Annotated in this window: 212 protein-coding genes, 4 tRNA genes, 3 pseudogenes and 1 riboswitch (1 of these 220 only partly in view); of the genes and pseudogenes, 131 read left to right on the top strand and 88 right to left on the bottom strand. The window is 71.8% G+C overall.

The features are described 5' to 3' along the window. The 5 genes from sigE to OHT74_RS13765 all read left to right on the top strand — a co-directional run. Positions 1 to 169, top strand: partial view of an RNA polymerase sigma factor SigE gene (gene sigE, locus OHT74_RS13785; RefSeq protein ID WP_328620376.1) — the 3' portion only. The gene continues 611 nt to the left of window position 1, outside the view; only the last 169 of its 780 coding nucleotides appear in the window; its start codon lies off the left edge, out of view; its stop codon occupies positions 167 to 169. Beyond that, positions 166 to 792, top strand: a complete 627-nt coding sequence (locus tag OHT74_RS13780) for a zf-HC2 domain-containing protein (protein WP_443047381.1) — start codon at positions 166 to 168, stop codon at positions 790 to 792. Before sigE ends, OHT74_RS13780 begins: the two co-directional genes overlap by 4 nt. A gap of 146 nt (positions 793 to 938) precedes the next feature. Next, positions 939 to 2,264 carry a S1C family serine protease gene (locus OHT74_RS13775; RefSeq protein ID WP_443047380.1) on the top strand — a complete coding sequence of 442 codons (1,326 nt, stop codon included), beginning with the start codon at positions 939 to 941 and terminating at the stop codon, positions 2,262 to 2,264. Between the two features lie 106 nt (positions 2,265 to 2,370). After that, on the top strand, positions 2,371 to 2,817 hold the full coding sequence (locus OHT74_RS13770; RefSeq protein ID WP_266996897.1) for a sec-independent translocase: 447 nt from the start codon (positions 2,371 to 2,373) through the stop codon (positions 2,815 to 2,817). Between the two features lie 199 nt (positions 2,818 to 3,016). Next, positions 3,017 to 3,763, top strand: coding sequence for a hypothetical protein (locus OHT74_RS13765; RefSeq protein ID WP_266664068.1), 747 nt, complete (start codon positions 3,017 to 3,019; stop codon positions 3,761 to 3,763). A gap of 55 nt (positions 3,764 to 3,818) precedes the next feature. Here the strand turns inward: OHT74_RS13765 and OHT74_RS13760 are convergent, their stop codons facing one another. From OHT74_RS13760 to OHT74_RS13750, 3 genes are all read right to left on the bottom strand, one after another. Next, the gene (locus tag OHT74_RS13760; RefSeq protein WP_266664066.1) at positions 3,819 to 4,979 is read right to left on the bottom strand and encodes an Mrp/NBP35 family ATP-binding protein; all 1,161 of its coding nucleotides are present in this window, start codon (positions 4,977 to 4,979) and stop codon (positions 3,819 to 3,821) included. A 42-nt stretch (positions 4,980 to 5,021) separates the two neighbouring features. After that, positions 5,022 to 5,573, bottom strand: coding sequence for a DUF1003 domain-containing protein (locus OHT74_RS13755; protein ID WP_266672738.1), 552 nt, complete (start codon positions 5,571 to 5,573; stop codon positions 5,022 to 5,024). A gap of 133 nt (positions 5,574 to 5,706) precedes the next feature. Beyond that, positions 5,707 to 6,978, bottom strand: coding sequence for a magnesium transporter MgtE N-terminal domain-containing protein (locus tag OHT74_RS13750; RefSeq protein WP_266664064.1), 1,272 nt, complete (start codon positions 6,976 to 6,978; stop codon positions 5,707 to 5,709). Positions 6,979 to 7,183: 205 nt separating this feature from the next. On the opposite strand from OHT74_RS13750, the gene OHT74_RS13745 reads away from it, so the two are divergent. Then, on the top strand, positions 7,184 to 7,972 hold the full coding sequence (locus OHT74_RS13745) for a hypothetical protein (protein WP_266664062.1): 789 nt from the start codon (positions 7,184 to 7,186) through the stop codon (positions 7,970 to 7,972). A 25-nt stretch (positions 7,973 to 7,997) separates the two neighbouring features. Here OHT74_RS13745 and OHT74_RS13740 read toward each other — a convergent pair whose 3' ends face one another. After that, positions 7,998 to 8,510, bottom strand: a complete 513-nt coding sequence (locus tag OHT74_RS13740; protein WP_266664060.1) for a hypothetical protein — start codon at positions 8,508 to 8,510, stop codon at positions 7,998 to 8,000. Positions 8,511 to 8,533: 23 nt separating this feature from the next. Beyond that, positions 8,534 to 9,649, bottom strand: coding sequence for a magnesium and cobalt transport protein CorA (locus OHT74_RS13735; RefSeq protein WP_266664058.1), 1,116 nt, complete (start codon positions 9,647 to 9,649; stop codon positions 8,534 to 8,536). Positions 9,650 to 10,025: 376 nt separating this feature from the next. Between OHT74_RS13735 and OHT74_RS13730 the strand changes: the two genes are divergently transcribed. From OHT74_RS13730 to OHT74_RS13715, 4 genes are all read left to right on the top strand, one after another. Next, positions 10,026 to 10,610: a suppressor of fused domain protein gene (locus OHT74_RS13730; protein WP_328620375.1), complete on the top strand. Its 585-nt coding sequence runs from the start codon at positions 10,026 to 10,028 to the stop codon at positions 10,608 to 10,610. A gap of 75 nt (positions 10,611 to 10,685) precedes the next feature. Beyond that, positions 10,686 to 11,327, top strand: coding sequence for a DUF6758 family protein (locus tag OHT74_RS13725; RefSeq protein ID WP_266664054.1), 642 nt, complete (start codon positions 10,686 to 10,688; stop codon positions 11,325 to 11,327). 117 nt (positions 11,328 to 11,444) lie between these two features. Next, positions 11,445 to 12,311 carry a PHP domain-containing protein gene (locus tag OHT74_RS13720; protein ID WP_266664052.1) on the top strand — a complete coding sequence of 289 codons (867 nt, stop codon included), beginning with the start codon at positions 11,445 to 11,447 and terminating at the stop codon, positions 12,309 to 12,311. A 61-nt stretch (positions 12,312 to 12,372) separates the two neighbouring features. After that, a complete protein-coding gene (locus OHT74_RS13715) occupies positions 12,373 to 12,978 on the top strand; it encodes a MarC family protein (RefSeq protein ID WP_266664050.1) in 606 nt (201 codons plus the stop codon). 79 nt (positions 12,979 to 13,057) lie between these two features. Here OHT74_RS13715 and OHT74_RS13710 read toward each other — a convergent pair whose 3' ends face one another. The 3 genes from OHT74_RS13710 to OHT74_RS13700 form a co-directional block, all read right to left on the bottom strand. Beyond that, positions 13,058 to 13,210: a hypothetical protein gene (locus tag OHT74_RS13710; protein ID WP_166663124.1), complete on the bottom strand. Its 153-nt coding sequence runs from the start codon at positions 13,208 to 13,210 to the stop codon at positions 13,058 to 13,060. 96 nt (positions 13,211 to 13,306) lie between these two features. Next, positions 13,307 to 14,164: an alpha/beta fold hydrolase gene (locus OHT74_RS13705; RefSeq protein WP_328620374.1), complete on the bottom strand. Its 858-nt coding sequence runs from the start codon at positions 14,162 to 14,164 to the stop codon at positions 13,307 to 13,309. A 103-nt stretch (positions 14,165 to 14,267) separates the two neighbouring features. Next, a complete protein-coding gene (locus OHT74_RS13700) occupies positions 14,268 to 16,523 on the bottom strand; it encodes a DEAD/DEAH box helicase (protein WP_328620373.1) in 2,256 nt (751 codons plus the stop codon). Between the two features lie 305 nt (positions 16,524 to 16,828). On the opposite strand from OHT74_RS13700, the gene OHT74_RS13695 reads away from it, so the two are divergent. Further along, positions 16,829 to 17,587, top strand: a complete 759-nt coding sequence (locus OHT74_RS13695) for a ferritin-like fold-containing protein (RefSeq protein WP_266664043.1) — start codon at positions 16,829 to 16,831, stop codon at positions 17,585 to 17,587. A gap of 131 nt (positions 17,588 to 17,718) precedes the next feature. Here OHT74_RS13695 and OHT74_RS13690 read toward each other — a convergent pair whose 3' ends face one another. From OHT74_RS13690 to OHT74_RS13675, 4 genes are all read right to left on the bottom strand, one after another. Continuing rightward, entirely contained in the window at positions 17,719 to 18,021 is a 303-nt protein-coding gene (locus tag OHT74_RS13690) for a hypothetical protein (RefSeq protein ID WP_443047379.1), read from the bottom strand. Between the two features lie 130 nt (positions 18,022 to 18,151). Beyond that, a complete protein-coding gene (locus OHT74_RS13685) occupies positions 18,152 to 18,379 on the bottom strand; it encodes a DUF3107 domain-containing protein (protein WP_030291177.1) in 228 nt (75 codons plus the stop codon). A 119-nt stretch (positions 18,380 to 18,498) separates the two neighbouring features. Next, positions 18,499 to 19,152 (bottom strand): TetR/AcrR family transcriptional regulator, encoded by a 654-nt coding sequence (locus OHT74_RS13680; RefSeq protein ID WP_266664040.1) that lies wholly within the window; start codon positions 19,150 to 19,152, stop codon positions 18,499 to 18,501. A gap of 203 nt (positions 19,153 to 19,355) precedes the next feature. Beyond that, entirely contained in the window at positions 19,356 to 19,571 is a 216-nt protein-coding gene (locus tag OHT74_RS13675) for a hypothetical protein (RefSeq protein WP_266664038.1), read from the bottom strand. A 145-nt stretch (positions 19,572 to 19,716) separates the two neighbouring features. On the opposite strand from OHT74_RS13675, the gene OHT74_RS13670 reads away from it, so the two are divergent. The 7 genes from OHT74_RS13670 to moeZ all read left to right on the top strand — a co-directional run bounded on the left by OHT74_RS13670 (position 19,717) and on the right by moeZ (position 28,320). Continuing rightward, positions 19,717 to 20,697, top strand: a complete 981-nt coding sequence (locus OHT74_RS13670; protein WP_266664036.1) for an alpha/beta fold hydrolase — start codon at positions 19,717 to 19,719, stop codon at positions 20,695 to 20,697. Between the two features lie 5 nt (positions 20,698 to 20,702). Next, positions 20,703 to 22,175 carry a DUF3152 domain-containing protein gene (locus OHT74_RS13665; RefSeq protein WP_328620372.1) on the top strand — a complete coding sequence of 491 codons (1,473 nt, stop codon included), beginning with the start codon at positions 20,703 to 20,705 and terminating at the stop codon, positions 22,173 to 22,175. A gap of 264 nt (positions 22,176 to 22,439) precedes the next feature. Continuing rightward, positions 22,440 to 24,182 (top strand): DUF3492 domain-containing protein, encoded by a 1,743-nt coding sequence (locus OHT74_RS13660; protein WP_328620371.1) that lies wholly within the window; start codon positions 22,440 to 22,442, stop codon positions 24,180 to 24,182. Beyond that, the gene (locus OHT74_RS13655; RefSeq protein WP_266664030.1) at positions 24,179 to 25,084 is read left to right on the top strand and encodes a hypothetical protein; all 906 of its coding nucleotides are present in this window, start codon (positions 24,179 to 24,181) and stop codon (positions 25,082 to 25,084) included. Before OHT74_RS13660 ends, OHT74_RS13655 begins: the two co-directional genes overlap by 4 nt. Before the next feature lie 174 nt (positions 25,085 to 25,258). Next, complete coding sequence (locus tag OHT74_RS13650) at positions 25,259 to 26,341, top strand: NAD-dependent epimerase/dehydratase family protein (protein ID WP_328620370.1); 1,083 nt, start codon at positions 25,259 to 25,261, stop codon at positions 26,339 to 26,341. Continuing rightward, positions 26,329 to 27,078: a spherulation-specific family 4 protein gene (locus OHT74_RS13645; RefSeq protein WP_328620369.1), complete on the top strand. Its 750-nt coding sequence runs from the start codon at positions 26,329 to 26,331 to the stop codon at positions 27,076 to 27,078. The genes OHT74_RS13650 and OHT74_RS13645 overlap by 13 nt, the downstream gene beginning before the upstream one ends. Before the next feature lie 63 nt (positions 27,079 to 27,141). Continuing rightward, positions 27,142 to 28,320, top strand: coding sequence for an adenylyltransferase/sulfurtransferase MoeZ (gene moeZ / locus OHT74_RS13640; protein WP_030291201.1), 1,179 nt, complete (start codon positions 27,142 to 27,144; stop codon positions 28,318 to 28,320). Positions 28,321 to 28,390: 70 nt separating this feature from the next. Here moeZ and OHT74_RS13635 read toward each other — a convergent pair whose 3' ends face one another. The 4 genes and pseudogenes from OHT74_RS13635 to OHT74_RS13620 form a co-directional block, all read right to left on the bottom strand. After that, positions 28,391 to 29,986 carry an alpha/beta hydrolase gene (locus OHT74_RS13635; RefSeq protein WP_266664023.1) on the bottom strand — a complete coding sequence of 532 codons (1,596 nt, stop codon included), beginning with the start codon at positions 29,984 to 29,986 and terminating at the stop codon, positions 28,391 to 28,393. 347 nt (positions 29,987 to 30,333) lie between these two features. Then, a complete protein-coding gene (locus tag OHT74_RS13630; protein ID WP_328620368.1) occupies positions 30,334 to 30,684 on the bottom strand; it encodes a hypothetical protein in 351 nt (116 codons plus the stop codon). Positions 30,685 to 30,718: 34 nt separating this feature from the next. Then, positions 30,719 to 32,244: pseudogene (locus OHT74_RS13625) on the bottom strand (RHS repeat-associated core domain-containing protein); the annotation flags it as partial. A 269-nt stretch (positions 32,245 to 32,513) separates the two neighbouring features. Continuing rightward, on the bottom strand, positions 32,514 to 35,408 hold the full coding sequence (locus OHT74_RS13620) for a flippase-like domain-containing protein (protein WP_328620367.1): 2,895 nt from the start codon (positions 35,406 to 35,408) through the stop codon (positions 32,514 to 32,516). A gap of 110 nt (positions 35,409 to 35,518) precedes the next feature. Here OHT74_RS13620 and OHT74_RS13615 point away from each other — a divergent pair, with 110 nt between their 5' ends. The 5 genes from OHT74_RS13615 (at position 35,519) to nudC (ending at position 45,667) form a co-directional block, all read left to right on the top strand. After that, positions 35,519 to 35,875 carry an MGMT family protein gene (locus OHT74_RS13615; RefSeq protein ID WP_323139555.1) on the top strand — a complete coding sequence of 119 codons (357 nt, stop codon included), beginning with the start codon at positions 35,519 to 35,521 and terminating at the stop codon, positions 35,873 to 35,875. Between the two features lie 234 nt (positions 35,876 to 36,109). After that, on the top strand, positions 36,110 to 39,484 hold the full coding sequence (locus tag OHT74_RS13610) for an ATP-dependent helicase (protein ID WP_328620366.1): 3,375 nt from the start codon (positions 36,110 to 36,112) through the stop codon (positions 39,482 to 39,484). A 102-nt stretch (positions 39,485 to 39,586) separates the two neighbouring features. After that, a complete protein-coding gene (locus OHT74_RS13605) occupies positions 39,587 to 43,186 on the top strand; it encodes an ATP-dependent DNA helicase (protein ID WP_328620365.1) in 3,600 nt (1,199 codons plus the stop codon). A gap of 10 nt (positions 43,187 to 43,196) precedes the next feature. Then, a complete protein-coding gene (locus OHT74_RS13600; protein WP_266664003.1) occupies positions 43,197 to 44,603 on the top strand; it encodes a dipeptidase in 1,407 nt (468 codons plus the stop codon). Between the two features lie 122 nt (positions 44,604 to 44,725). Continuing rightward, entirely contained in the window at positions 44,726 to 45,667 is a 942-nt protein-coding gene (nudC, locus tag OHT74_RS13595; RefSeq protein ID WP_266664001.1) for an NAD(+) diphosphatase, read from the top strand. Between the two features lie 127 nt (positions 45,668 to 45,794). On the opposite strand, the gene OHT74_RS13590 is transcribed toward nudC, so the two are convergent. Beyond that, entirely contained in the window at positions 45,795 to 46,055 is a 261-nt protein-coding gene (locus OHT74_RS13590; protein ID WP_328620364.1) for a mycoredoxin, read from the bottom strand. A 131-nt stretch (positions 46,056 to 46,186) separates the two neighbouring features. On the opposite strand from OHT74_RS13590, the gene OHT74_RS13585 reads away from it, so the two are divergent. From OHT74_RS13585 to OHT74_RS13560, 6 genes are all read left to right on the top strand, one after another. Then, entirely contained in the window at positions 46,187 to 48,421 is a 2,235-nt protein-coding gene (locus OHT74_RS13585) for an ATP-dependent DNA helicase UvrD2 (RefSeq protein WP_328620363.1), read from the top strand. A gap of 166 nt (positions 48,422 to 48,587) precedes the next feature. Further along, on the top strand, positions 48,588 to 48,941 hold the full coding sequence (locus OHT74_RS13580) for a hypothetical protein (RefSeq protein WP_266663996.1): 354 nt from the start codon (positions 48,588 to 48,590) through the stop codon (positions 48,939 to 48,941). A 184-nt stretch (positions 48,942 to 49,125) separates the two neighbouring features. Continuing rightward, on the top strand, positions 49,126 to 49,497 hold the full coding sequence (locus tag OHT74_RS13575; RefSeq protein WP_030153506.1) for a WhiB family transcriptional regulator: 372 nt from the start codon (positions 49,126 to 49,128) through the stop codon (positions 49,495 to 49,497). Further along, entirely contained in the window at positions 49,494 to 49,823 is a 330-nt protein-coding gene (locus OHT74_RS13570) for a hypothetical protein (RefSeq protein WP_266625714.1), read from the top strand. Before OHT74_RS13575 ends, OHT74_RS13570 begins: the two co-directional genes overlap by 4 nt. A 234-nt stretch (positions 49,824 to 50,057) precedes the next feature. Next, positions 50,058 to 51,053 (top strand): ParB/RepB/Spo0J family partition protein, encoded by a 996-nt coding sequence (locus OHT74_RS13565; protein WP_328620362.1) that lies wholly within the window; start codon positions 50,058 to 50,060, stop codon positions 51,051 to 51,053. 92 nt (positions 51,054 to 51,145) lie between these two features. Further along, complete coding sequence (locus tag OHT74_RS13560) at positions 51,146 to 51,352, top strand: hypothetical protein (RefSeq protein WP_099889587.1); 207 nt, start codon at positions 51,146 to 51,148, stop codon at positions 51,350 to 51,352. A gap of 39 nt (positions 51,353 to 51,391) precedes the next feature. Here the strand turns inward: OHT74_RS13560 and OHT74_RS13555 are convergent, their stop codons facing one another. Together OHT74_RS13555 and OHT74_RS13550 are read right to left on the bottom strand one after the other, a co-directional pair. Then, positions 51,392 to 52,720 (bottom strand): ABC1 kinase family protein, encoded by a 1,329-nt coding sequence (locus tag OHT74_RS13555; protein WP_266663989.1) that lies wholly within the window; start codon positions 52,718 to 52,720, stop codon positions 51,392 to 51,394. 247 nt (positions 52,721 to 52,967) lie between these two features. Next, positions 52,968 to 54,074 (bottom strand): ThiF family adenylyltransferase, encoded by a 1,107-nt coding sequence (locus OHT74_RS13550; protein WP_328620361.1) that lies wholly within the window; start codon positions 54,072 to 54,074, stop codon positions 52,968 to 52,970. 106 nt (positions 54,075 to 54,180) lie between these two features. On the opposite strand from OHT74_RS13550, the gene OHT74_RS13545 reads away from it, so the two are divergent. The 4 genes from OHT74_RS13545 to OHT74_RS13530 all read left to right on the top strand — a co-directional run bounded on the left by OHT74_RS13545 (position 54,181) and on the right by OHT74_RS13530 (position 58,127). After that, complete coding sequence (locus tag OHT74_RS13545; RefSeq protein WP_399246777.1) at positions 54,181 to 54,825, top strand: M48 family metallopeptidase; 645 nt, start codon at positions 54,181 to 54,183, stop codon at positions 54,823 to 54,825. Between the two features lie 133 nt (positions 54,826 to 54,958). After that, entirely contained in the window at positions 54,959 to 56,653 is a 1,695-nt protein-coding gene (locus OHT74_RS13540; protein WP_328620360.1) for a TerD family protein, read from the top strand. A 20-nt stretch (positions 56,654 to 56,673) separates the two neighbouring features. After that, the gene (locus tag OHT74_RS13535; RefSeq protein WP_030291234.1) at positions 56,674 to 57,354 is read left to right on the top strand and encodes an AIM24 family protein; all 681 of its coding nucleotides are present in this window, start codon (positions 56,674 to 56,676) and stop codon (positions 57,352 to 57,354) included. A 17-nt stretch (positions 57,355 to 57,371) separates the two neighbouring features. Then, entirely contained in the window at positions 57,372 to 58,127 is a 756-nt protein-coding gene (locus OHT74_RS13530) for an AIM24 family protein (protein WP_266663983.1), read from the top strand. A gap of 83 nt (positions 58,128 to 58,210) precedes the next feature. Here OHT74_RS13530 and OHT74_RS13525 read toward each other — a convergent pair whose 3' ends face one another. Beyond that, on the bottom strand, positions 58,211 to 58,735 hold the full coding sequence (locus OHT74_RS13525; protein WP_266663981.1) for an NUDIX hydrolase: 525 nt from the start codon (positions 58,733 to 58,735) through the stop codon (positions 58,211 to 58,213). Beyond that, a complete protein-coding gene (locus OHT74_RS13520; protein WP_328620359.1) occupies positions 58,732 to 60,177 on the bottom strand; it encodes a zinc-dependent metalloprotease in 1,446 nt (481 codons plus the stop codon). The genes OHT74_RS13525 and OHT74_RS13520 overlap by 4 nt, the downstream gene beginning before the upstream one ends. A gap of 191 nt (positions 60,178 to 60,368) precedes the next feature. On the opposite strand from OHT74_RS13520, the gene OHT74_RS13515 reads away from it, so the two are divergent. From OHT74_RS13515 to OHT74_RS13500, 4 genes are all read left to right on the top strand, one after another. Then, on the top strand, positions 60,369 to 61,532 hold the full coding sequence (locus OHT74_RS13515) for an SDR family oxidoreductase (RefSeq protein ID WP_328620358.1): 1,164 nt from the start codon (positions 60,369 to 60,371) through the stop codon (positions 61,530 to 61,532). Between the two features lie 172 nt (positions 61,533 to 61,704). Beyond that, entirely contained in the window at positions 61,705 to 62,166 is a 462-nt protein-coding gene (locus tag OHT74_RS13510; RefSeq protein WP_266625697.1) for a molybdenum cofactor biosynthesis protein MoaE, read from the top strand. A gap of 156 nt (positions 62,167 to 62,322) precedes the next feature. Beyond that, positions 62,323 to 62,520 (top strand): hypothetical protein, encoded by a 198-nt coding sequence (locus OHT74_RS13505; RefSeq protein WP_266663975.1) that lies wholly within the window; start codon positions 62,323 to 62,325, stop codon positions 62,518 to 62,520. Positions 62,521 to 62,628: 108 nt separating this feature from the next. After that, positions 62,629 to 63,720, top strand: a complete 1,092-nt coding sequence (locus OHT74_RS13500) for a YlbL family protein (protein ID WP_266663973.1) — start codon at positions 62,629 to 62,631, stop codon at positions 63,718 to 63,720. A gap of 33 nt (positions 63,721 to 63,753) precedes the next feature. Here OHT74_RS13500 and OHT74_RS13495 read toward each other — a convergent pair whose 3' ends face one another. Further along, positions 63,754 to 64,329, bottom strand: coding sequence for a PPA1309 family protein (locus tag OHT74_RS13495; protein WP_266663971.1), 576 nt, complete (start codon positions 64,327 to 64,329; stop codon positions 63,754 to 63,756). Between the two features lie 142 nt (positions 64,330 to 64,471). On the opposite strand from OHT74_RS13495, the gene OHT74_RS13490 reads away from it, so the two are divergent. The 4 genes from OHT74_RS13490 to OHT74_RS13475 all read left to right on the top strand — a co-directional run bounded on the left by OHT74_RS13490 (position 64,472) and on the right by OHT74_RS13475 (position 69,709). Beyond that, positions 64,472 to 67,348, top strand: a complete 2,877-nt coding sequence (locus OHT74_RS13490) for a UPF0182 family membrane protein (protein ID WP_328623312.1) — start codon at positions 64,472 to 64,474, stop codon at positions 67,346 to 67,348. A 44-nt stretch (positions 67,349 to 67,392) separates the two neighbouring features. After that, positions 67,393 to 67,466 (top strand) — tRNA-Met (locus OHT74_RS13485). A gap of 238 nt (positions 67,467 to 67,704) precedes the next feature. Beyond that, the gene (locus tag OHT74_RS13480) at positions 67,705 to 69,552 is read left to right on the top strand and encodes a tetratricopeptide repeat protein (RefSeq protein WP_443047376.1); all 1,848 of its coding nucleotides are present in this window, start codon (positions 67,705 to 67,707) and stop codon (positions 69,550 to 69,552) included. Positions 69,553 to 69,635: 83 nt separating this feature from the next. After that, positions 69,636 to 69,709: transfer RNA gene (locus OHT74_RS13475), tRNA-Met, on the top strand. A gap of 108 nt (positions 69,710 to 69,817) precedes the next feature. Here OHT74_RS13475 and OHT74_RS13470 read toward each other — a convergent pair. Further along, positions 69,818 to 70,234 carry a Fur family transcriptional regulator gene (locus OHT74_RS13470; RefSeq protein WP_266663964.1) on the bottom strand — a complete coding sequence of 139 codons (417 nt, stop codon included), beginning with the start codon at positions 70,232 to 70,234 and terminating at the stop codon, positions 69,818 to 69,820. A gap of 131 nt (positions 70,235 to 70,365) precedes the next feature. Between OHT74_RS13470 and OHT74_RS13465 the strand changes: the two genes are divergently transcribed. Continuing rightward, positions 70,366 to 71,835 carry a catalase gene (locus OHT74_RS13465; RefSeq protein WP_266663961.1) on the top strand — a complete coding sequence of 490 codons (1,470 nt, stop codon included), beginning with the start codon at positions 70,366 to 70,368 and terminating at the stop codon, positions 71,833 to 71,835. A 77-nt stretch (positions 71,836 to 71,912) separates the two neighbouring features. Here the strand turns inward: OHT74_RS13465 and OHT74_RS13460 are convergent, their stop codons facing one another. Next, positions 71,913 to 72,308, bottom strand: a complete 396-nt coding sequence (locus OHT74_RS13460) for a CBS domain-containing protein (RefSeq protein ID WP_053784601.1) — start codon at positions 72,306 to 72,308, stop codon at positions 71,913 to 71,915. Between the two features lie 191 nt (positions 72,309 to 72,499). Next, entirely contained in the window at positions 72,500 to 73,306 is an 807-nt protein-coding gene (gene hisN / locus OHT74_RS13455) for a histidinol-phosphatase (protein WP_328620357.1), read from the bottom strand. 136 nt (positions 73,307 to 73,442) lie between these two features. Here hisN and OHT74_RS13450 point away from each other — a divergent pair, with 136 nt between their 5' ends. Next, on the top strand, positions 73,443 to 74,015 hold the full coding sequence (locus tag OHT74_RS13450) for a TetR/AcrR family transcriptional regulator (protein ID WP_328620356.1): 573 nt from the start codon (positions 73,443 to 73,445) through the stop codon (positions 74,013 to 74,015). On the opposite strand, the gene OHT74_RS13445 is transcribed toward OHT74_RS13450, so the two are convergent. The 4 genes from OHT74_RS13445 to OHT74_RS13430 all read right to left on the bottom strand — a co-directional run bounded on the left by OHT74_RS13445 (position 73,981) and on the right by OHT74_RS13430 (position 77,541). Continuing rightward, positions 73,981 to 74,304, bottom strand: coding sequence for a DMT family transporter (locus OHT74_RS13445; protein WP_030153546.1), 324 nt, complete (start codon positions 74,302 to 74,304; stop codon positions 73,981 to 73,983). The two genes, OHT74_RS13450 and OHT74_RS13445, sit on opposite strands and share 35 nt — an antisense overlap. 91 nt (positions 74,305 to 74,395) lie before the next feature. Further along, complete coding sequence (gene rsgA, locus OHT74_RS13440; RefSeq protein WP_266663953.1) at positions 74,396 to 75,406, bottom strand: ribosome small subunit-dependent GTPase A; 1,011 nt, start codon at positions 75,404 to 75,406, stop codon at positions 74,396 to 74,398. A gap of 8 nt (positions 75,407 to 75,414) precedes the next feature. Then, positions 75,415 to 76,752: a 3-phosphoshikimate 1-carboxyvinyltransferase gene (gene aroA / locus OHT74_RS13435; RefSeq protein ID WP_328620355.1), complete on the bottom strand. Its 1,338-nt coding sequence runs from the start codon at positions 76,750 to 76,752 to the stop codon at positions 75,415 to 75,417. 75 nt (positions 76,753 to 76,827) lie between these two features. Continuing rightward, positions 76,828 to 77,541 carry a M50 family metallopeptidase gene (locus OHT74_RS13430; protein ID WP_266663949.1) on the bottom strand — a complete coding sequence of 238 codons (714 nt, stop codon included), beginning with the start codon at positions 77,539 to 77,541 and terminating at the stop codon, positions 76,828 to 76,830. Between the two features lie 53 nt (positions 77,542 to 77,594). Here OHT74_RS13430 and OHT74_RS13425 point away from each other — a divergent pair, with 53 nt between their 5' ends. The 8 genes from OHT74_RS13425 (at position 77,595) to def (ending at position 85,207) form a co-directional block, all read left to right on the top strand. Continuing rightward, positions 77,595 to 78,410 (top strand): SOS response-associated peptidase, encoded by an 816-nt coding sequence (locus tag OHT74_RS13425; RefSeq protein ID WP_328620354.1) that lies wholly within the window; start codon positions 77,595 to 77,597, stop codon positions 78,408 to 78,410. A gap of 18 nt (positions 78,411 to 78,428) precedes the next feature. Further along, positions 78,429 to 79,091, top strand: coding sequence for an alpha/beta hydrolase family protein (locus OHT74_RS13420; protein WP_328620353.1), 663 nt, complete (start codon positions 78,429 to 78,431; stop codon positions 79,089 to 79,091). Positions 79,092 to 79,382: 291 nt separating this feature from the next. Beyond that, positions 79,383 to 80,027 (top strand): sigma-70 family RNA polymerase sigma factor, encoded by a 645-nt coding sequence (locus OHT74_RS13415; protein WP_008741505.1) that lies wholly within the window; start codon positions 79,383 to 79,385, stop codon positions 80,025 to 80,027. Further along, positions 80,024 to 80,326 (top strand): mycothiol system anti-sigma-R factor, encoded by a 303-nt coding sequence (rsrA, locus tag OHT74_RS13410; RefSeq protein WP_053784609.1) that lies wholly within the window; start codon positions 80,024 to 80,026, stop codon positions 80,324 to 80,326. The genes OHT74_RS13415 and rsrA overlap by 4 nt, the downstream gene beginning before the upstream one ends. Before the next feature lie 178 nt (positions 80,327 to 80,504). Beyond that, the gene (locus tag OHT74_RS13405) at positions 80,505 to 82,103 is read left to right on the top strand and encodes an HD-GYP domain-containing protein (RefSeq protein WP_328620352.1); all 1,599 of its coding nucleotides are present in this window, start codon (positions 80,505 to 80,507) and stop codon (positions 82,101 to 82,103) included. Beyond that, positions 82,100 to 83,398, top strand: a complete 1,299-nt coding sequence (locus OHT74_RS13400; RefSeq protein WP_328620351.1) for an HD-GYP domain-containing protein — start codon at positions 82,100 to 82,102, stop codon at positions 83,396 to 83,398. The genes OHT74_RS13405 and OHT74_RS13400 overlap by 4 nt, the downstream gene beginning before the upstream one ends. A gap of 105 nt (positions 83,399 to 83,503) precedes the next feature. Beyond that, positions 83,504 to 84,505 (top strand): tetratricopeptide repeat protein, encoded by a 1,002-nt coding sequence (locus OHT74_RS13395; RefSeq protein ID WP_266625664.1) that lies wholly within the window; start codon positions 83,504 to 83,506, stop codon positions 84,503 to 84,505. 66 nt (positions 84,506 to 84,571) lie between these two features. Further along, on the top strand, positions 84,572 to 85,207 hold the full coding sequence (def, locus tag OHT74_RS13390; RefSeq protein WP_266663938.1) for a peptide deformylase: 636 nt from the start codon (positions 84,572 to 84,574) through the stop codon (positions 85,205 to 85,207). Between the two features lie 40 nt (positions 85,208 to 85,247). Here def and OHT74_RS13385 read toward each other — a convergent pair whose 3' ends face one another. From OHT74_RS13385 to OHT74_RS13360, 6 genes are all read right to left on the bottom strand, one after another. After that, positions 85,248 to 86,216 (bottom strand): helix-turn-helix domain-containing protein, encoded by a 969-nt coding sequence (locus tag OHT74_RS13385; protein WP_266663936.1) that lies wholly within the window; start codon positions 86,214 to 86,216, stop codon positions 85,248 to 85,250. Positions 86,217 to 86,399: 183 nt separating this feature from the next. Then, positions 86,400 to 86,786 carry a DUF3703 domain-containing protein gene (locus OHT74_RS13380; RefSeq protein ID WP_266663934.1) on the bottom strand — a complete coding sequence of 129 codons (387 nt, stop codon included), beginning with the start codon at positions 86,784 to 86,786 and terminating at the stop codon, positions 86,400 to 86,402. Between the two features lie 47 nt (positions 86,787 to 86,833). Then, entirely contained in the window at positions 86,834 to 87,544 is a 711-nt protein-coding gene (locus OHT74_RS13375) for an AraC family transcriptional regulator (RefSeq protein ID WP_266663932.1), read from the bottom strand. Positions 87,545 to 87,630: 86 nt separating this feature from the next. Further along, positions 87,631 to 88,644 carry a ribonucleotide-diphosphate reductase subunit beta gene (locus tag OHT74_RS13370; protein ID WP_328620350.1) on the bottom strand — a complete coding sequence of 338 codons (1,014 nt, stop codon included), beginning with the start codon at positions 88,642 to 88,644 and terminating at the stop codon, positions 87,631 to 87,633. After that, positions 88,644 to 91,037: a ribonucleoside-diphosphate reductase subunit alpha gene (locus tag OHT74_RS13365; RefSeq protein ID WP_443047374.1), complete on the bottom strand. Its 2,394-nt coding sequence runs from the start codon at positions 91,035 to 91,037 to the stop codon at positions 88,644 to 88,646. The genes OHT74_RS13370 and OHT74_RS13365 overlap by 1 nt, the downstream gene beginning before the upstream one ends. 151 nt (positions 91,038 to 91,188) lie before the next feature. Next, positions 91,189 to 91,312: riboswitch (cobalamin riboswitch) on the bottom strand. Between the two features lie 51 nt (positions 91,313 to 91,363). Further along, on the bottom strand, positions 91,364 to 91,864 hold the full coding sequence (locus OHT74_RS13360) for a GNAT family N-acetyltransferase (RefSeq protein ID WP_328620349.1): 501 nt from the start codon (positions 91,862 to 91,864) through the stop codon (positions 91,364 to 91,366). 78 nt (positions 91,865 to 91,942) lie between these two features. On the opposite strand from OHT74_RS13360, the gene OHT74_RS13355 reads away from it, so the two are divergent. After that, positions 91,943 to 92,527 carry a Uma2 family endonuclease gene (locus OHT74_RS13355; RefSeq protein ID WP_266663926.1) on the top strand — a complete coding sequence of 195 codons (585 nt, stop codon included), beginning with the start codon at positions 91,943 to 91,945 and terminating at the stop codon, positions 92,525 to 92,527. Positions 92,528 to 92,581: 54 nt separating this feature from the next. On the opposite strand, the gene OHT74_RS13350 is transcribed toward OHT74_RS13355, so the two are convergent. The 3 genes from OHT74_RS13350 to OHT74_RS13340 form a co-directional block, all read right to left on the bottom strand. Beyond that, complete coding sequence (locus OHT74_RS13350; protein WP_328620348.1) at positions 92,582 to 92,779, bottom strand: YbdD/YjiX family protein; 198 nt, start codon at positions 92,777 to 92,779, stop codon at positions 92,582 to 92,584. After that, positions 92,776 to 94,929 (bottom strand): carbon starvation CstA family protein, encoded by a 2,154-nt coding sequence (locus OHT74_RS13345; RefSeq protein ID WP_266663922.1) that lies wholly within the window; start codon positions 94,927 to 94,929, stop codon positions 92,776 to 92,778. Before OHT74_RS13345 ends, OHT74_RS13350 begins: the two co-directional genes overlap by 4 nt. Positions 94,930 to 95,135: 206 nt before the next feature. Continuing rightward, positions 95,136 to 95,900, bottom strand: a complete 765-nt coding sequence (locus OHT74_RS13340) for a GntR family transcriptional regulator (protein ID WP_030153577.1) — start codon at positions 95,898 to 95,900, stop codon at positions 95,136 to 95,138. A 290-nt stretch (positions 95,901 to 96,190) separates the two neighbouring features. Here OHT74_RS13340 and OHT74_RS13335 point away from each other — a divergent pair, with 290 nt between their 5' ends. The 4 genes from OHT74_RS13335 (at position 96,191) to OHT74_RS13320 (ending at position 101,008) form a co-directional block, all read left to right on the top strand. Continuing rightward, on the top strand, positions 96,191 to 97,474 hold the full coding sequence (locus OHT74_RS13335; protein ID WP_266663920.1) for an extracellular solute-binding protein: 1,284 nt from the start codon (positions 96,191 to 96,193) through the stop codon (positions 97,472 to 97,474). 103 nt (positions 97,475 to 97,577) lie between these two features. Continuing rightward, positions 97,578 to 98,594, top strand: coding sequence for a carbohydrate ABC transporter permease (locus OHT74_RS13330; protein ID WP_328620347.1), 1,017 nt, complete (start codon positions 97,578 to 97,580; stop codon positions 98,592 to 98,594). A 62-nt stretch (positions 98,595 to 98,656) separates the two neighbouring features. Continuing rightward, positions 98,657 to 99,493: a carbohydrate ABC transporter permease gene (locus OHT74_RS13325; protein ID WP_266672702.1), complete on the top strand. Its 837-nt coding sequence runs from the start codon at positions 98,657 to 98,659 to the stop codon at positions 99,491 to 99,493. A gap of 6 nt (positions 99,494 to 99,499) precedes the next feature. Next, positions 99,500 to 101,008: a glycoside hydrolase family 3 protein gene (locus OHT74_RS13320; RefSeq protein ID WP_328620346.1), complete on the top strand. Its 1,509-nt coding sequence runs from the start codon at positions 99,500 to 99,502 to the stop codon at positions 101,006 to 101,008. Between the two features lie 90 nt (positions 101,009 to 101,098). On the opposite strand, the gene OHT74_RS13315 is transcribed toward OHT74_RS13320, so the two are convergent. The 3 genes from OHT74_RS13315 to nagB all read right to left on the bottom strand — a co-directional run bounded on the left by OHT74_RS13315 (position 101,099) and on the right by nagB (position 103,761). Beyond that, positions 101,099 to 101,596, bottom strand: a complete 498-nt coding sequence (locus OHT74_RS13315; protein WP_266663914.1) for a Pycsar system effector family protein — start codon at positions 101,594 to 101,596, stop codon at positions 101,099 to 101,101. Then, positions 101,580 to 102,740 carry an adenylate/guanylate cyclase domain-containing protein gene (locus tag OHT74_RS13310; protein ID WP_328620345.1) on the bottom strand — a complete coding sequence of 387 codons (1,161 nt, stop codon included), beginning with the start codon at positions 102,738 to 102,740 and terminating at the stop codon, positions 101,580 to 101,582. Before OHT74_RS13310 ends, OHT74_RS13315 begins: the two co-directional genes overlap by 17 nt. 235 nt (positions 102,741 to 102,975) lie before the next feature. After that, a complete protein-coding gene (gene nagB / locus OHT74_RS13305) occupies positions 102,976 to 103,761 on the bottom strand; it encodes a glucosamine-6-phosphate deaminase (protein WP_328620344.1) in 786 nt (261 codons plus the stop codon). Between the two features lie 190 nt (positions 103,762 to 103,951). Between nagB and OHT74_RS13300 the strand changes: the two genes are divergently transcribed. Further along, complete coding sequence (locus tag OHT74_RS13300; protein ID WP_328620343.1) at positions 103,952 to 105,007, top strand: SIS domain-containing protein; 1,056 nt, start codon at positions 103,952 to 103,954, stop codon at positions 105,005 to 105,007. Between the two features lie 21 nt (positions 105,008 to 105,028). Here the strand turns inward: OHT74_RS13300 and OHT74_RS13295 are convergent, their stop codons facing one another. Continuing rightward, on the bottom strand, positions 105,029 to 105,790 hold the full coding sequence (locus OHT74_RS13295) for an SDR family NAD(P)-dependent oxidoreductase (protein WP_328620342.1): 762 nt from the start codon (positions 105,788 to 105,790) through the stop codon (positions 105,029 to 105,031). Between the two features lie 85 nt (positions 105,791 to 105,875). On the opposite strand from OHT74_RS13295, the gene OHT74_RS13290 reads away from it, so the two are divergent. Together OHT74_RS13290 and OHT74_RS13285 are read left to right on the top strand one after the other, a co-directional pair. Further along, positions 105,876 to 106,469 carry a TetR/AcrR family transcriptional regulator gene (locus OHT74_RS13290; protein WP_266996959.1) on the top strand — a complete coding sequence of 198 codons (594 nt, stop codon included), beginning with the start codon at positions 105,876 to 105,878 and terminating at the stop codon, positions 106,467 to 106,469. 409 nt (positions 106,470 to 106,878) lie between these two features. Continuing rightward, the gene (locus OHT74_RS13285; protein WP_053784791.1) at positions 106,879 to 108,348 is read left to right on the top strand and encodes a sensor histidine kinase; all 1,470 of its coding nucleotides are present in this window, start codon (positions 106,879 to 106,881) and stop codon (positions 108,346 to 108,348) included. A 137-nt stretch (positions 108,349 to 108,485) separates the two neighbouring features. Here OHT74_RS13285 and OHT74_RS13280 read toward each other — a convergent pair whose 3' ends face one another. Next, positions 108,486 to 108,743, bottom strand: coding sequence for a WhiB family transcriptional regulator (locus tag OHT74_RS13280; protein WP_004937597.1), 258 nt, complete (start codon positions 108,741 to 108,743; stop codon positions 108,486 to 108,488). Positions 108,744 to 109,065: 322 nt separating this feature from the next. Further along, on the bottom strand, positions 109,066 to 110,031 hold the full coding sequence (locus OHT74_RS13275) for a diacylglycerol/lipid kinase family protein (RefSeq protein ID WP_266663902.1): 966 nt from the start codon (positions 110,029 to 110,031) through the stop codon (positions 109,066 to 109,068). A gap of 84 nt (positions 110,032 to 110,115) precedes the next feature. Here OHT74_RS13275 and OHT74_RS13270 point away from each other — a divergent pair, with 84 nt between their 5' ends. Continuing rightward, positions 110,116 to 110,553, top strand: a complete 438-nt coding sequence (locus OHT74_RS13270) for a hypothetical protein (RefSeq protein ID WP_328620341.1) — start codon at positions 110,116 to 110,118, stop codon at positions 110,551 to 110,553. 42 nt (positions 110,554 to 110,595) lie between these two features. Here the strand turns inward: OHT74_RS13270 and OHT74_RS13265 are convergent, their stop codons facing one another. From OHT74_RS13265 to OHT74_RS13255, 3 genes are all read right to left on the bottom strand, one after another. Continuing rightward, a complete protein-coding gene (locus OHT74_RS13265; RefSeq protein WP_443047702.1) occupies positions 110,596 to 111,621 on the bottom strand; it encodes a SigB/SigF/SigG family RNA polymerase sigma factor in 1,026 nt (341 codons plus the stop codon). Between the two features lie 11 nt (positions 111,622 to 111,632). Further along, positions 111,633 to 112,046: an anti-sigma regulatory factor gene (locus OHT74_RS13260; protein ID WP_030291315.1), complete on the bottom strand. Its 414-nt coding sequence runs from the start codon at positions 112,044 to 112,046 to the stop codon at positions 111,633 to 111,635. Positions 112,047 to 112,250: 204 nt separating this feature from the next. After that, positions 112,251 to 112,511 carry a UBP-type zinc finger domain-containing protein gene (locus OHT74_RS13255; protein ID WP_266663896.1) on the bottom strand — a complete coding sequence of 87 codons (261 nt, stop codon included), beginning with the start codon at positions 112,509 to 112,511 and terminating at the stop codon, positions 112,251 to 112,253. Positions 112,512 to 112,587: 76 nt separating this feature from the next. On the opposite strand from OHT74_RS13255, the gene OHT74_RS13250 reads away from it, so the two are divergent. Next, entirely contained in the window at positions 112,588 to 114,165 is a 1,578-nt protein-coding gene (locus tag OHT74_RS13250) for a Na+/H+ antiporter (protein ID WP_266663894.1), read from the top strand. Positions 114,166 to 114,181: 16 nt separating this feature from the next. Here the strand turns inward: OHT74_RS13250 and OHT74_RS13245 are convergent, their stop codons facing one another. From OHT74_RS13245 to OHT74_RS13230, 4 genes are all read right to left on the bottom strand, one after another. Then, the gene (locus OHT74_RS13245) at positions 114,182 to 115,090 is read right to left on the bottom strand and encodes a 1-aminocyclopropane-1-carboxylate deaminase/D-cysteine desulfhydrase (protein ID WP_266663892.1); all 909 of its coding nucleotides are present in this window, start codon (positions 115,088 to 115,090) and stop codon (positions 114,182 to 114,184) included. A 97-nt stretch (positions 115,091 to 115,187) separates the two neighbouring features. After that, complete coding sequence (locus OHT74_RS13240; protein WP_328620339.1) at positions 115,188 to 115,778, bottom strand: N-acetylmuramoyl-L-alanine amidase; 591 nt, start codon at positions 115,776 to 115,778, stop codon at positions 115,188 to 115,190. 152 nt (positions 115,779 to 115,930) lie between these two features. Then, complete coding sequence (locus OHT74_RS13235) at positions 115,931 to 117,139, bottom strand: globin domain-containing protein (RefSeq protein ID WP_328620338.1); 1,209 nt, start codon at positions 117,137 to 117,139, stop codon at positions 115,931 to 115,933. A gap of 120 nt (positions 117,140 to 117,259) precedes the next feature. After that, a complete protein-coding gene (locus tag OHT74_RS13230) occupies positions 117,260 to 117,739 on the bottom strand; it encodes an RrF2 family transcriptional regulator (RefSeq protein ID WP_266996966.1) in 480 nt (159 codons plus the stop codon). A 226-nt stretch (positions 117,740 to 117,965) separates the two neighbouring features. Here OHT74_RS13230 and OHT74_RS13225 point away from each other — a divergent pair, with 226 nt between their 5' ends. The 4 genes from OHT74_RS13225 (at position 117,966) to OHT74_RS13210 (ending at position 121,630) form a co-directional block, all read left to right on the top strand. Beyond that, on the top strand, positions 117,966 to 119,372 hold the full coding sequence (locus OHT74_RS13225) for a family 2B encapsulin nanocompartment shell protein (RefSeq protein ID WP_328620337.1): 1,407 nt from the start codon (positions 117,966 to 117,968) through the stop codon (positions 119,370 to 119,372). Between the two features lie 41 nt (positions 119,373 to 119,413). Further along, positions 119,414 to 120,466: a family 2 encapsulin nanocompartment cargo protein polyprenyl transferase gene (locus OHT74_RS13220; protein ID WP_266996969.1), complete on the top strand. Its 1,053-nt coding sequence runs from the start codon at positions 119,414 to 119,416 to the stop codon at positions 120,464 to 120,466. Between the two features lie 238 nt (positions 120,467 to 120,704). After that, entirely contained in the window at positions 120,705 to 121,328 is a 624-nt protein-coding gene (locus tag OHT74_RS13215; protein WP_328620336.1) for a GNAT family N-acetyltransferase, read from the top strand. 71 nt (positions 121,329 to 121,399) lie between these two features. Next, positions 121,400 to 121,630, top strand: coding sequence for a hypothetical protein (locus OHT74_RS13210; protein WP_266996972.1), 231 nt, complete (start codon positions 121,400 to 121,402; stop codon positions 121,628 to 121,630). A 4-nt stretch (positions 121,631 to 121,634) separates the two neighbouring features. Here the strand turns inward: OHT74_RS13210 and snpA are convergent, their stop codons facing one another. Next, positions 121,635 to 122,300: a snapalysin gene (gene snpA / locus OHT74_RS13205; protein ID WP_266663878.1), complete on the bottom strand. Its 666-nt coding sequence runs from the start codon at positions 122,298 to 122,300 to the stop codon at positions 121,635 to 121,637. Between the two features lie 206 nt (positions 122,301 to 122,506). Here snpA and OHT74_RS13200 point away from each other — a divergent pair, with 206 nt between their 5' ends. The 4 genes from OHT74_RS13200 (at position 122,507) to OHT74_RS13185 (ending at position 125,615) form a co-directional block, all read left to right on the top strand. Then, positions 122,507 to 123,439: a LysR family transcriptional regulator gene (locus OHT74_RS13200; RefSeq protein WP_266663876.1), complete on the top strand. Its 933-nt coding sequence runs from the start codon at positions 122,507 to 122,509 to the stop codon at positions 123,437 to 123,439. 55 nt (positions 123,440 to 123,494) lie between these two features. Continuing rightward, positions 123,495 to 123,674: a hypothetical protein gene (locus tag OHT74_RS13195; RefSeq protein WP_266663874.1), complete on the top strand. Its 180-nt coding sequence runs from the start codon at positions 123,495 to 123,497 to the stop codon at positions 123,672 to 123,674. A 104-nt stretch (positions 123,675 to 123,778) separates the two neighbouring features. Then, positions 123,779 to 124,693, top strand: coding sequence for a DUF4097 family beta strand repeat-containing protein (locus OHT74_RS13190; RefSeq protein WP_266663872.1), 915 nt, complete (start codon positions 123,779 to 123,781; stop codon positions 124,691 to 124,693). 1 nt (position 124,694) lies between these two features. Beyond that, the gene (locus OHT74_RS13185; RefSeq protein WP_328620335.1) at positions 124,695 to 125,615 is read left to right on the top strand and encodes a PadR family transcriptional regulator; all 921 of its coding nucleotides are present in this window, start codon (positions 124,695 to 124,697) and stop codon (positions 125,613 to 125,615) included. Between the two features lie 67 nt (positions 125,616 to 125,682). Here OHT74_RS13185 and OHT74_RS13180 read toward each other — a convergent pair whose 3' ends face one another. From OHT74_RS13180 to OHT74_RS13165, 4 genes are all read right to left on the bottom strand, one after another. Continuing rightward, positions 125,683 to 126,243 (bottom strand): Clp protease N-terminal domain-containing protein, encoded by a 561-nt coding sequence (locus tag OHT74_RS13180; RefSeq protein ID WP_266663868.1) that lies wholly within the window; start codon positions 126,241 to 126,243, stop codon positions 125,683 to 125,685. Beyond that, the gene (locus OHT74_RS13175) at positions 126,243 to 126,452 is read right to left on the bottom strand and encodes a helix-turn-helix domain-containing protein (protein ID WP_008741547.1); all 210 of its coding nucleotides are present in this window, start codon (positions 126,450 to 126,452) and stop codon (positions 126,243 to 126,245) included. Before OHT74_RS13175 ends, OHT74_RS13180 begins: the two co-directional genes overlap by 1 nt. 67 nt (positions 126,453 to 126,519) lie before the next feature. After that, positions 126,520 to 127,482 carry a zinc-binding dehydrogenase gene (locus OHT74_RS13170; protein WP_053784639.1) on the bottom strand — a complete coding sequence of 321 codons (963 nt, stop codon included), beginning with the start codon at positions 127,480 to 127,482 and terminating at the stop codon, positions 126,520 to 126,522. Positions 127,483 to 127,937: 455 nt separating this feature from the next. Further along, positions 127,938 to 129,140, bottom strand: coding sequence for an NAD(P)-dependent malic enzyme (locus OHT74_RS13165; protein ID WP_266996984.1), 1,203 nt, complete (start codon positions 129,138 to 129,140; stop codon positions 127,938 to 127,940). Between the two features lie 523 nt (positions 129,141 to 129,663). On the opposite strand from OHT74_RS13165, the gene OHT74_RS13160 reads away from it, so the two are divergent. From OHT74_RS13160 to OHT74_RS13150, 3 genes are read left to right on the top strand one after another with little or no spacing between them, the layout of a single operon-like run. Continuing rightward, the gene (locus OHT74_RS13160; RefSeq protein WP_266663862.1) at positions 129,664 to 130,623 is read left to right on the top strand and encodes an ABC transporter substrate-binding protein; all 960 of its coding nucleotides are present in this window, start codon (positions 129,664 to 129,666) and stop codon (positions 130,621 to 130,623) included. Between the two features lie 36 nt (positions 130,624 to 130,659). Further along, positions 130,660 to 131,610, top strand: a complete 951-nt coding sequence (locus tag OHT74_RS13155; protein ID WP_266663860.1) for an amino acid ABC transporter permease — start codon at positions 130,660 to 130,662, stop codon at positions 131,608 to 131,610. Further along, a complete protein-coding gene (locus tag OHT74_RS13150) occupies positions 131,607 to 132,374 on the top strand; it encodes an amino acid ABC transporter ATP-binding protein (RefSeq protein WP_323139554.1) in 768 nt (255 codons plus the stop codon). The genes OHT74_RS13155 and OHT74_RS13150 overlap by 4 nt, the downstream gene beginning before the upstream one ends. Positions 132,375 to 132,487: 113 nt before the next feature. On the opposite strand, the gene OHT74_RS13145 is transcribed toward OHT74_RS13150, so the two are convergent. Then, positions 132,488 to 133,243 (bottom strand): class I SAM-dependent methyltransferase, encoded by a 756-nt coding sequence (locus OHT74_RS13145; RefSeq protein ID WP_266663858.1) that lies wholly within the window; start codon positions 133,241 to 133,243, stop codon positions 132,488 to 132,490. A gap of 82 nt (positions 133,244 to 133,325) precedes the next feature. On the opposite strand from OHT74_RS13145, the gene OHT74_RS13140 reads away from it, so the two are divergent. After that, the gene (locus OHT74_RS13140) at positions 133,326 to 133,955 is read left to right on the top strand and encodes a CGNR zinc finger domain-containing protein (RefSeq protein WP_266663856.1); all 630 of its coding nucleotides are present in this window, start codon (positions 133,326 to 133,328) and stop codon (positions 133,953 to 133,955) included. Here the strand turns inward: OHT74_RS13140 and sodX are convergent. Beyond that, the gene (gene sodX, locus OHT74_RS13135) at positions 133,859 to 134,218 is read right to left on the bottom strand and encodes a nickel-type superoxide dismutase maturation protease (RefSeq protein WP_266672696.1); all 360 of its coding nucleotides are present in this window, start codon (positions 134,216 to 134,218) and stop codon (positions 133,859 to 133,861) included. The two genes, OHT74_RS13140 and sodX, sit on opposite strands and share 97 nt — an antisense overlap. Before the next feature lie 243 nt (positions 134,219 to 134,461). Between sodX and sodN the strand changes: the two genes are divergently transcribed. After that, the gene (gene sodN, locus OHT74_RS13130) at positions 134,462 to 134,857 is read left to right on the top strand and encodes a superoxide dismutase, Ni (RefSeq protein WP_266663854.1); all 396 of its coding nucleotides are present in this window, start codon (positions 134,462 to 134,464) and stop codon (positions 134,855 to 134,857) included. Positions 134,858 to 134,997: 140 nt separating this feature from the next. On the opposite strand, the gene OHT74_RS13125 is transcribed toward sodN, so the two are convergent. Further along, positions 134,998 to 135,183, bottom strand: a complete 186-nt coding sequence (locus OHT74_RS13125; protein WP_010061466.1) for a DUF6104 family protein — start codon at positions 135,181 to 135,183, stop codon at positions 134,998 to 135,000. A 132-nt stretch (positions 135,184 to 135,315) separates the two neighbouring features. Here OHT74_RS13125 and OHT74_RS13120 point away from each other — a divergent pair, with 132 nt between their 5' ends. The 7 genes from OHT74_RS13120 (at position 135,316) to fxsT (ending at position 147,681) form a co-directional block, all read left to right on the top strand. Further along, positions 135,316 to 137,397: a VMAP-C domain-containing protein gene (locus OHT74_RS13120; RefSeq protein ID WP_328620334.1), complete on the top strand. Its 2,082-nt coding sequence runs from the start codon at positions 135,316 to 135,318 to the stop codon at positions 137,395 to 137,397. Positions 137,398 to 137,422: 25 nt separating this feature from the next. Then, entirely contained in the window at positions 137,423 to 138,475 is a 1,053-nt protein-coding gene (locus OHT74_RS13115; RefSeq protein ID WP_266663849.1) for an AAA family ATPase, read from the top strand. Between the two features lie 6 nt (positions 138,476 to 138,481). Continuing rightward, positions 138,482 to 141,724 (top strand): SAV_2336 N-terminal domain-related protein, encoded by a 3,243-nt coding sequence (locus tag OHT74_RS13110; protein ID WP_328620333.1) that lies wholly within the window; start codon positions 138,482 to 138,484, stop codon positions 141,722 to 141,724. 59 nt (positions 141,725 to 141,783) lie between these two features. Continuing rightward, positions 141,784 to 141,978: an FxSxx-COOH cyclophane-containing RiPP peptide gene (gene fxsA, locus OHT74_RS13105; RefSeq protein WP_328620332.1), complete on the top strand. Its 195-nt coding sequence runs from the start codon at positions 141,784 to 141,786 to the stop codon at positions 141,976 to 141,978. A 126-nt stretch (positions 141,979 to 142,104) separates the two neighbouring features. Continuing rightward, a complete protein-coding gene (locus tag OHT74_RS13100; RefSeq protein WP_328620331.1) occupies positions 142,105 to 143,355 on the top strand; it encodes an FxsB family cyclophane-forming radical SAM/SPASM peptide maturase in 1,251 nt (416 codons plus the stop codon). Then, entirely contained in the window at positions 143,352 to 144,608 is a 1,257-nt protein-coding gene (locus OHT74_RS13095) for an HEXXH motif domain-containing protein (protein ID WP_328620330.1), read from the top strand. Before OHT74_RS13100 ends, OHT74_RS13095 begins: the two co-directional genes overlap by 4 nt. 64 nt (positions 144,609 to 144,672) lie before the next feature. After that, positions 144,673 to 147,681, top strand: a complete 3,009-nt coding sequence (gene fxsT, locus OHT74_RS13090) for an FxSxx-COOH system tetratricopeptide repeat protein (RefSeq protein ID WP_328620329.1) — start codon at positions 144,673 to 144,675, stop codon at positions 147,679 to 147,681. 8 nt (positions 147,682 to 147,689) lie between these two features. Here fxsT and OHT74_RS13085 read toward each other — a convergent pair whose 3' ends face one another. The 6 genes and pseudogenes from OHT74_RS13085 to OHT74_RS13060 form a co-directional block, all read right to left on the bottom strand. Then, entirely contained in the window at positions 147,690 to 148,670 is a 981-nt protein-coding gene (locus tag OHT74_RS13085; RefSeq protein WP_266663837.1) for a zinc-binding dehydrogenase, read from the bottom strand. Positions 148,671 to 148,753: 83 nt separating this feature from the next. Further along, complete coding sequence (locus OHT74_RS13080; RefSeq protein WP_328620328.1) at positions 148,754 to 149,338, bottom strand: TetR/AcrR family transcriptional regulator; 585 nt, start codon at positions 149,336 to 149,338, stop codon at positions 148,754 to 148,756. A 101-nt stretch (positions 149,339 to 149,439) separates the two neighbouring features. Next, positions 149,440 to 149,715: pseudogene (locus tag OHT74_RS13075) on the bottom strand (HD domain-containing protein); the annotation flags it as partial. A 165-nt stretch (positions 149,716 to 149,880) separates the two neighbouring features. Continuing rightward, entirely contained in the window at positions 149,881 to 150,672 is a 792-nt protein-coding gene (locus OHT74_RS13070; protein ID WP_328620327.1) for a WbqC family protein, read from the bottom strand. After that, positions 150,617 to 151,282, bottom strand: a complete 666-nt coding sequence (locus OHT74_RS13065; RefSeq protein WP_328620326.1) for a YdcF family protein — start codon at positions 151,280 to 151,282, stop codon at positions 150,617 to 150,619. The genes OHT74_RS13070 and OHT74_RS13065 overlap by 56 nt, the downstream gene beginning before the upstream one ends. A gap of 16 nt (positions 151,283 to 151,298) precedes the next feature. Continuing rightward, a complete protein-coding gene (locus OHT74_RS13060; protein ID WP_328620325.1) occupies positions 151,299 to 152,402 on the bottom strand; it encodes a helix-turn-helix domain-containing protein in 1,104 nt (367 codons plus the stop codon). A gap of 439 nt (positions 152,403 to 152,841) precedes the next feature. Between OHT74_RS13060 and OHT74_RS13055 the strand changes: the two genes are divergently transcribed. Both OHT74_RS13055 and OHT74_RS13050 read left to right on the top strand, forming a co-directional pair. Further along, positions 152,842 to 153,018, top strand: coding sequence for an ATP-binding protein (locus OHT74_RS13055; protein ID WP_328620324.1), 177 nt, complete (start codon positions 152,842 to 152,844; stop codon positions 153,016 to 153,018). Between the two features lie 59 nt (positions 153,019 to 153,077). Beyond that, positions 153,078 to 153,239, top strand: coding sequence for a hypothetical protein (locus OHT74_RS13050; protein WP_328620323.1), 162 nt, complete (start codon positions 153,078 to 153,080; stop codon positions 153,237 to 153,239). Between the two features lie 1,007 nt (positions 153,240 to 154,246). Here OHT74_RS13050 and OHT74_RS13045 read toward each other — a convergent pair. From OHT74_RS13045 to OHT74_RS13030, 4 genes are all read right to left on the bottom strand, one after another. Beyond that, positions 154,247 to 158,146, bottom strand: a complete 3,900-nt coding sequence (locus tag OHT74_RS13045; RefSeq protein ID WP_266663825.1) for a multifunctional oxoglutarate decarboxylase/oxoglutarate dehydrogenase thiamine pyrophosphate-binding subunit/dihydrolipoyllysine-residue succinyltransferase subunit — start codon at positions 158,144 to 158,146, stop codon at positions 154,247 to 154,249. Positions 158,147 to 158,405: 259 nt separating this feature from the next. Next, on the bottom strand, positions 158,406 to 159,485 hold the full coding sequence (locus OHT74_RS13040) for a HAMP domain-containing sensor histidine kinase (protein ID WP_266663824.1): 1,080 nt from the start codon (positions 159,483 to 159,485) through the stop codon (positions 158,406 to 158,408). After that, complete coding sequence (locus OHT74_RS13035) at positions 159,482 to 160,222, bottom strand: response regulator transcription factor (RefSeq protein ID WP_030303523.1); 741 nt, start codon at positions 160,220 to 160,222, stop codon at positions 159,482 to 159,484. The genes OHT74_RS13040 and OHT74_RS13035 overlap by 4 nt, the downstream gene beginning before the upstream one ends. A gap of 214 nt (positions 160,223 to 160,436) precedes the next feature. Next, positions 160,437 to 162,206 carry a glycoside hydrolase family 3 protein gene (locus OHT74_RS13030; protein WP_328620322.1) on the bottom strand — a complete coding sequence of 590 codons (1,770 nt, stop codon included), beginning with the start codon at positions 162,204 to 162,206 and terminating at the stop codon, positions 160,437 to 160,439. 138 nt (positions 162,207 to 162,344) lie between these two features. On the opposite strand from OHT74_RS13030, the gene OHT74_RS13025 reads away from it, so the two are divergent. Then, positions 162,345 to 163,013, top strand: coding sequence for a TetR/AcrR family transcriptional regulator (locus tag OHT74_RS13025; protein ID WP_266663822.1), 669 nt, complete (start codon positions 162,345 to 162,347; stop codon positions 163,011 to 163,013). 464 nt (positions 163,014 to 163,477) lie between these two features. On the opposite strand, the gene OHT74_RS13020 is transcribed toward OHT74_RS13025, so the two are convergent. Beyond that, positions 163,478 to 164,074, bottom strand: coding sequence for a hypothetical protein (locus tag OHT74_RS13020; RefSeq protein WP_328620321.1), 597 nt, complete (start codon positions 164,072 to 164,074; stop codon positions 163,478 to 163,480). A 178-nt stretch (positions 164,075 to 164,252) separates the two neighbouring features. Here OHT74_RS13020 and OHT74_RS13015 point away from each other — a divergent pair, with 178 nt between their 5' ends. Next, the gene (locus OHT74_RS13015) at positions 164,253 to 165,533 is read left to right on the top strand and encodes a hypothetical protein (RefSeq protein WP_328620320.1); all 1,281 of its coding nucleotides are present in this window, start codon (positions 164,253 to 164,255) and stop codon (positions 165,531 to 165,533) included. A gap of 51 nt (positions 165,534 to 165,584) precedes the next feature. Here OHT74_RS13015 and OHT74_RS13010 read toward each other — a convergent pair whose 3' ends face one another. Further along, complete coding sequence (locus OHT74_RS13010; protein ID WP_266663817.1) at positions 165,585 to 166,112, bottom strand: GNAT family N-acetyltransferase; 528 nt, start codon at positions 166,110 to 166,112, stop codon at positions 165,585 to 165,587. A gap of 75 nt (positions 166,113 to 166,187) precedes the next feature. On the opposite strand from OHT74_RS13010, the gene OHT74_RS13005 reads away from it, so the two are divergent. The 7 genes and pseudogenes from OHT74_RS13005 (at position 166,188) to OHT74_RS12975 (ending at position 172,327) form a co-directional block, all read left to right on the top strand. Continuing rightward, positions 166,188 to 166,622 (top strand): MarR family winged helix-turn-helix transcriptional regulator, encoded by a 435-nt coding sequence (locus tag OHT74_RS13005; protein ID WP_328620319.1) that lies wholly within the window; start codon positions 166,188 to 166,190, stop codon positions 166,620 to 166,622. Next, on the top strand, positions 166,619 to 166,933 hold the full coding sequence (locus tag OHT74_RS13000; protein WP_328620318.1) for a hypothetical protein: 315 nt from the start codon (positions 166,619 to 166,621) through the stop codon (positions 166,931 to 166,933). The genes OHT74_RS13005 and OHT74_RS13000 overlap by 4 nt, the downstream gene beginning before the upstream one ends. A 60-nt stretch (positions 166,934 to 166,993) precedes the next feature. Next, positions 166,994 to 167,854 (top strand): annotated as a pseudogene (locus OHT74_RS12995) (sulfurtransferase); the annotation flags it as partial. A 69-nt stretch (positions 167,855 to 167,923) separates the two neighbouring features. Then, positions 167,924 to 168,391 carry a DinB family protein gene (locus OHT74_RS12990; protein WP_328623309.1) on the top strand — a complete coding sequence of 156 codons (468 nt, stop codon included), beginning with the start codon at positions 167,924 to 167,926 and terminating at the stop codon, positions 168,389 to 168,391. 85 nt (positions 168,392 to 168,476) lie between these two features. Beyond that, positions 168,477 to 169,229: a DUF4097 family beta strand repeat-containing protein gene (locus tag OHT74_RS12985; protein WP_328620317.1), complete on the top strand. Its 753-nt coding sequence runs from the start codon at positions 168,477 to 168,479 to the stop codon at positions 169,227 to 169,229. 135 nt (positions 169,230 to 169,364) lie between these two features. Further along, a complete protein-coding gene (lon, locus tag OHT74_RS12980) occupies positions 169,365 to 171,761 on the top strand; it encodes an endopeptidase La (protein ID WP_266663809.1) in 2,397 nt (798 codons plus the stop codon). A 113-nt stretch (positions 171,762 to 171,874) separates the two neighbouring features. Next, entirely contained in the window at positions 171,875 to 172,327 is a 453-nt protein-coding gene (locus OHT74_RS12975) for a MarR family winged helix-turn-helix transcriptional regulator (protein ID WP_399243853.1), read from the top strand. Between the two features lie 26 nt (positions 172,328 to 172,353). On the opposite strand, the gene OHT74_RS12970 is transcribed toward OHT74_RS12975, so the two are convergent. After that, entirely contained in the window at positions 172,354 to 173,127 is a 774-nt protein-coding gene (locus OHT74_RS12970; protein ID WP_328620316.1) for a protein phosphatase 2C domain-containing protein, read from the bottom strand. A 400-nt stretch (positions 173,128 to 173,527) separates the two neighbouring features. On the opposite strand from OHT74_RS12970, the gene OHT74_RS12965 reads away from it, so the two are divergent. From OHT74_RS12965 to OHT74_RS12945, 5 genes are read left to right on the top strand one after another with little or no spacing between them, the layout of a single operon-like run. Next, entirely contained in the window at positions 173,528 to 176,701 is a 3,174-nt protein-coding gene (locus OHT74_RS12965; RefSeq protein ID WP_328620315.1) for a nitrate- and nitrite sensing domain-containing protein, read from the top strand. Further along, positions 176,698 to 177,177, top strand: coding sequence for a roadblock/LC7 domain-containing protein (locus tag OHT74_RS12960; protein WP_266625506.1), 480 nt, complete (start codon positions 176,698 to 176,700; stop codon positions 177,175 to 177,177). Before OHT74_RS12965 ends, OHT74_RS12960 begins: the two co-directional genes overlap by 4 nt. Beyond that, positions 177,174 to 177,614 carry a DUF742 domain-containing protein gene (locus OHT74_RS12955; protein WP_328620314.1) on the top strand — a complete coding sequence of 147 codons (441 nt, stop codon included), beginning with the start codon at positions 177,174 to 177,176 and terminating at the stop codon, positions 177,612 to 177,614. Before OHT74_RS12960 ends, OHT74_RS12955 begins: the two co-directional genes overlap by 4 nt. Continuing rightward, positions 177,595 to 178,218: a GTP-binding protein gene (locus tag OHT74_RS12950; RefSeq protein ID WP_328620313.1), complete on the top strand. Its 624-nt coding sequence runs from the start codon at positions 177,595 to 177,597 to the stop codon at positions 178,216 to 178,218. The genes OHT74_RS12955 and OHT74_RS12950 overlap by 20 nt, the downstream gene beginning before the upstream one ends. A gap of 59 nt (positions 178,219 to 178,277) precedes the next feature. Then, positions 178,278 to 179,537 (top strand): styrene monooxygenase/indole monooxygenase family protein, encoded by a 1,260-nt coding sequence (locus OHT74_RS12945; protein ID WP_266663799.1) that lies wholly within the window; start codon positions 178,278 to 178,280, stop codon positions 179,535 to 179,537. Here the strand turns inward: OHT74_RS12945 and OHT74_RS12940 are convergent. The 3 genes from OHT74_RS12940 to OHT74_RS12930 all read right to left on the bottom strand — a co-directional run bounded on the left by OHT74_RS12940 (position 179,489) and on the right by OHT74_RS12930 (position 182,503). Further along, positions 179,489 to 181,228, bottom strand: a complete 1,740-nt coding sequence (locus tag OHT74_RS12940) for an NlpC/P60 family protein (protein ID WP_328620312.1) — start codon at positions 181,226 to 181,228, stop codon at positions 179,489 to 179,491. The genes OHT74_RS12945 and OHT74_RS12940 overlap by 49 nt on opposite strands. A gap of 526 nt (positions 181,229 to 181,754) precedes the next feature. Then, positions 181,755 to 182,114 (bottom strand): hypothetical protein, encoded by a 360-nt coding sequence (locus OHT74_RS12935; RefSeq protein ID WP_328620311.1) that lies wholly within the window; start codon positions 182,112 to 182,114, stop codon positions 181,755 to 181,757. Continuing rightward, on the bottom strand, positions 182,114 to 182,503 hold the full coding sequence (locus OHT74_RS12930) for a DUF6325 family protein (RefSeq protein WP_266663789.1): 390 nt from the start codon (positions 182,501 to 182,503) through the stop codon (positions 182,114 to 182,116). Before OHT74_RS12930 ends, OHT74_RS12935 begins: the two co-directional genes overlap by 1 nt. A 115-nt stretch (positions 182,504 to 182,618) precedes the next feature. On the opposite strand from OHT74_RS12930, the gene OHT74_RS12925 reads away from it, so the two are divergent. Beyond that, positions 182,619 to 183,992 carry an FtsW/RodA/SpoVE family cell cycle protein gene (locus OHT74_RS12925; RefSeq protein ID WP_328620310.1) on the top strand — a complete coding sequence of 458 codons (1,374 nt, stop codon included), beginning with the start codon at positions 182,619 to 182,621 and terminating at the stop codon, positions 183,990 to 183,992. Then, positions 183,989 to 185,467 carry a penicillin-binding transpeptidase domain-containing protein gene (locus tag OHT74_RS12920; protein WP_328620309.1) on the top strand — a complete coding sequence of 493 codons (1,479 nt, stop codon included), beginning with the start codon at positions 183,989 to 183,991 and terminating at the stop codon, positions 185,465 to 185,467. Before OHT74_RS12925 ends, OHT74_RS12920 begins: the two co-directional genes overlap by 4 nt. A gap of 57 nt (positions 185,468 to 185,524) precedes the next feature. Here the strand turns inward: OHT74_RS12920 and OHT74_RS12915 are convergent, their stop codons facing one another. Further along, positions 185,525 to 186,697: a ferritin-like domain-containing protein gene (locus OHT74_RS12915; protein ID WP_328620308.1), complete on the bottom strand. Its 1,173-nt coding sequence runs from the start codon at positions 186,695 to 186,697 to the stop codon at positions 185,525 to 185,527. Positions 186,698 to 186,866: 169 nt separating this feature from the next. Here OHT74_RS12915 and OHT74_RS12910 point away from each other — a divergent pair, with 169 nt between their 5' ends. From OHT74_RS12910 to OHT74_RS12900, 3 genes are read left to right on the top strand one after another with little or no spacing between them, the layout of a single operon-like run. Continuing rightward, positions 186,867 to 187,796 carry an AurF N-oxygenase family protein gene (locus tag OHT74_RS12910; protein ID WP_266663781.1) on the top strand — a complete coding sequence of 310 codons (930 nt, stop codon included), beginning with the start codon at positions 186,867 to 186,869 and terminating at the stop codon, positions 187,794 to 187,796. A gap of 29 nt (positions 187,797 to 187,825) precedes the next feature. Further along, entirely contained in the window at positions 187,826 to 188,542 is a 717-nt protein-coding gene (locus tag OHT74_RS12905; protein WP_266663779.1) for a TetR/AcrR family transcriptional regulator, read from the top strand. A gap of 10 nt (positions 188,543 to 188,552) precedes the next feature. Further along, a complete protein-coding gene (locus OHT74_RS12900) occupies positions 188,553 to 188,828 on the top strand; it encodes a hypothetical protein (protein ID WP_328620307.1) in 276 nt (91 codons plus the stop codon). 4 nt (positions 188,829 to 188,832) lie between these two features. On the opposite strand, the gene OHT74_RS12895 is transcribed toward OHT74_RS12900, so the two are convergent. Continuing rightward, positions 188,833 to 189,435, bottom strand: coding sequence for a hypothetical protein (locus OHT74_RS12895; protein ID WP_328620306.1), 603 nt, complete (start codon positions 189,433 to 189,435; stop codon positions 188,833 to 188,835). 183 nt (positions 189,436 to 189,618) lie between these two features. On the opposite strand from OHT74_RS12895, the gene OHT74_RS12890 reads away from it, so the two are divergent. Further along, a complete protein-coding gene (locus OHT74_RS12890; RefSeq protein ID WP_328620305.1) occupies positions 189,619 to 190,503 on the top strand; it encodes a nuclease-related domain-containing protein in 885 nt (294 codons plus the stop codon). Positions 190,504 to 190,593: 90 nt separating this feature from the next. Here OHT74_RS12890 and ku read toward each other — a convergent pair whose 3' ends face one another. Continuing rightward, a complete protein-coding gene (ku, locus tag OHT74_RS12885) occupies positions 190,594 to 191,697 on the bottom strand; it encodes a non-homologous end joining protein Ku (RefSeq protein ID WP_328620304.1) in 1,104 nt (367 codons plus the stop codon). A gap of 31 nt (positions 191,698 to 191,728) precedes the next feature. Here ku and ligD point away from each other — a divergent pair, with 31 nt between their 5' ends. Further along, positions 191,729 to 192,628, top strand: a complete 900-nt coding sequence (ligD, locus tag OHT74_RS12880; protein ID WP_328620303.1) for a non-homologous end-joining DNA ligase — start codon at positions 191,729 to 191,731, stop codon at positions 192,626 to 192,628. Further along, complete coding sequence (locus OHT74_RS12875) at positions 192,628 to 193,542, top strand: ATP-dependent DNA ligase (RefSeq protein ID WP_328623308.1); 915 nt, start codon at positions 192,628 to 192,630, stop codon at positions 193,540 to 193,542. Before ligD ends, OHT74_RS12875 begins: the two co-directional genes overlap by 1 nt. A 41-nt stretch (positions 193,543 to 193,583) precedes the next feature. Here OHT74_RS12875 and OHT74_RS12870 read toward each other — a convergent pair whose 3' ends face one another. Next, positions 193,584 to 193,985 (bottom strand): DUF6479 family protein, encoded by a 402-nt coding sequence (locus OHT74_RS12870; RefSeq protein WP_266663772.1) that lies wholly within the window; start codon positions 193,983 to 193,985, stop codon positions 193,584 to 193,586. Positions 193,986 to 194,128: 143 nt separating this feature from the next. Between OHT74_RS12870 and OHT74_RS12865 the strand changes: the two genes are divergently transcribed. Continuing rightward, positions 194,129 to 194,452: a plasmid stabilization protein gene (locus tag OHT74_RS12865; RefSeq protein WP_266663771.1), complete on the top strand. Its 324-nt coding sequence runs from the start codon at positions 194,129 to 194,131 to the stop codon at positions 194,450 to 194,452. A 35-nt stretch (positions 194,453 to 194,487) separates the two neighbouring features. Here the strand turns inward: OHT74_RS12865 and OHT74_RS12860 are convergent, their stop codons facing one another. Then, positions 194,488 to 195,468 (bottom strand): XdhC family protein, encoded by a 981-nt coding sequence (locus OHT74_RS12860; protein ID WP_266997039.1) that lies wholly within the window; start codon positions 195,466 to 195,468, stop codon positions 194,488 to 194,490. A 238-nt stretch (positions 195,469 to 195,706) separates the two neighbouring features. Here OHT74_RS12860 and OHT74_RS12855 point away from each other — a divergent pair, with 238 nt between their 5' ends. Then, positions 195,707 to 196,987: an alpha/beta family hydrolase gene (locus OHT74_RS12855; protein WP_328620302.1), complete on the top strand. Its 1,281-nt coding sequence runs from the start codon at positions 195,707 to 195,709 to the stop codon at positions 196,985 to 196,987. 284 nt (positions 196,988 to 197,271) lie between these two features. Continuing rightward, positions 197,272 to 197,904 (top strand): hypothetical protein, encoded by a 633-nt coding sequence (locus OHT74_RS12850; RefSeq protein WP_328620301.1) that lies wholly within the window; start codon positions 197,272 to 197,274, stop codon positions 197,902 to 197,904. 102 nt (positions 197,905 to 198,006) lie between these two features. On the opposite strand, the gene OHT74_RS12845 is transcribed toward OHT74_RS12850, so the two are convergent. Both OHT74_RS12845 and OHT74_RS12840 read right to left on the bottom strand, forming a co-directional pair. Next, positions 198,007 to 199,281 (bottom strand): glycosyltransferase, encoded by a 1,275-nt coding sequence (locus OHT74_RS12845; protein WP_328620300.1) that lies wholly within the window; start codon positions 199,279 to 199,281, stop codon positions 198,007 to 198,009. Next, positions 199,278 to 199,781, bottom strand: a complete 504-nt coding sequence (locus OHT74_RS12840; protein ID WP_266997043.1) for a tetratricopeptide repeat protein — start codon at positions 199,779 to 199,781, stop codon at positions 199,278 to 199,280. Before OHT74_RS12840 ends, OHT74_RS12845 begins: the two co-directional genes overlap by 4 nt. A gap of 572 nt (positions 199,782 to 200,353) precedes the next feature. Here OHT74_RS12840 and OHT74_RS12835 point away from each other — a divergent pair. After that, positions 200,354 to 202,615, top strand: coding sequence for a hypothetical protein (locus OHT74_RS12835; protein ID WP_328620299.1), 2,262 nt, complete (start codon positions 200,354 to 200,356; stop codon positions 202,613 to 202,615). A gap of 467 nt (positions 202,616 to 203,082) precedes the next feature. Here the strand turns inward: OHT74_RS12835 and OHT74_RS12830 are convergent. The 3 genes from OHT74_RS12830 to OHT74_RS12820 form a co-directional block, all read right to left on the bottom strand. Next, positions 203,083 to 203,160 (bottom strand) — tRNA-OTHER (locus tag OHT74_RS12830). A gap of 59 nt (positions 203,161 to 203,219) precedes the next feature. Further along, complete coding sequence (locus OHT74_RS12825) at positions 203,220 to 204,464, bottom strand: restriction endonuclease (RefSeq protein WP_328620298.1); 1,245 nt, start codon at positions 204,462 to 204,464, stop codon at positions 203,220 to 203,222. 221 nt (positions 204,465 to 204,685) lie between these two features. Next, entirely contained in the window at positions 204,686 to 205,777 is a 1,092-nt protein-coding gene (locus tag OHT74_RS12820) for a tyrosine-type recombinase/integrase (RefSeq protein ID WP_328620297.1), read from the bottom strand. A 386-nt stretch (positions 205,778 to 206,163) separates the two neighbouring features. Between OHT74_RS12820 and OHT74_RS12815 the strand changes: the two genes are divergently transcribed. Further along, positions 206,164 to 208,047: a DUF2075 domain-containing protein gene (locus tag OHT74_RS12815; RefSeq protein ID WP_328620296.1), complete on the top strand. Its 1,884-nt coding sequence runs from the start codon at positions 206,164 to 206,166 to the stop codon at positions 208,045 to 208,047. A gap of 508 nt (positions 208,048 to 208,555) precedes the next feature. Here the strand turns inward: OHT74_RS12815 and OHT74_RS12810 are convergent. Both OHT74_RS12810 and OHT74_RS12805 read right to left on the bottom strand, forming a co-directional pair. Then, on the bottom strand, positions 208,556 to 209,248 hold the full coding sequence (locus tag OHT74_RS12810; protein ID WP_328620295.1) for an HAD family hydrolase: 693 nt from the start codon (positions 209,246 to 209,248) through the stop codon (positions 208,556 to 208,558). After that, positions 209,235 to 210,101 carry a winged helix-turn-helix domain-containing protein gene (locus OHT74_RS12805; RefSeq protein WP_328620294.1) on the bottom strand — a complete coding sequence of 289 codons (867 nt, stop codon included), beginning with the start codon at positions 210,099 to 210,101 and terminating at the stop codon, positions 209,235 to 209,237. Before OHT74_RS12805 ends, OHT74_RS12810 begins: the two co-directional genes overlap by 14 nt. A gap of 153 nt (positions 210,102 to 210,254) precedes the next feature. Here OHT74_RS12805 and OHT74_RS12800 point away from each other — a divergent pair, with 153 nt between their 5' ends. The 15 genes from OHT74_RS12800 (at position 210,255) to OHT74_RS12730 (ending at position 219,119) form a co-directional block, all read left to right on the top strand. After that, the gene (locus tag OHT74_RS12800; protein WP_328620293.1) at positions 210,255 to 210,584 is read left to right on the top strand and encodes an SCO3933 family regulatory protein; all 330 of its coding nucleotides are present in this window, start codon (positions 210,255 to 210,257) and stop codon (positions 210,582 to 210,584) included. A 2-nt stretch (positions 210,585 to 210,586) separates the two neighbouring features. Continuing rightward, positions 210,587 to 211,939 (top strand): FtsK/SpoIIIE domain-containing protein, encoded by a 1,353-nt coding sequence (locus OHT74_RS12795; RefSeq protein WP_328620292.1) that lies wholly within the window; start codon positions 210,587 to 210,589, stop codon positions 211,937 to 211,939. 80 nt (positions 211,940 to 212,019) lie between these two features. Continuing rightward, positions 212,020 to 212,211, top strand: coding sequence for a hypothetical protein (locus OHT74_RS12790; RefSeq protein ID WP_328620291.1), 192 nt, complete (start codon positions 212,020 to 212,022; stop codon positions 212,209 to 212,211). Positions 212,212 to 212,238: 27 nt separating this feature from the next. Next, a complete protein-coding gene (locus OHT74_RS12785; protein WP_328620290.1) occupies positions 212,239 to 212,904 on the top strand; it encodes a DUF2637 domain-containing protein in 666 nt (221 codons plus the stop codon). A gap of 19 nt (positions 212,905 to 212,923) precedes the next feature. Then, on the top strand, positions 212,924 to 213,112 hold the full coding sequence (locus OHT74_RS12780) for a mobile element transfer protein (RefSeq protein WP_266628430.1): 189 nt from the start codon (positions 212,924 to 212,926) through the stop codon (positions 213,110 to 213,112). A gap of 20 nt (positions 213,113 to 213,132) precedes the next feature. Then, positions 213,133 to 213,288: a hypothetical protein gene (locus OHT74_RS12775; RefSeq protein ID WP_266628432.1), complete on the top strand. Its 156-nt coding sequence runs from the start codon at positions 213,133 to 213,135 to the stop codon at positions 213,286 to 213,288. A 12-nt stretch (positions 213,289 to 213,300) separates the two neighbouring features. Continuing rightward, on the top strand, positions 213,301 to 213,642 hold the full coding sequence (locus OHT74_RS12770) for a SpdD-like protein (protein WP_328620289.1): 342 nt from the start codon (positions 213,301 to 213,303) through the stop codon (positions 213,640 to 213,642). Positions 213,643 to 213,647: 5 nt separating this feature from the next. Continuing rightward, a complete protein-coding gene (locus OHT74_RS12765) occupies positions 213,648 to 214,193 on the top strand; it encodes a GGDEF domain-containing protein (protein WP_328620288.1) in 546 nt (181 codons plus the stop codon). A 93-nt stretch (positions 214,194 to 214,286) separates the two neighbouring features. Next, complete coding sequence (locus tag OHT74_RS12760; RefSeq protein ID WP_328620287.1) at positions 214,287 to 214,466, top strand: hypothetical protein; 180 nt, start codon at positions 214,287 to 214,289, stop codon at positions 214,464 to 214,466. A gap of 5 nt (positions 214,467 to 214,471) precedes the next feature. Then, positions 214,472 to 214,669, top strand: a complete 198-nt coding sequence (locus OHT74_RS12755) for a hypothetical protein (protein WP_328620286.1) — start codon at positions 214,472 to 214,474, stop codon at positions 214,667 to 214,669. Further along, the gene (locus OHT74_RS12750) at positions 214,666 to 215,361 is read left to right on the top strand and encodes a DNA methylase (RefSeq protein WP_328620285.1); all 696 of its coding nucleotides are present in this window, start codon (positions 214,666 to 214,668) and stop codon (positions 215,359 to 215,361) included. Before OHT74_RS12755 ends, OHT74_RS12750 begins: the two co-directional genes overlap by 4 nt. Then, the gene (gene repSA, locus OHT74_RS12745; RefSeq protein WP_328620284.1) at positions 215,358 to 216,752 is read left to right on the top strand and encodes a replication initiator protein RepSA; all 1,395 of its coding nucleotides are present in this window, start codon (positions 215,358 to 215,360) and stop codon (positions 216,750 to 216,752) included. Before OHT74_RS12750 ends, repSA begins: the two co-directional genes overlap by 4 nt. Positions 216,753 to 216,763: 11 nt before the next feature. Next, a complete protein-coding gene (locus OHT74_RS12740) occupies positions 216,764 to 216,937 on the top strand; it encodes a helix-turn-helix transcriptional regulator (protein WP_328623307.1) in 174 nt (57 codons plus the stop codon). Continuing rightward, entirely contained in the window at positions 216,934 to 218,304 is a 1,371-nt protein-coding gene (locus OHT74_RS12735) for a tyrosine-type recombinase/integrase (protein WP_328620283.1), read from the top strand. Before OHT74_RS12740 ends, OHT74_RS12735 begins: the two co-directional genes overlap by 4 nt. Positions 218,305 to 218,438: 134 nt before the next feature. Beyond that, the gene (locus OHT74_RS12730; RefSeq protein WP_328620282.1) at positions 218,439 to 219,119 is read left to right on the top strand and encodes a hypothetical protein; all 681 of its coding nucleotides are present in this window, start codon (positions 218,439 to 218,441) and stop codon (positions 219,117 to 219,119) included. A 147-nt stretch (positions 219,120 to 219,266) separates the two neighbouring features. Here the strand turns inward: OHT74_RS12730 and OHT74_RS12725 are convergent. Next, positions 219,267 to 219,338: transfer RNA gene (locus OHT74_RS12725), tRNA-Arg, on the bottom strand. Positions 219,339 to 219,437: 99 nt separating this feature from the next. Between OHT74_RS12725 and OHT74_RS12720 the strand changes: the two genes are divergently transcribed. The 6 genes from OHT74_RS12720 (at position 219,438) to thrB (ending at position 226,193) form a co-directional block, all read left to right on the top strand. Further along, positions 219,438 to 219,914, top strand: coding sequence for a response regulator (locus OHT74_RS12720; protein ID WP_443047370.1), 477 nt, complete (start codon positions 219,438 to 219,440; stop codon positions 219,912 to 219,914). A 68-nt stretch (positions 219,915 to 219,982) separates the two neighbouring features. Beyond that, entirely contained in the window at positions 219,983 to 220,978 is a 996-nt protein-coding gene (nrtL, locus tag OHT74_RS12715; RefSeq protein ID WP_328620281.1) for an ArgS-related anticodon-binding protein NrtL, read from the top strand. A 19-nt stretch (positions 220,979 to 220,997) separates the two neighbouring features. Then, the gene (gene lysA, locus OHT74_RS12710; RefSeq protein WP_328620280.1) at positions 220,998 to 222,389 is read left to right on the top strand and encodes a diaminopimelate decarboxylase; all 1,392 of its coding nucleotides are present in this window, start codon (positions 220,998 to 221,000) and stop codon (positions 222,387 to 222,389) included. Positions 222,390 to 222,556: 167 nt separating this feature from the next. Further along, a complete protein-coding gene (locus OHT74_RS12705) occupies positions 222,557 to 223,861 on the top strand; it encodes a homoserine dehydrogenase (RefSeq protein WP_266663704.1) in 1,305 nt (434 codons plus the stop codon). Between the two features lie 6 nt (positions 223,862 to 223,867). Continuing rightward, positions 223,868 to 224,938 (top strand): threonine synthase, encoded by a 1,071-nt coding sequence (thrC, locus tag OHT74_RS12700; RefSeq protein WP_266663703.1) that lies wholly within the window; start codon positions 223,868 to 223,870, stop codon positions 224,936 to 224,938. Positions 224,939 to 225,266: 328 nt separating this feature from the next. After that, positions 225,267 to 226,193, top strand: coding sequence for a homoserine kinase (thrB, locus tag OHT74_RS12695; protein ID WP_266663702.1), 927 nt, complete (start codon positions 225,267 to 225,269; stop codon positions 226,191 to 226,193). The last annotated feature ends 233 nt before the right edge of the window (positions 226,194 to 226,426 follow it).

Below are 226,426 nucleotides of genomic sequence, written 5' to 3'. Positions count from 1 at the left end.
GACGCTGGGCGTGAAGCTCGGCACCGTGCGCAGCCGTATCCACCGGGGCCGTTCGCATCTGCGCAAGGCGCTCAAGCACCGGTCTCCCGAGGCCCGTGCCGAGCAGCGGGCGCTGGCGGGAGCGGCGGTGGGCGCGCCGGGCGCCGGGGGAGAGGGCGGAGCCGAGTGAGCGGAGTCAGTCCGTCTCCTGCCGAACAGCACCTGGGCGACCGTCTCGCCGCGCTGGTCGACGGGGAGCTGAGCCATGACGCGCGCGAGCGGGTCCTGGCGCATCTGGCCACGTGCGCCAAGTGCAAGGCCGAGGCCGATGCGCAGCGCCGTGTGAAGAGCCTTTTCGTGGAGAGCGCACCGCCGCCGCTGTCGGCCGGGCTGCTGGCCCGGTTGCAGGGGCTGCCGGGCGACGGCCTCGACGGGCCGTCCGGTCCGCCGGGTCCGCAGAGCCCGCCGGGGGCGGAGCTCTTCGGGTACGTGCCTCCGGCCGCACCGCAGCAGGGCTTCCGCATCCACGAGGTGGGGCGCCCGCGCCGCCGCTTCGCGTTCGTGGCGGCCGGCGCGGTCTCGCTGGCCGCGATCGCACTGGGCGGTTCGCTTCCGGTCGACACCCTCGAGCCGAACGTACGGGGCGAAGCTCCGGCGACACGGCCCGGTCCCACGGTGTCGGTGTCCGATGCGGTGGTCCGGGACCGGGCGCCGAGCCCCGGGTTCGTGGCCGGCCCGCACCCCACGGGCCCGCTGCCACCGGTCCACCCCTCGATCTCCGCCTCACCCCGCCCGGTCTCCCTGACCCGCTGACACCCGGGGCGGCGGGGGCCCGGGAACCGGGGTGTGGCCCCCAGGGGGTGGGGGACCTGGTTGAATCTGCGGCAGATGCGCCGCCCGGCGGTGCTAACAAGTACCCTCCCCCTGGCTCCGCTGGGGGGACCCCCAGGGGAGCGCCCATGGCCGACCAGCAGCAGTCCGACACGGCTCCGTCCTGGTGGAGCCGCCCCGCCGGCCCGGCGGCAGCGGCCGGGGCGGAGCCCGGGCCGGAGGCCGAGCCGGGTGCAGGCTCCGATCCGGCGGCCGAGCCCGTGCCACACGCGTCGGTGCCGGGGCCGCGGTACGACCCGTGGGGCGAGCGGCCGCTCCAGGTCGCCGATCAGGGGAAGGCCCCGGGCGGGCGCGGCATCCGGCTGCGGCACGCCGTGGCCCTCAGCCTCGGTACGGCCCTCCTCGCCGGCGGCATCGGCGGCTGGCTCGGCGTCCTCGCCGAACGGCAGAGCAGCACCCGTCTCGAACTCCCGCAGGCCGCCGTCGAGAGCAAGGGCCGGGCCCCCGAGAGCGTGGCCGGGATCGCCGCCACCGCGCTGCCGGGCGTGGTGACCTTGCACGTCCGCGGCAGCGGAGGCAGCGGCACCGGAACCGGGTTCGTACTCGACGAGCAGGGCCACATCCTCACCAACAACCACGTCGTCTCCGACGCCAAGGACATAACGGTCACCTTCAGCACGGGCGAGAGCGTCACCGCCGAACTGGTCGGCCGGGACGGCGGCTACGACTTGGCCGTCGTCAAGGTCGAAGGCGTACGGGGCCTGCAGCCGCTCTCCCTCGGGAACTCCGAGAACGTGAAGGTCGGCGACCCGGTGGTGGCCATCGGCGCGCCGTTCGACCTCTCCAACACCGTCACCGCCGGCATCATCAGCGCCACCGGCCGGCCCATCACCGCAGGCGGCGACAAGGGCGACGGCAGCGACATCAGCTACGTCGACGCCCTCCAGACCGACGCCCCCATCAACCCCGGCAACTCGGGCGGCCCCCTCCTCGACGCCAAGGCCCGCGTGATCGGCATCAACAGCGCGATCAGGGGGGCGGACAAAGGGGACCAGGGGGACCCCGAGAAGCAGAGCGGCAGCATCGGGCTCGGCTTCGCCATCCCGGTCAACCAGGGCAAGCGCGTCGCCGAGGAGCTCATCCGCACCGGCCACGCCACGCACCCCGTCATCGGCGTCACCCTCGACATGGAGTACACCGGCGACGGGGCCCGCGTCGCCACCAAGGGCGAGGGCGGCAAGCCGGCCGTCACCGCCGACGGCCCCGGCGCCCGCGCCGGGATCCAGGGCGGCGACGTGATCACCAAGGTGGACGGGGTCCGCGTACACGGCGGCGACGAGCTCGTCATCAAGATCCGGGCCCACCGCCCGGGTGATCCGCTCACCCTGACCGTGCTGCGCGACGGCCGGGAGCGCACCCTGGAGCTGGTCCTCGGTTCGGCGAACGGATCATGACCATACGGAGAATCCGAGGCCGATGGCGCACCGATGTATGGCCCCGTCGGCAACGCCGGGTACCGTGTGTCGTGGCCCGAAGTGAAGAGAGCCGAGGAGCGGCAAGGTGTTCAACGACATAGGCGCACTCGAGCTGGTCACGATCGTGGTGCTGGCCATCCTCGTCTTCGGCCCGGACAAGCTGCCCAAGGTGATCCAGGACGTCACCGGGGTCATCCGGAAGATCCGCGCGTTCTCCGACAGCGCGAAGCAGGACATCCGGTCGGAACTCGGTCCCGAGTTCAAGGACTTCGAGTTCGAGGACCTGAACCCGAAGACGTTCATCCGCAAGCAGCTGACCGAGAACGAGGACCTTCGGGAGATCCGCAGCACCTTCGATCTCCGCAAGGAGCTGAACGACGTCACCGACGCCGTCAACAGCAGGGAGACGGCCCCCGCCCCGGCCGCCGCCGGCACCTCCGCCGCGCCCGCCGCCACCGGCCCTGACCTGCTGAAGAAGCCCGCCGCCCCGGCCGCCGAGCAGCGCACCCCGTACGACGCCGACGCCACCTGAGGGCTGTCCCGTAATTCCCGTCGGGCCGGCGAGGCCTGCGGCCGGTATGACACCCCCTGATTCGAGCCTTACCCGGTGATCCGGGGTCCGGTGGCTATCCTCCATGAGTCCGGACCCAGGACGCCCCAGGGTGGGGGTCCCCCCGACGAGATGTGGGGGAGGGCGCGTTCCGGACCCCACGGAACGAGAGGCCGCATCGATGGAGACGACGAGCAGTAGCCGGGTTGGGGTGCAGCCCGCCGAGGCTCCCGCTGCCGCACCAGCAGAACCAGCCGCACCGGCGGAGCCGGCGGCTGAAGCCGCGCAGCCCGCCCCCGCGCAGCCCCAGGAGGCCGCCGCGCCCGTCCCGACGGCCCGCCGGACGGCCGGGGGGTTCCTGGCCGCGGACTTTCCCTGGTACGGGCTGGACGGGGCCTTCACCGGCCCCCGCTGGCTCATGCAGGTGGGCACCGGCGCCGACGGCACCGTCGAGCACGGTTCCACCGGCCACGGCGACGAGCCCTCCGCGCGCGGAGAGCTCGCCACCGGCGAGAAGGAGCGCTTCGCGGTGGTCGTCACCGTCGCGAGCAACCCGCTGCGCCGCAGCAGCGACGGCACCGGCGTCCTGGAGGCCACCTCGGTCTCCTCGGCGGCCTGGCTGGCCGGCTCCGGGCTGCTGGCGTACAGCTGGCCCGGGCAGATGGACCACACCCTGCGCGACGACTGGCTCGACCAGCAGACCGAGGCCGCGTGGGAGCTCGCCGACGACCTCGACGGCGAGGACTGGTCGACGCTCTCGCTCCCCGTGGACGGGGAGCCGACGCCGTTCCACTACCGCGAGTCCGAGTTCGGGTGGGTGCTGGCCGGCTCGACGCAGGGCGGGGTGCACCTCGGTGCGTACGGGCGGGGAATGAGCGCGTACGGGATCGGCTTCTCGGTGATCGGCGACCTGGCCGCATACGAGTAGCCCCGGGTACGGGAAAGGGCACCGCCGGTCGGCGGTGCCCTTCACGTCGCGACGGTCAGAACTTGTTGCGCGGGGTGATGCCCAGGGACATGCCGGCGAGGCCGCGGGCGCGGCCGCCCAGCTTGCCCGCGATCGAGCGCAGCGCCGCACCGGCCGGGGAGTCCGGGTCCGACAGGACGACCGGCTTGCCCTCGTCGCCGCCCTCGCGCAGCCGTACGTCGATCGGGATGGAGCCGAGCACCGGGACCGTCGCGCCGACCGTCTTGGTGAGGCCGTCGGCGACCTTCTGGCCACCGCCCGAGCCGAACACGTCGACCATCTCGTCGCAGTGCGGGCACGGCAGCCCGGACATGTTCTCGACGACGCCGACGATCTTCTGGTGCGTCTGTACGGCGATCGATCCGGCCCGCTCCGCGACCTCGGCCGCAGCCTGCTGCGGGGTGGTCACGACCAGGATCTCCGCGTTCGGCACCAGCTGGGCCACGGAGATCGCGATGTCGCCGGTGCCCGGCGGCAGGTCCAGCAGCAGCACGTCCAGGTCGCCCCAGAACACGTCCGACAGGAACTGCTGGAGGGCCCGGTGCAGCATCGGACCGCGCCACACCACCGGCGCGTTGCCCGGGGTGAACATGCCGATGGAGATGACCTTCACGCCGTGCGCGGACGGCGGCATGATCATGTTCTCGACCTGGGTCGGGCGGCCGTCCACGCCCAGCATGCGCGGCACGCTGTGGCCGTAGATGTCCGCGTCCACGACGCCGACCTTCAGGCCGTCCGCGGCCATCGCCGCGGCCAGGTTCACGGTCACGGACGACTTGCCGACGCCGCCCTTGCCGGACGCGACCGCGTAGACGCGGGTCAGCGAGCCCGGCTTGGCGAACGGGACCTCGCGCTCGGCGGTGCCGCCGCGCAGCGTGGCCGCCAGCTCCTTGCGCTGCTCGTCGCTCATCACGTCCAGCGTGACGGCGACCGACGTGACGCCGGCGACGCGCTCGACGGCCTCGGTGACGTTCTTGGTGATCGTCTCGCGCATGGGGCAGCCCGACACCGTGAGGTAGACCGTGACGGCGATCTCGCCGCCGTCGCCGATCTCCACCGATTTGACCATGCCGAGCTCGGTGATCGGCCGGTGGATCTCGGGGTCGTTCACCGTCGCCAGCGCGTCGAGGATCGCATCCTGCTCAGGCACGGCGGCGGAGCTTGTGTCGGTAGCCATGCCCCGATGGTACGGCTCGGTAGCCTGCCTCCGGAAAGGCCGCTAGCGGTCGCCTTCGTCACTCTCGAGCGGGAATAGCCGCCGCTCGTCCATCTCCTTGATCAGGTCCTGGAACTCCGACCGGATCCAGTCGCGGGTCGCGACCTCGCCCAGACCCATCCGCAGCGCGGCGATCTCCCGGGTCAGGTACTCGGTGTCGGCGATGGAGCGCTCGTTCTGCTTGCGGTCCTGCTCCAGGTTGACCCGGTCCCGGTCGTCCTGCCGGTTCTGCGCGAGCAGGATCAGCGGGGCGGCGTACGAGGCCTGGAGCGAGAGCATCAGCGTCAGGAAGATGAAGGGGTACGGGTCGAACCGCAGGTGCCCCGGCGCGAAGATGTTCCACAGCACCCAGGCGATGATGACGACCGTCATCCAGACGATGAACCGGCCCGTGCCGAGGAACCGCGCCACCCGCTCCGACAGCCGCCCGAACGCCTCCGGGTCGTACACCGGAAGCAGCCGCCGGCGGTCCGACCGGGGCTGGTCCAGGCGCACCCGCGGCGACCGGGTCAGCGCGGTCGACCCGGTCGAGGAACCGGCCGCCTTGGACCGCAGCCGCTCGGCGACCTCCTCCTCCCGGCCCGTGAGCCCATGCTCGCGCGCGGACTCTCGGGCGTGCTCGCGCGCCAGCTCGCGCCGCACGCGGATCTGCTCACGGCGTCGTTCGCGCGCCGGTTCACCCCGTCGCTCACCGGGCACCGGGGACCTCCTCGGCGTGGTAGTCCGTCTCCCGCCAGTCGTCCGGCAGCAGGTGGTCCAGTACGTCGTCCACGGTCACCGCACCCAGCAGCGAACCGCTCTCGTCGACCACCGGTACCGCGACCATGTTGTAGGCGGCGAGATAGCTCGTCACCTGGGGCAGCGAGGCGTCCGGGCGCAGCGGCGGCAGGCCCGCGTCCACGATCGAGCTCACCAGCGTGAACGGGGGGTCCCGCAGCAGCCGCTGGAAGTGCACCGTGCCCAGGTACTTGCCCGTCGGCGTCTCGTCCGGCGGCCGGCACACGTAGACCTGCGCGGCCAGCGCCGGCGACAGGTCCGCCTGCCGTACGCGGGCCAGCGCGTCCGCGACCGTCGCGTCCGGGCGCAGCACGATCGGCTCGGTGGTCATCAGACCGCCCGCGGTGTTCTCCTCGTACGACAGCAGACGGCGCACGTCGGCCGCGTCGTCCGGCTGCATCAGGGTCAGCAGCCGCTCCTTGTCGTCCTCCGGGAGCTCCGAGAGCAGGTCGGCCGCGTCGTCCGGGTCCATCGCCTCCAGGACGTCGGCGGCGCGCTCCTCCTTCAGCTTGCCGAGGATCTCCACCTGCTCGTCCTCGGGCAGCTCCTCCATGACGTCCGCGAGGCGGTCGTCGTCGAGGGCGTTGGCCACCTCGGCTCGCCGCTTCGGCGACAGGTGGTGCAGGACGTTCGCCACGTCGGCCGGGCGCATCTGCTCGAACGTGGCCACCAGGCTCTCGGCGCCCTGGCCCTCCTCCTCCAGCGAGAAGCCGGTCACCGCCGACCACTCCACGGTCAGCGTCTCGCCGCGCCGGCGCAGCGCGCCGCCCTTGCCCTTGCGTACGAAGATCTTGTCGATCTCCCAGTCGCGCCGGGCCGGCAGCTGCTGGATGGCCACGTCGAGGACGGTGACCTCCTCGCCGGTGGTGCCCAGCGTCACCCGGCGGTCCAGCAGTTCGCCGAGGACCAGCCGCTCGGTGGGCCGCTGCTCGAAGCGCCGCATGTTGACGACGCCGGTGGTGATGACCTGTCCGGACTCCACGCCCGTCACCCGGGTCATCGGGAGGAAGATCCGGCGCCGGCTGACCACCTCGACCACCAGGCCCAGCAGCCGCGGCGGACGGCCGCCGACGCGGAGCATCGCGACGAGGTCGCGGACGCGGCCGACCTGGTCGCCGTTGGGGTCGAAAACGGGCACACCCGACAGATGCGAGACGAAGATCCGCGGGGCGCCACCAGCCATGCGAGCGCCTCCTAGAGCGTCGATCCTCAGTCCTGCCGCCCCTCAGGCTAGCCCGTGCCGCGGGAGACCGTCCTGGTGGGGCGGTCCGCCCGTGCGCAGCCGGGGGAGGCGGTCGGCCGGGCCGGCCGACCACCCGCCCGGCACGGTTGCTACGGGCGGGTACGCTGCCTGCTGCTCGAAGACGCACGACGAGAGGCACCTGCCCGTGACCGCCTACCTCCCCGCCGCACGGCTGCGCCGGGCGGCCTTCGCCGGTGTCCTGTTCGCGGGCCTGGCCGTCACCGGCGCGGGCTGCGGTGCAGACCCCGACGAGGGCACCAACGGGGTCGGCAAGCTCTCCGCCGACCAGATCGAGGACAAGGCGAAGGCCGCGGCCGGCGCCGCCGACTCGGTCCACCTGTCCGGCACGCTCGTCAGCGGCGGCAAGTCCTTCACGCTCGACATGCGGCTCAAGAAGGACGGCGGCTCCGGCGAGGTGAAGTCGCAGGAGGACACCTTCCAGGTGCTGCGGGTCGGGGAGCAGCTCTACCTCAAGGCGAGCGCCGCCTTCTGGGGCAAGTCCGACTCGGCCGGCAAGCTCGGCGACAAATACGTGAAGGTGCCCGAGAGCGACCCCACGTACAAGCAGTTCCGCGGGTTCACCGACATGCACGTGCTCCTCGACGGGCTGCTCGGACTCGACGGCAAGCTCGCCAAGGGCGACTACACCAAGGTCGGGCCCACCCGCGCGGTCCTGGTCACGGCGGACAAGGGCAAGGGCGGCAAGCTGTCGGTCTCCCTGGAGGGGACCCCGTACCCGCTGCGCCTGGAGCGGGCCGGCGGGGCGGGCCGGGTCGATCTCGCGGAGTGGGGCAAGGCCTTCCCGCTGGAGGCGCCCGCGCAGGACCAGACCGTCGACTACGGCTCTCAGATGCCGACGACCAAGGAGCAGAGCGGGTCGCCCGCCCCGGCCCCGAGCAAGGGCTCGGGCCAGGGCTCGAACCCGACGAAGTAGCAGAAGGAAGAGGAAGGGGACCGCCTCAGCGGGCCGCCTTCTTCCGCTTGAGCAGCAGCTTCGGCAGGCCTGCCGGGATGGGCCGGCGGGTGACCGCGGGCGAGCCCAGCGGGGCCGCGGCCAGCGATCCGCCCGGCAGGTCGGTGCTCGCCGTCACCGGCTCCAGCCGCAGCAGCCGGCACTCGCGCGCCCACCGCTCGGTCATCTCCTCCGAGTCGGGCGCGTTCAGCCGCTTCCCCTTGAGCTCGGCGACCGCGGCCTGCCACTCCTCGCTGCGGGGCGCGAGCTCCCGTACGGTCGCGGTCCAGGCCACCAGCCGGCCGCCCTTGTCCTTGCTGCGCACGGTCACCTCGGCGGCCGCGCCGTCCGCGAGACCCGGGAACGGCTGCTCGCCGGGACCGTCGCCCAGCACGTGGGCCGCGCCGTCCACCCAGGCGTGCCACAGGGCCCGGTCGGCCCCGGAGCCGCGGACCCAGATCAGGCCGGACTTCTTCGTGGCCTCCTCGACGAGGGCCAGGTCGAGCGTGCTGAGAGTCATGCGCACCAGAGTAGGGGGTGCCGCTAGAGCCAGCCGTGGCGGCGCAGGGCGCGGTGGATGGTGAAGCAGATGGCGACGATCGTGGCCATCACCATCGGATAGCCGTAGCGCCACCGGAGCTCCGGCATGTGGTCGAAGTTCATCCCGTAGACCCCGCAGATCATGGTCGGGACGGCGATGATCGCCGCCCAGGAGGTGATCTTGCGCATGTCCTCGTTCTGGGCGACCGTGGCCTGGGCCAGGTTGGCCTGGAGGATCGAGTTCAGCAGCTCGTCGAAGCCGACGACCTGCTCGTGCACCCGCGCCAGATGGTCGGCGACGTCGCGGAAGTACTTCTGGATGTCCGGGTCCACCAGCCGCATCGGGCGCTCGCTCAGCAGCTCCATCGGCCGCAGCAGCGGGGCGACGGCCCGCTTGAACTCCAGCACCTCGCGCTTGAGCTGGTAGATGCGGCCCGCGTCGCCGCCGCGCGCACTGCCCTTGGCGGGCGCGGCGAACACCGCGCTCTCCACCTCGTCGATGTCGTCCTGGACGGCCGCCGCGACCGCGATGTACCCGTCGACGACGTGGTCGGCGATGGAGTGCAGGACCGAGGAGGGGCCCTTGGCCAGGAGGCCGGGGTCGTCCTGGAGCCGGTGGCGCAGCCCCTTGAGGGAGCCCTGGCCGCCGTGCCGGACGGTGATGACGAAGTCCGGGCCGGTGAAGCACATCACCTCGCCGGTCTCCACCACCTCGCTGGTGGCGGTCAGTTCGGCGTGCTCCACGTAGTGGATCGTCTTGAAGACGGTGAAGAGCGTGTCGTCGTAGCGCTCCAGCTTCGGCCGCTGGTGCGCGTGCACCGCGTCCTCGACGGCGAGCGGGTGCAGCCCGAAGGTGGCGGCGATCCCCGCGAACTCCGCCTCGGTCGGCTCGTGCAGGCCGATCCATGCGAAGCCGCCGCCCTCGCGGACCCGGGCCATCGCCTCACGCGGCGTCAGGCAGGCCGATCCCAGAGCGCGTCGGCCGTCGCGGTACACGGCGCAGTCGACGACCGCGCTGCTCGCGGACGGGTCGCGGGTGGTGTCGTAGCCGGGCTGGGCCGGGGTGGACCTGCGCAGGGCCGGACGTACGGCGGCACGGAGGTAGGGCAGCATCGACATGGCAGGCTCCTTCGCACGCACGGCTGCGGACCGTACGGGTGGGAGGCCTTCCGCCGCCGCCGGCGGGCAGGGCCGGGCAGACGGAAGGAACAGGACGGGAGGACAAAGTTCTGCCGTCGCTCTTCGACTGATCAGATGATCAAACGGGCTGGAACGTGCCCGTACCGGGAGTGGAAGAGCGGTTGGTACTGCACGATCGACTTCGATCCATTGCAGCCCCACCTCCTCCGGCCGGTCCCCCGTGGAGGACGTCCTGTCGTCGGACGCCCTGAACAACTCTTCAAGAGTGTGGCCCCGACCAGCTGTCAACATTATCAGCCGACGGATGGTCAAGACCCGCGCTTTACCCGCCTCATACGAGTTCTATGCTCGCTTCATGGCAGAAATTCTGGCTCTCGTCGAAGCCCGGCTGCGCACCGCACTCGGCGAACCCGACGCCCGCGCCGCCGTCACCTTCCTCGGCACCGACCGCATCGAAGTGCTCCGCTTCCCCGAGGGCGACCTCGTGCGCTACGCGACCCTCGGCATGTCCGCGCATCCGATGGGCGACCCGACCGTCGTGGTGGCCGACCCGCTGCGCGGACCGCGCGCCGAGCTCGTGCTGACCGTACGGGCGGGCCTGGCGCCCACCGACAAGCTGCTGCGGCCCCTCGCGGTGCTGGGCGCCTCGCCGCAGGTGGAGGGGCTGGTCGTGGCCCCCGGCGCCTCGCTCGACGTCGGCGGCCCGCTGTGGGACGGGGCGCCCTTCACCTCCGTACTCGTCGCGGAGCCGGGCGGGCTGGTCGAGGACCTGGAACTCGACGAGCCCATGGACCCGGTGCACTTCCTCCCCCTCCTGCCGATGACGGCGAACGAGGCCGCGTGGAAGCGGGTGCACGGCGCGGCGGCGCTCCAGGAACGCTGGCTGTCGCACGGCACGGATCTGCGGGATCCTCTTCGTGCCGCCGTGGCGCTGGACTGAGACATCCGGACTGAGACATCCGGACGGGTGATCGTGTCTTGACGGGGCGCCGGGCGGGGAGGAGCGTGGCTTCTTATGAGGGGCGAACCAAGTTGCCCGAAGTGCGGTGGCCGGGTCAGGGCGCCCGGGCTTTTCTCCGACTCGTGGCAGTGTGCGGTGCATGGCACGGTGCACCCCCTGCAGCCCGTCATCCCGCCCAGCGTCGAAGGCCTGGGCGTCGTGGTGAACCGGGCGAAGGTGCCGGTGTGGATGCCGTGGCCGCTGCCGGTGGGGTGGCTCTTCACCGGGGTGGCCTCGGCCGGTGACGACCGCAGCGGGGGCCGCGCGACGGCAGTGGCCTGCACGGGCCCCGGACCGCTCGGCGGGTTGGGGGAGCTGCTGCTGGTCGCCGAGGAGTTGGGGGTCGGCCTCGGCGCGCGGTACGCGGGGATCGACGGTCCCGACCCCGGTACGTACATCGACGTCTCGGCCCCGCCGCACGCCAAGGTCGTCGCGGCGGGCCGCCCGACACCGCTGTGGCACGTGAAGGGAGCCCCGGAGGACCGGGCCGTGTTCGCCGGCGAGGCGCGCGGGCTGTGGCTGTGGGCCGTGGTCTGGCCGGAGCAGTCGGGCCTGCTGATGTACGACGAACTGGTGTTGACGGACCTGCGCGATGCGGGCGCCGAGGTCGAACTCCTCCCGTGCGGCGCGCTGAGCCCGCGCGTGCTGGGGCCGTAGCCGGACACCCCAAGGCCCCCGCCGGGGCCGGGCGTCGGGTGGCGTGGCGCCCGTACGGCAGGCGGGCGGTATCCTGGGGTGTCCCCCCGTACCCGCGAGACCCCTGGAGCCCCGGCCGTGCGCATCGATCTGCACGCCCACTCCACGGCCTCCGACGGGACCGACACCCCCGCCGAGCTGGTCCGCAATGCGGCCGCCGCCGGGCTGGACGTGGTCGCACTGACCGATCACGACACCGTCGGGGGATACGCCGAAGCCCTCGCCGCGGTGCCGCACGGGCTCACCCTCGTCACCGGCATGGAGCTGTCCTGCCGGCTCGACGGCATCGGGATGCACATGCTCGCGTACCTCTTCGACCCCGAGGAGCCCGAGCTCGCCCGTGAGCGGGAGCTCGTCCGCGACGACCGCACCCCGCGCGCCCACGCCATGATCGGCAAGCTCCGGGAGCTCGGCGTCGGCGTCACCTGGGAGCAGGTCTCCCGGATCGCGGGCGAAGGCTCCGTCGGGCGGCCGCACATCGCCACCGCGCTCGTCGAGCTGGGCGTCGTACCCACCGTGTCCGACGCGTTCACGCCGGACTGGCTCGCCGACGGCGGCCGCGCGTACGCCGAGAAGCACGAGCTGGACCCCTTCGAAGCCATCCGCCTCGTCAAGGCGGCCGGCGGGGTCACCGTGTTCGCACACCCCGCCGCCGTCAAGCGCGGCCGGTGCGTACCCGAGTCCGCGATAGCCGAGCTCGCGTCCGCAGGCCTGGACGGGATCGAGGTGGACCACATGGACCACGACTCCGACACGCGCGCGCGGCTGCGCGCCCTGGCCGGCGAGCTCGGACTCCTCGCGACCGGTTCCAGCGACTACCACGGCAGCCGCAAGACCTGCCGCCTCGGGGAGTACACGACCGACCCCGAGATCTACGGCGAGATCACGCGCCGCGCGACGGGGGCCTTCCCCGTTCCGGGCGCCGGCGGAGCGACCGGCGCGTAACCGCGCCTCGCCGCCCCTTCTTCCTTCTTCGTAACACCCCTCTCTCCTGCAAGGCATCACTGTGTTCGACTTCGCCGTCTTCGGATCCCTATTTCTCACGCTTTTTGTGATTATGGACCCCCCGGGGATCACGCCGATCTTCCTCGCCCTGACCTCCGGCCGCCCCGCCAAGGTGCAGCGCCGCATGGCCTGGCAGGCCGTCTGCGTGGCCTTCGGCGTCATCGCCATCTTCGGTATCTGCGGCCAGCAGATCCTGGACTACCTGCACGTCTCCGTCCCCGCGCTGATGATCGCGGGCGGTCTGCTGCTCCTGCTCATCGCGCTCGACCTGCTCACCGGCAAGAACGACGAGCCCAAGCAGACCAAGGACGTGAACGTCGCCCTCGTGCCGCTCGGCATGCCGCTGCTCGCCGGTCCCGGTGCGATCGTGTCCGTCATCCTCGCCGTGCAGAAGGCGGACGGGGTCACCGGCCAGGTCTCGGTCTGGCTGGCGATCATCGCCATGCACGTCGTGCTGTGGCTCACGATGCGCTACTCGCTCGTGATCATCCGGGTCATCAAGGAGGGCGGCGTCGTCCTCGTGACGCGGCTCGCCGGCATGATGCTCTCCGCGATCGCCGTCCAGCAGATCATCAACGGCGTGCTCCAGGTCATTCACACGGCCTGACCCGTTCCCGCGTACGCGAGCGCCCCCGCACCGGATCGGTGCGGGGGCGTCTGCGTCATGTGCGGATCGAGCGGAGGTGTCAGGAGGACGCACTCTCGGCCGGTCGGATCAGAATGCGCTGGCCTACGGCGGCCGCCTGCTGCACGATCCGGTTGACGGAGGCCGCGTCCACGACGGTGCTGTCCACGGCGGATCCGTCGACATCGTCCAGGCGCAGAATCTCGAAGCGCATGGGGCTTCTCCCTTCGTCAGTGTTCTCCTTGCACTGTTCCAACGAAGTGTAAGAGGCAAACATTCCCTACGCTAAGGAAATTTTTTCATTCGCTAATTAAACCTGGGGGTGGGCGTCCCAGAACGCAGCCAGCGCACCGGCCGTGACCTGCGGATTCTCCGCATTGGGGGAGTGCTCGGTACCCGGTACGACGACCCGCTCAGCGCCCAGTCGATGTGTCATGTCGTCCATCAGCGGGACCGGCCACGCGTAGTCGACCTCGCCGGACAGCACCAGCTTCGGCAGGTCCACCCCGCTCAGCCCGTCCACCCGGTCCGGCTCGGAGACCAGGATCCGGCCCGTGGCGATCAGCTGCTCGGGCACCGTGGCCAGCCACCGCACGCGCAGGAACTCCGCGAGCTCGGGAGCGTCGGGCACCGCGTCCTCCGGGTCGAAGGACCGCATCGCCGTCCATACGCCCGGCATGTCTTCGCGCATTGCCTCCAGGGCGGCGACCAGCAGCTTCGTACGCTCCTGCTGGCCCTCGGAGATCGCGGCCGGGCCGCTGCTCATCAGGGTGAGGGAGGCGAAGGGCGCCGCATCGCGCAGTACGGCGGCCCGCGCGATCAGCCCGCCCAGCGAGTGGCCGACCAGGTGGACCGGACCCCCGCCCAGCGCGGCGGCCTGGGCGTGGACGTCCAGCGCCAGCTCGTCCAGCGCGTACGCCGATTCCTCGCGCGGTCCGGGGCTCTCGTGCTGCCCGCGGCCGTCGACCGCGACCACCCGGTACCCGGCGCCGGCCAGCGGCTCGAGGAGGCCGATGAAGTCCTCCTTGCTGCCCGTGAAACCGGGGACCAGCAGGGCGGTGCCGCGGACCGGCTCACCGGCCTCGTGCACGGCGAACCCGCCGCGGGCGGTGGACAGGACGTGCGCACGGGCACCGGACGGCAGCGTGAGGCGGGGCGGCTTGCTCATGGCCAGAGGTTACCGGCCCGTAGGGGCCTGTCCAGCCCGGGTACGCCGATGGCCCCGGCCCCCTCGGAAGGGGACCGGGGCCACCGGACGGCGGAACGGGGGATCAGGCCTCCGTGGTCTCCGCGACGGCCTTGCGGGTCCGCGTGCGCTTCGGCTTCGCCGGGGTCTCCTCGGCGGCCGGCGCGGCCGGAGCCTCGACGACGGCAGCGGCGGCCTTGCGGGTCCGGGTGCGCTTCGGCTTGACCGGAGCCTCCTCGGCCACCGCGGCGGCCTCGGCGACGACCGGAGCGGCCTCCGCGACCTTGCGGGTCCGGGTGGTGGCGGTGCGGCGGGCCTTGACCGGGGGCTCCACGGGCGGGGCCACCTGGAAGTCCGGCTCCGGGGCCGCGTCGACGACCTTGCGGGTCCGGGTCCGGCGGGCCTTGACCACCGTCTCCGCGGCCGGAGCCTCGGCGATCGGGGTCACCTGGGCGAGGACGGGCTTCTGGGTCGGGACCCGGCGGGCCCTGACCGGCTCGGCCTTGACCGGCTCGGCCTTGACCGGCTCGGCCTGCGGGGCCTGCTGGAAGTCCGGCTCCGCCACGACCGGCGCCTCGGCGACCTTGCGGGTCCGGGTCCGGCGGGCCTTGACCGGGGCCTCCTCGGCCGGAGCCTCCGCGACCGCGACCGCGGCGACGGGGGCGGCCTCGACGACCGGAGCGACCGGGGCCGCCTCGGCCACGGCAGCCGCAGCCGCAGCGGCCGTGGTCACCGAACGCGTCCGGCGGCGGCGCGGCTTGCGCGCCTCGTCGCCGGCCGGGGCCTCGGGGGCCTCCGCCTCGACCACGGGGGTGACGGCAGCGCCCTCGGCACCGAGCTCCGACCCGCCCCGCGTCCGGCGGCGCTGGCGCGGGGTGCGCGTACGGGCCTCGCGCTCCTCGACCGGAGCGGCGGCGGCCGGACCGCGGTCACCGCGGCCGCCACGGCCACCGCGGCCGCCGGTCTCGCCCAGGTCCTCGAGGTCCTCGGCCTTCAGGCCGGCCCGCGTGCGCTCGGCGCGCGGCAGGACGCCCTTGGTGCCGGCCGGGATGTTCATCTCCTCGAACAGGTGCGGGGACGTGGAGTACGTCTCGACCGGGTCGTGGAAGTCCAGCTCCAGCGCCTTGTTGATCAGCTGCCAGCGCGGGATGTCGTCCCAGTCGACCAGGGTGACGGCGATGCCCTTGTTGCCCGCGCGGCCGGTACGGCCCACGCGGTGCAGGAAGGTCTTCTCGTCCTCCGGCGTCTGGTAGTTGATGACGTGGGTGACACCCTCGACATCGATACCGCGCGCGGCGACGTCCGTGCACACCAGCACGTCGACCTTGCCGTTGCGGAACGCACGCAGCGCCTGCTCGCGCGCGCCCTGGCCCAGGTCGCCGTGGACGGCGCCGGACGCGAAGCCGCGCTTCTCCAGCTGCTCGGCGATGTCGGCCGCCGTGCGCTTGGTACGGCAGAAGATCATGGCCAGCCCGCGGCCATCGGCCTGCAGGATGCGGGAGACGAGCTCCGGCTTGTCCATGTTGTGCGCACGGAAGACGTGCTGCTTGATGTTGGCGACGGTTACGCCCTCGCCCTCGGGCGAGGTGGCGCGGATGTGCGTCGGCTGCGTCATGTACCGGCGGGCCAGGCCGATGACCGCGCCCGGCATGGTCGCCGAGAACAGCATCGTCTGGCGCTTGGCCGGCAGGTAGTTCATGATCTTCTCGACGTCGGGCAGGAAGCCCAGGTCGAGCATCTCGTCGGCCTCGTCCAGGACGAGGGCCTTGACGTGCGACAGGTCGAGCTTGCGCTGACCGGCCAGGTCGAGCAGGCGGCCCGGGGTGCCGACGATCACGTCGACGCCCTTCTTGAGCGCCTCGACCTGGGGCTCGTACGCGCGGCCGCCGTATATGGCGAGGACGCGGACGTTGCGGACCTTGCCCGCGGTCAGCAGGTCGTTGGTGACCTGGGTGCACAGCTCGCGCGTCGGGACGACGACGAGGGCCTGCGGGGAGTCGGTGAGCTGCGCGGGCGTGGCCCGGCCGGCCTCGACGTCCGCGGGGACGACGACCCGCTCCAGCAGCGGAAGGCCGAAACCGAGCGTCTTGCCGGTTCCGGTCTTCGCCTGGCCGATGACGTCCGTGCCGGAAAGGGCGACGGGGAGGGTCATCTCCTGGATCGGGAAGGGGGACACAATGCCGACGGCCTCAAGGGCTTCGGCCGTCTCGGGAAAGATCCCGAGGTCTCGGAACGTAGTCAGGGTGCTGCCTCTTCTGTGAGACGCGGCGCGAGGCGGCGAGGGGGGTCGTACCGTGCCTGGCTTGCAGTACTGCGCCCACCCAAAATTCGGGAGAGCCATTACGAAGCTGCGCGGGACCACTAGCCTTCGCTCAAGCGCTTGTGCCGCTGAGGGGGCCCCTCGTGGAGAGGCGGTACGCATGGACGTACGCATCACGCCGAGGGCGGTCGGGTGGAGCCGATCGGGCCACCGACCGGGCATCCTCATTCGGATGGCCCGCCGAGTATCCGGCAGGCGCATTACCACTGTACCCCGGAATCGCGCAGCTGTGTCGGGTGAATTCACCTGGTAGCCGCGTTTGGGCGGACCGACAGTGACCGGATGCGGTGCCTTGCAGGGCGTTCCGGCGGGCTATTGTGCGGAGCATGTCGACCGTTGAAAACGCATCGCCCTCCGACGACAGCACCGCCGCCGAGGCGACCGGGATCGCTGCCCAGGACTGGGCGACCGCCTCCGCCTCGCCGCAGTACCGGGCCGCCGTCGTGGACCTGCTGGGCGCACTCGCGTACGGAGAGCTCGCGGCCTTCGAGCGCCTCGCGGAGGACGCGAAGCTCGCACCCACCCTCGACGACAAGGCCGAGCTCGCGAAGATGGCCTCCGCGGAGTTCCACCACTTCGAGCGGCTGCGCGACCGGCTGGCGGCGATCGACGCCGAGCCCACCGCCGCCATGGAGCCCTTCGCCAAGGGAGTCGACGACTTCCACCGCCAGACCGCGCCGTCGGACTGGCTGGAGGGCCTGGTCAAGGCCTACGTCGGTGACTCGATCGCCAGCGACTTCTACCGCGAGGTCGCCAGCCACCTGGACACCGACACGCGCGCCCTGGTCGTGAGCGTGCTGGACGACACCGGCCACGGCGGCTTCGCCGTCGAGAAGGTGCGGGCCGCCATCGAGGCCGACCCGCGCTGCGGCGGCCGGCTCGCGCTGTGGGCCCGCCGGCTGATGGGCGAGGCGCTCTCGCAGGCGCAGCGCGTGGTCGCCGAGCGTGACGCGCTCTCCACCATGCTGGTCGGCGGCGTGGACGGGATGGCGGCCGGCTTCGACCTGGCGGCCGTCGGCGAGATGTTCACCCGGATCACCAAGGCGCACACGAAGCGGATGGCCGCACTGGGCCTCGCCGCCTGATCGCTTCACCCGCTCGCCGCCTCATCTGCACGTAGGTCGGCCCCGGCGCGGAATACCGCGCCGGGGCCGACGTACGTGGTCAGTCAGAGGAGTTGGAGGGGCCGGACGAGCCGGAGGAGTCCGAGGACCGGTCAGCCCTGCGACGGGAGCGAAAACGGAGTCCGGTGGGACGAGCGCCGGGGCCCCGCGCCGGGACGCAGCAGCAGCGACAGCACCACCGCGGAGACCAGCACCGAGCCGACCAGGGTCGCGGTCAGCGTGTTGTGCCCCGGGCCGAGCGCGAACTGCGTGAGATAAGCCCCGAACAGCGCCCCCAGCATCCCGCTGACCAGCACCACCCTCGGGGACGGCAGCCGCTGTGCGAGCACCCGCACGGCCACTCCGGCCAGGGCGAGGCCCAGGAGGGCAGAGCCGAGCGCTTCCAGCAGCAGCATGTGGGCCTCCCGCAGGTCAGGGGCAAACCGGTTCACTGCGGTCCTACCCGAAGCGGAAGAAAGGGAAACGGCCCGGTGGAGTCAACCACCGGGCCGTTCCACCCAGTTCTCGAACGCGGGTCGCGCTGCTTCAGAGCGCGCCGAAACCGACCTTGCGCACGCTCGGCTCGCCCAGGTCGACGTACGACAGGCGGTCGGACGGCACCAGGACCTTGCGGCCCTTGTTGTCGGTGAGGCTCAGCAGCGGCTCCGAACCGGTCAGCGCGGCGGTGACGATGCGCTCCAGCTCCTCGGCGCTCAAGTCGCTCTCCAGCACGATCTCCCGGGGTGCGTGCTGCACGCCGATCTTGACCTCCACGGCTTTGTCCCTCCGATGGTCGGTTGTGCGCGATCAGCCGCGCCGTACCGGTCCACATTAGCCCGGAGAGGGGACGCGGATGCGGCGCTCCGGACACGCTCGCAGCGAACAGCGGCCGGTCAGGCCTGTCCCTGCGCGCCCTCCGTGCCGTGCAGCGGGAAGCCGGCGATACCGCGCCAGGCCAGCGAGGTCAGCAGCCCCACCGCCGTGTCGCGGGCGACCGGGCTCTCGCTGGAGAGCCAGTACCGGGCCACGACCTGCGAGACGCCGCCCAGGCCCACGGCGAGCAGCATCGACTCGTCCTTGGACAGGCCGGTGTCCTCGGCGATCACGTCGGAGATGGCCTCGGCGCACTGCAGCGAGACGCGGTCGACGCGCTCGCGCACCGCCGGCTCGTTGGTCAGGTCGGACTCGAAGACCAGCCGGAACGCGCCGCCCTCGTCCTCCACGTACGCGAAGTAGGCGTCCATGGTCGCGGCCACGCGCAGCTTGTTGTCCGTCGTCGACGCGAGCGCCGTGCGCACGGCGAGCAGCAGGGCCTCGCAATGCTGGTCCAGCAGCGCCAGGTAGAGGTCGAGCTTGCCCGGGAAGTGCTGGTACAGCACCGGCTTGCTGACTCCGGCGCGCTCGGCGATGTCGTCCATCGCCGCCGCGTGGTAGCCCTGCGCGACGAAAACCTCCTGGGCCGCGCCCAGGAGCTGATTGCGTCGGGCTCGGCGCGGCAGTCGCGTGCCCCGGGGACGCGCTGCCTCCGTCTGCTCGATGGCTGTCACGCCGCCTCCCACTTTCTCTAAGAACACAGTGCGCTCTGCGCCGCGCCGCCATCGTACTTTTCGGTAACCGAATCTGGAGGGTCGAAGCCGAGTTTTCTCGCTGTACGGACCGCCCGGAGGCGCTGGTCAGCGGTACTCGGCAGGGGTACCGCGCGGTAGCTTTGAGCTGGGGGTACCTCCCGGGCCGCCAGGCCCAGGGGGAGTCAGCGGTAGTCGTCCTCGTCCAGGGTCACCACCCGCGCCTGCTCGACGGCGTCCCCGTCCGCAGCCTCGTCGCGGTCCACCCCGGTGACCCGGTCGTCGTCGTCGGGCTGCAACTCGGCCAGCTGTTCCGCCGCATCGGCCTCGGGCGCCTCGGCGTCGAGGGTTTCCCGGAATCGGTCCTGGAAGGTATCCGGCTCTGCGGGGTCGACGGTCATGTGGCTCCCCTTCTTCCCTCACTCCCCTGGGCCTGCCCTACCTATGAGCCTAGGAGGATCGCGGATACCCCGCTACGCGGATCCCCATACATCTGTGATGCCGAACACAAGAGTCCGGACGTGATCGTCTCGTAACATTGGCCGCATGTCTTCGACCGAGCTGCCGGGTGTGCGATCCACATCCGAGCCGTCCTCCCAGGTGGGAGCCGTCCACGTCGCCGAGGGGGAGCAGCTGCGCACCGCCGTGCTGCCCGGACTGGAGCTCGCCGTCCGGTCCCGGCCCCCGCGGCGTACGGGTCTGCCCCCCGCGCTGTTCGTCCACGGACTCGGCGGTTCGTCGACGAACTGGTCGGACCTCATGGTGCAGCTGGAGGACACCGTCGACGGCGAGGCCCTCGACCTGCCCGGCTTCGGCTGGTCCCCGCCGCCCGCCGACCGGGACTACTCGGTCACGGCGCTGGCCCGCGCGGTCATCCGGCACCTCGACGCCGCCGACCGCGGCCCCGTGCACCTTTTCGGCAACTCCCTGGGCGGCGCCGTCTCCACCCGGGTCGCGGCCGTCCGCCCCGACCTGGTGCGCACGCTCACGCTGATCTCGCCCGCGCTGCCCGAGCTGCGGGTGCAGAGGTCGGCCGTGCCGACCGCCCTGCTCGCCGTACCCGGGATGGCTTCCCTGTTCGGCCGGCTGACCCGCGGGCTGACCGCCGAGGAACGCACCCGCGGGGTGACCGACCTCTGTTACGGGGACCCCTCCCGGGTGACGCCGGAGGGCTTCGGGCACGCCGTCGCAGAGATGGAGCGGCGGATGGAACTGCCGTACTTCTGGGACGCGATGACCCGCTCCTCGCGCGGCATCGTCGACGCGTACACCCTCGGCGGGCAGCACGGGCTGTGGCGCCAGGCGCAGCGGGTACTCGCCCCGACCCTGCTGGTCTACGGTGGCCGGGACCAGCTGGTCTCGTACCGTATGGCGCAGAAGGCGGCGGCGTCCTTCCGGGGTTCGCGGTTGCTGAGCCTGCCCGAGGCCGGGCACGTGGCGATGATGGAGTACCCCGAGGTGGTGGCGAACGCCTTCCGGGAGCTGCTGCACGACACCGACCGAGATACCGAAGACGGCAGAGGCTGAGGACCGTGGGACGACATAGTCGCAAGGGGCCCGCTCCGGCCCCCGCCCCTGTCCGCCCGACACCGGCGGCGGAACCCGCAGCGGAGTTCCCGTACGGGGAGCAGGTGCCGTACGGGGAGCAGCCGCCGTACGCCGAGCACGCGCCGTATGCGGAGTACCACCCTCCGTACCAGGAGCAGGCTCCGTACCAGGAGCAGGCTCCGTACCAGGAGCAGGCTCCGTACCAGGAGTACCAGGGCCGCCAGGAGCACTTCCCGTACGAGGAGCACTTCCCGTACGAGGAACCGCGCGGCGGCCACCCCGAGCAGCGCGAGCCCGGCGGCGCCTGGGGCGCGGGGCCCGACACGGTCTACGGGGACTGGCGCGGCGTACCGCGGGCGCGGCGTTCGGCCGCCGCCGTCATGGACGGCGACACGCCGGCCTTCGGCACCCCCGCGGTCGGCTTCCCGCAGGTGACCCTCCCGCAGCCCCCGGCCGACCCCTTCACCTCCACCGGCTCGCACGGCCTGGTGCCCGGACCGCGTGCGCCGATGACCGCGGCCGCTGCTGCGCCTCCCGTGGCGCCCGCCGCGCCTGCCGGACCCGTCGCTCCCGCAGCACCAGCCGATCCCGCCGATCCGGCCGAGGAGCAGCCCGGGTCCGGTCGCGGGCGGAAGGTCCGTACGTACACGATGGCCGCCGCAGCCGTCACCACCGTGCTCGCCGTCGTCGTGGCCGTACAGGTGACCTCCGACGGCGACAGCGGCTCCTCGCCCACCGCCCGGGCCGCCGGCGACACCGACAAGCGCGCCGAGCCCGGAAGGTCCCCGGCCTCCCGCTCCGACGGCCGGGCCACCCCGGCCGCTCCCGCCGCGCCGGCCGCACCCGCGGTGGAGCTGTCGTACGAGCAGAAGATGGCCCAGCAGTTCCCCATCGACGAGAAGCTGAAGGGACCCGGGACCTTCGACACCGTCCCCGGGGTGGCTCCGGCGCCCGGCAAGGGCAAGAAGATCCGCTACCGGGTCGACGTCGAGCAGGGGCTCGGCCTGGACGCGCAGCTGTTCGCCGAGGCCGTCCACCGCACCCTCAACGACGACCGCAGCTGGGGCCACGGCGGTACGAAGACCTTCGAGCGGGTGCCGGGCGGCGAGGCCGACTTCGTCATCACGCTGGCCAGCCCCGGCACCACCGGCGTGTGGTGCGCGAAGTCCGATCTGGACACCACCGTCGACAACGTCAGCTGTGACTCCGCGTCCACCGAGCGGGTCATGATCAACGCGTTCCGCTGGGCGCAGGGCTCGTCGACGTACGGCGCGGACCAGATGTTCGCGTACCGGCAGATGCTCATCAACCACGAGGTCGGCCACCGGCTCGGGCACGGGCACGTGAACTGCCAGACCCCGGGCTCGCTCGCGCCGATCATGCAGCAGCAGACGAAGTCGCTCGACATCGGCGGCATCCAGTGCAAGCCCAACCCCTGGGTGTTCCCCGGGAATTGACGCTCCCCTGCGGCGCGCCGCCGCCGCAGCGGGCCCGGGCCGGGGGCTCCCCGCGGAGCGGGAGGGGCCCGAGAGGCCCGAGGGCCGTAGGCCCTTTGTAGCGCGCTCGAACGCGGGCCGCAGGCGAAAGTTACGACTCTTCACCCCTTCCGGTGGCGCGACGGACAACCGTCCGTCGCGTCCTCGGCATATCCGCTTGAGTTTCCCGCGGCGGGTCACCGGACCGACGGCGACCGCCTGAACGGGAGATCGGGGGTGCCACTCGTGCGGATCGGACTGCTCACGGAAGGTGGTTATCCGTATGCGACGGGAGAGGCGAGGCTGTGGTGCGACCGGCTGGTCCGCGGGCTGCCGCAGCACGAGTTCGAGCTCTACGCGCTGAGCCGCAGCGCCGAGCAGGAGGAGCGCGGCCGGGTCGTCCTGCCCGAGCACGTCACCCGCGTCTGGACCGCCCCGCTCTGGGCCCCGGCGGACGACGGCCGCACGTACTCCCGGCGTGAGCGCCGGCGCTTCGCCGAGTGCTTCAAGGACCTCGTCCGCGGGATCTGCGCGGGCGAGCCCGAGCCGTTCGCGGCCGGCCTGTACGGACTCGCCGAACTCGCCCGGGAACAGGGCGGGTTGTACGCGGCCCTGCGCTCCGAGACCGCGGTGCGCGCGGTGGAGTCCGCCTGCCGGGCCCCCGGCGCGCTGCGCTCCGTACAGCGCGCCCAGGTGGCCGACCTGCTGGACTTCGTCGACGAACTGGAGCGGCTGCTGCGGCCGTTGTCCCTCGACTGGTACGAGGACCTGCGCGAGGTCGACGTCTGCCACGCGGCCGCCGGCGGGGTGGCAGCGCTCCCCGGCCTGCTGGCCAAACGCTTCTTCGGAGTCCCGCTGCTGGTCACCGAGTACGGGGTCCAGCTGCGGGCCCACTATCTGGAGCACTCGGCGGACGCCGCCCCCGGGCCCGGCGGCCCGGGAGCGGGCCGAGGTGCCCCCCGGCCCGCCGTCCGGGCCCTGCTCGCCGCCTTCCACATGCGGCTCGCCGCCGAGATCTACGCCCGGGCCGACCTCCTCACCCCCGGCAACGCGCACGCCCGGCGCTGGCAGGAGCGCTGCGGCGCCACCCGCGACCGGCTGCAGACGGTGTACCCCGGGATGGAGGCGGACCGATTCGCCACCGTCGGCGAGGACCCGGACTGCGGGGACCCGGACACCCTGGTCTGGGTCGGCCGGATAGAGCCCGCCAAGGACCTGATCGCGCTGCTCCACGCCTTCGCCGAAGTACGCAGGGCCGCCCCGGGCACCCGGCTGCGGATCTTCGCGACCGCCGTGGTCCCCGGCTACCTCGCCGACTGCCGCTCGCTCGCCGCGCAGCTCTTCCCCGACGAGGCCGCCGACGCCGTCACGGCCGGGGAGAACCCCGTCACCTTCGAGGAGATCGGCGGGCCCGAGGCCCCCTCGCCGGCCGACGCGTACGGCTCCGGAAGAGTGGTCGTGCTGTCCTCGGTGATCGAGGGCTTCCCGATCACCCTCGCCGAAGCGATGCTCTGCGGCCGGGCCACCGTGTCCACCGACGTCGGCGCCGTGTGCGAGGTGATCGGCGGCACCGGCCTCGTCGTCCCGCCGCGCAACCCGCGGGCCCTGGCCGACGCCTGTCTGTCGCTGCTGCGGGACCCCGAGCGGGCCCTGCGGCTGGGAGCGGCCGCCCGGGCCCGGGCGCTGGAGCTGTTCACCGTCGAGCAGAACGTGGCCGCCTTCCGGGAGATCTACCTGCGGCTGCTGGCCCGCGGCCCGGCCCGGCCCGACGGCGGAATCCCCTTCGAGCAGCCCCCCGAGGCCCGGGTCCCCGGCCACTGGACGAGCCCCACCTGGGCGGCACCGGCCGCGGCTGCGGACCGGGCCCCGGCGGCCGGGACGGGCGCGCCGGGTGCGGGTTCGGGTGCGGGTCCGGCTTCGGCGGCCGGCCCGGTTCCGGTTCCGGCCCAGACCCCGACCACCACCACGACCACGGAGGCGCCGGTATGACCCTGGACGAAGCCGCCCCCGTCGCCTCGGCCCCCCGCCGCAGGGCCGGCGGGGATCCCGTCAAGACGCTGCTGCACCGGCACCGGGCGCTGTGCGAGCGGGCCGTGGACCCGCTGGAGATCGCCGCCGGGCTGGAGGTGCAGGGCATCACCGACCGCACCGCCGCGCGCTTCCGGCACCGGGACGTGTTCTCGCTCGCCGAGGAGCTCTACGCCCGCACCCCGCACGGGGACGAGCCGGCCGCGCCCCGTGCCGTCCGCCCGTCCGACGCCCGGGCGTTACGCGGCTTCGGGTACGCCCTGCTCCCCGGGGCCCTCGCGCTCGGGGCGGCCGCCGCCGGGGTGCCGTACGCCGGGCCCGTCGCCGCACTCGCCACCGTCGCCGCCTTGGTGTGGCCCGGCAGGCCCGGGCGGACCGGGAGGGCCGCCCCGGGCCGGTTCCCGTACGCCGCGCTCCTGCTCGCCGCGGCCGTCGTCGGCTGGGCCGTGCTGCGGCACGGCACCCCCCTCGGAGCCGGCCTCGCACTGGCTGCCGCCCCCGGCCACGTGGTCGGCGCCGTGTACGCCGCCCGCGCCCGGAGCCGGCTCGCCGGCAGCCGCGCCCTGGAGGACTTCGCCGACCGGGCACGGCCGCTGCTGGTCGCGGCCGCCCTGGCCTTCGCCGCGACCGCCGCGGGGGCGGCCGCGCTCGCCGGGACACCGGCCGCCGTCGCCGTACCGCTCGCCGTGCTGCTCTTCCTGACCCGGCTGCTGCTCGCGCACGGCGCCCCGCGCGGGCCCGTCACCGCAGCCCTGGCCCTCGCCCTGCTCCCGATTCCCCTGGCGGTGCCCGCCGCCGCGGCAGGGCTCCTCGTACACGCCGTCCTCGTGCTGTCCCGCGCATCCGCGCACGCCCGGCCCTGAGCCGGCTCCCTCCCGTCCCGCCGCCGCTGCGCCGCTCCGCCGCTCTTCGGAGCCGACGCCGAAGCGCCGCACCCCCCACCGGATCCCGAACCCGGGCCCCGACCCCCGACCCCCTGCCCATCGACCAAGGAGACACAGGATGACCGGCCAGCCAACCAACCGAGGGGCCGCGCGATGAGGGTGCTGCTGATCGGAGCCAACGGATACCTCGGCCGCTACGTCGCCGACCGGCTGCTCGCCGACCCCGCCGTCCAGCTCACCGCGCTCGGCCGGGGGGACGACGCGGACGTCCGCTTCGACCTCGCCACCGGCAGCCCCGGCGCCCTCACCCGGTTCCTCGACGCCGTCCACCCGGGCGTCGTCATCAACTGCGCCGGCGCCACCCGCGGCGGGGCCCGGGAGCTGACCCGGCACAACACCGTCGCCGTGGCCACCATCTGCGAATCGCTGCGCCGCAGCGGCTGCGGGGCCCGCCTCGTCCAGCTCGGCTGCGCCGCCGAGTACGGTCCCAGCCAGCCCGGATCGTCCACGGCCGAGGACGCCGTGCCGAGACCGGGCGGACCGTACGGCGTCAGCAAGCTCGCCGCCACCGAGCTCGTGCTCGGCTCGGGGCTGGACGCGGTCGTCCTGCGGATCTTCTCGCCCGTCGGACCCGGCACCCCGGCCGGATCCCCGCTCGGCCGGCTCGCCGAGGCCATGCGCCGCGCGATGCAGAACGGCGACGGCGAGCTCAAGCTCAGCGGGCTCGGCGTACAGCGCGACTTCGTGGACGTACGGGACGTGGCGCGAGCCGTGCACGCCGCCTCGCTCTCCGCCGCCCAGGGCGTCGTCAACATCGGCACCGGGCGTGCGGTCCGGCTGCGCGACGCGGCGGCGGTACTGGCCCGGGTCGCCGGGTACGGCGGCGCCTTGCACGAGCTCGACGTACCGCAGCAGGGGCAGCACGGGCAGGGGCACGGCCACGGACCCGGACACGGGGCCGGGCACGGCGGCGGGCACGGCGGCGGCCACGGGCTCGGGCTCGGGCCTCAGGGCCGCTCGCCCGGGCTCGCCGCCATCGGTGCCCCGCGCTCCGAGGCGACGGCCGAGCAGCTCGCCGCCGGCGGCGGGGGGCCCGCGTACCCGTACCCCGACGGCTGCGGCGCCTGGCAGCAGGCCGACGTGCGCACGGCCCGGGACCGGCTCGGCTGGCGGCCCCGGATCAACCTGGAGGAATCCCTCGCGGACATCTGGATGGAGGCGGCGTGCCGCATCTGACGACGGCAGCCACGGCGGCCGCCGCGACCGAGGCGGGCCGCCTCGGCCTCGGCGTCCCCGGCTACGCCCACCCACTGCTCGCCCCCGTCGAATGGGCCGAGCTGACCCGGCCCGGGACCCCGCTGCACTGGACGGTGCTGAATGTCACGGACGGGCCGGGCGGCAGGCCCGACCCCCACTGCACGGAGGCCGCGGCCAAGCTCAGGGAGGCCGGCGGGACCGTGCTCGGCCATCTCGCGATGCGAGACGGTGCGCGGTCGTTCGGTGAGCTCGTCTCCGACGCCCACCGCTTCCTCGACTGGTACCGGGTGGGCGGCTTCTACCTGGCCGACGCCCCGGCGGACGAGGCCGAACTGGCCGAGGTGCGCCGGGTCGCCGACACCCTGCGCGGCCTCGGCGAGGGCCTGCGTATCGTGCTGGGACACGGCACGCACCCGTACGAGGGCTACGCGGAGGCCGCCGACCAGCTGGTCACCTTCTCCGGGGCCTGGGCCGACTACCGCTGGTCGCAGGTGGCGGAGTGGACCGCCGAATACCCGCCCGAGCGCTTCTGCCACCTGGTCCACGGGGTGCCGCGGACGCACCTGGAGGAGGCCGTCCGGATCGCCCGCTGGCAGGGCGCGGGAACGGTCTGGTTCACCGACCGGCCAGGCGCCGCCGGGCGGGATCCGTGGGCCTCGATGCCCGCGTACTGGGACGAAATCGTCTCGCGGATCGGACCGGGTGTCTCGGAATGAAGAAGGGCGTGGCAGTGTTACGGGGAGAACCACCGTTCAGACTTTCCCATCTACGGAGTCCTTGTGTCGCTGCCACCCCTGGTCGAGCCAGCTGCTGAGCTCACCGTTGACGAGGTCCGTCGGTACTCCCGCCACCTGATCATCCCGGATGTCGGGATGGACGGCCAGAAGCGCCTGAAGAACGCCAAGGTGCTGGCCGTGGGCGCGGGCGGCCTCGGCTCCCCCGCCCTCATGTACCTGGCCGCGGCCGGTGTGGGCACGCTGGGCATCGTGGAGTTCGACGAGGTCGACGAGTCGAACCTGCAGCGCCAGATCATCCACAGCCAGTCGGACATCGGCCGCTCGAAGGCCGAGTCCGCCCGCGACAGCGTGCTGGGCATCAACCCGTACGTCAACGTGGTCCTTCACGAAGAGCGGCTCGAGGCCGAGAACGTGATGGAGATCTTCAGCCAGTACGACCTCATCGTCGACGGCACGGACAACTTCGCCACGCGCTACCTCGTCAACGACGCGTGCGTACTGCTGAACAAGCCGTACGTGTGGGGCTCGATCTACCGCTTCGACGGCCAGGCCTCGGTCTTCTGGTCCGAGCACGGGCCGTGCTACCGCTGCCTGTACCCGGAGCCCCCGCCGCCGGGCATGGTCCCGAGCTGCGCCGAGGGCGGCGTGCTGGGCGTGCTCTGCGCGTCCATCGGGTCCATCCAGGTGACGGAGGCCATCAAGGTCCTCACCGGCGTCGGCGAGCCGCTGGTCGGCCGCCTGATGATCTACGACGCCCTGGAGATGCAGTACCGCCAGGTCAAGGTCCGCAAGGACCCCGACTGCGCGGTGTGCGGTCCGAACGCGACGGTCACCGAGCTCATCGACTACGAGGCCTTCTGCGGCGTCGTGTCGGAGGAGGCGCAGGAGGCGGCGCTCGGCTCCACGATCACTCCGAAGCAGCTCAAGGAGTGGATCGACAACGACGAGCCGATCGAGATCATCGACGTCCGCGAGATCAACGAGTACGAGATCGTCTCGATCCCCGGCGCGAAGCTGATCCCCAAGGGCGAGTTCCTGATGGGCACCGCCCTGCAGGACCTCCCGCAGGACAAGCGCATCGTCTTGCACTGCAAGACGGGTGTCCGCAGTGCGGAAGTCCTCGCGGTCCTGAAGTCCGCGGGCTTCGCGGACGCGGTCCACGTCGGCGGCGGCGTGATCGGCTGGGTCCACCAGATCGAGCCCGAGAAGCCGGTCTACTAGTCACGTCCCGGAGGGGCCGTTCCGCGCAGCTGCGGAACGGCCCCTCCGTGTGTCAGACGCCCCGCGTGCTTCAGGCGCCCTGCGGCGGGGGCTCCGGTGCCACGGGCGTCCCCGAGGGGTTCTGCGAAGGGGTACAGACCGTGTCGGCGGCCGGCACCTTCCCGTCCAGCAGGTAGGAGTTCACCGCCTGCTGCACGCACTTGTCGCCGCTGTTGTACGCGCCGTGCCCCTCACCCTTGTACGTGAGCTCCACGCCGACGCCGGGGCCGAGCCGCTCCACCATCTTGCGGGCGCCCTCGTACGGGGTGGCCGGGTCCCCGGTGTTGCCGATCACCAGGATGGGTGCCGATCCGGGGGCGGAGACGTCCGGGGTCTCCCAGGCGCCGGGGACCGGCCAGTCGGTGCAGCTCATCAGGGCCCAGCCGAGGAAGTCCCCGAAGACGGGGGACGCGGCACGGAAGCCGGGCAGCTTCGCCTTCGTCTGCGCGAGAGTGAACCGGTCCTTGAAATCGGCGCAGTTGATCGCCGTGTTGGCGGCGCCGATGTTGCTGTAGTGCCCCTGCTGGTCGCGGCCGTTGAGCGAGTCGGACAGCGCCATCAGCAGCTGCCCCTGCCCGCCGTCGGCCTCGTCCAGCCCCTGCTCCAGCAGCGGCCACAGCTCCTGGGAGTACAGGGCCTGCGCGATGCCGTTGGTCGCGGCGGAGTCGGTGAGCATCCGGCCGCCGATGCCGGGGATGGGCTTGTCGGCCAGGCTCTTCTGCAGCTTGATGATGTTGTCCTCGATCTCCTTGGCGGTGCTGCCCTGGAGCCGGCACTCGTCGCCGCGGTTCACGCAGTCCTGTGCGAAGTTGCCGAGGGCCAGCTGGAACCCCTTGGCCTGGCCGAGTGCCCCCTCCTCGGAGGTGTTCGTCGGGTCGACGACGGCGTCGAAGACGGCCCGGCCGACGTTCTTCGGGAAGAGGTGGGCGTAGACCCCGCCGAGCTCGGTTCCGTAGGAGATCCCGAAGTAGTTCAGCTTGTCGTCGCCGAGGGCCTGGCGGATCCGGTCGAGGTCGCGGGCGGCGTTCTCGGTGCCGACGTACGGCAGCAGGTGGCCGGAGTTGTCCTTGCAGGCCTGCTGGTACTTGTCGATGTTGCCGACGAAGGCCTTCTCCTCGGCCGGTGTCTCGGGACTCGAGTCCTGGGAGTAGTAGGCATCGAGCTGCTTGTCGTCCTCGCACCGGACGGGGGCGCTGCGGCCGACGCCGCGCGGGTCGAAGCTCACGAGGTCGTACCGCGAGCGGAGGGCCTCGTACTCCTTGGCGGCGCCGGGCAGCGTACTGATCCCGGACCCCCCGGGCCCGCCGAAGTTGAACACGAGCGACCCGAGCCGCTTGTCCTTGTCCCGCGCCTTGGCCCGGATCAGCGCGAGCGGAATGGTCTCGCCCTCGGGCTTGGCGTAGTCGAGGGGCACGTGGAGCGTGGCGCACTCCCAGTCCTTGGGCGGCGCCTGCCCGCCGCCTTGGGCGACGGTGGGCGCCTCGCACTCCCCCCACTTGAGCGGCGCGGCCCCCTTGGTCCCGCCGGCCTCGGGCTTGCCCTCACCACTGTCGGAACACCCACTGACCCCGGCCAGCCCAAGGGCAGCCACCACGGCCACGGCACCCCGCACCACGTTTCGACCCATGCCCCCATCCTGCGACCCCCTCAGCCCCCTCGCCCCCGCGCTGACCCATTCGGGTCGAGCAGCAGCTCAGCGCGGCAGACCGGCACAGAAGGGCACGACACCGGGCCCCAGTCGAAGCGGAACTCTGATGGGCCCAACCGTCCATCGCGAGCGCGGCGACTTCGGCCCGGTAGTCGGGACCGGGGTACAGCAGGGAATCGATGGCGACCACGAGATGGCTGCTGTCCCTGCGGGCAAGCGGACTCGCGTACTTCCGGCGCGCCCGCGCCCCCGCCGACTCGTTCGGGTATGCCGATTCGCGGCCGGAGCGGAGTGCTGGGTACCCACCAAGGACAGGAGGTTGGTTCTCAGCAGAGAAGGGTTCGTTCTGAGATCTCCACGCGGGGGAAAATTTGAATGTCCAACTGTCCGATGGTGTCCTGTGTGCTGAAATCCACAACAATCCTGGAGGCGTCCGGGCGATCGATGATCCGGAGCAGGGTCGCACCTTCCCGGAAATTCCGGACCGCGATTTTCCCTCCAGCGGGATGCCAGGTCAGTGAAACCGACCTGCCGATCGCGTCATAGGAAAAATCGAGTTTCTCGCCGGTAACGTCGAAGAAGCTGAGGGTTCGGACGGTTTCGTCGGTAATGACAGGCTCCACGCCGAATGTGTTGACGAAATCTTGTGGGTCGGGCGTCACGAACTGGCCAGCCATTGATCCAAACTCCTCGTGTGTGACGGCTGAAGGCCTACCTTGCCGGTGGGGGCTCGATGTTGGTCCACCATTTGCCTCCCTTGAAAATAGCGGTGGAGAACCTCAGGGTTCCGTCAGGCATGATCTGCCATGTTGATTCAACCCCCCTTATTCCGTTAGGGCCCATTATGACAGAATGCGTTTCGCCAAACTCCCCCCATTCGTTACTGAAGGTTCGTTCGAAGCCGTTCTGTGCGGCTTTCACCAGGTGATTGTGGACGTACTCGCGCGATGCGGGGGTGTCGCCAAATCCGATGCTCTTCAGTTGCTGTGCGTTCTGATTTGCCCTCGGGGTGTTATGGGCGTCGGTCTTGATGTTGCTGTCGAATAGGTAATCGAGTTTCCGCCCGTCAATTTGCGGGCACGGTGCCAGGCCGAGAGGATCCGACCACGTGTGGGGGTTGGGGATGTACGCGGTGGGGTTCGGGGCCGGGGTGAGGCCCAGGGGGTCGGGTGAGAGGTAGCGGGCCGATTCGGGGTCGTACGTGCGGAAGTAGTTGTGGTGGAGGCCGGACTCCGGGTCGTAGTACTGGCCCGGGAAGCGGAGCGGGGTGTAGGCCGTCGCGTCGCGGTTCCAGGTTGTGGTGCCCCACAGGGTGCTGCGGGTGCGCCACGCCGTCGTGCCGTCCTCGGCCAGGAGCTGGGTCGGGGTGCCGACCAGGTCGGTGACGATCGCGAAGAAGCGGTCGTCCACCTCGTCCTGGTCGAGGCGTTCCGTCTGGGTGAGGGGGTGGAGGCCCTGGTGGGTCCAGGTGACCGTGACACCGCCGGTCGTCTGTTCGCAGAGGGTGGTGCCGTCCCAGGTGAAGAGGACTTCTTCGACCACCGTGCCGCCTTCCGACAGGCGTCGCTTGGCGGTGCGGCGGCCCAGGGGGTCGTACGTGTACCGCCAGCGGGTGCCGTCCGGGGTGGTGACCGCCGTCAGCTGGTCTTCCGCGTTCCATTCGTAGCGCCACGTGTCCGGCTTGCGGGACAGGCGGGTCTTCTGGCGGAGGACGACGCGGCCCAACGCGTCGTGCTCGTACCGGATCGAGCCCGCATGGGTGATGTGGGTGCCCGTGTACGTGCGCTCGCCCTGGGCCTCTGCGCCCGGGTGGCGGGTCGGCCACGAGGCGTGCGTCTGGTTGCCGGCCTCGTCGTAGGCGTACCGCTCCGACCAGGACGCGGCATCCACTGCCGTGACGCGGGCCGCCGTGTCGAGGGTGAAGGTGCGGGGGCCGGTCAGCGAGTCGTCGATGCCGGAGAGGTAGCCGTCCGCCCGGTAGCTGTAGCCGCGGCGCTGGAGGGTCCGCCCGTCCTGGCCGACGACCGACTGCACGGTCCGGCGGCCCATGTCGTCGTACTCGTGGGTGAGGGAGAGCGACGGGTTCAGCGTGCGGGTCAGCCGAGCACGTTGTGCTCGTACGTCGTGGTCTTGCCCACCGCGTTGGTGCGTGCGCTGAGGCGGCCGGCGCCGTCGTAGCCGTACGTGAGGGTGCGGCCGTCGAAGTCCGTCTCGGCGGCCAGGCGGCCGGCCGGGTCGCCCCGCGCACATATTGAGACGGCGTCAGGGAGGGGAGAGCGTTTCGCGGGCCGCCGTGCGGATCAGTTGGCGGTCCGGGCGGTTCCTTCAGCGTTTCCCCGGGCCCTGCCCGGGCCCCGGCCTTCGGGCGCCGGGCAGATTCCGGCCCCGCCGGCGTTCGGGGCGGGCCCCGGAAGCGCGGGCAGCCGGGGGCGCGCAACGGCGCCGCCCGCGCCCCCGCCGCGGCAGCCCCCGCGGCCGCGACCCGGCACCGCAGACCCCCGTGGAGCTAAATGGCTTCCTTGCGGGTCAGGTAGTTGAACGAAATCCACCCCGGCAGCACCGGCAGCCAGAACGTCATCAGGCGGAACAGCAGCACCGCCGAGATGGCGACCTCCTTGTCCAGCCCGGCCGCGATCAGGCCCAGCGTCAGCGTCGTCTCCACGGCGCCGATACCGCCCGGGGTCGGCGCCGCCGAGCCCAGTGCGTTGCCCGCCAGGAAGACCACCGCGATGCTCGCGTAGCTGATGGCCTGGCCGCCCCCGAACGCCCGGATCGACGCGTCCAGGCACATCACGAAGCAGCCGGTCAGCAGCAGCATGCCGCCGATGCCCGTCATGAGCTTCTGCGGCCGCTGGAGCACGTCCAGCATGCGCGGCACGACACCCGCGAACAGCGCCCGCACCCGCGTCGCCACGAACTTCCGCAGGAACGGCACCGCCGTCACCACCAGCACCAGCACCGCCACCGTGAGCAGACCCGCGATGACCGTCCGGGACGGGGTCATCTCCGGGGTCTTCTCGGTGCCCGTCAGGTAGCCGAACGCCAGCAGCAGCAGGATGTGGCTCGCCAGCCCGAACAGCTGCGAGGCACCCACGCTGGCCACCGCCAGCCCCGGCCGGATCCCGGCCCGCTGCAGGAACCGCGTGTTCAGCGCGACACCGCCGACCGCCGCCGGCGCCACCAGCTTCACGAAGGACCCCGCCACCTGCGCGACCACCGTCCGCAGGAACGGCACCCGCTCCGGTACGAAGCCCAGCAGGCTCATCGCCGCCGCGAAGTAGGTCAGCGCCGAGAAGGCCAGCGCGGCCCCCACCCAGCCCCACTGCGCCTCGCCGACGATCGTCGCGAAGTCCACGTGCGCCAGCTGCGTGAGCAGGAAGTACGCACCGAACGCACCCGCGATGAACGACACCAGAGTGCGTGGCCGGATCCGCTCCAGCCGGGCCGGCTCCACCGGCGCCTGCGGGCGGATCAGCAGCACCTGCTGGCGGATCTGGCTCAGCAGGTCCTCCTCGCGGGCCCCGTCGAGCGCGTCGTCCAGCGCCTTCTTCTCGGCCTTCTTCTCCGCGGCCGTGGTCGCCGCCGATTTGCCTCCGGCCTTGCCGCCCGGCTTGCCGGGCTTGTCCGGCTTCGCTTCCTCCGCAGCCGCCTCGCGCGCAGCCTTCGCCGCCCGAGAGGACTCCAGTACGGCCTCCCGCTGCCGGTCGGCCCGCTCCCGGGCCAGCCTGCGCAGCGTCGCCCGGGTGGAGCGGCTCAGCGCGATCGGCTGGAGCAGCGGCAGGCAGTCCGCCACCGCGTCCGGGCCGAGCACCGACACCGCCGAGGCCACCGCGCGCTCCGCGCCGATCCGCAGGCCGAGCGTGGTCAGCAGCTGTGCGATGTCCATCCGGAGCACCAGGTCGCCGGCCGCGATCTCGCCGCCGCGCAGGTCGGTGAGGACGAGATTGCCGGAACGATCCACCACGAGCGCGTCGCCGGTGAGCCGCCGGTGCGCGATCCGCCGCGACTGGAGGGCCCGTACCTGCTTCCACGTGCTGCGGGTCAGTTCGTCGGTGATCTCCTCGTCGGCGAGCGCGTCGAGGGGCCGGCCGTCCAGGTGCTCGTACACGAGCATCACGGCGTCCGGGCCGAGCTCGGAGGTGGCGATCAGCTTCGGAGCGTTGGCCCCGGCCGCGATGGCCGCGTACGCGAGCAGCGCCTCCTGCTCCAGGGCCTGGCGCAGCGACTGGAGGCTGCGCCGCGTCGTGATACCGCGCAGGGTGAGCCGGCGCCAGACCCGGTAGAAGAACCCGTGGGCCTGCTGCTCGCGGTCGACGACGGTGACGTCGAGCGGCGGGCCGTCCTCCAGCGTGACGTGGTACCGGCGGCCCCGGTCGCTGACCTCCGAGGCGTCGGCGCCGTCCGGGAGCTCCGCGCGCATGGCGCTGACCGGCTTGAAGCCGACCCGGCGCAGGCCGGCGAGGAGGGTCTGCCCGGTGGGGCGGACGTTCGGCGAGCCGACGGCGTACAGGGTCCCGTACGCGACGCTCCAGCCGATCAGCACGGTCAGGATGATCGAGAACGGCGTGGTGTACCCGCTCACCAGCATCGCGAAGGCGTCGAGCAGCAGCACCACCCACAGCGCGACCCGCCAGCGCGGCCTGCGGGTCATGCCGACGGCGGTCATGTACGCGATGACGGGCGCGAGGTAGCCGTGCACCGGGTCGGTGATGGGGCCGCCGGCGCTGGTGGGACGGGTGAGGGCGTCCTGAATGGTGTCGGAGGCGGCCTGGGAGACCCACAGGTCGGTGGCCAGGGTCACGCCATGCGCGAGGACGGCGGCGAGCACGCCGTCGGCGATGCGCAGCCCGTCGCGCTTGATCAGCCGCTCGATGGCGAAGGCGACGGGTACCAGCAGCACGGCGATGCTGGACACCAGCCCGGCGACCTTGATCAGCAGATCGGGTGCGGCGCCGGTGCCCTGGGAGATGTCGGCCTCGAGGCCGGCGGTTGTGCGGTGCGCGAAGGCGGCGATGCCGAGGACGACGGCGATGCCGAGGATGCCGACGAGGAGGCGTACGAGGTCGGACGGCCGGTGGACACGGGCGGCGAGCAGCGGCTCGTCGACCTCGACCTGGTCGGCGGACGCGGAGGCGCGCCCGTGCGGCCCCTCGGAGCCCGCCGCGTCGGGCTGGTCCCCGGCTCCGGCTTCGGCCCCGGCTCCGGAGCTGGCCCGGGCCCGGGGACCGGGTTCGGGTGCGGCTCCTGTCCCGGGTTCGGGTGCGGCCCGGCCGGGGAGCTCGTCGGGGAGCTTCCCGGGACGCGGGTCCGGGCGCGTGCCGTCGTCCTCAGCCGCGCCGTCCGGAGGGCTCACACCCTGCTCCTTCGTCGTCACATCCGTCTCTTCTTGATCACGTATCACCAGTCACCGCCCGGAAGATGGTGGCACGGACCGACCGGCGGGCGGGGCATCAGGGTGCGCGCCGGTACGGAAGGAAACCTTCCGGGAACCGGACCGTGATGTACGGCACCATGGGCGCAATGAGCGAAGAGCTGCCCGCGTACGCGGAGCGGGTGCTGGAGGCGGCCGAACGGATTCCGCCCGGCCGGGTGATGACGTACGGGGACGTCGCCGAATGGCTCGGCGAGGGCGGACCGCGCCAAGTCGGGCGCGTGATGGCCCTGTACGGGGGAGCCGTGCCCTGGTGGCGGGTGGTCAGGGCGGACGGACGGCCGCTGCCCGGCAGCGAGCACCGGGCCCTGGAGCACTACCGCGCCGAGGCCACCCCGCTGCGTCTGACCGCCGACGGCGAGGCCCGGCTGAACATGCCGCGGGCGCGCTGGGACGGGCTGGAGGGGCGCGCCGCACGGGACGAGGGTCACATCTGACAGCTTCGTCCATGCGCGGCCAGGGCGGGCGGTCGAGCGCCCGTACGGGCGACGGTACGGGGGACCGGTGAGGGCTGCCGCGGCCTCCCTGCCCGGACCTCGGGGAACTGCGCGGGACCCGCCGGTTGCCGTAGCGTTGCCTCTTCGGCGAGCGCGGCAGCGGCCGCGGAACCCGCAGCGAGCGCAGCAACCGCAGCAACCGCAGACCCACCAGGACCTGGACCGGCACCCCACGTGATCACCTCTCCATCCGACCGCTCCGAGCGGCGGCGTACGCGGACCCCTGACGCGTACCGCCTCGTGCGCACCGGGCCGGAACGGGTGGATCCCCCTGTTCTGGACGCAGCGCAGCAGGCGGTGGTTGATCACACCGGCGGACCGCTTCTCGTCCTGGCCGGACCGGGTACCGGGAAGACGACCACACTGGTCGAGGCGGCCGCGGCCCGTGTCGAAGCCGGGACGGACCCCGCCCGGATCCTGATCCTCACCTTCAGCCGCAAGGCGGCCGTGGAGCTGCGCGACCGGGCCGCCCTGCGGCTCGGCGGGGCGCGGGCTCCGCAAGCCACCACGTTCCACTCCTTCTGCTACGGGCTGGTCCGCGCCCACCAGGACACCGACCTGTTCGCGGATCCGCTGCGCCTGCTGTCCGGACCGGAGCAGGACGTGACGGTCCGCACCCTGCTGGAGGGCCAGCGCCACATCCGGTCCATCCGCTGGCCGGACGACCTGCGGGCCGCGCTGACCACGCGCGGCTTCGCGGACGAGGTCCGCGCCGTGCTCGCCCGTGCCCGCGAGCTGGGCCTCGGTCCGACGGCGCTCGACGCGTTCGCGACCCGGCTGGGCCGCCCGGACTGGAAGGCGGCGGCCGCGTTCCTCTCCGAGTACCTGGACGTCCTCGACATGCAGGGCACGCTGGACTACGCGGAGCTCGTGCACCGAGCGGTCCTGCTGGCGGAGCGCACGCCTTCCCTGGCTCACTCCTACGACGTGATCTACGTGGACGAGTACCAGGACACGGACGCCTCCCAGCTGCGCCTGCTGCGGGCACTGGCCGGGCCGGCGGGCACCCTGGTCGCGTTCGGCGACCCGGACCAGTCGATCTACGCCTTCCGCGGCGCCGACATCAACAACACCCTGGACTTCGAGGGCTCCTTCCCGGGCGCGGCGGTGCACGCCCTGACGGTGGGCCGCCGCTCGGGCGCGAACCTCCTCGCGGCGACCCGCCTGCTGACGTCCCGCATGCCGGTCCCGCGCCTCCCGTCGGCCGCGGTCCGCGCCCACCGTGCCCTGGCCCCGGTCCGGGAGGGCGGCGGGGTGGAGGTGTTCACGTACCCCACGGCCGGGGCCGAGCTGGACAACATCGCCGACATCCTGCGCCGGGCGCACCTGGAGGACGGCGTGCCGTGGCAGGACATGGCCGTCCTGGTCCGCGCGGGCGGCCGCACCCTCCCGGCGATGCGCCGCGCCCTGATCTCGGCGGGCGTCCCGGCGGAAACGGACGGCTCGGACACCCCCCTGCGCCACGAACCGGCAATAGCCCCCCTCCTCACAGCCCTCCGCACAGCCGCCACCCCGGCCACCGCCGACCACGAGCCCTCGGCGGCCCCGGCATCCGCACCCGCGGACACGGCCGACCTCGGCCTGCCCGACCTCGGCCTGCCCGGCCACGGCATCGGCCCGGACTCCGAGCCCGCCGCAGGCGACGGCGCCGAGTCCGAGCCCGCCGCAGGCGAAGGGTGGGTCGGGGTAGAGGCGGCGCTCGCGCTGCTGAGTTCGCCGCTCGGCGGGATGGATGCCGCCGATCTGCGGCGGCTCGGGCGGGCCCTGCGCGACGAGGAGCGGGCCGCCGGCATCAAGGTGCCGGCCCCGTCCGACGTCCTGCTCGCGCGCGCCCTCGCCGAGCCGGAACGGCTCACCGCCCACGACCCCGCTTACGCCCGCGGAGCACAGCGACTCGGCCTGCTCCTGCGCAAGGCCCGCGAGCTCCTCCAGGGAGGCGGCACCGCCGAAGAGGCCCTCTGGACCCTCTGGGAGGGCACCCCTTGGCCCCAGCGGCTGGAGCGGGGCGCCCGCCGCGGCGGCGCGGCCGGCCGCAACGCCGACCGCGACCTCGACGCCGTCTGCGCGCTCTTCGACACCGCCGCCCGCGCCGAGGAGCGCACCGGCGGCCGCGGCGCCCTCAACTTCCTCGAACAGCTCGAGGCCGAGGACATCGCCGCCGACACCCTCACCACCCGCGCCACCCGCTCCGAGGCCGTCCGCCTCATGACCGCCCACCGTTCCAAGGGCCTGGAGTGGCGCCTCGTCGTCGTGGCCGGCGTACAGGAAGGGCTCTGGCCCGACCTGCGCCGCCGCGGCTCCCTCCTCGAAGCCGACCGCATCGGCCACGGCGGCCTCGCCGAGCCCCTCCCCCCCGGCGCGCTCCTCGCCGAGGAGCGCCGCCTCTTCTACGTCGCCGCCACCCGCGCCCGCGACCGCCTCGTCGTCACCGCCGTCAAGGCCCCCGCCGAGGACGGCGACCAGCCCTCCCGCTTCCTCACCGAGCTCGGCGTCACCCCCAAGGACGTCACCGGCCGCCCCCGCCGCCCCCTCGCCGTCCCCGCGCTCGTCGCCGAGCTGCGTGCCACCACCGTCGACCCCGAGGCCTCGCCCGCGCTCCGTGACGCCGCCGCCCGCCGGCTCGCCCGCCTCGCCGCGCTCACCGACGAGGACGACCGCCCGCTGGTCCCCGCCGCGCACCCGCAGCGCTGGTGGGGTCTGTACGAGCCCACCCGCAGCAGCGTCCCGCTGCGCGACCGGGACCGGCCCGTCGCCCTCTCCGGCAGCGCCCTGGACCAGCTCGCCAACACCTGCTCCCTCCAGTGGTTCCTGGGCCGCGAGGTCAAGGCCGACGCCCCCTCCACCGCCGCCCAGGGCTTCGGCAACGTCGTCCACGTCCTCGCCGACGAGGTCGCCTCCGGCCGCACCCCCGCCGACCTCGCCGTCCTGATGGAACGCCTCGACTCCGTCTGGGACGCCCTCGCCTTCGACGCCCCCTGGAAATCCCGCCAGGAGAAGGACAACGCCCGCGCCGCCCTGGAGCGCTTCCTGCGCTGGCACACCACCGACCGCGCGGGCAGGGCGGCCGTGGCCACGGAGCACGCGTTCGACGTCACGCTCGAAGCGGGCGACTACGCCGTCCGGATCCGGGGTTCCATGGACAGGGTCGAATCGGACCCCCAGGGGCGTGCGTACGTCGTCGACTTCAAGACCGGCAAGGCCGCGCCCACGAAGGACGAGGTCGCGCGGCACCCCCAGCTCGCCGTGTACCAGCTCGCCGTCCGCGAAGGCGCCGTCGACGAGGTCTTCGACGGGCTGCGCCCCGACGCGGGCGGCGCCGAGCTGGTGCAGCTGCGCCAGGGCGCCGCCCAGCGCGACGGCGGCGACGCGGTGCCCAGGATCCAGGCGCAGCAGCCGCTGAACGGCGAATGGGTCGGCGACCTGCTCGCCACCGCCGCCGGCCGGGTACTGGACGAGCGCTTCGCGCCCGCCACCGGCAAGCAATGCGACCACTGCTCCTTCCGCAGCTCGTGCAGCGCGCGCCCGGAGGGCCGCCAGACGGTGGAGTGAGTCACACGGCCGGAACCGCTGGGCCTGCGGTCTCCGGCCCGCGACCGACCGGCCGGTGAGACGGCGGCCGGGAGTGTCCGTGGGTCCGGCTAGCCTCTTCACGTGTCCGCGCGTCCGTCCGTCCTCACCGACCCCGAGCAGCTCAAGGAGCTCCTCGGCATCCCTTTCACGCCCGAACAGCTGGCATGCATCACCGCCCCGGCCGCCCCGCAGGTCATCGTGGCCGGCGCCGGCTCGGGCAAGACCACGGTCATGGCCGCCCGCGTGGTCTGGCTGGTCGGCACCGGAGCGGTCGCGCCCGAGCAGGTCCTCGGCCTGACCTTCACCAACAAGGCCGCCGGCGAGCTCGCCGAGCGCGTACGCAAGGCCCTCGCGCGGGCCGGCATCAGCGACCCGGACCCTTCTCCCCCCGGCTTCGCCGGGGGGACCCCCACCGCCGAGGCCGACGCGGCGGGCGGCGAGCCGCGCATCTCCACGTACCACGCCTTCGCCGGCCAGCTCCTGAAGGACCACGGTCTGCGCATCGGCCTGGAGCCCAGCGCCCGGCTGCTCGCCGACGCCACCCGCTTCCAGCTCGCCGCGCGCGTGCTGCGCGAGGCCCCCGGCCCGTACCCGGCGCTCACCAAATCCGTCCCCGACCTGGTCAGCGACCTGCTCGCACTCGACGGCGAGCTCTCCGAGCACCTGGTCACCCCGGCCGAACTGCGCGCGTACGACACGGACCTCCTCGACACCCTCGCCACCACCAGGCTCACCAACGACGACCTGCGCAAGGTCCCCGAGGCCGTGCGCGGCCGCCTCGAGCTGCTGGAGCTGACCGAGCGCTACCGCGCCGCCAAACGCTCCCGCGACCTGCTCGACTTCAGCGACCAGATAGCCCTCTCCGCGCAGCTCGCCACCACCCGGCCCGAGGTCGGGGCGCTGCTGCGCGAGGAGTTCCGGGTGGTCCTGCTCGACGAGTACCAGGACACCTCCGTGGCCCAGCGGCTCCTGCTCTCCGGCCTGTTCGGCGGCGGCAGCGGGCACGCCGTGACCGCCGTCGGCGACCCCTGCCAGGCGATCTACGGCTGGCGCGGTGCGTCCGTGGCCAACCTGGACGACTTCCCCGAGCACTTCCCGCACGCCGACGGCAGCCCCGCCACCCGGTTCTCGCTCAGCGAGAACCGGCGCAGCGGCGGCCGCCTCCTCGACCTGGCCAACGAGCTCGCCGCCCCGCTGCGCTCGATGCACGAGGGTGTCGAAGCGCTGCGCGCGGCGCCGGGGGAGGAGCAGGCCGGCACGGTCCGTTGCGCCCTGCTGGACACGCACGCGCAGGAGCTGGAGTGGCTCGCGGACTCGGTCGCGCACCTGGTCCGTACGGGGACGGAGCCGCGCGAGATCGCGGTGCTGTGCCGGTCCGCGCGGGACTTCGCGCAGATCCAGGCCGTACTGGTGGCCCGGGACGTGCCGGTGGAGGTCGTGGGGCTGTCGGGGCTGCTGCACCTGCCGGAGGTCGCGGACCTGGTCGCGGTGTGCGAGGTGCTCCAGGACCCGGGGGCCAACGCCTCCCTGGTCCGGCTCCTCATCGGCCCGCGCTGGCGGATCGGCGCCCGCGACCTGGCCCTGCTGGGCCGCCGGGCGCGGCAGCTGATCGGCCGCGCGCCGGGAGAGGTGGACCCGGACGAGCGCCTCGCGGCGGCCGTGGAGGGCGTGGACCCGGCGGAGATCGTCTCGCTGGCGGACGCGCTGGAGACGTTCCTGGACGGTTCCGGGCCGGGGTCGTCCGCGGACGACCTGCCGTTCTCCCCGGCGGCCAGGGTCCGCTTCGCGCACCTGGCGCAGGAGCTGCGCGACCTGCGGCGTTCGCTCGCCGACCCGCTGATGGACGTACTGCACCGGGTGCTGGCCGCGACCGGCCTGGACGTGGAGCTGTCGGCGTCGCCGCACGCGCTGGCGGCCCGGCGCCGCGAGTCGCTGTCCGGCTTCCTGGACGTCGCGGCGGGCTTCGCGTCGCTGGACGGCGAGGCGTCCCTGCTGGCCTTCCTCGGCTTCCTCCGCACGGCGGTCCAGTACGAGAAGGGCCTGGACCACGCCCTCCCCGGCGGGGAGAACACGGTGAAGGTGCTCACCGCCCACAAGTCCAAGGGGCTGGAGTGGGACGTGGTGGTCGTCCCCGACCTGTCCGCGGGCTCGTTCCCGAAGGAGAAGGCCCCGGAGCCGTGGACCTCGTACGCCAAGGTCCTGCCGTACGGCCTGCGCGGCGACGCGGCCACCCTCCCGGCCGATCCGGCGTGGACCTCGGCGGGCCTGAAGTCTTTCAAGGCCGCGCTGAAGGAGCACAAGGCGGTGGAGGAACTCCGCCTGGGCTACGTGACGTTCACCCGCCCCCGCTCGCTCCTCCTGGCCTCGGCGCACTGGTGGGGCCCGACGCAGAAGAAGCGCCGCGGCCCGTCGCCCTTCCTGTCCTCGCTCTACGACCACTGCCTGGCGGGCCACGGCGAGATCGAAGCCTGGGCGGAGGAACCGGACCCGGACGCGGAGAACCCCTCCCTCGCCACGGAGTCCACCCCGGACCGGTCCTGGCCCCTGCCCCTGGACCCCGACTCGCTGGCCCTGCGCCGCGCGGCGGCGGCCCTGGTCGAGTCCCACCTGGCCACCCCGGCCCCGGACCCCTACGTCTGGCCCCCGGACTGCGAGGACCCGTCGTACGCGGACGAACCCGCCCCTGCCGACGCCGACCTGTGGGCGGCGGACGAGGCCTGGGCCGCCCCGGCCACCGCCCCGGCCACCGCCCCGGCCGTCCCGCACGCCCGCACCGAGGCGGACCTCCCCGATCGGTATGACGACGACCTGTGGCCCGATGGCGACGACTGGGACTTCGCCGAACCCCCGGAGGGACCGGACGCGCACGCCGCGGGCCCGACCCCGCCCGGGGGCCGGAGCCGGGGCGGGCGCCCGGCCCGTGGAGCCGGAGCCCGGGGCACCGCGGCAGCAGCCGGCCTCACGTCCGAGGAGGCCCGGGCCGTCGCCTCCTGGGATCGGGATCTCGACGCCCTCGAGGGCGAGCTCCGGCGTGCCCGCGCCGCCGTGCGCGACGTCGAGCTCCCGGCCGCCCTCTCCGCCAGCCAGCTCCTGCGCCTCGCCGCGGACGAGCAGGGCTTCGCCCGCGACCTCGCCCGCCCCATGCCCAAGCCCCCGCAGCCCGCGGCACGCCAGGGCACGCGCTTCCACGCCTGGGTCGAATCCCGGTTCGACGAGCTCCCGCTGCCGCTCCTCGACGTCCTCGACCCCGCCACCGAGCTGCCCGGCTCCGATCAGGAGATCGCCGACGAGGCCGACCTCGACTCCCTCAAGGCCGCCTTCGAGCGGAGCGAGTACGCCGAGCGCACCCCCCACCGCATGGAGGTCCCGGTCCAGCTCACCCTGGCAGGCCGCGTCATCCGCGGCCGGATCGACGCCGTGTACCGCAACCACGACGACTCGTACGAGATCGTCGACTGGAAGACCGGCCGCACCACCGAGGCCGACCCCCTCCAGCTCGCCGTCTACCGCCTGGCCTGGGCGGAAGCCACCGGCACGCCCCTCGACCGGGTCTCCGTCGCCTTCCTCCACGTCCGCAGCGGCCGCGTGATCCGGCCCCGCAACCTTCCCGACCGGGCCCGTCTTGAGCGGATCCTCCAAGGCAAACCGGACACGGACAGTGACGGGCAACCCGACAGTTAGGCTCATAGGCATGAGCGAAACCCCGGCGGACAGCGTCGTCCGCACGTACATCGAGACCCACCGCGCCGCCTTCCTCGACGATCTCGCCGAGTGGCTGCGCATTCCGTCCGTCTCGGCCCAGCCCGAGCACGCGGACGACGTACGTCTCAGCGCCGAATGGCTCGCCGCCAAGCTCAAGGAGACCGGCTTCCCGGTCACGGAGATCTGGCCGACCCCCGGCGCGCCCGCCGTCTTCGCCGAGTGGCCGAGCGCCGACCCGGACGCCCCGACCGTCCTCGTCTACGGGCACCACGACGTGCAGCCCGCCGCCGTCGCCGACGGCTGGCACACCGACCCGTTCGAGCCGGTGATCCGCGACGGCCGGATGTACGCGCGCGGCGCCGCCGACGACAAGGGCCAGGTCTTCTTCCACACCCTCGGTGTGCGCGCCCACCTGGCCGCGACCGGCGCCGAGGCCCCGGCCGTGCACCTCAAGCTGATCGTCGAGGGCGAGGAGGAGTCGGGCTCGCCGAACTTCCGCGCCCTGGTCGAGCGCGAGGCCGAGCGCCTCGCCGCCGACGTCGTGATCGTCTCCGACACCGGCATGTGGTCCGAGACCACCCCGACCGTCTGCACCGGCATGCGCGGCGTCGCCGACTGCGAGATCGACCTCCACGGGCCGGACCAGGACATCCACTCCGGCGCCTTCGGCGGGGCCGTGCCCAACCCGGCCACCGTCGCCGCCCGCCTGGTCGCGGCGCTGCACGACGCCGACGAGCGGGTCACCATCCCCGGCTTCTACGACAACATCGCCGAACTCACGGACGAGGAGCGGGCGCTGATCGCCGAGCTGCCGTTCGACGAGTCCGAGTGGCTGCGAACGGCCAAGTCGCACGCGGCCGCGGGCGAGAAGGGCTACTCCACCCTGGAGCGGGTCTGGGCCCGTCCGACCGCAGAGGTCAACGGCATCGGCGGCGGCTACCAGGGCCCCGGCGGCAAGACCATCGTGCCCGCCTCCGCCCACCTGAAGCTGTCGTTCCGCCTGGTGTCCGGGCAGGACCCGTACGAGGTCGAGGCGGCCGTCCGGGACTGGGTCGCGGCGCGGATCCCGGACGGGATCCGGCACTCCATCGTCTTCGGCGCCCCCACCCGGCCGTGCCTGACGCCGCTGGACCACCCGGCGCTGCAGTCCGTCGTACGGGCCATGGGCCGCGCCTTCGGCGAGAAGGTCCGCTTCACCCGCGAGGGCGGCTCCGGACCCGCGGCGGACCTCCAGGACGTACTGGACGCGCCCGTCCTGTTCCTCGGCATCTCCGTGCCGTCCGACGGCTGGCACTCGCCGAACGAGAAGGTCGAGCTGGACCTGCTCCTCAAGGGCGTCGAGACGGCCGCCTACCTGTGGGGCGACCTGGCCGCCGACCACGGGAAGCCCGCCTGACGCAAGCACGCACCACCGCACCGCACGCACCACCGCACGTACCGCACGCACCGCACGTACCGCACGCACCGCACGTACCGAGTCACGAGTCACTGAGCCTGCCTGTCCCACCACCGGGGGAGTTGGAAGTACCTGTGAGCACCCATACCGAGCAGCCGATCTCGCTCACCGCGCCCAGCGGAATCGACCGCGCCGCGCACCACCGCCTCGACGAGGCCTGGCTCGCCGCCGCCTGGAGCCACCCGACGACGCGCGTGTTCGTCGTCTCCGGCGGTCAGGTCCTGATCGACGACACCCCCGACGGGGAGACCGGGATCGTGATGACCCCGGCCTTCGAGGCCCCGGTCACCGAGACGCACCGCTACTTCCTCGGCACCGACGAGGACGGCGTACGGTACTTCGCGCTCCAGAAGGACGCGCTGCCGGGCCGGATGGACCAGTCGGCCCGCGCGGCCGGCCTGCGCGAGGCCGGACTGCTGCTGTCCCCGCGCGACGCCGGGCTGATGGTGCACGCGGTGGCCCTGGAGAACTGGCAGCGGATGCACCGGTTCTGCTCCCGCTGCGGCGAGCGCACGGTGGTCGCGGCCGCCGGGCACATCCGCCGCTGCCCGGGCTGCGGCGCCGAGCACTACCCGCGCACCGACCCGGCGGTGATCATGCTGGTCACCGACGAGCAGGACCGCGCGCTGCTGGGCCGCCAGGTGCACTGGCCGGAGGGGCGCTTCTCGACGCTGGCCGGGTTCGTGGAGCCGGGCGAGTCGATCGAGCAGTCGGTCGTTCGCGAGGTGTGGGAGGAGGCGGGCGTCAGGATCGGCGAGGTCGAGTACGTCGCCAGCCAGCCCTGGCCGTTCCCGTACAGCCTGATGCTGGGCTTCACGGCGCGCGCCACCACCACGGAGATCACGGTCGACGGCGAGGAGATCCAGGAGGCCCGCTGGTTCTCCCGCGATGAGCTGCGCGCGGCGTTCGAGTCGGGCGCGATGGTGCCCCCGTCGGGGATCTCCATCGCGGCCCGCCTGGTCGAGCGCTGGTACGGAGAGCCGCTGCCGCGCCCGCTCGCGTAAGGCGCGTGGGACGGACGGCGCAGGGCCTCCGGACGACGTAAGGCTTCTCACACAGCAGAAGGCCCCCGCCGCGGCGGGGGCCTTTCTGTTCACGCAGCTCTGTTCACGCAGCGCGCCGAGCTGTGGCTCAGACGGCGAGGGCCTGCTTGACCTGGGCCAGGCTCGGGTTCGTCATGACGGCCTCGGTGCCGGCCGCAGACACCACGAGGACGGTCGGAACCGTCTGGTTGCCGCCGTTCGCCTTCTCGACGAACGCCGCGGACTCGGGGTCCAGCTCGATGTTGATCTCGTTGTACGCGATGCCTTCCCGGTCCAGCTGGGTCTTCAGCCGGCGGCAGTAGCCGCACCAGGTCGTGCTGTACATCGTGACGGAACCCGTGTCCTGCATGCTGCGCTCTCCTCTGTGGGGTCTGGGTGGTCCGAGTACTCGAACGTACGGGACCGCGGGGCCATTCCCGCACCCGCGGTACGGCTGGTACGTCAAGTACGTCACGTACGTCAAGGACGCCGGTACGACGAATGCCCGCACCCTGTGGACAAGTTTCCCGTGCGCCCCTGGAGACCTGGCAGCATGGCGGGGTGACATCAGCAACGCACCTCTCATCCTTCCCTGCCGGAGCCGACTCGGCCGACGCGGTGCTCCTGGGCCTGGACCCGGAGCAGCGCGAGGTCGCGACGACCCTGCGCGGGCCGGTGTGTGTGCTGGCGGGCGCGGGCACGGGCAAGACCCGGGCGATCACCCACCGCATCGCCTACGGGGTCCGCTCCGGCCAGCTGATGCCGGCGAGCGTGCTGGCCGTCACGTTCACCAACCGCGCCGCAGGCGAGATGCGCGGCCGCCTGCGCTCCCTCGGCGCGGGCGGGGTGCAGGCGCGGACGTTCCACTCCGCCGCCCTGCGCCAGCTCCACTACTTCTGGCCCAAGGCGATCGGCGGGGAGATGCCCCGGCTCGTCGAGCGCAAGGTCCAGCTGGTCGCCGAGGCGGGCGCGCGCTGCCGCATCCGGCTCGACCGCGGTGAGCTGCGCGATGTCACCGGCGAGATCGAGTGGGCGAAGGTCACCCAGACCGTGCCCTCCGACTATCCGGCGGCCGCCCTCAAGGCGGGCCGCGAAGCCCCCCGGGACATGGCGGAGATCGCCCAGATCTACGGGACGTACGAGCAGCTCAAGCGTGACCGCGGCATGATCGACTTCGAGGACGTGCTGCTGCTCACGGTCGGCATCCTCCAGGACCGGCACGACATCGCGGAACAGATCCGCACCCAGTACCAGCACTTCGTGGTGGACGAGTACCAGGACGTCAGCCCGCTCCAGCAGCGGCTGCTCGACCTGTGGCTCGGCGAGCGCGACAGCCTGTGCGTCGTCGGCGACGCCAGCCAGACGATCTACTCGTTCACCGGGGCCACCCCGGACCACCTGCTGAACTTCCGCACCCGCTACCCGCAGGCCACCCTGGTCAAGCTGGTCCGGGACTACCGCTCCACCCCCCAGGTGGTGCACCTCGCCAACGGGCTCCTCGCCCAGGCCAAGGGCCGCGCCGCCGAACACCGCCTCGAGCTGGTCTCCCAGCGCGAGCCCGGCCCCGACCCGCTCTACGCCGAGTACCCCGACGAGCCCGCCGAGGCCGAGGGCGTCGCCATCCGGATCCGGGACCTGATCGCGGCGGGCGTCCCGGCCGGCGAGATCGCCGTGCTCTACCGCATCAATGCCCAGTCCGAGGTCTACGAGCAGGCCCTCGCCGACGCCGGGGTCCCCTACCAGCTGCGCGGCGCCGAGCGCTTCTTCGAGCGGGGCGAGGTGCAGAAGGCGATCCTCGCCCTGCGCGGCGCCGCCCGCTCCGGCGGGAACGACCCGCTGCTCGACGACGTCGTCGAACTCGGCTCCCAGGTCCGGGCCGTGCTCAGTTCCACCGGCTGGACCAGCGAGCCGCCCTCCGGCTCCGGCGCGGTCCGCGACCAGTGGGAGTCCGTGGCCGCCCTGGTCCGGCTCGCCGAGGACTTCGCCCGGAGCCGGCCCGGAGCCACCCTGGCGGACCTGACGGTCGAGCTGGACGAGCGCCGGGCCGCCCAGCACGCCCCGACCGTCCAGGGCGTCACCCTCGCCTCGCTGCATGCGGCGAAGGGCCTGGAGTGGGACGCGGTGTTCCTCGTCGGCCTGACCGACGGCATGGTGCCGATCACGTACGCCAAGACCGACGAGCAGGTGGAGGAGGAACGCCGGCTGCTCTATGTCGGCGTCACGCGGGCGCGGCTGCACCTGACCTTGTCCTGGGCGCTCTCCCGGGCTCCGGGCGGCCGGGCGTCCCGGCGCCCCAGCCGCTTCCTGAACGGGCTGCGGCCGGGCTCTGCGGCTCCGGGCGGCAGAGCGGGCGCCGCGGGCGCCCCGGCCGAGCGGGGGGTCCGCAAGCGGAGCCGCCGCGGCCCGGCGTTGTGCCGGGTGTGCGGCAAGACGCTGACCGAGGCCGGCGAGCTGAAACTGATGCGCTGCGACGACTGCCCGTCCGACATGGACGAAGGCCTCTACGAGCGGCTGCGGGAGTGGCGCGCGGGCCAGGCGAAGGAGCAGGGACTGCCCGCGTACTGCGTGTTCACGGACCGGACGCTCGTCGCGATCGCCGAGGCCGCACCGTCCGAGGAGGGCGAGCTCTCGATGATCTCTGGAGTGGGTGGCCGTAAGCTCGACCGGTACGGAGCCGACGTCCTGGCCATCTGTGCAGGTCAGGAGCCTGGGGGCGCGGAAGCTGACGGCGCGTAGAAACTCGTCGGAAAAATAGTTTGCACATGCCCAGCGAATCCCCATAGGTTCTTAGCAACGGAAACGGTGGCTTCTCCGAAGCTCCGGATCCGTGCTGTACTTATCCGAATACGTATGGGACAGGCCCCCGGCCCCGTCCCCGAGACGCCGAGAGGAGGCGAGACCAGTGACCAGCTTCATCACCAGCACCAAAATGACCGATCGCTCGGTCGCCGCTTCCTGCACGCTCGGCTCCTCCTCGCTCCTCCCGCTCCTGGGTACCGGTCTGTCTGCGATTTGCGCTGACAGCCGCGCCCTGCTGGCCGCGCCCGCCGCGCGCCTTGTGAGCGAGCGGAATGAGCGACCGACCCAGGCACCGGTGGCAGTACTGGAAGCCCAGGCGCATGGCGCCTATGGGTTTGCGGCCGCAGCCGGTGCCGCCAGTGCCGGATTCAAGACGCAGCAGACGAAGCAGACGAAGCAGCAGCACCACCTGATGTGGGCCTTCCGTGGGCTCGAACCCTGGAGTGATCCAGCCTGATTCCAAGATCAGGCCGGCGCCTTCAGGGCCGCGGAACCCCACCCGGGATCCGCGGCCCTTCTGTTTGTCCCCGAACGGGGACGACGGCACGAAGGAGCCTCGGGACTGGCAAGACCAGGTACCAGCCGCCCCCGGCCGAACCCGGCCGGAACGACTAGCCAACCAAGACGAGGAAGAAAACACCGTGCAACTCGAAGCGCACGCCCCGTCCGTACCGCAGACCCAGACGATCTCCCCGCCCGCAGTCCCGGAGGACTCCACCTTGACTCCCCTCACCGCGCTGACCGCGCTCGACGACGCCATCGAGAACCTCGGCGTACCCGTCGCCTGCCGTACCTACGACCCCGAGGTCTTCTTCGCCGAGTCCCCCGCGGACGTCGAGTACGCCAAGTCCCTCTGCGCCACCTGCCCGCTGGTCGAGGCCTGCCTCGCCGGTGCGCTCGAGCGCCGCGAGCCCTGGGGTGTCTGGGGTGGCGAGCTGTTCGTCCAGGGTGTCGTCGTAGCCCGGAAGCGCCCCCGTGGCCGCCCGCGCAAGAACCCGGTTGTTGCGGCATGACCGCCATCGGAACCATCGACCGCCCCGTGACGCACGACCCCTTGAAGCAGGCCTCCATGACCGCCCACACGACGAGCGAGCAGCCGTACGGCTCCGCCACCGCAGACTTCATCACCGCCGGCGCGATCACCTCGCGTCAGAACAGGACCCGTGAAATGCAACTCATCCCAGAAGCCCTGGCTCGTGCCCATATGGACGACCGCATGCGTGAGGTCGACGCCGAGCGTCAGGCCCTGCGCCTGGTCGCCGCCCGCCGCATGCAGCGGCGAGCCGAGCGCGTCTCGATGCGCGCCCGGCGGGCGCTGGCCATGGCCGTCATGCACTGACAGCTGAAGAAGACAGGACGTCGGCCCTCACCAACCGGTTCACCGGAGGTGGGGGCCGACGTCCGTTTTCGGTGGTGCGCACAGGCCGGCGACCTGTTGGTGCGTCAGGACCCGGTCCCGCGAGTCCCCGCGCCCTGATGACCCGGTGAGCCCGGCGGACCACCGGCCGGCACGACGGACTCCCGCAGGGCCCCTAGGGTGCAGAGCATGCAGCGTGACACGAGGCGCGCGCCGATGGCAGTGAAGCCGGCCGAGCTCGCGCACAACCCGTTCAATCCGCGTATCCGGCTCGGCGACATCGAGGAGATAGCCCAGTCGCTGACCACCAGGGGACAGATCCAGGCCGTCACCGTCGTGCGGCGCGAGGCCTTCCTCGCCGTCCACACCGGGCAGGAGCACGTACTCGGCGAGGCGGACTACGTCGTGGTCGACGGGAACCGCAGCCTGGCCGCAGCCCGGGTGGCCGGGCTCGCCGAGCTGAGGATCGACATCCGTGACGAACTCGCGGCGAGCGCGGAGGAGATGCTCGAGGCGGCGCTGATCACCAGCATCCACCGCGCCGATTTAGGGCCGCTGGAGGAGGCCATGGCGATCCAGCAGCTGGTCCTGGCGTACGGGCGGCCGAAGGACGTCGCGGCGAAGCTCGGCAAGACCGCCGCCTGGGTCTCGCAGCGGCTCGCTCTGCTCAAGCTCACCGACGGCCTGAAGGACAAGGTCCGCAGCGGCGAACTCCCGGTGAAGGACGCCCGTCGCATCGGCGGGCTGGCCGCCGAACGGCAACAGGCGGAGGCTGAGCGGGCGATGAGCCGGGCCAAGTCCGCGCGCAGGACGCCGACTCGGTCCGCGACCCGCTCCGGCGCCGCTGTGGCCGATACCGGTGAACTGGTTAACCCGGTTAATCCGGTACAGGTGTTCGCCGCATACGTCGACCGAGCCGTGGAGTTCGCGTCCAGCATGAAGGGTGTTGCCGCCGCGTACCGGGATGCCGCCACGGCCGACCAGGACGAGGCGGACCGCATGGTGACGCGCCTGCCCGAGCAGCCGGAAATCAGTCCAGAACCGAGCACGGGAGCGACGGCGGCGACCGAACTGCCGCCCAAGCCGGTGCGCTGGCTGCCCGATCCCGTCTCCCGGCTGGGCGCGACCTTCTACGCGTTCGCCGGCGCGGTGCTCTGGGAAACCCTGAGCTACGCCGCGCACCACCTCGACGTGACGATCACCCTGGTGTGAGCCGAGCGGGATGAGCCGAGTGGAGGGGAACCGTCCCCTCCGCCGGTGCGTTGCGCGCGGCTGTCAGCTCCGGACGGGGATATCGTCTGGAGGTGGACCAGCCGAATCCCCACCCCGCCCCGTCGGGACCCGAGGCCCAGCCCGTCGTCTGCGCGCGCTGCGGCAAGAAGGCCCCCGACGGCGCCCCGCCCACCTGGACCTGCTCGGTGGAGAACGGGACCAGACAGTACTTCTGCGTCGACTGCGCGCGGGCCAACCTCAGGGCGATCGAGGGCCGCCTCGACTCGTCCTGGTGGTGACCTCGGGCCCGCAGGCCTCAGGCCCGCCGCTCTGCGCGCTCACTCCTCGGGCAGAAACCCCGGGAGCCAGGACTCCAGTTCGCTCCGCAGCCGTACCGTCGCGCCCAGCTGGCAGAGCACCCCGATGGTGCTCAGCGTCACCCGGTGGATCAGCAGGTACGAGGGCGGCAGATTGATCTGCCGGCCCAACTGGTGTGCGGGGGACCGGGGATCGGCGATCCGGGCCGCCTGACCGCGCAGCCACGGCCGCGTGAAGGTGAACTCCTCTGCCTGGGCGGGCTCGATGATGGGCAACAGGTAGTCCAGCACCGCCTCCGGGTCCAGTTCGATGGACTCCTTCACGAACCCCTCGGCGCACAGGTGCCCGTAGATCCCCTCGGCGTCGCCCTCGAGCGTCATCCGCAGCGACGTGCCGATGGGCTTGGGCCAGCCGCCGGGCAGCCGGTCGACGGTGCCGAAGTCCAGCACGCCGAGGCGCATCCGGCCGTCCGCCCCCGTCAGCAGGCGGAAGTTGCCCGGGTGCGGATCGGCGTGCAGCAGCCCGGTGCGCGCGGGCCCCGAGAAGAGGAACCGGGCCAGCAGCTGCCCGGCGCCGTTGCGCTCCTCCTCGGTGCCGTCCGCTATCACCTCCGACAGCGGGGTCCCCTCCATCCACTCGGTCACCAGCACCTGGTCGCCCTGGTGCACGACGTCCGGTACGACCACGTCCTCGTCGCCCTCGAACGCGTCCGCGTGGATCCGCTGGGCCTCGGCCTCGAGCTCGTAGTCCAGCTCCTCCGCGACCCGGTCCCGCAACTCCTTGATCAGCGGCTTGACGTCCATGCCGGGGATCAGCGGCCCCAGCAGCCCCGCGAACCGGCCCAGTTGCTTCAGGTCCGACAGCAGCGCCTCACCGGCCCCCGGGTACTGGACCTTCACCGCGACCTGCCGGCCGTCGTGCCACACCGCCCGGTGCACCTGCCCGATCGAGGCAGCCGCGGCCGGCTTGTCCTCGAACTCCTCGAACAGGTCGCGCCAGTCGGCGCCCAGCCGGTCCGCCAGCACCTGGTGCACCGTCTCGGCCGGCAGCGGCGGGGCCGCCTCCTGAAGTTTGGTCAGCGCCGCCCGGTACGGCCCGGCGACCTCCTCGGGCAGGGCCGACTCGAAGACCGAGAGCGCCTGCCCGAACTTCATGGCACCGCCCTTCAGCTCCCCGAGCGTGCGGAACAGCTGCTCGGCGGTCCGCTGCTGGAGCTCGCGCGCCACGATCTCCGCAGACTTGCCCCCGATCCGCTTCCCCAGCCCCCAGGTGACCCGGCCCGCGAAGCCGAGCGGCAGCGCGGCCAGCTTGACGGTACGGGTGACCGCCTTCCGGGGAAGATCAGACATATGCCCCTCCAGTTCCCAGACTGCTGTGCCGCAAGCGGCGGTTCAGGATGACCCTCGGCCAACCGCATCCTGTCATGGGGCCCCCGCCCCGCCTCGCCCGAGGCGCCCGCCCCGAACCGGGCACCGATCCGGCCGTCGCCGGACAGCATTCACCCCCAGGGGACGGCTTGACCGGACAGCGGATCGAGCAGTGAGCGGGAAGGGCGGGCGCAGCGGACGAGCGGCTTGCGTCGCCCTCGCAAGAGCCTCATGACCCCACCGCCTGCTCCGCCGGGACCTGGGCCGCTGCGCAGGGGCAGGCGGCGTGGGGGTGCAGAGGGGTCTGTTCCCAGTGGAGGCCCGGGAGGGCGGCCTCCCAGCGGGAGGCCGTGGAGGCGGGGAGTTCGCCGTCGAGGAAGGACAGGGCGTGGGCCGCGGCGAGGCCGGCCACCGCCGTGGCCAGGCCCAGGTCGCAGGCCGCGGTGGTCCGGCGGCGGTGCGCCGAGCGCCACTGGACCAGCATCCGCGGCCAGGCCGGGTCCGCCTCGACCCGGTCGCGTTCCATGCAGCCCGCGCACGCCGTGGCGCCCGGCAGCACCAGCGGCCCCACCAGCCCGGTGCCCTCCAGCACCCCGGCATACAGATGCGGGGTGCCCGTGGCGATCCAGTCGGCCGCGAGGCCCGGATCCGGTGCCCACGCCTGCAGGCCGTCCCTGGGCGCGACCACCACCAGGGACACCCCCGGCTCGGGCCCCTCGTGCTCCGCGGTCCGCGGCGCGCGCCCCGGGGCCGATGCGCGGACCAGCCCGGCAGCGGCCTCCGCCCGCAGCCGGCCGATGCTGCCGGGCCCCAGCCCGCCCGGAGCCACATCCGCCGGCTCCACCCGGCCGCCGTCGAGGACCTCGACCCGGCCCACGCCGGCCCCCGCCAGGACCCCGGCGATCACCCCGCCGACCCGGCCGCTCCCGCGCACCTGGACCCGTATGGCCCTGCGCGCCGCGACACCCCGCAAGTCCCCTCCCGGGTCCCGGTGGACCAGCGAGAGCGAGCCCACATCGGGCCCGAGCCGCTCCAGGGTCTCCGGCCGCTTGCGCACCGCCTGGGCCCGTGGTCCGCCCGCGGTCGCATCGTCCAGCAGCCCGGCCGCCGCCAGCCTCCGCACCAGCGCGTCCACCTGCCCCTCCGGCAGCCCCACGGCCGCCGCCTCGGCGCGCAGCAGCTCCATGCCCCGCGTTCCGTCGATCCGGTCGAGGAGCGATCCCGTCGCCGTGTCCACCGGGCCGAGCACCACCGCATGCGCAGGCGTCACCCCGAACTGCACCGTCTGCAGATCCCGCCACGCCCTCGCCAGCGCCGGCTTCACCTTCGGATACATGGCTTTCCCCCCTCGTACGAACTCCGCCTCTTTCCCTTCCCCCGCAGAGTGCCCGCCCGCCGCATTCCGTGCGCGCATTTGTCCACAGGCAAGGGTTATTAGGCATATGAGATGGAGAAAAAGGGTGTTTCCTGTACCGGCTCGGAATCGATCATGTTCGAACCGTGGAGCAGGGCGACTTCCGCCACGGCGAGCGGGTACGGTCTTGGGCGTGTCCGCCGACCCACAGCAGCGCGCCGTCGAAGTCCGCCGGAGCGCGCGCCGCCGCAGGACCGTATCCGCCTATCGCGAGGGTGACCGTACGGTCGTCCTCATCCCTGCCCGGATGTCCGAGGCCGAGGAGCAGCGCTGGGTGGGGGTCATGCTCGACAAGCTGGCCGCGCAGGAGAGCAAGCGCACCCTCGGGGACGCGGAACTCACCGAGCGCGCCGAGCGTTTGTCCGAGCAGTACTTCAGCGCCCGCGCCCGCCCCCGCTCGGTGCGCTGGGTCACCAACCAGAACACCCGCTGGGGCTCCTGCACCCCGGCCGAAGGCAGCATCAGGCTCTCGCACCGCCTCCAGGGGATGCCGGAGTACGTCGTCGACTACGTACTGCTCCACGAACTCGCCCACCTGCTCGTGCCCGGCCACGGCCCCCGCTTCTGGGAACTGCTCGAGGCCTACCCGCGCACCGAGCGGGCCCGCGGCTACCTCGAGGGAGTGGTCGCCGCCGAGCGCCTCCCCAAGGTCCCGGCGGCCCGCGAGGAATGACCCCGCCCGCGCACCGTCGGGCGCGGACGTCTCGATATGTACCGGGTCGGTACCGGCTTGGCCGGATGTCGGCAGATGCGGCTAGCCTGAGCGGCACGCATTTCACTGTCGGGATGGGGGACGGTCGTTACGTATGGCCAGGGAATTCCAACGCGGTCACAAGGCCAAGATCAGCGATCTGACGGCAGGCACCGATCTGTACGTGGGCGTCCAGATCGCCGGCCCCGGACTCGCCTTCGACATCAGCTGCTTCGGTCTCGACGCCAATGAGCAGTTGTCGGACGACCGTTACTTCGTCTTCTACAACCAGCCGAAGTCGCCTGAGGAGTCCATTCAGCAGCTCGGCACGCAGGCCGGCGACACCGAGTCCTTCCGGGTGACGCTGGACCGCGTTCCGGCGGGCATCCACAAGCTGTCCTTCACCGCCACGATCGACGGCGCCGGGCAGATGTCGCAGATCGGCCCGGGTTACATCCGGATCGTGGCCGGCGGCGAGGAAGTCGTCCGGTACTCGTTCACGGGCGCGGAATTCAGCACCGAGCGCGCGGTGATGCTCGGCGACTTCTACCTCAAGGACGTGTGGCGCTTCGCCGCCGTCGGCCAGGGCTTCGACGGCGGACTCGCCGCACTGCTGAAGAACTTCGGCGGCGAGGTCGCCGAGGAGGACCAGGCGCAGGCCCAGCAGCAGCCGCAGGCCCCCGCCCAGGCCCAGTCCGGCGCCGCGCCGGGATTCGCCCCGCCGCCGCAGGCCGCCGCCCCGGCGCCGTCCTTCGGCGCTCCGGTCCAGGCCCCGCAGGCACCCCAGGCCCCGCAGTCCCCGCACGTCCCGCAGCCGGCCCCGGCCCCCGCGCCCGCCCCGGTGCACTCGGCCCCGACCATGGTCGGCCCGATCGCCACCCCGCAGGCCCCCGCGCCGTACGGCCAGCCGCCCCACGCCCCGCAGCCGCCCGGCCCGCCGTCGTACGGCCAGCAGCCGCAGCCCTCGTACGGCCAGATGCCCGGCCACGGCCAGGTCCCGCCGCCGGCCCCGGCCCCCGCGCCGTACGGGCAGCAGCCTCCCGGCTACGGCCAGGTCCCCGGCCAGCAGCCGCCCCCGTACGGCCAGGCGCCCGGGCAGATGCCCGGCCAGCAGCCCGGCTACGGCCAGGGCGCCCCGCAGGCCGCCGGCGCCGGCCTCGCCGCCGCCCTCCAGCCGTACAAGGAAGTCCCCACCGGCACCCGTTGGACCGCGCAGAACCAGCAGCTCATGCGGGTCGACCTGGCGATGGGCGGCCAGCCCGTCCTCGCCCGCCAGGGCAGCATGGTCCTCTACCAGGGCAAGGTCGACTTCAGCTACAAGGGCGCGGGCTTCGCCGGCCGCATCGTCGGCAACGCCACCGGCCAGGAGATGCAGCTGATGCGCTGCAGCGGCCGCGGCCAGGTCTTCCTCGCCGAGAACGGCGCGCACCTGCACGCCATCGAGCTCCAGGGCGACGGGATCTGCGTCTCCGCCGAGAGCGTCCTCGCCTTCGACGAGTCCCTCCAGCACGAGGTCCGTCGCATCGAGGGCCACGGCATCCCCGGCGGCGCCCTGTTCACCATGCTGTTCCAGGGCTCCGGCACGGTGATCGTCAAGACGCACGGCACGCCGGTCGTGCTGCCCGTCACCCCGACCACCTTCGCCGACAGCAACGCCATCGTCGCGTGGTCCGCGGCCTCCCAGGTGATCGTCTCCAGCCAGGTCCGGCTGCGGCGCAACGCCTACCCCGGCCACAGCGGGGAGACCGTGAACCTCCAGTTCCGCGGCGCTCCCGGCAACTTCATCGTCGTCCAGCCGTACGAGGTCTGAGGGAGCCCGTCATGAACGCAATGAACCAGCAGCTCGCGGGCTACGCCCCCACCCCCGTCACGGCCCGCATGGAGAACCACGGCCGGGCCATGCTCAAGGTCGCCATGCAGAGCGGCCAGGACCTCTTCGCACGCACCGGCTCGATGGTCGCGTACGAGGGCTTCGTCCAGTACGAGCCCAACCCGCCGGCCCTGCGCCAGATGGCCTCGCAGTGGCTCACCGGCGAGGGCGCCCCGCTGATGAAGTGCACCGGCGACGGCCTGCTCTACCTCGCGGACTACGGCGCCGACGTCGTCGTGATCAACCTCAACAACGACGCGCTGTCGGTCAACGGCACCAACCTGCTCGCCTTCGACGCCCACCTCCAGTGGGGCGTCGAACGGGTCAAGGGCATGGCGAAGTTCGCCGGCCAGGGTCTGTTCAACGTGCAGGTCGCCGGCACCGGCTGGGTCGCGATCACCTCCCGCGGCACCCCGATCGTGGTCGACTGCGGCCGCGGCGAGGACGAGACGTACGTCGACCCCGACGCGCTCGTCGCCTGGTCCCCGAACCTCAAGGTGAAGGGCAAGCGCAGCTTCAAGGCCTCGTCGATGATCGGCCGGGGCAGCGGGGAGGCCTACCAGATGGCCTTCTCCGGCCAGGGCATCGTCGTCGTACAGCCCAGCGAGGACAGCACCGACCGGCTCCGGACCCGGGGCTGAGGGGGAGCGGACACATCATGCAGAGCGCACTTTTCGCCCACGCCGAGGCGCAGTCCCAGGAGCGGTACGCCGTCCAGAACCCGCAGCTGCTGCGGGTCACCCTGTCCGGCTCCGACGACGTACTCGCCCGCAAGGGCGCGATGGTCGCCTACCAAGGGATCATCGACTTCGACGGCGAGTACCAGAGCACCACCCAGCGCACCGCCCGCGCCCGCACTGGCGAGGGCCTCGACCTGATGCGCTGTTCCGGGCAGGGCACGGTCTACCTGGCCAACCTCGCCCAGTACGTGCACGTCGTGGACGTGGACCAGGACGGCCTCACCGTCGACAGCAGCTACGTGCTGGCCCTGGACTCCACCCTGCACACCGAGGCCATCGCGGTGGACAGCCAGTACGGGATCTCCGGCTCCGGCAAGTACCAGCTCAACATCTCCGGCCGCGGCAAGGTCGCGCTGATGACCTCCGGGCAGCCGCTGATGATGCAGGTCACGCCCGACAAGTACGTCAACGCCGACGCGGACGCCATCGTCGCCTGGTCCACCTCGCTGCGCGTGCAGATGCAGGCCCAGACGCACTCCACCGGCGTCTGGCGCCGCCGCGGCAACACCGGCGAGGGCTGGGAGCTCAGCTTCCTCGGCACCGGCTTCGCGCTGGTGCAGCCGAGCGAGGTGCTGCCGCCGCAGAACGCCCAGCTCGGGCAGGGCCTCGCCGCGCAGTACGGCATGGGCCAGCACGGCGCCCACGCGCAGAACCAGAACAACGCCTGGAACTAGCGCGCCGTACGGCATACGGAAGGGGCGGCTCCGCGGATGCGGGGCCGCCCCTTTCCGTCGTTCCAGGGCGTCGTTCCGGGGCGTCAGAGCCGCGCCCGGGTCGCCTCCATCAGCCGGACGACCGAGGTGTCGGCCACCGCCGCCACCTCCTCGTACGGGAACCAGCGCAGGTCCAGCGACTCCTCGCTGATCTCCGCCACCGCGTCGGCCGGCGCCAGCGCCGCGTACTGCACGTCCAGGTGCCAGTTGCACGGCGCCGGGATGGGGTGCCGGTCCAGCCGTACGGGGCCGCCCGGCAGCAGGGTCAGCCCGGAGGTGATGCCCGACTCCTCGACGGCCTCGCGCAGCGCGGCCCCGGCGAGGGTGGTGTCCTCGGGCTCGCAGTGCCCGCCCATCTGGAGCCAGATGCCGAGCTTCTTGTGCAGCGTCAGCAGGACGCGCCCGCCCGCCGGGTCGACGACCAGCGCGCTGCCGGTGATGTGCCCGGCCCGGCACGGCTTGTAGACCCCGTCGGGGTGCTCGGCCAGGTGCTCCAGATAGAGGTCTCGCAGCTCGGGCTGGCCCTCGTACCCCTTGAGGACCAGCACCGCGTCGTCGTACAGGCTCACTTCTTCGCTTCACCCTCGTCGTCGGAGTCGCCGTCGCCCTGCTCGGCCTGCTTGCCCTGGTCGCGCTTCTGCGCCGCCTCGCCGAGCATCTTGTCGATCTCGGAGAAGTCCAGCTGCTCGCGGTGCACGAACCCGTCCGGGTCGTCCAGGTCGGAAGCCGTCGGCAGCATGTCCGGGTGCTCCCACAGCCCGTCGCGGCCGTCCACGCCGCGCGCGTCGGTCAGCGAGGCCCACAGCCGCGAGGCGTCCCGCAGCCGGCGCGGGCGCAGCTCCAGCCCGACCAGCGTCGCGAAGGTCTGCTCCGCCGGACCGCCCGAGGCGCGCCGCCGGCGCATGGTCTCGCGCATGGCGTCCGCCGAGGTCAGCCGGGGCTTGGCCGCCTCGTGCACGACCGCGTCCACCCAGCCCTCGACCAGCGCGAGCGCCGTCTCCAGGCGGGCCAGCGCGGCCTTCTGCTCGGGGGTGTCCTGCGGCTGGAACATGCCGCCCTGCAGGGCTTCCTGCAGCTGCTCTGGGTTCGACGGGTCGAGCTGGCCGACCACATCCTCCAGCTTCGAGGTGTCGACCTTGATGCCCCGCGCGTACCCCTCGACCGCGCCGAACAGGTGCGAGCGCAGCCACGGCACGTGCGCGAAGAGCCGGGCGTGGGCCGCCTCGCGCAGAGCCAGGTACAGCCGCACCTCCTCGGGGGGGACGCCCAGGTCCTTGCCGAAGCTCTCGATGTTCAGCGGCAGCAGGGCGGCCTTGCCGGCCGGGCCCAGCGGCAGTCCGATGTCGGTCGAGCCGACGACCTCGCCCGCGAGCACGCCCACGGCCTGGCCGATCTGCTGGCCGAACATGGCCCCGCCCATCGAGCGCATCATGCCGAGCAGCGGGCCCGCCATGGCCTGCATCTCCTCGGGCAGCACGCTGCCCATGGCCGCGCCGACACGCTCGGCGACCGGGTCCACGAGCTCCTTCCACACCGGGAGGGTCGCCTCGACCCACTCGGCGCGGCTCCACGCGACGGCCGTGGTGGCGCCCGAGGGCAGCGAGGTCACCCCGTCCAGCCAGTGGTCGGCGAGGCGCACGGCCTCCTCGACGGCGGACTTCTCCGCGACGCCGACGCTCGTGTCCTTCACGCCGTCCGCCGTGCCCTGGGCGACGGTCTGGCGGGCGATGTCCTTGGCCATGTCCCAGTTCACGGGACCGCCCTCGTAGCTGAGCATCTGGCCGAGCTGCTGGAAGGCCGCACCCAGGTCGTTCGGGTTCATCGAGCCGAACATCGCCGCGAACGGATTGTCCGCGCCGCCGGGGCCGCCGGCGCCGCCCGGCAGGCCCATGCCCGGGAACCCGAACGGATTCGGGCCGCCCTGACCGCCCTGATTGCCCTTCTTGTTGCCCTCGTCGCCGTTCTCCGGCTCCTCCGGCGGAAGGCCGAATCCGAATGGGGTGTCGCTCACGGGTTTCCTCGGCTCGTAGGGCCGCCGGCAGGGCCGACGGGAAATGGTCCGACAACACCACCCAGCGTAGACACCACACCCGCTTCCGGGCTCGGTGCTCCGCCGACTCCTGGGCTGCGGCAGGATGGACATCACCTGGTAGGTACGCGTCACGGCGCGTCCCTACTGAAGACAACCGCTGGAGACGCCTGGTGAGTTCCCCAGATCCGCAGGTTCGCGCGCCGCACGACGCCGAAAACCGCCCTGAGCACGGTGAGAGCGCCCATGGCGTTCGCCAGCCGCGAAACCAGCCGGACCCCCGCAAGAACGGCCCCGTGATCGCCGTGACCGGCGCCGCCTCCGGGGTCGGGGCGGCCCTGGTGGCCCGCCTGGCCGCCTCCGACGAGGTCAAGCTGGTCGTGGCGATCGACGAGCGGCGCGGTGACTGCGCGGCCGCGCAGTGGCACGTCCTGGACGTACGGGACCCCGCGATCGCCGAGAAGCTGCGCGGCGCCGACGTGGTCGTGCACCTGGCGCTGGACCTCGACCTCGAGACGGACCCGGCGGCGCGTACGGCGTACAACGTGCGCGGTACCCAGACCGTTCTGACGGCCGCCGCGGCGGCGGGGGTGCACCGGGTCGTGCTGTGCACGTCCGCGATGGTCTACGGGGCGCTGCCGGACAACGACATCCCGCTGTCGGAGGACTCCGAGCTGCGGGCCACGGCCGAGGCGACCGGCGTCGGCGACCTGCTGGAGATCGAGCGGCTGGGCCGCCGTGCGCCCCGGGCGCACCCCGGACTGAACGTCACGGTGGTCCGCCCCGCAGTCCTGGTCGGCGGCACGGACACCGCCCTGACCCGCTATTTCGAGTCCCCGCGCCTGCTGGTGGTCGCTGGTTCCCGCCCGACCTGGCAGTTCTGCCACGTCGAGGACCTGGTCAGCGCGCTGGAGTACGCCGCCCTGGAGAAGGTCGAGGGCGAGCTCGCGGTGGGCTGCGAGGGCTGGCTGGAGCAGGAGGAGGTCGAGGAGCTGAGCGGCATCCGCCGCATGGAGCTCCCGTCGGCGGTCGCTCTGGGCGCGGCGGCCCGGCTGCACCGGATCGGCCTGACGCCGTCCCCCGCGGGCGATCTCGCGTACACGATGCATCCGTGGGTGGTCAGCGTCAGCGGGCTGCACGCGGCGGGCTGGCGGCCGCGCTGGACCAACGAGGAGGTGCTGGCCGAGCTCCTCCAGGAGGTCGCGGGCCGGCACACGGTCGCGGGCCGCCGCCTGGGCCGCAAGGACGCCACCGCCGCGGGCGCCGCGGGCGCGACGGTCGCCCTGCTGGGCGCCGCCGCAGTGGTCCGCGCCGCCCGCCGCCGCCGAGGCCTCTGACCCCCGGCCCGGGCCCGGCGCCTCGCCCCGGGCCCGGCGGGCGGTGGGTGCCTCGGTCTGCTGCGGTGTGCGGAGCGAGCGGGGGTTCTGTAGGAGGCTCCATATCTGCAGGTCGTACAGCCGGTCGAATTGGCTATTCCGGGATGTGAGAGCGGTGGTGCACGATGGCTGCATGGCACCGCACTTCGACCACCCAGGCGAGCAGGCCGCTTCGGACCCGATCCGGCTGCTCGAGATCCGTGAGACCCCGCTCTCGATCGACGAGGTCTTCACGGCCGTCGGCGACGACGCGACGGGCGGCACGACGCTCTTCGTCGGCACGGTGCGCAACCACGACAGCGGGGCGGACGTCGACGCGCTCGGCTACTCCTGCCACCCGACGGCCGAGGCCGAGATGCGCCGCGTCGCCGAGCGCGTGGTGGCCAAGTACCCGGTCCGCGCCCTGGCCGCCGTCCACCGGGTCGGCGACCTGTCCGTCGGTGATCTCGCGGTGATCGTGGCCGTGTCCTGCCCGCACCGCGGCGAGGCCTTCGAGGCCTGCCGGATGCTGATCGACGACCTGAAGCACGAGGTCCCGATCTGGAAGCACCAGACCTTCTCCGACGGCACGGAGGAGTGGGTCGGCGCCTGCTGATCAGGTCGGGGGACCCGGCCGCGGGGAGGTTTTCGCGAACCGGTACTGTCCCACCCGTTCGGCCGCGCAACACGCCCTCGATTTGCGTAACCCCCTCCCGGGCACGAGCGTTGAAGCCACCAACGACACGTACTTTCGGGGCAGGGAGGCACGTCCATGGCGTCATTGGCGTGGTTGCTGATTCCGCTGTTCGCCGCGATCGGAGCGGCGATATGGGGCAGCTGGGCGGCGCGCGACCGCACTCAAGGTGACATATCCGAACTCGCGGGCTACGCGAGGTTCCGTGAAGCGATGGACAAGGCCGATCAGGCCAGGGCGAAGGCAGCGGCCCATTCCGGTTCCGACGCGGTATGACGCGTCCCGGGCGAGGCCCCCTGAGAATCCGCTGAGAGTTCCGCGTACGGCCCCCGTACGGACCGGCCCCGGCGGCCGCCCGTCAGGGCCGTCACGTACTGTCGATCCATGCCACGCCGCACTGCGACGATGCTCGCTTCCACCCTCATGCTGTTCGCGCTGCTCTGCGCAGGAGTGTTCATCAAGGTCCCGTACTCGGAAATGAGCCCGGGCCCGACGGTGAACACGCTCGGGGACTCGCGCGGCGAGCCCGTCATCAGCATCGCGGACCACAAGACGTACCCGGCCGGCGGGCACCTCAACATGACGACGGTCCGCGTCACGGGTGCCGACTACGACATGAACCTGCTCGAAGCGGTCTACGGCTGGCTGTCCGACGACAACATCGTCGTCCCGCACGAGAACCTCTACCCGGACGGGAAGACGGAGGAGCAGTCCACCCAGGAGAACGCGGAGGAGTTCAGCCAGTCTCAGGAGAGCGCCAAGGTGGCGGCCCTCAAGCAGCTGGGCACGCCGGGGGTCAGCACCCGCGTCGTGGTCTCCACCGTCGTCAAGGGCAGCCCCGCCGAGGGCAAGCTGCACGCTGGTGACGTGATCCGGGCCGTCGACGGCAGCCCGGTGGGCGCCCCCGAGGACGTGGCCAAGCTCGTCACCAAGCACAAGGCCGCCGAGCCGGTCGAGTTCACCATCGTGCCCATGGCCGAGGCGGCCGAGGCCGAGAAGGCGCACCGCGAGCCCACCGGGTCGACCAAGGTCGTGATCACCACCGCCAAGGCGGAGGGCGACGGGCACGCCATCGTCGGCATCCGGGCGGGCACCGACCACACCTTCCCGTTCGCGATCGACATCAAGCTCGCCGACGTCGGCGGCCCGAGCGCGGGCCTGATGTTCGCCCTCGGCATCGTCGACAAGCTCACCCCGGGCGATCTCACCGGCGGCAAGTTCGTCGCGGGCACCGGCACCATCGACGACGCGGGCAAGGTCGGCCCCATCGGCGGCATCCAGATGAAGACGATCGGCGCCCGCCAGGCCGGCGCCGAGTACTTCCTGACGCCCGCCGAGAACTGCTCCTCCGCCGCCCAGCACATCCCCGACGGCCTGACCCTCGTGAAGGTCTCCACCATCGGCGACGCCGCGAAGGCACTGGAGAAGATCAGCAAGGGGGACACGGCCGGGCTGCCGCAGTGCGGCAAGCCCTGACCGGTCCGCCGGGAACGGGTCGGCCGGACCCGCTCAGTCCAGGAACGTCGCGGCCAGCGCGTCGGCCAGGCCCGGGACCAGGCTCGCCCCGGTCAGCACCTCGGTCGACGAGTCCTTCTCGCGCAGGCGTACGGCCGACTCCCGCGACCCGTCGCGCAGCACGCCCACGGTGAGCCGCACCTCCTGCCGGTCCGGGTGTGCGGCGACCCACTTGGCCAGCTGCTTGTCGCCCAGTCCCTCCGGTACGGAGGCCTCCGCGGACGGCGGCAGCATCAGCCGCTCCACCGTCAGCGCGCAGCCGACGATCGACGGGGGCCAGGCGATGGTTCCCAGGAACTTGTCCAGCGGCGTGCCCTTCGGCACCTCGTCCTGCTCGATCGGGGTCAGCTGGCTCTTGCCCGCGTCGTCCTGGTCGAGGCCGAGCTGGCTCGCGAGCCGGGGCTCCGACGTGCGGAGCTTGGCGGTGTCGACGAGCGCGAAGAGCCGGGCGGGCTTGTCCCAGCCGAGGGTGGAGGCGTACTCGTCGATCTCGAGGACGGCACGCGTCAGGGGGGTGGCGGCCATCGGAGTGCCGCCCGGGGAAGGCGAAAGGTTGGACATGGACAACATCCTGCCTCCTCTCCACCCGATAACGGGAACTGACTAAAGCCTCAGTAAGTTGAATGAGTGGGCCCTACCATCGGGGGCCCAGCTTGAGAAATGTCAGTAACGAGACTCAGCGACTTTCGAGGTGCGCACCTTGGCTTTCCAGATGCCGGACCGCGGCGGAGGCCCCTCCGGGCCACGGATGAGAGTCGGCCGCCCCTCCCGGCGTGCCCGAACTCTTCTGATGACCTTGGGCGTACTGGCCGTCCTCGGCATGGCGTTCATCATGTTCGCGGGCTTCTGGACGGACTGGCTCTGGTTCCGCTCCGTGAAGTACTCCACCGTCTTCACCACCACCCTGTGGACCAAGATCGGCCTCTTCGCCGTCTTCGGCCTGCTGATGGCGGGTGCCGTCGGGCTGAACATCTGGCTGGCGTACCGGCTGCGGCCGCCGCTGTCCGCGATGTCGATGGAACAGCAGAGCCTCGACCGCTACCGGATGAGCGTCGCCCCGTACAAGAGGTGGCTGCTCCTCGGGATCGCGGCGCTCGTCGGCATGATCGCGGGCGCCTCGGCGGCGGGCCAGTGGAAGACCTGGCTGATGTACGTGAACGGAGTGCCCTTCGGGCAGAAGGACCCCCAGTTCCACCTGGACGTGTCGTTCTACACCTTCGACCTGCCCTGGTACCGCTTCCTGCTCGGCTTCGGCTTCGCCGCGGTCGTGCTGTCGGTGATCGCCGCGGTCGTCGTCCACTACCTGTACGGCGGGCTGCGCGTGACCAGCCCGGGCGCCCGCGCCACCGCCGCGGCGACCGGGCACCTGTCGGTGCTGCTCGGCCTCTTCGTGACGCTCAAGGCGGTCGCGTACTGGCTCGACCGGTACGGCCTCGCCGTGAAGTCCAGCGACTTCAAGGCCGCGGACAACTGGACCGGCCTGCGCTACGTCGACGCGAACGCCTACCTGCCGGCGAAGACGATCCTCGTCGCCATCGCCGCCATCTGCGCCGTGCTCTTCTTCGCGACGCTGTGGCGCCGCACCTGGCAGCTGCCCGTCATCGGCTTCGGCCTGATGGTGCTCTCGGCGATCCTGATCGGCGGGCTCTACCCGGCGATCGTGCAGAAGTTCCAGGTCCAGCCGAACGAGCAGGCCAAGGAATCGCCGTACGTCGAGAAGAACATCAAGGCGACGCGTGACGCGTACGGGATCGACCAGTCCGACGTGAAGGACTACCCGGGCGTCCCGCAGACCGAGGACAAGACCAAGCTGCGGCAGGCGGCCAACACCACGGCCAGCGTCCGGCTCCTCGACCCGAACATCGTCTCCCCGGCTTTCCAACAGCTCCAGCAGGTCAAGGGCTACTACGCCTTCCCGTCCACGCTCGCCGTGGACCGGTACAGCGGCCAGGACACGGTCATCGGGCTGCGCGAGCTGAACATCGGCGGCATCCCGAAGAACAACTGGATCAACGACCACTTCAAGTACACGCACGGCTACGGCGTGGTCGCGGCCAAGGGCACCACCGTGAAGGACGGCGCCCCCGACTTCACGCAGTCCGACCTGCCCTCCAAGGGGATGTTCGGCACGGACTTCGAGCAGCGCGTCTACTACGGCGAGCAGACGAAGCAGTACTCGATCGTCGGCGGACCGCAGAAGGAGCTCGACTACTCGGACGACAAGGGCGAGAAGGAGACGAGCTACAAGGGCGACTCCGGCGTCAACCTCGACAACCCGGTCAACCGGGCGGCGTACGCGCTCGCGTTCAGTGAGCCGCAGATCCTGTACTCCGGCGCCATCGGCGACGGCTCGCGGATCCTCTACCACCGCACGCCCAAGGAGCGCGTCGAGGCCGTCGCCCCGTGGCTGACCATCGACGGCGCCCCGTACCCGGCGGTCATCGACGGCCGGATCAAGTGGATCGTCGACGCGTACACGACGACGAACGGCTACCCGTACGCCTCGCGCACCACGCTGGGCCAGAGCACCGCGGACTCGCTCACCAACAGCCAGCGCGCGGTGGTGGCGCAGGAGAACCAGGTCAACTACATCCGCAACTCGGTCAAGGCCACCGTCGACGCGTACGACGGCACGGTCAGCCTGTACCAGTGGGACACCGAGGACCCGGTCCTGAAGACCTGGATGAAGGCGTTCCCGGGGACGGTCAAGCCCAAGAGCGACATCTCCAAGCCGCTCATGGACCACCTGCGCTACCCGCAGGACCTCTTCAAGGTCCAGCGCGAGCTGCTCACCCGGTACCACGTCACGGACCCGCAGACCTTCCTCAGCGGCAGTGAGGCCTGGGCCGTCCCGGACGACCCGACGACCAAGGCCGGCACGGCGGTCCCGCCGTACTACCTGTCGATGAAGATGCCGGACCAGAAGGAGAAGGACCAGGTCTTCTCCCTCACGACGACGTTCACGCCGAACGAGCGGGACAACCTGAGCGCCTTCATGGCGGTCAACGCCGATCCGGGCACCCCGGACTACGGCAAGATCAGAATCCTGAAGCTGCCGACCAGCAAGCCGGTCGACGGCCCCAAGCAGGTGCAGAGCAAGTTCCAGTCCGAGCCGAAGATCGCCGAGTCGATCCGGCTGCTGCGCGGCGGCGACTCCGAGGTGGAGTACGGCAACCTGCTCGCGGTGCCGCTGGACGGCGGGATGCTGTACGTGGAGCCGGTGTACGTGCGCAGTTCGGGGCTGAAGTACCCGCTGCTGCGCAAGGTGCTGGTGACGTACGGCGGCCAGACCGCGTTCGAGGACTCCCTGGAGAAGGCGCTGAACGTGGTCTTCGGAGCCGAGGCGCCGACGGTGCCCACGACTCCGGTGACCCCGCCCGGCGAGGGCACCACCACACCGCCGACCGCCACGGACCCGACGGTCAAGACGGCCCTCGACGATGCCAAGAAGGCGATCGAGGCAGCCGAGAAGGCCCGTCAGGCAGGCGATTGGGCGGCCTTCGGCAAGGCCCAGGACGACATCAAGGCGGCGCTGCAGCGGGCGATCGACGCGGAGGCGAAGCTGACGGCCCCGAAGCCGGGCGGCTGACGGTAATGGCTCAGTCCCGCGTCGTGATACTGTGGTTTCACCGACGCGGGGTGGAGCAGCTCGGTAGCTCGCTGGGCTCATAACCCAGAGGTCGCAGGTTCAAATCCTGTCCCCGCTACTGAAGATGAAGGCCCGGATCCATGGGATCCGGGCCTTCGTCATGTCCTGGTTCATCAGGTCATTCGTCATGTCCAGGGGGACACGCGGGGGTCATGAGGTAACTGAGACGGGTGAGTTGGGGTGGGAGCGTGTTTGACTTATCTCTCTGTGGGCATGTCGACAAAACGCTGTAGTGACCTCACAGGCTGCGACATACCAGGTGTACGCGGGTAGCAGGTGATGCGACGATGGGATTTATGGGGGACAGGTCAACTCTGCTGGAGACAGGGCGGTTTGTGAGGGCGGAAGTCGAATCGGGCGCAGAGGCCAACGAGGAGGCTCCGGTCGTTAACGCGCAGACCGCACTGACCGATGCGGATTTCGCGGAGGAAATGTTCGCCGAGACCGACCCGGCGAGCGACACCGAGCTGGAAGCACGGCACCGGGTCGCGGCCGACCGGGGGGACCCGGGCGCGATGAGCGTGCTCGGGGCGCTGCTGCTGCGCCGCGGCGACCTGGCCGGCGCCGAGCCGTACCTGCGCGGCGCCACCGCGGAGGGGGACCGTGCCGCCGCGAACAACCTCGGCGTGCTCCTGCTCCAGCGCGGCTACCCCGAGGAGGCCGCCGGCTGGTGGCGGGTCGCCGCCGTCGCCGGATCCGCCCCGGCCGCACATGCACTGGGCCGCCACTTCCGCGAGCGCGGGGACGAGCCCGCCGCCGAGTACTGGCTGCGCCAGGCGGCCGAATCCGGCCATGCCCTGGGCGCGTACGGGCTCGCCGACCTGCTGGAGCACCGCGGCGACAAGGGCGTCGAGCGCTGGCTGCGCCAGGCTGCCGAGCAGGGGCACCGCGAGGCCGCGTACCGGCTGGCCCGGCACCTGCGCAAGGGCGACCCCGCCGAGGCCGAGCAGTGGTACCGGCAGGCCGCCGCGCGCGGGCACCGGCGGGCCGCACTGCACCTGGGCGCCCTGCTGGAGGCGCGCGGGGAGCTCAAGGAGGCCGGGCGCTGGTACCTGACCTCCGCCAAGCAGGGCGAGGCGCGGGCGGCGTGCGCGCTCGGCTTCCTGCTGCGCGACGCCGGCGACGAGGAGAGCGCCGTCGCGTGGTGGAACCGGGCCGCCCAGGACGGCGACGGGAACGCCGCCAATGCGCTGGGCGCGCTGCACGCCGCGCGGGGGGAGACCCAGACCGCGGAGAAGTGGTACCGCACCGCCATGGACGCAGGCGACCAGAACGGGGCGTACAACCTTGCTTTGCTGTGCGCCGCACAGGAGCGGACCGCGCAGGCCGAGCAGTGGTACCGGCGGGCGGCCTACGCGGGCCACCGCGAGGCGGCCAACGCCCTCGCGATCATGCTGTTGCAGGTCGGTGACGCGGCGGGGGCCGAACCGTGGTTCTCGAAGGCGGCCGAGGCGGGCAGCGTCGACGCCGCGTTCAACCTCGGGATCCTGTTCGCGAGCCGGGACGAGGACCGGACGGCGCTGAAGTGGTACGAGCGGGCCGCATCGGCGGGCCACACCGACGCGGCGCTGCAGGTCGGCATCGCGCTGGTCCGCGACGGGGAGGACCGGGCGGCCGAGCGGCACCTGCGCTGCGCCGCGGGCGGCGGCAGCGCGGAGGCGGCGTTCCGGCTGGCCGCGCTGCTGGAATCGCTGGCTCCGCCGCCGGAGCCGGTGGCGCTGGGCGAGCCGGTCGGCGGGGCCCCGCGCACCGAGAGCGAGGAGTGGTACGAGCGGGCAGCGGAGCTGGGGCACCGGCGTGCGCAGGTCCGGGTCGGGATGCTGGCCGCTGCGCGGGGCGATCTGGCGGTCGCGGCGCGGTGGTACCGGGAGGCGGCCGAGGCCGGCTCCCGGAACGGGGCGTTCAACCTCGGGCTGCTGCTCGCCCGCGAGGGGAACGAGCCGGAGGCCGCGTTGTGGTGGACCCGGGCCGCGGTGGCCGGCCACGGCCGGGCGGCGCTGCGGCTGGGGCTCCTCGCTGCGCGGCACGGGGATCTGGCGGAGGGGCAGAAGTGGTGCGTCCGGGCCATGGAGCTGGGGCCGGCGGAGGTCTCCGAGCGGGCCGCTCGGCTCCGCGAAGCCCTCGCCGAGGAGCTCTCCGCCTGACCCGTGGCCGGGGCCGGATCGGGGCCCCATCGTTAAGCGATTTGCATCTGTCGGGAGGCGTCGCGTAAAGTCGTGTTTACCGACGCGGGGTGGAGCAGCTCGGTAGCTCGCTGGGCTCATAACCCAGAGGTCGCAGGTTCAAATCCTGTCCCCGCTACTGAAGACTGAAGGCCCGGATCCCCTGGATCCGGGCCTTCAGTCGTTTCACGACAAAAAAGACGGGCCCGGGAGCATCGCTCCCGGGCCCGTCTTCGTTCGTCGTTCGTCACGCCCCCGCGCAGGACGGGCACAGGCCCCGGTACGTCACCTCGACCGCGGACACCACGAAGCCGAAGCGCTCCGCGTCCGGGAGGTCGGCCAGCGGGTTGCCCGACGGGTGCACGTCGCGGATCGCGCCGCACTGGGCGCAGACCAGGTGCTGGTGGGGCTTGTGGGCGTTCGGGTCGTACCGCTTGGCACGGCGGTCCGTGGAGACCTCCAGGACCTCGCCGAGGGACACGAGCTCGCCCAGCGTGTTGTAGACGGTGGCGCGCGAGATCTCCGGCAGCTTGTCCACCGCCCGGGCGTGCACCTCGTCGGCCGTCAGGTGAACGTGGTCACCGTCGAGCACCTCGGCCACGACACGCCGCTGTGCGGTCATGCGCCATCCGCGTCCGCGAAGTCGTTCCAGCAGGTCACTCATGGACACCAGCCTAACAGCGAGGGGATTCGGTGTAACTCCCGAACCTGTGCGGAATTAGATCCTTACTTGACTTAGACAAAGTCCATCATAGGATCGAGTACGGCAAAGGCCAAGGACAGGACACGCAAGGAATGACGCAGGAGGCGCACGTGACGCAGGGACCGCTCACCACGGAGGCCGGGGCTCCGGTCGCCGACAACCAGAACAGCGAGACGGCCGGCGTCGGAGGTCCCGTTCTGGTCCAGGACCAGCTGCTCCTCGAGAAGCTGGCGCACTTCAACCGCGAGCGCATCCCGGAGCGCGTGGTGCACGCCCGCGGCGCCGGTGCGTACGGCACCTTCACCCTCACCCGTGACGTCTCGCAGTGGACCCGGGCGAAGTTCCTGTCCGAGGTCGGCAAGCAGACCGAGACCTTCCTGCGCTTCTCCACCGTCGCGGGCAACCTCGGTGCGGCCGACGCGGTGCGCGACCCCCGCGGCTGGGCGCTGAAGTTCTACACCGAAGAGGGCAACTACGACCTCGTCGGCAACAACACCCCGGTGTTCTTCATCAAGGACGCCATCAAGTTCCCCGACTTCATCCACACCCAGAAGCGCGACCCGTACACCGGCTCGCAGGAGGCGGACAACGTCTGGGACTTCTGGGGTCTGTCGCCCGAGTCCACCCACCAGGTGACCTGGCTGTTCGGCGACCGCGGCATCCCGGCGTCCTACCGCCACATGAACGGCTACGGCTCGCACACGTTCCAGTGGAACAACGAGGCCGGCGAGGTCTTCTGGGTCAAGTACCACTTCAAGACCGACCAGGGCATCAAGAACCTCACCCAGGCCGAGGCCAACCGGCTCGCCGGTGAGGACCCCGACTCGCACCAGCGCGACCTGCGCGAGTCCATCGAGCGCGGCGAGTTCCCGACCTGGACCGTGCAGGTCCAGATCATGCCGGCGGCGGACGCGGCCGAGTACCGCTTCAACCCGTTCGACCTCACCAAGGTGTGGCCGCACGAGGACTACCCGCCGGTCGAGATCGGCAAGCTGGAGCTCAACCGCAACCCGGAGAACGTCTTCGCCGAGGTCGAGCAGAGCATATTCAGTCCGGCGCACTTCGTCCCCGGCATAGGCCCGTCCCCGGACAAGATGCTTCAGGGCCGCCTCTTCGCGTACGGCGACGCCCACCGCTACCGCGTCGGCATCAACGCCGACCACCTGCCGGTGAACCGCCCGCACGCCACCGAGGCGCGCACCAACTCCCGTGACGGCTTCCTGTACGACGGCCGCCACAAGGGCGCGAAGAACTACGAGCCGAACAGCTTCGGCGGCCCCTTCCAGACGGACCGTCCGCTGTGGCAGTCCGCCGCGGTCACCGGCGGTACGGGCAACCATGCCGCCCCGGTGCACTCCGAGGACAGCGACTTCGTCCAGGCGGGCAACCTCTACCGCCTGATGTCCGAGGACGAGAAGTCCCGTCTGATCGAGAACCTGTCCGGCTTCATCGCCAAGGTCTCCCGTGACGATCTCGCCGAGCGCGCGATCAACAACTTCCGCCAGGCGGACGGTGACTTCGGCAAGCGGCTGGAGGCTGCGGTCCAGGCCCTCCGCGGCTGATTCCCCGCTCGCCGAGAGCTGAAGGGCCGGACCCCGACGGGGTCCGGCCCTCCGGCTTGCGCCGGTGCGTACGGGTGCTACGCCGGTACGGTGCTGCGCCGCGCCGGTACCCAGCAGCGGATGACGTCGCGCACGGACACGATGCCGACGGGCCCGCCGTGCTCCAGCACGATCAGATGGCGGAAGCCGCCGTGGACCATCGCCTCGGCGGCCTCCTGGACGGTGGCCTGCGGGGTGCAGAACACCACGTTGTTGGTGGTGTGCGCGCCCACGGACTCCCGGTCGGGATCGTGTCCCGCGCCGATGGAGTTGAGGATGTCGCGTTCGGTCAGGATGCCGATTCCGCTGTGGTCGGGATCGAGGACGACGGCTGCGCCGACCCGTCGGCCGGACATCAGGCAGGCCGCCTGCCGGAGGGTGTGGGCGGGTCCGAGGGTGAGGATCACGGTGCTCATGGCGTCACGGACGAGCATGAAGAGAGCCACCTCCTGGGGAGAGTCCCTCCGCTTGGGTGGGTGCACCCGGTGAAGGTCCGCACCGAACGGGCACGGAACTTAGAGAAGGCCTTCACAAGCGCACAAGCGGATGGAGTCTCAGATTCCCATGGACACGGAGGGTCATCAAGAGGGCGCACCCGGTTGTCCGGGTGCAGGGCCCGGACGGCTCAGGCGCGCGGGCGCAGATATCCCAGCATCTCCTCGTGCAACAGCCCGTTCGAGGCCGCCGCGTTCCCGCCGTGCACGCCCTCCGCGCCGTCCAGGTCGGTGAACCGGCCGCCCGCCTCCTGGACCACGACCGCGATGGCCGCCATGTCCCACAGGTTCAGCTCCGGCTCGGCGCACAGGTCCAGCGAGCCCTCCGCGACCATCATGTACGGCCAGAAGTCGCCGTAGCCGCGGGTCCGCCAGCACTGCCGGGTCAGGTCCAGGAACCCGGCGAGCCGGCCCTGCTCCTCCCAGCCGCCCAGCGAGGAGTACGCGAAGGAGGCGTCGCCCAGGGTGCCCACCTTCGAGACCCCGAGCGGTACGGGTGTACCGCCCAGCGCACCGCCGGCGTACGCGCCCCCGCCCTGCGCCGCCCACCAGCGGCGGCCCAGCGCCGGCGCCGAGACCACGCCGACCACCGGCCGGAAGACCCCGTCGGCATCCTCCGCCATCAGCGAGATCAGCGTGGCCCAGACCGGGACGCCGCGCACGTAGTTCTTCGTACCGTCGATCGGGTCCACGACCCAGCGGCGCGGACCGCTGCCCTTGAGGCCGTACTCCTCGCCCAGGATGGCGTCGGCGGGCCGCGCGGCCTCGATCCCGGCCCGGACGATCTCCTCGGCGGCCTTGTCCGCCTCGCTCACCGGGGTCATGTCCGGCTTCGTCTCGACCTTCAGGTCGAGCGCGCGGAAACGCTGCATCGTGGCGGCGTCCGCCGCATCGGCGAGCTCAAGGGCAAGGCGGAGGTCATCGTCATACTCGGGCATGGCCGAACAGTATCGGGACTCCCCCGACCCGGCGAACGGCGTCCACGGAGCGACCGGCAGGCGCCCTTGACAGGATCTGTCGGTCCGTCAACTCTGGCGGGAAAGCCGAGCGGGGAAGTCGAGCGGGGAGGCGCGGATGCCGGCAGCCCGGGAGTCCTTGCTGGAAGCGGCGGGAGCGGCGCTGTTGGCGCGCCCCTGGCCGTCCGTGCGGATGGTCGACGTGGCGGCCACCGCCGGGGTGTCCCGGCAGACCCTCTACAACGAGTTCGGCGGCAAGGCGGGCCTGGGCCGGGCCCTGGTGCGCCGCGAGGCGGACTGGTACCTCGAAGGGGTGGACCGGGTCCTGCGCTCCCCGGCCGGGGCCGCCGAGCGCCTCGCCTCGGTCGCGGAGTGGACCGTACGGGCGGCCCGCGCGCGTCCCCTCGTACGGGCCCTGCTGACGGGGTGCTGGGACGGGAACTTACCGATGCCGCCCGGGCAGGGAGTGCGGCCGGGCGTACCGGTCCCGGGGCCCGGGGAGCTGGCCCGGGCCGTCCGCGACCGGGCGTCGGTGGCGCTCACCCAGGGGGAAGGGGCGCAGCGGTGCGAGCTCGCCGTGCGCCTCGCGCTGTCCTACGTGATAGCCCCCGGCGAGGAGCCGGGGCTCGGTGAGCTGATGCGGCTGCTGCGCCTGCTCAGTGAGCCGAACCGGACAGCTGGAGGCCGATGACGCCCAGGATGACCAGCGAGATCGAGACGAGTTTGAGGGTCGAGACCAGATCGCCGAGGAAGACCATGCCGTAGATGGCCGTCCCCGCGGCCCCGATGCCCGTCCACACCGCATAGGCCGGGCCCACGTCCAGTTTCTTCAGAGCCAGGGTCAGCAGCCCGAAGCTGCCGAGCGCGAACGCGGCGAAGGCGATGGTCGGCCACAGCCGGGTGAACCCGTGGGACAGCTTGAGGCAGACCGCGAAACCGGTCTCCAGGATTCCGGCGACGACCACCAGCAGCCACGCCATGGCGCATGCCTCCCCGCGTCAGGTGACGTCATGTCACGTGGTGCGATTATGCATTTACCAGACGTGGTGCCCGGCAAACCCCGCTGGACGATCAGTCTCCTTCGCGGCGCTCGCGGGTCTGGAGCAGCCGACGCAGCGAGTACAGACGCGCCGGATCCGCGTGGCCGTCCTCCACCCACTTGTCGAGCGCGCAGTCCTGCTCGTCGTGGCTGCAGGCCCGCGGGCAGCCCTCCGTACCGGGAACCAGTTCCGGGAAGGCCAGGATCACCCGGGACGGGTCCACGTGGTGCAGGCCGAACGAGCGCACGCCCGGGGTGTCGATGACCCAGCCGTCGCCGCCCGGCAGCGGCAGTGCGAGCGCCGAGGTGGTGGTGTGCCGGCCGCGGCCGGTCACCGCGTTGACGTGCCCGGTGGCGCGCTGGCGGCCCTCGGCGACCAGCGAGTTCACCAGGGTGGTCTTGCCGACGCCCGAGTGGCCGACGAAGGCGGTGATCCGGCCGTTCAGGCGCTCGCGCACCCGGTCGGCGGCGTCGCCGCTCGCCAGCTCCTCGCGGTTGGTGACCACGTAGTTCAGGCCGAACGTGGAGTAGATCTCCAGGATCTTGTCCGGCGAGGTCAGGTCCGACTTCGTGAGCACCAGCAGCGGCTCCAGCCCGGCGTCGTACGCGGCCACCAGACAGCGGTCGATCATCCGGGGCCGCGGCTCCGGGTCGGCCAGCGCCGTGACGATCGCCAGCTGGTCCGCGTTGGCGACGACCACCCGCTCGTACGGGTCGTCGTCGTCCGCGGTGCGCCGCAGGACGGACTTGCGCTCCTCGATCCGCACGATCCGCGCGAGGGTGTCCTTCTTGCCGGTCAGGTCGCCCACGATCCAGACCCGGTCACCGACGACCGCCGCCTTGCGGCCCAGCTCACGGGCCTTCATCGCGTGGATCGTGCGGCCGTCGACCAGGCAGGTCAGCCGGCCGCGGTCTACGGTCAGGACGAACCCCTCGGCCGCGTCCTCGTGCTTGGGCCGGATGGTGGTCCGGGGCCGGTTGCCCTTGGGGTTGGGCCGCTGGCGGATGTCGTCCTCGTCGGTGTGCTTGCCGTACCTGCGCATGACGGGCCCTACGCTCCCGCTCCCGAGAGCATGTCGGCCCACATCCTGGGGAAGTCCGGCAGGGTCTTCGCGGTCGTCGCCACGTTCTCGATCTCCACGCCCCCCACCGCCAGCCCGATCACCGCGCCCGCGGTGGCCATCCGGTGGTCGTCGTACGTGTGGAACACGCCGCCGTGCAGCGGGCGCGGGCGGATGTGCAGGCCGTCGGCGGTCTCGGTGACCTCGCCGCCGAGCCCGTTGATCTCCGCGGTCAGCGCCGCCAGCCGGTCCGTCTCGTGCAGCCGCAGGTGCGCGACCCCGCGCAGGGTGGACGGGGAGTCGGCCAGTGCCGCCACGGCCGCGATGCCCGGGGTCAGTTCGCCGACCTCGCTCAGGTCCACGTCGATGCCGTGGATCTTGCCGCTGCCGGTGAAGACCAGGCCCGCGTCGGTCAGCTCGCAGGAGCCGCCCATCTCGGTGAAGATCCGGCGCAGCTCGTCGCCCGGCTGGGTGGTGCGGCGCGGCCAGTCCGGGATCGTGACCGTCCCGCCGGTGATCAGGGCCGCCGCCAGGAACGGCTGCGCGTTCGACAGGTCCGGCTCCACGACCATGTCGCGGCCCAGCAGGGCGCTCGGCGAGACCCGCCACACGTTCGGCTCGCCGCCCGCCTCGGGGGTGTCGACCTGGGCGCCCGCCGCGCGCAGCATCTCCACCGTCATCCGGATGTGCGGCATCGACGGCAGGGCGGTGCCCACGTGCCGGACCTCGACGCCCTGGTTGAAGCGCGGCCCGGAGAGCAGCAGCGCCGAGACGAACTGCGAGGAGTTGGAGGCGTCGATCTCGACGACGCCGCCCTCCAGGGCCCCGCCGCCCTGGACCGTCAGGGGGAGCGCGCCCCGGCCGTCGTCGTCGATCCGGGCACCGAGGGTGCGCAGGGCGCTGATGACCTGGCCGAGCGGGCGCTCGTAGGAACGCGGGTCGCCGTCGAAGCGGATGTCGCCGGCGGCCAGGGTGGCGACGGGCGGCAGGAAACGCATGACCGTGCCCGCGTTGCCGACGTCGACCGTGGCCGGGCCGTGCAGGGCGGCCGGGATGATCCGCCAGGCCTCGCCGCCGGAGCCGTCGCCGGAGCTGGAGGAGGCGGTCTCCTCGATGCCGACGCCCAGCGCGCGCAGCGCGTCCGCCATCAGCCGGGAGTCGCGCGAGCGCAGCGGGCGGCGCACCCAGCCCGGCTCTGCGGCGAGCGCGGCGAGGACGAGGGCGCGGTTGGTGACCGACTTCGACCCGGGCACGGTGACGGTGGCGTGGACGGTGCCGTCGGCGAGCGGAGCGGGCCAGAGGGCGTGGAGCGCGGGAGTCTCGGTCATGGCCCCCACTTTAGTGGCTCCTCCCGGCCCCAGATCTTGATCGAGCCGCCGGAGCGGGGCCGGGCGGGGTCCGTCTCAGAGGTTGAGAAGCCAGCGCCCGCCGCCGATGAGCGAGCACAGCGCGACGGCGTGGAACATGAGCAGCCAGGCCACCGGGTGGACGTGGGTGAGCCGCCCCAGCTGGTCCGCGTCGGAATCCGGCGCCCCGCCGTGCCGGCGCTGGGCCCCCAGCTCGAAGACCGGCCGTACGGCGCCCATCAGCAGGAACCACACCACCAGGTACGCGAAGGCCGCCTGGACCTCGGCCGTGGCGAGCCAGGAGACCAGGACGAACGCGGCGCCGACCAGCACCACCATCAGGGCGCCGTACGCGTTCCGGATCATCACCAGCATCGCGAGCAGCAGCGCCGTGGCCGCCCACAGCAGCAGCGTGATCCGGTGCGCCGACAGCAGCGCGGCCCCGCCGAGCCCGAGCAGCGCGGGCGCCGGGTACCCGGCGGCGGCGGTCAGGATCATCCCGGGCCCGGTCGCCTTGCCGACGCTGACGGTGACGCCGCTGGTGTCGGAGTGCAGCCGGATCCCGTCCAGCTTCCGTCCGGTCAGCCGGGCCACCAGCCCATGGCCCCCCTCGTGGGCGATGGTCACGGCGTTGCGGGACAGCCGCCACAGCGGGCGCAGTCCCACGGCGGCCAGCGCGACCACGCCCGTCACGATCACCAGCCACAGGGCCGGCGGGGTCTGTATGCCGGTCAGCCGGTCCCACAGGCCGGCGGTCGTGGTGCTGTCCATAGAGTGGCGGACTCCTTGCGGTGGTGGGCGGGTGGGATGGCAGTGTGGCAGCCATGTGCGGAAGGTATGCAGCGAGTCGTAGGCCCGAGGACCTGGTGGAGGCCTTCGGCATCGAGCGGTGGGAGCCGGAGGAGACCCTGGCACCCGACTGGAACGTGGCGCCGACGAAGGAGGTCCACGTCGTCCTCGACCGTCCTGTGAAGGACGCTCCGGATCCGCGTCCGGTTCGTCAGCTGCGCACCGTGAAGTGGGGGCTCGTCCCCTCCTGGGCCAAGAACCCCGACGGCGCCGCCCGGATGATCAACGCCCGGTCCGAGACGCTGGCCGAGAAGCCGTCCTTCCGCCGGCCCTTCGCGCAGCGCCGCTGCATCGTCCCCGCCGACGGCTACTACGAGTGGGTCACCGCCCACGACGAGCGGCAGCTCGAGGTCGAGGGCAAGAAGAAGCGGGCCCGCAAGCAGCCCTACTTCGTGCTCCCCGCCGACGGCTCGGTCTTCGCCATGGCCGGGATATACGAGTTCTGGCGCGACCCGACCCTACCCGGCGACCACCCGCAGGCCTGGTGGGCGACCTGCTCGGTGATCACCGCCGAGGCCGAGACCGGGCCGCTGGCCGTGGCCCCGGCCGAGGGCCCTGCCTCGCTCGCCGAGATCCACCCCCGGATGCCGCTGATGCTGACCCCGGACCGCTGGGACGCCTGGCTGGACCCGGACCGCACCGACACCGACGGACTCCAGGCCCTGCTCACACCGCCGCCGGGCGGGCTGATGCGCGCGTACCCGGTGTCCACGGCCGTCAGCAACGTCCGCAACAACGGGCCGGAGCTGCTCGACGAGCTGGCCGCGCCGGAGGAGTGCACGCTGTTCTGACCCGTGCAGGATGGGTCCATGACCACCCGTAAGCGTACCGAGAGCGTCGACACTCCGGCGGGCGAGGCCCGCATCACCTGGCATCCCGCACCCGCCCGCACGGCCCGCCTCGTACTGGCCGTCAGCCACGGCGCCGGCGGCGGGACCGAGGCCCGTGACCTCCAGGCGCTGGCCGCCGCCCTGCCCGCGCAGGGGGTCACGGTGGCGCTGGTCGAGCAGCCGTGGCGGGTCGCCGGGAAGAAGGTGGCCGCCGCGCCCAAGGTGCTCGACGAGGGCTGGCGGGGCCTGTGGCCGGCGCTGGCCGAGCCCGGTCTGCCCGTCGTGGCGGGCGGGCGCAGCGCCGGGGCCCGGGTGGCCTGCCGGACCGCCGCCGAGCTGGGGGCGGCCGGGGTGCTGGCGCTGGCGTTCCCGCTGCACCCGCCGGGCCGGCCCGAGAAGTCCCGGGCCGGGGAGCTGACCGGCGCCGGGCGGCCCACCCTGGTCGTCCAGGGCGGCCGGGACCCTTTCGGGCGGCCCGAGGAGTTCCCGCCGCCGACCGCGCAGGCGGTGTACGAACTGGTGGAGGTCCCGCACGCCGATCACGGCTTCGCGGTGCCGAAGAAGGCCGGTCCGACCCAGGAGGAGACCCTCGAGGCGATCACCGGGGCCGTCGCCGCATGGCTCGCCGGACTTCCCCTCTGACGTGATCCCGATCACCTTTCGGAGCCTGCCCGGCAGAGGCCGCAAACCCCGGGAATGCGCGGCCCCGCCCTTCTGTTGTGCCGGATGTCGGAAACGCACGGGAAATCGTCGGAGGAGAGGGAGCGCATGACCCAGGTCATCAGCCAGCACCGTCCGCAGGCGGCAGGCCTGGACTGGACGGTCCTGCCCGGGCCCAAGCGCAGCCTGCTTCAGGCGGCGGAAGGCCGGGATGGTCGACTATTCTCCGATTCGAGCGGGTCCGCTTTCGGAGCCGTCACGCAGTCGGAGGAGGTGGGTCCTGTCGCTGGGACCGACGAAGGCCACGCGGAGGAGACAACCCCGGAGCGCAATGCGCGCTTCGAGAGGGACGCCCTCGGCTACCTCGACCAGATGTACTCGGCCGCACTGCGCATGACGCGCAATCCGGCCGACGCCGAGGACCTGGTCCAGGAGACGTACGCGAAGGCATATGCGTCCTTCCACCAGTTCCGCGAGGGCACCAATCTCAAGGCGTGGCTCTACCGCATTCTGACCAACACGTTCATCAACTCCTACCGCAAGAAGCAGCGTGAACCGCAGCGCAGCGCGGCGGAGGAGATCGAGGACTGGCAGCTGGCGCGCGCCGAGTCGCACATGTCGACGGGACTGCGTTCCGCCGAATCGCAGGCGCTCGACCACCTGCCCGATTCGGATGTGAAGGAAGCGCTTCAGGCCATTCCGGAGGAGTTCCGCATCGCGGTCTATCTTGCCGACGTAGAGGGCTTTGCGTACAAGGAGATCGCGGACATCATGGGTACACCCATCGGTACGGTCATGTCGCGACTGCACCGTGGCCGCCGTCAACTCCGCGGAATGCTGGAGGACTATGCCCGTGAGCGCGGGCTGGTCCCCGCCGGCGCGGGAGAGTCGAACGACCTGAAAGGCTCGGGCTCATGAGCTGCGGAGAGCCGCACGAGACGGAGTGCTCTGAGGTCCTGGACCACCTGTACGAGTTCCTGGACCACGAGATGCCGGACAGCGATTGCACGAAGTTCGAGACACACTTCGGCGAGTGCAATCCCTGTCTGGAGAAGTACGGCCTCGAGCAGGCCGTGAAGAAGCTGGTGAAGCGCTGCTGCGGTTCGGACGACGTGCCGACCGATCTGCGCTCGAAGGTCATGGGCCGGATCGAGCTGATCCGTTCGGGCCAGGCCGTCCCCGATCATGACGTGACCGCGGATCCCGCCACCGGCTGATCGAACAACTGCCCCTGGAAACCCGCTTCGTTCACCCGAAGGTGCTAATCCGGGGGCGCCCGTACAGCGCAATACGAAAATGTGGCCCGCTCTACAAGGGGCCACACCTATTCTCCCCAAGCGGTGCCGGTGCGATCCGGCGGTACCGGGTGCGCACGGCACAGGGGAGGAGAGCGCCATGCGGGTACTTCCCCCGGCGGCGCGCCCCTCTCTCATGCGGGCCGTCATCCTGTGCGCCGTCCTCGCGGCATTCGCCTGCACCGCCCCGGCCTTCGCCGATTCCGGCACCCCCTGGCCCGTCGTCGGGCTGCTCGCCCTCCTCTGCCTGGGCTGCGAACTCGCCAGGCTGTGCCCGCTGCCGGGCAACCGCAGCCGGGTCCCCGAGGGCATCGGATCCTTCTTCCCCGTGGTGCTCGCCGCCGTCTTCCTGCTGCCGCCGGCCGCCGCCGCCCTCGTTGCGCTGCCCGGCGGGTTCGCCCAGGCCGTGGTCCAGCGCCCCGCCCGGGTGCGCCGGGTGTGGCACGCGGCGCAGCAGGCCACGGCCGCCTGGGCCGCGGGATGGACGTTCGCCCTGCTGGGCGGGCCGGCCGCGCTCGGCGGAAGCCCCTTCGAGGGCTCCTTCGGCGCGGCCTTCGGGGGGTCCGGGCCGCCCGGCGCGGCCGGCCGGCTCGCGGACTTCCCGTACGCGATGCTCCCCGCGGCGGCCGCGGCCGCCGCCTTCTGCCTCGTACTGACCGCCCTCGACGCGGGCATCCTGGCCGCCGCCGCGGGACGGCCCGCGCGGACCGCGTGGCGCGGACGGCTCACCGGCTCCCTGGCCCCGCACTGCGTGCACGGCCTCGCCGGGCTGATGATGGCCGTCATGTGGCGCAGCCCGTACGGGCTCCCGGCCGCGCTGCTCGTCCTGCTGCCGATGTACATCTCCTCCTGGGTCTTCGCCCAGTACCACCGCGAACGGGCCGCCCACCAGGCCACGATCCGGGCGCTCGTCCAGGCCGTCGACCTCAAGGACCGCTACACGCGCGGCCACAGCGAGCGCGTCGGCCAGGCCTCGGCGATGATCGCCCGCGAGCTGGGCATGGCCGAGGACCGGCTCGAGGCCGTCCGGATCGCCGGGATCCTGCACGACGTCGGCAAAATCGGCGTCCCGACACGGCTGCTGCGCAAGGACGGGCCGCTGACGCCCGAGGAACGCCGGGTCATCGAGCTGCACCCCGAGTACGGGCACGAGATGGTGCGCGGCATCGGCTTCCTGGGGGAGGCCCGGTCCGCGATCCTGCACCACCACGAGCGGGTCGACGGCACCGGTTATCCGTACGGGCTGGCCGGGGAGAAGATTCCGGTCCTGGCCCGGGTGGTGGCGGTGGCCGACGCCTTCGACGCGATGACCTCGACCCGCTCGTACAGCCGGGCCCGGCCGGTGCCGGTGGCGCTGGCCGAGCTGGAACGGTGTGCGGGGGCGCACTTCGACCCGGCGATGGTGCACGCGCTGGTGGACGCGATCGGCCGGGACGGCTGGCACCCGGTGGTCACCGCCGACGACGACGTGCAGGTGATCCCGGCCGGTTCCGTTTCCGCTTCCGGCCGTGCGCCGGCGGCCGTCGCCGCAGCCGCCGCTCCTGTCGCGGCCGTCCCCGCCCCGGCCGTCCCCGCCCCGGCCGTCCCGGACCCCGGCGGCTCCGGGCTGTCCGGGCTCCCGGCCCAGGGTGCCCGCCTGGGCGTGCGGACCGTGGACCCGCGGGCCGTCCCGGACCCGGACGGCGGGGGCGGGGCATGAGCGGCGCGGTCGTGTGGGCGGTGCGCGGGGCCGCCGGGGTGCTCACCCTGGCCGGGCTCGGGCACACCCTCTGGTACGGCGTCGTCGAGCCCGGCACCGCCCTGGCCTTCGGCGCCCTGATCGCCTGCGGCGAGCTCGCCCGCCGCGACACCCGTGACCGCCGGGCGGACGGCGACCCCCGCGCCGCCCGGGATGCGGCCGAGGGGCGCCAGCCCGCACCGCTGGGCTCCGCCGGCGCCCTCGCGTACGCCCTGCTCGGCCCGAACGCCGCCCAGTCCACCCACCACGGGGTGCTCCAGATCGTCGCGGTGGTCGTCGCCGCGGCACTCGCCGGGATCGTCCCGCACGTCGCCCGGGGCCGCGGTCCCGCCGCCGACCACCTGGCCCGCCGGGTCCTCACCGTCGCCTTCGCCGCCGTCTGTTTCCAGCCGCTCTACAACTCCGGCCGGCTCGAGCACGGCATCGGGCGTGGCCCGTACCTCGTCCTCTTCCTGCTCTTCCTGCTCGGTCTCACCGCCCTCTGCGACGCCGTGCTCGCCGCCGCGCCGGCCGGCGCCCGTACGGGCCGGCCGTACGGGCCGCTGCTGCGCGACGGGCTGCGCGCCCAGCTCGGCATCGGCTCGGCGATCTGCGCCACCGGGGTCGTCATGGCCCTCGGCGTGGCCGTCGCCGGGCTGTGGGCCCTGCCCGTCTTCTGCCTCCCCCTGCTGCTGACCCAGCTGTCCTTCCACCGGATCACCGCGATCCGCACCACCTACCGCCAGACCATCACCTCCCTGGCCCGGGCCACCGAGATCGCCGGCTGTACCCGCCCGGGGCACTCCCGCCGCGTCGCCGCGCTGAGCTGCGCCGTCGGCCGGGAGCTCGGGCTGTCGGAGCGGGAGCTCACCGTGCTGGAATACGCCGCCCTCATGCACGACATCGGCCAGCTCTCCCTCGTCGACCCGGTCCGGGCCGGGGCCACCGCCGGGCTGCCCGCCGCCGAGGCCCGCCGGATCGCCGTGCTCGGCGGGGAGGTCGCCCGGCAGACCGGGGTGCCCGCCGAGGTGGCCGTGGTCGTGGAGCGGCAGGCGGACCCGTACCGGGACCAGCCCGTCGCCGCGCGCATCGTACGGGCGGTCAACGCGTACGACGACCTGCTCGGCGGGACCCGTCACCCGGACGGCTCACTGGCGGCCCTGGAGCAGCTCCGGCTGGGCACCGGGCGCGACTACCAGCCAGAGGTCGTGGAGTGTCTTGCAAGGGTTCTGGCCAGGGGCGGACGTGACAGAGTCGGTCAAGTCCCACTTGGGTAACCCATGGGTAATGAGCGGCCGTCCGAGTGGGCATGGTTGGATGCCAGTAGGAGTGTCCGTGAGGGTGTCCGCAAGGCTGCACCGTTGGACCGGCAGGCGGGAATCGTGAGGATCTTCGGGAAGGTACGGCATCGGCCCTCCGCTTCGTGGCGGCAGGCCACCGACCGCGCGTTCACGCTGATCGGCGACGGGCGGTACGAGGACGCGGGTGCGCTGCTGACCAGAGCCGCGGACCTGGAGCCCTGGCTGTCCGAGTCCTGGTTCAACCTCGCCCTGCTGCACAAGTTCCGGCACGACTGGGAGCAGGCGCGGGCCGCCGGACTGCGCGCCGTGGCCCTGCTGGACCGCGAGACCGGCGCCCCGGACTGGTGGAACGTCGGGATCGCCGCGACCGCGCTGCAGGACTGGCCGCTGGCCCGCCGGGCCTGGCAGGCGTACGGGCTGAAGGTGCCCGGGGACGCCGCCGCCGGCGGGAAGAAGAACAGCGGCGAACCGGTCGGCATGGAGCTCGGCAGCGCCGCCGTACGGCTGTCCCCCGAGGGGGAGGCCGAGGTGGTCTGGGGCCGCCGGCTGGACCCGGCCCGTATGGAGGTCCTGTCGATCCCGCTGCCCTCCTCGGGACGCCGCTGGGGCGAGGTCGTCCTGCACGACGGGGTCCCGCACGGCGAGCGGGTCACCGCGGCCGGGCCCTCGTACCCCGTCTTCGACGAGATCGAGCTGTGGGCGCCCTCGCCGGTGCCGACCTGGGTGGTGCTGCTGGAGGCGGCCACCGAGGCGGACCGTGACGCGCTGGAGCAGCTGGCCTCGGACGCCGGTTTCGCCGCCGAGGACTGGTCGTCGTCGGTGCGGCTGCTGTGCCGGACCTGCTCGGAGAGCGTGATGCCGAGCGGCGAGGGCGACGGCGAGCACCTCGACCCGCACGACCACAGCGAACCGGGGCATCCCGGACCGCTCGGACACCGTACGAACGGTTCCGGCCCGCTGTGGGTGCCGGAGCGCGAATGCGGCATCGCGGCGCCGGCCGGCCTGGTGCGCGGACTGCTCGACGGCTGGGTCGCGGACAGCCCGGAGACCCGGGAGTGGCGGGATCTCGAGGAAGTCTGCTGACCGGGCACCGTAGGCTGTACCGGCATATTGGTGAACGGGTGGACTTACGGAAGGCGTACGGCGGACATGGCGCAGCAGGAGAACGAGGTCGTCGAGCTTGTGAACGACGGGTACGTCGTGGACACCGAGGACTGTGCGGAGCGCGAACTCGCCCACCGCGAGCGCGGCACCGCCCGCCCGATCACGGTCGTCGGCAACCCGGTCCTCCACCACGAGTGCAAGGACGTCACCGAGTTCGGCGACGAACTGGCGCAGCTGATCGACGACATGTTCGCCAGCCAGAAGGCCGCCGAGGGCGTGGGCCTGGCCGCGAACCAGATCGGTGTCGACGCCAAGGTCTTCGTCTACGACTGCCCCGACGACGACGGCAACCGCCACACCGGTGTCGTGGTCAACCCGAAGCTCGTGGATCTGCCGGCCGGCTCCCGCGTGCTCGACGACTCCAACGAGGGCTGCCTGTCGGTCCCGACCGCGTACGCGGCGCTGGCCCGCCCGGACTACGCCGAGGTGACCGGCCAGGACGCGCAGGGCAACCCGATCAAGGTGCGCGGCACGGGCTACTTCGCGCGCTGCCTGCAGCACGAGACGGACCACCTGTACGGGTACCTGTACATCGACCGCCTCTCGAAGCGCGACCGCAAGGACGCCCTGCGCCAGATGGAAGAGGGCACCCCGCGCTACGAGACGGTCCCGAACGCCTGAGCCTTCCTTAGGCCTACGGCCTACGGCCTACGGTCTACGCCTAAGCCACGGCCTGCGGGCCACGGAACGTACGGCGGAAGGCGTTCGGGGTCGTACCGAGGGCGCGCAGGAAGTGGTGGCGCAGGGCCGCCCCGTTGCCGAAGCCGCTGCGGCCCGCGATCGCGTCGACCGTGTCGTCCGTGGCCTCCAGGAGCTCCTGCGCCAGCAGGACCCGCTGCCGCAGCACCCACTGGTACGGGGTCGTCCCGGTCTCCTGGAGGAAGCGGCGGGCGAAGGTGCGCGGTGACATGTGCGCGCGCTCGGCGAGCTGCTCGACGGTGATCTCCTCGTCCAGGTGGCGGGCCATCCACCCGATCACCTCGCCCACCGTGTCGCACGCCGTGCGCGGCAGCGGCCGCTGGATGAACTGCGCCTGGCCGCCGTCCCGGTGCGGCGGGACGACCATCCGCCGGGCGATGGTGTTGGCCACCTCGGCGCCGTGCTCCTGGCGGACGACGTGCAGGCACGCGTCGATGCCCGAAGCCGTGCCCGCGGCGGTGATCACCGGGCCCTCGTCCACGTACAGCACGTCGGGGTCCACCCTCGCCTTCGGGAAGCGCCGGGCCAGGGTGGGCGAGTGCATCCAGTGCGTGGTGCAGCGCCGGCCGTCCAGCAGCCCGGCGGCGCCGAGCACGAAGGCCCCGCTGCACACGCTCAGCACTCGCGCCCCCCGGTCGACGGCCCGGCGCAGCGCCTCCAGCAGCGGCTCGGGGTACTCCCGGGTCGCCGCCGCGCGGTCGGCGGGCACGCAGATCAGGTCCGCGCTCTCCAGCCGCTCCAGCCCGTACGGGACGACGATCTCGAAGTGCCCGTCGCCGGTGGGGGAGCGCCGGTCCTCCGCCGAGCACACGGCGAAGTCGTACACCGGCAGCCCCATCTCGCTGCGGTCGATCCCGAAGACCTCGCAGAAGATCCCCAGTTCGAACGGGGCGACGCCATTGACGAGGGCCACGGCCACGTTGTTCAGCATGACTCCAGTGTGGCAGTAATTCGCCCTTCCGTGACAGTCCTGCCACTGTCCGGTTTTTGCCGCACTGAGGAGAGTGGAGTCATGAACACGTTCCTCGACTACCTCGTCGTCCTCGCCATCGCCGCCTTCCTCCTCGGCCCCGCGCTCTACGGCGCTCTGCGCGACCGCGGCATCGACCGGCAGCTACGCGCGGCCAAGCAGCACGCGCAGGTCATCCGGAATGGGCATGGGAGTGCGCAGCCCCGCCGCCGTACGCCCCGTGTTTCCGTACGGCACGCGCCCGGTCACTGACCCGGCCCCCGCGACCAGGATCCGCACCACCTGCCCCACCGTCTCCGCCCCGTCCCGGCACCGCACCGCGAGCCGGAACATGTGCCAGTGCGCACGGGTGTGGGGCCAGGCCCAGGCCTGGGAGATGATGTGGGCCCGCTCCAGGGCGGTCCACATGGCCCGGGTGTCGGGCGCGGCCTCACGGGCGCGGCGCAACTCGGCCTCGAAGGCCTCGCGCACGGCGGGCGGCATGGCCTTCCCCGTGCAGGCGGCGACGCATTTGCTCATCATCTTTCGCATGCGTCCACGGTGCGGCCGACAGGGCCTTCGGCGCTTGAACGAACCTGCTACATCCACTGGATGGTGCGGGTGAAGTCCGACGGCGCGATCCCGAACATCCGCCGCCACACCCGGCTGAAATGCGCCCCGTCGGCGAAGCCCGCGCCGTGCGCCGCGTCCGTCAGGGAGTGCCCCCGGGAGGCGAGTTCGACCGCGTGCATCAGCCGCAGCCACAGCACGTACGGGCGGAACGGCAGCCCCAGCTCGGACCGGAAGAGGTGCGCGAGGCGGCTCTCCGACAGGCACGCCACCTCGGCCGCCTGGGACAGCCGTACGTGCTGCCGCCCGGGCAGCCAGTCCAGCACCCGCACCAGGCCCGGATGCGGATCCGCGCCCGGCAGCGGCCCCTGGGGCAGTACGGAGTCCAGCGCGCAGGCCGCCTCGAAGGGATCGGCGGGCAGCGCATCCGGTACGAGGTCCCCCGCGTCCCCCGCCAGCGCCGCGAGCCGGCGCCCGGTGACGGAGAGCGGGTCGTAGTGCAGCACCACCCCGCGCGGAACCCCGCCCAGCACGGAATGCCGCACCCCGGCCGGGACCACGTAGGCCCGGCACCGGAACGGCTCCCCGCCCGGCCCGGCCATCAGCAGCTCGTCCCCGCCCAGCGCGGCGATGACCTGCACGGAGTGGTGCGCGTGCGCGGTGGCGGACCCGACGGCGCCCCCGTACAGCACGCCCCCGGGCCGCAGCCGCGCCCGCCCGGCCCACCCGCTCACGGACACGACGAAGCGCCCCCGCCCAGGACCCCGGTGACCGGGATGTTCCTCCCCATGGGCGGGGACGCTATCAAGCGACCGGAGCCGGCGACTTAGAAGTCTTCGTCCAGGTCGACCGTGCCCTCGACCGCCACCTGGTAGGCCGACGGGCGGCGCTCGAAGAAGTTCGTCAGCTCCTGGACGCCCTGCAGCTCCATGAAGGAGAACGGGTTCTGCGAGCCGTACACCGGCGGGAAGCCGAGGCGGACCAGGCGCTGGTCCGCGACGCACTCCAGGTACTCGCGCATCGATTCGGTGTTCATGCCCGGCAGGCCGTCACCGCACAGGTCGCGGCCGAACTGGAGCTCCGCCTCCACGGCCTCCTTCAGCATGTCGGTGACCTGCTGCTGGAGGGCGTCGTCGAAGAGCTCCGGCTCCTCCTTGCGGACCGTGTCCACGACCTCGAACGCGAAGTTCATGTGCATGGTCTCGTCGCGGAACACCCAGTTGGTGCCGGTGGCCAGACCGTGCAGCAGGCCGCGCGAGCGGAACCAGTACACGTACGCGAACGCGCCGTAGAAGAACAGGCCCTCGATGCACGCCGCGAAGCAGATCAGGTTCAGCAGGAAGCGACGGCGGTCGGCCTGCGTCTCCAGCCGGTCCAGCTTCTCGACCTCGTTGATCCACTTGAAGCAGAACTGCGCCTTCTCGCGGATCGACGGGATCTCCTCGACCGCGTCGAAGGCGGCCGCGCGGTCGTCCGGGTTGGGCAGGTAGGTGTCGAGCAGCGTCAGATAGAACTGGACGTGCACGGCCTCCTCGAACAGCTGGCGCGACAGGTAGAGGCGCGCCTCCGGGGAGTTGATGTGCTTGTAGAGCGTCAGCACCAGGTTGTTCGAGACGATCGAGTCGCCCGTCGCGAAGAACGCGACGAGGCGGCCGATCATGTGCTGCTCGGCGGGCGTCAGCTTCGCGAGGTCGGCGACGTCCGAGTGGAGGTCGACCTCCTCGACGGTCCAGGTGTTCTTGATCGCGTCCCGGTAGCGCTCGTAGAAGTCCGGGTAGCGCATGGGGCGGAGCGTGAGCTCGAAGCCCGGGTCCAGGAGGTTCTTGTCGGTGGAGCTCATTACTGGCAGGCCTCGCAGGACTCGGGGTTCTCAAGGGAGCAGGCCAGCGCCTCGGCGTCGGCGACCGCCTGGGGCAGCGCGACGGGGGTGGCCGCCTGCGCGGCGCGGGCGATCTTCGTCGCCGGGCGCGAGCGCAGGTAGTACGTGGTCTTCAGGCCCTGCTTCCAGGCGTACGCGTACATCGAGGACAGCTTCCCGATGGTCGGCGTCTCCAGGAACAGGTTCAGCGACTGCGACTGGTCGAGGTACGGCGTACGGGCCGCCGCCATGTCGATCAGACCGCGCTGCGGGATCTCCCACGCCGTGCGGTACAGCTCGCGCACCTCGGCCGGGATCCAGCCGAAGCCCTGGACGGAGCCGGACGAGTCGCGCAGCGCCTCGCGGGTCTGGGCGTCCCACACGCCGAGCTTCTTCAGCTCGTCCACCAGGTAGCCGTTGACCTGGAGGAACTCACCGCTCAGCGTCTCGCGCTTGAAGAGGTTGGAGACCTGCGGCTCGATGCACTCGTACACACCGGCGATCGAGGCGATCGTCGCCGTCGGCGCGATGGCAAGCAGCAGCGAGTTGCGCATGCCCGACTTCGCGACGCGGGCGCGCAGGGCGTCCCAGCGCTCGGGCCAGTTCAGCTCGACGTCGTAGTGGTCCGGGTGCAGGACGCCGCGGGCGGTGCGGGTCTGCTCCCAGGCCGGGAGCGGGCCGCTGCGCTCGGCGAGGTCGCAGGAGGCCTCGTACGCGGCCAGCATGATGCGCTCGGAGAGCTTGGTGGACAGCGCCTTCGCCTCGGGGGAGTCGAACGGCAGCTTCAGCTTGAAGAAGACGTCCTGGAGGCCCATCGCGCCCAGGCCCACCGGACGCCAGCGGGCGTTGGAGCGGCCGGCCTGCTCGGTCGGGTAGAAGTTGATGTCCACGACGCGGTCGAGGAAGGTGACGGCCGTACGGACGGTCTCGTCCAGCCGCTCCCAGTCGATCTCACCGGTCTCGGTGAGGACGAACGCGCCCAGGTTGACCGAGCCCAGGTTGCAGACGGCGGTCTCGCCGTCGTTGGTGACCTCGATGATCTCGGTGCACAGGTTCGAGGAGTGGACGACGGCGCCCGGCTCGGCGGTCTGGTTCGCCGTGCGGTTGGAGGCGTCCTTGAAGGTCATCCAGCCCTGGCCGGTCTGCGCGAGGGTGCGCATCATCCGGCCGTACAGGTCGCGGGCGGGCATGGACTTGCGGGCCAGGCCGTCCGCCTCGGCCTTGCGGTACGCGGCGTCGAACTCGTCGCCCCACAGGTCGACCAGCTCGGGCACGTCGGCCGGCGAGAACAGCGACCAGTCGGCGTCCGCGTTCACGCGGCGCATGAACTCGTCCGGGACCCAGTGCGCGAGGTTCAGGTTGTGCGTACGGCGCTGGTCCTCGCCGGTGTTGTCGCGGAGCTCCAGGAACTCCTCGATGTCCGCGTGCCAGGTCTCCAGGTAGACGGCGGCGGCACCCTTGCGGCGGCCGCCCTGGTTCACGGCGGCGACGGAGGCGTCGAGGGTCTTCAGGAACGGCACGATGCCGTTGGAGTGGCCGTTCGTACCGCGGATCAGCGAACCGCGGGCGCGGATGCGCGAGTACGAGAGGCCGATGCCGCCGGCGTGCTTCGACAGGCGCGCGACCTGGTGGTAGCGGTCGTAGATCGAGTCGAGCTCGTCCAGCGGGGAGTCCAGCAGGTAGCAGGAGGACATCTGCGGGTGCCGGGTGCCGGAGTTGAAGAGCGTGGGGGAGGACGGCAGGTAGTCGAGGCGGCTCATCAGCCGGTAGAGGGAGGCCACTTCCTCGACGGCCTGGACAGTGTTGTTCTCGGCGAGGCCACAGGCCACGCGCAGCATGAAGTGCTGCGGGGTCTCGACGACCTGGCGGGTGATCGGGTGGCGCAGCAGGTAGCGGCTGTGCAGGGTGCGCAGGCCGAAGAAGCCGAAGCGGTCGTCGGCGCCCTCGGCGAGGGTGTGCTCGACCAGTGCGTCCAGGCGGCTCGCGTGCAGCGCCACGAACTCGGCGGTGCGGTCCGCGATCAGGCCCTCGCGGTGGCCGACCGCGACGGAGGCGGAGAAGGAGGTGGCCCCCTGGCCCGCGGCTTCCTCGGCGACGGCCAGCGTCAGCAGCCGGGCGGCGAGCCGGGAGTACGCCGGGTCCTCGGAGATGAGACCGGCGGCGGCCTCCGTGGCCAGCCCGCGCAGTTCGGCCTCGTCGGCGGCGGCGCTGCGCCCGCGGAGCGCGGCGGCGGCGACCCGGCCCGGGTCGGTGTCGGGGAGGTCGGCGGTCAGCTCGGTGAGGGTACGCAGCAGTGCGGCCCCAGGTCCCCCGGTCTCGATTCCGGTGTCGGACGGGTCGGACTCGGCGCGCGGTGCGGAAGGCGCGATGGTCACGGGGGGAGCTCTCCCTCGCTCGGCTCCGGGACACCTTCGGTGCGGGCGCGAGCGGGCGCGCGCGGGGCAGGGCCTGGCTGGGCACGCTCACACCGCACGGCGTCCACCGGCCCAACCGCGGGGCCCGGACGTGTCGGCACCCGGTTCGGTCGAGCCGGGCGCACTGTCGGCAGGTCCTCGGACTTGCGGTGACACCAATGGGTGTACTTCATACCGTTGCGGGACAGTTCCGGATTCGCACCGGATTCCCCTGCGACGACAGCGAGCATGAGCATACATGTGGGGGCCGCTTCCTGTGCGACCCCCTAGATGTTGTGTCGGCGTGGCTACAGTTCGAGACCGTACGTGAGCAGAGCGAGGCCGGGGACGGGCTCCCAGTCCCGTTCGGGCGAACGGACGAAGCCGAGCCGTTCGTAGATCCGGTGGGCTCCGACCATGTCGTCCGTGGTGGACAGAACGAGGCGCCGTACGCCCTCGATGACCCTCGCCCGCTCCATGCAGGCCCGTACGAGCGCCTCCCCGGCGCCCCGCCCGCGGCCCTCCCGGGCGACGGCCAGCATCCGGAACTCGGCCTCGCCGGCCACGGCGATGTCGCACAGCGGGCTCCCGTGCGCGGCGAACGCCACCCCGCCGAGGAGCCGTCCGTCGCTCGCGGCGGCGACGAGTATCACCCCGTCGCGCGCCCGCCCGGCCACGTCCCGCAGCCGCGCGAGGTACGGGTCGTCCTCGCCGAAGGTGAGCAGCCCGTCCCCGAGGTACGCCTGCGCGGTGATCTCCCCGAGCGTCCCGTACTCCGCCGCCAGCGCTTCCCTGATCACGATGTCCATGCGGTCGAGTGTGCCGGACGGCTGTCGGTGCCCGGCGCTATCGTCGGAGACAGCACCGTCAAGGAAGGCGAGCGAGGCATGACCGTGATGACCGACCGGCCCCACATGCTGACCGAGGAGTTCGAGAATCTCGCGCGCATAGCAGCGCGCGAGACGGAAGGGCTGCGCCTGGAATTCATCGACGGGGTCATGAGGAGCAAGGCTGTGCCGGACAGCGACCACGCGCTGATCATCGAGTGGCTGACGCGTGTCTGTATGCAGCACCGCCCTGAGCTCTGGCTCTACGGCGAGCAGGGGATCAAGATCCAGCAGTACCGTCAGGGGCGGGCGAAGCCCGACGGTGCCCTGGCACGCAGCGGCTCCATCGGAGGCCAGGGCGAGTGGATCGAGCCGGACCCCGTGCTCATGGTCGTCGAGGTGACCTCGTACGACTCGGACACGGATCGCCGGGACCGGCAGGAGAAGCCCCGGGCGTACGCGCAGACGGGTATCCCTGTCTACCTGCTGATCGACCGCGACAACTGCCTGGTGAGCGTTCACAGTGAGCCTGACGGGCAGAGGTACGAGGACGTGCACACAGTCCCCTTCGGCAAGGACATCGACCTCCCCGACCCCGTCGGCATCACTCTCCAGACCGAGCCCCTCAAGGACTGGGTGCGCTGACTCGTACAGCGTGAAGGGCTCCGCCGGTGACCGGCGGGGCCCTTCACCCGCGTCTCAGCAGCAGCGGAAGCCCTCGCGGGGGTCCGCCTCTCGCGAGTCCGTGCGGGCGCGTTCGAAGGCGCGGCGGGTCATGACCTCGGCCGCGGGGTCGTGCGTACGGGCGTGGGCCACGTAGCGGTCGTACGCCGCCTCGCCCGAGAACTCCCGTACGAAGAACCGCGCCTTCGCCAGCGCCGCGCGGACGCCGCTCACGCCACCGGCTCCTTCACGCGGCCGCCGCCCGAGTCCAGGCCGGCGGCGGCGAGCTCCGCCCGCTCCTCGGGCGTCGCGATGAGCCCGGCCGGGGCGATGATCTTCGACTCGGTCCACGGGACCTCGGACAGCCTGACCGTCTCCGGGGCGGCGATCGCCTTGAAGCAGGTCCGTGCCGCGTCCAGCAGCACGATGATGATCAGGATGGCGAACAGCGCCGACAGCGCGCCGTCCACCGTGGCGTTGGTGACCACGGTGTGCATCTCGTCCATGTTCTTGGCGGGCGGCAGCACCTTCCCGGCGTCGATCCCGGTCTGGTACTTGTCGCGCTGCGCGAAGAAGCCGACCTTCACGTCGTCGGAGAAGACCTTCTGGTAGCTCGCGGTGAGCGTGACGGCCACGTCCCAGGCCAGCGGGACGCCGGTGACCCACGCCCACTTGAGCCGCCCGGACTTGACGAGCAGCGTGGTGCAGACGGCCAGGGCCACCGCCGCGAGCAGCTGGTTCGCGATCCCGAACAGCGGGAACAGCTGGTTGATGCCGCCCAGCGGGTCCTTGATGCCGACCCACAGGAAGTAGCCCCAGCCGCCGACGACGAGCGCGCTCGCCAGCCACACGCCCGGCTTCCAGCTGATGTCCTTGAAGGACTTGTGCACATTGCCGAGGGTGTCCTGGAGCATGAACCGGCCGACGCGGGTGCCCGCGTCGAGGGTCGTCAGGATGAACAGCGCCTCGAACATGATCGCGAAGTGGTACCAGAACGCCTTCATCCCGGCGCCGCCGACCACGGACGAGAAGATTTCCGACATTCCGAGTGCGAAGGTCGGCGCGCCGCCCGTACGGGACAGCAGGCTGGCCTCCTCGACGTCCTTCGCGGCCTGCGCGAGGTACTCGGGCGACACGGCGAAGCCGAAGTTGGTCACGGCCTGCGAGGCGGTCTCGACGGTCGCGCCGATGACGCCGGCGGGGGAGTTGACCGCGAAGAATAGGCCGGGCTCGATGATGGTGGCCGCGATGATCGCCATGACGGCGACGAAGGACTCCGTCAGCATGGCGCCGTAGCCGATGACCCGGACCTGGGTCTCCTTCTGGATCATCTTCGGGGTGGTGCCCGAGGAGACCAGTGCGTGGAAGCCGGACAGGGCGCCGCAGGCGATGGTGATGAAGACGAAGGGGAACATCGACCCGGCGAAGACCGGCCCGTCCCCGCGGGCGGCGAAGTCGGTGACCGCGGGCATCTTCAGCGTCGGCATCGCCAGCACCACGCCCACCGCCATCAGCGCGATGGTGCCGACCTTCATGAAGGTGGAGAGGTAGTCGCGGGGCGCGAGCAGCATCCAGACCGGCAGCACCGAGGCGATGAAGCCGTACGCGACCATCCAGAGGACGAGCGTCTCCTTCTCCAGCGTGAAGGTGCTCGCCAGCGAGGACTCGGCGACCCAGCCGCCCGCGACGATGGCGAGCAGCAGCAGCGCGACGCCGATGACGGAGATCTCGGTGACCCGGCCCGGCCGCAGCACGCGCAGGTAGAAGCCCATGAAGAGGGCGATCGGGATGGTCATGCCGATGGAGAAGACGCCCCAGGGGGAGTGCGCCAGGGCGTTGACGATGACCAGTGCGAGCACGGCCAGCAGGATGATCATGATGGCGAACACGGCGACCAGGGCGGCGGCTCCGCCGACCGGGCCGATCTCGTCCCGGGCCATCTGGCCGAGCGAGCGCCCGTCGCGGCGGGTGGAGAAGAAGAGGGTGACCATGTCCTGGACGGCGCCCGCGAAGATGACGCCCGCGACGATCCAGATGGTGCCCGGCAGGTAGCCCATCTGCGCGGCGAGCACGGGGCCCACCAGCGGACCGGCGCCGGCCACGGCGGCGAAGTGGTGGCCGAAGAGCACGCGGCGGTCGGTGGGGTGGAAGTCGACACCGTTGTCAAGGCGTTCGGCCGGGGTGGCCCGCGTCTTGTCGACCTTCAGGACCCGGTGGGAGATGAAGCGCGCGTAGAAGCGGTAGCCGATGGCGTACGAGCCCAGCGCGGCGGCGAGCAGCCAGGCGGCCGAGATCTCCTCGCCGCGCGAGAGCGCCAGGATGCCCCAGCCGAGGGCCCCGATGAGGCCGACGAGCACCCAGACGGCGATCGCCTTCGGGGTCATGCCGCCCGACGTCATGTCCCCTGATGCGGAAGGCGAGTCCGCCGCCGTGCCCGGACTCGCCGCGTTCCGTTCTGTACCTGTTGCTTCCGGTTCCGGCATGATCCTCGTCCCCTCGTTGATCATCTGCTTAAGCGCAGGGAATCTACGGGGGCCGCCCGGTGAACGTAAGCCCCCGTCCGTATAGCGGAACGAGAGTCAACTACGAATCACACGGCGGGGCGCTGGAGTCGGGCGACGAACTTGTAACGATCGCCGCGGTACACCGACCGGACCCACTCCACGGGTTCGCCATCGGCGTCCAGCGAGTGGCGGGAGAGCATCAGCATCGGCAGGCCGACGTCGGTGCCCAGCAGGCCCGCCTCGCGCGGGGTGGCCAGGGAGGTCTCGATGGTCTCCTCGGCCTCCGCGAGCCGTACGTCGTACACCTCGGCGAGGGCGGTGTAGAGGGACGTGTACTTGGCCAGCGAGCGGCGCAGCGCGGGGAAGCGCTTCGCCGAGAGGTGGGTGGTCTCGATGGCCATCGGCTCGCCGCTGGCGAGGCGCAGCCGCTCGATGCGCAGCACCCGGCCGCCCGTGGCGATCTTGAGGAGCCCGGCCAGGGTGTCGTCGGCCGTCACGTAGCCGATGTCGAGGAGTTGGGACGTGGGCTCCAGCCCCTGGGCCCGCATGTCCTCCGTGTACGAGGACAGTTGGAGCGGCTGGGAGACCTTCGGTTTCGCGACAAAGGTGCCTTTGCCCTGAATGCGCTCCAGCCGGCCCTCGACGACGAGCTCCTGGAGCGCCTGGCGCACGGTGGTCCGCGAGGTGTCGAATTCGGCCGCGAGCGTGCGCTCCGGCGGTACCGGCGTGCCGGGGGGCAGCGTCTCGGTCATGTCGAGCAAGTGCCGCTTGAGTCGGTAGTACTTGGGCACACGCGCCGTGCGAGTGGCTGCCCCGCCTTCCGGCTCCGTGGTCGCCCCTTCGGTGGACATCGCCGCCCGCCTTCCCGACTCCAGTTTCGCTGCCGTCACCGGCTCCTCCGATATGTGCGGTCACATCGTGACACGGGTGGGAGGGCAGGCCTCCTCCCTCCCCCAGGTGTCGGTCCGGTAACGGACCGATCACCCGCTCATTAGACCCTTGACACCCCTAAAGGTCTAGGCCAAGCTCCGGTTACTGGTCTAAACCAATATGGATCAGATCCCGGCCCCAGGGCAGTACTTGGTGCATGTCACCGCGGCGGGCGAGGGAAGTTGCAGGCAGCATCCCTGAGGAGGGTGGCGTGAAGCGCAAGCTCATCGCGGCGGTCAGTGTCGCGGGCATGATGGTCGGAGTCGCGGCGTGCGGCAACGGCGGCGACGACAAGGGGAAGACCGACGCGGGCGGCGCCAAGGAGATCACCGTCTGGGTGATGGACGGTTCCGCGCCCAAGGCCTGGATCGACGCGGTCAACGCGGAGTTCTCGGCCAAGCACCCCGGTGTCACCGTCAAGGTCGAAGAGCAGCAGTGGAAGGGCATCCAGGAGAAGGTCACCACGGCCCTCTCCGAGAACACCCCGCCGGACGTCCTCGAGCTCGGCAACACCCAGAGCGCCGGCTACGCGGTCACCGGCGGCCTCGCCGACCTGACCAAGGACAAGTCCAAGCTCGGCGCGGACGCCTGGCAGAAGAGCATGCTCGCCTCGGCCGAGTACGAGGGCAAGCTCTACTCCGCTCCCTGGTACGCGGCCAACCGCGTCGTCGTGTACGACAAGAAGGCCTTCGCGAAGGCCGGCGTCACCCCGCCGACCACCCGCGACGAGTGGATCGCCGGCCTCGAGAAGCTGAAGGCCGCGGACCCCGCCTCGCAGCCGATCTACCTCCCCGGCCAGAGCTGGTACGTCCTCGCCGGCTTCCTCTGGGACGAGGGCGGCGACCTCGCCGTCAAGGACGGCGGCAAGTGGAAGGGCGGTCTCGGCACCCCCCAGGCCGCCTCCGCGATGGAGTTCTACAAGAAGCTCCAGTCCTACTCCACCGCCCCGAAGGACAAGGACGAGGCCACCCCGCAGCAGTCCACCGACGTCGTTCCCAAGGGCGGCGTCGCCTCCTGGATCGGTCTCGGCTGGGAGGCCGGCGGCGCGGAGAAGGCCCTGAAGGAGGCCGGCAAGGAGGCCGACTTCGGCTACTTCCCGATCCCGGGCAAGACCGCCGACAAGCCGGGCACCGTCTTCCTCGGCGGCTCGAACCTCGCCGTGGCCGAGCGCTCCAAGAACAAGGAGCTCGCCAAGGAGTGGCTGGCCCTCGCCGCCGGCAAGGACCAGATGACGAAGTACGCCGCCGAGACCAAGGGCGCGCTGCTCCCGAACCAGGCCGCCGCGAACTTCACCCCCGCCGCGGGCTCCTTCGCCGAGGCCATGGGCAAGGGCGGCGTCAACGGCCGCATCACCCCGGTCACCCCGGGCTGGGCGAACGTCGAGACCGAGCCCAACCCGCTCAAGGAGTTCATGACCAAGGTCCTGAAGGGTGAGGACGCCGCCAAGGCGGGCGCGGACGCGGACAAGGAAATCGCGAACCGCATCAACAAGTAGCACGTAGCACCGGGGGTGCGGCGGCGCCCACGCGCCCGCCGCACCCCCGGTCGCGCATCGACAGACCCGTGCGACGCCCGACCGCAGCCGAGGTAGCCAAGACATGACCGTGCAATCCCAGGGAGCGGCGACCGCTCCACAGGACGCACCACCGAAGTCCGCCGGACGGCAGCAGACGCCGCCCACCACCACCGGGACCACTCCCTCGTCTCCTCGCCGGGTCAGAACGCCGCTCCCCTCGGGCTGGCTGCCGTACCTCCTGATCGGGCCCGCGGTCCTCAGCCTGGCCACGCTGCTGCTGTACCCGCTGGTCAAGAACGTGATCCTGTCGTTCCAGAAGGTCGACAAGATTGAGTTCATCCAGCGCAAGGCGCCCTTCAACGGGGTCGAGAACTACACCCAGCTGCTGGGCGACGCGCACTTCTGGACCGTCGTCGTGCGGACCTTCGCCTTCACCGCGGCCAACGTCGCGCTGATCATGGTGATCGGCAGCCTCCTCGGCATCCTGCTGAACCGGCTCGGCACGTGGATGCGCCTGGTCCTGTCGATGGCCCTGGTGATGGCCTGGGCCATGCCGATCGTCGCGTCCGGCACCGTCTTCCAGTGGCTGTTCGACGAGCAGTTCGGCGTCATGAACTGGGTCATGCGCACCCTCGGCTTCTCCGGCTACGAGCAGCACAACTGGTTCGAGTCCGGCTTCTCCACCCTGGTGATCGTCACCGTCCTGGTGGTCTGGGGTTCCGTCCCCTTCGTCGCCCTCAACATGTACGCCGGCCTGACCACCGTCAGCGGCGAGCTGTACGAGGCCGCGCGGATGGACGGCGCGAACGGCTGGCAGACGTTCTGGCAGGTCGTCTTCCCGAACCTCAAGCCGTTCTTCCTCGTCACCACGTTCCTCGAGGTGATCTGGGTCTTCAAGGCCTTCACCCAGGTCTACGCGATGAACCGCGGCGGCCCCGACCGCGCCTCCGAGACCCTGCCCGTCTTCGCCTTCGTCGAGGGCCAGAGCCAGGGCCACTACGCGCTCGCGGCTGCGATCTCCGTCCTGACGATCGTGATGCTCGTGATCGTCATGTCCTTCTACTTCCGCCTGATCCTGAAGCAGGAGGAGGAGCAGTGAGCACCACCACCGCGCCGAAGCCCGCACCCGCCGCGCCGAAGAACGCGAAGTCCGCACAGCGGCTGCGCACGCGCCGCCCGCTCCGCCCGGGCACGGTGGCGAAGAACCTGGGCGCCCTCGTTCTGGCCGCCGTCTTCGTCTTCCCGGTCTACTGGATGTTCTCCTCGGCGCTCAAGCCGTCCGGGGAGATCCTCTCCAAGGACCCCGTCTTCGTCTTCACCCCGACGCTGGACAACTTCACCAAGGCCACCGGCGTCGAGTTGTTCTGGACGTACGTGCAGAACAGCCTGCTCGTGACCGTCGGCGCCGTCGTCCTCGCCCTGGTCGTCGCCCTCGCCGCGAGCTTCGCCATCGCCCGCATGAAGTTCAAGGGCCGCAAGGGCCTCGTGCTCGGCGTCATGATGGCGCAGATGGCCCCCTGGGAGGTCATGGTCATCGCGATGTACATGATCGCCCGCGACGCCGAGATGCTGAACAGCCTCCCGCTGCTGACCGCGATCTACTTCGTGATGGTCCTGCCCTTCACCATCTGGACCCTGCGCGGCTTCATCGCCGCCGTCCCGGTGACGCTGGAGGAGGCCGCCCAGATCGACGGCTGCACCCGCGGCCAGGCCTTCCGCAAGGTGATCCTGCCGCTGCTGGCCCCCGGCCTGATGTCCACCTCGCTCTTCGGCTTCATCACCGCCTGGAACGAGTTCGCGATGGTCCTGATCCTCAACAAGGACAAGACCGCCCAGACCCTGCCCCTGTGGCTGACCCAGTTCCAGACCGCGTTCGGCAACGACTGGGGCGCCACCATGGCCGCGTCCTCGCTGTTCGCGGTCCCGGTCCTGGTGATCTTCGTCTTCCTCCAGCGCAAGGCCGTCGGCGGCATGACCGCCGGCGCCGTGAAGGGATAACGCCACATGACCCTCCTTGCGCACGGCGTCACTGCATCCGATGCGAACGATGAGTTGACCCGCGACGCCCTCGCGGTCCTCCAGCCCGGCTTCGAGGGCACCACCGCCCCGGCGTGGCTGCTCCGCCAGGTGGGCGAAGGCCTCACCGCCGTCGGCCTGTTCGGCCGCAACATCGCCTCGCCCGAGCAGCTCGCCGCGCTCACCGCGCAGCTGCGCGCCGAGCGCGACGACGTCCTCGTCGCCATCGACGAGGAGGGCGGGGACGTCACCCGCCTCGAGGTCCGCGGCGGCTCGTCCTTCCCCGGCAACCTGGCCCTCGGCGCCGTCGACGACACCGCGCTGACCCGGGACGTCGCCCGCGAGCTCGGCCGCCGACTCGCCCAGTGCGGGGTCAACCTCAACTGGGCCCCGTCCGCCGACGTCAACTCCAACCCGGACAACCCGGTGATCGGCGTACGGTCCTTCGGCGCCGACACCCACCTCGCCGCCCGGCACACCGCCGCCTACGTCGAGGGCCTCCAGGCCGCCGGCGTCGCCGCGTGCACCAAGCACTTCCCGGGCCACGGCGACACCAACGTCGACTCGCACCACGCCCTGCCGCGCATCGACGTGGACCTGGACACGCTGGTGGCGCGCGAACTGGTGCCCTTCCGGGCGGCCATCGAGGCCGGCACCAAGGCCGTGATGAGCGCGCACATCCTGGTGCCCGCCCTCGACCCGACCCGCCCGGCCACGCTCAGCCCGCAGATCCTGACCGGCCTGCTGCGCAAGGAGCTCGGCTACGAGGGCCTGATCGTCACCGACGGCATGGAGATGAACGCCATCGCCGGGACGTACGGCATCGAGCGCGGCTCCGTCCTCGCCATCGCGGCCGGCGCCGACGCGATCTGCGTAGGCGGCGGGCTCGCCGACGAGGCCACCGTGCTCCGGCTGCAGGGCGCCCTGGTCGCGGCCGTACGGGAGGGTGCGCTCCCGGCGGAGCGGCTCGCCGACGCCGCCGCCCGGGTACGGGCGCTGGCCGCATGGACCCGGCAGGCCCGGGCCGCCGCCGCGCCGGGCGCGCCGCTGGAGGGGAGCGCGCCCGGCATCGGCCTGGCGGCGGCCCGCCGCGCGGTGGCCGTCTCCGGCACCGCCGCGCCCGTGTCCGCCCCGTACGTCGCCACGCTCGCGCCCGTGGCGAACATCGCGGTGGGTGACGAGACCCCGTGGGGCGTGGCGGCCGAACTGGCCGCGCTGGTACCGGGAACGGGGTCCGGGGTGTTCCCGGAGGGCGCCACGGCCGCGGACGTCCTGGCGGCGGCGGGCAGCCGCACGGTGGTCGCGGTGGTCCGCGACGCGCACCGCCACCCGTGGATGGCGCAGGCCCTGGACGCGCTGGTCGCCGCGCGGCCGGACACGGTGGTGGTCGAGATGGGCGTCCCCCGGGCCGAGCCGCGCGGCGCGTTCTACATCGCGACGCACGGAGCCTCGCGCGTCTGTGGCCGCGCAGCCGCCGAGGTGATCGTCGGGGTCTGACCACCCCCGGCGCGCGGTTGCGACGGGTCCGGCCGGGCACTCCCCGTGAGCGCCGGGCCGGACCCGTCGGCGTGCGCGCCGCGCGCCCGCTCAGTGCAGGGCGTCGAGGAGGGTGGCCCCCGCGATCAGGACGAGCGAGCAGCCGAGGAGGTCGACCGCCCGCGCGATCAGCCGGTACTTCCGCGTGGCCAGCACCGAGAGGTCGGCGAGCTGGGCGCACCGCTCGACCTCCGGGTGGGGTACGGCGGCCAGCAGGGCGGCCAGGTCGGCGGGGCGGCCGGCGTACTGGGCGTAGTGCGCGAAGTACCCGTTGCCCTGGAGGCGGGCGACGCCGACCGGGCGTACGCAGTACAGCAGCTGGGCGAAGCTGCCCGCCAGGCAGAGGATCCCCGCCCAGGCGGCCCATTCCACGCCGTTCCAGAGCGTGAAGATGCCCTCCCTTCGGACGACGAAGGTGGCCACGATGCCCGCCGCGATCGCCGAGAACAGGGCGAGGAGCGTCGCCGCCTTCTGGTCCGCCCTGGCCAGTTCCGTACGGACCTCCAGGAGGGCCGCCTGGACGTCCTGGAGGCTAGAGGGGGCTGTCATCGGCGGCGCTCCTCACCACCAGCTGGCCGGCGATGCCCTTGGCGTTGCGGCTCACCCGCAGGGTGGCGGGCTCGCCCGTCTGGTGCCCGGCGGCACCGTCGCCGAGGAAGACGAACAGGCTCTGCCGGGTGCCGCGGGTGTCGGTGGCGTCGACGAAGGCGAACCCCTTGTGGGCGAGGACGCGCTGGAAGGTCCCCTCGATCCGCTGGCCCTCCTGGACGCAGGCCCCGGCGACCGGCCGCTGGCCCGGCTTGAGGGGCGGCAGCGGAACGAAGCGGACGTTCTGTCCTTCCGTGAGGTCCTCTTCGCTCACGATGAAGCGGCGGTCCACGTAGTGGTCGCCGTGTTCGGTCGTCCCGATGAAGCCGCGCCCCTGCTCGGAGTCCCAGCGCACGACCACGCCGTCGAGCGTCTCCTCCGGGGGGTGCGGCAGGACCCCGGGGCCGGGCTGCGGGGGCACCATGGCGTGCGTCTGGGCCCGGTTGATGGCCTCGGTGAGCACCGTGTTCTTCACGCCGAAGGCCTTGCGGTGCCAGATGACCTCGCGGTACTTGATCGGCTTGGCGAAGCCCTTGAGGTCGACCTTCTCCTCGTCGGAGAGGTAGTCGTCGGGCGAGTACTCGAGGACCAGTCCCATCTGGGACTCGACGCGGCTCATGTTCGCCGAGGCGACCGTCGCGCTGTCCACCCAGATGGCCTGCGGGGCGCCGGCGCTGCACAGGCGTGCGGCGAGGTCGACCACGGAGCCGCTGTAGTCGAGGCCGCCGCCGGGCGCCTCGTACTCGACGACCCGGCCGGTCGCGATGCCGATGGTGGCCAGGCACTCGTTGAGGACGCCCGCGCTGTTCTCCGAGCGCAGCATCTCCTGGATCCGGATGGCGGCCCGGATCGCTTCGGCTGCGCGCTCCCCGTCGAAGGCCGCGAGCGTGCCGTCGCCGAGGTACTTCACCACCGTGCCGCCGTGCGCCCGGACGGCCTCGGTGGTGATGTCGAGGAACTTGCCGATGGTCGGGAGCCAGCCGACCTCCCCCGACTTGCCCTTCATCTCGGTGGATCCGGAGAGGTCTGCGAAGAGGATGACCCGGTAGGGCCGATCGGGGTTCCGCAGTGCTTCCTGGAAGAGAGTGAAGTGGTCAATCGCCAACGGGTACCCCCTGGATCGCCGTGCCCGTGCCGCGTACGCGAGCTGGATTTCTGCGTGCGGAAGCCGGCGCCGCAGGCGCCCACCCCCGCTTTCGAGTCTAGTGATCCATGTCACGGTTTATGTGAACTTCCCGAACTGAAGCGGTCGTTCACGAGCACGGGGCCCGGCCGGGGGCGCGGCGAAGGGCCGGTCCGCCCCCGGCAGGGGCGGCTTCTCGCGCGTGGCGCGGCGCTGCCTAGAGCCCCTGCCACGCGGGCTTGTTGGCGTACGCGTGCCGGAAGTAGTCCGCCAGCTTCAGCTTGGACGCGGCGGCCTCGTCCACGACCACCGTCGCATGCCGGTGCAGCTGCAGCGCCGACGCCGGGACCAGCGCCGACAACGGCCCCTCGACGGTCTGCGCGACGGCCTCCGCCTTGCCCTCGCCGGTGGCGAGCAGGACCAGGTGGCGGGCGTCGAGGATGGTGCCGATGCCCTGGGTGATGACGTGGTGCGGGACCTGGGCTATGTCGTTGTCGAAGAAGCGCGCGTTGTCGACGCGCGTCTGCTCGGTCAGCGTCTTGATGCGGGTGCGGGAGGCGAGCGAGGAGCAGGGCTCGTTGAAGCCGATGTGCCCGTCGGTGCCGATGCCGAGCAGCTGGAGGTCCACGCCGCCGGCCTCCGCCAGCGCGCGGTCGTACGCCTCGCACGCCGCGACGACGTCCGCGGCGGAGCCGTCGGGGCCCACGAAGGCGGCCTCGGACAGGCCGAGCGGCTCGACGACCTCGCGGAGCACGACGGCGCGGTACGACTCCGGGTGCCCGGCCGGCAGGCCGACGTACTCGTCGAGCTGGCAGATGCGCGCCCGGGAGGCGTCGACCTCGCCGGCCTTCACCTTGGCGGCCAGGGCTTCGTAGATGGGCAGCGGGGTAGAGCCGGTCGCCACGCCGAGCATGGCGTCGGGCTTGCGGCGGACCAGGGCGGCCATGGCCTCCGCGATGAGCTCGCCGCCTGCCTGGGCGTCCGGGACGATGACAACTTCCACGCGGGGCCTGCCGATCTGGAGTGGGACAGTGTGGTATAGACCAATCTAGCAGAGGCGGGGCCGCCCCAGGCCGGCCTGCGCCCACTCCCCTCCCTCTCATGGTGATCCGGTTCCCGGCCCCCGGCCTCCCGGCGCCAGGACGTGCAGCGCAGCCCCGCTCGCGGGATTCTGGTACGCGGAGGTGGGGCAAATGCCCGCTGTGGAGCGGCACGGGAGCATCATGGCCGCCGAGATCGCGCAGCAGCCCGAGGTGTGGCGGCGGATCCTCGCCGACGGGGCCGGGCCCATCGCGCGGACGGCCCGGGCGATCGCCGAGCGGCAGCCGCGGTTCGTCCTCCTCGCCGCCCGGGGGAGTTCCGATCACGCAGCGCTCTACGGGAAGTACCTGCTCGAGGTCGGGCACGGACTGCCCTGCGGGCTCAGCTCCATGTCCACCGTCACGGCGTACGGCGCCAGGCCCCGGCTCGACGACGTCCTCGTCGTCACCGTGAGCCAGTCCGGCGGCTCACCCGACCTGATCGCCTCCACCCTGGCCGCCCGTACCGCCGGGGCGATCACGCTCGCCGTCACCAACAACGCCGACTCCGGGCTGGCCGCCGTCTCCGAGTACCAGATCGACATCCTGGCCGGGCCCGAGAAGGCCCTGCCCGCCACCAAGACGTACACGGCCTCGCTGCTCGCGCTGTTCCTGTTCGCCGAGGGACTGCGGGACGCGGACGGCACCCGGGCCGCGGCGGCGCTGCCGGGGCTCGCGCAGGAGGTGCTCGCGCGCGGCGGTGAGGTACGGGAGCTGGCCGCGCGGTACCGGTTCGCCGAGCGGATGGTGGTCACCTCCCGGGGCTTCGGCTACCCCACGGCCCGGGAGGCCGCCCTCAAGCTGATGGAGACGAGCTACATCCCCGCCCTGGCCTACTCCGGTGCGGACCTGCTGCACGGCCCGCTGGCCATGGTCGACAACGTCTCCCCGGTGATCGCGGTCGTCCCCGACGGCCGCGGCGGCGAGGCGCTGCAGCCCGTGCTCGACCGGCTGCGGGCCAGAGGGGCCGACCTGTTCGCCGTCGGGTCGAAGGAGCAGGTCGAGCAGGCGACCACCGGGTTCGCGCTGCCCGTCGAGGGCGTACCCGAGGAGCTGCAGCCCCTGCTGGAGATCCTCCCGCTCCAGCTCCTCGCGTACGAGGTGACCATCGCCCGGGGCCAGGACCCGGACGCCCCGAGAGCACTGGCCAAGGTCACCGAGACCCGCTGATCCGGTCCCGGCCCGCGGCGCTCAGAGCAGTGACAGCTGGAGGCCGCCCGTCGCGTCCAGGTGCTGGCCCGTCACCCAGCGGGAGTCCGCCGAGGCCAGGAACGCCACCACGTCGGCGACTTCGCCGGTCGTGCCCACCCGCCCGAAGACGGAGCGGGAGGACGCGTGCGCCCGCGCCGCGGGGTCCGCCAGCCAGGCCGCGTTGAGGTCGGTCTCCGTGATCCCGGGGCCCACGGAGTTCACGGTGATCCCGCGCGGGGCCAGTTCGGCGGCCAGGGACCGGGTCAGCGCGTTCACCGCACCCTTGGCCGTGATCGTGGCCAGGATCGCGGGCAGGGCGATCTCCGGGGTGCCGGTCACGTTGACGATCCGGCCCCCGTCCCGCAGCCGCGCCAGCCCGTGCTTGATCACGAAGAACGGCGCCTTCGCGTTGAGCGCGTGCACCCGGTCGTACGTCTCCTCGTCGGTGTCCGCGATGCCGGCGAACGTGGCGGCGCCCGCGTTGTTCACCAGGATGTCGACCGCGTCGGTGTGCAGCGGGTGCGCCTCGTACGCCGCCCACAGGGCCTGCGCGTCACCCGGAACCCCGAGCTCGGCCCCGATCGCGAACGCCCGTCCGCCGGCCGCCCCGATGGCCGCGACCGTTTCCTTCGCCGCTTCCTCGTTCCGCCCGTAGTGCACGGCGACCAGCGCCCCGTCCCGGGCGAGCCGCTCCGCCACCGCCCGCCCGATACCCCGGCTGCCGCCCGTGACCAGTGCCGTCTTCCCCTTGAGCACGCCCATGACGCGCCCCCCTTCAGAATTTGATAGTGGTCGCTACAGAAAGGGACCGTACCAGATTTCGTAACGCCCGCTATAGAATGAGCCCATGGTGACCGGACAGCGCGGCAGGCCCCGCTCCTTCGACCGCGGCGCCGCCCTCGACAAGGCGATGCTCGCTTTCTGGGAGCGCGGCTACGAGGCGACCTCCATCTCCGACCTGACCGCCTCGCTCGGCATCAGCGCGCCCAGCCTGTACGCCGCCTTCGGCGACAAGCGCAAGCTGTTCGACGAGGTCGTGGTGGTCTACGGCGGCCGCTACGCCGACTTCGCGGGAGCGGCCCTGGCCGAGGAGCCCACCGCCGGGGCTGGCCTGCGGCGCGTTCTGCGCGAGGCGGCCGAGATCTACACCGACCCGGCCCACCCGCCGGGATGCCTGGTGATCAGCGCGGCCGTCAACACCACCTCGCAGGAGGTGGCCCAGGCCCTGCGTGAGCGCCGCAACGCCAACCTGGAGATGTTCGAGCAGAGGATCCGGGCGGACGTCGCCTCCGGCGCACTGTCTGCCGGCACGGACACGCAGGCGCTGGCCCGCTACGCGCTGGCGGTGCTCGTGGGGATGTCCCAGCAGTCGCGCGACGGGGCGAGCCGGGAAGAACTGGAAGCGGTGGCGGAACTGGCGATGGGGGCCTGGCCGCAGTAAGCGGCCGCAGGAGGCGGGCGAACGCGCCTTGCGGGTTCCGCCCCGAAAGAATTCCGCCCGGAAATTCCTCTGGGCCACGGTGCCGGGACGGGACCCTCAGCCCGTCCGGCACCGTAGCCCGGAGTACTTACGGCCGGCGGGTGTGCGGTTCCCTCCGGCCGGTGGGAGGTGCCTGCGCAGTCAGGGCAGAGCGCGCGGCTTACCTCGATCCGTCCTCCTGTGCGGGGAGGGCGGAAGCTTACGTCAATTGTGGACTAGACCATTCTGTTCTGTCCATCCAATGACGGGCTCTGCCATCCCGTCACTTCCTCCAACAGTACGCGGACGGAGCCCCTCCTGGATACTCCTGAGTAGTCGCCGTGGGGAAAGTCATGGCCCCTACCCGGGGTACGCTCGCCACGTGCCCTCCATGAACGACCTCGTACGCCAGCACACCGCTCTCAGTGAAACCGACCTGGAGTGGCTCCACCTGCTGGTCTCGGAGTGGCAGCTGCTCTCCGACCTCTCCTTCGCCGACCTCGTGCTGTGGGTTCCGACCCTCGACGGCACCCGGTACGTCTCGGTCGCACAGATGCGCCCCAACACGGGTCCCACCTCGTACCAGGACGACATGGTCGGCCACCTGGTGCCGCGCGGCCGGCGCCCGCTGCTCGACGCCGCGCTCGACGAGGGCCGGATCGTGCGCGAGGGCGACCCGGAGTGGCGCGAGGAGGTGCCCGTCCGCGTCGAGTCCATCCCGGTGCGCCGCGAGGGCCGGGTGCTCGGAGTGATCGCCCGGAACACCAACCTGCTCACTGTGCGTACACCCAGCCGGCTGGAGCTCACCTACCTCCAGTCCGCCTCCGACCTGGCCCAGATGATCGCCGCCGGCACCTTCCCGTACCCCGGCCAGCAGGTGGACATGGACGCCTCCCCGCGGGCGGGCGACGGCCTGATCCGGCTCGACGCCGACGGGGTGGTCACGTACGCGTCCCCGAACGCGCTCTCCGCCTACCACCGGCTCGGCCTCGCCGCCGACCTCGTCGGCCAGCACCTGGGCACCACCACCGCCGAACTCGCCCCCTCCCGCGGCCCGGTGGACGAGGCGATCGTCAAGCTCGCCAGCGGCTGGGCCCCGCGCGAGACCGAGATCGAGGGCAACAGCGGGGTCATCCAGCTGCGCGCCATCCCGCTCAAGCCGAAGGGCACCCGGATCGGCTCCCTCGTCCTGTGCCGGGACGTCACGGAACTGCGCCGTCGCGAACGCGAATTGATCACCAAGGATGCGACCATCCGGGAGATCCACCACCGGGTGAAGAACAACCTGCAGACCGTGGCAGCACTGCTGCGGTTGCAGGCCCGCCGGATGGATTCCGAGGGCGGCCGCGAGGCGCTCAACGAAGCCGTGCGCCGTGTCGGTTCGATCGCGATCGTGCACGAGACGCTCTCTCAGAACCTGGACGAGCGCGTCGAGTTCGACGAGATCGCCGACCGCGTCATCGCGATGGTCGCCGAGATCTCGCCGGGCAAGGTGGAGTGCCGGCGTACCGGCCGGTTCGGGATCCTGGACGCGGAGGTCGCCACTCCGCTGTCGATGGTGCTGACCGAGATCCTCCAGAACGCCCTGGAGCACGCCTTCACCCAGGGGGAGGGCGGCCGGGTGGAGGTGTCCGCGACCCGCACCGGCACCGGCCGCGCCGACGGCCGGCTGCTGATCACGGTGCTCGACGACGGCTCCGGTCTGCCCGAGGGCTTCGACCCGCAGCGCGCCGGAAACCTCGGGCTGCAGATCGTACGGACCCTCGTGGAGGGCGAGCTCGGCGGCACGTTCGACATGCTCCGGGCCGAGCCGCGCGGCACCAAGGTCGTCCTCGACGTCCCGGTCAGCCCGCAGAAGTAGTCACGCCGTGTGACGGAACGCGTCCCGGACAGCACTGAGCCCCGGACCGAAGGTTCTCGGTCCGGGGCTCAAGAGCACGTTGCTGAGCGCTTGTCAGGTGTTGCTACGCGCTGCGGCTCGAGGCTCGAAAGTCGATGTCAGGCGGTGGCGTTGCGCGCCCGATTGCGAGCGGCGCGGCGCTTCATCGCGCGGCGCTCGTCCTCGCTGAGACCGCCCCAGACGCCGGAGTCCTGACCGGACTCGAGCGCCCACTGCAGGCACTGCTCCATGACGGGGCAGCGGCGGCAGACGGCCTTGGCTTCCTCGATCTGCAGCAGCGCAGGACCGGTGTTGCCGATGGGGAAGAAGAGTTCCGGGTCTTCCTCGCGGCAAACGGCGTTGTGACGCCAGTCCATGGCTGCTCCATCTCCTTGTATTGCGGGCAGGTTGCTTGTGAATGTGAACGCTTTCACGAATCCCCCCGTGAGGGAAGGGCGACCAGCCAGTTTCCTGGAAGGTCAGTCAGGGACTCGTGGAGGGGTTCTGGCGGTCTGTGTGGGTGCCGGGTTCTGCGGGCTGTCCCGATCGCCATGAAGAGATTCGCAAACCTCGGACGGGGATACAACCCCTTCCGGAAAGTTTTTTTTGATTCGTCGGTGTCTACTAGGTCACAGCCCTACATCGTGAGGGTGGACCGGCGTGTAAACGTTCGAGTGAAAGGACTTTGGGCCCTTCCACTCACACAATCACACGCAGTGCACGGCGTACGCCTGTGAACCGAACGCTGGTGCGCAGACCGAGGTGGTCTCCGTCCATCTGGAACGGAAGCGGAACCTTCGAATGCAAGGTGAAGTCGGTCAGATCGTGCAGAGACACTGCGTGCTTGCCGTGCGGACCGCGCTCAGGAGTCGAGGTCAGGAGCTGTGTGGCGTAGCGGGCGACGGCCGGAGTTGACAAACGATTGAGTGCCAATACGTCAAGCGCAGTATCGAACGACGCCTCCGGAGAGGCGTAAAGCGGACGATTGCCCAGATACGTCCACGGCGAGGTGTTGCAGACTATCGACAGCACCAGGCCCGTGACGGGATCCACGCCGGGGCGCTCCAGCGTCACCGTGCCGTGGCGCCGGTTCGGGTCGTCCCAGAACTGACGCATCAGCTGTCGTACGTACAGGGCGTGGGTCGAACGCTTGCCGCGCTCCCGCTGCTGCTCGACCCGGCCCACCACCCCCGCGTCGAAACCGAAGCCCGCGCAGAACGTGAACCAGCGCGCCGGAACCGACTCGTCCTCCGTGCCCGGGGTGCCGGCCGCCAGTCCGAGGCCCACCGTCCGCTCGCGCTGCTCCCGCAGTGCGTCAAGCAGGGCGCCCGTCGCCTCGACCGCGTCGTTGGGCAGCCCGAGCGCGCGGGCGAACACATTGGTCGAGCCGCCGGGGACCACCGCCAGCCGGGGCAGCCGCTCCGGATCCGGCCCGTTGTGCAGCAGCCCGTTGACCACCTCGTTGACCGTGCCGTCGCCGCCGAGCGCCACGACGAGGTCGATTCCGGTCTCGGCAGCCGTGCGGCCCAGGTCCCGGGCGTGCCCGCGGTACTCGGTGGTCACCGCCTCCAGCTTCATCTCGCTGGCCAGGGCATGGGTCAGGACATCGCGCGTGCGCGCACTGGTGGTCGTCGCTGCTGGGTTGGCCACGAGAAGTGCACGCATGACCGCCAGCCTACCGACCCGTTCATATGCAGCCCATACTGCCCGTCCCCTCCGGGGGCGCGGGCGCGCGGCTACCCTGCTGTGGTGAGTACGAAGCCCACCCCCGCCACGGCCCAGCCGACCGCCCCGCTGCCCGGACGGCTCACCGCCGCCGCCGCGCTGACCGCCCTGGAGGGCCTGGCGCTGGCCGGCCTCGGCGTCTACATGCTGTTCGTGGGCATCGCCGGCGACCCCGACTCCCCGCAGCAGGCCGAGACCGGCGGGATCACCCTGCTCGCGCTCGCCGTGCTGCCTTTGATCGCGGCCCGGGGGCTGCGCCTGGGCCGCCGCTGGAGCCGCGGGCCCGCGCTGATCACCCAGCTGATGGCGCTGCCGGTGGCGTGGACCCTGTACTCCACGGGCGGTGCGATGATCGCCGCCGCCGCGGCGCTGGCCGTGGCCGCGGTGGCCGTCGTGGCCCTGCTGGTGAACCCGACGGCGACCGAGGCACTGGGAATCGGGCCCGGCGAGCAGATCCGATAGGTCTGACAGGCGGTACGAGCCCTGCGGCTCGTACCCGTACTCCTACTCCTCGACCAGGAGCTTCTCGCGCAGCTGGGCCAGGGTGCGGGCCAGCAGGCGGGAGACGTGCATCTGCGAGATGCCGACCTCCTGTGCGATCTGAGACTGGGTCATGTTGCCGAAGAACCGCAGCAGCAGGATCCGCTTCTCCCGCGGAGGCAGCCCCTCCAGCAGCGGCTTCAGCGACTCGCGGTACTCGACGCCCTCCAGCGCCTCGTCCTCCGCGCCCAGCGTGTCCGCGACGGCCGGCGATTCGTCGTCGGTGTCCGGGACGTCCAGCGAGAGCGTGCTGTAGGCATTGGCCGATTCCAGCCCCTCCAGCACCTCCTCCTCGGAGATCCCGAGCCGTTCGGCGAGCTCGTGGACCGTGGGGGAGCGGCCGTGCTGCTGGGACAGCTCCGCCGTGGCCGTGGTCAGCGAGAGCCGCAGCTCCTGCAGGCGCCGCGGCACGCGCACGGCCCAGCCCTTGTCGCGGAAGTGCCGCTTGATCTCGCCGACCACGGTGGGCGTCGCGTACGTGGAGAACTCGACCCCGCGGTCCGGGTCGAACCGGTCCACCGACTTGATCAGGCCGATCGTGGCGACCTGCGTCAGGTCGTCGAGCGGCTCACCGCGGTTGCGGAACCGCCGGGCGAGGTGCTCGACCAGCGGCAGGTGCATCCGCACGAGCCGGTTGCGCAGCTCCGCCTTCTCCACCGAGCCGTCGGGCAGCGCCCGCAGCTCGATGAACAGGGCCCGTGCCCCGCTGCGGTCGCGCGGATCGGGCAGCGCCGTGGGCACCGGCAGCACCGGTGTGGGTGCCGGTGCCGGTTCCGTGTCCGGGGCCGTGGCAGCGGCCCCGGGTGGCTGTGAGGATTGTGGTTCTTCGTGCTGGTTCTCGCTCATAGGGCCCGCCCGTCGCTCCGCCGAGTCCAAAAAGCCGTCTTCCGCATCCGCGTCAGCCGGGTGCGGCCGGGCGTGCTGCTGCTCCGGGATGCCGCCGTCGACCTCGTGCCGCACCCGGGGCCGATCCCCGCCCCGCACCGGGATCTCCCCGCCGCTCACGCCGGGCCTGGACCCGCGCCGCGCTGTTTGTAGAGGCTGATGCTCACCGTCTTGTCCTCCTCGACGGTGGACTCGACCTTGCCGGCCAGCGCCGACAGGACGGTCCAGGCGAACGTGTCGCGCTCGGGCGCACGTCCGTCCGTGGTCGGCGCCGAGACGGTCACCTCGAGCGAGTCGTCGACCAGCCGGAACACGCAGCTGAGGACGGAGCCCGGCACGGCCTGCTGAAGCAGGATCGCGCAGGCCTCGTCCACCGCGATGCGGAGGTCCTCGATCTCGTCGAGGGTGAAGTCCAAACGTGCCGCGAGGCCGGCCGTGGCCGTTCGCAGCACCGACAGGTAGGCACCCGCAGCGGGCAGCCGGACTTCCACGAAGTCCTGGGTCCCGGGCTCGCCTGCGATCTGGGACACCCTCACCTCCAAGGTGGTACGAGCTCTGTTCGCCGGTGACGCTACCGCGATCCGGGCGATCGTGTCGCGGCACCCCTCATGACGCCCGTTCCAGACATCCATGCCCACGGCCAGTGACTGATGGTAAGCCCATGGGTACGCACAGTGGCTAGGGGTCTGCGGGCCCAAATCAGGGGAACCGGCGGAGGGTTGACCTACCCCGGTTCAGACGATCGAACCGTCGACAAAACACCACCGCCACGTCTCGCCCGGCTCGAAGCTTCGCATGACCGGATGGCCGGTGTTCTGATAGTGCGCCGTGGCGTGCCGGTGCGGGGAGGAGTCGCAGCACGCCACGTACCCGCACCCCAGGCACATCCGCAACTGCACCGGATGGCTGCCGAGCACCTGACATTCGGTGCAGGTCAGGGCAGTCGGGACGGGCTCGGGGCGCGGCAGTTCGGCAACGTGGGTGCACTCGCTCATGATTGCCAGCGTACTGACGTGCGGGCGCCGCAGGACGACACGGCGATCAGCCACGACGAGCGAGGGTGGATCTTCGATGGAGGTATTGCCGCTGGTGGCGCTGGTGGCGGGCAGCGCGATCGTTGCCGGGGCCGCCCGTTGGACGCGGGTGCCCGCGCCCCTGCTGCTGGTCGCCGCCGGGCTGATGGCCGCGTACATCCCGGGCGTGCCTTCGTACGCCCTCGACCCGCACATCGTGCTGCCGCTGCTGCTCCCGCCGCTGCTGTACACGGCTGCCGTGGACAGCTCGTACCTGGACCTGCGCGCGAACATGCGGCCCGTGGCGCTGCTGTCGGTCGGGTACGTGCTCTTCGCGACGATCGCCGTCGGGTACGCGGCGTACCTGGTGGTGCCGGGGCTGTCGCTGCCGGTGGCGCTGGTGCTGGGCGCGGTGATCGCGCCGCCCGACGCGGTGGCCGCGACGGCGATCGCCCGCAAGCTCGGACTGCCGAACCGGATCACGACCATCCTGCAGGGCGAGTCCCTGGTGAACGACGCCACCGCGATCACCGCGTACAAGGTGGCGCTGGCCGCGGCGGTCGGGGTGAGCGCCGGCTGGGCGGGCGGGATCGCGGAGTTCCTGCTGGCCTCGGTGGGGGGCGTCGGGGTGGGCCTGGTGCTGATGGTGCCGATCCACCACATGCGCAAGCGGCTGCGGGAGCCGCTGCTCCAGAACACGCTGTCGCTGCTGATCCCGTTCGTGGCGTACGCGGCGGCCGAGCGGGTGCACGCCTCGGGCGTGCTCGCGGTGGTCGTGGTGGCGCTGTACCTCGGGCACCGCAACTGGCAGGTCGACTTCGCGACCCGGCTCCAGGAGGAGGCGGTGTGGAAGATGGTCGCCTTCATCCTCGAGTCGGTGGTCTTCGCGCTGATCGGTCTCCAGCTGCCGGTGGTCCTGAAGGGGCTCGCGGAGTACGCGGGCTGGGACGCGGCCTGGTACGCGCTGGCGGTGTTCCTGGCGGTGGTGGTGGCCCGCTTCGTGTGGGTCTTCCCGGCCACGTTCGTGCCACGGCTGTCGGAGCGGATCCGGAACCGGGAGCCGGACACCACCTGGAAGGCGCCGGTGATCGTGGGCTGGGCCGGGATGCGGGGGGTGGTCTCGCTGGCGATCGCCTTCTCGGTGCCGATCAGTGTGCCGCACCGGAACCTGATCCTCTTCCTGACCTTCACGACGGTGATCGGCACGCTGGTGGTGCAGGGCCTGACGCTGCCGCCGCTGATCCGGCTGCTGCGGCTGCCGCCGCGTGACCTGCACGCGGAGACGCTGGCGGAGGCGCAGGCCCAGAGCGAGGCCTCGCGGTCGGCGGAGGACCGGCTGGCGGAGCTGCTGGCGGAGCCGGAGAACGCGCTGCCGCCGCCGCTGGCGGAGCGGCTCCGTACGGTCATGGAACGGCGGCGCAACGCGGTGTGGGAGCGCCTGGGGGAGGTCAACCCGGTCACCGGCGAATCGGCGGACGACGTCTACCGGCGCCTCGCGCGGGAGATGATCGCGGCCGAGCGCGAGGTGTTCGTGACCCTGCGGGACCACCGCCGGATCGACGACGAAATGCTCCGGGGCCTGCTCCGCAGACTGGACCTGGAGGAAGCGGCGGCCTACCGCGAGGACGCAGCCTGATCGCCCGTGCAGCGGGCTACGGGCGGCCGGTGACGACGGCGGTCAGGGTCGTCCCCGGGGGGAAGGTGCCCGACTCCGTGAGGGCCGCCAGGGCCCACAGCAGCTTGGCCACGTAGATCCGCTCCACCGGGAACCCGTGCCGCTCCTCGAAGTCCGCGGCGAACTCGTCCAGTACCGCGGGGACGCGTGCGTAGCCGCCGTGGTGGAAGCCCTCCGCCAGGCTCCAGAGCCCGGCCGGGCCCCCGAAGGCCGCCTGCTGGAGGGAACGTATCTCCGCCCCCAGGAACTCACCCGCCAGGACGGGAACGCCCAGCGCCCGCTGGCCCGGGGCCAGCCCCGCCGCCAGCCCGGCAAGCGTGCCGCCCGTACCGCAGGCCACCGCGACCGCGTCGGACATGCCGCGCAGCTCCCGCCCGAGCTCCGCACACCCCTGCAGTGCGAGGGCGTTGCTGCCGCCCTCGGGGACGACGTACGAGCCGGCCGCGCCGGCCCCCGCCAGCAGCCGGGCCAGCACCTCGGGCTCGGCCTTGCGGCGGTACTCCGAGCGCGTGACGAAGTGCAGCCGCATCCCGTCCGCGGCGCACCGGGCCAGGGAGTCGTTGAGCGGCCGGCCGGCGAGCTCGTCCCCGCGGACGATCCCGGCGGTCGGCATCCCGAGCAGCCGCCCGGCCGCCGCGGTGGCCCGCAGATGGTTCGAGTACGCCCCGCCGAAGGTCACCACCCCCGGGAAGCCCCCCTCGACGGCGGCCCGCAGATTCGGCGCGAGCTTGCGCCACTTGTTGCCGGGCAGCTCGGGATGCACGAGGTCGTCCCGCTTCAGCAGCAGGCGGACGCCGTACTGCCCGAACCGCTCGTCACGAACCTCCAGCAGCGGGGAGGGCGGCCGGGGCTGCAGGACGGCGGCGGGGTCGGGGGAGCGATTCACCCACCCATTGTCCGCCGCTCGCAGGCCCACGGCCGGATCGGCGACTTCCTGCCCGCAGGGCGCGGGCAGGGTCGACGGGGTGTCGGTCGGGGGTCGGCTATTTCAGGCGTTCGCCGACCCGGGCGCGGAACGCGTCCATCGTGAAGCCCCTGGGGTCGGGCTTGCCGGGCTGCCATTCGAGGTGGCCGATCACCGAGCGCTCGGTCCAGCCGTGGACCCGGCAGACGGCTGCCGCCGCGCGGGCCATGGCGTCGAGTTGGATCTCCGGCCAGGGGTCGTCGCCGTCGCCGAGGTTCTCGCACTCGAAGCCGTAGAAGTGCGGGTTGCCGTCGGTGTTCGCGCGGCGGTCCGGCGGGAGCCGCTTCTCCGCGATCACCGCCGCCAGGACGTCGGAGTCGCCCTTCCCGGCGTGGTTGGCGCGGCCGTAGCCGACCAGGTGGACCCGGCCGTCCTTGGTGATCACCCCGTGGCAGAGCGGGCCGGGGAGGTCCTCGTCGCCGTCACGGCAGAGCTCGACGGTGAACTTGGTGCCGTGCGTGACGGTGTGGTGGATCATCACTCCGTTCACCGGCCCCCACGGGCCCTTGTGGTTGCGGTTGTGGGTGCGCCAGGCGCCGACCTCGACGACGGTCAGACCCTCGTTCCGCAGCGCGCCGATGAACCGGTCCGCGGACATGGGTGCGGACATGGCCGCCTCCTCTCCGGGTGCGTGGCGGTCACCTTGCGTGTCCACCTCGTTGCACTCCGGTGTAGTGGAGGCCGTCCCTCCGGGCTAGTGCCTTCGTACAGTGAGCGAGCCGATCCGGACACTCGTCCCGGCCGGCCCACCCGTCACGGGAGTTACGCAGAGGCCGAGGCCGACGCCAGCCACAGGTCCGGGCCGAACACCTCGTAGTGGATGTCCGCGGCGGGGACCCCCTTGGCCAGCAGCTGTGCGCGTACGGCCCGCATGAAGGGGAGCGGCCCGCACAGGTACGCCGTGGTGCCCGGGGCCACCAGGACGTCCGAGAGATCGAGGCGGCCCTCGCCGTCGCCCGGCTCGGCGCCGGCCTCGTACCAGAAACGGGCCGAGGCGTCGGACAGCTTGTACGTCAGTGCCCGGTGGTCGCTGCGCAGCGCGTGGTCGGCGGGGGAGCGGTCGGCGTGCAGGACGGTCACCGGGGCCGCGTGCCCGGTGTCGGCGAGGTGCGCCAGCATCGACAGCATCGGGGTGCAGCCGATCCCGGCCGAGGCGAGCAGGACCGGGGCCGCGGAGTCGCGCAGGACCAGGTCGCCGTACGGGGCCGAGACCCGCAGGGTGTCGCCGGCCGCGATCCGGGCGTGGAGGTGGTTCGAGACCTCGCCGTCGGGGCCCGCGGCGGCCGGGCCGTGGACCCGCTTGACGGTGATCGAGCGGACCGGGGCGCCGGGGGCCGCGGAGAGGCTGTACTGGCGTATCTGGCGGGCCCCGTCGGGCAGTTCGACCTGGACCGAGACGTACTGGCCGGGCTTGAAGGAGGGGGCCGGGGAGCCGTCCGCCGGGACCAGGTGGAAGGTGGTGCAGTCGGCGGTCTCCTCGACGCGGGCGGCGACCGTCCAGGTGCGCCAGACGTCGCCGGCGAGGACCTGCTGCTCCGCGTAGAGCCGCTCCTCGATGGCGATCAGGGCGTTGGCCATCAGCCAGTAGACCTCGTCCCAGGCCTCGGCCACCCCGGGGGTGACCGCCTCGCCGAGGATCTCGGCGATCGCCGCGAAGAGGTGGCGGTGGACGACCGGGTACTGCTCGCGGGTGACGCCGAGGGAGGCGTGCTTGTGCGCGATGCGGTGCAGCATCACGTCGGGGCGGGTGTCCGGGTGGGCGACGAGATGGGTCGCGAAGGCCGCGACGGAGCCGGCGAGGGCCTGCTTCTGGAGGCCGGCGTTCTGGTTGCCGCGGTTGAACAGGTCGCGCAGCAGCTCCGGGTGGGCCGCGAACAGCTTCGCGTAGAAGAGTTCCGCGATGTCGCCGATCGCCGCGCCGACGGCGGGCAGGGTGGCACGTACGGTCTCGGTCGACTTCTCGGACAGCATCCGGAGCTCCTCGTCGGTCGTTCTCTGTGAATTGGTATCTGAGATGCGTATTTTTGGGCGTGGGTACACCCGTTCGGCTGTTGGTGCCCCGCAGCGGGAACCGGCCATCCTGCCCCCGGCTCAGCGGCTTTGTGCCGGGCTTCCGGCCGGGCTTTCGGTCCACCCGGGCGGGCCGCCCGCAATGCCCAGCAGCAGCGGGCCGGTGGGTGCCGCCACCAGGTCGTTCACCGTCAGCGGGTCCAGCGCGGCGAAGAAGGCCTCCTGGGCCCGGCGCAGTGCGCCCCGCAGGACGCAGGCCCCGCGCAGCGGGCAGGGGGTGGTGCCGTCGCAGTCCACGACGTCGCCCGCACCCTCCAGCTCGCGGACCACCCCGCCCACCGAGGCGGCCCGCCCGGCAGCGGTCAGGGCGAGCCCGCCGCCGCGGCCGCGCCGCGCCTCGACCAGGCCGAGGTGCTGCAGCCTGGCGACGACTTTCGCCGTGTGCGTGTACGGGACCTCCATGGTCGCCGCCACGTCGCGCGTGGTCGGGAGGTCCGCGTCCGCGACGGCAAGGCGCATCAGGACGCGCAGCGCCAGGTCGGTGAATCGGGTCAGCCGCATGGCCCCACCCTAGAAAACTCGCATCTTGTATGCAAATTAAGCAGCCGTCGGTGGGGCGGATGACTGGAGCCAGTGGGATGGGAGGGGTCTCGAGTGAAGGAGGTGAACTCCAAAGAGTGCCCATGCCCGGACGGAGTAGTCCCACCCTTTTGTGTAATGGTCCCACCACGTTCCGTACTGAAAGGCTGCATCCCGCAGATCCATGGAGTGATCGAAAGGGAAACACATGTCGGTCCAGGCAGGTTCCGAACCCGAGGTCCAGACACCGCAGCGGAGTCTCGGGACATCGGCCGCGCGGAACTTGGCAACCACGACCAAGTCCGCCCCGCAGATGCAGGAGATCACCTCGCGGTGGCTCCTGAAGATGCTCCCGTGGGTGTCCGTCCAGGGCGGCACGTACCGGGTGAACCGGCGGCTGAGCTACTCGGTCGGCGACGGACGCGTGGAGTTCATCAAGACCGGGACCCAGGTCCAGGTCATCCCGGCCGAGCTCGGCGAGCTGCCGCTGCTGCGCACCTACGAGGACCTGGACGTGCTCTCCGAGCTCGCCCAGCGGTGCCGGCAGGTCGACTTCGAGGCCGGCCAGGAGCTGACCTCCTTCGGGAGCGGCTCCGACCAGGTGTTCCTGCTCGCCCATGGACGCATCGACCAGGTCGGCCCCGGCCCCTACGGCGAGGACGCGGTCCTGCGGACCGTCGCGGACGGCGCCTACTTCGGCGAGGACTCCCTCGTCGACGAGGAGGCGATCTGGGAGTACACCGCCCGCGCCGCCACCTCCGGCACCGCGCTCGTCCTGTCCCGCCAGGACTTCCAGCTCCTCGCCGACCGGGTCGACTCGCTGCGCGCGCACGTGGAGGCCCAGCGGGCCCTGCCGGCCCAGCGCACGAACAAGTACGGCGAGGCCGCGATCGACCTCTCCGCCGGCCACCGGGGCGAGGCCGTCCTCCCCGGCACCTTCGTGGACTACGAGGCCAGGCCGCGCGAGTACGAACTCTCCATTGCACAAACGGTCCTGCGGGTTCACACGCGCGTCGCCGACCTCTACAACCAGCCGATGAACCAGACCGAGCAGCAGTTGCGGCTCACGGTCGAGGCGCTGCGCGAGCGCCAGGAGCACGAGATGCTCAACAACCGCGACTTCGGCCTGCTCCACAACGCCGACTACGACCAGCGCATCCAGCCGCACGACGGCGGGCCCAGCCCCGACGACATGGACCAGCTGCTCAGCATGCGGCGCGGCTCCAAGCTGTTCCTCGCCCACCCCAAGGCCATCGCCGCCTTCGGCCGCGAGTGCAACAAGCGCGGCCTGTACCCGGAGACGATCGACGTCGACGGGCACCGGGTGCCGTCCTGGCGCGGGGTGCCGATCTTCCCGTCCAACAAGATCCCGATCAGCGACGCCCGCACCACCTCCATCCTCTGCATGCGCACCGGCGAGGACGAGTCCGGCGTCATCGGCCTGCACCAGCCGGGGATCCCGGACGAGATCGAGCCGAGCATGTCGGTGCGCTTCATGGGCATCAGCGAGCAGGCGATCATCTCGTACCTGGTCACCGCCTACTTCTCCGCCGCGGTGCTCGTGCCGGACGCGCTCGGCATCCTGGAGAACGTCGAGATCGCCCGCTGGCGCTGAGCGGCCGGCCGAGCAGTACGACCGGGGATCGGGGACACGCCATGGGTACCACTGAGGCGATCACGACCGGCGAGGGGCAGGAGGCCGCGGCCCTGCTGGAGCGGACAAGAGAAACGGTCAACCCGGAACTGCGCCGCACCGTCGAGAACCTCCCGGGGTCGATGCGGCGCGTGGCGATGTACCACTTCGGCTGGGAGCACGCGGACGGCACCCCGGCCGCGGGCAACGCCGGCAAGGCCATCCGCCCCGCCCTCGTGCTCGCCGCCGCCCAGGCCCTGCGGGGCCCGGACGCCAAGACGGCCGAAGGCGCGGTACGGGCGGCGGTGGCCGTGGAGCTCGCGCACAACTTCACGCTGCTGCACGACGACGTCATCGACAAGGACACCAAGCGCCGGGGCCGGCCCACTGCCTGGACCGTCTTCGGGATACCGGACGCGATCATCACCGGCGACGCCATGATGGCGCTCGCGCTGCGGCTGCTCGCGGAGGATCCCCACCCCGCCTCGGCGCAGGCCTCGGCGCGGCTAGCGGCCTGCGTCATCGAGCTGTGCGCCGGCCAGCAGGCGGACTGCGCCTTCGAGCAGCGTCCGTACGTCTCGCTCGACGAGTGCCTGACCATGGCGACGGCCAAGACCGGAGCCCTGCTGGGCTGCGCCTGTGCGCTCGGCGCGCTCTACGCCGGCGCCGGGCCGGACGAGGTCGATGCGATGGACGCCTTCGGGCGGGAGGCCGGGCTGGCCTTCCAGCTGATCGACGACCTGATCGGCATCTGGGGGGATCCGGGGCACACCGGCAAACCTGCCGGGGCCGATCTGATCGCCCGCAAGAAGTCCCTCCCGGTCGTGGCCGCGCTCACCTCGGGCACTGCGGCCGGCGAGGAGCTGGCGGCCCTGTACGCGGGTCCCATGGCCGAGGACGACGTACGGAAGGCCGCCGACGCGGTGGACCGGGCCGGCGGGCGCGACTGGGCGCAGGCCCATGCCGCGGACCGGATGGGCCGGGCGGTGCAGCTGCTGTCCCGGGCCGTGCCGGACCTCGGGGCGGCGGGCGGGCTGCTGGCGCTGGCGGAGTTCGTCACCCGGCGGACCCGGTGAGCCCGTAGCGCGGAGAAGGCCGTATCCGAGCCCCGTACGCAAGCTGCCCACGCGAGCCCTCTACGCAGGCCCCCCACGCGAGCCCTCTACGCAGGCCCCCTACGCAGGCCCCCTACGCAGGCCCCCTACGCAAGCCCTGTTCCGGCACTGCATCGTGCCGGAACAGGGCTTTCCGCTGTTCCGGCGCCAACTCTAGGATCGCCCGCGGCAGTTGAAACGTGAGCGAAGGGTGTGACCAGTGGCGCTGGAGATACGTCAGGCGGATCAGTCGGACCGGGACGCGGTGGCGGGGCTGCTCGACGAGGCCTTCCGCACCGACCCGGTCAGCAGCTGGGTCTTCCCGGATCCGGAGCACCGGGCCGCGGTGCACGGCAGGTTCCTGGGCGTCTTCGTGGACGTGGCGCTGGCCGAGGGCCGGATCGACTACGCGGTGGACGGCTCGGCGGCGGCGCTGTGGCTGCGGATCCCGGCCGGGGATCCGGAGGGGGAAGCCGCCGAGGACGACGTCCCGGCGAAGATGCGCGCGGTCGCCGACCCCGACAACGAGCGGTGCGAGCTGGTCGGCAGGCTGACGGGCGCGGTGCACCCGACCGCCGAGGAGCACGAGTACCTGCTGATGATCGCGGTCGCCCCGGGCCGGCAGGGCGAGGGGCTCGGGACCGAGCTGATGCGGCCGGTGCTCGAGCGCTGCGACCGCGAGGGCGTGCCGGCGTACCTGGAGGCGAGCAGCGAGCGCAGCAAGGGGCTGTACGAACGGCTCGGCTGGGAGTTCACGGGTGAGGCGGTGCAGCTGCCGGAGGGGCCGCTGATGTGGCCGATGTGGCGCAAGCCGCAGGGGGCGACGTCATCCCGTTCGCGCTGACCACTGCTCGCGCCGCACTTTCGCAAGCGCTGAAACCGGCCGAACGCGCGGAACCGGCCTACCGTGGAGGTATGGCCGGTGAACAGCACCAACAGCAGGATCGGCGCCACCCGCACCCGCCCGAGCCGGTGGACCCGCAGACCGCGCACGAACAGCTCGCGTGCCCGGTCTGCGGGCGCCCCGTCGTCACCGTCATCCGGCGGCGGAAGGCGCTGGGGATCTTCATTCCGGAGTGGGTACCGGGTCCCTGCCGGAACCCGGACTGCGCGGAATACGTACCCGAGGTGGGAAAGCTGCCCTAGCTCGTCAGCTCTTCGAGCCCAGCCCCGACGCGGCCAGCCCGTTGCGCCACAGCTGGTCCACGCGCGAGCGCTCCGCGCTGTTCGGGTTGGCGTTCTGGCACGAGGTGCCCGGGCCGCCGCCCGACATCAGCTCGGAGCAGGGGCCGGAGTAGTGGTCCGGCAGACCCAGCACGTGGCCGGTCTCGTGCGCGGTCACCCGGGTGGAGTTGTACTGCTGGTTCTGCCGGTAGTCGAGGAAGATGTAGCCCCGGCCGTGGCCGTCCGTGCTCGCGTACGAACCGCGCGAGTCGTTTCCCTCGTTGTACGAGAAGTTCCCGCCGGAGGAGACCTCCTGCAGCTTCACGTTCGAGACCGAGCTGTTCCATATCTGCGTGGAGCGGGATATCTGGCTGCGGAAGCTGGGCGCGTTGCGCGTGTTGTAGGTGACGGTCACCGCGAGGACGGCCGGGTTCGCGGCGCGCTGCTCGGCGACCGAGCGCTGCACGGCCTCGAAGAAGGCGCGGTTGGCGTCCTGGTTCTCCTGCGAGGCCTCGTACGCCGCGTACGTCGCGGCATTGCCGACGGGCGCGGGGGCGGCGCTGGCGTTGGGGACCACGCCGAGGGCGGCCGCGAGGCCGAGGCCGACGGTGGTGGCCAGTACGGCCTTTCGGGACATACGGGAGTGGCGCATGTGGGGGGCTCCTGCTCGATCCGGTGGGGGGTGGGTCGTTCGGTACCGGAGTCTGCGGGAGCGGGAGCGGCCGGCGGATGATGTCAGCCACCGATAGCGCCGGCCTATCGGGGAGATTTCGGAAGGTCAACTTCCGTGAGAATGGCGGGATTCGGTGGGGTATCAGTGGCTGGTGCGGTCCGCTGGGACCGGCCTACTCTCGGTTCATGGAGCTCGAGGTGAGGCACCTGCGCGCACTGTGCGCCATTGCCGACGCCGGCAGTCTGCACAAAGCCGCGCGGCAGCTCGGCGTGAGCCAGCCCTCCCTGACGACCCAGCTGCGCCGCATCGAACGCGCCCTGGACGGCGAGCTGTTCCTGCGCGAGCGCACCGGCTGCCGGCCCACTCCGTTCGGCCGCACGGTCCTGGGCCGGGCCCGCCCGCTGCTGGCCGAGATGGCAGCGCTCGTCGCCGAGGCCCGGGCGCTGGCCCGCGGTCCGCGGCTGAACATCGGCTCCACCGCCAGCCGGGCGATACCGGGGTGGCTGCGCCGGATCCACCGCCGGATGCCGGACTTCGAGACCTCGCTGGTGGTGGACGTGTCCGCCAACGCCCTGCTGCGGATGGTGGCTTCGGGGCAGCTGGACGTGGCGTTCGTCCACGAGGTGGAGGGCAGCCCGCTGTGGGTGCCGGCCGGGCTGGAGCTGCGGGTCCTGATGGAGCGGGAGCCGCAGTTCGTCTCGATGTCCCGGGACCATCCGGCGGCCCGCCGGCCGGTGGTGGAGTTACAGGACCTGGCGGCCGACCGGTGGACGGTCGACCCCTCCGTGGACGGCGAATGGGACGGCCTGCGCCGGGTGTTCGCCGGGGCCGGGCTGGACCCGCCCGTCCTGCACGCCGACTACCACACCGCGACCTCGCTGATCGTCTCCGGCGAGGCGGTGGCCCCCTGCCAGCCGACCTCCGGGCCACGCGACGACATGGCCATACGGCCGCTGTCCGGCGACCCCCTCGCGGTCCGGCTGCTGCTGGCCACGCGGCCCGGTGCGCATGCCGAGGTCTTCGAGGACCTCCGGGCGGCCTACCGCGAAGCCGCCCTCCGCACGCCGCCGTACCGCGCCTGGCTCCACCACCACGCCAGCCCCCTCCTGGCGGCGTAGCCGCCGATGGCGGGCTGACCGGCGCCGATGCGCGTCACGCCGGCCGGTGCTGTCCGTGCTCGGCGGCGACACCCGGCCGCTGTGGGCCGAAGTCGCCGGGTTCCTCCGCTCGAACGTGCCCGACGTCGAGGAGTACGTCGCCGAAGGCGTGGGCCACCTCCTCCGCATCGAGCAGTCCCGGCCGGTCGCCGAAGCCATGGCCCGGTTCCTCGAACGTCACCCCATCGCGTGCTGAGCGCCGGAGGAGACGCTTGACTTCGGGCATCCGCGATATATCGTGTTAGCCAGAAGACGCGATATGTTGCGTGCCGTGTCCGTACGCCGAGGAGGATCAGCACCATGGCAGAGCAGAAGACGTGGTCGGTCGCCGAACCGCAGAAGCTCACCTTCGAGGAGCCGGTGACCGAGCTCCGCGTCCGCCTCGTCGGCGGCACGGTCAACGTCGTCGCCGACGAGGGTCCGGCCCGCCTCGAGGTGGCCGCGGTCGACGGGCCGCCGCTGTACGTCGTCCAGGAGGGCGGCACCCTCACCGTGTCCTACGAGGACCTGCCCTGGAACGGGTCCCAGGACCTCAAGAAGTGGTTCGAGGGCAAGCCCTGGAAGGCCTGGTCCCGCTCCGGTAGCGGCCGCAAGGCCTGGGAGCGCCGGGCCACCGTCACCCTCACGGTCCCCGCCGCCACCCATGTGCAGCTGGCAACGGTCAGCGCCACTTCCGTCGTCTCCGGCATCGGAGCCGACACCGACGTCAGCGGGGTCTCCGGCGACATCACGCTGGTCGGCCTGTCCGGCAAGGTCAACGCGAAGACCGTCTCCGGCGGCGTCGAGGCCCAGTCCCTCACCGGCGGGCTCGGCTTCCACTCCGTCTCCGGCGGCCTGACCGTGGTCGACGGCGCCGGCGGCACCGTACGCGCCGACTCCGTCAGCGGCGACATGCTCATCGACCTGGCCCTCGACGCGGCCGAGCCGCGGCCGGTGGACATCTCCCTCAACTCCGTGTCCGGGCAGGTCGCGATCCGCCTTCCGCACCCGGCCGACGCGCGGGTGGAGGCCAACACGGCCACCGGCGGCGTCTCCAACGCCTTCGAGGACCTGCTCGTCTCCGGCCAGTTCGCGGCCAAGCGGATCACCGGCACGCTCGGCGCCGGGACCGGAACCCTGCGGGCCACCACCGTCTCGGGCTCCATCGCGCTGCTGCGCCGCCCGGCCGCCGACGCCCCGGCCGCCCCCCTCGTGCTCGACAAGAAGGTGCTCTGACATGCCGCCCGTCTTCGCCCACGGCCGCCTCCGCCTCTACCTGCTCAAGCTGCTGGACGAGGCACCGCGTCACGGCTACGAGGTGATCCGGCTGCTGGAGGAGCGTTTCCAGGGCCTGTACGCGCCCTCCGCGGGCACGGTGTACCCCCGGCTGGCCAAGCTGGAGGCCGAGGGCCTGGTCACGCACGCCACCGAAGGCGGGCGCAAGGTGTACTCCATCACCGAGGCGGGCCGCGCCGAACTGGCCGACCGCGGCGGTGAACTCGCCGACCTGGAGCTGGAGATCCGAGACTCGGTCTCCGAGCTGGCCGCCGAGATCCGTGACGACGTACGGGGCGCGGCGGGCGCCCTGCGGCGCGAGATGCGGGCCGCGGCCTCCGCGACGGCGACCCCGGTCGAGGACGCGTCCTGGGCGGCGGCCAAGGAGGAGCTGCGCAAGGCCAAGCAGGAGTGGAAGGAGCAGGCGCGCCGGGCGAAGGACGAGAGCCGCAGGGCCCGCGAGGAGGCCCAGCAGGCCCGCCGTCAGGCCAAGGAGGCGCAGGAGCGGGCGCGCGAGGAGGTCATGCGGATCGCGGGCCAGCTGCAGGAGCAGTTCGCGAAGTCGGGCGGGGTGCTGGGCAATCTGGCCGGCACCTGGCTCGGCGGCAGCATCGGCGGCGCGAGCGGCGCGAGCGGCACGAGCAGTACGGGCGCCGGTACGGGTACCGCCGGCGCCGCGGCGGCGGACTCGCACTGGGCCGAGGACCTCGCCCCCACCGGTGACCCGGCCCGCGACCTGGACCGCCTGCTGGACCGCTTCCGCGACGACGTCCGCGATGCGGCCCGCGACCACGGCGTCACCCCGGCCAAGCTGGCCGAGGCCCGGGCCCACCTCGCGGCGGCGGCGGACCGCCTCGCGGAGGCGCTCCGGCCGCCGCGGTAGGTCGCGGGTCCGGCCGCGGATCAGCCTGGGGTCCGGCCGCGGATCAGCCTGGGGATCCGGCCGCGGATCAGGCCGCCAGGCCCGCCTCGGCCGCCGCGTACGTGACGCCGTGGTCTGCCAGGACCTCGGCGGCCGCGCCCGGGCGGGAGAGCAGCGCGAGCAGCAGGTGCAGGGTGGCGATGTGGCGGTCGTGGCGGCCCAGCGCGATGCGCAGGGACTGCTCCAGGGTCTTCTTCGCGCCCTGGGCGAAGGGGACGTGGCGGCTCTCCGGCTCCGGGCGGCCCAGCGCCGAGCGGAGCGAGGAGCCCAGGGTCCGCCGGCGCGGGGCCGCCGAGGCCAGTGCGCCCTCGCCGTGGGTCTCCTCGACCCGGGAGACGATCTCGGTGAGGTCGATGCCGAGGCCCGCGAGAGCCTCCTCGTCCGCCCGGGACATGCCGCCCCGGCGGCGGGCCGCGGCGAGGTCGGCCGTCACCGCGGCGCGGTCCACGCCCAGCGGATCCAGTGCGCCCCGGTCCAGCAGGGCCAGGAGCAGGTGCTCCTCGGTGACGGTGGCGGCGCCGGCCCGGCGGGCCTCGGCCACGGCGCCCGTCACGGTGTCCCGGGCGTCCTGCGTGAAGCGTTCGAACATCAGACCCTCCCGTGCTTCTTGTGTACGGCCTGCCGGCTGACGCCGAGTTCGGCCGCGATCTCCTGCCAGGACCACCCCTGTGCACGGGCGCTGCGTACCTGTACGGCCTCCAGCTGCTCCAGCAGCCTGCGGAGCGCGGCCACGGCACGCAGGCCCACGCGGGGGTCTCGGTCCCCGGCCCGCTCGGCGAGATCGGTCGCTTCTGTCATGCCTGTCAATTTAGGTTGACGGGCACGCCGGTGTCAACCACCGTTGACGCGACGGGAGGGTCTCCGCCTACACCGTCAGGACGATCTTCCCGAACAGGTCGCCGGCCTCCAGCTTCTCGAAGCCCTCCCGCGCCCGGTCGAGCGGCAGGACCTCGTCGATCACCGGCCGGACCCCGGTCGCCGCACAGAAGGCGAGGAGGTCCTCCAGCTCGTCCTTGGACCCCATCGTCGAGCCGACCACCTTGAGCTCCAGGAAGAAGATCCGGGTCAGCTCGGCGTGCGCGGGGCGGTCCCCGCTCGTGGCGCCCGAGATGACCAGGGTGCCGCCCGGACGCAGCGACTTGACCGAGTGCGACCAGGTGGCCGCGCCGACCGTCTCGATCACCGCGTCCACCCGCTGCGGCAGCCGCGCGCCCGGCTCGTACGCCTCCACCGCGCCCAGCTCCACCGCCCGCTTGCGCTTGGCCTCGTCCCGGCTGGTGGCGAAGACGCGCAGGCCCGCCGCCTTGCCGAGGACGATCGCGGCCGTCGCGACCCCGCCGCCGGCGCCCTGCACCAGCACCGAGTCGCCGGGGCGCACGCCCGCGTTCGTGAACAGCATCCGGTACGCCGTCAGCCACGCCGTCGGCAGGCACGCGGCCTCCTCGAACGACAGCTCGGCGGGCTTGCGGAGCACGTTCCAGGCGGGGACGGTCACCTGCTCCGCGAACGTGCCCTGGTAGCGCTCGGTCAGGATCGAGCGAGGCTCGTCGGGGCCGACCCCGTGGCCGGTCTGGCCGATCACGGAGTGCAGGACGACCTCGTTGCCGTCCTGGTCGATGCCGGCGGCGTCGCAGCCGAGGATCATCGGGAGTTTGTCCTCGCCGAGGCCGACCCCGCGCAGCGACCACAGGTCGTGGTGGTTGAGGGAGGCGGCCTTGACGTTCACGGTCACCCAGCCGGGGCGGGCCTCGGGGGCCGGGCGCTCGCCCAGCACAAGGCCGCTCAGCGGCTGGTCACGGTCGATTCGGGCGGCGTAGGCAGCGAACATGCCGCGACGCTACCGCCCGGTAGCGCGGCGGGCCAGCCCTGCCGGGGCTCTGTGGGTGAGGCCTTCGTCGCACGGCCGCCCGTACGGATCGGTGGCCGTCGGCGGGAACCGGACGGGGGTGTTCCTGCGTCCGTACTGGGCCGTCCGGGGGGCGAGCGGAACCATTCGTTGCGTGCTCAACTAAGCGTGCCACGTGCGGTCTTGTGTGACCTGGAGGGGGAAGTGGAACGTCGGGATCAAGCCTCGAGTGGCGGTAATATTCACGCCATGCCGCCCGGCTCGTCATGAGCCTGCCACCTTGTGGCCGCATTCTCATTGACGAAGCGTCAGCTTCGTCGAGGCGCTGAGGCGGAGCATCCCCTCCCGGTTCGGGGGCGGGGAGGGTGTGCCCAACAGAAGAGGGGCCCGGCCGGATGAAACATCCGGCCGGGCCCCTCTTCTGTGCTGCTGCCGGGTCAGACCAGGCGGGCCACGCCGTCGGCCTTGGCCGCCGCGGCGACCGCGGCCGCAACGGCCTCGGCGACGCGCTCGTCGAACGGCGACGGGATCACGTAGTCGGCGGCGAGCTCGTCACCCACGACACCGGCGATGGCGTCGGCGGCGGCGATCTTCATGCCCTCGGTGATCCGGCTGGCGCGGACCTTCAGGGCGCCCGCGAAGATGCCCGGGAACGCCAGCACGTTGTTGATCTGGTTCGGGAAGTCCGAGCGGCCCGTGGCCACGACCGCCGCGTACTTGTGCGCGACGTCCGGGTGGACCTCCGGGTTCGGGTTGGCCATGGCGAAGACGAAGGCGTCCTTCGCCATCGAGGCCACCGCCTCCTCGGGAACCGTGCCGCCGGAGACGCCGATGAACACGTCCGCGCCGTTCAGGGCCGCTTCCAGGGAGCCGGTCTGGCCGGTCTTGTTCGTCAGGCCCGCGATCTCCGCCTTGACGTCCGTCAGGTCGGAGCGGTCCGCGGAGACGACGCCCTTGCGGTCGGTGACGCAGACGTCGCCGATGCCCGCGTCCACGAGGATCTTGGCGATGGCGATGCCCGCCGCGCCCGCACCCGAGATCACGGCGCGCAGGTCGCCGAGCGTGCGCCCGGTCAGCTTCGCGGCGTTGCGCAGGGCGGCCAGGGTCACGATCGCCGTGCCGTGCTGGTCGTCGTGGAAGATCGGGATGTCCAGGGCTTCCTGGAGCCGGCGCTCGATCTCGAAGCAGCGGGGGGCGGAGATGTCCTCCAGGTTGACCCCGCCGAAGGACGGAGCGAGGCGGATGACCGTCTCGATGATCTCGTCCGTGTCCTTGGTCGCGAGCGCGATCGGCACCGCGTCCACACCACCGAACTGCTTGAACAGGATGGCCTTGCCCTCCATCACGGGGAGGGAGGCCTCGGGACCGATGTCACCGAGTCCGAGCACGGCCGTACCGTCGGTGACGACGGCGACCACGTTGGACTTCCAGGTGTACTCGTTCACCAGCTCGGGCTGCTCCGCGATGGCGCTGCAGACCTTCGCCACGCCGGGCGTGTACGCGAGGGACAGGTCATCCTTGTTCTGGACCGGCACCGTGGCCTGGATGGCCATCTTGCCGCCCCGGTGCAGCGCGAACACCGCGTCCGGGTTGTTGTCCGTCGCGCTGTCGCTGCGAGGATTGACGATCTCCGCTGCCACTTTCTTGGCCCCTTAGGTCTTTGAATCGTTGAGGGTGACCACACCTGGTTAAGGGGTGGGCGGGCACCGCGTCCGTACTCCGCATCGACGGTTGGCCCGTCTCCGCGAAGGGGAGGTTCGTACGCGCGGGCGCGCCGCACGCGCGCCCTGAGCCCCGGATGAGGGGTGTAAGGATCCGTTGTACCCGAAGAACGCTCACCCAGACGAGTCGATTCCGACTCGACAGTAGACCTCTTGTCCTGTTTTTGGCGAAAGGTCCAAACACCTCTGTCCAACGGGCGAGACGGACCGCAAATAGTCCGTCAAAAGGGCCAGGTCACAGCGGTTCCTGCGGCGCTGAAGGCCACATTCCGCAGTCCTGTTGGGTACCCCCACCCACCCGTTATCCGATTTTGACCTGACGAACTGCCTGAATGCGTCAGTCCGAATGGCAAGATGCCGTAATCACACGAGGTCGCGACACTCGAAGGTGCGTGCCGACCGCTCTCGGATGCTTTCCCCAGCCACCCGGAGGAACCAGCTCATGACCGCAAGCACCACCCGTCGTACGACCGCCGCCCGGTCCCGGATCGCCGCGGTCGGCGCGATCGCGGTCGCCGGCGCCCTGATTCTCACCGGCTGTGGCGACCAGACGGAGGGCGGCTCCGCGTCGACCCCCTCCGGTGGCACGGCGAAGGACAACAGCGCCCCGCTCTTCTCGGCCCTGCCGAAGAAGATCCAGGACGCCGGTGTCATCAAGATCGGTACCGACTCCGCCTACGCTCCGATGGAATTCGTCGAGGGCGGCAAGATCGTCGGTGTCGACCCCGACATCGCCGAGGCGCTCGGCAAGCAGCTCGGCGTGAAGATGCAGTTCACCGCCGGCACCTTCGACGGCCTGATCACCTCGATCTACACCGGCCGTGAAGACGCGATCATGTCGTCGATCACCGACAACAAGAAGCGCCAGGAGGGCCTGGACGACAAGGGCCAGAAGATCGGCAAGGGGATCGACTTCGTCGACTACTTCTCCTCCGGCCTCTCGCTCCTCGTCAAGAAGGGCAACCCCGAGGGCATCAAGTCGATGGACGACCTCTGCGGCAAGACCGTGGCCGTCCAGCGCGGCACGATCTACGAGGACACCTTCAAGGCCCAGGCCGAGAAGTGCGGTGACAAGAAGCTCACCATCCAGGCCTTCGACACCGACGCCGAGGCGCAGACCCGCGTCAAGGCCGGCGGCGCCGTCGCCGACCTGAACGACTACCCGGTCGCCGCCTACACGGTGAAGACCTCCGGTGGCGGCAACGACTTCGAGGTCGCCGGCCAGCAGAGCGACGTCGGCCTCTTCGGCATCGGCGTGAGCAAGGAGAACACCCAGCTCCGCGACGCCCTCAAGCAGGCCCTCGACGCCATCATCAAGGACGGCTCCTACGCCAAGGCGCTGGAGAAGTGGAACGTGCAGGACAGCGCCGTCAAGTCCGCGACGGTCAACGCAGGTCAGTAAGTCCCGCGCTCCACGCTCCACTGAAGGGCAGTCATTGTGACTGACAAGATCGAAAAGGGTCCGGCCGAGAACCCGCCGGCCGGACCCGGCGCCTCGGGCACCCCGTACGAGGCCATCAAGGCCATCCCGGTGCGGCACTACGGCCGCTGGGTCAGCGGCGTCGTGGTCGTCGCGCTGCTCGCCTGGCTCGTCTACGCGTTCGCCAACGGCAACGTCATCTGGGCGACGGTCGGCGACAAGCTGTTCGACCCGGCGGTCCTCAGCGGTCTCGGCAACACCGTGATCATCAGCGTCTCGGCCATGGCGCTGGGCCTCGTGCTCGGCATCGTGTTCGCGGTGATGCGGCTTTCGAACAACCCGGTGACGGGTGCCGTCTCCTGGCTCTACATCTGGTTCTTCCGCGGTACCCCGGTGTACGTGCAGCTGCTGGTGTGGTTCAACCTGTCGCTGATCTTCCAGTACATCAACCTCGGTCCGATCTACAAGAACGAGACCGTCGACGTCATGACCCCGTTCATGGTCGCCCTCCTGGGCCTCGGCCTGAACGAGGGCGCGTACATGGCGGAGATCGTCCGGGCCGGCATCCAGTCGGTCGACGAGGGCCAGACCGAGGCCGCGCACGCGCTCGGCATGCCGCAGACGAAGACCATGCGCCGGATCGTGCTGCCGCAGGCGATGCGCGTGATCATCCCGCCGACCGGCAACGAGTTCATCAACATGCTGAAGACCTCGTCACTGGTCTCGGCGGTGCAGTACACGGAACTCCTGCGGGCCTCGTCGAACATCGGCAACACGGCCGGTGCCATCATGGAGATGCTGTTCGTGGCCTCCTTCTGGTACCTGGCTCTGACCAGTGTGTTCAGCGTCGGCCAGTACTACCTGGAGCGCCGCTTCGCCCGTGGTTCCACGCGGAACCTGCCGCCGACGCCGTTCCAGCGCCTGCGTGCCAACCTGAACATGTTCCGCCGTACGGAGGTCGCGCGATGACCACTCAGCCGATGGTCAAGGCCGAGGGCGTCCACAAGTCGTACGGCGCCGCCCACATCCTCCGGGGCATCGACCTCGAGGTCGCCCCGCGCGAGGTCTTCTGCCTGGTCGGCCCGTCCGGCTCCGGCAAGTCGACCTTCCTGCGGTGCATCAACCACCTCGAGCGCATCAACTCCGGGCGGCTCTCGGTGGACGGCCAGCTGGTGGGCTACCGCCAGAAGGGCGACAAGCTGTACGAGCTGAAGGACAGCGAGGTCGCGGCCCAGCGCCGCGAGATCGGCATGGTCTTCCAGCGCTTCAACCTGTTCCCGCACATGACGGCCATCGAGAACGTCATGGAAGCCCCGGTCATGGTCAAGGGCGAGTCCAAGGCGGTGGCGCGCGAGCGCGCCGTACGCCTCCTGGACCGCGTGGGCCTCGGCGACAAGGGCGGGAACTACCCCACCCAGCTCTCCGGCGGCCAGCAGCAGCGTGTGGCGATCGCCCGCGCGCTGGCCATGGAGCCGAAGCTGATGCTCTTCGACGAGCCCACCTCGGCGCTCGACCCGGAGCTCGTCGGCGACGTCCTCGACGTCATGCGGGACCTGGCCGAGTCGGGCATGACCATGATCGTGGTGACCCACGAGATGGGCTTCGCCCGCGAGGTCGGCGACAACCTCGTCTTCATGGACGGCGGCGTCGTGGTCGAGTCCGGCCACCCGCGCGAGGTGCTGGGCAACCCGCAGCACGACCGGACGAAGGCGTTCCTGTCCAAGGTGCTGTAACCGCGGTGCCGTAACCGCGCAGAACGGCCGAGAGGGGCGGTACGGGATTCCCGTACCGCCCCTCTCGCGCGCCGCTCGTATGCCGCGGAGGTTCTCACTTTCCTACAAGGGCACTACTTCAGTCCCAGGACCAGCGCGTCCGAGGGGGAGCGCCAGATCGTCCGGGCCTCCGCGAAGCCCGCCTCGCGCAGGGTCCGGGCGTGCCAGGCGTCGTCGGGGGTGTCCCCGTCGGCGTGCTCGCCGTAGATCTCGAACCGGCGCTTCGTCGGCTCGGCGAGCACCGGGTCGGCGGCCGCGAGGGCCCACCAGTCGGCCCAGTCCAGCGCGCCGGCCGCCCGGGCCCGGTCCATCCCGGCATGCCGGTGGGCGCGCTCGGCGGCGTTGATCCGCGGGGTCGCCGGGTCGGGCATGTGGTCGGCGTTCATGAAGACCCCGCCCGGCCGCACCAGCGGGGCGAGCTGCCCGTAGAGCACCGCGAGGTCCGGGCTGTGCAGCCAGTGCAGCGCGGTGGCCGTGAGGACGGCGTCGTACGTGTCGTACGGGAGCGTCGAGGTCCAGCCGGGGTCCTTGAGGTCGGCGGTCACGAACGTGACGCGCCGGTCGCCGTCGAAGTGGCCCCGGGCGATGGTCAACAGCGCCGGGTCGAGATCGACGCCCGTACTGGTGGATTCCGGGAACCGCTCGAGGACGCGGTCCGTAATACTTCCCGTACCGCACGCCAGATCGAGCACCCGGGGGGTGGGGCCCACGAGTGCCTCGACCATGTCCAGCATCACCCGGAAGCGCTCCTCGCGGTCGGGCATGTACCACTCCTGCTGCCGGTCCCAGCTCTTCTGCCAGGCCTGCCAGTCGGTCGTGGTCTCCGCCATCACTGACCCCTCCAGTCGTAATACCCTCGAATAAGTCTCACCCGTTACCCGAGACACTAATCCGCAGCCGTAAGGACTACAAGTGGAACTGGCCCATTACTCGGACTATGCCGTGCGCCTGGTCAACACCGAGGAGCCGGCCCGCAACAAGGATTCGCTCACCTCGGTGGACGCCGTCCGGGGCCTCTTCGGCACCGGGGTCCAGGCCGCCCGCCGGGTCACCGACGCCGACGTCACCCGCTTCCGCAACGTCCGCGGCCGGCTGCGCGCCGTCTTCGAGGCCGCCGACGGCGGCGACCACGTCCTCGCGGTCGACCTGCTGAACTCGCTGCTCATGGAGTTCCCGGTCAGCCCGCAGGTCTCCGGCCACGAGTACCTCGACGACGAGGGCCGCCCGAACTGGCACATCCACCTCGCCGACCACCCCTCGAACGCCTCCGCCGGCTACGCCGCGCTCGCGTCCTTCGGCCTGGCCTTCCACCTCACCGAGCACGGCCCCGACCGCCTCGGCCTGTGCCAGGCCGCGCCCTGCCGCAACGCCTACCTCGACACCTCCACCAACCGCTCCCGGCGCTACTGCTCCGACCGCTGCGCCACCCGGGCCAACGTCGCCGCCTACCGGGCCCGCAAACGGCTGGAAGCCGAGGCGTCCGGCCAGAGCGGCCGCAGCGCCGAAGCGGCCCAGGACAGCCGCGCCCTCAGCGAACTCTGATCGGCCGCGCGCGGCCGGAAGCGCAGCACCGCCGTCGCCAGCACCAGCTCCTCGGGCACCGTCCCGTAGTCGGTGCTGTCGCCGGTCTCGTTGTACGGGTTGTCCCCGAGTACCCACCAGCCGCCCGGCCGCCGCTCCACCGCCCGCTTGACCACCAGCAGGTCCTGCTGGAACGGGTGCCGCAGCACCACCACGTCACCCGGGCGCACGGCGGCCCCGTACCGGACCACCAGCCGGTCGCCGTGCAGCAGCGTCGGCACCATCGAGGGCCCCGCCACCTCCAGCACCTCGAACGCCGCCCGCGAGCGCCTTCTCTCCACCGTGCCCGACCTCCTCGCCCGCTCTCGACTCACTGCGCATGCTGCCGCACACTCCCGTACGTTCGCTCACCGGTCCGCACGCCACCCTGGACTTTTGTCCTAAGCCCACGGGGCCGCTCGCGAAATCCCCTTTCCCACGGAGTAATCTCCCCTCTTGAGAAGACGATCACGAGGAGGACAAACTCCATGCTTTCCCGCCTCTTCGCCCCCAAGGCGAAGGTCTCCGCCCACTGCGATCTTCCGTGCGGCGTGTACGACCCTGCCCAGGCCCGCATCGAGGCCGAGTCCGTCAAGGCCGTACAGGAGAAGTACCAGGCCAACACGGACGCTGACTTCCGCGCGCGCGCCATCACCATCAAGGAGCAGCGCGCCGAGCTCGCCAAGCACCACGTTTCGGTGCTGTGGAGCGACTACTTCAAGCCCCCGCACTTCGAGAAGTACCCGCAGCTGCACACCCTGGTCAACGACACCCTGAAGGCCCTCTCGGCCGCCAAGGCGTCGAACGACCCGGCGACCGGCCAGAAGGCCCTCGAGCTCATCGCCGAGATCGACCGCATCTTCTGGGAGACCAAGGCCGCCTGATCCAGGCCTGTTCTCCTGCACGAAGGGGCCCGACCGTCACACCGGTCGGGCCCCTTCGCCGTGCAGGTACTGCGCGTGGACCACTCGTCCCCCCGTGGGACCACTCGTCCCCCCGTGGGACCACTCGTCCGCTGGTGGGACTACTCGTCCTCGTCGTCCTCGTCGTCCAGACGGGCGAGCCAGGTGGCCAGGCGTTCCACCGGGACCTCGAAGTCCGGGTTCAGGTCGACGAAGGTGCGCAGCTGCTCGGCGAGCCACTCGAAGGTGACCTCCTCCTCGCCGCGCCGCTTCTCCAGCTCCTCGATGCCGCGATCGGTGAAGTACAAGTCGGGCTCCGTGCCGTGATGAAGGTGTGCAGGGGATGTTTCCCGCCAGGATAATCCGCATGCCCGGCGAGACCTCCCGCCCTACCGGCCCCGGCGCTAGCCTGGACTGCCAGACACCTGAGGGGGCAGGGGATGCAGGACGGGCGCACGGGCGGCGCCGCGCGCGCCTACGAGCTCCTCGAACCCCTCGTCCAGGCGGCCACCGTGCGCGTCCACGCGGCCCCGGACGGGTATGCACCCCATGGGACCGGTCCCACCTGGGGGAGTGGCTTCTTCATCGCCCCGGGCTGGGTCCTGACGTGCGCGCACGTCGTCGGTGAAGGGGGTGCAGCGGTGCGTCTCGTGGGGCGTGAGCTCGGCATCACCTTCTCCTCCGGCGCCGGCGGCGCCACCGGGACCGTCACCGGCCGCGTCGAGTGCGTCCTGCCCGAGCGGCTCGAAGAGCGCCGCCCCGCCCGGCACGCCCTGTGGGATCTGCCCGACCTGGCGCTGGTCCGGATCCTCGCACCGATCACGCACGCCTGCGTACGGCTCACCGACCGCGCCAGACCCCGCCTCGACGAGGTCGCCTACTTCGGCTGCACCGAGGACCTCGGCACCCCCGAGATCACCGGCCGCACCACCCGCCTGCGGGGTACCGCCGGCGCCGGCGCCGCCCTGCGCCTCGGCGGCGACGACGAGATCGAGCCCGGCATGTCCGGCGGCCCGGTCGTGGACCTGGCCCGCGGCGAGGTCGTCGGCGTGGTCAAGGCCCGCCGGCACACCGGCGGCGGCGGACTCGCCGTGTCCGTCGTCCAGTTACGCACCCTGCCGCTGGCCGCCACCGGCCAGGTCGGGCTCTACCGCCGCGTCATGCAGGCCCACGACCTCTACCACTACGACCAGCACCTGAGCGATCTGGGCAGCCGCCGCACCTGGACCGACGTCCACGACGAGCTCCCGGCCGGCGGCGACCCGTACGAAGGCCGCAGACGGCTCACCGCCGCCGAACGCACCACCCTGTGCGGGCTGCTCGCCGAACTGCCCCCGCCGCGTTCCTCGGAGGCCGTCCGCGCCCTGGTCGAGGCAGCCCGCGGCGAGGAGCCGGACCCGGGCCTGCCGGCCCCGCTCAGCTGGCGCGACGGGCTCGGCATGCTCCACGACCCGCCGGCCGGCGCCGGCGAGGCCGCCGCGATGCTCCGGTACGCGACCGACGTGAGCGTGGCCGACCACCGCGAGCCGCCCTCCCCGGGCTCCGACGAAGAGCTGTGGGACTGGGTACGGGCGACGGCCGAGCGGCTGTGGCGGCCCCTGCGGCGGGAGTTGGGCGAGCGCCACGAACAGGGCCTGGTGCAGCGGGACCGGCGCCGCCGCGCCCGGGCCGCCGGTCACACGAACGGGCACGCCCGCCCCGCCGACGGGCTGACCCGCGGGCCGTCGGTGCTGCTGGAGGCGTGGGCGCACGGCTGGGAGGACGTCTACGACTGGCGCGTCTCGGTGCTGGCCGGGCCCGCCCACCCGGGGCGGCTGACCCCGGTGGACTCCGGCGTACGGGTCACCCGCGCGGGCCTCGCGGAGGCGCTGCGGGTCCCGCTCGCCGAGGCCTTCCGACGCTGCGACACCCACGAGGCGGCAGCCCTCCTCGAAGTCGCCGTGGCGCCCGAGCTGTTCGGCCTGCCCGTGGACACCTGGACCGTGGCGGGCCGGGTGCCGCTGGGCGTCCAGCGGCCGGTGGTGTTCCGCCACCAGGCCGGCAACGGCGACACCCCGCCCGACGACGAGTCCGTCCACCGCCGGGCCGACCGCTGGGCGCGCGTCCAGGCCGGGCCGCTGGCCGACGAGCGGGCCGACTGCGCGCGCGGGCGTCCCCGGACCCCGGCGCCCGAATGGCTCGACGCCCTGCCGGACAACACCGTGCCCGTGCACTGCCGGGCCGCCGACGCGGAGCCCACCCGCGGCTCCCTCCACGCGGTCCACGACGCCGGATACGGGGTGGCCGTCACCCGCCGGCCCCCGGCCGATCCGGCGGCCGACTGCGCGCCGTTCCACCGCGGACTGCGCGAGGAGCTGACCGAGGCGGGGCGGGGAGCGCCGCTGCCGGTCCGGCTCCAGGCACTGCGGGCCCGCGCGCACGGGGCCGACCCCGACGCGTACTGGGCGGACGGGATGGCCCTCGTGTGGGACGACCCGGCCCGCGCGCTGCCCGAAGACGAGCCGCTGCAGGGCGACCTGTGACGGGCGGGAGGGGGAGGGAGCAGCCGTGAACGAGGAATGGCTCATCTACCGGGGGGTCGGCGCACCCCACGACGGGATCGAGGCCCTGCCCGATCCGCCGCCGTGGCGGGACTTCGACGGCGGCCCCGTCGGCGAGCCCGGCGGACTCGCGGACACGGCCGACGGGAACGTGGCGCGCCGCCTCGGGGCGCACCGGCAGGCCGCCGAGCTGCACCGGCCCGAGCCCGAGGAGCTCGAGGCCATCAACGCGGCCCTGTATTTGCGGCGGCCGCTGCTCGTGACCGGCTACCCCGGAACCGGGAAGTCCACCCTCGCCCACGCCGTCGCCCACGAGCTGAAACTCGGCCGGGTGCTGCGCTGGCCCGTGGTCTCGCGGACCGTGCTCCAGGAGGGCCTGTACCGCTACGACGCCATCGCCCGGCTCCAGGACGTCCAGATCGCCGCGAGCGGCGGCTTCCCCGGCGCGGCCCCCGCAGCCGGCGCCGGCACGCCGCCCGGCATGGGCAAGGCCCCGGGCATCGGAAAATACATCCGGCTCGGACCGCTGGGGACGGCCCTGCTGCCCACCGAACGGCCCCGCGTGCTGCTCATCGACGAGCTCGACAAGAGCGACATCGACCTGCCGAACGACCTCCTGAACGTCCTGGAGGAGGGCGAGTTCGCCCTGCCCGAGCTGGAACGGGTCGCCGACACCGAGCCCGAGGTGCAGGTGCTCACCGACGACGGGGCGAAGGTCACCGTCCAGGGCGGCCGGGTGCGCTGCCGGGCCTTCCCCTTCATCATCCTGACCAGCAACGGCGAACGGGACTTCCCGGCCGCCCTGCTGCGCCGCTGCATCCAGCTCAAGCTCGGGCAGCCCGGCGAGAAACGGCTCGCCACCATGGTCCGCGCGCACCTCGGCGAGGAGGCCGCCCAGCTCGGCGCCGACCTGATCCGGGAGTTCCTCAGCCGCTCCCAGTCCGAACTCGTCGCCGCCGACCAGCTGCTGAACGCCATCTACCTCACCCACTACGCCGCCCCGCCCACCCGGGAGGACCTCGCCGACCTGCTCATCCAGCGCCTCGACCGCCCGAGGTGAGGGCCCGTGTCCCCCGACCGGCCAACCGTCCCCGAGCAGCCTCCGGTCCCCGACCGGCCTCCCGTCCCCGAGCAGCCTCCCGTTCCCGTTTCCCCCGACCCGTCACCCGTCCCCGCCGCCCTCCGCGACCTCGCCGGGCTGCTGCGCGCCGCCGGGCTCGACCCCACCGCCGAGGAGCTCGCCGACGCGCTGTGGCTGGCCGGGCGGATCGGCCCGCCCGGCCCCCCCGCCCCGGACCGGGACCGGACGGCCCCGCCCCGGCGGCCGCGGACCGCGGGCGGTGCGCCGCCGCCCGAGGAGGAGCCCGTACGGCCCGAGCCCGAGCCCGAGGACCCGGTCAGGCTTTACGCCTCCCGGGTCCTCGGGACCGTCGCGGAGGAGGCCGCCGAGTTCCCCGCCGGCGCCGGAGTGCCCGTACGGGTCCCCGGAGCGGCCGCGCTGCCCCGGATCCTGGAGATCCAGCGGGCCCTGCGCGCCCTCCAGCGGCACCGCCCGCCCGGCCCGCCCACCCGCCTCGTCCTCGACGAGCCGGCCACCGCCGAGGCCAGCGCCCGTGCCCTCGGGCTGGTCATCCCGGTGCTGCGGCCCGAGAGCCGGCGCGAGGCGACCGTACGGCTGGTCATGGACGCCTCGCCGTCGATGGCCGTGTGGCACGAAATGTTCGAGGAACTGCGGTCCGTGTGCGAGCGCCTCGGCGCCTTCCGGGACGTACAGGTGCACTACCTGCACCGGCTCGGCGACGGCCGGGCCGCCGTCGGACGCGGACCCGGCCCCGGCACCCGGCTGCGCTCCGGGGACCAGCTGCGCGACCCCACCGGGCGGGCGCTGACCATGGTCGTCTCCGACTGCGCCGGTCCGCTCTGGCGCGAGGGCGAGGCCCAGCGGCTGCTGCACCGCTGGGCCGAGTGCACCCCCTGCGTCGTCGTCCAGCCGCTGCCGCAGCGGCTGTGGAGCCGCAGCTGGCTGCCGACCGAGCGGGGCGCCCTGACCCGCGCCGAGGGCAGCGCCGGAAAGCTGCGGTTCCGGCCCGACCGACCGGCCCGCCACGGGCGGCCCACCGGCGGGCTGGCCGTCCCCGTCCTGCCGCCCAGCGCCACCGCGCTCGGCGTCTGGGCCCGCCTCGTCGCCGGGCTCGGCACCGGGCCCGTCCCCGCCGAGGTGGGCCGGGTGCTCGCCGACCACCCCGCGGCGCCCGTCCCGCCGCCGCGCGCCGTCCGCCCGCCGCGCGAGCTGGTGCGCCGCTTCCGCGCCTCCGCCTCGCCCCGCGCCGTACAGCTCGCCGTGTACCTGTCGGCGGCGCCGCTGACCCTGCCCGTGATGCGGCTCGTGCAGCGCACGATGCTGCCGGACTCCGAGCCCTCCGACCTGGCGGAGGTGCTGCTGAGCGGGCTGTTGCGGCGCGGCCGGTCCGCCGGGCAGTGGTACGAGTTCGTGCCCGGCGTCCAGGACGTCCTGCTCGGGCCGCTCGGCCGGGACGAGGCCGCGCTGGTGCTCAAGCACTGCTCCGAGTACGTGCTCGCGCACTTCGGGCGGGGCGTACGCAACTTCCCCGCCCTGGCCGTCTCCCAGCTCACCGGGGCGCCCGTGGTCGAGGAGGGCGGCGAGGAGCGGGTCCCCGCCGGGCGGCTCCCGCAGGCCTTCGCCGAGGTCTCGGCACGCGTCGTACGGCGCTACCTGCCCGGGCCGCCCGCCGAGGACCCGGCCGTCGCCGCACCCGTCGCACCCCCGCCCGGCCGGGCCTGGGCGGTGCGCACGGCCCGCGACCGGCTCGCCGCGCAGGACCGTCAGGGGGGCGACGGCGGGCAGCGCGGACTGTACGAGGCCGTCGCCGTACTGCGCCGGGCCGTCGCCGCACCCGCCGGGCCCGAGGACCCGCCGGGCGAGGCGGAGTGCGAGCTGGCCGGGGTACTGCTGCGGCTGTGGGCCGGGCAGCGGGACCCGGAACTGCTCGCGGAGGCCGAGCGGGCGGTGGCCGGCCTCGGGACGCCGCCGGCCCGGGCCGTGCTCGGCCGGGTGCTGTACGAGCAGGCCCTGGCGGCCGAGCCGAACGCGGAGCTGCTAGCCGCGGCGGAACGGGAGTTCGCGGCCGTCGGCGCCGCCGCCGACCCGGACCTGGACCCGCGGCTGCGCGTCGACTGCGTGGTGCGGCGGGCGCAGACCCTGGTCCGCCTCGGCGAGCTCCGCGAGGACACGGGCGCGCTGCGCGAGGCGCGGTCCGCGCTGGAGGCGGTGACCGGCGGCCCTGCCTCCGACCCGGCGGTACGGCCGGCCCTCGGCCGGGTCCTGCTGGCCCTGCTGCCCCGCACCCCCGACCCGCAGGAGCGCACCGCCCTGGCCGGGCAGGCCGCCGAGCACCTGGCGGCCGGCCTGGCCGCCGAGCCGTCGGGAGCGGCGGCCGCCCGCGTACGGGTGGAGCTGGCCACGGCCCTGCGGCACCTGCCCGGGCGGCTGGAGGAGGCGGCCGGGCAGCTGGACCTGGCCCTGGCCGAGGCCACCGGGGACCCGGAGCTGCGGCTGGCCGGCCTGGTCTGCCTGGCGCGGGTGCACCGGGCCCGGTACGCGCGGGACGCGGACCCTGCGGCGCTGGAGGACGCGGCCGAGGCGTACGGCAGGGCCCGCCGGCTGATCCCCCGCGACGGGGAGGCCTACGGGGAGCTGCTGCCCGAGTGGGGCGAGGTACTCCTGGACCGGGCGCGGGCCGCCGGCGGGCGGCGGTTCACCTCGACGGCCGTACGGGTGCTGCGCGACAGCCGGGCGGCGGTCCCGCAGTCCGACCCCCGCTCCGCGCAGCGGCTGATGCGGCTCGCGGCGGGGCTGCGGCTGCGGCACGGCTACGAGGGCGACGTGGTCGACCTGAGGGAGGCCGAGTACCTGCTGGAGCTGGCCGTCCGGCAGAGCCGCAGCCCGCTGGAGCAGGCCCGCGCCTGGCGCGAGCACGGCGACGTCCAGCAGGAGATCCATGCGCACACCCGGGCGCTGGACCGGCTCGACCGGGCCGCGGACTCCTACCGCCGGGCCTGGCGGTCCGCGCTGGCCGCCGACCGGGAGGAGCGGCGGGACGTGGCGGTGGAACTGGGGGCGCGGGTGCAGGAGTTGCGGGGGGAGGTGCTCGAGCGCCTGGCGCGGCCCCGGGCGGCCCTCGACGCGTACCGCTCGGCGCTGGAGCTGTGGACCCGGCTCGGTCCGGCGGCCGCGGACCGGCGGGACGCCCTGGGATCCAGGGTCCGGACCCTGGAGGCGGGGCTGTGACTCCTGGATTTGGGTAGTGGACCATCAGACATGCGACTCAACAGGGGGACGGGCAGCCCATGGTGACTCGGCAGCAGGAAGCGGAAACGGCGGGCTCCGCCTGTTCCGGGCAGTTACCGGACCTCTCCGGCTTCGACCTGGCCGCACTGCGCGGGATCGACCATCCCGTGTTCGCCCGGGTCATCGAAGGCATGGTGGAGCGGGTCACCCACCCCGCCGAGATCCTCAATGCGTTCGACTCCGGAGTGACCTGACGCGGCCCCCTCACGCAGCGCATTCCCAAAGATACGCAGAGCAGCCACAGTTGACCCGTTTCCGCCGTTAGCCGGTGCCGTCCGCCGGGCAGGGATGCACCGTCCGCGGCGCGGGAGGTACGAACGATGAGGCAGACCAACACGAGCGATGTCGTGCTGCCCTCCCATCGGATCCACGCGCCGTGGCCGTACGCCCGGCTCGACGTGCCCGCGCTGCGCGCCCAAGGCCACCGCCCGCACCCGATAAGGCAGTTCGTGCTCAAGACCCGCAGCCGTTGCAACCTCGCCTGCACCTACTGCTACGTGTACGAGATGGCCGACCAGGGCTGGCGCGGCCAGCCGGCCGCGATGTCCCCGGCCACCACCACCCGCGCCGCCGACCGCATCGCCGAGCACGCCGCCGCCCACGACCTGGCCCGCGTCGACCTCGTCCTGCACGGCGGCGAACCCCTGCTCACCGCCCCCGCCGAACTGGCCGCCCCCGTCGACGCCGTACGGGCCGCCGTCGCCCGGACCTCGCCGCGGACCCGGGTCACCGCCACCGTCCAGACCAACGGGACCCTGCTCACCCGCAGCCGGCTCGCGGCGCTCGCCGCCGCCGGCATACGCATCGGCGTCAGCCTCGACGGCGGTCTGCCCGCACACAACACGCGCCGCGTGGACCACACCGGGCGCCCCGGGTTCGGCGCCGCCGCCCGGGGCCTGCGCCTCCTGGCCCGGCATCCCGAGAGCTACGCCGGGGTGCTCTGCGTCGTCGACCTCGACCAGGACCCGGTGGAGACGTACGAGTCCCTGCTCGCCTTCACCCCGCCGGTCATCGGACTGCTGCTGCCGCTGGCCAACTGGAGCACCCCGCCGCCCGGCCACCACCCGCCCGGCACCCCGTACGCCGACTGGCTCGTCGCCGTCTTCGAACGCTGGTGGCACGACGCGGTGCTGCGGACCCGGATCCGGATCTTCGAGGAGATCATCGCCCTGCTGCTCGGGCTGCCCGCCGCCACCGAGACCCTCGGTCTCGCCCCCGCCAGCACCGCCGTGATCGAGACCGACGGTGCCATCGAGCAGGCCGACTCGCTGAAATCCGCCTACGAGGGCGCCGCCGCCACCGGGATGACCCTGGAGCACCACAGCTTCGACGCGTTCCTCGACCACCCCGGGCTCGCCGCCCGCCAGCTCGGCCGGGAGGCGCTCGCCGACGGCTGCCGCCCGTGCGAGCTCGTCGAGGTCTGCGGCGGCGGCCACTACCCGCACCGCTACCGCGCCGGCGAGGGCTTCCGCCAGCCCTCCGTGTACTGCGCCGACCTCCAGGTCGTCATCCGCCACATCGCCGCCGCCCTCCACCGGGCCACGGCGGCCCCCCGGGCGGCCGCCTCATGAGCGCCCCCCTGACCGGGTTCGCCGTCACCTCGGCCACCCTGAGCGCCCTCGCCTCCACCGAGCCCTCCCCGGGCGGCACCCGCCTGGTCCGCGACATCCGCTGCTCCAAGCGGCTCGTCCTGCTGCGCGGGGTGCTCGACGCCGCCCCCGGCGGGCGGGCCGGGGAGGCCGCCGAGCACTGGGCCCTGCTGGAGGAGGCCGAACGGCACGCCCCCGACGCCGTCCGCGACGTACTGCACTACCCGGCCACCGGGGTGTGGGCCGAGGAGACCCTGCGCCGGCTGCACGCCCCGTACGGGCCCCCGGCCGACCTCGGGCACCTCGGCGCCCTCGCCGTCGCCGCAGCCCTGCGCGCCGGGATCGCCTTCAAGGCCACCCTGCGGCCCGTCCACGGCCGGCTCGTCCTGCCCACCCTCGGGCTGCTGCGCCCGGCCCGGCCCGGCCCGCTCGCCCTCACCGAGTGCTCCTGGGACCCCGACGACCCCGCCACCCTCGCCCTGCACACCCTGCCCGGCGGCCGCACCGCCCTCGACGACCTCGACCCCTACCGGGCCCCCGGCCCCGCCCACCCGGCGCCCGTGCGCCCCGCCCGCCGGCTCACCCCCAAGGGCCACAAGCGCTGGGACACCCAGTGGTCCGGCGCGCTCACCCTGCTCGACCGGTACGACACCGCCCGCGCCGAGGAGATCGGTCTGCTGCTGCGCTCCGTCGTCCCGCTGGGCGGCGGCTCCCGCTCCAGCGGCGCCACCCTGCCCGCTGCCGCCGGATCCGTGCTCGCCCGCACCCAGGCCCCGCCCGCGCTCGCCGCGACCCTCGTCCACGAGGTCCAGCACGGCAAGCTCACCGCCCTCGCCGACGTCCTGACCCTGCACACCGCCGACCGCACGCCCCGGCACTGGGCCCCCTGGCGCAGCGACCCCCGCCCGCTCGAGGGACTCCTGCACGGCGCGTACGCCCACCTGGCCCTGGCCGGGTACTGGCAGCGCGCCGCCCTCTACGGCGCCCGCGGCGCCTGGGCCCAGCACGCCCGGATCCGCGCCCAGGTCGCCACCGTCCTCCCCGTACTCCACCGGCACCCGCAACTCACCACCGCCGGACGGGAGTTCACCGCCGCCATGGCCGCAGCAGAACGGGCCATGGACGACCTGCCGCCGCCGGGGGACCAGCAAGCCGTCGCCCGCCGCGCCGTCGACCGGGAACGCCGCGCCTGGTGCGTGCAGCACCCCGAACTCGCCCCGTTCGCACAGGGGTGACGGACCGTCCGCTGCGCTACCGTTTCAACCCCGTCCACCGCCCGGATTCCAGGGAGACGGCCGCATGACCACCGGACTTCGGCAGGACCGAGACCGCGACGGAGCCGCGCAGCCGCAGCGCTTCGTCATCAGCTTCGCGGGGTTCAACCGGCCCTGGGCCGTGTGGATCGCCCACCGCCTCGAGGAGCACGGCCACCGGGTCGCCCTCGCGCGCTGGGACCCGCAATCCAGCCCCGGCCTCGCCCCCGCCCTCGACGACCTGGCCCGCAGCGGCAGCCGGGTCCTGCTCATCCTCAGCGAGCGCTACTTCTCCGCAGGCACCCACACCGACGAGGAGTGGAACACCGCCCTGCGCACCGTCACCGACCACCACCCCGACCGGTTCGCTGCCGTCTGCCTCACCGACGCGCCGCTGCCCAGCGCCGCCGCCGTGCTGGAGAAGACCGACCTGTGGGGGCTGGACGCGTACGAGGCGGAGTACCGGGTGCTGCGCCGGCTCGAGCTGCCCACCGACCGGATCGGCACCGAGACCGGCCGCCGCGGCCCCCGCTTCCCGAACGACCCGCCCGAGATCTGGGGCCGGGTCCCGCGCCGCAACCCGCGCTTCACCGGCCGCAACGACGTCATCGGCAGGCTGCGCGCCGCCCTCGCCGACGCCCCGCCCGGCGCCTCGACCGTCACCCTGCTCGGGCTGTCCGGGGTGGGCAAGACGCAGGTCGCCACCGAGTACGCGTACCGCTTCGCCTCCGAGTACGACGTCGTGTGGTGGGTCCCCGCCGAGGACCGGCCCACCCTGCGCGAGCGGCTCGCCGACCTGGCCCCCGCGATGGGCCTGCCGCGCGGTGCCGGCAGCTACGGCGAGCAGATCCGGGCCGTCCTGGAGGCGCTGCGCCGCGGATCCCCGTACAGCCGCTGGCTGGTGGTCTTCGACGGCTGCGACAACCCCGACGACCTCACCGACCTGCTGCCGTCGGGCGCGGGCGACGTCATCATCACCTCCCGCAACCGCGAATGGGCCTCCCGGCACACCAGCCTCATCGAAGTCCCGCTGTACGCCCGGCCCGAGTCCATCACCTTCATCCGCCGCCGGGCCCGCCGGCTCACCGGCGACGAGGCCGACCAGCTCGCCGAGGCCCTGGAGGACTACCCCCTCGCCCTCGACCAGACCGCCGGCTGGCTCGCCGATTCCCCGCTGACGGTCGGCGACTACCTGGCCCTGCTCCAGCGCAGACTGGACTCCCGGGAGGCCGTCACCGTCTCCGACGACTACCCGCTGCCCTTCCCGACCGCCCTCGCGATACTGCTGAACAACGTCCGGGAGAACTTCCCCGACGCGCTCTCCCTGCTGAGGCTGTTCGTGTTCTTCGCCCCCGGCCCGGTGCCGCTGCGGCTGCTGCGCGAGTTCCCCGCCGCCGACGTGCCCGAGCAGCTCGCCGGGCTGATCAACGACCAGATCCGGTGGAACGCCGCCCTCAACAAGCTCGTCCAGTTCTCCGTCGTCCGCCTCGAGTACTCCGACCTGTCCGTGGAGGAGGGCGGCGGCGGGCTGGAGACCGTACAGCTGCACCGCATGGTGCACGGCATCGTCCGCGAGAACCTCTCCGAGGACGAGGCCGAACCGCTCTCCCGCGCCGTCCGGCAGGTCCTCGCCGCCGCCGACCCGGGCCGGCCCTCCGACTCCCGGCTGTGGCCCCGCTACGCCGAGCTGATCCCGCACCTGGAGACCGCCGGTGTGCTGACCAGCAGCAACCCGCGGATCCAGACCTTCCTGCTGCACTGCCTGCGCTACCTGATCCTCGCCGGGGAGTACCGCACCTGCCTGCGGCTCGCCGAGCAGACCGACGCCGTGTGGCGCACGATGCTCGGCGACGACCACGACCAGGTCCGCGAGCTCAGCTACCACTTCGGCGGCGCTCTGCGGATGCTCGGCCACTTCAAGCGCGCCGAGACCCTCGCCAAATCGGTCGCCGACCGGCTGCTGGCCGAGCGGGGCGACCGTGACCTGGAGACGCTGCGCGCCACCAGCACGTACGCCGGGGTGCTGCTCAGCACGGCCAAGTTCGGCCACGCCCGGGAGCTCTTGGAACACGCCTTCGCGCGCTACCGCGAGCTGCTCGGCGAGGACGACTCCACGACGTTGAACGCCGAGAACAACGTCGCCGTCGCGCTGCGGCTGCTGGGCCGCTACCAGGAGGCGTACGAAGCCGACCTCGACACCCTGCGGCGGCGCGAGCGGGTCCTGCGCGTGCGGCACATCGCGACGCTCTCCTCCGGCATCGGCTGCGCGATGGGGCTGCGGCTGATGGGCCGCTACCGGGAGGCCCTCGCCCGGCAGGAACAGGGCCTCAAGCTCAACTCCCAGGTGCTGGGCCCCAACCACCCCCAGACCCTGCGCGCCGAGCACAACCTCGGCATGTGCCTGCGCCGCTCCGGGGACATCCCCGGCGCCGGGGCCCGGCTGCGCAGCGTCCTGGAGCGCTCCACGCGGGTGTTCGGCGCGGAGTTCCCGTGGACCCTGATGGTGGCCTCGGACTACGCGACGTACCTGCGGGAGTACGGGGACATCGGCGAGGCCCGCCGGATCTCGGAGGAGGTCGTACGGGGCTACCAGACGCAGCTGGGGCTGGCCCACCCGTACAGCATCGGCACGGTCGGCAACCTCGGCCTGGTCCTGCGCGCGCAGGGCGAACGGGTCGAGGCCCTCAACCTGGCGGAACAGGCCCTGGTCGGCATGCGCGGCGCGGTCGGGGACCGTCACCCGTGGACCCTCGGCTGCGCACTCAACGCCACCGGGCACCGCAACATCACGGGCCGCCTAGCGGACGCCCTGGACCTGAGCCGGGAGACCCTCCGCGGCTGCGAGCAGGTCCTGGGCCCGGACCACCCGATGACCCTGAGCGCCCAGATCGCCCTGGCGGCGGACCTCCGCTCGGTCCGCGAGGACGCGGAGGCCCAGAAGCACGAGGACGCCGGCCTCAAGGCCCTGACCCGCACCCTGGGCCCCCAACACGTCCACACGGTCTCGGCCCGCCAGCAGAACCGCCCGTACTGGGACTTCGAGCCGCAGCCGTAGGGGCTGGTTCAGCCGAGGGTGACGACCATCTTCCCGAGGGCTTCGCCGGCTTCCATGGTCCGGTGGGCTTCGACGATCTCGTCGAACCGGAAGACCCGGGTGGGACGGGCCCGCAGCACGCCGGCGTGGACCTTGGCGTAGATCTCGTCCAACGGCACGTCGGTGAGCGGGAACGCGGGGGTGCCCAGGACGAAGGCGCTGCCGAAGAAGCTGAGCCGGACCCCGCTGGGGAGGTCGGCGATCGGGTCGAAGTCCCGCACCGGCTCGAATCCGCCGAGGAAGCCGACCTGGCACACGCGGCCGCGCGGCCGGACCAGGGCCAGCGAGTCGCGCAGGACGCTGTTGCCGACGACGTCGAACACCGCGTCGACGCCGGCCTCCCGCACCGAGACCTGGGCGGCGAGCGCGCCGTCGTCGATGAGCACGTCGGCGGCCCCGAGCTCCTTCAGCAGCGGCGCCCGCCGCGGATCCCGGGTCGTGGCGAGCACGGTCGCGCCGTGGTCGACCGCCAGGTTGACGGCGGCCTGGCCGAGCGAGGAGGTCGCCCCCCTCACCACCACGGTCTCGCCCGGCCGCAGGTCCAGATTCCCGAACAGGCCGCTCCACGCGGTCGCGTACACCTCGGGCACCGCCGCCAGACCGGCCCAGTCCAGCGCCGAGCGCACGGCCACCACGTTGGTCGCCGGAACGGTCACCAGCTCCGCGTAGCTTCCGTTGCGGGTCCTGCCCATGCCGCCGAGGATCGCCACCACTCTCGTCCCGGCGGGGAGCCCACCGGACGGGTCTGCCTCCACCACCCCGGCGCACTCGATCCCGGGGACGGCGGCGACCTTCCCCCAGGCGCCGCTGCGCATGTACGCCTCGGCGTGGTTGAGGCCGAACGCCTTGACCCGGATCAGCACTTCGCCGTCGGCGGGTGCCGGGTCGGGCAGTTCGGTGTGGGTGAGAACCTCGGGGCCGCCGTGGGCGGAGATGACGATGGCTTTCATGTCCCGGCTCCATTCTTGAACATGTATTCAACTATCGATGCGAAGGAAGGGCCACCGCGAACGGTGGCCCGTACGGCTCTCTGTCAGACGAGAGCGGTGAAGGCGTTGTCGACGATCGCCCGCAGGAGCGTCTCGTCGGGATTCGCCTTCCCGACGACCATCAGCCCCTGGCAGGTGGCGACCAGCAGCTTGGCGCTGCCGGCGCAGTCCAGGCCGGCGCGCACCTGGCCCCTGCGGGCCGCGTTCTCCAGCGCGTGGGTCATGCACCGTTCGAGCCGGGCCAGGTGGCCGCGGACGACGGCCGCCGCCTCGTCGTCCTCGGCGGCGTTCTCGATCGCTGTGTTGACGAGCAGGCAGCCCTGCCGCCCCTCGGGGCTGAGCAGGTCGCTCACCAGCCCGTCGAAGTAGCCGCGGATCTCGGCCGCCGACGCCCCCGAAGCCTCCAGCTCGCCCAGCTTCTCGGGGACGACCAGCTTCGAGTAGCGCTCCAGCGACTTCAGGAACAGCGCGTGCTTACCGCCCGGAAAGACGCCGTACAGACTGCCGGGCTTCACCCCGGTCGCCTTCACCAGATCCTCGATGGACGTCGCCCGGTACCCGCGCTCCCAGAACCGCAGCATGGCCGCGTTCAGGACGGTGTCGGGCTCGAACTCGCGAGGTCTGGGCATGGGAAAAACATACATGAACGACCATTCAAGAACAACGGCCGAAGCCGTCGGCGGCTGACCCGCGCAACCGGTCAGGGCTTTTCGCCGATGGCCACCCGCAGTCAGTCCAACGGTCCCTGTCCGAGCAGCTCGCCGGCCAGCCGCCGCCCCGCCTCGGTCGTGAGCCGAGCCCGGCTGTTGTCGATCCACCGCTGCGCGGCCTCGTACCCCTGGGCCTTGTACTCGATGCCCTGGAGCATGCACTCCAGCTTGTCCGCGTCGCGCGCGCAGACCGCCTCCGGCGAGTCCTGCGCCTCGTACTCGGCGACCAGCTCCCGAATCGCCGAGGCGAGCACGTCGGGCATGCCAGCGGTCTGGTCGGCCGTCACGGCCTGCGGTCGGCACCTGATCCCGTTCCGGCCTCTGCCAACGTGATCCCGTTCCGCGCACCCACCAGCTGATACCACCGGCTATGCGGGGCCATCTCGGTTCGAACAGGCGGGTGAGCATATAGATGCGTATGGGGTGGTGCATGCCGGTGTCGTACGCGACTGGGCACGTGCTCAGGCCGCGGACTCCAGCTCGGCCTGAGCGCCGGAGAGGGCCCCGAGCCGGTCGGCCAGGGCGGCGGGGCCGAGCGTCGCCAGAGTCCACAGGGCGCTGACCTGGCCGCCGGAGGACCAGATTCTGGTCGTCGGCGCCCGGAACGGGACGACCGTGATCGCCTGGGCCGTGAAGGGGTCCTCGTCGAGGTACTTCATGCCGCCGGTCCCACACAGATACGTGTGGGTGCCTGCCGCCGCGGCGAGGTCGGCGAGCTTCTGGGACCGTCCGGGCCGGGCCGGTAGTTCGCTGCTGCGGAGGATCCGGCCCTTCCAGCCGAGGAGGTTCAGCAGGCTACGTGCGGAGGCCTCGGCGACGGCCGCGGTCCTGCCGCTGCCGAACGCCGCCGCCACCGGCTCCAGGGCCTGAGCGATGGCGGGCCAGTGAGGGCTGGCTCCGTAGTACTGCCGCAGCATCGCTGTGGTCCGCCGCCGGGCAAGACCCGGGTCGGCGATCAAGGTTTCGCGGATGGAGGTCTGGCGGCCTTGAGGCAAATGGGTGGGGATCGACAGCCACTTAGTCCGGTCCGGAGCCCCCAGGGTGGCCAGGCGGGTGCGGTGCTGGTAGTCGCGGCGGGCGAACTGGACGTCGTCGAGGACGATCCAGGTGTCCGCCGCGAACAGCTTGGCCAGCGTCGTCAGCCGGGGAAACAGGTTCGGCTGGTGGATGGCACACAGTCCGCCGGAGGCGGGCAGGTCAGGAGATGAGGCGGCTGGTGAAGCCGTCGCGGATGAGGGATTCGTACGCGTCATGCACGTCCTCCGGGACATCCTGGGCGATGGCGAACCCGTTCTTCGGATACTCGATCACCCGCTGGAGATCACCGACGAGCATGTCAAGGACGAGCTTCTCGTCGCCGATGCTTTTGAGGTAGTCGTCCAGTTCGAGCGGCTCCGAGGCACAGATGATGTCGACCTCGGGCCACAGCTTGCGGGCGGTGGCGAAGGACCGTCGCTCCATGTACGGCTTGGAGACCAGCAGCACGGTCTTCGGGGTGATTCCGTTCTGGGCCAGCAGTTCCCGGCTGAGGGTGATGTTCTGGCCGGTGTTGGCGGCGTTGGGTTCGACGAGGATGGCTTCGTCGGGGACGCCGAGTTCGAGGGCGTGCTTGCGGAAGTGGACGGCTTCACCGCGCGGGAACACGTTGGCGGTGGTGGGGCTGTTGCCGCCGGTGAACACGAGGATGGGGAAGAGACCGGCGCGATAGAGGTCGGCGGTGGCCGCGGCGACTCCGAGGTCGTGGCTGCCCAGTCCGATCGCAACCTCCACCGGGGCCAGGTCGTGGCCCATCTGGTGGTAGTCCCAGATCAGCTTGGCTTTGCGCCACTGGTCCTCGGTGATCGTCTGCTGGATGTCCGTCACGCGATCTTCTCCCTGGTCACCGTCGTCGGGGGCCGGCGGCCCCGTCGCTCATGGCCCTGATGCCCTCGATGCTGGTCAGCTGGTGGCTGAGGCCGAACTGGCCGGCCAGCCGGGCCGCTTCGTCGAGGACGTGAAGGCCATCATCGCGGGTGGCGGGATCGGACAGCAGGATGTGGCCGTGGGCGGTTTCCAGGCGAACCCGCTGCATCGGCGCGTCGGTGGCGGCCGTGCTGCGGGCGATTCCGATGAAGTGCAGGGCCGATGAGAGATCACCGGCGCCGCGGTGGGCCAGGGCGAGTTTCTGGTGGGCGACCGACCAGTCTTCCGGCTCGGCGAGATCCTCGAACTCCCGGGTCGCGGCGAGCATGACGCGGGAGGCATAGCTGTGGTTGCCGTCCTTGCTCAGGGCTGTTCCCACCCACAGCCGGGCCCTGGCCCGGTCCCGGCGGGAAAGCCGGTCGTCCACGGCGAGGGACTCGTACTGATGGGCAGCGACCTCCAGCTTTCCCGACATCTCGGCGACGACCGCGAGGGACAGGTCGAGCTGGGCGACACGGCGGGGGATGTCTAACTGGCCGAACAGTGATTTCGCTGAGGCATAGGAGTACTGGGCCGACAGCGGGCCGATCACCGCACCCCGGTCGCGCTGGAGATCGCCCAGCAGGGCGGTTGAGCGGGCGAACAGATATAGACCCTTGTCATCGAGGGGGGTCGGCTTGAACCGCCCGAGCCAGCGGCGGATCAGGCTGTCGGCGAAGGTGAAGTCCTGCCGGGAGAGAGCGGCCACGGCCCGGTCGAGGTCGTCGGTCCACGATTCGTACTCCCATGCCAGCGGCCCGCTGGCGGTCACCCTGCGGACACCGGCTGCGGAGGTGGTCCGGCCGGCTTCGGACAGGAACGTCTCGAAGCGGAGATGGGCAGCGGCATCCGCGCGGGCCAGAGCGGTATCCAAGATCGCCTGGGTGTCCTGGCGGGGCTCGGTTGCGGCCAGGAGTTTCTCCCACTTGGAGATCGTCCGGATGCCGACGCCGAGGTGGCCGGCGAATGCTCGGACGCTCAGCCGCAGCGCGAGACGAAGGGCCTTGGCCTCCAGGCCGGTCCAGTGGTGCACGGTCGCCACATGTCGCTCCCTTCCTGCCGTCATCGAAGCACGGCCCGCACGAGCGGGGGGACAGAAGTGCAACGGAAGTGCAACAGGCGGTCATTTGCACAGCGTTGGTGCAGGTTCAGGCTGAGCGGTGACACCAGCTGCCGGACCCTTGGATGGACATCGAAGTGGAACCCCTCGTCGAGCATCGCGGCGTTCACCGGCCTCATCGACGTCCTGGAACCGCCCGGCACCTTCGGCGTCGTCCTGCCCGCCGTCTCCCACCTGGGACCCAAGGGCATAGCGCCCCGAGGAACGCCCGGATCACCGCAGCCGGAGCCCGGCTGTTGCTGGCCCGAGGGCCTGGCAGGCACCCGGCAGGCCACGGCGCGGCCGGACCGGGCCCGGCGCCGGTCCGCCGCCGCTTCCGCCCTGCCCCCACCCCAGCCCTGGACACGAGAGGTGCGCACTGATGCCTGATCCGAAGCAGAGTTCCTTCGACCCGCAGCCCGAGTCGACCGGCCTCGCCCGAGCCTTCGCCGTCACGACCTTGACCTCCTGGGGCCTGCCCAGCTCTGCCGAGGACATCCGGCTCTGCGTCTCCGAGCTGGCGGCGAACGCCCTGATCCACGGAAGCGACACCCCATGATGCATGAAGCAGTACTCCGTCCCTTCGAGGAAGTCCCTCACGCTCTGCTCCGCAAGCGGGTGCGTGACATTGCGTCCGGCGTCGAGGGCGAGCTGATGGCGGTGGTCCGTCAGGACGTCTCAGACACCCCGGTCCGTGAGCACTGGGTGAAGCTGGCGTACGTCCGGGGCCCGTCGGGCCGGGAGATCTCCACGGCCGTGGCCAACATCGAGGCCGTGTGATGGAGGCCGCCGACTTGTTCCCGCGGCTGCCGGTCCCTCCGGATTCCTGCGCCGAGTGCGCCGCTCACGTCTCCGCCCGCTTCCAGGCCCACGTGGAGCGTGACCGCTCGCGCGTCAGCGACATGAACGTCCTGATCATGAGACACCACGCCGAGCTACGCGCCCGCCGCTGAGCGCCCGGCCATCGCCGCGGCACGACCAGCCCAGGACCGGCTGATCGCCGCCAGCTCACCTCAGCCGCGTAGCGATCCGTGGCGGTCTATGTCCAGCCCCGGACGGCCCCCGGACGCCGTCGGCGAGGAGCGCGTAGCGATCAGACGCGACCGGCGGCTCCCGATGGGTTGCTGGTCGCTGTTTCGTGCAGGTAGAGCCGCTACCGACCCGGAACAGGCCTGCTTATGGGCCCCGGGCGGAAGCCTGCCTGATGCCCGCGTCCCCGACGCTGCCCGACCGGGGTGATGGCCTTGGCAGGGCCAAGGGAACACGGCAGCCGCTCCCTGATCTCCCCGCTCATTGCTCTCCGACCCGTGCCGTTCTTTTGGGGGCTTCCCGGCAGTCTTCGTATGTCCGGGCCGGGACGGCCTGTCCAGGGTGGCCGAAGGCCATCGCGGAGCGACGCGACCGCAGGGAGCGCCCTTGACAGGGCGGCTCGGACCGGAGAGACGATGAGACTGACGGGAAACCCCCAAACCCTCTCTGATCCCGGCTGATTGGGTGCCGAACCCCGAAGCCACCGGCCCCGTCGGCCGACTTGGCTCATCCAAATGCCGCTGTCCGCGACCCCGTCCGGCGATCCACCGCGCCCCACCGCGCCGCCGGTGGGGGCGGGTGGGCAGCCACCGCTCGGCGGTGGTGGGGAGCGGGGGGTGAAGGCCCCGAGCAAGCGAAGCCTGGCAGACAGCCGGAACGGGTGTGGGGGAGGAGGCGCAAGCCCCCGTCCCGCCACAGCCGGAAGGCCCGGCCCCCGTGAGGGGCCGGGCCTTCCGGTCGTACGGGCGAGGCGAGGCTTACGCCTCGAAGACCTCGTTCAGCAGCAGCTGCTGCTCCGCCTGGTGGCGCTTCGCCGAGCCCACCGCGGGGGAGGAGCCGTGCGGGCGCGAGATGCGGCGCAGGCGCTCGCCGGCCGGGACCTCCGCGCCGACGGCCAGGTCGAGGTGGTCGATCAGGTTCAGCGCGATGAACGGCCACGCACCCTGGTTCGCCGGCTCTTCCTGGGCCCAGATGTACTTCGCCGCGTTCGGGAACTTGGCGATCTCCGCCTGGAGCTCGGCGCCGGCCAGCGGGTACAGCCGCTCGATGCGGATGATCGCCGTGTCGGTGATGCCGCGCTTCTCCCGCTCGGCCTCCAGGTCGTAGTAGACCTTGCCCGCGCAGAAGACGACCTTGCGGACCGCGGACGGGTCCACGGTCGCGTCACCGATGACCGGACGGAACGAGCCGTTCGTGAACTCCTCCGCCTTCGACGCCGCCGCCTTCAGACGCAGCATCGACTTCGGGGTGAAGACGATGAGCGGCTTGTGGTGCGGGTTGTGGACCTGCCAGCGCAGCAGGTGGAAGTAGTTCGACGGCAGGGTCGGCATCGCGACCGTCATGTTGTCCTGCGCGCACATCTGGAGGAAGCGCTCGGGACGCGCGGACGAGTGGTCCGGGCCCTGGCCCTCGTAGCCGTGCGGCAGCAGCAGCGTGACGCCGGAGGTCTGGCCCCACTTCTGCTCGGCCGAGGAGATGAACTCGTCGACGACGGTCTGCGCGCCGTTGACGAAGTCACCGAACTGGGCCTCCCAGAGGACCAGCGCGTCCGGACGGGCCAGCGAGTAGCCGTACTCGAAGCCCATGGCCGCGTACTCGGAGAGCAGCGAGTCGTAGACGTTGTAGCGGGCCTGGTCGTCCGAGAGGTACTGGAGCGGGGTGTAGTCCTCGCCCGTCTCCCGGTCGATGAGGACCGCGTGGCGCTGGCCGAAGGTGCCGCGGCGGGAGTCCTGGCCCGACAGGCGGACCGGGGTGCCCTCCATCAGCAGCGAACCGAAGGCCAGGGTCTCGCCCATGCCCCAGTCGATCGTGCCCTCGTCGATCATCGCCGCGCGGCGCTGCAGCTGCGGCAGCAGACGCGGGTGCACGGTGACGTGGTCCGGGACGTTGACCTGGGACTCGGCGATCCGCTTCACCACGTCCTGCGAGATCGCGGTGTTCACCGGGACCGGGAACTCCTGCGCGGTCTGCGCGGGCGTCACCGGGGCGCCGGCGGCGGGAGACGTGGCGGCCTCGCGGACCTCCGCGAAGACCTTCTCCAGCTGGCCCTGGAAGTCCTGGAGCGCCTGCTCCGCCTCTTCCAGCGTGATGTCGCCGCGACCGATGAGGGACTCGGTGTACAGCTTGCGCACCGAGCGCTTCTTGTCGATCAGGTCGTACATCAGCGGCTGCGTGAACGCCGGGTTGTCCGACTCGTTGTGACCGCGGCGGCGGTAGCAGATGAGGTCGATGACGACGTCCTTGTTGAACGCCTGGCGGAACTCGAAGGCGAGCCGCGCGATGCGGACCACGGCCTCCGGGTCGTCACCGTTCACGTGGAAGATCGGCGCCTCGATCATGCGGGCCACGTCGGTCGCGTACATCGAGGAACGCGAGGACTCCGGGGCGGCGGTGAAGCCGACCTGGTTGTTGATCACGACGTGGACGGTGCCGCCGGTGCGGTAGCCGCGCAGCTGCGACATGTTCAGGGTCTCGGCGACGACACCCTGGCCGGCGAAGGCCGCGTCACCGTGCAGGGCGACGGGCAGGACGGTGAAGTCCGTGCCGCCCTTGTTGATGACGTCCTGCTTGGCGCGGACGACGCCCTCCAGGACCGGGTCCACCGCCTCCAGGTGCGAGGGGTTGGCGACGAGCGAGACCTTGATCTGCTCCCCGTCCAGGCCCGTGAAGGTGCCCTCGGCGCCCAGGTGGTACTTGACGTCGCCGGAGCCGTGCATGGACTTCGGGTCGAGGTTGCCCTCGAACTCGCGGAAGATCTGCGCGTACGACTTGCCGACGATGTTGGCGAGCACGTTCAGGCGGCCGCGGTGGGCCATGCCGATCGCGACCTCGTCGAGGCGGGCCTCGGCGGCCGAGTCGATGACGGCGTCGAGCAGCGGGATGACGGACTCGCCGCCCTCCAGGGAGAAGCGCTTCTGGCCGACGTACTTCGTCTGCAGGAAGGTCTCGAAAGCCTCCGCCGCGTTCAGGCGGCGCAGGATGCGCAGCTGCTCCTCGCGCTCCGGCTTGGAGTGCGGGCGCTCGATGCGGTCCTGGATCCAGCGGCGCTGCTTCGGGTCCTGGATGTGCATGAACTCGACGCCGGTGGTGCGGCAGTACGAGTCGCGCAGCACGCCGAGGATGTCGCGGAGCTTCATCATCGACTTGCCGGAGAAGCCGCCGACCGCGAACTCGCGCTCCAGGTCCCACAGGGTGAGGCCGTGCTCGGTGATGTCGAGGTCGGGGTGCTTGCGCTGCTTGTACTCCAGCGGGTCGGTGTCGGCCATGACGTGGCCGCGGACCCGGTAGGAGTGGATCAGCTCGAAGACGCGGGCGGCCTTCGTGACGTCGTCGTCGTGCGAGGCGTCGATGTCGCGGTTCCAGCGGACCGGCTCGTACGGGATGCGCAGCGCCTCGAAGACGTCGTCGTAGAAGCCGCTCTCGCCGAGCAGCAGGTTCGCGACGATGCGCAGGAACTCGCCGGAGGCCGCGCCCTGGATGACCCGGTGGTCGTAGGTCGAGGTCAGGGTCATGACCTTGGAGATGCCCAGCTTGTTCAGGGTGTCCTGCGAGGTGCCCTGGAACTCGGCGGGGTAGTCCATGGAGCCGACGCCCATGATGACCGACTGTCCGGGCATCAGGCGGGGCACGGAGTGGACGGTGCCCAGGCCGCCGGGGTTGGTCAGCGAGACGGTGACGCCGGTGAAGTCGTCCATCGTCAGCTTGCCGACACGGGCGCGGCGGACGATGTCCTCGTAGGCCATCCAGAACTCGAAGAAGTTGAGGGTCTCGGCCTTCTTGATGCCGGCGACGACGAGCTGGCGGTCGCCGTTCGGCTTCACCAGGTCGATCGCGAGGCCGAAGTTCACGTGCTCCGGCTTGACCAGGGTGGGCTTGCCGTCCTTCTCCGCGAAGGAGTTGTTCATCGTCGGCATGGCCTTGATGGCCTGCACCATCGCGTAGCCGATGAGGTGGGTGAAGGAGATCTTCCCGCCCCGGGCGCGCTTCAGGTGGTTGTTGATGACGATGCGGTTGTCGAACAGCAGCTTCACCGGGACGGCGCGGACGGACGTGGCCGTCGGGACGTCGAGGGAGGCGTTCATGTTCTTGGCGACCGCGGCGGCCGGGCCGCGGAGCGTCACCAGCTCGGGGCCGGCAGGGGCCCCAGCGGTGGGCGCGGCAGCGGGCGCGGGCTTCTGGGCGGCGACGGGGGCGGCGGAGGCCGGAGCCGGGGCCTGAGGGGCTGCGGCGGCCGGTGCGGCGGCCTGGGCCTGGGAGGTGACAGTCACAGCAGGGGCACCAGAGGGGGTGGCAGGAGCAGGGGCAGGAGCTGACACAGGCGTGGGCGCGGCGGCAGGAGAGGGCGCGGCGGCGCTCGCCGCCCCCGTGGCGGCGGCGTCGGAGACCTGCGGGGCGACGGCAGGGGCGGCCTGTGCGGAGGCGCCGTCCGTCGTCGGGGACTTCTTGGGCTCGTCCGGCTTCACCGGAGACGCAGTGCCCCCCGGCTTGTAGTCGGCGAAGAAGTCCCACCAGGCCCGGTCGACCGAATTCGGGTCCTGGAGGTACTGCTGATAGATCTCGTCGACGAGCCACTCATTGGCGCCGAAGCCTGAGGCAGGGGTCTTCCCGCCCTCTGCTTCGGTCGTGGTGCTCGAGTTACTGGGGGACTGTGGCGACACGGCGGCAACCGCCCTCTTCCGCTTCACAAGGTATGGACAGCGGGAATAAAGGCTACGCCTCCCTGGCCGCTGGATGCAGACCGGGCGGGACTTACGTCATGTAGGTCACACCGAACGGCGGGTTTCGCCGCTCTGAATGGCGGGAAACCAGCCTGGTTCGGGTAGGGGGCACCGTGGTTGCGGCCCCCATGGCTTCGCACCCCTGACGGACCCCGGGCACGTGTGGCCGAGATCATGTCCTACCCACTCGAACCCTACGTCAATGCGACGCCTGGGAGCTGCCCGGAAGCGTGACGAGGATCCGGCAGCCGCGTGACGATTCGGCCACCCCGATGTGCCCTCCGTGCAGGCCGACGGCCCAGCGGGCGATGGCCAGGCCCAGTCCGGTACCGCCGTCGCCGCCGTTCGCGCTGCCCCGGTTGAACCGCTCGAAGACCCGGTGCCGCTCCGCCTCCGGTATGCCGGGGCCTTCGTCCCGTACCTCCAGCGCGAGACTGCCGGGTGCGTCGCCGGCCCGGGCACGGACGGTGACCCGGCCGTGCGGCGGGCTGTGCTTGACCGCGTTGTCGATCAGGTTCGCCACCACCTGGTGCAGGCGCTCGGCGTCCGCGTACGCCGTGAGCTCGGGCGGGAACACGTCCAGGTGCAGGTGCACGTCGTTGCGGGTGTGCCCGCCGGAGCCGGAGAGCAGGCCCGGCCGGCCGGCGGCCGCGAGGCCCGATTCCTTCAGGACCCCCGACAGGTACGGCCACACCTCGAAGCGGCGGGCCTTCAGCGGGACCACCCCGTTGTCCACCCGGGACAGGTCCAGCAGGGTCTCCACGAGCCGGCCGAGGCGCTCGGTCTGCTTCAGCATCGTCCGCATGGTCTCCGGATCGGCCTCGGAGACCCCGTCCACCACGTTCTCCAGCACCGCCCGCAGCGCCGCGATCGGCGTGCGCAGCTCGTGCGAGACGTTGGCGACCAGCTCCTTGCGGTGCCGGTCCACGGCCTCCAGGTCGTCCGCCATCAGGTTGATCGTGGAGGCCAGGTCGCCCAGCTCGTCGCGGCGCCCGGCCCCGCGCACCCGGCGCGTGTAGTCCCCGTGGGATATCGCACGGGCCACCCGGGTCATGTCGTCCAGCGGCGCCGTCAGGCTGTGCGCCACGAACTGGGTGATCAGCATCGAGGCGATCACCGAGAACACCGTGATGAACCGCAGCTCGGTGTCCGTGCGCAGGGCCACCATCAGCAGCCCCGTCGTGATGAAGACCGAGACCACGACGAGCGTGCCCAGCTTGGTCTTGATCGAGAACGGGGAGAACGGCCTCAGCCCTCCCGGCGGGCGCCCCCCGCTCATGCCTGGGCCGGGGTCTCCAGGGCGTACCCGACGCCGTGGACCGTACGGATCCGCTCCGCCCCGATCTTCCGGCGCAGGGCCTTGATGTGGCTGTCGACCGTACGGGTCCCGGACGCGTCGGCCCAGTCCCACACCTCGGCGAGCAGCTGCTCCCGGGAGAGCACCGCCCGCGGGGTGCCGGCCAGGCACACCAGCAGGTCGAACTCGGTCGGCGTCAGGTGTACGTCCTCGGCCTGCACCCGGACCCGGCGCTGCGCGTGGTCGATCTCCAGATCGCCCAGCCGCAGCGTGGCCCCGCGCGGGGCGGTGGCGGCCAGGGTGGCCCGCTCCACGCGCCGCAGCAGGACGTGGACCCGCGCCGCGAGCTCGCGCATCGAGAACGGCTTCGTCATGTAGTCGTCCGCGCCGACCCCGAGCCCGACGAGCATGTCGGTCTCGTCGTCCCGCGCGGTGAGCATCAGCACCGGCACCGGCCGCTGGGCCTGGACCCGGCGGCAGACCTCGAGGCCGTCGAAGCCGGGCAGCATCACGTCGAGGACCAGCAGCTCGGGCTGCCAGCTCTCGGCCGCGGCGACGGCGGCCGGGCCGTCGAAGGCGGCCTGCACCTGGAAGCCCTCGGCGCGCAGCCGGGCAGCGATGGCGTCGGCGATCGTGCGGTCGTCCTCGACCACGAGCACGCGCCGCTGAGCGCCGGGGGTGGCCGCGGCGCCGCTGTGGGTGGTGTGTGTCTGTTCCATTTCCCGCCCCTGAAGATCCGCGTAGTAGGGGTGCAGCGTAGAGGAGCCACCGGCCTGCGGCTATGCGGGGTTCGGACAGGGAAAACAGCGGAAGCAGCGGTTCCGATTATGGCGGGAATGGGGATATGGGCGGTGATGCCGGGTGGCCGTCCCCCCACAGCACGGCCACCCGGTGCGCGGTGATCGTCGGCCACCGCGCGCTTTTGTCGACCCCCTACAGGGCCAGCCCGTGTCCGTGCTCGAACACGGGGTCGAGGGTGTCGTTCGGCACATCGGGCCGAGAGGCCTCCACCGCCGCCATCGACCGCGGCAGCTCGAAGGGGAGCCGCCCCTCGGGCACGGCCCGGCCGAACGCCACGTCCAGCAGCGCGGCGTCCTCGGCGCCGTAGTCCGCGATCAGCGCCGCCGCCCGCTCGGCGATCTCCGGGATGACCGCCGCCCGCTCCAGATTGATGCAGACCAGCGTCGGTACGGAGTCCAGGAGGGCCAGGATCCGGGACAGCTCCGGCTCCGCGAAGGCCAGCGAGCCCGAGTGGAAGTACGACTCGAAGATGTTCTCCCGCGGCTCGTACGGGGTGCGCAGCCGCAGCACCGCCAGATCCGCCGCCTCCGGCTCGGACACCACCTCGCCGTACCCCGCCGCGACGGCCTCGTCCACGCCCTGCACGTACAGCTTCGGGCGCCCGGCGACCGGCAGCAGCCCGCCGCGGTTGGTCAGCACCGTGAGCGAGCGGCGCTGGGCCGCCGCCCCCGCCGCCGCGAAATCGGCCCGGCCCACCGTCTCCGCCGCCGCGTCCGGGTCCACGTACGGGTTCTCGAACAGGCCCAGCACGAACTTCTCCCGCAGCAGCCGGGCCACCGACGCGTCGATCCGGGACTCCGTGATCCGGCCCGAGCGGACCAGGTCCACGATCACCTCCGGGCACTGCTCCCCGCCGAACTGGTCGGCCCCGGCGTCCAGCGCACGGGCCGCCCGCTCGGCGACCGTCAGGTGCTCCAGGCCCCAGGCCCGCGCCGGGTGGACCTCGCCGAAGATCGAGGCGTCGTTGAGCAGCCCCCAGTCGGTGCAGACGATCCCCTCGAAGCCCAGCTCCTCGCGGAGCAGGCCCGTGACCACGCCCTTGTTGAAGCCGAAGCCGACCTCCTCCCAGTCCGTGCCGATCGGCTGGCCGTAGTACGGCATCATCTGCGCGCAGCCGGCCGCGACGGCCGCCCGGAACGGCTCCAGGTGGTGCTCGCGCATCCCGCCCGGATAGACCTGCTCCTTGCCGTGCGCGAAGTGGGGGTCCTCGCCGTCCTTCTGGGGGCCGCCGCCCGGGAAGTGCTTGACCATCGCCGAGACGGACTCGGGACCGAGCTCCGGGCCCTGGAGCCCGCGGACGTACGCCTGCACCAGCTCGCCCGTCAGCCGCGCGTCCGAGCCGAACGTGCCCGTCTGGCGGGCCCAGCGCGGCTCGCTCGCCAGGTCGATCTGCGGGTGCAGGGCGACCCGGAAGCCGACGGCCAGGTACTCGCGGCGGACGGTGTCCGCGAAGCGGAAGACCAGCTCCGGGTCGCCGATCGCGGCCAGGCCCAGCGCCTCCGGCCAGGCAGAGAAGGCGCCGGCGTTGAACGAGGCGCCGATGTTGTCGGTGAAGGCGTGCCGCGGGTCGGTCGAGAGCGTGACCGGGATGCCGAGCCGGGTGGCCGCGGCCATCTCCTGCACCGCGTTCTGCCACTGCGCCATCTCGCGGGCGCCGTACGTGCCGAGCAGGTTGAAGTGGCTGACGAAGCGGTCCCCGACCAGCTCGGGCGTGGCGAACGGGAGCATCGAGCCGTCGGTCTCGGTGACCGGGGTGCCGTCCGGATTCATCATCAGCATGGAGTGGAAGAGCTGGCCGGCCTTCTCCTCCAGCGTCATCCGGGAGAGCAGGTCCGCCACGCGCAGGTCCACCGGGAGAGCGGCGTCCTTGTACGCGGGGCCGGCGTCGGGCGTGGCGTTCATCGGCGTACGGCTCCTGGGTGCGGTCCGGCGGAGGGTGCTCACCGTAAGCGCGAAAACCATGCACCCACTAGGTTTTGGAAAAGTGACCTGAATCACGCCCCCGCGAGGCCGGAAACGACACGACCTAGGGTGGGTCGCATGGCACAGGACAAGGAGCGGACCGCCCCGAAGGCCACCGGCCGAGGGACCTACGCGGTGGGCGACGCCCGCCGCGCGAAGATCCTCGACACCGCGGTGGAGCACTTCGCACAGTGGGGCTTCCACGCCTCCTCGCTCGCCCGCATCGCCAACGACTGCGGGATCACCCAGGGCGGGCTGCTGCACCACTTCCGCAGCAAGGAGGACCTGCTCCTGTCGGTGCTGGCGCAGAGCGAGCAGCACGACGTGGAGCGCCTGTTCAGCGGGCCGGAGGAGTCCGTCGCCGCGTACTACGCCACCGTCGTCGCCCTGGCCGCGGACAACGCCCGCCGGCCAGGCCTCGTACGGATGTACAACACGCTGGTCGGCGAGTCCGGCAACGCCGGCCACCCCGCGCACGAGTACTTCACGCAGCGCTACGCCCGGGTGCTCGCCCACAACGTCCGGCTGCTGGAGGCGGGCGTCGCCCGCGGCGAGCTCCGGCCCGGCACCGACTGCGAGGCCGTGGCCCGCGAGACCCTCGCCGTCATGGACGGCCTGCAGATCCAGTGGGTCCTGGCCCCCGAGGCCGTGGACATGCCGCACCGGCTGCACGGATACCTCGACCGCCAGCTGCGCGGGATCTCGACGTCGGGAACGGGCCTGCCGGCCGCGGCCTGGTCGTCCTAGGTCGGCTGCTGTGTCATCGGGTGTGCTGGTGCGCTCGTGTGCCGGGCGGCATCTGCGGTGCGGGCGGCACCTGCGGTGCGGGCGGGGCATCGGGGATCGGTCGGAGCGGAGGGCAACCCTCGCGGTGTTCCTTGCGGCAGCCCGGCCCATGGGGGCCGTCACCGATGGGGCAGGTGAAATCCGGAGCAGCCGCCACCGCGGCCTCGGCCGGAGGCGGTGAGGCCTGGGCGGCGAATCCCCCCACGGCGAGAACCTGGGACAACGCAGCCGCGGCGAGGACGGGGAGCATGCGCGCAACCACGTGCGAACGCTTGCGATACATGGGCCGCGACCTTTCTCGCGGGGCGTCCCGGCATACCTCTGTTGCCGTGGTCGCTCTCCCTTCAGTCAATGCCGTGACCTGGGGAAAGTCAAAGCAGCCCTGCCGGGCCGGACCGCCCCGGGCCGGACCGCCCCGAGCCTGCCTACCCCGCCTCGAACGGGGGCAGTTCGTCCAGCACGCTCTGCAGGCCCGGCGTCAGCGACCCCTGCTCGGCGGCCACCTCGTAGCCGCCGTGCACGAAGGCGTAGTAGAACCCGTCGAAGATCGTCGCCCCGCCCTTCGGGACCCGGGGCAGGTGCGCGAAGTCCGCCTGCCGGAGCGCGGCGCGCAGCCTCTCGACCCGGTCCGCCGGCAGCTTCCCGGTGCCGGCCGGGCGCGCCTGCCCGTCCAGCCGGGTCCACGAGCCGTCGCCCTTGACCAGCAGAGTGCTCGTCCTCCCGGCCAGCCCCCCGGTCCGGGTGACCGTGACCAGGCGCTCCAGCGCCGAGGAGGGCCCCGGGGGAACGGGCACGGACGAGGCCGTCGGCGTACTTGTCGGCTGCCCCGGCGGCTCGGCGGTCGCGCTCGACCCGGGGCCGGGGGACGGCTGTGCCGAAGCGGACGCAGTATTGCTGCTGCTCCCGCCGCCGGAGGAGGGACTCGCGGTCGCCTTGTCGTCCGACCCGCCGTCCCCCGACCCGCACCCGCTCAGGACCACCGCACCCAGCAGCACCGCAGCCACCGCTCGTAACGCGCGCACACCCCACCTCCGCAGGTCTTCGGACCGACCCCGAGTATGGAGTCGGCACCACCCGTACGGATAGCACCAGGAGGACGACATCCGCCGCATCGCCGCCTGGCGCCGGCTGCCGCCGCTGCTCGCCTTCCTCCTCGGCCTCTGGGGCCTGGAGCGCGGCGGCGCGGGCGGCCGCGCCGGCATGTGGCGCGACGAGTCCGTCACCTGGCAGGTCGCGCACCGGCCGCTCGGCGGGATCTGGGAACTGCTCGGGCAGGTCGACGCCGTGCACGGGCTGTACTACCTGCTGATGCACGCGGTCTTCCAGGTCTGGGACGGCGGAGGGCCGGAGGCCGGCGGCCTGTGGGCGCTGCGCCTGCCCTCCGTCGCCGCCACCGCCCTCGCGGCCGCCGGGGTGGCCGCCGTCGCCCACCGGCTCGCGGGGGAGCGGGCCGCACTGTGCTCCGGCGTGGCCTACGCCGTGCTGCCGCCCGTGCAGATGTACGCCCAGGAGGGACGCTCGTACGCCCTCGTCGCGGCGGCCGTGGTGTGGGCGACGTACCTGATGCTGCGCGAGCGGTGGGTCGCGTACGCCGTGGTCCTGCTGATCGGCTGCTGGCTGCACGAGTTCGCCGTACTGGCCCTGCTCGCGCACGGGGTCGGCGCCTGGCGTTCGCGCGGCTGGCGGTGGAGCGCCGCGGCGGTGGCGGCCCTGCTGCTGCCGCTGGGCGTGGTGAGCGCCCGCCAGGCGGAGCAGCAGCTGGGCTGGCTCGGGCGGCCGGGCTGGCAGGACTGGGCGGCGTACGGGGTGGTCGCGGCCGCGGTGCTGCTGCTCGCGCGGGGCGCCTCGGTACCGCGGGAGCTCGTACGTGTGGCGGTGCCGCTGGCCCTGTTGCCGCCCGGGCTGCTGATGGCGGTCTCCCTCGTCCACCCCTGGTACGTCGACCGGTACGTGCTCTACGCGCTGGCCGGGCTCGCCCTGCTCGCGGGGACCCGGCTGGCGGCGGCGCGGGGGTGGTGGCCGTGGCTGCTGGTGGCCGCCCTGCTGGTGCCGTTCGGGTGGTGGTCGGTGTGGCTGCGGACCCCGGAGAGCCGCAAGGACGACGTCCTCGCGGTGGCCGCCGCGGTCCGGGAACGGGCCCGGCCGGGGGACGCGGTGCTGTTCATGCCGTCGCGGCGGCGCGAGTGGCTGCTGTCCTCGCCGCAGCTGTACGGGAGCCTGCGCGACCTGGCCCTGGCCCGCACCCCGGCGGCTTCGCACAGCCTCCAGGGCGCCGAGCTGCCGACCGCGGAGATCTGGACCCGCCTGGTGGACGCCCCGCGGGTGGTGGCCCTGCTGGACCCGGCGGGCCAGCCGCTGGACCCGTACCCCCGCGAGGCGGTCAAACGCCAGACGCTGGCCTCGCACTTCGACCTCTGCTCGGTGGACGAGGTCCGGGGCGCCCGGATCGCGGTCTACGCGCAGCCGGGGCGCTGCCCGTAAGGGGCCGCTTTTCCGTATGCGCCGAACCGCCGTGCCCGCACGGGCCGCGCGCTAGCCGCGCAAGTCCTGCATGTAGAACACCTTGTCGTAGCGGCGGTCCCCCACGGCGACGAAGTCGCGCAGGCGGCCGTACTCGGTGAAGCCCAGTGAGCGGTAGAGCCCCAGGGCGTGGGTGTTGTCGCCCCGGGCGTCCAGCGTGAGGACCTCGATGCCCGCGGACCGGGCATCTTCGATCAACGCGGCGGTCAGAGCCCGGCCGATGCCGCGCCCGTGGGCGGCGGCGTCCACCGCGACCTTCTCCAGATCGGCGTGCGGCCGGTGCGTGGGCCGGGCGTAGCGCAGCCAGTAGCCCAGTCCGGCGAGGCGGCCGCCCAGGTAGGCGACGCGCAGGGCCGCATCACCGGACCGGGCCGCCTCCAGCACGTGGTCGAGCAGCTGCGCGACCTCGTCCGGGGAGGGCGGGTCGACCCAGCCGAGCGCCGCGCCGCCGGCGACCAGGTCCGCCAGGATCCGGTGGACCGGCTCCGGATCGGGGGTCCACTCGCGGCCGTCCAGGACAGTGATCGTTTCCGGATCCATGGCCGCACCCTAGCGATCCGACAGCGGCCGGCCCCGGCTTGCAGCCGATAGTACGAAATCGTATAGTCCGAAATCGTGAACTCCGAAACCGTGCCATCCGGGTGGTCGGCCCTGCTGGCCCTCCAGCGGGCCACCCACGCCACCCTTCAGGTGCTCGCCGCGGAGCTGGTCGACCTGGACCTGACCGCCTCCGAGATCAACGCGCTGGCCAACCTGGCCGACGGCCGCGGGCGCACCGTGTCCGAACTGGGAGCGGCCGTGGGCACCCGTCCCACCACGCTGACCAGCGTGCTGGACCGGCTGGAACGGCGCGGCCACATCACCCGGGGCACCCGCCCGGGGGACCGTCGGGCGGTGCTCATCGAGCTCACGTCCTCCGGACGGCCGGCCGCCGCCACGATCCGGCAGGCCATCACCGACCTGGAGCAGCGCGCACTCGGCCGACTGCCCGCCGACGCGATCGCCGGCCTGCGCGCCGCCCTGCAGGCAATGACAGAGGTTTCCGCATGACCCCGCACCAGACCGGGACGCCGACCGGTGACACCACGCCCGCCTTCGACACGCTGATGGCCGAAGTGATGGCGAGCGTCGAGAGGTTCGGCCACCGGGAGCACGTCCATCTGACGTGGCTGGCCGTGCGGCGGTGTGGCGCACTTCGCCAGGATGACGCCGCCCAGTTGCACCACGAGGAGGCCGAGCAGCACGAGCGCGCCGAGACACTCTTGGCCATACGGCTCCCCCCAAGCCTTGGTGTAGGGCGCAGGATCCTCGCCAACTCCCTTACCGGCAAGCCGCTTTGCAGGGGCGCGCGGCCCTCGTAGGAGGATGTGTGCGACGGCCCGCTTCGTCTTCGGGCCCGCCGACGCACCCGGAGGTGCCGTATGACCCCGTCCCGCTCTGCCGACGCCGCTGACGCCGCCGCCCTGCCCGGACCGCTGGTCGGAGCCGACTGGCTGGCCGCCCGGCTCGGCCAGCCGGGGCTCGTCGTGTTCGACGCCTCCGTCGGCGCCCACCGCGGCGCCGACCGGCGGATCCCGGGCTCGCGGCCCTTCGACCTCGACGGCGTCCTGTCCGACCACGACGCCCCCGCCCCGCACACCATGCCCCGGGCCGCCGCGTTCGAGGAGGCGATACGCGCGCTCGGCGTAGACGACACCAGCACCGTCGTCGTCTACGACGGCGCCGGCATCTACTCCAGCGCGCGGGCCTGGTGGATGCTGCGCGCCATGGGCTTCGACCGGGCCGCCGTCCTCGACGGCGGGCTGCCTGCGTGGACCGCCGCCGGCCTGCCCGTCGAGGCGTGCGGTCCTGCGTACGAGGGCCCGCGCGGATCCTTCACGGCCCACCCGCGGACGGGGCTGCTGGTGGACGCGGATGCGGTCGGTGCGGCCCTCGCCGATCCGGCGGCGGTCGTACTGGACGCCCGTACGCGCGAACGCTTCACCGCCGCCGCCCCGGAACCGCGGGCGGGGCTGCGCGGGGGCCACATGCCGGGCGCGGTGAACCTGCCGTTCGGGGACCTCCAGCGGGACGGCGGCCTGATGCGGCCCGCCGGGGAACTCCGCGAGGCCTTCGCCGCGTTGACCGGAGACCGGGAGCGGCTGTACTTCAGCTGCGGCTCGGGAGTGACGGCGTGCGTCCTGGCCCTGGGCGCCACGCTGGCCGGCTACTCCTCCCTGGCGGTGTACGACGGCTCGTGGACGGACTGGGCCATGCGCCCGGAGCGGCCCGCGGTCACGGGCCGACGGGGGCAGTTCTTCGGAGCGTCCGAGGACCGTTTCACCGGGCCCACGACGGGCGACGAGCGGGCCATGCTCACCGACGTCCTGGGAGCGCAGCGCGCGACGCTGGAGCTGAAGTGCGCCGGCCTGGAGCCGGGGCCCCTGTCCCTGCGGGCGGTGGAGCCGTCCACGCTCTCGCTGCTCGGCCTGGTCCGGCACCTTGCCGAGGTGGAGCGCCGCTGGTTCCGCCAGGTCCTGGCCGGGCAGGAGGCGCCGGCCCTGTTCTCGTCGGCGGCGGACCCGGACGGCGACTTCGACGGGGCCGGCTCCGGCCCGGCCGCCGTCGCGGCGGCTTGGGAGGCCTGGCGGGACGAGGTGGCGTTCGCGGAGTCGTTCACGGCCGCCGCGCCCGACCTGGACGTGGAGGGCGAGGACGAGGCGTGGCGGGGAAAGGTGTCGCTGCGCTGGGTGCTGATCCACATGATCGAGGAGTACGCCCGCCACAACGGCCACGCGGACCTGCTGCGCGAGCGGATCGACGGAGCGATCGGCATCTGAGCCCGGCCGGCGGGGGATAACCCCACCCCGAGGCCGGGTACGGCCCCCATCGGCAGACGCCCGGCGGCGCACCAGAGTAATGCGCATGCCTTCCCACATCACGTCATTCCGCTTCAGCCAGGCGGTGGTTGTCGCCCTCGCCGCCGGACTGCTGCTCTCCGGCTGCACCTTCGAGGACACCGAGCAGAAGACGGCGAACGCCGACGCGACGGTCGCCGAGGCCGTCACGGCGGTCGAGGTGAAGGACGCACGGCGCGGCTCCATCGAGGTGACCCCCGCCGCCGGCCCGGGGGTCGCGATCCACCGGACGGTCCACTACCGGGGCGACGCGGCACCGAAGCCGGCCCAGCGGGTCTCGGGAGGCGTCCTCACGTTCACGGACGGCTGCTCCGACACCTGCTACATCGACTACCGCCTGGAGGTCCCCGCCTCGGCCACGGTCAAGCTGGAGAGCAGCAGCGGCAACGTCACGGTGGCCGGTGTGGCGGCGGCCGACCTCGTCTCTTCCTCCGGCGACGTGAAGGCCGAGGGCATCGCCGGTCCGCTGAAGGTCCGTACGTCGTCGGGGTCGGTCACCGCCACCGGCCTGGCCGGCCCGACTGCGGATGTCCGCGCCTCCTCGGGCGACGCCCGGCTCGTGTTCACGAAGCCGCCGACCTCGGCGACGGCGGAAACCAGCTCGGGCGACGTCACGCTGACGGTCCCGCAGGCCCCGTACGAGATCACGACGGCCACCACGTCGGGCAACCAGGACACCCTCCCCACCACTCCGAAGGCCCCGTCCCACCTCTCGGTCCACACCACCTCGGGCGACATCCTCATCGCCCCGGCGGGCTGACCGCCGCTACGGGTCTTCCAGGCGCAGCCGCCGGCGGAATCCGTGTTCGCCCGGGGCGAACGGGGGTTGGGGAACATTGGGGGGCGCACATGCATTGAGTCGGCATAGCTCAACTTCACTGCCGGAGGGAAGATCATGGCTTCGACGTCCGTAACGCTCACCCTGCCCGTGCTGCCGCTTGACGACGAGGTCGTGCTGCCTGGGATGGTCGTTCCGCTGGACCTGTCCGATGCCGAGGTACGGGGGGCCGTCGAGGCTGCCCAGGCGGCGGTCCGGAGCGGGAAGCCCCGGGTGCTGCTCGTGCCGCGGGTCGACGGGAAGTACGCCGGCACCGGTGTGCTCGGGACCGTCGAGCAGGTGGGACGGCTCTCCGACGGGGATCCCGGGGCGCTCATCCGCGGTGTCGGCCGCGTCAGGATCGGGGCCGGGACCACCGGGCCCGGGGCGGCGCTCTGGGTCGAGGGGGAGAGCGTCGACGAGAGACTGGCCGATCCGCTGCCGGGGTCGGTGACCGAGCTCGTCAAGGAGTACAAGGCGCTCGCCACCAGCTGGCTCAAGAAGCGCGGGGCCTGGCAGGTCGTGGACCGGGTCCAGCAGATCGAAGGGGTGTCCGCGCTCGCCGACAACTCCGGGTACTCGCCGTTCCTGACCGTGGCCCAGAAGGTCGAGCTGCTCGAGACCGCCGACCCCGTGGCACGCCTCAAGCTGGCCATCTCCTGGCTCCGCGACCACCTCGCCGAGCAGGACGTCGCCGAGTCCATCGCCAAGGACGTCCAGGACGGCGTCGAGAAGCAGCAGCGCGAGTTCCTGCTGCGCCGCCAGCTGGAAGCCGTACGCAAGGAACTGCGCGAGATCAACGGGGAGAAGGACGGCGAGGAGTCCGACGACTACCGGGCCCGCGTCGAGGGCGCCGACCTCCCCGAGAACGTACGGGAGGCCGCGCTCAAGGAGGTCGACAAGCTGGAGCGGTCCAGCGACCAGTCCCCGGAGGGCTCCTGGATCCGCACCTGGCTGGACACCGTGCTGGAACTGCCCTGGAACGAGCGCACCGAGGACGAGTACGACATCCGCGGGGCCCGGGCCGTCCTCGACGCCGAGCACGCCGGGCTGAGCGATGTGAAGGACCGCATCACCGAGTACCTCGCCGTGCGCAAGCGGCGTTCCGAGCGCGGCATGGGCGTCATCGGCGGTCGGCGGGGCGGCGCCGTACTGGCGCTCGTCGGGCCGCCCGGCGTCGGCAAGACCTCCCTCGGGGAGTCCGTCGCGCACGCCATGGGGCGCAAGTTCGTGCGTGTCGCCCTCGGCGGTGTCCGCGACGAGGCCGAGATCCGCGGCCACCGGCGTACGTACGTCGGCGCGCTGCCCGGCCGGATCGTACGGGCCATCAAGGAAGCCGGGTCCATGAACCCGGTCGTCCTGCTCGACGAGATCGACAAGGTTGGGTCGGACTTCCGCGGGGACCCGGCGGCCGCACTGCTGGAGGTGCTCGACCCCGCCCAGAACCACACCTTCCGGGACCACTACCTGGAGGTCGAGCTGGACCTGAGCGACGTCGTCTTCCTGGCCACCGCCAACGTCCTGGAAGCCATCCCCGAGGCGCTCGCCGACCGCATGGAGCTCGTCCGGCTCGACGGCTACACCGAGGACGAGAAGGTCGTCATCGCCCGCGACCACCTGCTGCCGCGCCAGCTGGAGCGGGCCGGTCTCGGCGCCGAGGAAGTCGTCCTGGAGGAGGACGCGCTGCGCAGGCTGGCCGGCGAGTACACCCGCGAGGCCGGCGTGCGCACCCTGGAGCGGTCCATCGCTCGGCTGCTGCGCAAGGTGGCCTCCCAGCACGAGCTGGGGGAGCGGGAGTTGCCGCTGCGCGTCGGCGCCGACGACCTGCGGGGGCTCATCGGGCGCCCGCACCACGTCCCGGAGTCCGCTCAGGACCCCGCCGAGCGGCGCACCGCCGTCCCCGGCGTGGCCACCGGGCTCGCGGTGACCGGCGCGGGCGGCGACGTCCTGTTCGTCGAGGCATCGCTGGCCGATCCCGAGACGGGGGCGGCCGGGCTCACCCTGACCGGGCAGCTCGGCGACGTGATGAAGGAGTCCGCGCAGATCGCGCTCAGCTTCCTGCGCTCGCACGGCGCGGAGCTCGAGCTCCCGGTCGCCGACCTGAAGGACCGGGGCGTGCACATCCACTTCCCGGCCGGCGCGGTCCCGAAGGACGGGCCGAGCGCGGGCATCACGATGACGACGGCGCTGGCCTCGCTGCTGTCGGGCCGGCAGGTCCGGACCGACGTGGCCATGACCGGCGAGGTCTCGCTGACCGGGCGCGTCCTGCCGATCGGCGGGGTCAAGCAGAAGCTGCTCGCCGCGCACCGGGCGGGCCTGACCACCGTGATCATCCCGAAGCGGAACGAGGCAGACCTGGACGACGTCCCGTCCGAGGTGCTGGAGGGGCTGGAGGTGCACCCGGTGACGGACGTACGCCAGGTCCTGGAACTGGCGCTCAGTCAGGCGGAGGCCGTGGTCACCGCGGCCGCCTGATCCCGGCCCGGTACCGCCTGGTGCGCGTGTGTACGGCCCGGGCCCCCTCTACGGCGGGGTCCCGGGCCGTCGCCGTACCCGCTGCGAAATACTGGTGCCTCAGGACACCACCGATGGGAGCGGACGTGCACGGTAGTGAAGACCAGGAGTTCCTTGCGCTGGAGCGGGAGCTGTCCGTCTTCCTCCGGCGCGCCAGGGCCTCCTCCGGGGAGATGGCGCGCGCCCTGCACCCCGAGCTGGAGCCCGCCGCGTACGGGCTGCTCGTCCGGCTGGAGGCCGCGGGCCGCCAGCGGGCCACCGAGCTCGCCGCGTACTTCGGGGTCGGCAAGGCCACCATGAGCCGGCAGCTGCGAGCGCTGGAGGTGCTGGGGCTGGTGGCGCGGGAACCGGACCCGGCGGATGGCCGGGCGTTCCTGGTCGGGCTCACGGACGAGGGGCGGGAGCGGTTCCTGCGGGTGCGGGGGGCCCGGCGCGAGCAGTACATGCGCAAGCTTGCCGACTGGGACCGGGGGGAGGTCGCGGAACTGGCGCGGCTTCTCAACCAGTTGAACCAGGGCGCGGAGTAGCCTCCCGCGGGCTGAAGCAGCAGCAGCTACAGCTCCGCGTACGCAGCCGAGGCGTCGTCGTGGCGTTTGCCGCGGGCGAGGGGGCGGGACGGGTCGGATTCCAGGGTGCGAACCCGGCCGATCAGGCCCTCCGCGCCCTCCTTCCGGAGCACCTCCAGGCACTGCGCCCAGTCGCCCTCCCGGAACGTGTCCGTCCAGCGGCTCGCCCCGTCCGTGAGCGCCGCCAGCGCCCGCACCCGCTCGCGCGGGGTCCGGCCCGTCACCGCGCGGGCGGCCACCGCCGGGTCCGCGGCCGCCGTGAAGAAGCCGCCCTCCGCATTGCGCAGCGCGTCCGCCGAGGTCTGCGTGCGCAGCAGCTCGCGCGGGATCCGGTCCAGCCGGTCGTCGAGCACCGGCGTCACCTCGCCCCCGGGCGCCTCGAGGAGCAGTACGGAATCCGAGAGCACGAGGTGCTCCACGGACGCCTCGTCCCAGCGCGCCATCACCACGGTCGCCTGCGGGGTCCGTACGTGAGAAAGGTCACAGGTGTCGCGGTGTGCGTCGGCGGTGTCGCGGATCGCCTGCGCCAGGATCCCGTCCAGCGGCATGTCACGCCGCGATCCGGACAGTTCGGTCAATCGGCCCCCGAGCCGGGCCGCGAACCAGGGCACGCCGTGCGTACACCCCACCTCGCCGCTCGGCGGGGTGACCCCGTCCAGGGCGACCAGGACTCCGCCGCCCGCGGCGGGTATCGCCGCCGATAGCCAGTCCTCATTGGGGCGTTCCGGGTTGCCGGGGGCCGAGGCGAGGTCGATGCGCATGCGGACATTCTGCCCGCCCCGTATGGGCCCGGTGGCCGCGATGCGCCGAAAAGTCCGTACCAATGCAGAGCCGGCGGGACTGCCGCCACCCGCCCGTCGTCCCAGGCGCTCCACGGCCCCCCGGCGGGATGTGGGCGGGCATATTGCCAAAGCCCCCATCGATCTTTCAACCACCAGCCCATGACGGCCCTCTGGCGGCGCCCCGCCGAGTTGGTTGCCAACTCATCCGTGATGTTCACTCGTTCGAGTGGCCGGGTGGTCGATGTCAGGCTCTCTCGCCAACACGCTGCAAAGGTCTGAGGCGGTACGAGGAGGCAGGGGGCGTTTACTTGTTGACCGGCCGTTACCTCGGCCACACGAGTAGACGAGCACGAGCACACGTACAGGATTGCGAGCACCGGTGCAGAAGAAGCGGTCTCGGAAGAACGGCACCGCCATCGACGGACCCGCCCCCGCCGGACGCCGCGTCCGCGTGCGCAGCAGGCTCGTCCTCGGCGTCGCCGTCGCCGGCCTCACCGTCCTCGCGGCCGGCACCCCAGCCGTGGTCTCCGCGACACGGGAGCTGAACGACTCCCAGCAGCTGGTCACGCTCGCCGAGCAGACCCAGCAGACCCTCACCCTCGCGCACCTCCTCGCCGACGAGCGCGACGCCGTCGTCGAGTACGTGGCCAAGAGCCGCCCCGGCGCACAGGCGAAGGGCCCCGTCCAGGAGCGCACCGCGCTCACCGACCGCCAGCTCGCCGAGGTCCGGAACGAGGCCGACGAGCCGCTCGCCCTCGCCCTCGGCCGCGTCCAGGCAGTCCGCAGCGAGGCCGTCGACGGCAAGGGCAGCGCCCTCGCCGCCCACCAGGCCTACGCGGGCGTCATCGCGGAACTGCTCGCCCCGGGCGACCGGCTCGCCGAGCTGACCCCGCCGCGGGCCGGCGCCGCCCTCGCCACCAACCGCCCGCTGGCCCCCCTCGACCAGGCCGTGGAACAGGCCTCGGCCACCCGTGGACTGCTGCTCGCCGCGCTGGCCGTCCCCCGCGGCGAGCAGCCCCCGAACTCCGCGGTCGTGGACGAACTGACCACCGCCGCCCAGCGGGCCCGCGTACGGGAGCAGGCCGCCCTCGACGACTTCAACCGGGTCGCGCGGCCCGACGTACGCCAGACCCTCGCCGCCACCGTCACCGGCCCCGAGGTCAAGACGGCCGACGACCACCTCAAGCGGCTCACCGAGCGGCCCACGCTGTCCTCCGCCGACCGCAAGCTCGACGGCGCCACCGTCGCCCCCGCGCTCACCGCCCGCATCGACCGCATGCGGTCCGTGGAGTCCACACTCGCCGGGCAGCGGGCCACCGCGCTCGCCACCCTGCGCGACGACGACGTGACCCGGCTCGAGATGCTGGTCGCGGTCCTCGGCCTGCTGTTCCTGGTCGCCGTCGGCTTCTCGACGGCCGTGGCGCGCTCGCTGACCCGGCCGCTGTCCGTACTGCGCCGCGGCGCGGCCCGGCTGGCGACCCCGGAGGGCTCGGTGGAGCCGGTCCGCTTCACCGGCCGCAACGACGAGTTCGCCGAAGTCGTACGCCACCTCAACGCGGTCCGCGACCAGACGGTCTCCCTGCACACCCGGATCGCCGGCCTCGACGCCGACGCGCGCCGGCTCATCGGACGCAACGAGGCCCTGAGCTCGGGCCGGGAGGCGCTGGAGCAGGAGCTGACGCAGCTGCGGGCGGGCCTCGAAGAGCACCGCCGCATCATGTCGACGACGTCGGTCTCGCTGTCGCTGCGCACGCTGGGCCTGGTCGAGCGCCAGCTCGCGGTCATCGAGGAGCTGGAGTCCAGGGAACAGGACCCGGACCGGCTGGCGACCCTGTTCAAGATGGACCACCTGGCGACGGTCATGCGCCGCCACAACGAGAACCTGCTGGTCCTGGCCGGACAGGAGCACGGCCACGGCGCCGGTGCCCCGGTCCCGCTGGTGGACGTCATGCGGGCCGCGGTCAGCGAGATCGAGCGCTACGAGCGCGTCGAGCTGGCGGCGCTGCCCCCGTTCACCCAGGTCGTGGGGCACGCGGCCGACGACATCTCGCACGTGCTCGCCGAGCTGCTGGAGAACGCGACGACGTTCTCGCCGCCCGAGGCCAAGGTGAGGGTCTCCGGGTGGCTGCTCGACTCGGGTGACGTGGTGCTGTCCGTCGTGGACGTGGGCATCGGCGTCACCGGCGACCGGCTGGAGGCGCTGAACGCCCGGCTGGCCACGCCCGAGGCGTACGACGAGGAGCCGGAAGCGGAACACGGCCTGGGCCTCGGCCTGTACGTGGCGGGGCGCCTCGCGGCCCGCCACGGGGTCACCGCGGAGCTGCGCGCCGGGCGGCACGGTGGCACGGAGGCCCTGGTGGTCGTCCCGGCGTCGCTCCTCCCGGCCACCCCGCCGAGCTCGCCGGTGCACACCTTCGCCACGCCGGGCGTGCCGGAGCTCCGGCTGCCGGGCGTGATCGCCGAGGCGAACGAGAACACCATCCCGCCCCGCAGGATGCCGCCGGCGGTGGAACGGGACGCGGAGCCCCAGGCCGCGGCCGCCCCCGCCCCCGAGCTCACGCCCGACCCCTTCCAGGACCCGGGCCCGGAGGCGGACGCCGAGCTCCTGCGGAGCATGGAGTGGGACACCGCCGGGGGGCTGGAGCCCGACGCGGATGCAGATGCGGATGCAGATGCAGATGCGCAGCTCGGCGCGGCCACGGCCGCCGACGAGGCGTCGCTGCCCGCCGCGGAGCCGGTCCCGGACCCGGGTCCGGGCGTGGCTGCCGACGCGGATGCGGGTCCGGGCGGGGCCACCGGCGCCACCGCCGAGGTTTCGGGTGCGGACCTGGCCCCGGACTTCGGGCCGGATCTGGCCGGGGGGCTGGAGCCCGATGCGGAGGTGCACGCCCTGGCGGTGGACGGTGGGCTGCCGCCCGCCGATCAGGTGTTCACCGCGGCGAGCGGACCGGCTCCTGCCGAGGAGCTGCTGGCCCGGGTCGTGCCCGCGGAGGCGGAGCCCGAGCTGCCGCCCGCCGATCAGGTGTTCACCGTGGCGGGCCCGGCTGCAGAGGTCCCGGTCGAGCGGGATCCCGGCGACGAGCTCCTCGCGCGGGTCGTCCCCGACGCGGGACCGGAGGCCCTCGCAGGGTCCGACCCCGACCCGGTGACCGCCGACCGGCTGCCCGATGCCGGCCCGCGGGCCGACGTACCGGAACAAGGACTGCCGCTCCCCGGGCAGACCGCCACCGCCGTCGCCCCCGACGGCCCGGCGGAGCCCCACCGGCGCGCACCCGACGAGGCCGACTGGGTCCCCCGCCAGGGGAGCCACCCCGACGCGGGACCCGAGGCCGTCACCGACAAGGGGCTGCCCAAGCGGACCCCGCGCACGGTGGCCGCGCGTCGCCCCGAGGCCGTACGGCCGCCCGAGTCGGCGCGCCGCGTCGACGCCGACGAGCTGCGCCGCCGGCTCGGCGGCTTCTACCAGGGGACGCGGGACGGACGGCGCGTCGTGGCCGCCGAGCTCGCACAGGACACCGACCAGGGGGACACCGCACAGGAGGCACGCACATGACCGCGCCCAGTACGTACGGACTGAGCACCCAGGCCCGCAACCTGCAGTGGCTGCTGACCGACCTGGTCGAGGAGGTGCCCGGCGTCAACTCCGTCGCCGTCGTGTCCTCGGACGGGCTCCTGCTGCTGTCCTCCGACCCCGGAGGAGCCGCCGGCGAGAGCCCCGCGCGCACCAAGGGCCCGCGCGGCGCCTCTGCCGACCTGGCCACCATCGTCTCCGGCCTCGGCAGCCTCACCACCGGCGCGGCCGAGCTCATGGACGGCGGCGCGGTCAAGCAGACGATGGTCGCGATGGAGTACGGCTCCGTCTTCGTCATGGCCATCAGCGACGGCTCGCTCCTCGGCGTGCACGCCACCCCCGACTGCGACATGAGCGTGGTGGCGTACCACATGGCCCTGTTCGTCGGCCGCGCCGGCCATGTCCTGACCCCCGAAGTCCGCAGCGAGCTGCGCCAGTCGATGGAGAAGACCCCGTGAGGAGTACGGCCTCGGCGTCGGCGTCCGCGTCCGACCGGCTGCCGATACGCGGAGCCGACCGCCGGCCCGCCCGCGTCCGCCCGTACTCCCTCACGGGCGGCCGCACCCGCTTCACGCAGGTCCTGCACGTGGAGACGTTCGTCGCCGCGCTCGACACCCGGGCGTCGCAGCCGCAGATACCCGGTGACGGCGTGCCCGACGACCACATACCCGACGACCGCATGCCCGAGATGCCGGCCATCGTCGAGGTCTGCCGCCGCATGCGCACCATCGCCGAGATATCCGCGCTGCTGAAGCTGCCGCTCGGGGTGGTCCGCGTCCTGGTCAGCGACCTCGCCGACCAGGGACGGATACGCGTCTACGGAACGGGGCACGGCCCCGGGCGCCCCGAACGCGCGCTGCTGGAAAGGGTGCTCAGTGGTCTTCGCCGTCTCTGACCCGGTCACCTCGGTGGACGACGAGCCCGTCCAGCCCTGGCAGTACGACCGCTCGCGCGCACCCGTCGCCGTCAAGGTGCTGGTCGCGGGCGGCTTCGGCGTCGGCAAGACCACCTTCGTGTCGTCCGTCTCCGAGATCACCCCGCTGCGCACCGAGGCGGTGATGACCCAGGCCAGCCTCCCGACGGACGATCTGTCGGCCACGCCGGACAAGAGCACCACCACCGTCGCGATGGACTTCGGCCGCATCACCCTCGACGACGACCTCGTGCTGTACGTGTACGGGACCCCGGGCCAGGAGCGGTTCTGGTTCATGTGGGACGACCTGGTGCGCGGCGCCATCGGCGGGATCGTGCTGGCCGACACGCGGCGGCTCCGCGACTGCTTCCCGGCCCTCGACTACTTCGAGAGCTGCGGGCTGCCGTACTCCGTCGCCGTCAACCACTTCGACGGCTCGCAGGCGTACGAGCCGGAGGACGTGCGCGAGGCGCTGACCATCCCGCCGCACGTGCCGGTGGTGATCATGGATGCGCGGCGCCGGGACACGGTCGTCGCCTCCCTGCTGACGCTGGTGGGCCACGCGCTGGACGCGACCCCCGAATAGCTCCCTAGCTCCGTACTCCGTAGAACCGCCGAACCGCTCACCCGAATCGAGAACGTGAGATGCGCAAGATACTCGTCGTGGGGGCCGGCCAGTCCGGTCTCCAGCTCGCCCTCGGTCTCCAGGCCAAGGGGTACGAGATCACCCTCATGTCCAACCGGACGGCGGACGAGATCCGCACCGGGCGGATCATGTCCACGCAGGTCATGTTCGACGCGGCGCTCCAGCACGAGCGCGACCTCGGGCTGAACTTCTGGGAGCGGCAGGCGCCGCGGATCGAGGGCATCGGCGTCTCGGTGGCCGGCCCGGACGGTTCCCGCCCCATCGACTGGCTCGGCCGCCTCAAGGGGTACGCGCAGTCCGTCGACCAGCGCCTGAAGATGGCCGGCTGGCTCGACGTCTTCGTGCAGCGCGGCGGACAGCTGGTGATCCACGGCGCGTCCGTCGCCGACCTGGACTACTTCTCCCGTACGTACGACCTGGTGCTGGTCGCCGCGGGCAAGGGCGAGCTGGTGTCGATGTTCGGGCGGGACGCGGCGCGCTCCCCGTACGACGCGCCGCAGCGCGCGCTGGCCGTCTCGTACGTGCACGGGCTCGAGCCGCGCCCCGAGCACCCGGAGACGGAGGCGGTGCGCTGCAACCTGGTCCCGGGGGTGGGCGAGCTGTTCGTGATGCCCGCGCTGACCACGTCGGGGCGGGCGGACATCCTGTTCTGGGAGGGGCTCCCGGGCGGTCCGCTGGACGTGTTCCGCGGGGTGAACGACCCGGCGGAGCACCTCGCGCTCACGCTGGAGCTGATGGAGAAGTTCACGCCCTGGGAGTACGAGCGCGCGAAGAAGGCGGAGCTGACGGACGCGGGCGGCACGCTGGCCGGCCGGTACGCACCGGTCGTCCGCAACCCGATCGGGCGGCTGCCGGGCGGCGGGGTGGTGCTGGGCGTCGCGGACGTGGTCGTCGCGAACGACCCGATCACCGGCCAGGGTTCGAACTCGGCGTCCAAGTGCGCGGCCTCGTACCTGTCGTCGATCCTGATGCACGGGGACAAGCCCTTCGACGAGGCGTGGATGAAGGCGACCTTCGACAAGTTCTGGTTCACGACGGGCAAGCCGGTCACCCAGTGGACGAACGCGATGCTGGGCGTCCCGCCGGAGCACGTACTGAACCTGATCGGCGCGGCCGGGCAGCTGCAGCCGGTGGCGGACCGTTTCGCCAACGGCTTCGACAACCCGGCCGACTTCGACGCGTACTTCTACGACCCGCAGGACGCGGCGGACTACGTGGCGGAGGTCGCGTCGTCGGTGGGCGCGGCTTCGGCGGAGTAACCGCTGTCGTCGCCTGAGGTCTCGGGGATCGGCGGCGCGGTGAACTCGGCGAGCGGGGCCCCGTCGGGATCGGGCCGTACGGCTCCGAGCAGCGGATTGGCCGCGATGGGGGAGACCTTGACCTTCGCGCCGGGCCGCGGGGCCTGGATCACCTTTCCGTCGCCGACGTACAGGGCCACATGGGTGGCGGTGGGGAAGTAGACCACCAGATCGCCGGGGCGCAGCTCGTCCAGGGGCACCTTGGGGAGCTGCGCCCACTGCTCCTGGCTGGTCCGGGGAATGGACCGGCCGGCGTGCGCCCAGGCCTGTGAGGTGAGCCCGGAGCAGTCGAAGGACCCCGGCCCCTCGGCGCCCCACACGTACGGTTTGCCGATCTGCTCGGCGGCGTAGGTCAGGGCGGCGCCGCCGGCGGCCGTGGGCGTACGGGGGGTGGTGGCGAGCCGGCCGGAGTCCAGCAGCTTCCGCTGGGCGGTGGCGGTGTCGGCGGCCTCGCGGGTGTCGAGCTGGGTGAGCTGCTCGGGGCTGAGCGAGGCGAGCATCCGCTCGACCTGCTTGAGCTTGAGGTCGACCTGCTGCTTGTGCTGCTTGCGCTGCGCGGTCAGGGACTGCTGGGCGTCGAGGGACTTGCGGGCGGCGGTGGCGAGCACGTCGGCCCGGCGCTCGCCGCGGGTGAGGCGGGCCAGCACCCCCGCCCGGCGGGCGCCCTCACGGGCGGTGAGCCGGCGCTGGTCCTGGGCGGCCTGAGGGTCGCCGGTGAGCAGCATCCGGGCGTACGGGGAGAAGCCGCGGGCCCCCTGGTACTGCTCCCGGGCCATCCGCCCGGCGGCGGCCTTCTCCGCCCCGAGGGCGGTACGGGCCTTCCCGAGGGCGGCACTGAGCCGCCGCTCCTCGTCCTGGCCGGCCTCGAGCGCGGCTTCGGTGCCGTTGTAGGCCTCGGCGGCCTCTTCGGCCTGCCGGTAAAGCCCTCGCAGCTGCGCCAGCAACCCCACGATCCCCGCCGCCGCGGGCGCGCCCGCTGCCCCGGGGCTCGCCGGTTCGCCGGCAGCTGCCGAGCCGGTGGCCCGGGGGGCGGTGGCCTCTGCGGCGCCGGTGGTCTCCGGAGCGGTGGCGTCTGCGACGCCGGGGCTCGGCGGGGCGGCGGCGCCCGCCGAGCCGAGGCCGCGCCGGGCGGTGGTGCCGGAGGCGTCGGGGCCTTGGCGCTCGGCCGACGCTCCGGCGCCGGCGGCCCGGGGCCCGGTGGTGCCTCCGGCGCCTCCGACGCCTGGCGTCCGCCGGTCGGTGGCGCCTCCGGCGCCGGGGGATTGCCGTGGGGTGGCGCTTGTGGCGGCGGCACCCTGGCGGGCGGCGGCATCCGCCGGATCGGCGGCCTGCGGGGTGACCGCGTCACGCGCGCCGAGTCCCTGCGGGGCAGCGGTGCGACTCCTTAAGCCTGGGTTCTGCCGGGCGGCGGTGCCGGGGCCTTGGCGCTCGGCCGAGCCTCCGGCGCCGGCGGCGGTCGACCTCTGCGGGGGGTTGGCGTTCGCCCCGCGGGCGGTGTGGCGGGTGGTGGCGTCCGCCGCACCGGGGGACTGCCGGGCGGTGGCACGGGCCGACGGGGTGTCGGGGGCGGGCTTGGCATGGGTGGCGGGGAACGGCCCAGCCGTGACGACCACGGCGGCGATGCAGGCGGCTCGGAGCAGGCGGCGTGACATGTGATCACCTCCAGGCGGCCGATGCTGCCACGCCCGGTATGACAAATCCCCCACCGGGGACGGCCAGTTCCCCACTCTCACCCCTCCGGCCCAGCACTCGCCGGCCCGCCGCTGTCCCGTGCCGCAATCGCCGGTGGGCTGGACACGGCCCCCGTTGCCGCTGCGCGGCATCCAGCTGCCGGGGGCCACCGGCACGGTTCGCCGCCGCCCGGCGAAATCCAGCCCCGCCGGCGTTTGAGGCGCGGGGGTTCGGGGGCCGGCCCCCGACAACGGCGCGGCACGGGCGGGGGTCCGGGCGGAGCCCGGGTGGCCCCCGGCGCAGCCGCCGGCACCAGACGGCCCCGCCGGCGTTTGAGGCGCGCGGGTTCGGGGGCTGGCCCCGACACGGCGCGGCACGGGGGCGGGGTCCGGGCGGAGCCCGGGGAACGGGGGAAGGGCGGGGCGGGGAGCGGCTCCGCGCAGCGGGCCCGCACCGGCCGGAGCGTCGAGTCAGGGGCGGCCGGCCGGGGCGCGGCCTTGCACCCGGTCAGGGGTGGAGGAGGCGGGTCTTGGCCTCCTTGAACTCCTGCGGGGTCAGGAGGCCCTCCCGGGCCAGCCTCGCCAGCTCCGCCAGCTCGGCGGCCAGCCCGCCGGGTGGCGCCCCCGGCTCCGTGGTCGGGCCGCCGGCCAAGGCCCCCGCCCCCGGCTCGCCGCCGGCCAAGGCGCCCGGCTCGGCCCCCGGTTCCATCCCCGGCTCCGCCGGCTCGGCTCCCGCCTCCGGGGGCCGGGCCTGCCGAGACGCGGGCTGGGGCAGGCCCGCAGCTCGGGAGAGGAGGCCGCGGAGCAGGGGGCGGCCCGAGGGGCGGCGGGCCGCTTCCACTCTCACCCCGATCGGGCGGATGAACATCAGGCCGCCCCCGTCCGCTCCGGCGGGATCCGGACCGAGCCCACGATGCGCCCGCCCGCCGCCCGTACGGCGATCGCCGCGTCCTCGGCCCACACGTGCTCCACCACCAGCAGCAGCGCGCAGCTGCCCCGCTCCAGCAGCTCCGCCGCCTCCTGGACGTCCTCCGCCCCGATCAGCTGCGCGGCCTCACGGTGCCTCAGCAGCCCCTGGAGCTCCATGAACTCGTCGAACTCCGCCGCCAGCACCTCGCCCCCCGCCGTCTTCGAGACCACGAGCCCGTCGATGAGCCGGACCACCCCCGCCTTGCGCAGCCCCATCACGGCCTCGACCGCCGGCACGCGCAGCTGCTCCTCCGGGAAGGCGAGGACGATGAATTCCACTGGTCCCATGTGCCGCGGCTCCCATTCGTACCCTCGTGACCGTTTCTGACGACTGTTCTGACGACTCTTCGGCACTCTATGACATAAGCGGACATACCATCCGTCTGCTTGCTACGTTTCCCGCATGACCGCTCTGACGGCAGAGGTGGCGGAGCCCGCCCCGCCCCCACCCCCCGACGGCTCCGCGTCCAAACGCAGAGGCGTCGAGCTGACGCTCCTCGCCGGGGCCGTCCTCATCTCCGTCCTCGGCCACCACTACGTCGCTCTCGCCACCACCGGCCACACCCCCCGGCCCGCCGGCCACTACGCCGCCGGCCTCGCCGGCGCCGCCCTGATCGCGCACCTCGCCGTCCGCTTCCGGGCCCCGTACGCCGACCCGCTCGTCCTTCCCATCGCCGTCCTGCTCAACGGCCTCGGCCTCGTCCTCATCCAGCGCCTCGACGTCACCACCCCCGCCCATCTCGCCGCCGGGGACCAACTGTGCTGGTCCGCCCTGGGCGTGGCCCTCTTCGTCCTCGTCGTCGTCCTGCTGCGCGACCACCGCGTGCTCCAGAAGTACGCCTACCTCTCCGTGGCCGCCGCCCTCGCGCTGATGCTCGTCCCCGTGTTCTTCCCGGCCGTCAACGGGGCCCACATCTGGATCCGGTTCGCCGGACTCTCCTTCCAGCCGGGCGAGTTCGCCAAGATCCTGCTCGCCGTCTTCTTCGCCGCCTACCTCGCCGCGAACCGCACCGCGCTCGCCCTCACCGGCCGCCGGCTCTTCTGGAAGCTGCGCCTCCTGCCCGGCCGGGTCCTCGGCCCGATCCTCGCGATCTGGCTGCTCAGCGTCGGCGTGCTCGTCCTGGAGCGGGACCTCGGGACCTCGCTGCTCTTCTTCGGCCTCTTCGTCGTCATGCTGTTCACCGCCACCGGCCGGATCGGCTGGATCGCGATCGGGCTGCTGCTGGCCGCCCTGGGCGCGTACGCCGTCGGCACCTTGGAGCCGCACGTGCACAGCCGGGTCGGGGACTGGCTGAACCCCTTCGCCTCCATCGAACGCGGCGAGGGCCCCGGCCAGCTCGCCCAGTCCCTCTTCGCCTTCGGAGCCGGCGGGCTCCTCGGCTCCGGACTCGGCCACGGCCAGTCCTTCCTCATCGGCTTCGCCGCCAAGTCCGACTTCATCCTCGCCACCGCCGGCGAGGAGCTCGGCCTCGTCGGCCTCACCGCGATCCTGCTCCTCTACGGGCTCCTCGTGGACCGCGGATTCCGTGCAGGGCTCGCCCTGCGCGACCCCTTCGGGCGCCTCCTCGCCACAGGGCTCGCCTCGATCGTCGCGCTCCAGGTCTTCGTCATCGCCGGGGGAGTCACCGGGCTGATCCCGCTCACCGGTATGGCCATGCCCTTCCTCGCCCAGGGCGGCTCCTCCGTCGTCACCAACTGGATCATCGTCGCGCTGCTCGTCCGGCTCGGCGACAGCGCCCGCCGGCCCGGCCCCGCCGGAGCGGGGGACGCGGCGTGATCCGGTACATCCGCTGGTGCGCGTACTTCTGCGCGCTGCTGCTCGTCGCCCTGCTCGTCAACGTGGCCCGGGTGCAGGTCTGGGAGGCCGCCGCGTACGGGGCTAACCCGGCCAACAAGCGCCCCGCCATCGAACGCTACGCCCAGCCCCGCGGGGACGTCCTGGTCGACGGCCGGCCCGTCACCGGCTCCCGGGACAGCGGCCAGATGCTGCGCTACGAGCGGACGTACGCGAACGGGCCGCTGTACGCGCCGGTCACCGGGTACTCCTCGCAGACGTACGGGACCAGCCTCCTCGAGCGCGCCGAGGACGCGATCCTCTCGGGCACCGACCCGGGGCTCTCGGCCTTCCCGCTCTGGTACGACCTCGCCCGCGGCCGCCCGGCCGGCGGGAACGCGGCGACCACCGTCCGGGCCGGCCTGCAGCAGGCCGCGTACACCGGGCTGGCGGGCCGGCGCGGCGCGGTGGCCGCGCTCGACCCCGCCACCGGGAAGATCCTCGCGCTGGTCAGCAGCCCCTCGTACGACCCGGCGGCGCTCTCCGGTACCGGCGCGGCGGTCAAGGCGGCCTGGGAGCGGCTGAACGCGGACCCCGCCAGGCCGATGCTGAACCGGGCGCTGCGCGAGACGTACCCGCCGGGCTCCACCTTCAAGATCGTGACGGCGGCCGCGGCCCTGGACGCGGGAGTGGTCACCGATGTGGACGCGCCCACGCAGACCCCCGACCCCTACCCGCTGCCGGGCACCAGCACCCTGCTGCCGAACGCGGGTACCGGCTGCCGCGACGCCTCGATGGCGGAGGCGGTGCAGTGGTCCTGCAACACGGTGATGGCGAAGATCGGGGTCCAGGTCGGGCTGCGCGGGATGGTGGACGCGGCCCGCCGGTTCGGGTTCGACGACGACCGGCTGCGGGTGCCGGCCTGGGTGTCGCGGTCGAACTTCGACACCGACATGAGCCCGGACCAGCTGGCGCTGTCCTCCATCGGGCAGTTCAACACGACGGCGACGCCGCTGCAGATGGCGATGGTCGCCGCGGCCGTCGCGAACGGCGGCGAGCTCAAGTCCCCCTACCTCGTGGACCGGACCACCCAGGACGACGGGGACCAGGTCCGGCGCGGGCAGCAGCGCAGCCTGGGCCGGGCGATGAACCCGGCGACTGCGCTGCGCCTGCAGGAGCTGATGGTGCAGGTGGTGGAGAACGGCACCGGGCCGGGCGCCGCGATCCCGGGCGCGGTGGTCGGCGGCAAGACCGGCACCGCCCAGCACGGCGTCGGCAACGCGGGGACCCCGTACGCCTGGTTCATCGGCTGGGCCAAGGCCGAGGACGCGCCGCTGCCGGGGGTCGCCGTCGCCGTGGTGGTCGAGGACGCGGAGGCGCACCGCGGGGACATCAGCGGCAACGGCGCGGCGGCGCCGATCGCCCGGGCGGTGATGGAGGCCGCGCTGTACGGGCCGCCGCCCCCGTCCGCCCAGTGAAACGCCCTGCGGGGGAGCCGGCGCGTTCCCGCCGGAGCCGTCGGCGTAGCGCCGGCCCTACCGGGCTTCGTTCCCGGTCCCGGTCCCGGTCGCGGCCTCGGTCTCGGCCTCCGCGCCGTCCGCGATGGCCGCCTCGACCTCCGCCACCCGGTCCGCCTCCTGCGCCGCGAACCGTTCGCGGTCCAGGGCCTCGGCGATCTCCTCGTCCTGCGTCATCAGCAGGTCCAGGTTGGAGTTGCCCATCTCGAAGACGCCCATGTCCAGGTAGGCCTTCTGCAGCCGCTCGCCCCACAGCCCGATGTCCTTCACGCACGGCACGATCCGGCTGAACAGCAGCTTCCGGAAGAGGTGCAGGAACTCCGACTGCTCGCTGAACTGCTCGGCCTCCTTGCGCGGGATGCCGAAGTTCTCCAGCACCTCCACCCCGCGCAGCCGGTCCCGCATCAGGTAGCAGCCCTCGATCACGAACTCCTCGCGCTCACGCAGCTCGGCGTCCGTCAACTGCTTGTAGTAGTCGCGCAGCGCCATCCGCCCGAACGCCACGTGCCGGGCCTCGTCCTGCATGACGTACGCCAGGATCTGCTTCGGCAGCGGCTTGTCGGTCGTGTCGCGGATCATCCCGAAGGCGGCCAGCGCCAGCCCCTCGATGAGCACCTGCATGCCCAGGTACGGCATGTCCCAGCGGGAGTCGCGCAGGGTGTCGCCGAGCAGCCCCTGCAGGCTGTCGTTGATCGGGTAGAGCATCCCGACCTTCTCGTGCAGGAAGCGGCCGAAGATCTCGGCGTGCCGGGCCTCGTCCATCGTCTGGGTGGCGGAGTAGAACTTCGCGTCCAGGTCCGGCACCGACTCCACTATCCGCGCCGCGCACACCATCGCACCCTGCTCGCCGTGCAGGAACTGGCTGAAGTTCCAGGCGGTGTAGTGCCGGCGCAGCTCGCCCTTGTCCTTCTCGGTGAGTCTCGACCAGTGCCGGGTGCCGTAGAGGGTCAGCGCCTCGTCCGGGGTGCCGAGCGGGTTGTACGGGTCCACCTCCAGCTCCCAGTCGATGCGCTTGGCGCCGTCCCACTGCTTGTCCTTGCCCTTCTGGTACAGGGCGAGGAGCCGCTCGCGGCCGGCCCCGTTCTTTTGGCCGACGAACATGGCTTCCCAGCTGAAGCGGGCTGCGCCGGAGGCCGGAACCTGCCAGACGTCCGCGCCCGGGTCCTTGGTGTAGAGCTCGTGCGTCGACACTGACGCCCCCTCGGCTCGTGTACTTCCGTACAGGACTGGATGGTTGGCAGCGTCACACGTTGGTAGACGCGGGGTCAACAAGTCGTGCGCAGGGGATTGACGGTCTTGCTGACAAGCAGTCTCATAAGTGATGACCGCCGGTAACCCGATGAGCGAGGTATCCGAAGCCATGACGACCGTGACCGATCGAGGCGCGCTGCAGGACGCGCTCGGCCTCCTCAAGGACCGCGAAGAGATCGCCGCACGACTGCTCGAATCCTCGGCCAAGCACTCCTTCGACCCCGACAAGGAACTCGACTGGGACGCCCCGCCCATCGACGGCACGTACTACTGGCCGCCCGAGCTGCTCTCCCTCTACGACACCCCGCTGTGGAAGAAGATGGGCGAGGAGCAGCGCATCGACCTCTCCCGCCACGAGGCGGCGGCGCTCGGCTCGCTCGGCATCTGGTTCGAGATCATCCTGATGCAGCTGATGGTCCGGCACATCTACGACAAGTCCCTGACCAGCAACCACGTCCGCTACGCACTCACCGAGATAGCCGACGAGTGCCGCCACTCGATGATGTTCGCCCGCATGATCCAGAAGGCCGGCGCCCCCGCCTACCCGGTCTCCCGCCTCAACCACAACCTCGCCCGCATCCTCAAGACCGTCTCCACGACCCCGGGTTCCTTCGCCTGCACCCTGCTCGGCGAGGAGATCCTCGACTGGATGCAGCGCCTCACCTTCCCCGACGAGCGCATCCAGCCCCTCGTACGCGGCGTCACCCGCATCCACGTCATCGAGGAGGCCCGGCACGTCCGCTACGCACGCGAGGAACTGCGCCGCCAGATGCTGACCGCCCCGCGCTGGGAACAGGAGCTCACGCGCATCAGCTGCGGCGAGGCCGCCCGCGTCTTCTCCCTCGCCTTCGTCAACCCCCAGGTCTACGAGAACATCGGTCTCGACCGGCGCGAAGCCGTCGCCCAGGTCCGGGCGAGCGGCCACCGCCGCGAGGTCATGCAGACGGGCGCCAAGCGGCTCACGGACTTCCTCGACGACATCGGCGTGCTGCGCGGGGTCGGCCGCAGGCTCTGGAAGAGCTCGGGACTCCTCGCCTGAACCGGCTGTTTCGGGGCTACCCTGCGGGCATGACGACCGTACGCGCGTACCGCAGGCTGAGCGTCGAGGAGCGGCGGGCCCAGCTCCTCGACGCCGCCTTGTCGCTGTTCGCGCACCGGGCCCCGGAGGAGGTCTCGCTCGACGACGTCGCCGAGGCGGCGGGCGTCTCGCGGCCCCTGGTCTACCGCTACTTCCCGGGCGGCAAGCAGCAGCTGTACGAGGCGGCCCTGCGCTCCGCGGCGGACCTCCTCGAGCAGTGCTTCGCCGAACCGCAGGCCGGCCCCCTGACCCAGCGCCTCTCCCGGGCGCTGGACCGCTACCTGGCCTTCGTGGACGAGCACGACGCAGGCTTCTCGGCGCTCCTCCAGGGCGGCAGCGTCGTCGAGACCTCCCGTACGACGGCGACGGTGGACGGCATCCGCCGGGCGGCGGCGCAGCAGATCCTCTACCACCTGGCGGTCCCGGCCCCCGGCCCGCGGCTGCGGATGATGGTCCGCACCTGGATCACGGCCGTCGAGGCGGCCTCCCTCATCTGGATCGACGAGGGCAAGCAGCCGGACGTCTCGTCCCTGCGCGACTGGCTGGTCGACCAGTTCATAGCCCTGCTGACGGCGACGGCCGCCACCGACCCGGAGACCGCTGCCGCGGCGCGGGCCGCGCTGGCCCTCGAATCGGCGGACGGCCCGGTCGGGGTCCTGGCCCGACGCGTGATCCCCGTGGTCTCCGAGGCCGCCCACCTGCTGTGACACTGGTGGGGTGAGAAGCGAACCCACCCCCTTCGAGGGCGGCCCGATGGACGGCCGGGTCCTCCCGGTCCTCGTCGGCCCCACCGGCCACCCGCCGAAGTGGTACGAGATCCCGGTCCCGTCGGCCGACGGCGGCCCTGCGACGGTCCTGCTGTACGAGCGGGTCCCGTCGGGCTATTCGAAACGGCTGCACCTCCAGAAGGGCTGGAAGTACACGTACGCCCCGTCGGGCCAGAAGCCCAGGGTCCGCTGGCCCTGGACCAAGCAGACCCCGCCGCCGGCCTGACCGGTCAGCCCTCGGTGCGCCCGCGGCGCAGCATGGCGAAGCCGAGCCCGGCGGCGCCCACGGCCGCGATACCGCCGCCCGCGGCGAGCAGCAGCACGCCGTCACCCGGCCCGTCGGCCAGCGTGTCCAGGGTCCCGGAGGCGACCGAGCGGGCGTGCGAAGCCGAGGCCTGGACGACCCGCCCGTCCCGGGTCCCGGTCTTGTACCCGTCGGCGACGGGCGTACCGCCGTCGGCGCCGGTGCCGCCCGTGTCGCCGACCCAGGAGGACAGCCGGCCGTCGGGCCGGAGCGCCACGTGCAGCGGGCCGGAGCCACCGAAGCCGCCGGCGCCGTCACGGCTGGTCAGGGTGGCCGCCCTGGCGCCGTCGGCGGCCAGGATGTCGGCCTGGAAGCCGCCCTTGGCGATGCGGTAGACGTTCGCCTTGGACACGCCGTCCGCGAGGGCGAGGCTCTTGACCAGGGTCCGGGGCGCACCCGCGGAGTGCGCGGCCGAAGCGGCGGGCACCCCTTCGGCGAGGGCGGCCGCGGCGGGCAGCCCGAGGAGGGTCCCGGCGCAGACGGTCACTGCGGCGGCTCGTACGAGAGTGCGGCGGTTGACGGTGCTCACGGGAAATCCTTAAGGTCCGGTCCAGGTCCGACAAACCTAGGAGCCCGCTGTGTCAGTACAGCGATGAGCATGTAACAGGTACCCGGCGGAGTCCCGTAGAAGCTGTTACGTGACCGAGAACTCCACCGGGGGATTGCCGCGAGGCGCCCGGGCTGCTCCCATGTACGGCGGGGGGTGAGGTCCATGCGGGGACTCAAGGTGCTGCCGAGCGGCCGCCCCGGCCGCGGCCGGCTCTACGTCAACCTGCCCGACGGCCAGGCGGTGGCCTGGTACGACCGGCAGACCAACCGGATCAGCGTGCTCGCCGACCAGCACCGCGAGGCGGTCCTGGCGGCCTTGCGCCCGTACCTGGCCGGCCCGTACACGGTCGGCCCGCCGCCGGTGCCCACGCCCGCGGACCTGCGCAGACTCGCCCTCCCGCCGGACGAGGACCTGGCCCCGAACCGCCCCGGCGAAGCCCTGCTGGGCGAGCTGGAACACGGCTCGGCCGGCAGCCGGGCCCGGCACCGGCTCCGCCAGGACCTGGCGGCCCAGCAGCGCATGGGCGACCTGCTGGACTCCCTCGAGCCGGACGGCTGGCGGGTCCTGCACTCCGTGCCGCTCCCGGGCCTGGGCCGCATCGACCACCTGCTCATGGGCCCGGCGGGGATCTTCTGCATCCGTACGCTCCCGGGGCGCAGGCAGCGGGCGGCCGTCGGCGACCTGCTGCTGACGGTGGGCCGCACCGAGCCGCGCCCGGACCCGCGCTGGATCCGCCGTGCCGCCGCCGCGGCCACCCGGGCCCTGGCGGCCCCGGTGCTCCCGGCGCTGGCGCTGGTCGATGCCTCGCGCATCGAGGTGGCCCCGACGGTCCGCGACATCCGCATCCTCGAACCGGCGACGGCCCCGGCGCATCTCGCCGCGGCACCCACCACTCTCAAACCCCCGGACATCGAAGCCCTCTTCACCCAGGCCCGCGCCACCCAGACCTGGCTCCCCCCACACCTCTACGGCCCTTACCGAACCCGCCGCCGCACCGCACCGACGGGCCTGCGCTCCGACCCGAGGCCCCGCAGAAACGGCGCGTAGCGGGGCTCCTCCCAACGGTAGCCCGCGGAGAAACGGCGAAGGGGCGGGGTGGGGAGCAGCGCCGCAGGCTCCCACCCCACCCCACCCCGCTCAGGCCGACGTCCGCTTCCGTGGAGCCGCCTTCTTCGCCGACGCCCCCGCCGCGGTCGACTTCTTCGCCGAAGTCCCGCCCGCGGTCGCCTTCTTTGCCGCAGCCGTCTTCGAAGTGGACTTGGTCGCAGCCGACTTGCGCGCCGCCGTCTTCTTCGTACCCGACGCCGCCTTCTTCGCCGCCGCCGTCGACGCAGTCGACTTCTTCCCGCCCACCGTCTTCGGCGCAGCCGCGGCCGCCGTCTTCCGGCCCCCGCCGCTTCGCCGGATCGGCGTGACCTCCGCCTCCGCGTCCTCGGCTGCTCCCGCCGCCCCTGCCTCCCCCCGGGACGCCTTCGCCGCCCGCACGCTCTTCTCCAGCGCCGCCATCAGGTCGATCACCTTCCCGCCGGCCGGCTCCACCTCCGCCTCCGCCGGAGGCTCGAACGCCCCCTCCGACTTCGCCGAGATCATCGCCTCCACGGCCTCCCGGTACTCGTCCGTCAGCGAGTCCATCTCCACCTCCCCCAATGTCGCCATCAGGGCGTCCGCCAGGTCCAGCTCGGCCTCCCGTACCGACACCTTCCCCTCCGGAGCCACCCCCTCCGGCACCCGGATCTCGTCCGGCCAGAGCAGCCCGTGCATCGCGATCACATCGTCGACGACCCGCAGCATGCCCAGCCGCTCCCGCCCCCGCAGCGCGTACTTGGCGACCGCGACGCGCCGGCTCCGCTTCAGCGCCTCCCGCAGCAGCGTGTACGGCTTCGCCGCCGTCGGCCCGTTCGCCGCGAGGTAGTACGCCGCGTCCATCTGCAGCGGATCGATCTCGTCCGCCGGCACGAACGACACGATCTCGATCGTCTTCGCCGTCGCGATCGGCAGCTGCGCCAGGTCCTCGTCCGTGATCGGGATGAGCGACCCGTCCGCCTCCTCGTACCCCTTGCCGATCTCGGCGGTCGACACCTCCTCCCCGTCCAGCTCGCACACCTTGCGGTAGCGGATCCGCCCGCCGTCGCTCAGGTGGATCTGGCGAAAGGAGATCGAGTGGCTCTCGGTGGCGTTCACGAGCTTGATCGGAATGCTGACCAAGCCGAAGGAGATTGCCCCGTTCCAGATGGATCGCACGGTTCCTCCCGTTTCATGGCAATCTCATCGTATGACGCCGATCACCATGGTGGAGGGGCGTCGCGTCCCGCTCTCCAATCTCCACAAGGTCCTGTACCCCGAGACCGGCTTCACCAAGGGCGAGGTGCTGCACTACTACGCCACCGTCGCGGGTTCGCTGCTGGCCCACATCCACAACCGGCCGGTGTCGTTCCTGCGCTATCCCGACGGACCGGACGGCCAGCTCTTCTTCACCAAGAACCCGCCGCCCGGCACACCCGCCTGGGTGAAAACCACCCCGGTGCCCCGCTCCGAGGACCTCTCCGCCGCACAGGTGGTCATCGCGGACCTGCCCTCCCTCATGTGGGCCGCCAACCTCGTCGTCGAGTTCCACACACCCCAGTGGCCGGCGGGAAGCCCGGCCGTCGCCGACCGGCTGATCATCGACCTCGACCCCGGCGCGCCCGCCACCGTCGTCGAGTGCTGCACCGTCGCGCTGTGGCTGCGCGAACGCCTCGCCGCCGACGGCCTGTCCGCGTACGCCAAGACCTCCGGCTCCAAGGGCATGCACCTGGCCGTGCCCCTGGAGCCGACCCCGTCCGACCGGGTGTCGGCGTACGCGAAGGGCCTCGCCCAGGAGGCCGAGCGCGAGCTCCCCGACCTCGTCCTGCACCGCATGGCCAAGGCCCTGCGCCCCGGCAAGGTCTTCGTCGACCACAGCCAGAACGCCGCCGCCAAGACCACCGCCGCCCCCTACACCCTGCGGGCGCGGGCCCGGCCGACGGTCTCCGCACCCGTGTCCTGGGAGGAGGTCGCGGCCTGCCGCACCCCCTCCGACCTGGTGTTCCTCGCAGACGACATCCCGCCCCGGCTCGAGCGCGACGGGGACCTCTTCGGCCCGCTGACCGACCCCGACCGGGCCCACCGGCTGCCGAGGACGGCCGGGCCGTGATCCGCGTCGCCCTCGCCGCCACCGTCCGCACCCTGCCGCGTGCGGCGGGCCTGGCGTACGAGCCGAAGTTCGACGGCCACCGCCTCGTGGTGGTGCGCACCGCCGAGGACGTCGTACTGCAGGCGCGCTCCGGCCGCATCGTGACCGCCGCCTTCCCCGATCTGGCCGCCGCGGCCCGGCAGTTGCCCGCCGAGACCGTCCTCGACGGAGAGGTGGTGGTCTGGCACGGGGGCCGTACGGACTTCGCGCTCGTCCAGCGGCGGGCGGCGGCCACGGCCGCGCGGGCCGCCGTGCTCGCCCAGAGCCTGCCGGCCTCGTACGCGGCGTTCGACGTGCTGGAACTGGCCGGGCTGGACCTGCGCGGGCGCACGTACGAGCGACGCCGGGCGCTCCTGGTCGACCTGCTGCTCCCGCTGGGCCCGCCGCTGCAGCCGGTCCCGATGACGACCGATCCGGAACTGGCCGCCACCTGGTACGAGACGCTGCCCGCCAGCGGGATCGAGGGCCTGGTCGTCAAACGGCTGGACCAGACGTACCCGGCGGGCCGGCGCGGCTGGCAGAAGCTCCGGCACACGGAGGTGCGGGACGCGGCGGTGGTCGGCTACACCGGTACCCCGCGCCGCCCCCTCGCGCTGGTCCTGGTGCTGCCGGTCGGGGACGAGACCCCGCTGGTGTCGAGCCCGCTGACGGCCGCGCTGCGCGCGGACGTGGCGGCGGCGCTGGCCTCGCGCGAAGCCCCGGCCGCCGGGGCCGGCCGGGCCGGGGCGCCGGCGGGCGGGGCCACGGTGACCGCGATCGGACTCGGCGAGGTCCCGTTCCGCCCGCTCGACCCGCCGCTCACTGCGGAGGTCCGGCACCCGTCGACCGCCCGTCACCCGCCGCCGGAGGTGCTCAGGCTGCGGACGGACCTCTGACGCCTCTGACGCCTCTGACGCCTCGGACACGTCGGACCAGGTCAGGCGTTTCCGCTCGGCTTGTACACCGGAGGCTCACCGTGTGGGGGCTGCTGCGGCCCCGGGTACTGCGGCGGGTTCCGGTACCCGGACTCCCGCTCGGCCCTGACGTCCTCGGGATGGATGGAAGTGGTCGAGCCGAAGTTCCCGTATCCCTGCATCTCGTGCGGGCGCAGCCCGCCCTCGGGGATCTCCACCTGATCGCGTTCCTCGCGCACCTCGTAGACCGCGCCTCCGTCCGGCAGGTGGGGCTGGCTCTCGGCGGTCGGCGGCGGGGGCTCCTTGGCCCGGACCCGCTGGCCCAGCTTGAAGGCGCCGAGCAGGAAGCCGACCACGGCAATCCCGACGACCAGGAACCACGCGATGTGGGCCAGCGTCTGGTCCAGACTCAAGGTCATGTCCATACGTGCTATTTTCCCGCACTGGTTCCGGTTTCACCCGAAAGCCGGGTAGATCCTCCGATTTGCGTACCAGGCGACTACCGTGCCGAATCAGGGGCAGGTGCAGGGGCGACCGCCCCGAGAGGCGCCCCGGAAGGAGCCCGAAAATGCCCCGCGGATCTTCACCCGAACGAGAACGCCAGTACGAGCACATCAAGGAGAGCGCCGAGGAGCGCGGCGAGTCCGAGCAGCGGGCCAAGGAGATCGCCGCCCGGACCGTCAACAAGGAACGGGCCCGGGCCGGCGAGTCCGAGACCGCGAGCAAGCTGTCGCTGGAGGACATGTCCTCCAGTCGGCGCGGCGGACTGCACTCCCACTCCGGCGCGCAGGGGCCGACGTACGAACAGCTCTACGCGGAGGCCAGGCGCCGCAACATCCGCGGCCGCTCCGACATGAACAAGACGCAGCTCAAGCGCGCACTCGGCACCTGAGACCCGGCCGTGCCCCGGGCGGTACGGCCAGGGTTCTAGCGCAGCGGCCCGTCGGAATCCCGCAGCGCCCGGACCTCGTAGCCCCCGAGCACGGCCAGGATCTCCGCACAGATGGCCAGCGCCGTCTCGGCGGGGGTCCGGGCCCCCAGGTCCAGCCCGATCGGCCCGTGCACCCGCGCCAGATCCGCCTCGGACACCCCGGAGGCGATCAGCCCCTCGCGCCGCCGCGCGGTGGTCTTGCGGGACCCGAGGGCGCCGACGTACGGAATCCCGAGCGCGAGCGCGCTGCGTACGGTCGGCACGTCGAACTCCGGGTCGTGGCTCAGCATCACCAGGCAGGCGGCGTCCCGGCGCGCGCCCAGCAGCTTCTCGGCCTCCGCGACCGAGCCGACGAGCCCGGCGCCCCACCCGAGCAGCAGGGCCTGCGCCTCGATGATCTCGGCGAGCTCGCCGCCCCCGCCGATGACGACGTACGGCGCGGAGGGGTACGCCTCCACGAACACCAGCCCGTGCTCCCCGTACAGCGCGTCCCGCCCCGGCCGGCGCGTGGCCAGCAGCTCACCGGCCCGCCGCTCGGCGTCGTTGGAGGGCACGTCCACGGCCCGTACGACCTCGCTCACGGCCTGCTCCGCCTGCTCGTCGAGCCGGGTCACGAGCGCCACCCCGACGCCCTCCCCGAGCAGGTCCCACCACTCGGCGGGCACGGCCGTCAGCGGCTGCAGCAGGATCTCGGCCCGCCCGCCGCAGGTCAGTTTCGCGTCGACCGCCTCGTCGGCCCCCACCGAGACGTCGCACACCCGGGCGGTGGCCCCGGCGGTCATGGCTCCGGCCTCCGCCACCAGCTCGGCGTCGAAGACCCCGCGGTACAGGGCCCCGACGCACTCCCCCCGCGCATCGACGAGCAGGGCCCCGGCGGGATCCCGCGGCCCGAACCCCTGCTCGGCCACCGGCCGGGCCAGGAACCCGGCCCGCCCCTCGGCCACCCACTGCCGCGCCGTCTCCACCAGCTCACGCATCGCGCCGCCCCATCCTCGTCGTCAGAGCCCGCCCCAAAGCACCAGGTCAGCGGCGCAACGCGGCCTCACGGCCAACCTACGCACGCACCCCACCCCTACCCATCCCCCAAAACCCACAGACCCGGACCCACCTCCCTCGTACAGACCACCGGACCGGACCGCCCGTCGCCCGACTTGCACGCGGGCGCCGGGAGGCGTTGTTTCGAAGTACGGCAGAGAACGTTGGGGATGACCCGGAATGCTCTTCACGGACCGCGACGACGCAGGACGACGACTCGGCACGGCGCTGCAGATGTACGCGGCGGACGGGCCCGTCGTCCTGGGGCTGCCCCGGGGCGGGGTCCCGGTGGCCTTCCACGTGGCGCACGCCCTCGGAGCCCCGCTCGACGTGATCGTCGTCCGCAAGCTCGGGGTCCCGTACCAGCCCGAGCTGGCGTTCGGCGCCATCGGCGAAGGCGGCGTACGCGTGATCAGCGACGACATCGTCCGCCGCGGCCGGCTCAGCCCGCAGGACATCGCCTCCGTCGAGCAGGCGGAGCAGGCGGAGCTCACCCGCCGCGCCGCCCGCTACCGTGCGGGACGGCCGCAGCAGGACCTCCACGGCCGGACGGTGATCGTGGTGGACGACGGCATCGCGACCGGCGCCACCGCTGCGGCCGCCTGCCAGGTCGTACGGGCGCAGGGCGCGACCCGGGTCGTCATGGCGGCCCCGGTGGCCCCGCCGGACGCGCTGGCCCGGGTGGCCGCGGTGGCCGACGAGGTGGTCTGCCTCTCCACACCGCCGGGCTTCTCCTCGGTCGGCCAGTGGTACCGGGACTTCTCCCAGACCCCGGACGAGGAGGTCGTCTCCCTCCTCACCCAGGCCGTCCGGCAGCCACCCGCCACGACGGAGGACGTCTCGGTCTCCGCGGCAGGCCTGCACCTCCCCGGCGACCTCACCCTCCCCCCGGCGGCGAGGGCGGTGGTCGTCTTCGCGCACGGCTCGGGCAGCAGCCGCCACAGCCCCCGCAACCGCCAGGTGGCCACGACCCTGAACCGGGCCGGCCTGGGCACCCTGCTGTTCGATCTGCTCACCCCGGCCGAGGAGGCGGACCGCGCCAACGTCTTCGACATCGGGACCCTGGCGACCCGCCTCTCCGAGGCCACCGCCTGGCTCGCAACCCGCACCTCGGCCCCGGTCGCCTACTTCGGCGCGAGCACGGGCGCAGCCGCCGCCCTTGCCGCGGCGGCGTCCCCGGATTCACCCGTCTACGCGGTGGTCTCCCGCGGCGGCCGCCCGGACCTGGCGGGTCATCACCTCGCCGCGGTGCGGGCCCCCACCCTGCTCGTGGTCGGCTCGGAGGACTCCCTCGTCCTCACCCTCAACCGCGAGGCGCAGGCCAGGCTCCGCTGCGAAAACCGCCTGGAAATCGTCCAGGGCGCCACCCACCTCTTCGAGGAACCGGGAGCCCTTCACACGGTGTCCGTCCTCGCCGAGCGGTGGTTCACAACCCACCGGCCGACGGCCCCCATGCGCTGAAAAGCGGCTCGGTGCATTTCCTGCGGCCAAGTGGAATTCACCGGCGGGAATCCGTCTCTTTTACCGGGGGCTTCTTCGAAGTGCAGGCCTCCACGAATGCCGTGCATTGAGGCCGCACGAGTGATCCTCGCCGGGACATGCGCCATCGCGTGATGATTCGATCGCCGAGCGTCAACAATGGCTTCGTTCGTAGCCAGAGGCGAGGTGCCCGCGCATTCACATGAGGCGCACAGACTGAGCGCGCTTGCGGCGGTGACCCCTCCAAGTCCGTGAGGAAGATTCTCTTGAGTCATCGAACGACCCGAACCACGCGCCTGAAGACCGCCACGATGGTCGGTGCCGGCGTGCTCGCCGTCGCGCTCAACGTCGTCCCGACGACGACGGCCATCGCCGACGCGATCCACCGGTCCGGCACCGACACCGCCGTCGCGCTGCCCGGCCCGTCCGGCGTCATGGGCGACGGCGACCACGGCGGCAAGCGCGGTCCGCAGGGCCCCCAGGGCAAGCCGGGCAAGCCGGGCCGGCCGGGGCACGAGGGCCGCGAGGGCCGCGAGGGCCGTCAGGGCCCTCAGGGCTTCCAGGGCACCCAGGGCTTCCAGGGCGACCCGGGCACCCCGGGCACCCCGGGCACCCAGGGCTTCCAGGGCTTCCAGGGCTTCCAGGGCACCCAGGGCTTCCAGGGACAGCAGGGTGAGACGGGCGCGGTGACCACCTACGTCCGCTTCGCCATCGGTGCCCAAGGCACGGCGACCGCCACGTGCGACCCCGGCGACCTCGCCACTGGCGGCGGATTCCAGTCCGACAGCGGCAACGTGCGCTTCAACGGCCCCGTCGGCAGCCCTCCCAACGCGTGGCAGGCCGCAATCACGGCCAACCAGCCGGTCACCGCTTTCGTGGTGTGCGTCGACCAGCCGTAGTTCCCTGTGAGCGGCGGTCAACACCGACTGTCCGCTTCTCCGGAGACGGAACGGCGGCGCCCCGGGGCCTCGGCCCCGGGGCGCCGCCGTTCGTGGTGCGCGCTAGACCAGCAATGGTCCGCCGCACCGCGCGGCGCCTTCCTTCATCGCGATGAGGTTGGCGACCACGTACGAGATGTCGTTCTTGGAGTGCCAGTCGGACGGGAAGTACGTGACCAGCCGCGACGACTGGAACCGGGCCTCGATGCTGGGCACGAAGGCCCGGTACTGCTCGTCCGTGTAGTACCAGAACGAGTTCTCGTTGTAGTACGCCACGTGGGTCGGGTCCTGGTAGGCACCGCGGCCGTCGGAGCTGGGCGTCATGGTGATCAGCATGCCGCCGGGTGCCAGCAGCCGGTACAGCTCGTTGATCAGCGGTACCTTCGAGGGCACGTGCTCGAGAAAGTCCACCGCCCGCATCAGGCCGACGGAACCGTCGGGCAGATCCAGCTTCCCGGGCAGCGTCGCGACGATGTCGACGCCCTTCCCCGGGTACTGATCGACGCCGAGGTAGCCGGGGGGCTTGCGGTGGGCCGCGCCGAGGTCCAGCGCGAGCAGGCCGCGCCGGTGGGTCCAGGCGAGGGCGTTCGCCTCGATGTACTTGTCGTACAGGACGACCGTCTCGCGCTGGATGTGGGCGTTGATCTCCGGGTCGCTCTGGGTGTTCGCGGGGTGCACCCGCTGGAGGTACAGGCAGCGGTTGAGGTGGTGGAAGTCGCCGATGTGGAACAGGCGGCACATCAGGTCCTGGTCGTCCAGGACCGTACGCGCGGCGTCGTACCCGCCGGCCTGCTCGTAGGCCTCCTTGCGGAAGGCCCGCACGTGGTTGGGCGCGTACCAGATGTAGGCGACGTTGTGCGGGGTCGGCGCCATGGAGATGATCTGCTGCAGCTTGCGGCCGTCGACGTCCACCTCCTCGTACTGCCAGCCGCACGCCTCGTCCCACCGCGAGTCGTCCCGGCCCCCGTCCTCGGTGATCTGCGCGGTGTTGCTGTAGACGAAGACGGCCTCGGGGTTCTCGTCGAACGCCGTGCCGAGTTCCGCCAGACACGTCTTCGCCAGCAGGTCGTCGTGGTCGAGTTCCACGAGGATCTCGCCGCGTGCCAGTTCGCAGGCCCTGCGCTTCGCGGCCCCGACGCCCCGGAGGTCGTCCGCGATCTCCACGCGGACCCTGTCGTCGGGTTGCTCCGGCCGCCACCGGGCGCCGTTGTTGAGCAGGACGACCCACTCCCAGTCCGGACAGGTCTGCGCCTGCAGGGTAGCCAGGCACTCGTCGAGGAAGCGGGGCCGGTGGCTGGGGGTGAAAACGGAGAACCTCGGGGTCGCGGTCGACGTCATCTGGTGCTCCCTGCTGGGGTCGATGTCGGTGAGGGGCTTGCGAATTCCCGGAACTGCTCCGGTACTTGGGAACGGAGCGAGGGATCGACCGCGACGGCACGACGGAACGCGCCGCCGGCCTCATCGGTACGCCCCTGGTCCGCCAGGATGTGTCCGAGGTGCAGATGGGCCGTGGCTGCCTTCGGATCGGCGGCGACGGCGCGCTTCAGGAGTCCGGCGGCCCGGTCGGGCTCGGCCGGCTTCAGCAGGATCGCCTCGTTGAAGAGGGCCGACGTGAACGACGGGTCGATCTTCAGGGCCTTGTCGTAGGACGCGAGGGCGTCGGCCGCCTTGCCGTCCTGCTGCGCGATGACGCCCAGGTTGTACCAGGCGAGCTTGTTGTGGGGATCCAGCTCCACCACGCGCCGGAAGGTGCGGGCCGCCCCTTTGGAGTCCTGCTGATTCTCCTGCATAAGGGCGGCCTGTAGCAGCGCATTTGCCTCTTGGGCCTTCAGGTTCACCGACGGGCCCTTGGATTCCGGGGCGGCTGCCGAATGGGACTGAACCGCCCAGACGGCCACCCCGGCACAAGCCGCAGCCACGCCGGCGATTCCGGCCCACCATCGCCTTCGTTTCACTCTGTCACATCTCGTGGAATCGGGGGGCGGGGATGCGGGAAGCAACCCCCGACAGCGCCGGAGGCCGAACCCCCATCATTTCCGCCGACGTTACGAGTCCGCCCGGGTGATGCCGCCGTATGGCAGGCAATTGAGGGGCAAGACCACTCGAATGTACGCATGAAAGAACGGGTCCACCGAAGGGGATTTCATGAATTCCCTTCCGGAATGCGGTGGTTGGGTGCACCCGGAATGCCCCCGTGCTGACGAAGGGTCCCCGCCTCCCCAAGGGTCCCCCGCGCCTCCCCAAGGGCCCGCGCGGCCCCCTCGCACACGCACGCCTCCGAGAACCTCGGCATCAGACGTACGAGGCCGTCCGGCGCGCCCGTCGACGCCCGCAGCGGCGACGAGCGGCCGGGCGTCCCGATTCCGCCGACGAGGGTGGGGCGGGCCGTGCGCGCCGCTAGGCTGCCGGGGTGAACGCCGCCGCACCGCTTCTCCTCGATCTGGACTCGTTTCTCGCCCGGGCCGAAGAGCGCGGCACCCCGCTGGACGCGCGGGCGGCCGATGCCGTCCTCGGCCTGCTCGCGTTGAGCCGGGCCCGCCGCCGGACCGGCCTGCCCGAACCCACGGAGGAGCTGGCCGAGGAACTGCTGCACACCCTGCTTCCGCTGTACGTGAGCGCAGCCGCGGACGAGTTGCCGGGCTTCGTGGCCGTGCTGATCGCGCTGGCCGACCACACCCACGAGGCCGGCCGCCTCAACGCCAAGCGGCGCGCGAAACTGGTGGCCCGGGTGCACGAGCTGGCCGAGGGGTTCGTCCAGGCGATGACCAGCCCCCGGCGCGTCACCTGGCCGCGGCTGTACGGGAACCTGCTGCGAGCCGACGGCGTGGATGCCGCCGACGCCCGGGCGGTGCGCGATTGGGTCGCGGCGTTCGCCGCGCGCCCGTACGCCGACCGGCACACCGCGCACGGCTTCGCCCTGCACCGGGGAGACGGGCCGCTCGGTGAAGCGGCGTACGTGGAGGCGCTGTGCGCGGAACGCTCCCGGCAGGCCCGCCTGTTGCTCGCCGGACGGCTTGAGGCCGAGGCACTGGCTGAGCAGGTACGGCCTCGGCCCGGCGAGAGCCCGCTGATCCGCGATGCCCCGGCCGGCGAGCCGGACGACGAGCTGGAAGCCTGGTACGACGAGCAGGCGGGCATCCTCGCCGATCGCTGGACGGCGGCCGGGCTCGACGCCCTGCTGCGCGGACCTTACGCGCACCTGGCGCCCGGCGGCGGTGTTCCCGCGCCCCTCCTCACCCTCGCCGGGGCCATGGCCGAGCAGCACCTGGAGATGTACGGCGACGACTTCGCGCCCATGCCCCCGGCTCCGCTGCCCGCCACCCCTGAGGAACAGGCCGCCCGGCTGCGCGCCGTCCCGCTGCCCCGACTCCTGGAGCAAGCCGCGGTCGAGCCGGAGGGCGCGGACGAGCGGACACGTGAACTGGCTCTGGCCGCCGGGTTTCTGGTTCCGGCGCACGATGGCGCGCTGAGTGCGGGGCCGTCGGCCGAGACGTGGCGCGAGGGTGGTCCGGCCGAGCTGACCGGACTCGCCCTGAATGTGCTCGGAGCCCTGCTCGCGCAGCTGGCCGAGGAGGAGGAGACCGCCGAGGACTTCGCCGGCGAGCACCTGCTCACGCTCTACCTCCTGTGTGAGCGATCGGGGATGACGCAGTCCGTGGCCCGCCTGGCCGCGCAGGAGGACATGTGGTTCGTCCCGCCGGAGCGCGAGAACACCCCCGACGGGACCGTCCCGGCCACCGGAGACTACGAACTGCCAGACCTGCGGGCCCTGTCCGAGATCCTGGGCATTCCGGGGCTCACCGAGGCCGACCGCGAAGGCCTGCGCTCGCCCGCCGCCCGCCTGGTGTGCCTGATGGACCGCCTGGCCGCGCTGGGTGTGACCGAGCGCACCGGCGACGCCCTCAGCCTCACGCCCCTCGGCTCCTCGCTGCTGCGCGACGCTCTTCTCCTGGGCCTCGGAGGCGAAGCCGCCGACGTCTTCCCCTCCTGGGCACAGATGCTCGCCTGGGATGCCGAGCGGCTGGTGACGGCCGCCCGGTACTGGCCGAAGCCGGTAGCCCGGCGGACCCTCGGGGGCTGGCTGGCCTTGCAGGGCCCCGGCGGATGGACCGCGCTGTTCGGTGCCCTCGCCGCCGGTGGCCCCCTGGAGGAGGGGGCCAGGCGGCGAGCGCTGCTCGGCGTACTCGACGGGATGGCCGTGCCCGGTGAGGCCCTGCACGCGCTGCTGGCCGACCGGGTCCTGGGCGGCTGGGCCGAACACACCCTCCACGCCCTCGGCCACCCACCCGTCACCTCCGCCGTGCCGCTGTCCGCCCGGGCGGTGTACCTGGTGGACGAGCTCGAAGCCATTCGGCTGGCGGCATCCCTCGACCACCGCATGACCGCGGGTCCGGACCAGGAAGAGCCGGAGCTGTTCGCCGATCTGCACGCCGGCTTCGACAAGGCCGCGGCAGACTGGCCCGGCGGCGGCCCGGCCCTGCTCACCGCCCTCGCAAGGGCGGACCCGTACACATCCGCCTTCCTGGCGCAGCAGCTCTCTCAGCACCCCGACCGCACCACTGCCGAACAGGCCCGGCGAGCCTGGCGGACCTTCCGCACCAGCAGTACGGCTCGCTCCCCGCATACGACGAAGCCGGCCAAGCGCGCCGGCGGGAAACGCAAACGGCGCTGACCAGCGCCGGCCACCCGGGCTCGTACCTCCTCGCGCCGGTCGGGTGAACTCATGCACCGCCCTGGCGAAACGGCTGAGCCGGCCTGCCCGAGGAACAGCGGATCTCACCGAACTTCCGTACGAGGAAGCGTGGAAGCGCGAACAGGCTCGGGCGTTCGAGGCGTACCAGGAGGACGGTCCTCGCCCCTGAGCCGTCCTGCGTCCCGTTCCGGTCGCCCCAGTGGTGAGAACAGCGGAGAGGCCTTCCGCGCCGAGCGAGAGAACGGGCGACGCTGCCGAGGTCCGCACGGCCGCCCCGCGAAGTGCCTTGAACGTCCCGCCCCCGGACGAGACAACAGCCGTAGCGAGCGCGGTCAGTCCACAGGTGTTGATAAGGGCCGCTGACAGAGGCCTCTGGCCCCACATACGCGAAGACCCCGTCTCAGCGAACTCGCTGATGGCGGGGTCTTTGGGCACTTCCTGCGAAGTGCCCCCGGCAGGATTCGAACCTGCGCACACGGCTCCGGAGGCCCCGTGTGTCCCACGCGTTTCGCCTGATCAGGGGCTCAGACCGGGCTAGCTCCGGCGCGGCTGTCCACAAATGGGCCGCGGCTCGCAGGCTCAGCTACTCAAGCAAGATCTCTTCAGGGCGGCGGTTCGTGACCGCGGTCTCCCGGCCGGTCAGTATGTGCTCGATGCAGGCTTCGAGGTCTCCGCCGTGGTCGTCCCGGGCCATGCTCCGGAGCTCTCGGGTCAGTTCCATGCCGTTGACCAGGACGATCGGGTACTGATCTTCGACCATCTCGGTCTGTGCGGGCACGGAGTAGGCCCCGGTCGTGACGTACACGCCGATCCAGCCGCGCCGCAGCCGGGCCACGACACGAGCGATCTGCTCGGCAGTGACCAGATTGTCGAGCTTGACGCATTTGGCCTGGCCGAGGACGACGAGACTGGTGCCGGCGAGCCCGCTACCGATGTCGAGCCGGCCCACGAAGTCCGCCCCGCCATCGCCGGACCTACGGGTCAGCCACCCCTCGACGTAGCTGTTCCCGGCGCCGCGCAACACACGGGCCGCGACCGCGGAGGCGACGGCCTCGAAGTCGTGCTTACGGCCGTCGAAGTACTTGTAGATCAGCTCCAGGTCCTTGGCTTCGTTGGTTCCCGGCTTGGGGCGCTGCTCGGCCACCTTGGTCACCTTGGCCCGGGCAACCCGTCGCCGGATCCTGGGGAGGGCCGAGTTCCCGTGCTTGACCCACTCACGCCATGCCCGCGGGGCGAGTTCGAGGGTCTCCGCGTCGGGCACGGTCTTGTCCCTGCGGGAGTCGATCCACGCCCAGGAGACCTTGTCGTCCTCGTCTGTGAGGTCGATGAGGGCGATGTCGTAGACGTAGTTCGTGAACGTCGTGTGGTCGCTGCCGCCCCACTGAACCAGCCGCTCGGCCCGCTCGATGATCCCCAGCCCGCAGAACTCGATGTGCCCCTTGACCTTGCCGCTGCGCGAGACCGCCCGGAACAGCAGCAACGGGATGGCGACGGCCCGCTCCTCGGGCGTGTGCCCCTGGTGCCCGGTGAAGGCATCAAGGAGAGCCGCATTGCCGTTGGTCTTCCCGGGCACGACGGTGGTGGTGGCCTTGTGGTCGCCGAAGTAGCGGACGTGCCCGTTGTCCATGTCGAACACGTCATGCCACGGCGTCTGCTCGGTGCCGGCCTTCCAAGGACTCGACCGGATGAGAATCACCGGCCGCCGCTCCCCGTCCGGCGTCCGAACCTTCGCCATGCCGTTGATCCCGGCCTCCAACAAGGCCCGAGCGAGCTCCGGAGAGTGAGTCACATGGTGGAAGTTCGGGTACCCCTCCAGTACCGCGGGCACCGGATCTTTACCGGACGCGTAGCGATAGACCTGCCCTACCCGCAACTTACCGCCCACTGCTGCCCCCGGCGACGATGTAATGATCTCCACTGAGGGTACGGCCAGGTACCGACAGCATGCGCTTTCAGGGTGGTCAGGCCCCGGGGGTGGGCAGCGACTGAGGGAAGCTCAGCCTGCCCAGACGTCGCGTCGAATCCGGGTCACCCTTACGCGCTGCGTTATTAGATAGGCAGTTGTAAATCATACTTGCTCCAAGCGTTTCGAATCTGGTGGTGAATTCCAGGAGCCAGGTGGGCGTAGCGCTGAGTAGTGTGAGGATTTTCGTGACCGAGTAGGTGTTGCACCTCGTACAAGGAGACGCCCATTTGAACCAGCCATGAGGCGCATGTGTGACGCATCGCGTGCGGAGGATAGTGAGGGACTGTAATCAGTCGACCTTGTGGGTCTTCGTACCGCGCCTTCTCGACAGCAGGCCACCACGTCTGTTGGCGCCAGTTTCCGCCATCCAGGCGGCGACCCTCGCGGCCTTTGGTGACGGTGGTGAATACCAAGCCTCTAGGATCTTTAGTGCGTAAGTGTTCGCGCAGAAGTTCAAGGACCTGTTCGGGTACGGGTACCTCGCGGCGGCTTTTTGATGTTTTGGGATACTCTCTGATTCCTCCCCGCGTGTTGACATCCGTCACATAGATAGCGGACCGCTCCCAATCGATTCGATTAGCGTGAAGGCCTGATAGTTCGCCCCATCTCAGGCCAGTGTAGAAGCCCAGTAGAGCCATCTCCTTCCATGGAGAGGCGAGTTCGCCAAGGATCGCTTGGGCTTGACCCAAGGTGAACCACCTCGGCGGCTGCGGCGGCTGCGGGGGTAGAGTTATGCGCCGACACGGACTGACCTCAATTAGGCTTTCGTCAACTGCCGCCCGCATGAGTGCAGAGAATAGATTGTACGCTCGACGGATAGCCGAACTGCCTACGCCGTGCATGAGTAATTTGCTAACCCATGTTTGGACCTCAATTCGAGAAATGTGCTGGACCTTCGAGTTCTCCCAGTATGGGATTATGTGGATCCGTATGGATGATGCATCACCTCGCAGGGTTTCAGGCTGGACCACTCGAGATTCTCGCCAACGATCGCACCAAGTCTGAAACGTGGTTTCGTGTGCACCATGCACTGGTGCCGTAATAAAGGCCGCCTCCCTCTCGCTGCCCCAGGATCGAGCCTCGAATTTTCGGGGGAATGTTTCGCTATGACGCTTCCCTGTACCGTCCCTGACGGTCGCCTGCCAGTTACCAGAATTAAGCTTCCGCAGGTACATGAGTTCTCCCGGTCTCGGTTGTTTGACTGGGTGCCGTCTTGGTCAGCTGCGAACCGGCTAGCGCGCCGGAGTGGCGGTGGTGTGGCCTGGAACGGCCTCGCGCGTGTCGCGTTAGCCCTCTGCGCCATGGTGTCCGACCGGCGGCTGGTGCGAGGCATTTTCGTGGCGCCGGAGCGCTCACGGGGCAGCTTGGCCGGTGTCGCCTGGGTTCGCGGCGTGTCCAGAGACCCTGCAGCGGCCCCTCGAGGGCATCCGGAAGAGTCCTGCGAACTGTCAGCAGCAACCGTTAGAGTGATCAACGTTGTTGCGGCCCGCCGGGCTTCTGCACGCGCACGCAGACATGCCCCCACCCGCACGGTTTCTTCGTGCTGCCTGGGGGATGGCTCGTGTCGTTGCTGCGCATGTCCGCTCGCACTCTTGTTCAAGAGGCTGCTGCCAACAAACTCGTAGAGGACCTGGGGGCGCAGTTTCGCTTCGCCTACGGCTACGACGCTGGTGAAAGCGAGAGGCGGTCTTGGGGCAGCAGCCTTCCGGCTCTCGCCAGCACCCTTCTTGATGCCGGGCTAGGGGACGTCGAAGTCCTCATCGAGTACCCAGTTCCGCTGTCCAGCTATCGCGTGGACGCTCTACTTGCCGGCGCCAACCCAACTACGGGTGAGCCAGCCTATGTTGTAGTGGAGCTCAAGCAGTGGACCGAAGTCAGTCCGGTGCCCGATTCTGAAGATCTGGTGACGGTCAATGGCATGGGCAACAGGGCGCTCCTGCATCCGGTCGCGCAGGTCCGTCGATACTGCGACCACATTGCTGATTTCACCAAATCACTCCACGGTCGCGAACATCGCATCAGTGGTGTCGCCTATCTGCATAATGCCACGGATTTCGGTGTGGATCAGCTATTCGACTTGGCGTCAGACGAGCAGGGGCAGCTATTTACCGGATCCAGCAAGGGAAAATTTCAGAAGTATCTCGGGGAGCGTCTAGCTCCGGCATCAGGGGCAAGCGCGGCCGATTCGCTGCACCCTGAGGCGATCGCCCCAAGTAAGAAACTAATGGCTGTAGCTGCGGAAGAAATCGCAGATCGCAGTCAATTTAATCTGCTTAATGAACAGCAGGTTGCCTATTCACTAGTGATGCGGGCGGTTCAGAAAGCAAAGCAGTCCGACTTCAAGGAAGTCATCGTTGTCACGGGTGGACCCGGTTCTGGCAAGAGTGTCATCGCTCTGGAGCTGCTTGGGGAGCTATACCGGAACAATTTTACAGCGCTCCACGCTACAGGGTCGAAGTCCTTTACGACCACCCTGCAGAAAGTCGCTGGCCGGGGCACGCTGCGCGTGCAGAAGTTGTTCAAATATTTCAACAACTTCACACACGTCGAAAGGAATGGCCTCGATGTTCTTCTTTGTGATGAGGCCCATCGAATTCGAGAATCTTCGAATCATCGCTTCACTCGAAAAGACAAGCGTAGCGACCGTCGCCAGATCGAGGAGCTGCTTGACGCCGCTCGAGTACCCGTTTTCCTCCTGGACGAGCATCAGGTTGTGCGTCCGGGCGAGATGGGCGCAGTTAGAGAGATCGACGCAGCGGCCAAGGCGAAGGGCCTCACCGTTCGGCATGTAGACCTAGATGGCCAGTTCCGCTGTGGAGGCAGTCGTGCCTACGAGGAATGGGTATTGCGATTGCTGGGTCTCACCTCGGGGGGGCCTGTTCGCTGGGAAGGTGACGGCCTGTTCAAAGTTCTCGTTGCGGAAACGCCTCAAGAGTTTGAATCAACACTTCGATCTCGTCAGGGAGAAGGGCTCAACGCTCGCATGACTGCTGGTTTCTGCTGGCCCTGGAGTGAGCCCGTAGTCGACGACGAAAAGCGCTTCAATGGGCTCGTCGATGATGTATCCCTACCGGAATGGGATTGGCGGCGTCCCTGGAATGTGCAGGGGGATCGTTCCGTTGGCGGATATCCGTCGAAGAATATGTGGGCCACAGATGAGGCGGGGTTTTCGCAGGTGGGCTGCATCTACACAGCCCAGGGGTTCGAGTACGACTGGGGCGGTGTAATCATCGGGCCAGACCTCGTGTGGCGCAGCGGGGCCTGGGTCGCAGACAAGAAATCCAGTAAGGATACCGTTGTGGCTCGTGCCGCCCAGGACGAATTCGCCCACCTTATCCGCAATACCTACAAGGTCCTTCTTACCAGAGGAATGCAGGGGACCGTCATCTTCTCCACCGACAGGGAGACTCGAGAGATGCTCAGGGGTCTTGTGAGTTCCGGTTGATCATCTTGGCTGCCCGCTAATCGGCTCCTTGTGACGGCCGACGAACAGTTACCCCCCCAACTCCCATCCCGTCTGCCGTCGACCCACACGAATGTGGAGCGGGCGCGGGCTCTGGCGTCCAGGTGGAGCGCGCCACTGTACGAACGACCTGGACGCCAGAGCCCGTGTCTGCTCGGCTTGCCTGGGTCGATGGCAGACGGGATGGGAGTTCCCCGCCCCTGGCCACCCACGGTCTGCACCCGCCCGCGGCGCCCCCGCCATCCCGGAGTCGGAGCGCCCCCGCCGGAGGCATGTCGGTGAGCGACGAATCGCCGGCCCGTGGGGTTCGACTCATGCCCTTGGGCCTATCCCACTCGCAGGGGCGGGCGTCGGCGCAGCGCGCGCGGAGCGGGCCGAAGGCAGGAGCGTCGCGCGGAGCGGAGCCGGGAAGCCCGCCCGGCGGAGCGGAGCGCAGCCGGGTGCTTGATGAGGTAGAGAAACCTGTAACAGCTCCGCGCTGCTCCTCCGGCTACGCCGTGGTGAGTGCGTCCGCGATGGCCTTCATGTCATCGGTAATCGCGTCGGCCTCCGCTTCAGCGAACAGGGCCGCCTTGTGCGGCTTGTTGGCGTAGCCAATGACCGTCGTACCGGCCGCATGAGCGGCTTGGATGTCCGTGAGCGAGTCACCGATCAGGGTGCAGTGCGTGACGTCCATGTGCGCCTGTGCTGCTGCCGTGATGAGAGGGAACGGGTTGGGCTTCATCAGGTGGGGCTGCCCGGAGGGTCGACCGACGATCCCCGTGACGTATTCCCCCAGACCATGCGCCTCAACGAAGCGCTGGACGCAGTCGGCGGAGTTGTTGCTCACCACCATCACGACTCGTCCGGACGACCGCGCGGCCTGAAGGGCTTCGGCCGCCCCAGGAGTCGGCGGGCCGGCCACCTCGACTGCTTCGACCTCTGCCGCTGTGAGCGCACGCTCTACGTCCTGGCCGATGGCAGCGTCGGCTTCGTGGGCAATGCGCAGGACCTCGATCGGATCGTCAGTCTCGGCGGCCTTGGCGCCCGCGGCTTCGTCCTGGGAAGAGAGCAGGGCGCTGAGCTGCGCGGCGACCTTGGGAGCAGGCAAACCGGCGAACACGTCGCACACGGGCCCGTCGAAGTCGAAGAAGACAACGCGCGCGCTCCCCAAGACTCCCAGGAGCCGGTCATCGTGCGTCAAGGTCGAAGTCCCTTCCGATGGTCTCCCAAACGCTGTCGAACCACATGAGGGCCTGCTGGACCTGCTGCGCTCCGCTGGAAGACTCGCCGTCGTTGATCGAGTGGTGGAAGAGCGTGGCGTCCTTGCCCACGAGGTCGTAGATCTCAATCGTCTCGCCCTGGGCGACGACCTTGTTGGGGCGGATCGGGTAGTACCCGAAGAACGCGTCTTCGTTGTTAATCACGTAGAGCTTGAAGAACTGCGTACCGCTGTGGACGCGGACGCTGATCTGCGTCTCGGCGACGAGGTCAAGGTGCTCCAGCTCGGCGATGGCGTCACGGATGCTCCGGGTGTAGCTGAGCATGATGTCGTGCATGCGGTCGCGGAGCCGCTTGTCGTCCGCGCCGTCTTCCTTCCGCACCGGCGCCGCCTGGGGCACCGACATGTCCGGGACGAGTATCCGCATGGTGATGCTCGACGGCGTGAGCCGGCCAACCCGGATCTTGTCGAGCGGCTCCTGAAGCGCCCCGTGCAGGGTCTCGCTGGAGAACCCGGCAAAGTCGATCGTCACGCGGTCCTTGGAGAACGCCTGCTCGACGTACGGGCGTAGGCCCGCCGGCCGTTCGGTCCGGTTGCGTACGTAGACCCCGCTGCCCTTGCGAGAGACCACCAGGCCCTCGTCCTCGAGGTCGCGCAGCGCGCGCTGGATCGTCGCCCGAGCGAACCCGTAGTACTCCGTCAGCTTCGCGTGGGACGGGAGCTTCTCGCCTGGACTCATCTTCCGAGTGCGGATGGCCGCGCTGAGGCTGCTAGCGACCTGCTCGTAGGGGGCTCGGTCGTCGTCTGGGTCGAGGGGCTCGGGGACAAAGGTCATGGGGTCGATGGTAGGCGACACCCCTCAGGCAGGACAGTCATGCCAGTCATGTTGTTGACATGGCTAGCCATGTCTCCTACCTTCGAGATGTGGCCAACCGGGATAGCCAAGTTGGTCATCTAGCTTCCTGCTGGCATCTCTGAAGGAGAAACCATGCCGTCGTTCAAGGTGGACACGTCGACCGCCGTGGTGTTCGTCGCCACGGCTCCCGCCCCGAAGCTCGTGAGCAAGCAGACCGGTGAGCGCGCCATGGACCGGGATACCGGTGCCGCGCTGTGCACGGTGGGTCTGCTGATCTCGGACGAGGGGGAGGGCAACCTCTACCAGGTGACCGTCCCGGAGACCGGTCTCCCTGAGGGGCTGGCGCCGGGCATGCCGGTGTCGGTGATCGGCCTGAAGGCTCGGGACTGGGAGAACACGTTCAACGGCCAGACCCGGCACGGTATCTCGTTCCGCGCCGTCGCCCTCACGGTCGGGGTCTGACCGTGGCCGACCTGACGACCTTATGGGAGGTCGGCCTTCCCCTGGCCGGTGCGGGCGGTGGTCTCGGATACGCGAAGGTTCGCGCGCCACGCGTGTACTGGGCAGTGGCCGGTCTGCCCGTGGCACGCGTGCGGTTCGCAGTGACGTACCGCGCCACGATGGACGTGTGCGGGCTCACGGTGCAGCCGTCCCGTCTGCGGGCGTTCCTGGTACGCAACGTCGCCCGCCGCAGTGACGTGCAGCCCGTACCGCCGAAGATCCGCCGCGTCCGGGGTTCCTCGACCGGCATGCGGGTCACCCTCCGCCTGCCGGCCGGACTGGAGCCCGCCGACGTGGTCGCGGCCTCCGAACGACTGCGCCACGCCTGGGGCGTCCACTCCGTCAACGTCTTCGAGACCAAGCCGGGGTTCGTCGAGCTCCGGATGACCGGCTACGACGTACTGCGCCGGGTGAAGATGCCACGGAAACTCCCCTCCGGGCCCATGACCGTTCCCGTCGCGCTCCGGGAGGACGGCACCGCGTTCGTCCGGGACTACCTGAAGGTTCCTCACGCGCTCACGCTCGGCGCCAACCAGTCGGGCAAGTCCATGTACCAGCGCAACCTGATCGCGGGGCTCGCCCGCCTGCGGGTCGCCCTCGTCGGGATCGACTGCAAGCGCGGTGTCGAGCAGCGGGGATACGCGCGCCGGCTGTCGGCGCTGGCCATGACACCCGAGAAGGCGTCGGGGCTGCTGGATGCGCTGGTGGACGAGATGGAAGACCGTTTCGATCTGCTGAGCAACCACGGCGCCGCCGACCTGTGGGCGCTGCCCGAGGGCATTCGTCCGGTGCCGATCGTGGTGCTCGTGGACGAGGTCGCGGAGCTGTTCCTCGTGGCCAGCAAGAAGGACGAAGACCGCCGGGACCGGATGGTCATGCAGATGATCCGCCTCGGGCAGATGGCACGCGCAGCCAGCATCTACCTGGAGATCTGCGGCCAGCGGTTCGGCTCCGACCTCGGCAAGGGCGCCACCACGCTCCGCGCCCAGCTCACCGGCCGCGTCGTCCACCGCGTCAACGACAAACAGACCGCCGACATGGGCTTGGGAGACATCGCCCCCGACGCGGTCATGGCCGTCACGGCAATCCCGCCCGACCGGCCCGGCGTCGCGGTGGCCGGTGACTCTTCCGGGGGCTGGTCCCGGATCCGCACTCCCGAGATGAGTGCGGACGAGGCCGCCGCGATCTGCGCCCAGTTCGCGCACCGGACCCCGGACCTCCCGGCCCTCGCCCCGTACCGGCCGGTGGTCTCCGCCTACCCCACCGGTTCCGCCGGGCCCATGCCGCTCGCGAAGACGACCCCGGCGACGAACTAGCGGCTCGCTTCTCCACGGTCGGCGCACCGTCTCGCGCCGGGTCCCTACCCCGCCCATGCCTGAACCGAAAGGGAACCGCCATGACCACCACGAAGAAGCCGCCCGCCTGGCGTCGCCGTTCGCCCGATCCCGTCCCCGTGGCGCCGCCGTGCGACACCTGCGACGGCACCGGGGAGACCACGACGACCGTCCGTGTCGGACGCAAGCGCCGCGAGATCGGCGCCATCCAGACCGGCCTGTGCCCGGACTGCTTCGGCACCGGCACCGCGTGACCGGTCTCCCCGGAAAGGAGGTGGCCTGTGTTCCGGACTCTGCGCCTTGACGCTGTGCTCATCCAGGCCGTCATCGCCGGCGCACTGTCCTTCGCCCACCTGCACGATCTCGCTGCTGCGGCCGGGCAGGACGGATGGAAGGCGTGGGCCTACCCGGTGAGCGTGGACCTGCTGTTGGTCGCCGCCTGGCGCCGGATGCGCACGGACGCGGGCAACCGTGACCCATGGCTCTGGTTCGCCATCGCCCTCATCGCGTCGCTCGGCGCCAACGTCGCCACCGCGGGACTGCTCGACCTGCAAAACGTCCCGGCCTGGCTGCGCATCCTCGTCGCCGGATGGCCCGCGCTCGCCTTCCTGGGCGGCACGCTCCTGGCCCACGCACCCGCCCCGGTGCAGGAGCCGGAGCGCACGGAGCAGCCCCGCGTCGAGCCCGCCCCGCACGTGATCGTGGAGCGCACGCCGGAACCGGCTCCCGAGCTGCCGCCAGCCGATCCCGCTCCGCAGTCCGCACCCCTGGAGTCCGCTCCGGCCCCGCCTGCTGTGCCTGTCCCGCCCGCCCTGCTCGATCACGCCCAGAAGATCGCGGACGCCCACCAGGCACAGACCGGGGCCCCGATTGACACGGCGACTCTCCGATCCCGCCTCGGTGTCCCGCCCGCCCTGGCGGACGCCATCGCAGGCCAACTCGCCTGACATGAAGGGAGACAGACCCGTGCGCCCGAACCGCTTCTACAAGGTCATCCGCTTCGGCCCTGTGAGGGTCGGCAGCTACAGCGATGGCCGTGGCCGCACCCTGCACACCGCCGTGTGCACCGCCCCCGGCTGCGACTTCTCGGCCGACTACCGCAGTCGCGCCGCCGCCGAACTCGCCGCCCAGACCCACCGCTGCAACCCGCGCTGATCGCAAAGGAGACCCGCGTCATGGACGTACCGCTCTGGCTCGCCCTGATCGTCGTCGGCGCCCTCGGCTACAAGCTCATCCGCCCGCCGCTGTGGCTCGTGGCCGTGATCCTCCTCGGCGGATTCCTGCTCGCCGACAGCTTTCTCGCCCCGCTCCTCGCCCCGATCACCAAGTAGGGAGAACCCGCCATGCTTCGACCGCGCATCCCGGTCAACCCGCTCCCGACCGGCATCGTCACTCCGCTCGCACAGCCCGCGGCTCTCTCCGGCGTCGAGCCCAACCGTGAGTCCTCGCCGATGACCCGCGACCACCACGACTCGACTACGGCACCGACCACCCCGGCCCGCACCACGGTCCAGCTCACCCCCGGCAGCGTGGTCGCCCTTGCCGCCGGCGGTGGTGCCGTCGTCCTGGTCGTCGGGGCTGTCCTTGTCTCTATGCTCTTGGCGGTCGCCATCACCGGCGTCTCCGTCGCCGTGATCGCGGTAGTTCTGCGCCTGCTCGTCAAGGACCTCCAGAAGGGGCGGTGACCTGCATGGACACGCACGTCATCGCCGCTGGCTTACCGGCCCTGGGCTGGGCTCTGCACGGCGGAATGCTCTGGCGCCGCCTGGCCACCGCCCGCCGAGACCCCCTGACTGGTCTGCACACCCGCGACGGATGGACCGCCCGCGCCGAGCACATGATGGCCAAGCACCCCGGCGCCCTCGTGATCCTGGTTGACCTGGACGACTTCAAGGACATCAACGACACCCACGGCCACGCCACCGGCGACGCATTACTCACCGCGACCGCCCACCGCCTGTCTATCTGGTGCGGACGCCATGGGATCGCCGCCCGACTCGGCGGAGACGAATTCGCCGCCATCGTCACGGACCTCGATAGCACGCCCGGACTGCGCGCTCTCCAGGCCGTACTGGACCGCCCGGTCACGCACAACCGCTGCACCCTGCCGGTCTCTATCTCGGGCGGCCACTGCCACCGCGAAGACCTGCCGGTGCCAACCCTCACCGACGCGCTCTCTGCTGCCGACTCCTCGATGTACGCGGCCAAGGGCCACGGGAGGCGCAACACACGCTAAGCGGCCCCGGGGCGGCCTCGGTCGCCAAACTTCCGCCGCCCCGGGCGCCTGAACCCTCTCCAGATCCAACGGACCCGAAAGGGAAGCCTCATCATGCCCCAGCACGCCCAGATCAAGCCTGTCTGCCGCGAGTGCGACGGCTTCGCCACCGCCGTGATCACCACCGGCACCCGGACCGACGACGGCACCCGGACCACCGTCCGCGTCCATTGCACGGCCTGCCGGGGCCTCGGTCGCCTCGTCCCCGCCGTGCTCGTCCGGATCGGGAGGTGATCGTTATGACTGGCCTCGCCCCCACGGCCAACACGCCCGGTCTGCACATCAGCAAGCCCTGCCCGTCCGAGCCCGCCACTGCTTCTGCCGTCTGCCACTGCGGCGCCTCCGCCTCCGCCAAGGGAGACGGACAGGTCGGTGTCCTGGTCGCCGGTTGGAACGCCAACCACGGCGCCGCACACGCCGGGGGAGGCGCAGCATGAGCAGCGCGCCCCGCGTCCTGGACCTCTTCTCGTGTGCTGGCGGAGCCGCTATGGGCTATCACCGGGCGGGCTTCGCGGTTGACGGCTGCGACATCGCCGAACGTCCTCGCTACCCCTTCGCCTACCACCAGGGCGACGCCCTCGAATACCTCGCCCATCTGATCGCCACGGGCGCGATCGAGCAGTACGCCCTCGCGCATGCCTCCCCTCCTTGCCAAGCCGGCTGCGGCCTGACCGTGGGCACCAATCAGTCCCAGGGGTGGGGCCGCATGCACACCGACCTCGTGGCACCGACCCGGGAACTCCTCGACGCCTCCGGCCTGCCTTACGTCATCGAGCAGCCCAACGGTCGTGCCGCCATCCGCAAAGACCTCACGCTGTGCGGCGAGATGTTCGGCCTTGGGGTCCTACGGCATCGCAATTTCGAACTCGGCGGCTGGGCTACCGCCAAGCCGTCCCACCCCCGTCACCGGGGCTACGTCCGAGGCCACCGCCACGGCGTCCGCCGCGAAGGCCCCTACGTGGCCGCCTACGGCAAGGGCGGCGGCAAGGCCACCATCCCGGAAATGCAGCACGCGATGGGCATCACCTGGACCGACGTCCACACGGAACTGACCGAGGCCATCCCGCCCGCCTACACCCAGTGGATCGGCACCGCCTTCCTGACCGCCCGGCAGGAGGTACTTGCGTGAACGACACCGCCACTGCGGCGGGCCTGGACCCGGCCACCCTGAGCGACCTGCTCCGGGCGGCCGGGGACCCCGGCTTCGACCGCCTCCACGAACAGATCCGCCGCACCGGAGGATGCGCCGCACCCATCCGGCTCAGCGGCGGCACCAAGCTCCTCGACCCGGCCACCCGGACCGTGCTCCACTCCTACAACACCGACACCGAGCCCGGCGGCGTGCTGCGCGTCGCCTGCGGCAACCGCCGGGCTTCCCGGTGCCCCGCCTGCGCCTGGACGTACGCCGGTGACACCTACCACCTGATCCGCGCTGGTCTCGTCGGTGATCCCGCCAAGGGCACTCCCGAGACGATCCGCGATCACCCCCGTGTCTTCGCCACCCTGACCGCCCCGTCCTTCGGGCCGGTGCACAACCGCCCGGGTACCCGCTCCTGTCGCTGCGGCCTCCGGCACCCCGAGGGCGCCGAGGAACTGGGCACCCCGCTCGACCCGGACACGTACGACTACGCGGGCGCCGTGCTGTGGAACAACCACGCTTCCGAGCTGTGGCGCTACTTCACGATCTATCTCCGCAGAGAGATCGCCGCCCGCGCTGGCCTCACTCAGAAGGCCGCCCGGGAGCAATCCCGCGTCTCCTTCGGCAAGGTCGCGGAGTACCAGAAGCGGGGGGCCGTGCACTTCCACGCCGTGATCCGCTTCGACGGACCGGACGGGCCCGACAGCCCGCCGCCCATGTGGGCCACCCTCGGCCTGCTCACCGACGCCATCCGGGCTGCCGCCGCCCGCGTCCGCGTCGTCGTGCCAGCCAGCCCTGAGCACGGCTTCGAGAACGACTGGGTGCTGCTGTGGGGAGAGCAGATCGACGTGCAGCCCATCGGCGCCTTCGGGAACGGGGATGACCTGACGGAGCAGGCGGTCGCCTCGTACGTCGCCAAGTACGCCACCAAAGCCGCCGAGACGACCGGCACCGTGGATCACCCCGTGGGCAACAAGGAGGCGCTCGTCCTCCTCGGCGTGCCCGAGCACCCCAGGCGGCTCATGCAGGCCTGCATGAATCTCGACGCGGCCTACCCGGACCGGCGTCTGCGGGCCTGGGCTCACATGCTCGGCTTCCGCGGGCACTTCTCCACCAAGTCCCGCCGCTACTCGACCACCCTCGGCGCCTTACGTCAGGTCCGCGCCGACTATCGCGCCGCACAACAGCGCGCCTCGCTCGGACTGCCCGACCCTGATGAGCACCCGGAGGCAACCCTCCTCGTCGTCACGCACTGGTCCTACGCCGGCCATGGTTCCACTCCCGGCGAATCCTGGCTCGCGGCCAACATCCGTCGCGACATTCAGCTCAACCGCGAAACAGCACGGGAAGCGCTACTCGACTTGGAAGGAGATGTTGCGTGAAGGACGAGCTGATGACCACCGCGGAGGTGCTTTCCGAGCTGAAGGGGATCTCGCGGCGAACCTTCTACCGGTGGCGTGAGCTGGGCAAGGCTCCGAAGGCATTCACCCTGCCGAATGGTGAGCTGAGGGTCTGGCGGAGTGACTTTCTCGCGTGGCTGCGGAGCCAGGAAGGGGCCGCCGCGTGAAGTCGCTCGACGTCAAGATCTGGAGTGTCCGGAAGCGGGATACGAAGCGCCCTTCCTACGACGTCCGCTGGTCTGTGGCTGGGCAGGTCTTTTCCGACTCGTTCAGGACGAAGGGGCTCGCCGACAACTACCGATCCAAGCTGATGCGGTCGGCCCGTGACGGCGAGGAGTTCGACACGGGATTGGGTCTGCCCGGGTCGATGGTGGAACAGGCGACGCTGAGCTGGTACGCCTTCGCGCTCAAGTACCTCGCGATGAAGTGGCCCCATGCCGCGCCGAACACGAGGGACGGGATCAATGAATCCCTGACCTCGGTGACGCTGGCGTTGCTGGACGATAGGGCGGGTCGGCCGGCAGACGCCGAACTGAGGAAAGCCCTTCGGAACTGGGCTTTTGTTCTGCCCAGCCCGGATGACAGGGAACTACCTTCGGAGATCGGAAACGTCCTGCACTGGGTTTCCAACGCTTCCCGGCCGTTGTCCGATCTGACTGATCCGGCCCTGGGCCGATCGGTCCTCGATTCGCTGAAGATCAAACTGGATGGGACTTCGGCGGCAGCCGAGACGGTTCGGCGAAAGCGCCGCACTCTCGTCAACGCCCTCCACTACGCCGTGGATCTCGGCGAATTCAGAGAGAACCCTCTCGCCGCGGTTCGCTGGCAGAAGCCAAAGGTGTCGAACGAGGTCGATCCCCGGGTCGTGGCCAACCCCGAGCAAGCCCGGTCTCTCCTGCACGCGGTCTCCTACGTCGGGGGCTACCGCCGAGCCCGGGGCCGCCGCTTGGTGGGGTTCTTCGCCGGGATGTACTTCGGGGGCTTTCGGCCAGCCGAGGTCGTGGGGCTGGCTGAGTCGGATCTGACGCTGCCGGGCTCCGGGTGGGGTACGGCTCTGCTCCACCGGACCCGGCCGAGCGTGGGCAAGCAGTGGACCGATTCGGGGGAGAGTCACGACGACCGCGGGCTGAAGAACAGGCCCACGGAGGACGTGCGCCGGGTGCCGATCCCTCCGCAGCTCGTCGTCATCCTCAAAGAGCACCTCGACACCTTCGGGACGGCCGAGGACGGCAGGCTGTTCTTCAGTGAGGCCGGGGGAGTGGTGTCCTCCTCCACCTACTACCGGGCGTGGCAGGAGGCTCGGCTCCTGGCCTTGCCGCCGGCCGCCGCCGCCTCACCGCTGGCGAGCCGGCCCTACGACCTTCGGCACTCGGCGCTCTCCACGTGGCTCAACGCCGGAGTCGACCCGACCGAGGTCGCTGAGCGCGCGGGCAACAGCGTGGAGGTGTTGCTCAGCCGGTACGCGAAGTGCCTCGACGGCCGGCAGGAGGTGGCCAACCGTCGGATCGAAGATCTGCTGCGCGAGTACGAGTAGGTAGCGCAGCATTGATTGTGGGCCCAGGTCGTTTACACGACCCGGGCCCTTGTCGTTCCACAGGCCTTCTTGTTGATCCCCGGGCAGCGCGACAGCATGACGCATGAGTCTCGGCACCCATCTCACGGAGGATCATGATTCCGCGCACTGAGTACCCGGTATCCGCCCAGATTCCCGAGGATGCTGAGTTCTGGATGCCTGCAGAGGAGGACATCCCGGAGGAGGAAGGCATCGGATACTTCCGCGGCGTTTGGATGATCTTGGGGGTGGCTGCCGAGGAAGCTCAAACCATGGTCTCCGTCGAAGCCGCACAGATCGCAGTGATCGACGATCTAGCGCGGTCCGGGGCCATGTTCGAGGAGATCGCCCACGCCTGCGACACGGGATTGGTGGACGGAGTCGGGGACGCGTCGATCCGTAGGCAGTTGCTCGAGCGGATTCCGAGTCTCTCGGCCGAGGAGCCAGACGACTTCTACGGGGACCTGGGAGACCTGGAAGTTGGGGTCGCTGCCCTGTCTCACGCCCTGTCCTACATAGGTGGCGTTCCGGTGGCCAGCTGTCGAGGACATGTCACGGAGCATCGATGGTCGGACAACCCGGCCGTGTACGCCGCCCTCGATCAACAGCGGGCTGAGTGGTTGGCTCCTCTCCTCCGTGAAGCGGGCTGTGGATTTCACATCGGTCCTGGGCGCACGGAGTTCCTCGCGATTGACGCCCCGTCGATCATGGAGTCGAACGCCCTGGCCAGACTGATCGTTGACCGCTTTGACGGCGTGGATCGCTTCGACCGGTGGCTTGACCTGTCCGCCCTCTGACCTGGGCCGCTTCGCCAAGATCCTGTCCACGAATAGTCCACAGGCCCTGACATGGGGCTGCGTACGGCGGCAGTTGGCTGCACATACGCGAAGACCCCGTCTCAGCTAAGGCGCTGATGGCGGGGTCTTTGGGCACTTCCTGCGAAGTGCCCCCGGCAGGATTCGAACCTGCGCACACGGCTCCGGAGGCCGTTGCTCTATCCCCTGAGCTACGGGGGCGCGTCGTTCGCGTTGCGGCGACGGGTTGAACACTACCAGCTTCCACCGGGTGATCAGAAACGAGTTCCGGGGGAGGAGGAGGCGGGTCGCTCGGAGGGGGTGGAAGTGGCAAAAACCCGGACGCGGGGGCTTAGGCGGACCTACTCTCGAGTTGTGTCAGGCGCCTCGGGCCGGGTGCTTGTTGTCGACGACAACAAGGTCATCCGGCAGCTGATCAAGGTCAATCTCGAGCTGGAGGGCTTCGAGGTAGTGACCGCGAACGATGGTGCCGAGTGTCTGGACGTCGTGCACCACGTGTGCCCCGATGTGATCACCCTTGATGTGGTCATGCCCCGGCTGGACGGGTTCGGGACGGCCGCGCAGCTGCGCGCCGATCCGCGGACGCGGCACGTGCCCGTCGCCATCGTGAGCGCCTGCACGCAGCACGAGGTGGAGGCCGGGATCGAGGCCGGGGTGGATGCGTTCCTCGCCAAGCCCTTCGAGCCCGCCGAGCTCGTGCGGGTCGTACGCCGGCTCATCGAACGCAAGGACCGGCGGGAGCGGAAGGGAGCCCCCGCGGGGCGGGGGAGAGGGTAGCGGCCGTCGGCTGTTCACATGGCGAAACCGTTCGCGGGATGGGTGGGCTTCTCGCCTAGGCTGGTCCCGTGACCCCCGCCGACCTCTCCCGTACCGTCGTACGCGCCGTGCGCTGCGCCGTCGAGGAGGGGGAGCTGCCCGCCGAGGCGGGTGTGCCCGAGCGGGTCGTCGTCGAGCGGACCCGGCCCGGTGGGGTGGGGGACTACGCCACCCCCGTGGCCTTTCAGGTCGCCAAGACCGCCGGATGCCCGCCCCGGGGCGTGGCGGACGTACTGGCCCGCCGGCTCGGCGCGGAGCCCGGCATCGAGCATGTCGAGGTCACCGGAGCCGGGTTCCTCAACTTCGTGCTGCCGCCCCCCTCCGCCCCCTCCGCCGTCCGGGACGCCATCGTCCGCGACATCGTGATCCGGGACGTACGGGGCGGGGCCATGTTCGCCGCCCCCGCCCCCGCCGACGAGAGCGGGACCGGGCTGCGCGAGGGCGTCGTGCGGCGCAGTGTCGTGCGGCTCGTGTGCGCCCAGCGCGGCACCGGGTACGACCTGCCAGAGGACCTGCCAGAGGACCTGCCCGTCGCGCCCCTTGCCAAGCGGGACGGCGACGTCGTCGCCCGTTACGGCCGCGACGCCGCCCACTGGGCGATGCTCGCCGTGCCCGCCCGGGAGACCCCGGCCGTCTCCGACGCTTTGCTCGTTCAGGGCGAGGCCAGCGAGTTCTTCCGCGTGCGGTACGCCCACGCGCGCAGCCGGGCCCTCGTACGGAACGCCGGTCAGCTGGGCTTCCACCCGGAACCGGGCGACGTCGACGTGCCCGCCCTGCTGCGCCTCCTCGCCGACCACGACCTCGTCCTGGAGGCCGCCGCGCACCACCGCGCGCCCGAGCGGCTCACCCGGCACCTCGTGGAGCTGGCCGACGAGCTGCTCGATTTCCAGCACTGCGTCCTGCCCAAGGGGGACGAGAAACCCTCGGCCGCCCACCGTGCCCGGCTGGCTCTTGCCGAAGCTGCCGGGACGGTGCTGGCCGGTGGCCTGGCCCTGCTCGGCATAGACGCACCTGACTGCCTGTGATCTGCGAAGAGAGATACCGATGAGCCGTTCCGCGCACCCCGCCGGGCCCCGCCACGCCGACGTCCTGCCCGAGGGGCACTACGCCCCGCCGCCCGCCGACCTCAACGCGCTCGACGAGAAGGTCTGGGCCCGGACCGTACGACGGAACCCCGACGGTGTCGTGACGGTGGGCGGCATCCCCGTCACCACCCTCGCCCAGGAGTTCGGGACGCCGGCCTACTTCCTCGACGAGGAGGACTTCCGGGCCCGGTGCCGGGCCTGGGCGCACGCCTTCGGGCCGGACGCCGACGTCTTCTACGCAGGGAAGGCGTTCCTCTCCAAGGCCGTCGTGAAGTGGCTTCAGGAAGAGGGCCTGAACCTCGACGTGTGTTCCGGCGGGGAGCTGGCCACCGCGCTGGCCGCCGGGATGCCCGCCGAGCGGATCGCCTTCCACGGCAACAACAAGTCCGCCCGGGAGATCACCCGGGCCGTCGAGGCCGGGGTCGGTCGCATCGTGCTCGACTCCTTCCAGGAGATCGCTCGAGTCGCGCACATCGCCCGTGAGCTCGGCGTACGCCAGCCCGTCCAGATCCGCGTGACCGTCGGCGTCGAGGCGCACACGCACGAGTTCATCGCGACCGCGCACGAGGACCAGAAGTTCGGCATCGCCGTCGCCGACGGCTGCGCGGCGGAGGCCGTCCGGCGCGTGCTCGGGCACGACAGCCTCGAGCTGCTCGGCGTCCACTCCCACATCGGCTCGCAGATCTTCGACATGGCCGGCTTCGAGGTCTCGGCCAAGCGGGTGGTCCGGCTGCTGGCCGCCGTGCGCGACGAGCACGGCGTCGAGCTGCCCGAGATCGACCTCGGCGGCGGCCTCGGCATCGCGTACACGTCCTCCGACGACCCGCGCGAGCCCCACGAGATCGCCAAGGCCCTGCACGAGATCGTCGCCCGCGAATGCGAGTCCGCCGGGCTGCGCGCGCCCCGCATCTCCGTCGAGCCCGGCCGGGCCATCGTCGGGCCCACCGCGTTCACGCTGTACGAGGTCGGCACGATCAAGCCGCTCGAGGGGCTGCGTACGTACGTCTCCGTCGACGGCGGCATGTCCGACAACATCCGCACCGCCCTCTACGACGCCGAGTACGCGGTCACCCTCGTCTCCCGTGTCTCGGACGCCGAGCCGATGCTCGTCCGCGTCGTCGGCAAGCACTGCGAGAGCGGTGACATCGTGGTGAAGGACGCCTTCCTGCCGGCCGACCTGGCCCCCGGGGACCTCCTCGCCGTACCCGCCACCGGGGCGTACTGCCGCTCCATGGCCAGCAACTACAACCACGCGCTGCGGCCGCCCGTCGTGGCCGTGCGCGACGGGGAGGCCCGAGTGATCGTCCGGCGCGAGACGGAGGAAGATCTCCTGCGTCTCGACCTCGGATGAACCGCATATTTCTGGGAGAAGCCCCCAGACCCCCAAAATAGGTGCCGATAGGTGTCTCACTCAATGGACCGAGGATGGAAAGTGCTGTCCATTGAGTGAGACTGGATGAGACCTGGCGCGCAACCCGCGCGCCGGGTGGTGATGGAAGATCGAAAGGCGTAGGTCGAATGATGCGTACGCGTCCGCTGAAGGTGGCGCTGCTGGGCTGTGGAGTGGTCGGCTCAGAGGTGGCGCGCATCATGACGACGCACGCCGACGATCTGACGGCCAGGATCGGCGCGCCCGTCGAGCTCGCCGGCGTGGCCGTGCGCCGTCCCTCCAAGGTGCGCGAGGGCATCGACCCGGCGCTGGTCACCACCGATGCGACCGCCCTCCTCAAACGCGGCGACATCGACGTCGCCATCGAGGTCATCGGCGGCATCGAGCCCGCCCGCACCCTCATCACCACGGCCTTCGAGCACGGCATCTCCGTCGTCTCGGCGAACAAGGCGCTGCTCGCCCAGGACGGCGCCGCGCTGCACGCTGCGGCCGAGCAGCACGGGCTGGACCTGTACTACGAGGCCGCCGTCGCCGGCGCCATCCCGCTGGTCCGCCCGATGCGCGAGTCCCTCGCCGGCGACAAGATCAACCGGGTGATGGGCATCGTCAACGGCACGACGAACTTCATCCTCGACAAGATGGACTCCACCGGCGCCGGGTACCAGGAGGCGCTCGACGAGGCCACGGCCCTCGGGTACGCCGAGGCCGACCCGACCGCCGACGTCGAGGGCTACGACGCCGCCGCCAAGGCCGCGATCCTGGCCGGCATCGCCTTCCACACCCGGGTCCGCCTCGACGACGTGTACCGCGAGGGCATGACCGAGGTCAGCGCCGCGGACTTCGCCTCCGCCAAGCGCATGGGCTGCACCATCAAGCTCCTCGCGATCCTGGAGCGCGCCGCGGACGGGCAGTCCGTCACCGCTCGAGTGCACCCGGCGATGATCCCGCTCAGCCACCCGCTGGCGTCCGTGCGCGAGGCGTACAACGCCGTCTTCGTCGAGGCGGAGGCCGCCGGGCGGCTCATGTTCTACGGGCCCGGCGCCGGCGGTTCTCCGACCGCCTCGGCGGTCCTGGGTGATCTCGTCGCCGTCTGCCGCAACAAGCTCGCCGAGGCAAAGGGGCCCGGCGAGTCGGCGTACACCCAGCTGCCGGTCAGCCCCATGGGCGACGTCGTCACGCGGTACCACATCAGCCTCGATGTGGCCGACAAGCCGGGCGTCCTCGCCCAGGTGGCGACGACGTTCGCGGAGCACGGTGTGTCCATCGATACCGTACGACAGCAAGGACGTCCGGACGGGGTCGGCAACGAGGCCTCCCTCGTCGTCGTCACCCACCGCGCACCCGACGCCGCCCTCTCCGGGACCGTCGAGGCGCTGCGGAAGCTGGACACCGTGCGCGGTGTCGCCAGCATCATGCGTGTTGAAGGGGAGTAAGGACCCATGAGCAGCAATCGCACCCACCAGTGGCGCGGCATCATCGAGGAGTACCGGGACCGCCTGCCGGTGACGGACGCCACTCCCGTGGTCACGCTCCGCGAGGGCGGCACTCCCCTCGTCCCCGCACAGGTGCTCTCCGAGCGCACCGGCTGCGAGGTGCACCTGAAGGTCGAGGGCGCGAACCCCACCGGGTCCTTCAAGGACCGCGGCATGACCATGGCCATCACCAAGGCCAAGGAGGACGGCGCCAAGGCCGTCATCTGCGCCTCCACGGGCAACACCTCGGCCTCCGCCGCCGCGTACGCGGTGCGCGCCGGGATGGTCTGCGCCGTCCTCGTGCCCCGCGGCAAGATCGCGCTCGGCAAGATGGGCCAGGCCCTCGTGCACGGCGCCAAGATCCTCCAGGTGGACGGCAACTTCGACGACTGCCTGGACCTGGCCCGCGCGCTGTCCGACAACTACCCGGTCGCGCTGGTCAATTCCGTCAACCCGGTGCGCATCGAGGGCCAGAAGACCGCCGCGTTCGAGATCGTCGACGCGCTCGGCGATGCCCCCGACATCCACGTACTGCCCGTCGGCAACGCCGGCAACATCACCGCGTACTGGAAGGGCTTCAAGGAGTACAAGGCCGACGGCCTGGCCTCCCGTACGCCCCGCGTGTGGGGTTTCCAGGCCTCCGGTTCCGCGCCCATCGTGCGCGGCGAGGTCGTCAAGGAGCCGCACACCATCGCGACCGCGATCCGCATCGGCAACCCGGCCTCGTGGGACTACGCGCTCGCCGCGCGCGACGAGTCGGGCGGCTTCATCGACGAGGTGACGGACCGCCAGATCCTGGCCGCCTACCGCCTGTTGGCTGCGCAGGAGGGCGTCTTCGTCGAGCCCGCCTCGGCCGCGTCCGTCGCCGGCCTGCTCAAGGCCGCCGAGCTGGGCCTGGTCGACCCCGGCCAGAGGATCGTATGCACCGTCACCGGAAACGGACTCAAGGACCCCGACTGGGCGGTCGCCGGCGCCCCGCAGCCGGTCACCATCCCGGTCGACGCGGAGGCCGCGGCCGTCCGCCTCGGCCTGGTCTGACCCGGTCCGACCCCGTGGCAGCACCCTGAGTTGCCGGGTTCCGGAAAGCCTCCGGAGCCCGGCAACTCGGGTCGTACGGCACAAAAGTCAACGGCATTCAGCGGAATCCACCGGAATCCACCGGAAGGAATCGACACGCATCGTGCGCCTCCTGTGCGCCCTATGTCGCGAGAGAACCTTCCTTCGATACGCTGTACTTACATCCGCCACCGCGCATATGACCGTGGTGCTGCCCAGAGGGCCTTCGGGTGTCGTACGTTCTCCAGTACATTCGCAGCGAGCCAGCGAAGATCTCGTCTCGCACAGTCACAAGGAGTGTCATCGGACGATGGCCGGTCCAGCGTTCCGCGCCGCCGCCGTACGGGTGCGCGTCCCCGCCAGCAGTGCCAACCTCGGCCCGGGCTTCGACGCCCTCGGCCTGGCCCTGGGGCTCTACGACGACGTAGTCGTCCGGGTGGCCGACTCCGGCCTGAACATCGACATCGCGGGCGAGGGCGCCGACAACCTCCCGCGGGACGAGAGCCACCTGCTCGTACGCTCCATGCGCACCGCCTTCGACCTGCTGGGCGGGCAGCCGCGCGGCCTCGAGGTCGTCTGCGCCAACCGCATCCCGCACGGCCGCGGCCTCGGGTCCTCCTCGGCCGCCATCTGCGCCGGCATCGTCGCCGCCCGAGCCGTGACCATAGGCGGAGAGGCCAAGCTCGACGACGCGGCCCTGCTCGAACTCGCCACCGAGATCGAGGGTCACCCCGACAACGTCGCCGCCTGTCTCCTCGGCGGCTTCACCCTCGCCTGGATGGACGGCGGCAGCGCCAAGGCGATCCGTATGGAGCCCGCCGGTTCCATCGTTCCGGTGGTCTTCGTCCCCTCCAAGCCGGTCCTGACGGAGACCGCGCGCGGCCTGCTGCCGCGCAACGTCCCGCACGTGGACGCGGCCGTGAACGCAGGTCGTGCAGCCCTGCTCGTCGAAGCCCTGACCAGGCGTCCCGAGTTGCTGCTGCCGGCCACCGAAGACCGGCTCCACCAGGAGTACCGGTCCCCGGCGATGCCCGAGAGCGTGGCACTCGTCAACCGGCTGCGGGCGGACGGCATCCCCGCAGTCATCTCCGGCGCGGGCCCCACGGTCCTCGCGCTGGTCGACAACGGCGCGGCCGACAAGGTCGCGCAGCTCGCGGGCGAGGGATGGGCGGCGAACCGGCTCGCCCTCGACGCCGCGGGCGCGAGCGTACTTCCGCTGGGCACCCAGGGCGGCTAGGCCGTATGGGCATACCCGCCAGGGGCGGGCGGTCAGGGCAGGCCGCCCGCGCGGAAGGCGCGATTGCCGGTGATTGAGAGGGGGAATATCTGTTGGATCCGGTAGTGTTACTCTCAAGTGTGCAGCCGAAGCCGCCATGGCTCGGTGCTCAGTGTCCCCATTCGGGACCACCTTTCTTCCGGGAGCCTCCCCGACTGCTTTGATCACTTCCAGCAGTTTCGAGCACGCTCCGG

It is taken from the genome of Streptomyces sp. NBC_00354 (genome assembly GCF_036106915.1).
In the GTDB taxonomy this organism is placed as follows: Bacteria; Actinomycetota; Actinomycetes; order Streptomycetales; family Streptomycetaceae; genus Streptomyces.
This window is presented reverse-complemented; position numbering and strand designations above follow the sequence as displayed.

Coding starts and splice junctions, on each gene's coding strand:
- OHT74_RS13705 (WP_328620374.1), bottom strand. CDS start 14,164: ATGAGCAAGCCGCCCCGCCTCACGCTGCCGTCCGGTGCCCGTGCGCAC.
- def (WP_266663938.1), top strand. CDS start 84,572: ATGGCGCAGCAGGAGAACGAGGTCGTCGAGCTTGTGAACGACGGGTAC.
- OHT74_RS13360 (WP_328620349.1), bottom strand. CDS start 91,864: ATGGACATCGTGATCAGGGAAGCGCTGGCGGCGGAGTACGGGACGCTC.
- thrB (WP_266663702.1), top strand. CDS start 225,267: ATGGCCGGTCCAGCGTTCCGCGCCGCCGCCGTACGGGTGCGCGTCCCC.
- OHT74_RS13445 (WP_030153546.1), bottom strand. CDS start 74,304: ATGGCGTGGCTGCTGGTGGTCGTCGCCGGAATCCTGGAGACCGGTTTC.
- OHT74_RS13425 (WP_328620354.1), top strand. CDS start 77,595: ATGTGCGGAAGGTATGCAGCGAGTCGTAGGCCCGAGGACCTGGTGGAG.
- OHT74_RS13505 (WP_266663975.1), top strand. CDS start 62,323: ATGGCGTCATTGGCGTGGTTGCTGATTCCGCTGTTCGCCGCGATCGGA.
- OHT74_RS13600 (WP_266664003.1), top strand. CDS start 43,197: ATGAGCGAAACCCCGGCGGACAGCGTCGTCCGCACGTACATCGAGACC.
- OHT74_RS12870 (WP_266663772.1), bottom strand. CDS start 193,985: ATGGACATGACCTTGAGTCTGGACCAGACGCTGGCCCACATCGCGTGG.
- OHT74_RS13150 (WP_323139554.1), top strand. CDS start 131,607: ATGACCACTCAGCCGATGGTCAAGGCCGAGGGCGTCCACAAGTCGTAC.
- sodX (WP_266672696.1), bottom strand. CDS start 134,218: ATGGTGCCGACGCTGCTGCACGGCGACCGGCTGGTGGTCCGGTACGGG.
- OHT74_RS13450 (WP_328620356.1), top strand. CDS start 73,443: ATGCCGGCAGCCCGGGAGTCCTTGCTGGAAGCGGCGGGAGCGGCGCTG.
- OHT74_RS13630 (WP_328620368.1), bottom strand. CDS start 30,684: ATGGCTGGCCAGTTCGTGACGCCCGACCCACAAGATTTCGTCAACACA.
- OHT74_RS12940 (WP_328620312.1), bottom strand. CDS start 181,228: ATGTCACGCCGCCTGCTCCGAGCCGCCTGCATCGCCGCCGTGGTCGTC.
- OHT74_RS13465 (WP_266663961.1), top strand. CDS start 70,366: ATGACGCAGGAGGCGCACGTGACGCAGGGACCGCTCACCACGGAGGCC.
- OHT74_RS13285 (WP_053784791.1), top strand. CDS start 106,879: ATGAACGACCTCGTACGCCAGCACACCGCTCTCAGTGAAACCGACCTG.
- OHT74_RS13355 (WP_266663926.1), top strand. CDS start 91,943: ATGACCGTGATGACCGACCGGCCCCACATGCTGACCGAGGAGTTCGAG.
- thrC (WP_266663703.1), top strand. CDS start 223,868: ATGAGCAGCAATCGCACCCACCAGTGGCGCGGCATCATCGAGGAGTAC.
- OHT74_RS12905 (WP_266663779.1), top strand. CDS start 187,826: ATGACGACCGTACGCGCGTACCGCAGGCTGAGCGTCGAGGAGCGGCGG.
- OHT74_RS13340 (WP_030153577.1), bottom strand. CDS start 95,900: ATGTCCACCGAAGGGGCGACCACGGAGCCGGAAGGCGGGGCAGCCACT.
- OHT74_RS13675 (WP_266664038.1), bottom strand. CDS start 19,571: ATGACCGTCGACCCCGCAGAGCCGGATACCTTCCAGGACCGATTCCGG.
- OHT74_RS12985 (WP_328620317.1), top strand. CDS start 168,477: ATGCCTTCCCACATCACGTCATTCCGCTTCAGCCAGGCGGTGGTTGTC.
- OHT74_RS13555 (WP_266663989.1), bottom strand. CDS start 52,720: ATGTCTGATCTTCCCCGGAAGGCGGTCACCCGTACCGTCAAGCTGGCC.
- OHT74_RS13080 (WP_328620328.1), bottom strand. CDS start 149,338: ATGCCCAGACCTCGCGAGTTCGAGCCCGACACCGTCCTGAACGCGGCC.
- fxsA (WP_328620332.1), top strand. CDS start 141,784: ATGGTGACTCGGCAGCAGGAAGCGGAAACGGCGGGCTCCGCCTGTTCC.
- OHT74_RS13235 (WP_328620338.1), bottom strand. CDS start 117,139: ATGCTGTCCGAGAAGTCGACCGAGACCGTACGTGCCACCCTGCCCGCC.
- OHT74_RS13015 (WP_328620320.1), top strand. CDS start 164,253: ATGTGGCGCGACGAGTCCGTCACCTGGCAGGTCGCGCACCGGCCGCTC.
- OHT74_RS12865 (WP_266663771.1), top strand. CDS start 194,129: ATGCCCCGCGGATCTTCACCCGAACGAGAACGCCAGTACGAGCACATC.
- OHT74_RS13030 (WP_328620322.1), bottom strand. CDS start 162,206: ATGAACGCCACGCCCGACGCCGGCCCCGCGTACAAGGACGCCGCTCTC.
- OHT74_RS12760 (WP_328620287.1), top strand. CDS start 214,287: ATGCCCCAGCACGCCCAGATCAAGCCTGTCTGCCGCGAGTGCGACGGC.
- OHT74_RS12805 (WP_328620294.1), bottom strand. CDS start 210,101: ATGACCTTTGTCCCCGAGCCCCTCGACCCAGACGACGACCGAGCCCCC.
- OHT74_RS13615 (WP_323139555.1), top strand. CDS start 35,519: ATGGGCGCAATGAGCGAAGAGCTGCCCGCGTACGCGGAGCGGGTGCTG.
- ligD (WP_328620303.1), top strand. CDS start 191,729: ATGACGCCGATCACCATGGTGGAGGGGCGTCGCGTCCCGCTCTCCAAT.
- rsrA (WP_053784609.1), top strand. CDS start 80,024: ATGAGCTGCGGAGAGCCGCACGAGACGGAGTGCTCTGAGGTCCTGGAC.
- OHT74_RS13190 (WP_266663872.1), top strand. CDS start 123,779: ATGGCAGAGCAGAAGACGTGGTCGGTCGCCGAACCGCAGAAGCTCACC.
- fxsT (WP_328620329.1), top strand. CDS start 144,673: ATGACCACCGGACTTCGGCAGGACCGAGACCGCGACGGAGCCGCGCAG.
- OHT74_RS12970 (WP_328620316.1), bottom strand. CDS start 173,127: ATGCGCATCGACCTCGCCTCGGCCCCCGGCAACCCGGAACGCCCCAAT.
- OHT74_RS12770 (WP_328620289.1), top strand. CDS start 213,301: ATGCTTCGACCGCGCATCCCGGTCAACCCGCTCCCGACCGGCATCGTC.
- OHT74_RS13240 (WP_328620339.1), bottom strand. CDS start 115,778: ATGTCCGCACCCATGTCCGCGGACCGGTTCATCGGCGCGCTGCGGAAC.
- OHT74_RS12775 (WP_266628432.1), top strand. CDS start 213,133: ATGGACGTACCGCTCTGGCTCGCCCTGATCGTCGTCGGCGCCCTCGGC.
- OHT74_RS12800 (WP_328620293.1), top strand. CDS start 210,255: ATGCCGTCGTTCAAGGTGGACACGTCGACCGCCGTGGTGTTCGTCGCC.
- OHT74_RS12705 (WP_266663704.1), top strand. CDS start 222,557: ATGATGCGTACGCGTCCGCTGAAGGTGGCGCTGCTGGGCTGTGGAGTG.
- OHT74_RS12755 (WP_328620286.1), top strand. CDS start 214,472: ATGACTGGCCTCGCCCCCACGGCCAACACGCCCGGTCTGCACATCAGC.
- OHT74_RS12935 (WP_328620311.1), bottom strand. CDS start 182,114: ATGTTCATCCGCCCGATCGGGGTGAGAGTGGAAGCGGCCCGCCGCCCC.
- OHT74_RS13765 (WP_266664068.1), top strand. CDS start 3,017: ATGGAGACGACGAGCAGTAGCCGGGTTGGGGTGCAGCCCGCCGAGGCT.
- OHT74_RS13500 (WP_266663973.1), top strand. CDS start 62,629: ATGCCACGCCGCACTGCGACGATGCTCGCTTCCACCCTCATGCTGTTC.
- OHT74_RS13565 (WP_328620362.1), top strand. CDS start 50,058: ATGGCAGTGAAGCCGGCCGAGCTCGCGCACAACCCGTTCAATCCGCGT.
- OHT74_RS12975 (WP_399243853.1), top strand. CDS start 171,875: ATGGGAGCGGACGTGCACGGTAGTGAAGACCAGGAGTTCCTTGCGCTG.
- OHT74_RS13185 (WP_328620335.1), top strand. CDS start 124,695: ATGCCGCCCGTCTTCGCCCACGGCCGCCTCCGCCTCTACCTGCTCAAG.
- OHT74_RS13400 (WP_328620351.1), top strand. CDS start 82,100: ATGAGCGGCGCGGTCGTGTGGGCGGTGCGCGGGGCCGCCGGGGTGCTC.
- OHT74_RS12960 (WP_266625506.1), top strand. CDS start 176,698: ATGACCGCGCCCAGTACGTACGGACTGAGCACCCAGGCCCGCAACCTG.
- aroA (WP_328620355.1), bottom strand. CDS start 76,752: ATGACCGAGACTCCCGCGCTCCACGCCCTCTGGCCCGCTCCGCTCGCC.
- OHT74_RS12860 (WP_266997039.1), bottom strand. CDS start 195,468: ATGCGTGAGCTGGTGGAGACGGCGCGGCAGTGGGTGGCCGAGGGGCGG.
- OHT74_RS12910 (WP_266663781.1), top strand. CDS start 186,867: ATGACGACCGTGACCGATCGAGGCGCGCTGCAGGACGCGCTCGGCCTC.
- OHT74_RS12930 (WP_266663789.1), bottom strand. CDS start 182,503: ATGGGACCAGTGGAATTCATCGTCCTCGCCTTCCCGGAGGAGCAGCTG.
- OHT74_RS13170 (WP_053784639.1), bottom strand. CDS start 127,482: ATGTTCGCTGCCTACGCCGCCCGAATCGACCGTGACCAGCCGCTGAGC.
- OHT74_RS13370 (WP_328620350.1), bottom strand. CDS start 88,644: ATGAGCTCCACCGACAAGAACCTCCTGGACCCGGGCTTCGAGCTCACG.
- OHT74_RS12765 (WP_328620288.1), top strand. CDS start 213,648: ATGGACACGCACGTCATCGCCGCTGGCTTACCGGCCCTGGGCTGGGCT.
- OHT74_RS13480 (WP_443047376.1), top strand. CDS start 67,705: ATGGGGGACAGGTCAACTCTGCTGGAGACAGGGCGGTTTGTGAGGGCG.
- OHT74_RS12790 (WP_328620291.1), top strand. CDS start 212,020: ATGACCACCACGAAGAAGCCGCCCGCCTGGCGTCGCCGTTCGCCCGAT.
- OHT74_RS12990 (WP_328623309.1), top strand. CDS start 167,924: ATGCTCACCGACGTCCTGGGAGCGCAGCGCGCGACGCTGGAGCTGAAG.
- OHT74_RS13490 (WP_328623312.1), top strand. CDS start 64,472: ATGCCGGACCGCGGCGGAGGCCCCTCCGGGCCACGGATGAGAGTCGGC.
- snpA (WP_266663878.1), bottom strand. CDS start 122,300: ATGCGCCACTCCCGTATGTCCCGAAAGGCCGTACTGGCCACCACCGTC.
- OHT74_RS13250 (WP_266663894.1), top strand. CDS start 112,588: ATGGAGGTATTGCCGCTGGTGGCGCTGGTGGCGGGCAGCGCGATCGTT.
- OHT74_RS12750 (WP_328620285.1), top strand. CDS start 214,666: ATGAGCAGCGCGCCCCGCGTCCTGGACCTCTTCTCGTGTGCTGGCGGA.
- OHT74_RS13055 (WP_328620324.1), top strand. CDS start 152,842: ATGCCTGATCCGAAGCAGAGTTCCTTCGACCCGCAGCCCGAGTCGACC.
- OHT74_RS13380 (WP_266663934.1), bottom strand. CDS start 86,786: ATGCGAAAGATGATGAGCAAATGCGTCGCCGCCTGCACGGGGAAGGCC.
- OHT74_RS13275 (WP_266663902.1), bottom strand. CDS start 110,031: ATGCGTGCACTTCTCGTGGCCAACCCAGCAGCGACGACCACCAGTGCG.
- hisN (WP_328620357.1), bottom strand. CDS start 73,306: ATGCCCGAGTATGACGATGACCTCCGCCTTGCCCTTGAGCTCGCCGAT.
- OHT74_RS13535 (WP_030291234.1), top strand. CDS start 56,674: ATGAACCAGCAGCTCGCGGGCTACGCCCCCACCCCCGTCACGGCCCGC.
- OHT74_RS13040 (WP_266663824.1), bottom strand. CDS start 159,485: ATGAGCGGGGGGCGCCCGCCGGGAGGGCTGAGGCCGTTCTCCCCGTTC.
- OHT74_RS13540 (WP_328620360.1), top strand. CDS start 54,959: ATGGCCAGGGAATTCCAACGCGGTCACAAGGCCAAGATCAGCGATCTG.
- OHT74_RS12730 (WP_328620282.1), top strand. CDS start 218,439: ATGATTCCGCGCACTGAGTACCCGGTATCCGCCCAGATTCCCGAGGAT.
- OHT74_RS13295 (WP_328620342.1), bottom strand. CDS start 105,790: ATGGGCGTGCTCAAGGGGAAGACGGCACTGGTCACGGGCGGCAGCCGG.
- OHT74_RS13460 (WP_053784601.1), bottom strand. CDS start 72,308: ATGCTCGTCCGTGACGCCATGAGCACCGTGATCCTCACCCTCGGACCC.
- OHT74_RS13000 (WP_328620318.1), top strand. CDS start 166,619: ATGACCCCGCACCAGACCGGGACGCCGACCGGTGACACCACGCCCGCC.
- OHT74_RS13145 (WP_266663858.1), bottom strand. CDS start 133,243: ATGGCGGAGACCACGACCGACTGGCAGGCCTGGCAGAAGAGCTGGGAC.
- OHT74_RS13290 (WP_266996959.1), top strand. CDS start 105,876: ATGGTGACCGGACAGCGCGGCAGGCCCCGCTCCTTCGACCGCGGCGCC.
- OHT74_RS13220 (WP_266996969.1), top strand. CDS start 119,414: ATGGGTACCACTGAGGCGATCACGACCGGCGAGGGGCAGGAGGCCGCG.
- sodN (WP_266663854.1), top strand. CDS start 134,462: ATGCTTTCCCGCCTCTTCGCCCCCAAGGCGAAGGTCTCCGCCCACTGC.
- OHT74_RS13690 (WP_443047379.1), bottom strand. CDS start 18,021: ATGCTGCTGCTGGAAGCGCTCGGCTCTGCCCTCCTGGGCCTCGCCCTG.
- lysA (WP_328620280.1), top strand. CDS start 220,998: ATGAGCCGTTCCGCGCACCCCGCCGGGCCCCGCCACGCCGACGTCCTG.
- OHT74_RS13695 (WP_266664043.1), top strand. CDS start 16,829: ATGTCGACCGTTGAAAACGCATCGCCCTCCGACGACAGCACCGCCGCC.
- OHT74_RS13120 (WP_328620334.1), top strand. CDS start 135,316: ATGCAGGACGGGCGCACGGGCGGCGCCGCGCGCGCCTACGAGCTCCTC.
- OHT74_RS13635 (WP_266664023.1), bottom strand. CDS start 29,986: ATGGGTCGAAACGTGGTGCGGGGTGCCGTGGCCGTGGTGGCTGCCCTT.
- OHT74_RS13175 (WP_008741547.1), bottom strand. CDS start 126,452: ATGACAGAAGCGACCGATCTCGCCGAGCGGGCCGGGGACCGAGACCCC.
- OHT74_RS13255 (WP_266663896.1), bottom strand. CDS start 112,511: ATGAGCGAGTGCACCCACGTTGCCGAACTGCCGCGCCCCGAGCCCGTC.
- OHT74_RS13730 (WP_328620375.1), top strand. CDS start 10,026: ATGGCAGAAATTCTGGCTCTCGTCGAAGCCCGGCTGCGCACCGCACTC.
- OHT74_RS12945 (WP_266663799.1), top strand. CDS start 178,278: ATGCGCAAGATACTCGTCGTGGGGGCCGGCCAGTCCGGTCTCCAGCTC.
- OHT74_RS13095 (WP_328620330.1), top strand. CDS start 143,352: ATGAGCGCCCCCCTGACCGGGTTCGCCGTCACCTCGGCCACCCTGAGC.
- OHT74_RS13100 (WP_328620331.1), top strand. CDS start 142,105: ATGAGGCAGACCAACACGAGCGATGTCGTGCTGCCCTCCCATCGGATC.
- OHT74_RS12740 (WP_328623307.1), top strand. CDS start 216,764: ATGACCACCGCGGAGGTGCTTTCCGAGCTGAAGGGGATCTCGCGGCGA.
- OHT74_RS13320 (WP_328620346.1), top strand. CDS start 99,500: ATGACCCTCCTTGCGCACGGCGTCACTGCATCCGATGCGAACGATGAG.
- OHT74_RS13590 (WP_328620364.1), bottom strand. CDS start 46,055: ATGCAGGACACGGGTTCCGTCACGATGTACAGCACGACCTGGTGCGGC.
- OHT74_RS13070 (WP_328620327.1), bottom strand. CDS start 150,672: ATGACGCGTACGAATCCCTCATCCGCGACGGCTTCACCAGCCGCCTCA.
- OHT74_RS13650 (WP_328620370.1), top strand. CDS start 25,259: ATGAGGGTGCTGCTGATCGGAGCCAACGGATACCTCGGCCGCTACGTC.
- OHT74_RS13775 (WP_443047380.1), top strand. CDS start 939: ATGGCCGACCAGCAGCAGTCCGACACGGCTCCGTCCTGGTGGAGCCGC.
- OHT74_RS12820 (WP_328620297.1), bottom strand. CDS start 205,777: ATGTACCTGCGGAAGCTTAATTCTGGTAACTGGCAGGCGACCGTCAGG.
- OHT74_RS13035 (WP_030303523.1), bottom strand. CDS start 160,222: ATGGAACAGACACACACCACCCACAGCGGCGCCGCGGCCACCCCCGGC.
- OHT74_RS13735 (WP_266664058.1), bottom strand. CDS start 9,649: ATGTCGATGCTGCCCTACCTCCGTGCCGCCGTACGTCCGGCCCTGCGC.
- OHT74_RS13545 (WP_399246777.1), top strand. CDS start 54,181: ATGAGATGGAGAAAAAGGGTGTTTCCTGTACCGGCTCGGAATCGATCA.
- OHT74_RS13160 (WP_266663862.1), top strand. CDS start 129,664: ATGACCGCAAGCACCACCCGTCGTACGACCGCCGCCCGGTCCCGGATC.
- OHT74_RS13025 (WP_266663822.1), top strand. CDS start 162,345: ATGGCACAGGACAAGGAGCGGACCGCCCCGAAGGCCACCGGCCGAGGG.
- OHT74_RS12845 (WP_328620300.1), bottom strand. CDS start 199,281: ATGACGTCGACCGCGACCCCGAGGTTCTCCGTTTTCACCCCCAGCCAC.
- OHT74_RS13430 (WP_266663949.1), bottom strand. CDS start 77,541: ATGGACAGCACCACGACCGCCGGCCTGTGGGACCGGCTGACCGGCATA.
- OHT74_RS13010 (WP_266663817.1), bottom strand. CDS start 166,112: ATGGATCCGGAAACGATCACTGTCCTGGACGGCCGCGAGTGGACCCCC.
- OHT74_RS13470 (WP_266663964.1), bottom strand. CDS start 70,234: ATGAGTGACCTGCTGGAACGACTTCGCGGACGCGGATGGCGCATGACC.
- OHT74_RS13210 (WP_266996972.1), top strand. CDS start 121,400: ATGGCCGGTGAACAGCACCAACAGCAGGATCGGCGCCACCCGCACCCG.
- OHT74_RS13570 (WP_266625714.1), top strand. CDS start 49,494: ATGACCGCCATCGGAACCATCGACCGCCCCGTGACGCACGACCCCTTG.
- OHT74_RS13670 (WP_266664036.1), top strand. CDS start 19,717: ATGTCTTCGACCGAGCTGCCGGGTGTGCGATCCACATCCGAGCCGTCC.
- OHT74_RS13700 (WP_328620373.1), bottom strand. CDS start 16,523: ATGGCTCTCCCGAATTTTGGGTGGGCGCAGTACTGCAAGCCAGGCACG.
- OHT74_RS13385 (WP_266663936.1), bottom strand. CDS start 86,216: ATGCTGAACAACGTGGCCGTGGCCCTCGTCAATGGCGTCGCCCCGTTC.
- OHT74_RS13225 (WP_328620337.1), top strand. CDS start 117,966: ATGTCGGTCCAGGCAGGTTCCGAACCCGAGGTCCAGACACCGCAGCGG.
- OHT74_RS13655 (WP_266664030.1), top strand. CDS start 24,179: ATGACCCTGGACGAAGCCGCCCCCGTCGCCTCGGCCCCCCGCCGCAGG.
- OHT74_RS13200 (WP_266663876.1), top strand. CDS start 122,507: ATGGAGCTCGAGGTGAGGCACCTGCGCGCACTGTGCGCCATTGCCGAC.
- OHT74_RS12890 (WP_328620305.1), top strand. CDS start 189,619: ATGCGGGGACTCAAGGTGCTGCCGAGCGGCCGCCCCGGCCGCGGCCGG.
- OHT74_RS13280 (WP_004937597.1), bottom strand. CDS start 108,743: ATGGACTGGCGTCACAACGCCGTTTGCCGCGAGGAAGACCCGGAACTC.
- OHT74_RS13330 (WP_328620347.1), top strand. CDS start 97,578: ATGACCGTGCAATCCCAGGGAGCGGCGACCGCTCCACAGGACGCACCA.
- lon (WP_266663809.1), top strand. CDS start 169,365: ATGGCTTCGACGTCCGTAACGCTCACCCTGCCCGTGCTGCCGCTTGAC.
- OHT74_RS13585 (WP_328620363.1), top strand. CDS start 46,187: ATGCCCGCACCCTGTGGACAAGTTTCCCGTGCGCCCCTGGAGACCTGG.
- OHT74_RS13085 (WP_266663837.1), bottom strand. CDS start 148,670: ATGAAAGCCATCGTCATCTCCGCCCACGGCGGCCCCGAGGTTCTCACC.
- OHT74_RS13420 (WP_328620353.1), top strand. CDS start 78,429: ATGACCACCCGTAAGCGTACCGAGAGCGTCGACACTCCGGCGGGCGAG.
- OHT74_RS13495 (WP_266663971.1), bottom strand. CDS start 64,329: ATGTTGTCCATGTCCAACCTTTCGCCTTCCCCGGGCGGCACTCCGATG.
- OHT74_RS13510 (WP_266625697.1), top strand. CDS start 61,705: ATGGCACCGCACTTCGACCACCCAGGCGAGCAGGCCGCTTCGGACCCG.
- OHT74_RS13760 (WP_266664066.1), bottom strand. CDS start 4,979: ATGGCTACCGACACAAGCTCCGCCGCCGTGCCTGAGCAGGATGCGATC.
- OHT74_RS13180 (WP_266663868.1), bottom strand. CDS start 126,243: ATGTTCGAACGCTTCACGCAGGACGCCCGGGACACCGTGACGGGCGCC.
- OHT74_RS13345 (WP_266663922.1), bottom strand. CDS start 94,929: ATGACCCCGAAGGCGATCGCCGTCTGGGTGCTCGTCGGCCTCATCGGG.
- rsgA (WP_266663953.1), bottom strand. CDS start 75,406: ATGCGCAGGTACGGCAAGCACACCGACGAGGACGACATCCGCCAGCGG.
- OHT74_RS13740 (WP_266664060.1), bottom strand. CDS start 8,510: ATGACTCTCAGCACGCTCGACCTGGCCCTCGTCGAGGAGGCCACGAAG.
- OHT74_RS13750 (WP_266664064.1), bottom strand. CDS start 6,978: ATGGCTGGTGGCGCCCCGCGGATCTTCGTCTCGCATCTGTCGGGTGTG.
- OHT74_RS13405 (WP_328620352.1), top strand. CDS start 80,505: ATGCGGGTACTTCCCCCGGCGGCGCGCCCCTCTCTCATGCGGGCCGTC.
- OHT74_RS13710 (WP_166663124.1), bottom strand. CDS start 13,210: ATGCGCTTCGAGATTCTGCGCCTGGACGATGTCGACGGATCCGCCGTG.
- OHT74_RS13530 (WP_266663983.1), top strand. CDS start 57,372: ATGCAGAGCGCACTTTTCGCCCACGCCGAGGCGCAGTCCCAGGAGCGG.
- OHT74_RS12925 (WP_328620310.1), top strand. CDS start 182,619: ATGACCGCTCTGACGGCAGAGGTGGCGGAGCCCGCCCCGCCCCCACCC.
- OHT74_RS13230 (WP_266996966.1), bottom strand. CDS start 117,739: ATGCGGCTGACCCGATTCACCGACCTGGCGCTGCGCGTCCTGATGCGC.
- OHT74_RS13725 (WP_266664054.1), top strand. CDS start 10,686: ATGAGGGGCGAACCAAGTTGCCCGAAGTGCGGTGGCCGGGTCAGGGCG.
- OHT74_RS13550 (WP_328620361.1), bottom strand. CDS start 54,074: ATGTATCCGAAGGTGAAGCCGGCGCTGGCGAGGGCGTGGCGGGATCTG.
- OHT74_RS12855 (WP_328620302.1), top strand. CDS start 195,707: ATGCTCTTCACGGACCGCGACGACGCAGGACGACGACTCGGCACGGCG.
- OHT74_RS13300 (WP_328620343.1), top strand. CDS start 103,952: ATGCCCGCTGTGGAGCGGCACGGGAGCATCATGGCCGCCGAGATCGCG.
- OHT74_RS13315 (WP_266663914.1), bottom strand. CDS start 101,596: ATGACAGCCCCCTCTAGCCTCCAGGACGTCCAGGCGGCCCTCCTGGAG.